Annotated in this window: 177 protein-coding genes and 5 tRNA genes (2 of these 182 running past the window's edge); 81 read left to right on the top strand and 101 right to left on the bottom strand. The window is 71.7% G+C overall.

Annotated elements, in window-relative coordinates; translation table 11 throughout:
- From WMF44_RS03025 to WMF44_RS02960, 14 genes are all read right to left on the bottom strand, one after another.
- On the bottom strand, window positions 1-1,159 hold the 5' portion of the coding sequence (locus tag WMF44_RS03025; protein ID WP_437297605.1) for a 2Fe-2S iron-sulfur cluster-binding protein. 527 nt of this gene lie to the left of the window's left edge; only the first 1,159 of its 1,686 coding nucleotides appear in the window; it begins with the start codon at window positions 1,157-1,159; its stop codon lies off the left edge, out of view.
- A gap of 79 nt (window positions 1,160-1,238) precedes the next feature.
- A complete protein-coding gene (locus tag WMF44_RS03020; RefSeq protein ID WP_437297604.1) occupies window positions 1,239-2,453 on the bottom strand; it encodes an NADH-quinone oxidoreductase subunit D in 1,215 nt (404 codons plus the stop codon).
- Between the two features lie 3 nt (window positions 2,454-2,456).
- Window positions 2,457-3,110 carry an NADH-quinone oxidoreductase subunit C gene (locus WMF44_RS03015; RefSeq protein WP_437297603.1) on the bottom strand — a complete coding sequence of 218 codons (654 nt, stop codon included), beginning with the start codon at window positions 3,108-3,110 and terminating at the stop codon, window positions 2,457-2,459.
- Window positions 3,107-3,652 (bottom strand): NADH-quinone oxidoreductase subunit B, encoded by a 546-nt coding sequence (locus WMF44_RS03010; RefSeq protein ID WP_437301525.1) that lies wholly within the window; start codon window positions 3,650-3,652, stop codon window positions 3,107-3,109. Before WMF44_RS03010 ends, WMF44_RS03015 begins: the two co-directional genes overlap by 4 nt.
- 26 nt (window positions 3,653-3,678) lie before the next feature.
- Window positions 3,679-4,035: an NADH-quinone oxidoreductase subunit A gene (locus WMF44_RS03005; protein WP_437297602.1), complete on the bottom strand. Its 357-nt coding sequence runs from the start codon at window positions 4,033-4,035 to the stop codon at window positions 3,679-3,681.
- A 256-nt stretch (window positions 4,036-4,291) separates the two neighbouring features.
- On the bottom strand, window positions 4,292-5,413 hold the full coding sequence (locus WMF44_RS03000; RefSeq protein WP_437297601.1) for a hypothetical protein: 1,122 nt from the start codon (window positions 5,411-5,413) through the stop codon (window positions 4,292-4,294).
- A 308-nt stretch (window positions 5,414-5,721) separates the two neighbouring features.
- Entirely contained in the window at window positions 5,722-8,259 is a 2,538-nt protein-coding gene (locus WMF44_RS02995) for an MXAN_6577-like cysteine-rich protein (protein ID WP_437297600.1), read from the bottom strand.
- A gap of 187 nt (window positions 8,260-8,446) precedes the next feature.
- The gene (locus tag WMF44_RS02990) at window positions 8,447-11,347 is read right to left on the bottom strand and encodes an MXAN_6577-like cysteine-rich protein (protein WP_437297599.1); all 2,901 of its coding nucleotides are present in this window, start codon (window positions 11,345-11,347) and stop codon (window positions 8,447-8,449) included.
- 134 nt (window positions 11,348-11,481) lie between these two features.
- Window positions 11,482-12,681, bottom strand: coding sequence for an alpha/beta fold hydrolase (locus WMF44_RS02985; RefSeq protein ID WP_437297598.1), 1,200 nt, complete (start codon window positions 12,679-12,681; stop codon window positions 11,482-11,484).
- Between the two features lie 4 nt (window positions 12,682-12,685).
- Window positions 12,686-12,811: a hypothetical protein gene (locus WMF44_RS02980; RefSeq protein WP_437297597.1), complete on the bottom strand. Its 126-nt coding sequence runs from the start codon at window positions 12,809-12,811 to the stop codon at window positions 12,686-12,688.
- Window positions 12,812-13,500: 689 nt separating this feature from the next.
- On the bottom strand, window positions 13,501-14,427 hold the full coding sequence (locus tag WMF44_RS02975; RefSeq protein WP_437297596.1) for a TIGR02757 family protein: 927 nt from the start codon (window positions 14,425-14,427) through the stop codon (window positions 13,501-13,503).
- Complete coding sequence (locus WMF44_RS02970; RefSeq protein WP_437297595.1) at window positions 14,424-16,115, bottom strand: sensor histidine kinase; 1,692 nt, start codon at window positions 16,113-16,115, stop codon at window positions 14,424-14,426. The genes WMF44_RS02975 and WMF44_RS02970 overlap by 4 nt, the downstream gene beginning before the upstream one ends.
- Before the next feature lie 12 nt (window positions 16,116-16,127).
- Window positions 16,128-17,981, bottom strand: coding sequence for a GAF domain-containing protein (locus WMF44_RS02965; RefSeq protein WP_437297594.1), 1,854 nt, complete (start codon window positions 17,979-17,981; stop codon window positions 16,128-16,130).
- Between the two features lie 486 nt (window positions 17,982-18,467).
- The gene (locus tag WMF44_RS02960) at window positions 18,468-20,885 is read right to left on the bottom strand and encodes a thioredoxin domain-containing protein (RefSeq protein WP_437297593.1); all 2,418 of its coding nucleotides are present in this window, start codon (window positions 20,883-20,885) and stop codon (window positions 18,468-18,470) included.
- Window positions 20,886-21,474: 589 nt separating this feature from the next.
- Between WMF44_RS02960 and WMF44_RS02955 the strand changes: the two genes are divergently transcribed.
- From WMF44_RS02955 to WMF44_RS02920, 8 genes are all read left to right on the top strand, one after another.
- The gene (locus tag WMF44_RS02955) at window positions 21,475-23,778 is read left to right on the top strand and encodes a hypothetical protein (RefSeq protein WP_437297592.1); all 2,304 of its coding nucleotides are present in this window, start codon (window positions 21,475-21,477) and stop codon (window positions 23,776-23,778) included.
- Between the two features lies 1 nt (window position 23,779).
- Window positions 23,780-26,203: a hypothetical protein gene (locus tag WMF44_RS02950; protein WP_437297591.1), complete on the top strand. Its 2,424-nt coding sequence runs from the start codon at window positions 23,780-23,782 to the stop codon at window positions 26,201-26,203.
- A 134-nt stretch (window positions 26,204-26,337) separates the two neighbouring features.
- Window positions 26,338-26,682 carry an HU family DNA-binding protein gene (locus tag WMF44_RS02945; RefSeq protein WP_437297590.1) on the top strand — a complete coding sequence of 115 codons (345 nt, stop codon included), beginning with the start codon at window positions 26,338-26,340 and terminating at the stop codon, window positions 26,680-26,682.
- A gap of 154 nt (window positions 26,683-26,836) precedes the next feature.
- Window positions 26,837-28,066, top strand: coding sequence for a tyrosine--tRNA ligase (gene tyrS, locus WMF44_RS02940; RefSeq protein WP_437297589.1), 1,230 nt, complete (start codon window positions 26,837-26,839; stop codon window positions 28,064-28,066).
- Window positions 28,059-29,105 carry a hypothetical protein gene (locus WMF44_RS02935; protein WP_437297588.1) on the top strand — a complete coding sequence of 349 codons (1,047 nt, stop codon included), beginning with the start codon at window positions 28,059-28,061 and terminating at the stop codon, window positions 29,103-29,105. The genes tyrS and WMF44_RS02935 overlap by 8 nt, the downstream gene beginning before the upstream one ends.
- 42 nt (window positions 29,106-29,147) lie before the next feature.
- Window positions 29,148-31,265, top strand: coding sequence for an alpha/beta hydrolase (locus tag WMF44_RS02930; protein ID WP_437297587.1), 2,118 nt, complete (start codon window positions 29,148-29,150; stop codon window positions 31,263-31,265).
- A 58-nt stretch (window positions 31,266-31,323) separates the two neighbouring features.
- Window positions 31,324-32,661 (top strand): metallophosphoesterase, encoded by a 1,338-nt coding sequence (locus tag WMF44_RS02925; protein WP_437297586.1) that lies wholly within the window; start codon window positions 31,324-31,326, stop codon window positions 32,659-32,661.
- Between the two features lie 85 nt (window positions 32,662-32,746).
- Entirely contained in the window at window positions 32,747-33,352 is a 606-nt protein-coding gene (locus WMF44_RS02920; RefSeq protein ID WP_437297585.1) for a Uma2 family endonuclease, read from the top strand.
- Window positions 33,353-33,396: 44 nt separating this feature from the next.
- Here WMF44_RS02920 and WMF44_RS02915 read toward each other — a convergent pair whose 3' ends face one another.
- The 8 genes from WMF44_RS02915 to WMF44_RS02880 all read right to left on the bottom strand — a co-directional run bounded on the left by WMF44_RS02915 (window position 33,397) and on the right by WMF44_RS02880 (window position 41,967).
- Window positions 33,397-34,011 (bottom strand): DUF2914 domain-containing protein, encoded by a 615-nt coding sequence (locus WMF44_RS02915; RefSeq protein WP_437297584.1) that lies wholly within the window; start codon window positions 34,009-34,011, stop codon window positions 33,397-33,399.
- Window positions 34,012-34,251: 240 nt separating this feature from the next.
- Window positions 34,252-35,586: a multicopper oxidase family protein gene (locus WMF44_RS02910; protein WP_437297583.1), complete on the bottom strand. Its 1,335-nt coding sequence runs from the start codon at window positions 35,584-35,586 to the stop codon at window positions 34,252-34,254.
- A 1-nt stretch (window position 35,587) separates the two neighbouring features.
- Window positions 35,588-37,063: a TolC family protein gene (locus WMF44_RS02905; protein WP_437297582.1), complete on the bottom strand. Its 1,476-nt coding sequence runs from the start codon at window positions 37,061-37,063 to the stop codon at window positions 35,588-35,590.
- Window positions 37,053-37,400 carry a hypothetical protein gene (locus tag WMF44_RS02900; RefSeq protein ID WP_437297581.1) on the bottom strand — a complete coding sequence of 116 codons (348 nt, stop codon included), beginning with the start codon at window positions 37,398-37,400 and terminating at the stop codon, window positions 37,053-37,055. Before WMF44_RS02900 ends, WMF44_RS02905 begins: the two co-directional genes overlap by 11 nt.
- 207 nt (window positions 37,401-37,607) lie before the next feature.
- Window positions 37,608-38,642 carry a L,D-transpeptidase gene (locus tag WMF44_RS02895; protein ID WP_437297580.1) on the bottom strand — a complete coding sequence of 345 codons (1,035 nt, stop codon included), beginning with the start codon at window positions 38,640-38,642 and terminating at the stop codon, window positions 37,608-37,610.
- Between the two features lie 123 nt (window positions 38,643-38,765).
- Window positions 38,766-39,668 (bottom strand): hypothetical protein, encoded by a 903-nt coding sequence (locus WMF44_RS02890; protein ID WP_437297579.1) that lies wholly within the window; start codon window positions 39,666-39,668, stop codon window positions 38,766-38,768.
- A 23-nt stretch (window positions 39,669-39,691) separates the two neighbouring features.
- On the bottom strand, window positions 39,692-41,227 hold the full coding sequence (locus tag WMF44_RS02885; RefSeq protein WP_437297578.1) for a S53 family peptidase: 1,536 nt from the start codon (window positions 41,225-41,227) through the stop codon (window positions 39,692-39,694).
- A 119-nt stretch (window positions 41,228-41,346) separates the two neighbouring features.
- Window positions 41,347-41,967: a hypothetical protein gene (locus WMF44_RS02880; protein WP_437297577.1), complete on the bottom strand. Its 621-nt coding sequence runs from the start codon at window positions 41,965-41,967 to the stop codon at window positions 41,347-41,349.
- 359 nt (window positions 41,968-42,326) lie between these two features.
- Here WMF44_RS02880 and WMF44_RS02875 point away from each other — a divergent pair, with 359 nt between their 5' ends.
- The 3 genes from WMF44_RS02875 to WMF44_RS02865 all read left to right on the top strand — a co-directional run bounded on the left by WMF44_RS02875 (window position 42,327) and on the right by WMF44_RS02865 (window position 45,312).
- Window positions 42,327-43,256 (top strand): homocysteine S-methyltransferase family protein, encoded by a 930-nt coding sequence (locus WMF44_RS02875; RefSeq protein ID WP_437297576.1) that lies wholly within the window; start codon window positions 42,327-42,329, stop codon window positions 43,254-43,256.
- Window positions 43,257-43,424: 168 nt separating this feature from the next.
- Window positions 43,425-44,117: a glutathione S-transferase N-terminal domain-containing protein gene (locus WMF44_RS02870; RefSeq protein ID WP_437297575.1), complete on the top strand. Its 693-nt coding sequence runs from the start codon at window positions 43,425-43,427 to the stop codon at window positions 44,115-44,117.
- Between the two features lie 523 nt (window positions 44,118-44,640).
- Complete coding sequence (locus tag WMF44_RS02865) at window positions 44,641-45,312, top strand: hypothetical protein (protein WP_437297574.1); 672 nt, start codon at window positions 44,641-44,643, stop codon at window positions 45,310-45,312.
- 175 nt (window positions 45,313-45,487) lie between these two features.
- Here WMF44_RS02865 and purU read toward each other — a convergent pair whose 3' ends face one another.
- The 3 genes from purU to WMF44_RS02850 all read right to left on the bottom strand — a co-directional run bounded on the left by purU (window position 45,488) and on the right by WMF44_RS02850 (window position 47,652).
- Window positions 45,488-46,381 (bottom strand): formyltetrahydrofolate deformylase, encoded by an 894-nt coding sequence (purU, locus tag WMF44_RS02860; protein WP_437301524.1) that lies wholly within the window; start codon window positions 46,379-46,381, stop codon window positions 45,488-45,490.
- 105 nt (window positions 46,382-46,486) lie between these two features.
- A complete protein-coding gene (locus WMF44_RS02855; protein ID WP_437297573.1) occupies window positions 46,487-47,224 on the bottom strand; it encodes a histidine phosphatase family protein in 738 nt (245 codons plus the stop codon).
- Between the two features lie 122 nt (window positions 47,225-47,346).
- Window positions 47,347-47,652, bottom strand: coding sequence for a hypothetical protein (locus tag WMF44_RS02850; RefSeq protein ID WP_437297572.1), 306 nt, complete (start codon window positions 47,650-47,652; stop codon window positions 47,347-47,349).
- Window positions 47,653-48,004: 352 nt separating this feature from the next.
- On the opposite strand from WMF44_RS02850, the gene WMF44_RS02845 reads away from it, so the two are divergent.
- Entirely contained in the window at window positions 48,005-48,610 is a 606-nt protein-coding gene (locus WMF44_RS02845; protein WP_437297571.1) for a hypothetical protein, read from the top strand.
- A 78-nt stretch (window positions 48,611-48,688) separates the two neighbouring features.
- Here WMF44_RS02845 and mgtE read toward each other — a convergent pair whose 3' ends face one another.
- The gene (gene mgtE, locus WMF44_RS02840) at window positions 48,689-50,023 is read right to left on the bottom strand and encodes a magnesium transporter (protein ID WP_437297570.1); all 1,335 of its coding nucleotides are present in this window, start codon (window positions 50,021-50,023) and stop codon (window positions 48,689-48,691) included.
- Between the two features lie 178 nt (window positions 50,024-50,201).
- A complete protein-coding gene (locus tag WMF44_RS02835; protein ID WP_437297569.1) occupies window positions 50,202-50,819 on the bottom strand; it encodes a Maf family protein in 618 nt (205 codons plus the stop codon).
- Between the two features lie 351 nt (window positions 50,820-51,170).
- Here WMF44_RS02835 and WMF44_RS02830 point away from each other — a divergent pair, with 351 nt between their 5' ends.
- Window positions 51,171-52,916, top strand: a complete 1,746-nt coding sequence (locus WMF44_RS02830) for a right-handed parallel beta-helix repeat-containing protein (RefSeq protein WP_437297568.1) — start codon at window positions 51,171-51,173, stop codon at window positions 52,914-52,916.
- A 4-nt stretch (window positions 52,917-52,920) separates the two neighbouring features.
- On the opposite strand, the gene WMF44_RS02825 is transcribed toward WMF44_RS02830, so the two are convergent.
- Complete coding sequence (locus WMF44_RS02825; RefSeq protein WP_437297567.1) at window positions 52,921-55,110, bottom strand: bifunctional alpha,alpha-trehalose-phosphate synthase (UDP-forming)/trehalose-phosphatase; 2,190 nt, start codon at window positions 55,108-55,110, stop codon at window positions 52,921-52,923.
- A gap of 99 nt (window positions 55,111-55,209) precedes the next feature.
- Window positions 55,210-56,916 (bottom strand): serine/threonine protein kinase, encoded by a 1,707-nt coding sequence (locus WMF44_RS02820; RefSeq protein WP_437297566.1) that lies wholly within the window; start codon window positions 56,914-56,916, stop codon window positions 55,210-55,212.
- A 467-nt stretch (window positions 56,917-57,383) separates the two neighbouring features.
- Between WMF44_RS02820 and WMF44_RS02815 the strand changes: the two genes are divergently transcribed.
- Entirely contained in the window at window positions 57,384-58,358 is a 975-nt protein-coding gene (locus WMF44_RS02815) for a tetratricopeptide repeat protein (protein ID WP_437297565.1), read from the top strand.
- Window positions 58,359-58,376: 18 nt separating this feature from the next.
- Here WMF44_RS02815 and WMF44_RS02810 read toward each other — a convergent pair whose 3' ends face one another.
- Window positions 58,377-59,756 carry a hypothetical protein gene (locus WMF44_RS02810; protein WP_437297564.1) on the bottom strand — a complete coding sequence of 460 codons (1,380 nt, stop codon included), beginning with the start codon at window positions 59,754-59,756 and terminating at the stop codon, window positions 58,377-58,379.
- 386 nt (window positions 59,757-60,142) lie between these two features.
- Between WMF44_RS02810 and WMF44_RS02805 the strand changes: the two genes are divergently transcribed.
- Window positions 60,143-61,120 (top strand): hypothetical protein, encoded by a 978-nt coding sequence (locus WMF44_RS02805; protein WP_437297563.1) that lies wholly within the window; start codon window positions 60,143-60,145, stop codon window positions 61,118-61,120.
- 46 nt (window positions 61,121-61,166) lie between these two features.
- On the opposite strand, the gene WMF44_RS02800 is transcribed toward WMF44_RS02805, so the two are convergent.
- Window positions 61,167-61,907 carry a hypothetical protein gene (locus WMF44_RS02800; protein ID WP_437297562.1) on the bottom strand — a complete coding sequence of 247 codons (741 nt, stop codon included), beginning with the start codon at window positions 61,905-61,907 and terminating at the stop codon, window positions 61,167-61,169.
- 43 nt (window positions 61,908-61,950) lie between these two features.
- Entirely contained in the window at window positions 61,951-64,563 is a 2,613-nt protein-coding gene (locus WMF44_RS02795) for a hypothetical protein (protein ID WP_437297561.1), read from the bottom strand.
- A 73-nt stretch (window positions 64,564-64,636) separates the two neighbouring features.
- Between WMF44_RS02795 and WMF44_RS02790 the strand changes: the two genes are divergently transcribed.
- Window positions 64,637-66,211 (top strand): WD40/YVTN/BNR-like repeat-containing protein, encoded by a 1,575-nt coding sequence (locus WMF44_RS02790; protein WP_437297560.1) that lies wholly within the window; start codon window positions 64,637-64,639, stop codon window positions 66,209-66,211.
- Between the two features lie 305 nt (window positions 66,212-66,516).
- On the opposite strand, the gene WMF44_RS02785 is transcribed toward WMF44_RS02790, so the two are convergent.
- The 5 genes from WMF44_RS02785 to WMF44_RS02765 all read right to left on the bottom strand — a co-directional run bounded on the left by WMF44_RS02785 (window position 66,517) and on the right by WMF44_RS02765 (window position 73,092).
- Complete coding sequence (locus WMF44_RS02785; protein ID WP_437297559.1) at window positions 66,517-67,416, bottom strand: hypothetical protein; 900 nt, start codon at window positions 67,414-67,416, stop codon at window positions 66,517-66,519.
- Between the two features lie 16 nt (window positions 67,417-67,432).
- Window positions 67,433-68,290: a hypothetical protein gene (locus WMF44_RS02780; RefSeq protein ID WP_437297558.1), complete on the bottom strand. Its 858-nt coding sequence runs from the start codon at window positions 68,288-68,290 to the stop codon at window positions 67,433-67,435.
- A gap of 275 nt (window positions 68,291-68,565) precedes the next feature.
- A complete protein-coding gene (locus tag WMF44_RS02775) occupies window positions 68,566-70,146 on the bottom strand; it encodes a vWA domain-containing protein (protein ID WP_437297557.1) in 1,581 nt (526 codons plus the stop codon).
- A gap of 11 nt (window positions 70,147-70,157) precedes the next feature.
- Entirely contained in the window at window positions 70,158-71,606 is a 1,449-nt protein-coding gene (locus WMF44_RS02770; protein WP_437297556.1) for a twin-arginine translocation signal domain-containing protein, read from the bottom strand.
- Window positions 71,607-71,934: 328 nt separating this feature from the next.
- The gene (locus tag WMF44_RS02765) at window positions 71,935-73,092 is read right to left on the bottom strand and encodes a zinc-dependent alcohol dehydrogenase (protein ID WP_437297555.1); all 1,158 of its coding nucleotides are present in this window, start codon (window positions 73,090-73,092) and stop codon (window positions 71,935-71,937) included.
- Window positions 73,093-73,482: 390 nt separating this feature from the next.
- Here WMF44_RS02765 and WMF44_RS02760 point away from each other — a divergent pair, with 390 nt between their 5' ends.
- Both WMF44_RS02760 and WMF44_RS02755 read left to right on the top strand, forming a co-directional pair.
- Window positions 73,483-74,370 (top strand): DUF58 domain-containing protein, encoded by an 888-nt coding sequence (locus WMF44_RS02760; RefSeq protein ID WP_437297554.1) that lies wholly within the window; start codon window positions 73,483-73,485, stop codon window positions 74,368-74,370.
- Window position 74,371: 1 nt separating this feature from the next.
- Entirely contained in the window at window positions 74,372-76,438 is a 2,067-nt protein-coding gene (locus WMF44_RS02755; protein WP_437297553.1) for a vWA domain-containing protein, read from the top strand.
- A 78-nt stretch (window positions 76,439-76,516) separates the two neighbouring features.
- Here WMF44_RS02755 and WMF44_RS02750 read toward each other — a convergent pair whose 3' ends face one another.
- A complete protein-coding gene (locus tag WMF44_RS02750) occupies window positions 76,517-77,032 on the bottom strand; it encodes a hypothetical protein (protein WP_437297552.1) in 516 nt (171 codons plus the stop codon).
- A 240-nt stretch (window positions 77,033-77,272) separates the two neighbouring features.
- Here WMF44_RS02750 and WMF44_RS02745 point away from each other — a divergent pair, with 240 nt between their 5' ends.
- Window positions 77,273-79,111, top strand: a complete 1,839-nt coding sequence (locus WMF44_RS02745) for an FG-GAP repeat domain-containing protein (protein ID WP_437297551.1) — start codon at window positions 77,273-77,275, stop codon at window positions 79,109-79,111.
- Between the two features lie 189 nt (window positions 79,112-79,300).
- On the opposite strand, the gene WMF44_RS02740 is transcribed toward WMF44_RS02745, so the two are convergent.
- From WMF44_RS02740 to WMF44_RS02730, 3 genes are all read right to left on the bottom strand, one after another.
- Entirely contained in the window at window positions 79,301-79,840 is a 540-nt protein-coding gene (locus WMF44_RS02740; RefSeq protein WP_437297550.1) for a hypothetical protein, read from the bottom strand.
- Window position 79,841: 1 nt separating this feature from the next.
- Window positions 79,842-81,185 carry an AAA family ATPase gene (locus tag WMF44_RS02735; RefSeq protein WP_437297549.1) on the bottom strand — a complete coding sequence of 448 codons (1,344 nt, stop codon included), beginning with the start codon at window positions 81,183-81,185 and terminating at the stop codon, window positions 79,842-79,844.
- 122 nt (window positions 81,186-81,307) lie between these two features.
- The gene (locus WMF44_RS02730) at window positions 81,308-82,456 is read right to left on the bottom strand and encodes a serine/threonine-protein kinase (protein ID WP_437297548.1); all 1,149 of its coding nucleotides are present in this window, start codon (window positions 82,454-82,456) and stop codon (window positions 81,308-81,310) included.
- Between the two features lie 449 nt (window positions 82,457-82,905).
- Between WMF44_RS02730 and WMF44_RS02725 the strand changes: the two genes are divergently transcribed.
- The 4 genes from WMF44_RS02725 (at window position 82,906) to WMF44_RS02710 (ending at window position 88,985) form a co-directional block, all read left to right on the top strand.
- The gene (locus WMF44_RS02725) at window positions 82,906-86,112 is read left to right on the top strand and encodes a VWA domain-containing protein (protein WP_437297547.1); all 3,207 of its coding nucleotides are present in this window, start codon (window positions 82,906-82,908) and stop codon (window positions 86,110-86,112) included.
- Between the two features lie 23 nt (window positions 86,113-86,135).
- The gene (locus WMF44_RS02720) at window positions 86,136-87,191 is read left to right on the top strand and encodes an AraC family transcriptional regulator (protein WP_437297546.1); all 1,056 of its coding nucleotides are present in this window, start codon (window positions 86,136-86,138) and stop codon (window positions 87,189-87,191) included.
- A gap of 82 nt (window positions 87,192-87,273) precedes the next feature.
- Window positions 87,274-88,275, top strand: a complete 1,002-nt coding sequence (locus WMF44_RS02715) for an alpha/beta fold hydrolase (RefSeq protein WP_437297545.1) — start codon at window positions 87,274-87,276, stop codon at window positions 88,273-88,275.
- The gene (locus WMF44_RS02710) at window positions 88,272-88,985 is read left to right on the top strand and encodes a hypothetical protein (protein WP_437297544.1); all 714 of its coding nucleotides are present in this window, start codon (window positions 88,272-88,274) and stop codon (window positions 88,983-88,985) included. The genes WMF44_RS02715 and WMF44_RS02710 overlap by 4 nt, the downstream gene beginning before the upstream one ends.
- A 1,068-nt stretch (window positions 88,986-90,053) precedes the next feature.
- On the opposite strand, the gene WMF44_RS02705 is transcribed toward WMF44_RS02710, so the two are convergent.
- From WMF44_RS02705 to WMF44_RS02695, 3 genes are read right to left on the bottom strand one after another with little or no spacing between them, the layout of a single operon-like run.
- Window positions 90,054-90,476, bottom strand: a complete 423-nt coding sequence (locus WMF44_RS02705) for a type II toxin-antitoxin system VapC family toxin (RefSeq protein WP_437301523.1) — start codon at window positions 90,474-90,476, stop codon at window positions 90,054-90,056.
- A gap of 10 nt (window positions 90,477-90,486) precedes the next feature.
- The gene (locus WMF44_RS02700) at window positions 90,487-90,894 is read right to left on the bottom strand and encodes a hypothetical protein (protein ID WP_437297543.1); all 408 of its coding nucleotides are present in this window, start codon (window positions 90,892-90,894) and stop codon (window positions 90,487-90,489) included.
- Window positions 90,888-91,391 (bottom strand): hypothetical protein, encoded by a 504-nt coding sequence (locus WMF44_RS02695; protein WP_437297542.1) that lies wholly within the window; start codon window positions 91,389-91,391, stop codon window positions 90,888-90,890. Before WMF44_RS02695 ends, WMF44_RS02700 begins: the two co-directional genes overlap by 7 nt.
- 850 nt (window positions 91,392-92,241) lie before the next feature.
- Here WMF44_RS02695 and tnpA (WMF44_RS02690) point away from each other — a divergent pair.
- Genes tnpA (WMF44_RS02690) through tnpC (WMF44_RS02680) form a run of 3 tightly spaced genes read left to right on the top strand, consistent with a single transcriptional unit; the run spans window position 92,242 to window position 94,648 of the window.
- On the top strand, window positions 92,242-92,571 hold the full coding sequence (gene tnpA / locus WMF44_RS02690; RefSeq protein WP_437294489.1) for an IS66 family insertion sequence element accessory protein TnpA: 330 nt from the start codon (window positions 92,242-92,244) through the stop codon (window positions 92,569-92,571).
- Complete coding sequence (tnpB, locus tag WMF44_RS02685; protein ID WP_437294488.1) at window positions 92,565-92,987, top strand: IS66 family insertion sequence element accessory protein TnpB; 423 nt, start codon at window positions 92,565-92,567, stop codon at window positions 92,985-92,987. The genes tnpA (WMF44_RS02690) and tnpB (WMF44_RS02685) overlap by 7 nt, the downstream gene beginning before the upstream one ends.
- Window positions 92,984-94,648: an IS66 family transposase gene (gene tnpC, locus WMF44_RS02680; protein ID WP_437294487.1), complete on the top strand. Its 1,665-nt coding sequence runs from the start codon at window positions 92,984-92,986 to the stop codon at window positions 94,646-94,648. The genes tnpB (WMF44_RS02685) and tnpC (WMF44_RS02680) overlap by 4 nt, the downstream gene beginning before the upstream one ends.
- Window positions 94,649-95,538: 890 nt before the next feature.
- Here the strand turns inward: tnpC (WMF44_RS02680) and WMF44_RS02675 are convergent.
- From WMF44_RS02675 to WMF44_RS02655, 5 genes are all read right to left on the bottom strand, one after another.
- Window positions 95,539-95,976, bottom strand: coding sequence for a hypothetical protein (locus WMF44_RS02675; protein WP_437297541.1), 438 nt, complete (start codon window positions 95,974-95,976; stop codon window positions 95,539-95,541).
- Window positions 95,977-96,281: 305 nt separating this feature from the next.
- Window positions 96,282-96,614, bottom strand: coding sequence for a DUF5615 family PIN-like protein (locus tag WMF44_RS02670; RefSeq protein ID WP_437297540.1), 333 nt, complete (start codon window positions 96,612-96,614; stop codon window positions 96,282-96,284).
- Complete coding sequence (locus WMF44_RS02665) at window positions 96,611-96,838, bottom strand: DUF433 domain-containing protein (RefSeq protein WP_437297539.1); 228 nt, start codon at window positions 96,836-96,838, stop codon at window positions 96,611-96,613. The genes WMF44_RS02670 and WMF44_RS02665 overlap by 4 nt, the downstream gene beginning before the upstream one ends.
- Before the next feature lie 321 nt (window positions 96,839-97,159).
- Window positions 97,160-98,008, bottom strand: coding sequence for a hypothetical protein (locus WMF44_RS02660; RefSeq protein ID WP_437301522.1), 849 nt, complete (start codon window positions 98,006-98,008; stop codon window positions 97,160-97,162).
- A 208-nt stretch (window positions 98,009-98,216) separates the two neighbouring features.
- Window positions 98,217-99,209, bottom strand: coding sequence for a hypothetical protein (locus WMF44_RS02655; RefSeq protein WP_437297538.1), 993 nt, complete (start codon window positions 99,207-99,209; stop codon window positions 98,217-98,219).
- 21 nt (window positions 99,210-99,230) lie between these two features.
- Here WMF44_RS02655 and tnpA (WMF44_RS02650) point away from each other — a divergent pair, with 21 nt between their 5' ends.
- Genes tnpA (WMF44_RS02650) through tnpC (WMF44_RS02640) form a run of 3 tightly spaced genes read left to right on the top strand, consistent with a single transcriptional unit; the run spans window position 99,231 to window position 101,865 of the window.
- Complete coding sequence (gene tnpA / locus WMF44_RS02650; RefSeq protein WP_436617722.1) at window positions 99,231-99,554, top strand: IS66 family insertion sequence element accessory protein TnpA; 324 nt, start codon at window positions 99,231-99,233, stop codon at window positions 99,552-99,554.
- An 11-nt stretch (window positions 99,555-99,565) separates the two neighbouring features.
- On the top strand, window positions 99,566-99,907 hold the full coding sequence (tnpB, locus tag WMF44_RS02645; protein ID WP_437297537.1) for an IS66 family insertion sequence element accessory protein TnpB: 342 nt from the start codon (window positions 99,566-99,568) through the stop codon (window positions 99,905-99,907).
- Between the two features lie 50 nt (window positions 99,908-99,957).
- A complete protein-coding gene (tnpC, locus tag WMF44_RS02640) occupies window positions 99,958-101,865 on the top strand; it encodes an IS66 family transposase (protein ID WP_437297536.1) in 1,908 nt (635 codons plus the stop codon).
- Window positions 101,866-101,926: 61 nt separating this feature from the next.
- On the opposite strand, the gene WMF44_RS02635 is transcribed toward tnpC (WMF44_RS02640), so the two are convergent.
- Window positions 101,927-102,097: a hypothetical protein gene (locus tag WMF44_RS02635; RefSeq protein WP_437297535.1), complete on the bottom strand. Its 171-nt coding sequence runs from the start codon at window positions 102,095-102,097 to the stop codon at window positions 101,927-101,929.
- Window positions 102,098-102,406: 309 nt separating this feature from the next.
- Here WMF44_RS02635 and WMF44_RS02630 point away from each other — a divergent pair, with 309 nt between their 5' ends.
- Complete coding sequence (locus WMF44_RS02630) at window positions 102,407-102,910, top strand: hypothetical protein (protein WP_437297534.1); 504 nt, start codon at window positions 102,407-102,409, stop codon at window positions 102,908-102,910.
- Window positions 102,911-103,072: 162 nt separating this feature from the next.
- Here the strand turns inward: WMF44_RS02630 and WMF44_RS02625 are convergent, their stop codons facing one another.
- The 3 genes from WMF44_RS02625 to WMF44_RS02615 all read right to left on the bottom strand — a co-directional run bounded on the left by WMF44_RS02625 (window position 103,073) and on the right by WMF44_RS02615 (window position 105,674).
- Window positions 103,073-103,312 carry a hypothetical protein gene (locus WMF44_RS02625; protein ID WP_437297533.1) on the bottom strand — a complete coding sequence of 80 codons (240 nt, stop codon included), beginning with the start codon at window positions 103,310-103,312 and terminating at the stop codon, window positions 103,073-103,075.
- A 562-nt stretch (window positions 103,313-103,874) separates the two neighbouring features.
- Window positions 103,875-104,888: a hypothetical protein gene (locus WMF44_RS02620; RefSeq protein WP_437297532.1), complete on the bottom strand. Its 1,014-nt coding sequence runs from the start codon at window positions 104,886-104,888 to the stop codon at window positions 103,875-103,877.
- A gap of 195 nt (window positions 104,889-105,083) precedes the next feature.
- Window positions 105,084-105,674 carry a DUF4231 domain-containing protein gene (locus tag WMF44_RS02615; protein WP_437297531.1) on the bottom strand — a complete coding sequence of 197 codons (591 nt, stop codon included), beginning with the start codon at window positions 105,672-105,674 and terminating at the stop codon, window positions 105,084-105,086.
- A gap of 342 nt (window positions 105,675-106,016) precedes the next feature.
- Between WMF44_RS02615 and WMF44_RS02610 the strand changes: the two genes are divergently transcribed.
- Complete coding sequence (locus tag WMF44_RS02610; RefSeq protein ID WP_437297530.1) at window positions 106,017-106,646, top strand: tyrosine-type recombinase/integrase; 630 nt, start codon at window positions 106,017-106,019, stop codon at window positions 106,644-106,646.
- A gap of 367 nt (window positions 106,647-107,013) precedes the next feature.
- Here the strand turns inward: WMF44_RS02610 and WMF44_RS02605 are convergent, their stop codons facing one another.
- Window positions 107,014-107,292 carry a helix-turn-helix domain-containing protein gene (locus tag WMF44_RS02605; RefSeq protein WP_437293727.1) on the bottom strand — a complete coding sequence of 93 codons (279 nt, stop codon included), beginning with the start codon at window positions 107,290-107,292 and terminating at the stop codon, window positions 107,014-107,016.
- A gap of 165 nt (window positions 107,293-107,457) precedes the next feature.
- Between WMF44_RS02605 and WMF44_RS02600 the strand changes: the two genes are divergently transcribed.
- The 5 genes from WMF44_RS02600 (at window position 107,458) to WMF44_RS02580 (ending at window position 113,834) form a co-directional block, all read left to right on the top strand.
- Entirely contained in the window at window positions 107,458-108,111 is a 654-nt protein-coding gene (locus WMF44_RS02600; protein ID WP_437297529.1) for a sigma-70 family RNA polymerase sigma factor, read from the top strand.
- Window positions 108,108-108,734, top strand: a complete 627-nt coding sequence (locus WMF44_RS02595; protein WP_437297528.1) for a JAB domain-containing protein — start codon at window positions 108,108-108,110, stop codon at window positions 108,732-108,734. Before WMF44_RS02600 ends, WMF44_RS02595 begins: the two co-directional genes overlap by 4 nt.
- A gap of 221 nt (window positions 108,735-108,955) precedes the next feature.
- Window positions 108,956-113,011 carry a PAAR-like domain-containing protein gene (locus WMF44_RS02590; RefSeq protein ID WP_437297527.1) on the top strand — a complete coding sequence of 1,352 codons (4,056 nt, stop codon included), beginning with the start codon at window positions 108,956-108,958 and terminating at the stop codon, window positions 113,009-113,011.
- A 3-nt stretch (window positions 113,012-113,014) separates the two neighbouring features.
- Entirely contained in the window at window positions 113,015-113,290 is a 276-nt protein-coding gene (locus WMF44_RS02585) for a hypothetical protein (RefSeq protein WP_437297526.1), read from the top strand.
- A gap of 178 nt (window positions 113,291-113,468) precedes the next feature.
- Window positions 113,469-113,834 carry a hypothetical protein gene (locus tag WMF44_RS02580; RefSeq protein WP_437297525.1) on the top strand — a complete coding sequence of 122 codons (366 nt, stop codon included), beginning with the start codon at window positions 113,469-113,471 and terminating at the stop codon, window positions 113,832-113,834.
- A gap of 21 nt (window positions 113,835-113,855) precedes the next feature.
- Here WMF44_RS02580 and WMF44_RS02575 read toward each other — a convergent pair whose 3' ends face one another.
- Window positions 113,856-114,053, bottom strand: coding sequence for a hypothetical protein (locus WMF44_RS02575; RefSeq protein WP_437297524.1), 198 nt, complete (start codon window positions 114,051-114,053; stop codon window positions 113,856-113,858).
- A gap of 144 nt (window positions 114,054-114,197) precedes the next feature.
- Window positions 114,198-115,592 (bottom strand): styrene monooxygenase/indole monooxygenase family protein, encoded by a 1,395-nt coding sequence (locus WMF44_RS02570; RefSeq protein WP_437297523.1) that lies wholly within the window; start codon window positions 115,590-115,592, stop codon window positions 114,198-114,200.
- Between the two features lie 687 nt (window positions 115,593-116,279).
- Between WMF44_RS02570 and WMF44_RS02565 the strand changes: the two genes are divergently transcribed.
- From WMF44_RS02565 to pyrE, 4 genes are read left to right on the top strand one after another with little or no spacing between them, the layout of a single operon-like run.
- Window positions 116,280-116,708: a bactofilin family protein gene (locus WMF44_RS02565; protein ID WP_012233084.1), complete on the top strand. Its 429-nt coding sequence runs from the start codon at window positions 116,280-116,282 to the stop codon at window positions 116,706-116,708.
- Between the two features lie 54 nt (window positions 116,709-116,762).
- Window positions 116,763-117,077, top strand: coding sequence for a bactofilin family protein (locus tag WMF44_RS02560; protein ID WP_012233083.1), 315 nt, complete (start codon window positions 116,763-116,765; stop codon window positions 117,075-117,077).
- Between the two features lie 3 nt (window positions 117,078-117,080).
- Window positions 117,081-117,794, top strand: coding sequence for a bactofilin family protein (locus tag WMF44_RS02555; RefSeq protein ID WP_437297522.1), 714 nt, complete (start codon window positions 117,081-117,083; stop codon window positions 117,792-117,794).
- Entirely contained in the window at window positions 117,791-118,369 is a 579-nt protein-coding gene (pyrE, locus tag WMF44_RS02550) for an orotate phosphoribosyltransferase (protein WP_437297521.1), read from the top strand. The genes WMF44_RS02555 and pyrE overlap by 4 nt, the downstream gene beginning before the upstream one ends.
- 61 nt (window positions 118,370-118,430) lie before the next feature.
- Here the strand turns inward: pyrE and glyQ are convergent, their stop codons facing one another.
- Window positions 118,431-119,378 (bottom strand): glycine--tRNA ligase subunit alpha, encoded by a 948-nt coding sequence (gene glyQ, locus WMF44_RS02545; protein ID WP_437297520.1) that lies wholly within the window; start codon window positions 119,376-119,378, stop codon window positions 118,431-118,433.
- A gap of 248 nt (window positions 119,379-119,626) precedes the next feature.
- Here glyQ and WMF44_RS02540 point away from each other — a divergent pair, with 248 nt between their 5' ends.
- Complete coding sequence (locus WMF44_RS02540) at window positions 119,627-120,193, top strand: MarR family winged helix-turn-helix transcriptional regulator (protein WP_437297519.1); 567 nt, start codon at window positions 119,627-119,629, stop codon at window positions 120,191-120,193.
- Between the two features lie 61 nt (window positions 120,194-120,254).
- A complete protein-coding gene (locus WMF44_RS02535) occupies window positions 120,255-122,084 on the top strand; it encodes a chloride channel protein (RefSeq protein WP_437301521.1) in 1,830 nt (609 codons plus the stop codon).
- Here the strand turns inward: WMF44_RS02535 and WMF44_RS02530 are convergent.
- Together WMF44_RS02530 and WMF44_RS02525 are read right to left on the bottom strand one after the other, a co-directional pair.
- Window positions 122,081-123,295, bottom strand: coding sequence for a pyridoxal-phosphate-dependent aminotransferase family protein (locus WMF44_RS02530; RefSeq protein WP_437297518.1), 1,215 nt, complete (start codon window positions 123,293-123,295; stop codon window positions 122,081-122,083). The two genes, WMF44_RS02535 and WMF44_RS02530, sit on opposite strands and share 4 nt — an antisense overlap.
- A gap of 398 nt (window positions 123,296-123,693) precedes the next feature.
- A complete protein-coding gene (locus WMF44_RS02525) occupies window positions 123,694-123,951 on the bottom strand; it encodes a GlsB/YeaQ/YmgE family stress response membrane protein (RefSeq protein ID WP_437297517.1) in 258 nt (85 codons plus the stop codon).
- Between the two features lie 433 nt (window positions 123,952-124,384).
- Here WMF44_RS02525 and WMF44_RS02520 point away from each other — a divergent pair, with 433 nt between their 5' ends.
- Complete coding sequence (locus tag WMF44_RS02520) at window positions 124,385-124,684, top strand: CsbD family protein (RefSeq protein ID WP_437297516.1); 300 nt, start codon at window positions 124,385-124,387, stop codon at window positions 124,682-124,684.
- A 130-nt stretch (window positions 124,685-124,814) separates the two neighbouring features.
- On the opposite strand, the gene WMF44_RS02515 is transcribed toward WMF44_RS02520, so the two are convergent.
- Window positions 124,815-126,182: a sigma 54-interacting transcriptional regulator gene (locus tag WMF44_RS02515; protein ID WP_437297515.1), complete on the bottom strand. Its 1,368-nt coding sequence runs from the start codon at window positions 126,180-126,182 to the stop codon at window positions 124,815-124,817.
- A gap of 385 nt (window positions 126,183-126,567) precedes the next feature.
- Here WMF44_RS02515 and WMF44_RS02510 point away from each other — a divergent pair, with 385 nt between their 5' ends.
- Genes WMF44_RS02510 through WMF44_RS02500 form a run of 3 tightly spaced genes read left to right on the top strand, consistent with a single transcriptional unit; the run spans window position 126,568 to window position 129,782 of the window.
- Window positions 126,568-127,953 (top strand): cystathionine beta-synthase, encoded by a 1,386-nt coding sequence (locus tag WMF44_RS02510; RefSeq protein WP_437297514.1) that lies wholly within the window; start codon window positions 126,568-126,570, stop codon window positions 127,951-127,953.
- Between the two features lie 34 nt (window positions 127,954-127,987).
- Complete coding sequence (locus WMF44_RS02505) at window positions 127,988-128,257, top strand: acyl carrier protein (protein ID WP_012233072.1); 270 nt, start codon at window positions 127,988-127,990, stop codon at window positions 128,255-128,257.
- Between the two features lie 10 nt (window positions 128,258-128,267).
- A complete protein-coding gene (locus WMF44_RS02500) occupies window positions 128,268-129,782 on the top strand; it encodes an AMP-binding protein (protein WP_437297513.1) in 1,515 nt (504 codons plus the stop codon).
- A gap of 85 nt (window positions 129,783-129,867) precedes the next feature.
- Here WMF44_RS02500 and WMF44_RS02495 read toward each other — a convergent pair whose 3' ends face one another.
- Both WMF44_RS02495 and WMF44_RS02490 read right to left on the bottom strand, forming a co-directional pair.
- Window positions 129,868-131,031 (bottom strand): hypothetical protein, encoded by a 1,164-nt coding sequence (locus WMF44_RS02495; RefSeq protein WP_437297512.1) that lies wholly within the window; start codon window positions 131,029-131,031, stop codon window positions 129,868-129,870.
- Window positions 131,032-131,358: 327 nt separating this feature from the next.
- The gene (locus WMF44_RS02490; RefSeq protein WP_437297511.1) at window positions 131,359-131,883 is read right to left on the bottom strand and encodes a hypothetical protein; all 525 of its coding nucleotides are present in this window, start codon (window positions 131,881-131,883) and stop codon (window positions 131,359-131,361) included.
- Window positions 131,884-132,551: 668 nt separating this feature from the next.
- Here WMF44_RS02490 and WMF44_RS02485 point away from each other — a divergent pair.
- Both WMF44_RS02485 and WMF44_RS02480 read left to right on the top strand, forming a co-directional pair.
- Entirely contained in the window at window positions 132,552-136,511 is a 3,960-nt protein-coding gene (locus WMF44_RS02485) for a serine/threonine-protein kinase (RefSeq protein WP_437297510.1), read from the top strand.
- 956 nt (window positions 136,512-137,467) lie between these two features.
- Window positions 137,468-138,469: a squalene/phytoene synthase family protein gene (locus WMF44_RS02480; RefSeq protein WP_012233065.1), complete on the top strand. Its 1,002-nt coding sequence runs from the start codon at window positions 137,468-137,470 to the stop codon at window positions 138,467-138,469.
- On the opposite strand, the gene WMF44_RS02475 is transcribed toward WMF44_RS02480, so the two are convergent.
- The 5 genes from WMF44_RS02475 to WMF44_RS02455 form a co-directional block, all read right to left on the bottom strand.
- Window positions 138,457-138,825, bottom strand: coding sequence for a response regulator (locus tag WMF44_RS02475; RefSeq protein WP_012233064.1), 369 nt, complete (start codon window positions 138,823-138,825; stop codon window positions 138,457-138,459). The genes WMF44_RS02480 and WMF44_RS02475 overlap by 13 nt on opposite strands.
- Entirely contained in the window at window positions 138,822-140,966 is a 2,145-nt protein-coding gene (locus WMF44_RS02470; protein ID WP_437297509.1) for a HAMP domain-containing sensor histidine kinase, read from the bottom strand. Before WMF44_RS02470 ends, WMF44_RS02475 begins: the two co-directional genes overlap by 4 nt.
- A 284-nt stretch (window positions 140,967-141,250) precedes the next feature.
- A complete protein-coding gene (locus tag WMF44_RS02465; RefSeq protein WP_437297508.1) occupies window positions 141,251-141,961 on the bottom strand; it encodes a glycosyltransferase family 2 protein in 711 nt (236 codons plus the stop codon).
- Between the two features lie 95 nt (window positions 141,962-142,056).
- Window positions 142,057-142,494, bottom strand: a complete 438-nt coding sequence (locus WMF44_RS02460; RefSeq protein ID WP_437297507.1) for a rhodanese-like domain-containing protein — start codon at window positions 142,492-142,494, stop codon at window positions 142,057-142,059.
- A 33-nt stretch (window positions 142,495-142,527) separates the two neighbouring features.
- Entirely contained in the window at window positions 142,528-143,751 is a 1,224-nt protein-coding gene (locus WMF44_RS02455) for a DUF1015 domain-containing protein (protein ID WP_437297506.1), read from the bottom strand.
- A 219-nt stretch (window positions 143,752-143,970) separates the two neighbouring features.
- Between WMF44_RS02455 and WMF44_RS02450 the strand changes: the two genes are divergently transcribed.
- From WMF44_RS02450 to WMF44_RS02440, 3 genes are all read left to right on the top strand, one after another.
- Window positions 143,971-145,629: a helix-turn-helix domain-containing protein gene (locus tag WMF44_RS02450; RefSeq protein WP_437297505.1), complete on the top strand. Its 1,659-nt coding sequence runs from the start codon at window positions 143,971-143,973 to the stop codon at window positions 145,627-145,629.
- Window positions 145,630-145,696: 67 nt separating this feature from the next.
- Window positions 145,697-147,169, top strand: coding sequence for an ArnT family glycosyltransferase (locus WMF44_RS02445; RefSeq protein WP_437297504.1), 1,473 nt, complete (start codon window positions 145,697-145,699; stop codon window positions 147,167-147,169).
- 662 nt (window positions 147,170-147,831) lie between these two features.
- Window positions 147,832-148,701 (top strand): hypothetical protein, encoded by an 870-nt coding sequence (locus WMF44_RS02440; protein WP_437297503.1) that lies wholly within the window; start codon window positions 147,832-147,834, stop codon window positions 148,699-148,701.
- 263 nt (window positions 148,702-148,964) lie between these two features.
- Here WMF44_RS02440 and WMF44_RS02435 read toward each other — a convergent pair whose 3' ends face one another.
- Entirely contained in the window at window positions 148,965-149,984 is a 1,020-nt protein-coding gene (locus tag WMF44_RS02435; RefSeq protein WP_437297502.1) for an OmpA family protein, read from the bottom strand.
- Between the two features lie 143 nt (window positions 149,985-150,127).
- Here WMF44_RS02435 and WMF44_RS02430 point away from each other — a divergent pair, with 143 nt between their 5' ends.
- The 3 genes from WMF44_RS02430 (at window position 150,128) to WMF44_RS02420 (ending at window position 153,880) form a co-directional block, all read left to right on the top strand.
- A complete protein-coding gene (locus tag WMF44_RS02430) occupies window positions 150,128-151,081 on the top strand; it encodes a LysM peptidoglycan-binding domain-containing protein (protein WP_437297501.1) in 954 nt (317 codons plus the stop codon).
- On the top strand, window positions 151,078-152,334 hold the full coding sequence (locus WMF44_RS02425) for a serine/threonine-protein kinase (protein ID WP_437297500.1): 1,257 nt from the start codon (window positions 151,078-151,080) through the stop codon (window positions 152,332-152,334). Before WMF44_RS02430 ends, WMF44_RS02425 begins: the two co-directional genes overlap by 4 nt.
- A 103-nt stretch (window positions 152,335-152,437) precedes the next feature.
- Window positions 152,438-153,880 (top strand): choice-of-anchor D domain-containing protein, encoded by a 1,443-nt coding sequence (locus WMF44_RS02420; protein ID WP_437297499.1) that lies wholly within the window; start codon window positions 152,438-152,440, stop codon window positions 153,878-153,880.
- A gap of 56 nt (window positions 153,881-153,936) precedes the next feature.
- Here WMF44_RS02420 and ftsH read toward each other — a convergent pair whose 3' ends face one another.
- Window positions 153,937-155,796 carry an ATP-dependent zinc metalloprotease FtsH gene (gene ftsH / locus WMF44_RS02415; protein WP_437297498.1) on the bottom strand — a complete coding sequence of 620 codons (1,860 nt, stop codon included), beginning with the start codon at window positions 155,794-155,796 and terminating at the stop codon, window positions 153,937-153,939.
- Window positions 155,797-156,085: 289 nt separating this feature from the next.
- On the opposite strand from ftsH, the gene WMF44_RS02410 reads away from it, so the two are divergent.
- Window positions 156,086-157,045, top strand: coding sequence for a DUF58 domain-containing protein (locus tag WMF44_RS02410; RefSeq protein ID WP_437297497.1), 960 nt, complete (start codon window positions 156,086-156,088; stop codon window positions 157,043-157,045).
- Window positions 157,042-159,189, top strand: coding sequence for a VWA domain-containing protein (locus WMF44_RS02405; RefSeq protein WP_437297496.1), 2,148 nt, complete (start codon window positions 157,042-157,044; stop codon window positions 159,187-159,189). The genes WMF44_RS02410 and WMF44_RS02405 overlap by 4 nt, the downstream gene beginning before the upstream one ends.
- A gap of 112 nt (window positions 159,190-159,301) precedes the next feature.
- Here the strand turns inward: WMF44_RS02405 and panB are convergent, their stop codons facing one another.
- The 18 genes from panB to WMF44_RS02315 form a co-directional block, all read right to left on the bottom strand.
- Entirely contained in the window at window positions 159,302-160,249 is a 948-nt protein-coding gene (gene panB, locus WMF44_RS02400) for a 3-methyl-2-oxobutanoate hydroxymethyltransferase (RefSeq protein WP_437297495.1), read from the bottom strand.
- Between the two features lie 207 nt (window positions 160,250-160,456).
- Window positions 160,457-161,086 carry a GNAT family N-acetyltransferase gene (locus WMF44_RS02395; RefSeq protein WP_012233048.1) on the bottom strand — a complete coding sequence of 210 codons (630 nt, stop codon included), beginning with the start codon at window positions 161,084-161,086 and terminating at the stop codon, window positions 160,457-160,459.
- Window positions 161,087-161,107: 21 nt separating this feature from the next.
- A complete protein-coding gene (locus WMF44_RS02390) occupies window positions 161,108-163,360 on the bottom strand; it encodes an HD domain-containing phosphohydrolase (protein WP_437297494.1) in 2,253 nt (750 codons plus the stop codon).
- Between the two features lie 397 nt (window positions 163,361-163,757).
- A complete protein-coding gene (gene rpoC / locus WMF44_RS02385; protein WP_437297493.1) occupies window positions 163,758-168,041 on the bottom strand; it encodes a DNA-directed RNA polymerase subunit beta' in 4,284 nt (1,427 codons plus the stop codon).
- Between the two features lie 141 nt (window positions 168,042-168,182).
- On the bottom strand, window positions 168,183-172,319 hold the full coding sequence (gene rpoB, locus WMF44_RS02380; RefSeq protein ID WP_437297492.1) for a DNA-directed RNA polymerase subunit beta: 4,137 nt from the start codon (window positions 172,317-172,319) through the stop codon (window positions 168,183-168,185).
- Between the two features lie 366 nt (window positions 172,320-172,685).
- On the bottom strand, window positions 172,686-173,072 hold the full coding sequence (gene rplL / locus WMF44_RS02375; protein WP_437297491.1) for a 50S ribosomal protein L7/L12: 387 nt from the start codon (window positions 173,070-173,072) through the stop codon (window positions 172,686-172,688).
- A 98-nt stretch (window positions 173,073-173,170) separates the two neighbouring features.
- Window positions 173,171-173,701 carry a 50S ribosomal protein L10 gene (gene rplJ, locus WMF44_RS02370; protein ID WP_012233043.1) on the bottom strand — a complete coding sequence of 177 codons (531 nt, stop codon included), beginning with the start codon at window positions 173,699-173,701 and terminating at the stop codon, window positions 173,171-173,173.
- Between the two features lie 3 nt (window positions 173,702-173,704).
- On the bottom strand, window positions 173,705-174,415 hold the full coding sequence (gene rplA, locus WMF44_RS02365) for a 50S ribosomal protein L1 (protein WP_012233042.1): 711 nt from the start codon (window positions 174,413-174,415) through the stop codon (window positions 173,705-173,707).
- A 145-nt stretch (window positions 174,416-174,560) separates the two neighbouring features.
- On the bottom strand, window positions 174,561-175,004 hold the full coding sequence (rplK, locus tag WMF44_RS02360; protein WP_437297490.1) for a 50S ribosomal protein L11: 444 nt from the start codon (window positions 175,002-175,004) through the stop codon (window positions 174,561-174,563).
- Window positions 175,005-175,121: 117 nt separating this feature from the next.
- The gene (gene nusG, locus WMF44_RS02355; RefSeq protein WP_012233040.1) at window positions 175,122-175,652 is read right to left on the bottom strand and encodes a transcription termination/antitermination protein NusG; all 531 of its coding nucleotides are present in this window, start codon (window positions 175,650-175,652) and stop codon (window positions 175,122-175,124) included.
- A gap of 30 nt (window positions 175,653-175,682) precedes the next feature.
- On the bottom strand, window positions 175,683-176,312 hold the full coding sequence (secE, locus tag WMF44_RS02350; protein WP_437297489.1) for a preprotein translocase subunit SecE: 630 nt from the start codon (window positions 176,310-176,312) through the stop codon (window positions 175,683-175,685).
- 87 nt (window positions 176,313-176,399) lie between these two features.
- Window positions 176,400-176,472, bottom strand: a tRNA-Trp gene (locus tag WMF44_RS02345).
- Between the two features lie 29 nt (window positions 176,473-176,501).
- A complete protein-coding gene (gene rpmG / locus WMF44_RS02340) occupies window positions 176,502-176,672 on the bottom strand; it encodes a 50S ribosomal protein L33 (protein ID WP_012233038.1) in 171 nt (56 codons plus the stop codon).
- A gap of 9 nt (window positions 176,673-176,681) precedes the next feature.
- Complete coding sequence (tuf, locus tag WMF44_RS02335; RefSeq protein WP_437297488.1) at window positions 176,682-177,872, bottom strand: elongation factor Tu; 1,191 nt, start codon at window positions 177,870-177,872, stop codon at window positions 176,682-176,684.
- 52 nt (window positions 177,873-177,924) lie between these two features.
- A tRNA-Thr gene (locus WMF44_RS02330) sits at window positions 177,925-178,000 on the bottom strand.
- Between the two features lie 16 nt (window positions 178,001-178,016).
- Window positions 178,017-178,089: transfer RNA gene (locus WMF44_RS02325), tRNA-Gly, on the bottom strand.
- Between the two features lie 74 nt (window positions 178,090-178,163).
- Window positions 178,164-178,245: transfer RNA gene (locus WMF44_RS02320), tRNA-Tyr, on the bottom strand.
- Between the two features lie 91 nt (window positions 178,246-178,336).
- Window positions 178,337-178,409 (bottom strand) — tRNA-Thr (locus tag WMF44_RS02315).
- Between the two features lie 590 nt (window positions 178,410-178,999).
- Between WMF44_RS02315 and WMF44_RS02310 the strand changes: the two genes are divergently transcribed.
- Complete coding sequence (locus WMF44_RS02310) at window positions 179,000-180,808, top strand: serine/threonine-protein kinase (protein ID WP_437297487.1); 1,809 nt, start codon at window positions 179,000-179,002, stop codon at window positions 180,806-180,808.
- Between the two features lie 187 nt (window positions 180,809-180,995).
- A complete protein-coding gene (locus WMF44_RS02305; RefSeq protein WP_157906390.1) occupies window positions 180,996-181,289 on the top strand; it encodes a hypothetical protein in 294 nt (97 codons plus the stop codon).
- Window positions 181,290-181,522: 233 nt separating this feature from the next.
- Here the strand turns inward: WMF44_RS02305 and WMF44_RS02300 are convergent, their stop codons facing one another.
- Together WMF44_RS02300 and WMF44_RS02295 are read right to left on the bottom strand one after the other, a co-directional pair.
- Window positions 181,523-183,013 carry an MXAN_5187 C-terminal domain-containing protein gene (locus tag WMF44_RS02300; protein ID WP_437297486.1) on the bottom strand — a complete coding sequence of 497 codons (1,491 nt, stop codon included), beginning with the start codon at window positions 183,011-183,013 and terminating at the stop codon, window positions 181,523-181,525.
- A 5-nt stretch (window positions 183,014-183,018) separates the two neighbouring features.
- Window positions 183,019-183,771 (bottom strand): hypothetical protein, encoded by a 753-nt coding sequence (locus WMF44_RS02295; protein ID WP_437297485.1) that lies wholly within the window; start codon window positions 183,769-183,771, stop codon window positions 183,019-183,021.
- A gap of 215 nt (window positions 183,772-183,986) precedes the next feature.
- Here WMF44_RS02295 and WMF44_RS02290 point away from each other — a divergent pair, with 215 nt between their 5' ends.
- From WMF44_RS02290 to WMF44_RS02255, 8 genes are all read left to right on the top strand, one after another.
- The gene (locus tag WMF44_RS02290; RefSeq protein ID WP_437297484.1) at window positions 183,987-185,450 is read left to right on the top strand and encodes a prolipoprotein diacylglyceryl transferase; all 1,464 of its coding nucleotides are present in this window, start codon (window positions 183,987-183,989) and stop codon (window positions 185,448-185,450) included.
- A 3-nt stretch (window positions 185,451-185,453) separates the two neighbouring features.
- Entirely contained in the window at window positions 185,454-186,143 is a 690-nt protein-coding gene (gene hisIE / locus WMF44_RS02285) for a bifunctional phosphoribosyl-AMP cyclohydrolase/phosphoribosyl-ATP diphosphatase HisIE (protein WP_437297483.1), read from the top strand.
- A gap of 267 nt (window positions 186,144-186,410) precedes the next feature.
- On the top strand, window positions 186,411-187,313 hold the full coding sequence (locus tag WMF44_RS02280; RefSeq protein ID WP_437297482.1) for a hypothetical protein: 903 nt from the start codon (window positions 186,411-186,413) through the stop codon (window positions 187,311-187,313).
- Between the two features lie 51 nt (window positions 187,314-187,364).
- A complete protein-coding gene (locus tag WMF44_RS02275) occupies window positions 187,365-188,984 on the top strand; it encodes a BamA/TamA family outer membrane protein (protein WP_437297481.1) in 1,620 nt (539 codons plus the stop codon).
- A gap of 119 nt (window positions 188,985-189,103) precedes the next feature.
- Complete coding sequence (locus tag WMF44_RS02270; protein ID WP_437297480.1) at window positions 189,104-189,865, top strand: hypothetical protein; 762 nt, start codon at window positions 189,104-189,106, stop codon at window positions 189,863-189,865.
- 104 nt (window positions 189,866-189,969) lie between these two features.
- A complete protein-coding gene (locus tag WMF44_RS02265; RefSeq protein ID WP_437297479.1) occupies window positions 189,970-190,578 on the top strand; it encodes a precorrin-2 dehydrogenase/sirohydrochlorin ferrochelatase family protein in 609 nt (202 codons plus the stop codon).
- Between the two features lie 186 nt (window positions 190,579-190,764).
- On the top strand, window positions 190,765-192,027 hold the full coding sequence (locus WMF44_RS02260) for a PEGA domain-containing protein (RefSeq protein ID WP_437297478.1): 1,263 nt from the start codon (window positions 190,765-190,767) through the stop codon (window positions 192,025-192,027).
- A 10-nt stretch (window positions 192,028-192,037) separates the two neighbouring features.
- On the top strand, window positions 192,038-192,988 hold the full coding sequence (locus WMF44_RS02255; RefSeq protein WP_437297477.1) for a hypothetical protein: 951 nt from the start codon (window positions 192,038-192,040) through the stop codon (window positions 192,986-192,988).
- A gap of 45 nt (window positions 192,989-193,033) precedes the next feature.
- On the opposite strand, the gene hflX is transcribed toward WMF44_RS02255, so the two are convergent.
- Window positions 193,034-194,902, bottom strand: coding sequence for a GTPase HflX (gene hflX, locus WMF44_RS02250; protein ID WP_437297476.1), 1,869 nt, complete (start codon window positions 194,900-194,902; stop codon window positions 193,034-193,036).
- Between the two features lie 218 nt (window positions 194,903-195,120).
- Here hflX and WMF44_RS02245 point away from each other — a divergent pair, with 218 nt between their 5' ends.
- The 7 genes from WMF44_RS02245 (at window position 195,121) to WMF44_RS02215 (ending at window position 202,718) form a co-directional block, all read left to right on the top strand.
- On the top strand, window positions 195,121-196,158 hold the full coding sequence (locus tag WMF44_RS02245) for a homoserine kinase (RefSeq protein ID WP_437297475.1): 1,038 nt from the start codon (window positions 195,121-195,123) through the stop codon (window positions 196,156-196,158).
- Between the two features lie 144 nt (window positions 196,159-196,302).
- On the top strand, window positions 196,303-197,196 hold the full coding sequence (locus WMF44_RS02240) for a M48 family metallopeptidase (protein WP_012233023.1): 894 nt from the start codon (window positions 196,303-196,305) through the stop codon (window positions 197,194-197,196).
- 44 nt (window positions 197,197-197,240) lie between these two features.
- The gene (locus WMF44_RS02235) at window positions 197,241-199,058 is read left to right on the top strand and encodes a dynamin family protein (protein ID WP_437297474.1); all 1,818 of its coding nucleotides are present in this window, start codon (window positions 197,241-197,243) and stop codon (window positions 199,056-199,058) included.
- Between the two features lie 108 nt (window positions 199,059-199,166).
- Window positions 199,167-199,895 (top strand): GTP-binding protein, encoded by a 729-nt coding sequence (locus tag WMF44_RS02230; protein WP_012233021.1) that lies wholly within the window; start codon window positions 199,167-199,169, stop codon window positions 199,893-199,895.
- Window positions 199,892-201,496 (top strand): sensor histidine kinase, encoded by a 1,605-nt coding sequence (locus WMF44_RS02225; RefSeq protein WP_437297473.1) that lies wholly within the window; start codon window positions 199,892-199,894, stop codon window positions 201,494-201,496. Before WMF44_RS02230 ends, WMF44_RS02225 begins: the two co-directional genes overlap by 4 nt.
- A 10-nt stretch (window positions 201,497-201,506) precedes the next feature.
- The gene (gene thiL, locus WMF44_RS02220) at window positions 201,507-202,496 is read left to right on the top strand and encodes a thiamine-phosphate kinase (protein ID WP_437297472.1); all 990 of its coding nucleotides are present in this window, start codon (window positions 201,507-201,509) and stop codon (window positions 202,494-202,496) included.
- A gap of 42 nt (window positions 202,497-202,538) precedes the next feature.
- Complete coding sequence (locus tag WMF44_RS02215; RefSeq protein WP_437297471.1) at window positions 202,539-202,718, top strand: type II toxin-antitoxin system prevent-host-death family antitoxin; 180 nt, start codon at window positions 202,539-202,541, stop codon at window positions 202,716-202,718.
- 163 nt (window positions 202,719-202,881) lie between these two features.
- Here WMF44_RS02215 and WMF44_RS02210 read toward each other — a convergent pair whose 3' ends face one another.
- The 6 genes from WMF44_RS02210 to sppA form a co-directional block, all read right to left on the bottom strand.
- Window positions 202,882-204,549, bottom strand: a complete 1,668-nt coding sequence (locus WMF44_RS02210) for a hypothetical protein (RefSeq protein ID WP_437297470.1) — start codon at window positions 204,547-204,549, stop codon at window positions 202,882-202,884.
- A 30-nt stretch (window positions 204,550-204,579) separates the two neighbouring features.
- Window positions 204,580-208,740 (bottom strand): PAAR-like domain-containing protein, encoded by a 4,161-nt coding sequence (locus tag WMF44_RS02205; RefSeq protein ID WP_437297469.1) that lies wholly within the window; start codon window positions 208,738-208,740, stop codon window positions 204,580-204,582.
- Between the two features lie 73 nt (window positions 208,741-208,813).
- Complete coding sequence (locus WMF44_RS02200; RefSeq protein WP_437297468.1) at window positions 208,814-209,002, bottom strand: hypothetical protein; 189 nt, start codon at window positions 209,000-209,002, stop codon at window positions 208,814-208,816.
- A 193-nt stretch (window positions 209,003-209,195) separates the two neighbouring features.
- Window positions 209,196-209,705 carry a hypothetical protein gene (locus WMF44_RS02195; RefSeq protein WP_437297467.1) on the bottom strand — a complete coding sequence of 170 codons (510 nt, stop codon included), beginning with the start codon at window positions 209,703-209,705 and terminating at the stop codon, window positions 209,196-209,198.
- 346 nt (window positions 209,706-210,051) lie between these two features.
- Window positions 210,052-213,462 carry a vitamin B12-dependent ribonucleotide reductase gene (locus WMF44_RS02190; protein ID WP_437297466.1) on the bottom strand — a complete coding sequence of 1,137 codons (3,411 nt, stop codon included), beginning with the start codon at window positions 213,460-213,462 and terminating at the stop codon, window positions 210,052-210,054.
- A 522-nt stretch (window positions 213,463-213,984) separates the two neighbouring features.
- Window positions 213,985-215,793, bottom strand: coding sequence for a signal peptide peptidase SppA (sppA, locus tag WMF44_RS02185; RefSeq protein WP_437297465.1), 1,809 nt, complete (start codon window positions 215,791-215,793; stop codon window positions 213,985-213,987).
- 340 nt (window positions 215,794-216,133) lie between these two features.
- Here sppA and WMF44_RS02180 point away from each other — a divergent pair, with 340 nt between their 5' ends.
- The 3 genes from WMF44_RS02180 to WMF44_RS02170 all read left to right on the top strand — a co-directional run bounded on the left by WMF44_RS02180 (window position 216,134) and on the right by WMF44_RS02170 (window position 220,167).
- Window positions 216,134-217,825 (top strand): ribonuclease J, encoded by a 1,692-nt coding sequence (locus WMF44_RS02180; protein ID WP_437297464.1) that lies wholly within the window; start codon window positions 216,134-216,136, stop codon window positions 217,823-217,825.
- Entirely contained in the window at window positions 217,822-218,868 is a 1,047-nt protein-coding gene (locus tag WMF44_RS02175; RefSeq protein ID WP_437297463.1) for a CHAD domain-containing protein, read from the top strand. The genes WMF44_RS02180 and WMF44_RS02175 overlap by 4 nt, the downstream gene beginning before the upstream one ends.
- A gap of 174 nt (window positions 218,869-219,042) precedes the next feature.
- Window positions 219,043-220,167, top strand: coding sequence for a hypothetical protein (locus WMF44_RS02170; RefSeq protein WP_437297462.1), 1,125 nt, complete (start codon window positions 219,043-219,045; stop codon window positions 220,165-220,167).
- Between the two features lie 81 nt (window positions 220,168-220,248).
- Here the strand turns inward: WMF44_RS02170 and WMF44_RS02165 are convergent, their stop codons facing one another.
- The 4 genes from WMF44_RS02165 to WMF44_RS02150 all read right to left on the bottom strand — a co-directional run bounded on the left by WMF44_RS02165 (window position 220,249) and on the right by WMF44_RS02150 (window position 223,887).
- Entirely contained in the window at window positions 220,249-220,818 is a 570-nt protein-coding gene (locus WMF44_RS02165; protein ID WP_437297461.1) for a peptidylprolyl isomerase, read from the bottom strand.
- A gap of 160 nt (window positions 220,819-220,978) precedes the next feature.
- Window positions 220,979-222,190 carry a thiolase family protein gene (locus WMF44_RS02160; protein ID WP_437297460.1) on the bottom strand — a complete coding sequence of 404 codons (1,212 nt, stop codon included), beginning with the start codon at window positions 222,188-222,190 and terminating at the stop codon, window positions 220,979-220,981.
- Window positions 222,191-222,463: 273 nt separating this feature from the next.
- Complete coding sequence (locus tag WMF44_RS02155; RefSeq protein ID WP_437297459.1) at window positions 222,464-223,261, bottom strand: TPM domain-containing protein; 798 nt, start codon at window positions 223,259-223,261, stop codon at window positions 222,464-222,466.
- Window positions 223,261-223,887: a LemA family protein gene (locus WMF44_RS02150; RefSeq protein WP_437297458.1), complete on the bottom strand. Its 627-nt coding sequence runs from the start codon at window positions 223,885-223,887 to the stop codon at window positions 223,261-223,263. Before WMF44_RS02150 ends, WMF44_RS02155 begins: the two co-directional genes overlap by 1 nt.
- A gap of 214 nt (window positions 223,888-224,101) precedes the next feature.
- Between WMF44_RS02150 and WMF44_RS02145 the strand changes: the two genes are divergently transcribed.
- From WMF44_RS02145 to WMF44_RS02125, 5 genes are all read left to right on the top strand, one after another.
- Window positions 224,102-224,638, top strand: coding sequence for an ureidoglycolate lyase (locus WMF44_RS02145; protein ID WP_437297457.1), 537 nt, complete (start codon window positions 224,102-224,104; stop codon window positions 224,636-224,638).
- Between the two features lie 15 nt (window positions 224,639-224,653).
- Window positions 224,654-225,481, top strand: coding sequence for a TrmH family RNA methyltransferase (locus WMF44_RS02140; protein ID WP_437297456.1), 828 nt, complete (start codon window positions 224,654-224,656; stop codon window positions 225,479-225,481).
- A gap of 13 nt (window positions 225,482-225,494) precedes the next feature.
- Complete coding sequence (locus WMF44_RS02135) at window positions 225,495-226,181, top strand: hypothetical protein (RefSeq protein WP_437297455.1); 687 nt, start codon at window positions 225,495-225,497, stop codon at window positions 226,179-226,181.
- A gap of 228 nt (window positions 226,182-226,409) precedes the next feature.
- Window positions 226,410-228,785 (top strand): (Fe-S)-binding protein, encoded by a 2,376-nt coding sequence (locus WMF44_RS02130; protein ID WP_437297454.1) that lies wholly within the window; start codon window positions 226,410-226,412, stop codon window positions 228,783-228,785.
- Window positions 228,786-229,154: 369 nt separating this feature from the next.
- Window positions 229,155-229,319 (top strand): hypothetical protein, encoded by a 165-nt coding sequence (locus WMF44_RS02125; RefSeq protein ID WP_437297453.1) that lies wholly within the window; start codon window positions 229,155-229,157, stop codon window positions 229,317-229,319.
- A gap of 69 nt (window positions 229,320-229,388) precedes the next feature.
- On the opposite strand, the gene WMF44_RS02120 is transcribed toward WMF44_RS02125, so the two are convergent.
- Window positions 229,389-230,686: the 3' portion of an autotransporter assembly complex protein TamA gene (locus WMF44_RS02120; RefSeq protein WP_437297452.1), read on the bottom strand. 1,063 nt of this gene lie beyond the right edge of the window; the window shows 1,298 of its 2,361 coding nt (coding positions 1,064-2,361); the start codon falls outside the window, past its right edge; it ends in the stop codon at window positions 229,389-229,391.

The raw sequence follows: 230,686 nt of genomic DNA, 5'->3' as shown, positions 1-230,686 counted from the left end.
GGGTGTTCGGGTTCTTGTCCTCGCTGATGAGGATGTCGTCGCCCTGGCCGAGCGGCTTGCCCGACACGAAGAAGTCGGTCGCGCCGAGGTACGTCGTGGCGAGGTGGTAGAGCGCGAAGTTGTCCTCGTTCGAGTGCTGCGCCGACAGGACGATCGCGACCTTCGCCGGGTCGTCGCCGTGGCCGGCGAGCTGCTCCTTGGCCGCGGCGAGCGCGTCGTCGACGCTCGCGTCGTCGTTGCCGACGAGCGCCGTGAGCAGCCGCCCCTCGACCGCGTGCCGGTACGAGAGCATGCCCTCGTCGCACATCCAGTACGTGTTGACCGCCATGTTCTCGCGGGGGCGGTGCCGGTACGGCGTGTTGTTGCGCGGATCGTAGTCGAGGTAGGCGTTGCAGCCCGTCGCGCAGCCCTGGCAGACGGTCCGGGCGCTGCGGAGGAACCAGACGCGCGCCTTGAACCGGAAGTCGCGCGACGTGAGCGCGCCGACCGGGCAGACGTGCTCGGTCATGAGCGTGTAGTTGTGGTCGAGCTCGCGCCCCGGCGAGACCGTGATCTCCCCGAGGTTGCCGCGCTCGCGGACGGAGAGCACCGGATCCCGGGCGAGCTCGTTGCAGACGCGGATGCACCGCGTGCAGACGATGCAGCGCTCGGCGTCGTACACGATGGTCGGGCCGAACGTGACCGCCTTCGGCTTGTGCACGGGCTCCTGCCGCATCCGCTTGCCCTTGCGCTGGTGCTCCAGCCAGTAGTCCTGGAGACGGCACTCGCCGGCCTGGTCGCAGATCGGGCAGTCGACCGGGTGGTTCAGCAGCAGGAGCTCCTGCACCGCCGAGCGCGCCTCGGACACGTGGTCGCTGCTCTCGGACAGCACCTCCATGCCGTTCGCGCAGGCCATCTGGCAGGCCGGCTGGAGCTTCGGCTTCGCCGCCGGCACGTAGTCCTGCTTCGCCGCGTCCCAGCGGAGGATGTCGAGGCTCATCGCCGGCCGCCCCGGCGGCGGCAGCACCTCGACCAGGCACATCCGGCAGTTGGCGGCGACGCTGAGGCCCGGGTGCCAGCAGTAATGGGGGATGTCGATCCCGGCGCGGTGCGCCGCGCGGATGATCGTGTCACCGCTCTCGAAGGGGATCTCCCTTCCGTCGATCTTGATCGTAGGCATCGTGCTCTCGATTCCCGGCGGGGCCGCGGAGGGCCCTTGCTTTCCTAAGTCGATGACGGGAGCGCTCCTCGCGCCGTCGCTAGTGGTCGCACTCCCCGCCGATCATGTTGAGGGAGCCGAAGGTCGGCACGACGTCCGGGATCATCAGCCCGGTGATGAGCTGGGAGAGCCCCTGCGTCGTGGCGAAGCACGGCGGACGGATGCGCACGCGGTACGGCGTGCCGCTGCCGTCGGACACCAGGTAGAAGCCGAGCTCGCCGTTGCCGGCCTCGGTGTACGAGTAGCACTCGCCCGCGGGCACCTTGATGCCCTCCATGACGATCTTGAAGTGCTGGATGGTCGCCTCGATGGTCGTGTAGACCTCCTCCTTCGGCGGCAGCACGATGCGCGGATCGTCGATGTTGATGGGCCCCTCGTCGGGCATCTGCTCGAGCGCCTGCTCGATGATCCTCCCCGCCTGGCGGATCTCCTCCTGGCGGCACATGAACCGGTCGTAGTTGTCGCCCCGCGTGCCGACCGGCACGTCGAAGTCGAAGCGGTCGTAGACCATGTACGGGTTCGCCCGGCGCACGTCGTAGGGCACGCCGGTCGCCCGGAGCACGACGCCGGTCCAGCCGAGCGCGAGCGCGTCCTCCTGCGAGATCTGCCCGACGCCGTCGAGGCGATCGAGGAAGATGCGGTTCTTGAGGATGAGCTTCTCGGCGTCGTTCACGAGCGCGAGCACGCGCGCGAGGCCCACGCGGACCATCGCCTTGAAGTCGGCCGTGGGCGGCCGCGCCATGCCGCCGACGCGGCCGAAGCTGTGCGTCAGGCGCGCCCCCGTCTCCTCCTCGAAGATCTCCCAGAAGATCTCGCGCGCGCGGCACAGGTAGAGGAACGGCGTGAACGCGCCGAGCTCCATGCTCATGGCGCCGCTGCAGATCATGTGATCGCAGATGCGCGCCAGCTCGCCGAGGATCACGCGGTAGTACTGGCAGCGCTCGGGCACCGTGACGCCGAGCATCTTCTCGACCGCCAGCGCGAAGCCGACGTTGTTGAGCATCGGCGAGACGTAGTTGAGCCGGTCGACGTACGGGAAGACCTGCGACCACGTGCCGCGCTCGCACATCTTCTCGAAGCCGCGGTGCAGGTAGCCGATCTGCACGTCGGCCTTGTTGATCGTCTCACCGGACAGCTCGAGCACGATGCGCACCGTGCCGTGCATCGCCGGGTGGGACGGCCCCATGTTGAGGAGCATCGGCTCGCTCGGTAGGTCGAGCTCTGCCTCGTCCAGCTCGCGATCCAGGGGTTCCATGGGTCAGCTCCGCTCCTCCAGCGCGCCCGCGCGCTTGCCGTTGCTCACGGCCTCGTCTCCGTCGATCGACGCCCCAGGGCCGCGCAACGCGAAGTCGTGCGACTGGCGGCCGAAGCTCATGCCCTCGTCGGGGCCGAACGGCGGCAGCTTGCCGGTGTTCGGCACGTCCCGGAACGGGATGAGCGGCTGGATGCGGTTGGCCGGGTAGTCCTTGCGCAGGGGGTGCCCCTCGAACTCCGGGTACATCAGGATGCGCCGGAGATCCGGGTGCCCCTTGAAGACGATGCCGAGCAGGTCGTAGCACTCGCGCTCGAACCAGTTCGCGCCCTTCCACACCGGGACGATCGAGTCGATCTCGGCGCCGTTGCCCTCTTCGTCGCCGACGCGCGCCTTGATCCGGATGCGGTGGTTGCGCTCGAACGACCGCAGGTGGCAGACCACCTCGAAGCGGGGCACGTCGCCGCGCCAGAGGTAGTCGACCGCCGTCAGGTCGACGAACATGTTCATCAGGGTCCGCGGGTCGTTGCGGAGGAACAGGGCGGCGTCGCGCCACACGGCGGGATCGAGCACCGCCGTGTCGTCGCCGAACTGCGAGTGCGTCTCCAGGACGGCGCCCGGGAACTGCGCCGTGAGGAGCTCCAGGACCTTCTTGCTCATGGCAGGCTCCGCTCCTTGCGCTGGAGGGTGACGAGGTGCTCCGTCGTCTGCGCCGGGTCCTCGCGCGGCTTGACGATCGCCGGCGTGCGATCGCCGCGCGCGATCTTGTCCTGGAGCAGCATGAGGCCGTCGAGCACCGCCTCGGGGCGCGGCGGACAGCCGGGCACGTAGACGTCGCAGGGGATGACCTTGTCGATGCCGGCGACGGTCGTGTAGTTGTCGTAGAAGCCGCCGCACGAGGCGCACGTGCCGAAGGCGAGCACCCATTTCGGGTCCGCCATCTGCTCGTAGATGCGGCGGAGCGCCGGCGCCTGGCGCTGGCTGATGGTCCCCACCACCCAGAGCAGGTCGGCCTGGCGCGGCGAGAAGCGCGGCACCTCGGCGCCGAACCGCGCCATGTCGAAGCGCGGGCTCGCCATCGCCATGTACTCCATGCCGCAGCAGGCCGTCACGAACGGGTACTGGAACAGCGAGTACTTCTTCGCCCAGTTCAGCAGCGCGTCCACGCGCGTGGTCGCGAAGCCGTGCTCGGAGCCCTCCATCACCCGCGTCGAGGGCCCACCGGCCTTCACTTCTCCCATTCCAGAGCTCCCTTCTTCCACACGTACACGAGCGCCACGACGAGCAGCGCGACGAACGAGCTCATCGTCGCGAGGCCCGTCCACCCGAGGGTCCGGAACTGGACCGACCACGGGTAGATGAGCACCGCCTCGATGTCGAACACGACAAAGAGGATCGCCGTCAGGTAGAACTTCACGCTCGGCTTGACGAACCGCCCGCCCGTCGAGTCGCTGCCGCACTCGTACGGGATCATCTTCTCGGGCGTCGGGTTCCTCGGGCCGAGCAGCGACGTCAGCGTGAACATCGCGAGCGCGATGATCGCGGCGACGAGAAACAGCAGGAACAGGGGGATGTAGGTGGCCATCGAGAGAGCACTCCTACGCGTCGACCCCTGGAGGGGTCGACCATCTCGCCGAGGCGCGCGGCGTCTCGGGGCGAGACCTCGGGGCCCACGGCCCCGAACCATGCAGTCCAAAAAGGTGAGAGCGACGCGGCGATGCTGCCTGGAGCAGCAAAAATCCGAGCGATCCCGGCTTAATCCGCGCCGGATCTAGTCGGCCGCCGCGGGGGTGTCAATGGAGGCGGTCGGGCAACCGGCGAGCAACCGGCGGACCGCGATCCTAGGAGCGGTTCGCGGCCAGGACCAGCCCTCGCCACGCGGTGAGCGCCGTCCCCAGGCTGGCCTCGATCTCCCGGATCTCCTCCACCATGTCGGCGTCCGCCACGCCCACGCTCCGCGCCTCGCGGACGCAGGCGAGGGCGGCGACGAACTTCTTGCGCTGCACGAACGCCCGCGCGAGCAGCGGCCAGATCTGCTTCGGCGGAGCGCCGAGGTTGGCGGCGCGCCGGAGGGGGCCGATGGCCTCGCCGGCCCGGCCGTCTTCGAGCATGGCCTCGCCCAGCCGGCGGAAGATGTCGCCCGCTGCGGCCCCGTCGTGCGCATACTGGACGGCGAGGCGCATGACCTCCTCGCCCTGGTGCTCCTCGCCGAGCTTGACGCACGCGGTGCCGAGGAGGCCGAGGCCCTTGGCGATCAGGCTGCGGGCGTCCGGCGTGAGCATCTGCCCCTCGGGCGTGCGCAGGAAGATCGCGAGCGGGGCCGGCCAGGTGCCGAGCAGCTGGATCACCTTCGGGAAGTCGCCGCGCTGCGAGGCGACCTCGGCCTCGGCGACCTTCGTCAGATCGATGGCGGAGCGCGCGCCGGCCGAGGCGCGCTCGAGCTCGTCGCGCACGTGCGAGCGGATGCGGGCGCGGAACTCGTTGAGCTCGTGGGTCTCCTCGATGCCGTCGCGCAGGAGGAGGAGGCGCGAGGTCTTCCCCTCGATGGCGAGCTTGCGGAGGCTGTAGCCGTAGAGCGGGGCGAGCAGCAGGTAGCGGACGCCGATGTGGAGCTGGATGCCCTCGAGGTCGGTGTCCCGCTCGGGCGCGGGCGGCGTCGTGTCCTCCGTGAGGAGGGCGCCGACGAGGCGGTGGCGGAAGTCCGCGAGCGTGAGCCGCTGGACGTCGCCGTCGATGTCCTCCTCGCCCGGCGGCGCGATAACGAAGTCGACCAGGGTGTTGTCCGGGTTGCGGCGGTCGACGGTGAGCGCCGTGATGCGGGCGCCCGTAATCATCGAGAAGGCAAAGAACGCCTCGCCCACGATCTCGCAGAGCGCCTGGAAGCTGCCGATGCCGTCGCCTATGCGCTCGAACCAGCCGTCGGTCCGAACGGCATCGAGGGAGAACACGCGTTCCTTTGGCATGGTTCGACCCGGATCACAGGGGCGCGTCCCGGACGACGGGCGCAAGTCCCAAGGGGGCCGAGACTCGCACGGGCGGGCGCCGCTCTCAAGAAAACTCCTAGGGCGTGCGCGTCGACGTGTCGACGCGCACGCCCGCGTCGCTCACCGACGAGAGCGCTGGCCGCCTTCCATGGCTCCCGATCGCTCCATGCCGCTCCACCTGCCCCCACGCGCGCCGCTCCGCGCCCCCCTCCCCTCTCCGTGGCCCCCGAGCCCCCCCGGCCCCGCGGCGGCCGACCCACCCCAGCAGCCGCCCCGCCGCTCCCCGCTCAAGGGATGGCGGCGATGGTGAGGACGAGGTTGCCGGAGGCGGAACGCCGGCTGTCGCCGATGATCGTGATCACCTGCCCTTCGGTGAGGGTCACGGTCACGCGCGAGCTGGTCGTCATGACCGCGTTGTCGTTGCACGCGAGCTCGGGGCCGGAGCAGCCGTCGCCGTCGTGCACGTGAAGGACGGTGTCGAAGTTCGACGACAGCGTGTCGATGACGTAGGTCCCGTCCGCCGGCGCGGTGAAGCGATAGACCCTGTCGTTGCCGCTCGACGGGACGCAGCTCGGCGTGGCCAAGTTCGGGTGGAACAGGGTGGAGCCGCTCGTCGTCTGCGGGACCGTCGAGCCGAGATCGACGGGGTTCCCGCAGATGCCGTCCTCCTGGAACAGGCTGATGTTGAGCGTGAACGGGCCCGCGGCCTGAGGTTCGGCGCTGGCGCCATCGACCACGACGACGGTCTCCTGCCCCGCGGCGAGCGGCACCACGATCCGCGACTGGGGGACGCCCGTGGCGTTGTCGTTGCAGCCGAGCACCGCGCCGCCGCACGTGCCCGCGTGCACGTGGACGACCGTGTCGAAGCTCGATCCGAACGTATCGAAGACGTACAGTCCGTCGGCCGGCGCCGTGAAGCCGTACGCCCTGTCTTCGCCGCCGGGCGCGCCGCACGGCGCGCTCACGTAGTCGCCGGCGCCGACGGTCGTCCCCGACACGGTCTGCGGGACGACCGACTCCAGCGCCCTCTCCGGGCACGGGGGGACCGAGGTGCCGCTCACGTTGAGCTTGAACGCGCCATGCTTCCCGGACGCGCCGTCCACGACCACATACGCCGTCTGCCCCTGCGCGAGGGGCGTGGTCACCTGCGATCCGTACGCCAAGTCCCCCGCGTCGTAGCTGCACCCCAGCAAGGCGCCCGTGCAGCTGCCGTCGTGAACGTGGACCACCGTGTCGAAGGTCGAGCCGGTCGTATCGAATGTGTACCGGCCGGCGATGGGCGCCGTGAAGCTGTAGCTGACCTCGGGGGAATTGCCCATGGCGCAGTCCGCCGGGGGCTGGAGGACGCCGTCGAGGCCTGACGTGCGGCCCGTGACCGTCTGCGGGTAGGTGGAGCCGAGATCCACCATGGGGCACCTGGGCGGAGCCCACTCGGCGACGTTCAGCGTATAGGGCCCACGCGCGCCCTCGAAGCCGTCGATGACCGCCACGACCTTCTGGCCGGCGCGGAGCTCCACCGTGGCGCGCGACTGCGACCCTTCTCCTGCGTCGTCGGAGCAGGTGAGCACGCCGCCATCACACGCGCCGTCGCGCAGCTCCAGGATCGTATTGAACCCGGAGCCGAAGGTATCGAATACATACTTCCCGGCCGCCGGCGCCGTGAAGCTGTAGCTCGCGTCGGGGCTGTCTGCGCCTCCGCACGTCGACCTGATCGCGTCGCCGAAGTGCTCGGTGTTGCCGGTGAGGGTCGTCGGGAGCGGAGCGTCGATCGCCCACCCAGGGCACTTCGGCAGATCGGCCTTCGTCATGTTGAGCGTGAAATCGCCCTCTCCTCCGTCGAAGCCGGTCACGACGATGAGGACCTCCTGACCCGCCTCGAGGATCGCGCGGACCCGCGCGTGGGCGACCCCGGTGGCCATGTCATCGTTGCAGGCGAGCTGAGCGCAGGTGGTCGCTCCCAGCACCCCGATGGCCGTATCGAAGGTGGACCCGACGGTGTCCAGCGTGTATGTCCCCGCCTCGGAAGGCGTGAAGCGGTAGACCCGCTCCGACGAGCCGGCGGCCACGCACGCGAGATCGTAGTTCGTCTCGCCGCTGATGGTGGTCCCCGTGATCGTCAGCGGGAACGTGTTGCTGAGCTCGTCATACGTCCCGAGGACGCAGGAGCAGGCGCCTGCCTGGCATAACGCCCCTCGCTCGCACGCGACGCCGCAGGCGCCGCAGTGGAGCTGGCTCGTCTGCAGATCGGCGCACGCGCGACCACACGCCGCGAGGCCGGCGGGGCAGGTGCAGACGCCAGCGACGCACGACTGGGCAGGCGCGCAGCTGGATTCACACTCGCCGCAGTTGCGCCGGTCGCTCAGCACATCCACGCAGGCGCCGTCGCACTCGGTGAGGTCGCCCGCGCACGCGCAGGAGCCGTCCGCGCAGACGTGCCCCTCCGCGCACTCGACGCCGCAATCGCCGCAGTTCCGCAGGTCGGTCTCGAGGTTCACGCACTGGCCTGAGCAGTCGGACTGGCCTTCTCCGCACTCCTCCCCGCCCCCGACGCCGGTCCCTAGTTCGCGGCCGCCCTCGCCGCCGCCCCCGCTGCAGCGGCCATTCACGCAGAGCTGCCCCTCTTCGCAGGCGTCGCCGCACGCGCCGCAGTGCTCGACGTTCGCCTGGAGCTCGACGCACCCTCCATTGCACCGCGACAGCCCGTCGGGGCACTCGCTCGACACCTTGGGGCTCTCCGCGCACGACGCCGCGAGGACGACCGCCGCAGCCAGGAGCAGCGCGGCGGACGACAGGGCGGGCCTGGGGCGCAATCCGGATCTATCCATAGCCATCCTTGGGGGGTGCGTGGCCGTTCGAGGCGAGCGGAGAACGAGGCGCGCGCCAGGATACGCCTGCGGCCGACGCATCCGCAACCGGCGGGGGGGGCGCGGCTGGCGGCGCGCGGTCCGGGCCGCGGGCTCGACGCGACAGACACCGTCGCCGGGCCGGCTCCAGGGCACATCCAGCGCGGGCTCAGCGCTTGGCGATCTTCAGCGTGAAGTCGCCGGACGCTCCATTGTACCCGTCGACGACCACGGTGATGGTCTGGTTGGCGGCGAGATCGATCTGTACCTTCGACGCTTGTGAGCTGGTCAGATCGTCGTTGCATTGTAGCTCGATGCCGGCGCAGCCACGCGTGTGGACATGAAGGACGGTGTTGAACGACGAACCGATCGTGTCGATGACATAGGTGCCGCGGCTCGGGGCGGTATAGGTGAACACCGTCTCCGGAGAGGACACGGACGCCGCGGACACGCATTTCGGCCTCACCGCGTCGGGCTGGCCGCGCGTGGTGCCGGTCCTGGTGATCGACAGCGGCGATCCGAGGTGGATCGCCGTCGCGCAGGTCCCCGGGCCGGTGAACCGGTCCACCTGGAGCACGTAGTCGCCCGAGCTCGTGCCGAGGCCGTCGACGACGACGAGGACGCTTTGATCTGCGGCCAGGCCGAGGGCGACGCGCGACTGCTTACCGACCGCGTTGTCGTTGCACCCGAGCGACGTCCCCGCGCAGCTCGCCTTCAAGATCTGGAGTATCGTGTCGAAGCTCGATCCGAACGTATCGAAGATGTAGAGCCCGTCCTCCGGCGCGGTGAAGCGGTAGATCATGTCTGGAGCATTCGACGAGGAGCCGCAGGTCGGGCGGACGGACTCGGGCCGGTCCGCGGTGCTCCCTGTCACGACCTGCGGGACGACGGAGCCGAGATCGATCGCCGTCGAGCAGGTGCCGCCGCCGGAGTACCGCGCAATGTTGAGCGTGAAATCGCCCGACGCGCCCGCGGCGCGGCCGTCCACGAGGAGGACGATCGTCTGCCCCTCGGCGAGCTCCAGCGTCAGCCGCGACTGCTCGCTTCCCGGCGCGTCGTCGTTGCACGCGAGCTCGGCCCCGGAGCAGCTGCCGTCGAGGACGGAGAGGACGGTGTCGAGGCTCGATCCGAACGTATCGACGATGTAGGTGCCGGCCGCGGGCGCGGTGAAGCGGTAGGTCACCTCGCCGGCGCCGGCGCCGCAGCTCGGGAGCAGGACGTCGGCCGCATCCGCGGTGGTCCCCGTCACTGTCTGAGGCACCGTCGAGCCGAGATCGATCATCGGGCACGGGAGGACGAAGGTCTGGCTCACGTTGAGCTTGAAGGCGCCGGAGGCGACCGGAGCGTAGCCGTCCACGACGACGGCGACGGTCTCTCCCTCGCTGAGCATCACCTTCACCTGCGAGTGCCTGTCAGAGGTGTCGTCGTTGCACGCGATGCTCTCGCCGCTGCATGTCCCCTCGTGGACGTGCAGGACCGTGTCGAAGGAGGAGCCGAAGGTGTCGAAGGTGTAGAGCGCGGTCGCCGGCGCGGTGAAGGCATAAGCGGCCTCGGGGCCGCTCTCCCTGGTGCAGGGCGACGGGAGGGCGCTCACGCGCTCCGGGATAGCCGTGTTGCCGGTCACCGTCTGCGGAAACGTGGCGTCGAGCGTGAGCTCCGGACAGGGAGGCGGCACGTACTCGGAGACGTTGAGCGTGAATGGCCCGGATCCGCCGTCGACGCCGTCGACGACCGCGACGACCGTCTGGCCCTCGGCGAGGTTCGCGACGAGGCGCGACGTCTTGGCTCCCATGGCATCGTCGTTGTCGTTGCAAGAGATCACCGTCCCGGAGCAGGACCCCCTGCGCAGCTCGAGGACGGTATCGAACGCGGATCCGGACGTGTCGAAGACGTACCCGCCAGCGCGCGGCGCGGTGAAGCTGTAGCTCGCGTCGGAGGTGTCGATTGAACCGCAATGCGTCGAGACGGCGTCGCCGAGCCCCCAGGTGTCCCCGGTGATGCTCAGCGGGAGCGCCGTCGCGAGGGTGTCGAGCGAGCACGCCGGCGGCGCCAGCCGGTCGAGGTGAAGGGAGAAGTCGCCTTGCGCGCCGTCGAAGCCCGAGATGACGAGGAGGACGCTCTGCCCTTCCTCGAGGGCCACCGAGGCGCTGCCCGTCACGGCTCCCCCGCGATCGTCGTTGCACGCGAGCTCCTCGCAGGCGTCGAAGTCCAGCACGCCGATGGCGGTGTCGTAGCGCGATCCGGCGGTGTCGAACTTGTACCAGCCGGCCTGCTCCGCCGTGAACCTGTAGACGAGCTGGGTCGAGCCGACTCCCATGCAGGCGAGCGGGAGATAAGCCTCCGCGCCGACCGTGGTGCCCGTCAGGAGCTGAGGGACCGTCGAGCCGATGTCCTCGTAATCGCCGACGGCGCAGGCGCACACGCCCTCCCGGCAGAACAGCCCCGGGGCGCACGCCGCGTCGCACGCGCCGCAATGCGCCGGGTCGACGGCCAGCTCGACGCACCTGCCGCCGCAGACGGCGAAGCCCTCGTCGCAGACACACGCCCCCTCCACGCACGTCTCGTGGACGGGGCAGCGCGCCTCGCAGATCCCGCAATGCAGGCGATCGCTCTTCACGTCCACGCAGCCGCCGCCGCACGCGGTGAAGCCGGAGGCGCAGCGGCAGGCGCCGCCCTCGCACCGCTGTTCGGCCGCGCATTCCTGGCCGCAGCCCCCGCAATGGGCGGCGTCGGTGGCGAGGTCGACGCAGCCGCCGCTGCACGCCACGAGGCCGGAGGCGCACGGCTCGCCGCCCGCCCCGCCCCCGTCCCCGCCCCCGCCGACGCACACGCCCGCCTCGCACCGCGTCCCGCTCGCGCAGACGCCCTCGCAACCGCCGCAGTGGTCCGGATCGGCCTGCGTGTCGAAGCACGCTCCCCCGCACGGCGTGAGGCCGTCATCACACGGCGCGGCGGCCGACTCCTCCGCGCAGGACGCGGCGAGGGCGGCAAGGGCGACGAGCGCCGCGACCGTCAGCCAGAGCGCCATCGACGACGGCTCGAATCTGGCGCGCAATCCGGGGTGACTCATGAACATCCTTCGGCGGACAGGCCGGCCACCGCGTGGCTCCGAGAGATCCGGCGCCGAGGATACGCCTCTTCGCTTTCGCTCTGCAATCGTCGATCACCGCACGTCCACGCGCGCGCGTTCGAGCTCCACGGGCGTCAGGCGGCCGGGAGATCCGGCATCGGAGCGGCCTCGTCGGAGGTCGGCTGACGCGCCTGGATGGCCTCCAGCGCCACAGCGCCCGTCTCGGGCCCCGGCGCGTCTTCGGCCTGCAGATCGGGGCCGAGGAAACGAGCGATGGGCTCGAAGAGCTCGACGCCTGTATAGGCGCCGACGGCCAGATCGCCGTGACCGTAATCTTCCCGCGCTCCGAAGTCGCGCCCGAGCACGAGAAAGCGCTTCGGCGTCTCCGGGCGATCGCGCCCCCATGCGTCGAACGCCGCGCGCACCGCCGAGGCGGGGGCTATCCTGTCGGCGCTGCCCGCGATGAACAGGGCCGGGGCCGCGACCGAGGCGAGGCCGTCCAGGACCCTCTCGCCGTCCACGCGGATCTCCCCGTCGCTCGCCATCCACGCGGCGAAGTCGGCGTTCAGCGCTGCAGGGATGTCTTCGATGCAGTTGACGAGCGCGAGCCGCGTGACGCCGGGAGGCACGTTGCGCGGGTTGGCCACGGCGTGATGGATCGGCGTCGGCAGCCACTCCGAGGCGAACGCGAAGCTGCGCGCCATGAGGCGGAGCGGGACGCCCGGCAGCAGCCGGCCCGGCAGGAAGCGCATGAGGCGCACCGGCGTGGTGAGCCGGCCAGGCGAGCCGACGATGACGACGCGGCGGACCCGATCGCCGGCGACGCTCCGGCCGAGCGCCGCATAGAGGAGCATGCCCCCCATGGAGAAGCCGACATAATCCAGCGAACGGGCGCCGGTGCGCTCCAGGATCGCCTCGATGGCGCAGGGAAGATCGTACCGGACCATGGCGGAGAACCGGACGCTGCGGCGCTCGGCGCGGGTGAGGAGGCGGCCGCTGCGCAACGTCAGCAACCACACGTCGCGTCCGAGCGTGGCGAGGTGGCGAGCGAGCGAGTAATCGGGGTGGATGTCCTGGTTCCTGTGGTTCGCGGCGAGCCCGTGGACCAGCAGGATCGGCGGCAGGTCGGGCTGCGCCTCCGCGCCGTCCGGGCGCGGGACGCGGCGGAGCTCGATCGGCGCGCCATCCTCGGTCCGCAGGACCTCTTCCACGCTGTACTCGAGCGGCAGCGTCAGCCGCTTGACCCAGTAAAGGAGGTGCGCCCACAGCCCGATCGCCGCCAGCACCGCGAGCGCCAGCGCCACCAGGAGCGTTGCCCCGAATGTCCAGACCATACGGTCAATCTACCTGCTGGTGCTGCTTCCGCATGCAGGCAACCTCGACATTCTTCTTCACCAGGAAGGACGGAACACAGGTCCGTCGCTCGTCGAGGCCGCAACCCGGCTCGCTCGTCTGGATGATCATGAATCCATGGGAACAGGACGTTTCACGATCATCTCCCGCAGCGCGTGAAAAAGTCACACAGCGCTCCGGAAGCCACTCCACCCCATCGCGCCGGACAGCGCGCGAGGCGACTGCCCCTGGCGGAAACGCACGTTGGCAACGGCTCGTTTTCCCTGGGATTCGCGTCTCGCGGGGACATGACCATGTGCCCAGGCCTACCGCGGCGCGAGATCGAGAGCTCCAGCACAGGCGTGCACAAAGGTTCCAGATCTACCAACCCGGAACGTGGCATGCGGATCGCAACACACGAGGGCGAGGAGAGAGCTGGCAAGGGTCCCGTAAGCACCCGGGAAAGGGGGCACGGCAGGAAGAACGCCGCAGCAGAGCTCGGGGGGGCTCGGTTGCGGCGCTCTTCTTGCCGTGCCGCCTGCCGGACGGCCGCGCTCATGCGCTTGCCGGAGACAAAATGAAAAAAGCGCCTCGCGGACCTGGGGGGGGAAGGTCTCCGCGACGGCGCTCGCGTGTCATTTTGCAGGCTCTGTGCCGCCCCACGCAGGGTAGAATTTCAAATACTTACACCAACCACAACCAGCCATCATTGCACGGTTGCAAATCACAGTTGCAATCTGATTCAAATTCGAAGGCCTTCACGTTCTCGATCTGATCGGGGCCGTAGCTGTTCCGGACGGAAATATGCCGTGCGGGCGTGTTCATTCGTCCCAGTGGCGGCAGACCGGCTTCACGCCGCATCCCTGGCAGCGGACCGGATCGCGCCGCGACGGGCATTGCTGGAGCATGCCGAGGTGGCAGAGGGCGAAGTCGTACTTGACCGGGTCGGCTGGATCGAAGCCGCGGAGGGCCGCGGTGATCTCCTCTGCCGTCTTCCAGGTGGCGCCCCTGCGATCGGTGAGCCCGATGTTGTAGCCGAGCTTCTCGATGTGCGTGTCGACCGGGATGAGGAGGGCCGACGGGGGCACCGGCCACAGGCCGAGGTCCACGCCGTCCGCAGGGCGGATCATCCACCGCAGCAGGAGCATGAGCCGCTTGGCGGCGCTGCCCTTCTCGGGATCGGGGAGGATGTGCGCGGCTCCGCGGTCGTCCGGACGCCGGTCGAGGCCGCCGGCGCGTCGGATCGCCCGCACCCAGGCCCCGAGGGCCTGGCGCAGGTCGCCGGTGCGCGAGAGCTCGGCCGCAAAGGCGGCGCCGAGCGAGCCCGAGGCCCGCTGCACCCGCCGCGCGCCGACGATCAGCCCGACGAGGTCGCGATCGCGGTAGATCCGGTGCCGGAAGCCGCGCAGCCGCGCCGAGACGGCCCGGGCGTCGTCGGCGGTGAGGGCGATCTCCGGCCCGAGGCGATCGAGCGCCTCGCCGATCTTGGCGTGCAGCGCCTTCACGTTGCCGAAGGCGAGCGACGCGGCGATGAGCGCCACGAGCTCCTGATCGGCCGGATCCGTGTAGCGATGGACGAAGGAGACCGGGTCTCGCGCGCGGCGCTCCTCGACGGCGCACCGCGCGCGCACCCCGTCGAGCGCCGCCTTGACCGCGGCGCCCCGCGCGGCGTCCCTCCGCCGGGGCGCCGCCTCGACCGCGGCGTCACCCGGCCGGGGCGCCGCCTCGCCGCTCCGGCGCGCCCTCACGGCGACCCCGCGTCCGGCGCCGGATCGGCCACGACCGGCTCGGCGTTCGCGGCGCGCTCTTGCGCCTCCCGGTCGTGCTCCAGCGCGGGGAGCGACACGACGAACGCGCTGCCGCGCCCGTCGTCGGTGAGCGGGCTCTCGACCCGCACGGCGCCGCCATGGCTCTCGGCGATGTGCTTCACGAGCGCGAGCCCGATCCCGCTGCCGCGCACCTGCCGCTCGCTCGCCCGCCGCCCGCGCGCGAAGCGCTCGAAGATGTGCTTCTGCTCGTCGGGATCGATGCCCGGCCCGCGGTCGCTCACCCGGATGGTGACCTGCCTCGCCTGGCGCGTCAGCGCGGCGAGCCGCCCGCCGCCCCCGCCCTCGGCCTCCACCGCGACGGCGACGCGGCCGCCGTCCTTCGCGTACTTGAGCGCGTTGTCGAGCAGGTTCACGAGGGCGAGCTCGAGCGCGCGCGCGTCGATGAGCGCCTCGGGCAGCCCCTCGGCGATCGTGAGCTCGACGGTCATCTCCTCGCGCTCGGCGCGGTAGCGGTACATGTCGACGGCGCGCGTCGCCACCTCGGCGACGCTGCCGCGCGCGAACTCGTAGGCGGCCTTGCCCCGCTCGACGCGGGCGAAATCGAGGACGTTCTCGATGAGCGCGGTGAGCCGCTCGCTCTCGCTCACGATGATCTGCAGGTACTGGCGGCGCTTCTCGTCGTTGGGGACGCGGCCGCCGAGGAGGAGCTCGCCGAACATGCGGACCAGCGAGAGCGGCGTCTTGAGCTCGTGGGACACGTTCGCGACGAAGTCGCTCTTCAGCGCCGCGAGCCGCCGCTCGTTCACGGAGGCGAGCACCACGATCGCGAGCCCGGCCAGCGCGACAAGGGCCGAGAAGCCGACCATCAGGATCTCGATCAGGCGCTGCCGCTCGACCTTCTCGCCGAGCTCCTCGGCCGTTGTGAGCGCCATCTGGAGGCGCCAGTTGTAGAGCGTGGTCGGGAAGGGGCGCCCGACGGTGAACTCGCCGCCGATGATGGGCGGGCCGAACACGATGCGGCCCTCCTCGTCGATGACGTTCATCCGGCTCTTCTCGCGATCGAGGTCGCGGAAGAGCCGGGGCATCACCTCGTGGACCAGGCGCGGCACCTCGTGCCACGCGACGATGAGGCACTTGCGCCCCGCGTGCTCGCGCTGCCAGTAGCTCACGAGCAGGCTCTGCTGATCGATGACGTGGTGGAGGTGGCGCAGCTCGTTCGTGTCGCCGGCGAAGTTCATCTGCGGGAGGAGGCGGGCGAGCAGGAGCTTGCGGAAGGCGTCGTCCTCCCGCCCGGACGCGCCGCGCGAGGCGAACGCGAGCACGTCGTGCGCCTCGTTGTCCATGTCGAGGACCAGGATGGCGCGCACGGTCGGCGTCTCGCGGGCCGCCGTGGGGAGCCACCGCCGCGCGATGACCGAGAGGTTCGCCACGTCGACGTGCGCGGCGACGACGTTGTCCTGGGCGATGATCAGCTTGTCGAGCCGGTCGACGCGCTCGTCGGCGAGGGTGAGCGTCGCGTCGAAGACGGTCTGCTGCCGCGCCTTCTCGATCTGCAGCGTCGTGCGCAGGGCGATCCCGCCGAGCACGAGCACGGCGACGACGATGGCGGGGACGAGGGCGAAGTACGGGACGCGATGGCGCTTCCCAGCGGAGGGGAGGAGGTCCATCGCTCGGCTCCGCTAGCGGGCGGCCTTCTTCGCCCCCGCGGTCACGAGGCCGGGCTCGAGGACCACGCCGCGCGCCCCGACGAACTCGGCGAACTGCTGGCCGATGTAGGTGAGCGCGTTGCCGTCGCTCTCGGAGAACGGCTTGCCGTCGAGCGGGTTTCCGATCTCGAGGAGGCCGAGGTAGCGGCCCGCGAGCTCGACGGGCGCGCAGATGACGCTCCGGAGCTCGACGCCGATCGCCTTCCACCGCTCGTCCATGGCGCGCTCGTCCTTGGCCGCGTCGGGCACCACGACGGCGCGCCTCGACCGCATCGCGGCCAGCGGGAGCGGCGCCCGCTCGGACAGCCTGGCGAGGAGCGCGCTCTTGCCTCCGTACTGCCGGACGACCACGAACTCGCGCCGGTTGATGTCGAACAGCGACACGAGGCCGAGGGCGCACGGGATCTTGTCGAGCGTGAGCGCGAGGATGAAGTCGGCGCCCGCGAGGGTGTCCTGGAGGAAGTGCAGGTCGCTGCACGCCTCGAACAGCTCGGCGATGAGGTCGTCGCCGGAGAGGCGCCCGTTCTTCGGAGGGAAGGAGGAGCGCCGCCGCGGCGGCGCCGGCGTGGGGGCAGCGACATCGGACGGCTCCGGGACGAGCTGGAGGCGCGGCGGCGCCCCCTGCTGGTCGGCCGGCACGGCGAGCAGCACCACGTCGGCCGGCGGCGTGAGGGCTGGCCGCGGCAGGTCCGCAGAATACGCGGCGGCCGGCGGTGGCACGTCCGCAGGCGGCGCGGCGTCCGCAGGCGGCGCGGCAGCCGGCGGCGCGGCGTCCACAGGCGGCGCGGCGTCCGCAGGCGGCGCGGCGTCCGCAGGCGGCGCGGCGTCCGCAGGCGGCGCCACGTCCGCAGGCGGCGCGGCGTCTGCCGGCGGCGCCACGTCCGCAGGCGGCGCGGCGTCTGCCGGCGGCGCTACGTCCGCAGGCGGCGCGGCGGCCGGCGGCGGACCATCCGCCGGTAACGCCGCAACCGGCGGCGCCACGTCCGCAGGCGGCATGGCTGGCGGCGGTGCGGTGCCGCCGGTGCGCGGGCGGAACTGGATCTCGGGTTCGGCCGAGCGCCAGTCTTTCCAGGCGAGGGTCGCGAGCGGGCTGCGCTGAGGCCGGCCCTCGAAGACGTGATCGAACACGGCGATATGGATGAACTTGCCCGGTCGCGCGTCGTCGATGCGCTGCCGTGCGCGCTCGAGCCGATCGATCAGCAGCGCGCTGACGAGATCGCGCGGGGTGCCGGTCGCGACCGCATAGACGAGCTCTCGGTACGTGAGCGGCGAGCGCTCGGACGGGTTCTCCTCGCGCTGCGAGATGAGCTGATACGGCGGCAGCTCCGCGGGCGCTCGCTCCGGCTCGGCGCTTTGCTCCGGCTCGGCGCCTCGCTCCGGCGGCGCATCCCGCTCCGGCGCGGCCGCCCCGCCTTTCGCCGGTTGCGCCTGGGCGCCCGCTGGCTCCGAGACGAGGAGCGCGGTCCCCATCGAGATGAACGGGACCGTGGGCGCGATCGGGCGCTTCCGTGTGACACTCCCCGCAGGCTCGGCCGGCTTTGGAGAAGCCGCCCCGGCCGGGGAGGCGCCCGCCGGCGCGTCGGTCCCGTCCGTCAGCGCCGCGTCGTCCGGGGCGCGCTGCACGACGTACCGCACGCGCGTCGCCGGATCGATCGCTCGGTAGCCGCTCTCCAGCAGATCCACCGAGAAATTGTTGAGCGGGCCCCCATCGCCGCGGAGCGCCCGGGCCTTCTGCAGCGCGGGCTGCCACTGCGGGGCCTCGACGCACACCTTCCTGCTCGGCGGAGCGTTCTGGCCTAACGACGAGATCTCGACGAACCAACGCATCGTTTGCGGTTCCAATCCGCGCTGGCGCTGACTGGGCGGCGCGCTCTGGCGCGAAGATCGTTCTACTCGACGCGCGCGAGAGGGGTCAACGCGCAGGCCGCACGGGAGCGCGCAGAGGGCGCGCGGACGCCTTTGGAGGATGGCGCGAAATCTTCTCAACCGGGACCGGCAAGAAGAATCGGGTCTGTCCTGAAATCACGCCGCCCGCGCCGCGGGTCGCCGCGGACGAACCCGTTCGCCCACTGAACGGCCGCGGGGTATCCCCGCGGGGGGCAGGAGGCCACCCGCTGTCGAGCCGCGCGCGCCATGGAGCGCGCGGTGAATGGGGCCACCCGGCGTCGCTCGCCTCCAGGCGATCCGCCGTCCTGTGCGCGAGCGGGATACCCGGCGTACATCCGATCCAGCCCGGGGGACGATCCGTGATGCTCGACTCTGCAGTTCGCTTCGTGCGCAGCTCGACCCCTGCAAGGGGTCCGCCCACGCTCGCTATCGCGTCCGCAGGATGATGTGGAAGCCGAACGGCGTCTCCACGACCCCGCTCAGCGCGCCGACAGCGACCTTCTCCACCGCCTGCTCGAACTCGGGCACCATCCTCCCCTTCGAGAAGGTGCCGAGATCGCCCCCGCGCGCCGCCGCCCCCGGCTCGTCGCTGTACTGGGCCGCGAGCTCCTCGAACTTCGCCCCCTGCTGCGCTCTCTTGAGCACCTGCTCGGCGAGCGCGCGCGCCTCGTCCCGCGTGCGAACGACGCGCGCCGGGGCCCGCCGTGACCCCGCATACATGATGAGGAGGTGCTTCGCCCCCATCTGGCCGGCCGTCGCAGGGGGCTGGGTCGCCCCCGGCTGCGCAGCGCCCGGCTGGGCCGGCGCCAGCTGCGCTACGCCCGGCTGGGCCGCGGGCTTGCCCGCGCCGTGAAGCGACTCCTTCGTGGGGGGATCGTGCGGGCCGAGCGCCTTGTCGACGAGCCGCTTGAAGTGCGTGATCGACTGCGCCCCGCCGAGAAAATAGTCGTTGATGGCGAAGGACGGCGTGCCGGTGATGTGCAAGCGCTCGGCGAGCTTCCGGTCCGCCTCGACCGCCGCGCGGTGCGCCCCCGAGTCGAGCGCAGCGCCGAACTTCGCCACGTCGAGGCCGATCGCGGCCGCGTGGCGCTCGAGCGCCTCCCGGCCGAGCCCGCTCTCGGACGGGTCCTCCCACAGCCGCTGCGCCATCGCCCAGAAGCCGGCCTCGCCCTTCTGCCGGAACGCCTCCATCGACGCCTCGGCGGCGAGGGGCGCCCGCGTGTGGAAGGGGAGCGGCAGGTGCCTGAAGACGACGCGGACCTTGCCCGGATAGGCGGCGATGATCTCGTCGATCGTGGGCTGGACGCGCTTGCAGAACGGGCACTGGAAGTCGGCGAACATCTGGATCGTCACCTTCGCGCCAGGCTTCGCGCCCTTGCCGGGGTTGTCCCTGGTCGGCGCGGGGGCGAGGATCCGCTCGGGCGCGTTGCCGGCCCTCGCGTCCTTCTGAAGCGCGTCGTAGACCTTCGCCGGCGGCGTGCCCGCGGCCACGAGCTTCGCGGCGAGCGCGATCTGCTCGTCGATGAGCGCCTCGAACTTCTCGGCCGGCTGGGCGCCGGCGAGCCGCCTGCCGTTGATGAAGAAATGGGGAACCCCCTTCGCCTGGAGCTCGTCGGCGAGGCCCTGATCGCGCTCGATGCGCGCCGCGTGGCGCCGCGCGGCGATGGCCCTCTGCGCGCGGGCCACGTCGAGGCCCAGGGACTTCGCGTGCGCCGCGAGGTCCGCGTCCTCGAGGCCCCCGGTCTTCAAGAGCTCGTACGCCTTCCAGAACGCCGCGTCGCCCTTCTGCGCCTTGGCCTCCAGCGCGAGCTCCGCGGCGGGCTCGGCCCGCTTGTGGGAGGGGAGCGGGTTGTGCTTGAAGACGACGCGCAGCTGAGCGCCGTACTTCTTTTCGAGGCTGTCGACGGTCGGGCCGACCTTGCGGCAGAACGGACACTCGAAGTCCGAGAACATGACCAGCGTGACCGGAGCGCCCGGGTTGCCCCGGATCGGCGATCCGTCGACAGGCACCTTCCACACGGTCGTGTCCTCGGGGGCCGGGGCCGTGGGCGGCTTCGGGGCCGGAGCGCGCGCCTTGTTCTGCTCGGACAGGGCCGCGTAGACGCGCTCCTGCGGGACGCCGGATCGCCGGAGATCCTCGGCGGCCCGGAGCTGCTCGTCGACGAGGATCCGGAAGTCCTCGATGGGCCGCGCCCCGCTGACGAGCACCCCGTTCACGAAGGTCGCCGGGGTACCCCTGACGCCCGTGGCCTGGCCGGCCTCGAGGTCCCGGTCGATCTTCGGCGCGTGCCGCTGCCCGTCGAAGGCCGCGCGGAACGCCGCCCGATCGACGCCCGACTCGGCGGCCCACGCCTCGAACGACTCCGGCGTGAGCGCGCGCTGGTTGGCGAAGGCGAGCCGATGGAACTTCCAGAACGCCTCGGCCCCGCCGAGCCGGAACACCGTCTCGGCCGCCAGGTGCGCCGGGCGCGCGTTCTTGTGGAACGCGAGCGGGAAGTGCCTCCAGACGATGCGCAGCCGATCGGGGCCGTAGGCCTGCTTCAGCTGCTCCAGCGTCGCCATGTACCTGGAGGTGAAGGGGCACTCGAAGTCGCCCCACACCACGAGGGTGACCGGCGCGAGCGGCTCGCCCCACCACGGATCGGCGCGGGTGACGGGCACCGCGGTGCCCGGCTCCGGCTCCGGCTCCGCCGCTACAGCGACGGTCGGCGCGGGAGCGGGGAGGACCACCGTCTTCGTCCGCTCGACCGCAGACGGGGTCACCGCGCCCGACGCGCAGGCAGCGAGAAAGCACCAGAGGAACAGCGGCAAGAACAGACGGGAAAACGGCGGTAGCGCAGGCATGAGCCCCCTCGAGTGTCGCGGTCCGTGGACGGATCCTACACGGACGGCCAGAGCTCAGGTCGCCCGGGCCGCGGTGCGCCATCGCTGCAGACGGGCGCACGACGGGAGCACCGGCTCGCACCGACGGCGAGCGCCTGCCAAGGGACACCCGCAGAGCCGTCGACCAGCCATCCGACCAGCGAGGCAACGGAGAAAAAAAAGAGCGCCCGCTCGACGGCGGGGGGGGAGACCGTCACGGGCGCTCTGCACTGCTCCTTGAGCAGGATGCGGGCCAAGGGATTCCCTTCGGAGTTCGGGGACTTTCGCTAGTAAAAAGACTTTCCCATTTCAATCCTGAAGCAGCCGCTTGCAAACGTGCTGGGCAGAGCTGGCGGCCTCAGCCTTCGCGGGCGGGCTCCTCGGGTCAGGCTGCGTGAAAGTCGTGTAAAAGAGCCGCGTGTCACCGTCCAGCGCCGACCCTGGTCCCTCCTCGCCGCCCGGAAGCGCAGCGCCCCGGCCGAGCAGCGCCTCCCCCGACGGAACGGACGGAACCGAGACCGCGGCCTCCCGGGGCGCCGGCCCGGCGGCGCGACCCGGCTGGCTCGATCGCGTGGTCGCGGCCTGGCCGCGCGTCGATCCGGTCCTGTTCGCCGCCTACGCCGGCGCATGCGTCCTCTACGCCGCCGTCGCGTTCTACAGCGCGATGCACCAGCAGACGGGCGGCATGTGGTCGGCGCCGCTCGACGACGTCTTCATCCACTTCGATTACGCCCGCGCCACCGCGCGCGGGTACCCGTTCGAGTGGTCCGAGGGCAACGGATTCTCGAGCGGGAACACGAGCCTGAGCTACCCGTTCGTCCTCGCCCTCGGCTATCTCGTCGGCTTCCGCGGCGTCCTGCTGATGCAGTGGGCGGCGATCGTCGCGTGCACCTCGACGCTCGGCTTCCTGCTCGTCGGCGCGCGGCTCCTCGAGCCCGTCGGGCGCTGGGCGAAGTACCTCCTGCCGCCCGTGGCGCTCTCCATCGGCGCGCTCGACTGGTCGCTGTTCAGCGGGATGGAGAACGCCTTCCACCTCGGCGTCTGGGCGCTCGCCACCCTCGCCGCGCTCTCGGTCGCCCGCGCGGCCGGCGCGCCGCGCGAGCCGACGGCACAAACGACGCGGACGGCGCAAACGACGCGGACGGCGCGGACGACGCGGACGGCCGATGACGCGCGCGCCGCGGCGCCGCCGAAGCGCCTCGCCCACCTCGGCTGGGCCGCCGGCCTCGCCGGCGCGCTCCTTTACGCCACCCGGCCGGAGTCGGTCGTCTGCGTGGCGGCGCTGAGCGTGTACGCGGCCATCGCCGTGAAGCGGGCCCACGGCGCGCGCGCGGCGATCGCGACCCTGCTCCGGACGTCGGTGCCCGGCGCGCTGGCGTGCCTCGCCCAGGCGGTCGCCAACCGCGTGTTCACCGGCGAATGGGCGGCGAGCGGCGCGATCGCCAAGCTGGCGCTGAACAACCCGTACATGACGTCCTCCGAGAAGTGGAACACCTACGAGTTCCTCGCGACGTACGTCGTCGCCCGCAACACCAACCACCACTTCTCGGACGCCCTCCCCTGGGGCTGGCTCGTGCCCGCCCTCGCGCTCATCCCCCTCGCCTCGCGCAGGACCCGCGGGGTCGCGGCGCTGCTCTGGGTCCAGGTCGTCGGCTGGCTCGCCCTGGTGGCCCTGAACGGTCAGGTCCGCTGGCAGAACGAGCGCTACACCATGCCCGCGGTCGCCTGGCTGCTGGTGCTCGCGGCGATGGGGCTCGCGCTGCTCGTCGCGCGCGCCGCATGGGCCAGCAGCGGCGAGCGCCGCCAGGAGCGGCCAGAGAGCGCCCTGGCCGGGATCGGAGCGCGGCTTGGGGCCCTCAGCGGCATCGCGGCCGCGGCCCGCGGCGGCGCCCTTTCGCGCGGCCTCTGGTGCGCGCGCGTCGCGCTCGCTCTCGCCGTTGCCGCGCTCTTCTGGGCCCACCAGCTGCCCAGGATGCGCGACCAGATCTGGTTCTTCGGCCGCGCCAGCCGCAACATCCGCGATCAGCACCTCGTCGCCGGCAAGCTCCTCGGCCAGCTCGACGTGCGCCGCGTCCTCGTCGGCGACGCGGGCGCGCTCCTCTACGCGTCGGACCGGCCCGGCCTCGACATCATCGGGCTCGGCGGCTACCACGATCTCCCGTTCGCGCGCGCGGGCGTCCACGGCCTGGGCGCCTCGCTGGAGCTCATCGAGCGCATCCCCGCCGACGACCGCCCCGACACGCTGGCCATCTACCCGGGCTGGTGGGGCGACCTCCCGGCCATCTTCGGCAGGCGCATCGCCGCGATCCCCGTCGTCGGCAACGTGATCTGCGGCGGCGCGGAGAAGGTCATCTACCAGGCCGACTGGAGCCCGCTCGCGCACGGCGAGGCGCCCGCGTCGATGCGCGAGGACGAGCGGGTCGTCGACGAGCTCGACGTCGCCGACCTCGTGAGCGAGCGGGAGCACGGCTACGCCTTCCCGCGGCCCCAGGCCGGCTTCGTCGGCTTCAGCGTCCTCCCGGATCCGCGCGGATCAGGGCACGATCGCTTCGACGCGGGGCGCGTCATCCCGGGCGGCAGGAGCGAGGCGGCCCGCCTGCGCGCCCCCCGCGAGGGCCAGGGCAGGCTCGTGGTCCGCACCGCCGCGCCCCGCGCCGCCACGATCCGCGCGACGGCGGACGGCCGGGAGATCGGCCACCTCGCGCTCAAGAGGGGCGACGGCTGGACCGAGGCCTCGCTCGACCTCCCCGAGGGCCTGCCCGAGACGTTCACGCTCACGCTCACGCCGGTCGACGGGGAGTGGGTCGATCACCACGTCTGGATCCTCGATCGTCCCGCGCGCGGCGCCGGCGCGCGCCCGCTCGCCGGACAGTGACGTGCGCGCCGGCCTGCCCCGCGACCCCGCGCAATGGATCGCGCTCGCGCTCGCCCTCGCCGCGCTGCTCGCCGGCGCCTGGCTCCTCCGCCGCTCGCCCGCGGCGGCGCGGGCCAGCCCCGCGCCGCCACGCCGCGGCGCCGCGCGCTCGGGCCGCGACCCCGCGCCCCGCTCCGGCGCGGCCCTGGGCGCCGCGATCGCCGCGGCCCTCTCGGTCGTCGCGGCGCTGCTCTCGGCCGCGTACGTCGCGGTCTACCTGCGGGGCGGCCCCCGCATCATCGACGCGACCAGCTACTGGCTCGAGGCGCGCGCGATGGCGGCCGGCTACCTCGCGTGGCCGCTCGATGAGCCCGCGGCCTCCGTGCTCGGTCGCTTCCTCGTCCGCAGCGACGCGATGGGCGACACGCTGGCCGGGCCCTCTGGCGCGAACCGCGCGGCCGAGGTCGCGGTCCTCTTCCCCCCGGGCTACCCCGCCCTGCTCGCGCTGGGCTTCCTCGCGGGCGCGCCGCTCGCGGTCGGCCCAGCGCTCGCCGCGGCGCTCGCGATCGCCACCTACGACCTGGCCGCGCGGTTCGCGCCGGAGGGCCCGGCCCCGTCCGGGAGCGCCGCGCCGATCCGCTTCGTCCCGCTCGTCGCCGCGCTCTTCTCGGCGCTCTGCGCCGCGCTCCGCTACCACACGGCCGACACGATGTCGCACGGGCTCGCGGCCCTCTGCTTCACCGTCGCGCTGGCGTCGGCGCGGCGCGCGCTCGACGAGGCCCGCGCCGCCGCATCGGCGGGCTCCGCGACGGGGCCCCTCGATCCGGCGGTCCGCGCCGCCGCGCTCGCCGGGCTCGCCGCCGGCTGGCTCGCGGCGACGCGCCCGCCGAGCGCGCTCGCGCTCGCCGCGACGCTGCCCTTCGTGATCCTGCCGGCGATCGCGCCGGGGAGCGCGCCGGCCGGCCCGCGCGAGGGCGATCCGCCGCCGCGCCCCTCGCCGCGGCTCGCGCGGCTCGCCGCGGCGATGGCGATCGGCGCCCTCCCCGGCCTCGCGTTGCTCGCTGCCCACCAGCGCGCCGCGACGGGCGCCTTCGCCTCGTCGCAGGCCGCGTACTACGCGGTCTCGGACGGCCCGCCCGGCTGCTTCCGCTACGGCTTCGGCGCCGGCGTCGGCTGCCTCGGCGAGCACGGCGACTTCGTCCGTCACAACCTCGCGGAAGGATACGGCTTCCTGGCGGCCGCCGGCACGACGCTGCGCCGCCTGAAGCTCCACCTCGTGGACGCGCTCAACGCCGAGCCGCTCGCGCTGCTCGTGCTCGCCGGCGCCGTGATCGCCTGGCGGCGGCCGCGCTCGCGCGCCCTCGCGATCGCCCCGCTCCTCCAGGTCGCCGCTTACGCCCCCTTCTATTTCGACGGCAACTACCCGGGAGGCGGCGCGCGCTTCTTCGCCGACGTGCTGCCGGTGGAGCACGTCCTCGCCGCCATGGCCGCCCTCGCGCTCGCCGAGCGCGCGGCGACGGCGGCGCACGCGGAGGGCGGCCCCGCGCGCCGGCGTGGCGCGCCCCTCCCGGCAGCGCCCCTCCCGGCGGCGCTCCTCCCGGCGGCGCTCCTCGCGGCGGCGCTCCCGCTCGCCGGCTTCGCCTTCCGCGCGGGCTTCGAGCACGCAGCGCTCCGCGATCGCGAGGGCGGCCTGCCCATGTTCGACCCCGGAGCCGTCGCGCGCGCGGGCGTCTCGCGCGGCCTCGTGTTCGTCGACACCGATCACGGCTTCAACCTCGGCTTCGATCCCGCCCCGGAGGACGTCGCGGTGCTGCGCTACCGGGGCGACGCGATCGACCGCATGGCGTGGGAGGCCCGCGGTCGCCCCCCCGCGTACCGCTACCGCTTCGCGATCCCGGACGGAGGCGGCCTCGCCTCGGTCTCGATCACGCCGCTCGCCTTCGACGCCGAGCCGCCCGGCGAGGCCCGCATCGAGGGCGAGTCGCTGTGGCCGCCCCGCGATCAGCGCGGCGCCTTCGCGCTGCCCGAGCACGCCGGCGGCACGTGCGCGTCGGGCGGGCGCCTGCTCGCGGTGCACGCGGCGGGGCGCGGCGAGGCCGTCGTCCGGGTCGGCCTGCCCGCCCCCTGGCTCCGCGGCGCCCGGATCAGCCCGCGCGTGGCGCTCTCGGGCGACGGCGCCGGCGAGGTGCGCCTCCTCGTCGACGGCGCCCTGCTCCACGTCTGGCGGGTCGAGCCTGCCGCGCCGGGCACCCCCGGCGCGCCGCTCGCCTGCGCCGAGCTCCCGCCGCACCCGATCCCGGAGGATGCCGTCGGCATCGAGCTCGCCCTCGCCCGCGAGGACGCGGCGGCGACCGGGGAGACGGGGCAGGGAGGAACGGGAGGAACGGGCGCCCTCTTCGCGCTCGACGCGCTCTCCGTTGTGGGCGGGAATTCGGTTGACCGCTAGTCCCGTAACATGCGAGCTTTTCATAGGATTCTGTTGTCGTGCGGCTCCTGGAGCGGCGCATCCCCTGGAGCTCTGCGGTGGAAAGCGGCAAGTCGAGCGCCGGCGGCGGTCCGCTCGGGTGGGGGAGGTGGACCATGACGAAAAGCGAGCTCATCGACGCGATCGCGGGACGGGGGGAGCTCACCAAGGCTCGAGCGGAGCTCGTGGTGAACTGCGTCTTCGACGCCATGACGCAGGCGCTCCAGCGCAACGAAGGCATCGAGATCCGCGGGTTCGGCAGCTTCACGGTCAGGCCGTACAAGCCCTACAGCGGCAGGAACCCGCGCACGGGCCAGCCGGTGCCCGTGCCCGCCAAGCGCCTTCCGTTCTTCAAGGTCGGCAAGGAGCTCAAGGAGCTCGTCAACGCGAGCCGCGCGTACGCGATCTCGGGTGACGACGACGACGAGGACGAGGACGACGAGGAGACCGACGACGAATGAGGCGGCGCGCGGCGCGTCCGTGACGTGACGCGCCGCACGAGGTGACGACGTGACGGCGCGACGACGTCGCTCGCGGCGCCCTCTTCGCTCGCGCGCGCCGGGGCGCGTCGCCCCCCTGGCGGGCGGTTCCGCCGCGCGGTAGAAGCGGGCCCCCATGGTCCCCGCCGAACGTCAGCTCCAGATCCTCTGCAAGGGTGTCGTCGACCTCCACGTCCGAGCCGAGCTCGAGGAGCGGATCCGCGAGGGCAAGCCGCTGCGCGTGAAGGCCGGCTTCGACCCGACCCGGCCCGATCTCCACCTCGGTCACACGGTGGTGATGCAGAAGATGCGGGAGTTCCAGGAGCTCGGGCACCACGTGGTCTTCGTGGTCGGCGACTTCACGGCGATGGTCGGCGATCCGACCGGCAAGAACGAGCTGCGCCCGCGGCTCTCGCGCGAGGAGGTCGTCGCCGCGGCGGAGACCTACCAGGCGCAGGCGTTCAAGGTCCTCGACAAGAACAGGACCGAGATCCGCTACAACTCCGAGTGGCTGAACAAGCTCGATCCGACGCAGATGATCGAGCTCTGCGCGAAGTACACCGTCGCCCGCATGCTGGAGCGCGACGACTTCAAGAAGCGCTTCGACGAGGCGCGGCCCATCTACGTGCACGAGTTCATGTACCCGCTGCTCCAGGCCTACGACTCGGTCGAGCTCGAGGCCGACATCGAGCTCGGCGGCACCGATCAGCTCTTCAACCTGCTCGTGGCGCGCGACCTGATGCCCCGCTACGGCAAGCGCGCCCAGATGGTGATGACGATGCCGCTCCTCGAGGGCACGAACGCGCGCGTCGAGGACGGGAAGGTCGTCGGCGCCAAGATGTCGAAGAGCGCGGACAACTACGTCGGCATCACCGAGCCGCCGTTCGACATGCTGCAGAAGCTGATGCTCGTCGATGACGGCGTGATCTGGCGGTACATGGAGCTCCTGTCGTCGCGCCCGCCCGAGGAGATCGCCGCCCTGCGGGGGGCGGTCCTCCGCGGCGAGCAGGGCGTCATCGGGGTGAAGGAGCTCTTCGCGCAGGAGATCGTCACCCGCTTCCACTCGGCCGAGGACGCGCGCGCGGCCCTCGAGCGGCGCCGCAGCGTCGCGGCCGGCGGCCTGCCCGAGAACATCGAGGAGCTCCAGGTGGCGAGCGGCCGCGACACGATCCCGATCGGCAACGCGCTGGCGCTGGCGGGGCTCGCCGAGTCGACCTCCGCGGCGCGGCGCCTCGTGAAGGGCGGCGCGGTGCACCTCGACGGCGAGGTGGTCAAGGACGAGCAGCTCAAGCTCGAGCGTGGGAAGCGCTACCTGGTCCGCGTCGGCTCGAAGAACCGCCGCTTCGCCTACCTCGTCGTTGGCTGACGCGCCCGGGCGAGCGCCTCGCCGGCGCGCCGTGCTCGGCGGCGTCCTGGGCTGCGCCCTCGGCCTCGCGCTGCCCTCGTGCGGCGGCGCGCCGCCGCCGCACGCACGGCCGAGCCCGCCGTTGCCGCCGCTCGCCACGGCGGACCTGACGCGCCTCCTGCCGCAGGCGGGGCTCAGGTGGCTGGTCCTCGTCCGGCCCCGCGAGGTCGCGGCGGTGCCGTGGCTCATCCCGTCGATCGCGCTCGTGGCGCCCGAGGAGAACCTGGCCCGGCACGCCCGCGCGACCGGCGTCGATCTGCGGCAGGTGCGCGAGGCCGCGATCGCGTCGTACGCGGGCGCGGGGCCGGCGGGCGGCGCCACGCTCTACGTGGCGCGCCACAGCGGTGATCCGCGCGCCATCGAGCGCCTCTTCCGGCGGCGGCTCACGGGCAAGGAGCGGCGCGCGCTCGATCGCCCGGACGTCGTGCGCGTGACGGGCGACATCGGCACGAAGCCGCACGCGCTGGTGCTGCTCGGCGAGGACGTGGCCTGCGTGCAGGACGGCGGCAGCCCGCTGCGCGGGCCGGCGCGCGTCGCGTCGCTGTACGCGCTCGGGCGCCTCAAGCGCTCGCCCGCGGCGCTCTCGGGCGGCCCGCTGCGCGCGCTCGAGGCCCGCCTCGGCCCGGCGCCCGTGCGCGCGTTCGCGCCGGGGCCGTTCGACGGGGAGCTCGCCCGCGGCGCGCGGGGGCTGCTCGCGGCGGCGACCGCGGTGGGAGCGGCCGCGAGGCCGAGCGCCCGCGAGGGGATCGCGCTCGCGATCGCGGTGGCGGGCGACTTCTCGACGAGCGGGGAGGCCGCCTCGGAGGAGCTGCTCGCGGCCTGGAACGAGCTGGCGGGCGGCTCGTTCGGCCACCTGCTCGGGCTGGACGCGCCGGTCGAGCCGCCGCTCGCCACCCACGCGCCGGACGCGGTGGCCGTCGCGGTCGAGCTGAACCCGCGGGCGCTCGCCCGGGGGCTCGCGGCGGCGACCGGCGAGCGGCTCGCCGAGATGCTGCGGTAGGCGCGGCGGCGGCTCGCCGCTAAATTGGACGCCGTCAGCGCCATGCCCACCACGACCAGCGGCTTCTTCCTGCAATGCGCCTCCCGCGGCACGCTCGAGCTCGTCTTGCCCGCGCCGTTCGGCGACACGCCGTTCGGCGTCGAGCACCACCGCCGCGAGGAGGCCTCCGGGCCGTGGCGTCACGTGGCGACGTTCGCCAGCGGCCTCGGCCCGGTCGAGGCGGTGTCGCTCATCCAGAGCAACTTCGGCGATCCAGGCCACCTCGAGGCGGTGGCGCGCATCGGGGATCGGCTGGCCGCGTTCTGGTGCGCGCCCTCGAGCGAGCCGTCGTGGAGCGAGCCGCGCTTCTTCGCGGAGGGCGCGGCCGGCGACCCCGCGCTGATCCAGGGCGGCTTCGGGGGCAAAGGCAACTTCGAGCTCGTGGTGCCCCACGCGCGCGGCGGGATCGCGCACTACCACCGCGACAACGACACCGCGGAGCTCGGCTGGCGCGGCCCGGTGATCTTCGGCGAGGGGCTCGGTCGATTCGAGGCGGTCGCGATGATCCAGCGCGTGGCCGGCGCGCCGCACGGACCCGACGCGCCCGGCGACCTCGAGGTCGTCGCGCGCATCGGCGATCGCCTGGTGATGTTCCGGCGCTCTCCCGGGTCCGGGGCTGCGTGGCACGGCCCGGAGGAGGTGGTCTCCGGGGTCCGCGGGGCACCGGCGCTCGTCCGGAGCACGATCGGCGGACCCGGGACGCTCGAGCTGTTCTCGCCGCTCGCGCGCGTGGGGCTCGCGCGGTGGAGCCGCGACGACGGCGCCCGCGGGGCGCGCTTCCGCGGTCCGACGGTGTTCGCCACCGATCTGGGCCGGTGCGAGGCGGTATCGGTGATCGAGAGCTGGCCGCTCGGGCGAATCGAGCTCGCCGTGCGCGCCGAAGGGCGGCTCGTCCACGCGACGCGCGACGGCGCGCTCTGGTCGCAGCGCGCGATCGTCGGCAACGCGTCGCCTTCCCCGGCGGATGTCCCCTCTCCGGCGACGCTCCCTCCGCCTGCCACGACGACGAATCGACCGCCTGCAGCGACGACCTCTCGCCCACCCGCCGCCACGACGAATCGCCCGCCCGCGGCGACGACCTCTCGCCCGCCTGCAGCGACGGCCTCTCGCCCGCCCCCCTCGATGAGCTCGCCTCCGCCTGCGCCGCTCCCCACCGGCGCTTCGCCGCGGCTGCGCGCCGGGCCGCACCGGGCGGGGTTCCGGCGCATCGGCGCGCTCTCGCTGTCGGCGGACGCCTGCTACCCCGACACGTGGCCGTTCCAGGGCGCGATTTACCGGTGCCCCGCGCGGAGCGCCGCGCTGCTCTACTACCCTGCGTCCGCGGACGGCGAGGAGGCGCCGCTCTCGTCGGGAGGCCCGTTCCCGGTCATCGCGATCGCCCACGAGCGGCGCCTCGCCACGAGCGCGGCCACCGTCGGGTCGCCCGCGGGTCTTGCCCAGGACTACCGCCAGCTCGCCGGCGTGATGGCGCATCTCGCGCGCTGGGGCTTCGTCGTCGTCGCGCCCGATCTCTCGTGGCTCACGCCCGACGACGCGCCGCTGCGCCGCGCCGCGGTGCTCCGGGACGCGCTCACGCACCTCCGCGCCGGCTCCCGGGGCCCGCTCCTGGCCGACTTCGCTCGGGTGGGCCTGCTCGGCCACGGGCTCGGCGCGCAGGCGGCGCTCGCGCTCGCGCTCGACGCCGCTTGCCCGTTCGACGTCCGCGCCCTCGCGCTCCTCGCGCCGGCGGGCGCCCCCGAGCGCGCGCTGCCCATCGACGCGCTCGCGCCTCGGCCGGCGCTCGTCGTCCGCGGCACCGCGGACCCCATCGCCGCCGCGGTCCCGGCGGCGCTCTACGACCGCGCGCGCGCTCCGAAGCACCTCGTGACCCTGCCCGGCGCGAACCACTTCGGCTACACGACGTCGCTCGGCCTCGCCGAGCCGCTCGACGGCCACGCCGGGCTCTCGCGGCGCGAGCAGCAGGCGATCGCGATGGGCTACCTCGCCGCGTTCTTCAATGGCTACCTCCGGGACGCGCGCGGCGACCTCGACGCGCTCTCGGGCAAGGCGTCGCTCGAGGGGCTCGAGGCACGTGAGATCCCGGTCAGCGCCGAGGTGCCTGACGGAGCGGCTGGCTCCTAGGCGCAGCCGGCGGGGCCGCGGCCGGACGCGCGATCGACGCGATGCTACTTTCCGTCGCGTGTACCAGCTCGGCGGCCTCGTCGTCACGCTCGTCAACGGCCTCCTCGGCCTGATCCTCTGGCGGCGGCTGCGCGCGGCGTTCCCTCGGCATGGGGCGCTGATCAGCCGCCTCTGCGCCGCGGGCCTGCTGCTGGCCGCGCTGCCGGCGCTGCTCATGGCCGCGGCGAGCTTCTCGGGGCTGCGCGCGCTCCAGCGCCACGCGCCGGAGCCGCTGGCGCTGATCGCCATGGGCGCGCAGGTGGGCCTGCTCCTCTACGGGTTGCTCCTCGGGCTCGTCACGCTCGCGAGCGCGGCCGTCCGGGCGCTCCGCCGGCTCCAGCCGCCCCGGAACGCCGGGCCTTCAACGGACGTCCAGCCTGCGACGAACGCGCAGGCCAGCGCCGGCGCTCAGGCCGATCCAGCCGCTCAGGACATCCGCGCGCCTGCGGAGGTCGAGGCCCGGCCAGAGGCCGTCGACGAGCGCCGCCGCCGGCTCGTCGTCGGCGCGACGTGGGCGCTGCCCGCGGCGGCTGTCGCGGTGTCGATGGGCGGCGTGCTCGCGTCGCGACAGCGTCCGGCCGTCGTGAGGCTCGCGCTGCCGGTGCGCCGCGAGCTGACGAGCCTGCACGGCGTCACCATCGCGCAGCTCAGCGACGTGCACGTCGGCAGCTACATGGACGCGGAGCGGCTCGACGAGCTCCGCGACGCCATGAACGCGATCCGCGCGGACATCCACGTCGTCACCGGCGATCTGCTCGATCACCACGTCGCGCAGCTCGAGCTGTCCGCGCGGCTGCTCCGGGGCCTGCGCCCCGCCCGGGGGCAGCTCTTCTTCTGCATGGGCAACCACGAGTACATCGCCGCCCGGTCGGCCAGCGTGGGGACGATCGTGAAGGGCCTCGAGGAAGCGGGCGCCCAGGTGCTCGTCGACGAGGCGCGGGAGGTCCGCCTCGGCGGCGATCACCTGTGGATGGGCGCCATCGACTACCCGAGCCGCGCGCGCCCAGGAGAGCCCGCCCGGCGCCCGACGCGCGACGGGCTCGATCGAGCGCTCGGCCAGATGCGGGACGACGGCGCGCCGCGCGTCCTCCTCAGCCACCACCCGGGCACGTTCCGGACCGCGCGCGAGCTGCCGTTCGATCTGATGCTGTCCGGTCACACGCACGGCGGGCAGATCTCGCTCGGCCGGATCGGCGATTACGCGCTCACGCCGATGTTGCCCGCCGGGCTCTACCACAACGGGCATTACGAGCACCGGGGCCGCCGCCTCCACGTCAACGCCGGCGCCGGGGGCTGGCTGCCGGTCCGCATCAACTGTCCACCGGAGATCACGCTCGTCGAGCTCGTGCCCGCCTGACGTCCCAGGAAGGGTCCCACCCCCTTGCGCCCGTGGATCTCTCGACCGGTGGACGCGTTCCATCTCCCGGGTGAAACTGCGGGACATGGCACAAGCCGCGGTCCGCACCGGCCTTTCGCCGCAGGAGTACCTGGACTTCGAGCGTTCGTCGCCGCTTCGCCACGAATACGCGGACGGTGAGCTCTTCGCCATGGCGGGCGGCACGCTGGAGCACAGCGCGATCGCCGCGAGCATCCTCGGTGAGCTGCGGAACGCGCTCCGCGGTCGGGGGTGCCGGGTGCTCACCTCCGACATGCGCGTCAAGATCGCCGCCACACGCCGCTACGTGTACCCCGACGGCGCCGTCGTTTGCGCGCGTCCCGAGTTCGAAGACGAGCAGCGCGACACGCTCCTGAACCCACGCGTCCTCGTCGAGGTGCTCTCCGACTCCAGCGAGGCCTACGATCGCGGGGACAAGTTCGCCCAGTACAGGACGCTACCGTCGCTCGAGGAGTACGTGCTCGCATCGCAGAAGGCGCCGCGAATCGAGGTGTTCACGCGGCAGCCAGACGGCAGCTGGCTGCTCCGGATCCACGGCCCGGGCGAGCACGCAGAGCTGTCGTCCCTCGGCGTCGCGCTCGACGTCGACCGGGTGTACCTGGACGTCTTCGAGCGCGATGTGATGGGAGAAGCGCCGAAGGACGCGCCCTGACGCGCTGAGGACGACCCGCGTCTCCCGCGCCCACTCGCCCTCGGCTACAGCGTCACCTCGAACGGCGCGCGCGCGAGCTCTTCGCCCGTCTCCGACCGCACGACCGCCGTCCACTCCCCCGCCTTCCGCGCCCCGCGCGTGAACGCCCACGTCCGCCACCGCGGCGACGGCCCGACCCCGAGCGTCACGTTCCCGACCGGCTCCCCGCCGCCCGGCGGGACGAACGCCACCGTCACCTCGCCCTCCACGTCGCTCCGGTTCTCGACCTCCAGGTACGCATAGAGCCGCGGGGTCTCCGGCGCGTGGAACGTCGTCCCCGGCGCCACCGGCTCGCGGTCCTTCACCCCCTCCGCGATCACCAGCCGCTTCACCTTCAGCTCCGCCGCCCCCCTCGCCTTCTCCTTGGCCTCACGGCTCCCCTTGCCCCCCTTGTCCGCCACGACGTTCACGTCCGGCGCGGGCGCCGTCACCGGCGCGGCCGGCAGGCTTGCGGGCGCCGCCGCCGTCGTGGCGGCTGCAGGCTCGGGGCACTGCGTCGCCGCGGGGCTCGCGGCAGCGGCCTGCGCCGGAGGCCGCGCGTCGTGACGCTCGCCGCAGCCGGCGAGCGAGACCGTGCAAAGCGCCAGAAACGTCATCCGTCGAGCCATCTTCATTGCCATCGAAGCACTCCTCCGTGATCCGGGGCGTCCCGGCCTCGCCACCGGATATGGCAAGGCGTGGACCGCTTCTGGCTCATTGAAATCGTTGAAGATTCTGGCTGACCTGTGGTCGCTCGGCCGCGCCCCGTGTGTCCATCGAGACGGCCGACCCGCGCCGCCGCGATCGACCCGAGCCCCAGGCCTCCTCGAGTCGACGCGCGGACGAGATGCCGACCGCGAGCCTTCACTCACGTCGAGAGATCACCCGCCCGGCTTCCCTCCAGAAGCAGGGTCGATCCCGTCCGCCCGCATCCGCTCGGCGCTCGCCGGCCCGGCCACGGTGCCGGCCGGGTGCACATACCACCCGGCCGGATCCGCCTTGTCCGGCTCGTCGCGGACCTTGAGGACGGTGAACATTCCCCCCATGTCGATGTACGAGAACGGCCCGGCCCCGCCGCGCATCGGCAGGCTGTTCGCCGGGATCGGCATGGGCATCTCGCCCATGCCGCCCATCCCCGTGGTCCCCATCGTCATGTAGCCGGGCATCACGCGGCTCATCCGCCGATCGAGCGCGCGGGTCTGGGCGCCGACCATGTTCGGCAGGCCATGGCCCATCTGCATCATCGTGTGATGGGTCATGTGGCAGTGCACAGCCCAGTCGCCCGGCTCCTCGGGGACGAACTCGATGACCCGCGTGCTGCCGACCGGGACCAGGACCGTCGTCTCCGGGTACTGGGCCGACTCGGGGACGAACCCGCCGTCCGTCGCCGTGACCTGGAACGACAGGCCGTGCAGGTGGATCGGGTGGTGATCCATCGGGCCGAGGTTCCCGAGGCGCACGCGCACGCGCTCGCCGCGGCCGACGAGGAGCGGCGCCGTCGCGGGGAACGCCTTGCCGTTGAACGTGAGGACGTTGAAGTCGCTCATCGCGTTCGGGTCGGGCCGGCGCGCCCCCGCGTTGATCTTCCACTCGTGCGTCATCAGCACGAAATCCCGGTCCACGCGCGGCCCCCTCGGCCTCCTCGGGTGCACGACGAACATCCCCACCGCGCCCAGCGCGATCTGGGTCATCTCGTCGAAATGCGAGTGGTACATGTACGTCCCCGGATACCGCGCGACGAACTCGTAAACATACGTCTCGCCGGGCTCGATCGGGCGCTGGGTGAGCCCGGCGACTCCATCCATGCCGTTCGGCAGCACGAGGCCGTGCCAGTGGACCGTGGTGGCCTCGGGCAGGGAGTTCGTCACGTAGATGCGCAGGCGCTCACCCTCGACCGCCTCGATGGTCGGGCCGGGCGTGCTCCCGTTGTAGCCCCACACCTCGCTCTTCAGCCCGGGGGCGATCTCGTGCTCGAGGGGGCCGGCGACGAGGTGGCCGACCTTCACGCCGTCCACCAGGCGCAGCGGGAGCGTGCTGCCGTTCGGCGTCACCACGGCGGGCTGCCCCCCGGGCGCCGCGGTCCGGCGAGGCGGGGGCGCAGCGGCGCCCCCGGCGGGCGGCGCGCCAGGGCGCTGCTGCGCGTGGGCGAGCCCTTGCGTGAGGATGGCGGCGCCGGCGGCCAGACCGCCCGCGTGGATGAATGCACGTCGGTCCATGTCAATGCCCTCCTTCGCCGGTGGCCGAGGCCCTCGGCATCGCCGCGGGAGCTCCGGCCCCCGCGGCCTCGACGCGGCGCCCTGCCAGGAGCGCGTCGAACGCAGCCTTCGCCGTCCAGTGCTCGCGCAGCGCCTCGACCGACGCGAGCTCGGCGTCGAGCTGCTCCCGGCGCGCCGAGAGCAGCTGGAAGACCCCGACCTGCATCGCGTTGTACTGGAGCAACGTCTGCTCCAGCACCCGCTTGCGCGCCGGGAGGATCACGCGCTCGTAGTGCCGCGCGCGCGCGTGCGCGAACGAGAGCCGGCTCTGCGCCTCGCGGACCGCCGAGCGGACGTCGACGGCGCGGCCGTGGTAGCGCTCGAGCAGGCCGTCGAACTCCGCCGCCTGCGCGGCCTCGGCCCCTTGACGCCGATCGAAGAGCGGGAGCGAGAGGCGGACCCCGGCGCCGAGGACCCACGGGTGCTCGTGCGCCTCGCCGCTCGCGCCGAGCTCCCGCTCGCCGTGCACGCCGATCGCCACGTCCGGCACCCAGCCCTCGGCGCGCAAGGCCCCGGCGCGCCCCGCCGCCGCCTCGAGCCGGCTGCGCAGCTCCGCGAGCTCGAGGCTCGCCTTCAAGGCCAGCGACTCCGCGCGCGGCGGCGTCGCGAGCGCCTCGGGCGCCGCGGGGACCGCGCCGGCGATCGTCCAGGAGGTCGCCGCGCCGGAGAGGCCGAGCAGCCGGGTGAGCCGCTCGCGCTGCGAGAGGAGCTCCAGCTCCATCTGCGCGGCCGTGACGCGCGCCTCCTCGTAGCCCGCCTCCTGCGTCGCCACGTCGAGCTCCGGGACGTTGCCCGCCTCGAAGAGCGCGCGGGCGGCGTCGCGGGCCGCGGCGAACGCGTCGAGCGCGCGGTTCGCGATGCCGAGGCGCTGCTCCGCCGCCTGCGCGGCGTAGAACGCGGCGCGCACCTGGTAGCCGAGATCGACGACCGCGCCCGCGGCGCGGTAGCGCGCGGCCTCGTGCTCCGACCGCGCCGCCCTCGCGTGGAGCGGCGAGAGGAGCGCCGACGTGAGGTCGATCTCGACCTCGAGCTCGAGGTGCGCGTGCTCGGCCCCCTCCTGCTGCGGCGTGACCTCGATCGCGATCTCCGGGTTCGGCAGCTTGCCCGCCTGCTCGAGGTTGCCCCGCGCGACGCCGACCTCCTTCAGCACGGCGCGCAGCTCGCGGTTGTTGAGCAGCGCGATCCGCACCGCGGCGTCCGCGGTGAGCGGCTGCCGCGGCGCCTGGCCGAGGGCGCGCGCGCCGTCGGCCGGCGCCGGATCGACCTCCTCCGACGCCGCGCCCTTCGGGAGCTCGAGGCGGGAGAGCTCCCGGATCCGCGCCATGTCGGCGGTCGACGACGGGGCGGCGCAGCCGGCCGCGGAGAGGAGCGCGAGGCCCGCCGCGAGCGGCAGGAGGCGCGAGGCGCGCGCGCGGGCTCGCCGACGTTCAGTGCGCATGGGCGGGCTCCTCGGGCGTGGCAGCCGCCGGGCCGCCCTCCGGCGGCCTCGCCGGCGCCGGGCCGTGATGATGGTGGTGGTGGTGCTGGTGAGGGTCGGCGCCGGCGCCCGCGGCCCCCGCCGGCTCGAGCCCGACCCAGCCCGGGGCGGGCTCGCCGGGCAGCGGAGGCTCCTCCGAGAGGGCGACGCCGATCCGCGGCGAGGGAGCCTCCGCGGCCTGCGGTGAGGCAGCAGAGGACGCGGGGAAGCTCGCGGGGAGGCTGCGCGGCGCGCAGCCGGCGAGCGCAGCGACGAGCATCAGCAGGGCGTTCAGGCCGGCGAGGTGAGGTGATTTCATGGAAGTCGCTCCAGCGTGGCGAGTGCGATCACGTGCGGGGCCCGAGGGCGACCGCGCCCCGCGGCGGCTTCATGCCGCATTTGAGCTCGATCGCTCCAGAGCTCAGCGCAGGAAATTGGATCGCGAGCAGCGTCGTCCCGGGTTGCATGCATGGCCGACGCGCGCGGCCCGGCGGTATTACACGTCGCCGCCCCGGGCCGCGCGCGGTCAGGCGTGGATGTACACGAGCGTCCCGCCCTTGTCGTTGAACGCGGCGTGCCAGTTCTCGGGGACGGGGGGATCGGTCCACGCGAACAGCCACGCCGCGTCGGCGGGCGCGAGGTTCACGCAGCCGCTGCTCCGCACCTTGCCGAACGCGTCGTGCCAGTAGACGCCGTGCAGCGCATAGCTGTTGTGGAAATACTGGACATAGGGCACGTCCCGCAGGTCCACGGACGACTCGCTGAGCTCGTCGCCGTCCATCGTCGCCGTGACGTGCTTCTCGCGGATGAAGAACGTGCCCTGCACGGTGGCGCTGGTGGTCGCGGGATCGCCGAGCTCGCCCCTGCCCGTCGAGACGAGGGTCGCGAAGACGGGGCGCTCGCCCTCGTAGGCGACGAGCGTCTGGAGCTCGATGGAGATGTCGATCCACTTCCTTCCGCGCGCCGCGTGCCCCCAGAAGTCGCGGCCCAGCCGCGCGACCCGCAGCGCGGACGCGGGGATCCACACGCCCGCGTCGGTCTCAACATAGGCGCCGGCGGCGGCCGTCTTGCCGGTGAGCACCCAGCCGGAGCGGCGCGCCGCCCAGCCGTCCGGCTTGAGCTCGCCCGAGGCGTCCGGCTTCAGCGTGCGCACCCCGTGGTGCATGACGAACGCGGGGGTCCCCTCGCCCTTCACCTCCACGCCGCGCATCGCGGTGGGGGCGACGGCCGAGGTGCGATCGATCGGGACGAGGTCGAGCTCGGTCGTCAGGCCGAAGCGCCGCCCGGTCCACGCGAAGGTGGCGATCAAGCCGAAGGCCGAGTCCGCCCGCGCGCGCCCGCGGTGCGCGGGGAAGCGGACCTTCTCGGCAGCGCCTACCGGCTTGGGCAGGTCGCGGCGGCTCGCGAAGAAGGGCGTGAGCGGCTCCGGCTCGCCCAGGAGCGCCTCGTCGCGGCGGGACCACGCGGGCGTGCCCTGGGCGCGCGAGCGCCCCTCGACGCGCCGCTGCTCGGCCTCGCTGGGCAGGTGCACATAGAGGTGCGGCGGCGGCTTCCGCGACATGACGTACCGGTACGGATACGGCTCGCCCCGGCGCGGGCCGGCCGGCGCGGCGGGACGTCTCGATCCGCCGAGCAGCCGCGGCAGTTCGACGCGCGCGCTCCCCCTCGCGTCGCCGAGCGGCGTTCACCAGCGCGCGTCGCCGTCGATCAGCCAATCCAGCGCCCTTCGGGTCTCCTCGGCGACAGGCCCGTCGTACCGGTGCCCGGCCTCCTTGCTGCGCGCCACGCGCGTCAGCACCCCCGCTTTCTCCAGGCGCGCGGCGGCCGCGGCGGCGGCGCCGCCGCACCCGGCCTGCGCGCAGACGAAGAGGACCCGCTGCCCGCCGCCGTCCGCGAACGCCTTGGCCGTCGCCGGGGTCCACTTGTCGTGTCCGCCCTCGACGAGCACGAGGCGCGGGAAGAGCGCCGCCCGGCGCGCGGCGATCGCGGAGCCCATGATCGCGCCCAGCGAGAAGCCTGTGTAGAGCACCGCGCCGGGATCCACGTGCTCGGGAAAGCGCGCCCGCAGCGCCGCGAGCCCCGCGTCGATCTCCTGCTCCAGGCGGGCGTTGCTCTCGTACGTGAAGCGGACGTCGCTCGCCGACGGCGAATCGGGCCGCGCGACGCCCCTCGGGCACAGGACGAAGACGCCGTCTCCCGCGATGTCGCGCCACACCTGGCACTGCCACTCGGGACGATCGTAGTTGCCGTGCGACGCGATGAGCACGGGACGCCGCGCGGTGGCGCCGATCGGCACCGACACCACGGCGCTCGGAAACCCCTCGACAGGGAGCTCCACGAACGGCGCGTCCGCGCGGAGCGGCGCAGCCCCCGCAGCAGCTGCGGCCGCGTCCACGGCGACGGCCGCCGGCGTCGCGCCGCCGTCCGCGGCCCGCGCTGCCTCTTCCCGCGCGGGGGCAGGCGCGACGCTGGGCGGCGCGGGCGCCGGACCGGCGGAGCGGCCTGGGCGGTCACAGCCGAGCGCCGCCGCCGTAAGGAGCGGCAGCGACACGAACGAGAGGAAGAGGAACGCGACGGGGGGCGCCATCCGACCCAGAGGATGACGCTTTCCTACGGGAGCGCCTCCGCGAGCTTGTCCGCGAGCGGAGCGCCCCAGCCGGTCGGATAGTCCCAGCCGGGCCCCGCGCTGAACCCCTCGGGGGTCTTGCCCTCGGTGATGTCGCGGAACGCGGCCTGCACGCCCGCATCGGTGTAGAGCGCCCGGTTCAGCCACCCGGCGACGGGCTTGCCCTGCGCGATCCGGTGGCTGTTCACCGACGCCATCAGCCCGGCGAACACCGGCGCCGCGAACGAGGTGCCGCCGCGCTGATCCCACTCGCCCAGGAAGTAGAGCCAGTACGGGAAATTTGACGACGAGCTCAGCGCGACGTCGGAGACCGCGCGCGTGCCCTGCGTGTCCGTCACGACGCTCTCCTGCCACCACGGCGTATCGAAGGCGCGCGATCGGCCCGAGCCGGACCCGCTCCACGCCACCTCGCGCGCGACCTCGCCGCCGTCGCCGAGCTCGAGCACCGTCCCGCCGACGCACGTCACATACGGGCTCGACGACGGCACGTCGGGCCTGCTCGAGTCGCCGCTCGCGACGACGATCGTCATCCCGAGCGCCGCGCCCATGCGCGCCGCCTCGTTGTATTGCTCGCGGATCGGCTGCGCCTCCGTCTCCTCGCGGTGCGCGAACGACGTCGAGAGCACCGACACCTCGCCGGCGGCGATCGCCTCGTTCCACGCATAGAGGATGGAGTGGGTGCGCGCGTCCGGCCCCTGGTACGCGATGAGCTCTGCCTCGGGCGCCATCGCGCCCGACCACTGCATGTCCAGCGTGCTCTCGACATAACGCGTGGAGATCGGATCGGCGGTGACCACTTCGACGGGGTTGTCCCGCGAGAGAATGCCAAACGACCGCCAGAACGACTGGAGATCCCGGGTCTTGAACGTCGCCCCGACAACGACGCCGAGCTTCACGCCCTGCCCGCTGTGGCCGCCGGTGTGGAGCGCTTCGACCCCGTAGGCCCGCGCGATCTGCGCGGGCGTGTACCCCTGTTCCGGCTCCGGCGGCGGCTCCTCCTCGATCGAGCCCCCCTCGCCCGGGAGCGGATCGGTGTCGGCGGGGATCTCGACCGCGATGACGCCCGACGCGAGGTCGATGATCCGCTGCGGCGGCCTGAGCGGATCGAGCGCGCCGAACGTGCGGAGCGGCTTGCCGCCGGCCGCGGGGTTCTCGCGCTCGAAGTCGCGGAGCTCGGTGTCGAACGCGGTATTGAACTGCTCGACCGTGCCCGCGAACTCGAGCAGGAGCCGGTTCTTGGAGCGCCGCCGGATTTCCATCCCCTGCTGGACGAGCCAGTCTTCGACGGCCGCGACGTCGCTCTCGGACGGGGCGTGGCGCTCCATCCAGGTCTCGACGGACATGTACTTCCGGAACGTGTCCGGCTTCCCGGGATCGTACATGTCCTCGATCGCGCTCTCGAGCCCGGGGACATCCCGGGTCGGGAACCCCATCAGCGCGCGGAAGCGGTCCTCCTCCGGCGCCGCGCCGAAGTCCATGTAGATCCCCGCGAGCGGCCGGGGAAGGCCGCTCGGGAGCACGGGTCCGTCTTTTCCGCACGCTGTGCCCCCGAGGGCGAGCAGCGCAGCGCACCAAACCGAGAGCGAACGCATCAACGAGGCCCTGCGAGCGAGGGGGGAGAGAGTCCGTCAGGCGCGTCTCAGCACCACACGTGCTCGATGAGGTAGCAGGTGTAGGTGCCCGGCTTCCATGTCTCGGGGCGCCCGCCGGTCGTGTTGTCGGTACATACCTCGCAGTAGGCGTGGATGCAGTCGGGGTCGGTGCTCTGCGGCTTCGCCCCGAGGCCCGACGGGGGCTCCTCGGTGTAGAAGAACCCGTCGGTCCTCAGCTGGTCGAGCTCGCTCTCCGACAGCTTCCCGAAGGCGGCCTCGTCCGAGGAGATGCTGAACCGATCGCCCGACGCCTCGGTCAGGACGGGCGCCGGGTAGTCGCCGTAGTCGGCCTGCTCGATGGCGGCCATCTGCTCCGAGAGCAAGATCTCCTTGCCGTTGCCGGTGGAGAGCTTGATGCGCGCGTAGTCGATGGCCCCGCTCGAGTAATCGAGGGCGTAGACCGTGTCTCGGCTCATGTCGAGGCTCAGGAACTCGCTCGTCTCGAGGGCCTTCGAGACCTCCGCCTGGGTGATCCGCTCGTGCGTCACCGCGTCATCGACGGGGGCCTCCTCCGACGCGCCGCATCCGGTGAAACCGGCCGCTGCGATGACGCCGAGCGCAACACTGAGAGCGAGCGATTTGGAAGAACGGATGGTCTGTCGAATCATGATGGCGTTCCTTTCTTATGGGCTCACTGACGGCGCTCGCCTGGCCTCGCGCGGGCCAGCGGGAGCTCCCCCATGTCGGTCCTGCGTCGGTCCTGCAAACGATGGCTTGCTTGTCGGACGCCACGACTCCGGCGAGTCGAGTGGAATGAGGGGAAGATGAATTCATTTCAACGGTGCCGCAGGCCCCCCATACCTGGCAAGTAATTTCCCGGAGCGAAAGAGAATTCCATCGTTCTTTCTGCCGCACAGTGGTCGGGACGGTGCACCGTGCGGGGCCTCGCTTACCCCGAGCCGCGGACGGGCCATGACCCGACTCAGGGGTTGCCGTGGAAGCCGGCCGCGGACATACCGGAGCCTACATGGAGGACGTGGCCAGATCGCCGCTCGGTTCAGCTGCTGTGTCCGCCGAGGCTGCCATCGTGGTCCTCGACGGCCCGCTCGGGACCGAGCTCGCCGCGCGCGGGGTCGCGACGCCGGCGCCGCTCTGGAGCGCCGCGGCCCTGCTCGATGCGCGCGGCCGCGACGTGGTCCGGGCGATCCATCGGGATTACGCGCGCGCGGGCGCGACGGTGCACACGGCGAACACGTTCCGCACCAGGCAGAGGCAGGCGGGCGCCGCCTGGGCCGAGCTGGCGGCGCGGGCTGTCTCGCTGGCGCGCGAGGCGGTGCGCGGCGAGGGCCCACAGCACCGGGTCGCCGGCAGCATCGCGCCGCTCGAGGATTGCTACCGGCCCGACCTGAGCCCTGCCGACGCGCGGCGGGAGCACCGCGAGCTCGCGCGGGCGCTCGCGAGCGCGGGCGTCGACCTCCTCCTCTGCGAGACGTTCCCGCATGTCGGCGAGGCGCTCGTGGCGCTGGAGGAGGCGGTCGCCACGGGCCTCGAAGCATGGGTGTCGTTCACGGCGGGTCCTGGGTCGGATCTGCTCTCGCCCGAGGACGTCGGGCTCGCCGCGCGGGAGGCGGCCGCCCGCGGCGCGAGCGCCGTGCTCGTCAACTGCACCCCGGCGACTCGCACGCTCGCGCACATCGAGCGGCTCGCGGCGTGCGGCGTCCCGTTCGGAGCCTACGCGAACGCGGGCGCGGAGGCCGAGGGGCTCGGCTGGAGCGTTGGCGTCGACCAGCGCGGCTCGGCGGCCGCGCGTTATGCGGAGCTCGCGCGCCGCTGGCTCGAGGCGGGCGCCACGATCGTGGGCGGGTGCTGCGGGACGGGGCCCGGGCACATCGCGGCGCTGCGCGCGCTCGTCGACGGGGCGAGGCCCGCGCGCGAACCGGCGGGATCGCCGCGCTGAGGCGACGCGCCCAAACGCCGGTTGCTCCCCACGGGGCGACGTGCCACCGATTGTCCGACGAGCCGGGCGGCGCCAGCGCGGAGCGGCGCGGCGCCCGGCAGACACGATCCATCGCCTGAGACAGCACGCCGTCGCGATCGGCGACGATCGACGGACACGGAGCGCAAGATGATCGATCTCTATTACTGGCCCACCCCGAACGGCTGGAAGATCAGCATAATGCTCGAGGAGACGGGCCTCCCGTACAAGCTCGTCCCGGTCAACATCGGGCGGGGCGAGCAGTTCAAGCCGGAGTTCCTCGCGATCAGCCCCAACAACCGGATGCCCGCCATCGTCGATCACGACCCTCCGGGCGGCGGGGCGCCGATCTCCGTGTTCGAGTCGGGCGCGATCCTGCTTTACCTCGCCGAGAAGACGGGCAAGTTCATCCCCTCCGACGTCCGCGGTCGTTACGAGGTGACCCAGTGGCTCATGTGGCAGATGGGCGGCCTCGGCCCGATGAGCGGCCAGGCGGGCCATTTCAATCACTATGCGCCGGAGAAGATCCCCTATGCGATCGAGCGCTATACCAACGAGGTACGGCGGCTCTATGGCGTGATGGACAAGCGGCTCGCGGACCGGCCTTTTTTGGCTGGCGAGTACTCGATCGCCGACATGGCGAGCCATCCCTGGGCGATGGCGCACGAGCGGTTCGGGGTGTCGGCCGACGAGCTCCCGAACTTCAAGCGGTGGCTCGACGCGGTGCGCGCGAGGCCCGCCGTCGAGCGCGGGCTCGCGGTCGGGAATGAGCTGCGGAACCCGAGCCAGCCGATGGACGACGAGGCGAAGAAGTGGCTGTTCGGGAAGAAGCCCGAGGCGTGAGCCGCCCGTCCCGCACGCGCGGGGGCCGCGCCCCCCGCGATCGCGCGGTGGTGCGCCCTGGGCGCGCGGCGCCTCGCTGACGGACTGCGACCGGGGCGGACAGACCAGGCTCCAGCGCGCCGTCCAGCGCGTCAGCGCGCCGTCCAGCGCGCCAGCGCGCCACGCGCGACGCACCGCAGAGCGTCCTGAGCAGGGCGGGGCCACCAGCGCGGCGCGCCCTGCCGTCAGGGCTTCACCGGGCGCGCCGGGCCGCTGGTGCGCCCTGGCTGGACCCGACACGTCCTTTCGCCGGAGAAAAGGGGAATGAGCGCTCCTCGACGATCCGCTCAGCCCGGATCGCGCGGGCTCCGCTGCGGGGCGCCGATCGCGCGAGCGCGCTGCATTGACGCCTTCGCGGACGTCAAGCACGCCGGGAGCGGAAACGTCTGCACAGCTCCGCCAGGCACACACTCTGCTCTGCGGTGAGCCGAGATGTCTGGGCCTGGTGGGCCCTCGCGGACATCGGGGGGAAACGATCATGTCGATGCATAGCAAGATGCTGGTGCCTGCATTTCTTTTGGCCGCTCTGACCGCCGGTTGTGCGGTGAATACGGACGACGCGGACCTCGATCAGAGCGATCTCGGTGACGACGAGATCGGGGCCGTCGAGCAAGCGTTGGAGGAGGAGCGAGGCGGGTACCTGGGGATGGGCGCGGCGCAGCTCGCGCCCGGACAGGCCCAGATGGGCCCGAGCAAGGGCGAGATGTTCCCCAGCAAGGGCGCGCTCGGACCGAGCAAGGGCGAGATGTTCCCCGGCAAGGGCACGCTCGTGCCGAGCAAGGGCGAGATGTTCCCCAGCAAGGGCGCGCTCGTGCCGAGCAAGGGCGAGATGTTCCCCAGCAAGGGCGCGCTCGGACCGAGCAAGGGCGCGCTCGGGCCCAGCAAGGGCGAGGTGTTCCCTGGCAAGGGCGCGCTCGTGCCGAGCCAGGCCGGGATGTTCCCCGGGCAGGCGCAGGTGCCGTCCAAGGCCGGGTTGGGCGGTTATGCCGGCCAGCAATCCAGCCAGGGGATCCAGGGCTATGCTGGTCAGCAGGCCGGTCTCGGCCAGGCCGCCATCTCCCAGTCGGGCGCTTATGGCCAGTCGCCCGTCCTCGGGCAGCTCGCGCCCGGCCAGCAAGGCCAGCTCACCGCGCCTGGCCAGCAGGGCCGGCCGTAACGCCTCGCGCGCGCTCATCCCAGGAGAGCGCGCCCGGCCGCGCGCACCTCCCCCGCGCTCGATCGCCCAGATTGCCCCGACTGGCCACGGCCTGGGTCGGTCGGGGCATCGTCTGGAGCTCCACAGCGGTCTCCCCCTCTGCACCATCAGCGCAGAGCGGCAGCAGAGCGGCGGTCTAAAAAACGACGGTGCGGCGGCCTTCTACGATCACCCGCCGCTCCAGGTGCGCCCGGACGGCGCGAGAGAGGACGAGCCGCTCCACGTCACGCCCCATCCGGGTCATCTCCTCGGGGCCCATCTGGTGATTCACGCGCGCCACGTCCTGCTCGATGATCGGCCCCTGATCCAGGTCCCGCGTCGCATAGTGCGCCGTCGCGCCGATGAGCTTCACGCCGCGCGCGTGCGCCTGGTGGTAAGGCTTCGCGCCCTGGAAGGCGGGCAGGAAGCCGTGGTGGATGTTGATGACGGGCGGCGCCTCATCGAGCATCTGCTCGGAGAGGATTTGCATGTACCGCGCCAGCACGACGAGATCGACATGGTGCCTCTTCAGCAGGTGAAGCACCTGACGCTCCTGCTCGCGCTTGGTCTCCGGGGTGATCGGGATGCAGAAGAAAGGGATTCGAAAGCTCTCGGCCACCGCCTCGAGCGTGGGGTGGTTGGAGATCACGAGCGGGATCTCGCAGCGAAGCTCGCCCGCGCGCTGCCGGAGCACCAGATCGTAGAGGCACGCAGGATCCCTGGTGACGAGGATCGCCATCTTCGGGACGTGATCGCTGTACTCCACCGACCATCGCGCCGAGAGCGACGTGGCGAGCTCTCGAAAGGCGGCCTCGATCGCGCCGCGGGTGGCCGAGCCGCCCAGGGCGCCGACGGCCGCCGGCGAGGCGAGGCCGGACAGATCGACGACGAGACGCATGAAGAAGCGCGGGCCCTCGTCCATGAACGCATCGGTGTGATTGCTCGCGTCGATGATGTTCAGGCCGATGTCGTAGAAGAACCCCGCGAGCCGCGCGACGAGACCGGGCTGGTCGGGAGCGGCGATGAGGAAGGTTGCGTGAACGGGACCCATCATACGGCTCATGTAGCTCGCCCCGAGGCGGAGGCGCAAGCGCGAGGGCCGGGAGGGACCGCGGGCGGGCGGCAGCCTGTCCGCCAGGCTGCCTGGCCGGGCGCGCTAGCGCCCCTCGCCGCTCTCGGAGGACGGCGGCCCAGACGGATCCTCCACGAGCCTCGGCGCCAGGGTGGAGAGCTCCGCCCAGGGGATGCGCACGGTCCGCTCGACGTCGCGCAGGTGCGCGCTGTCGTTGTAATAGATGAGGTGCCAGGCCTCGGCCCGACCCCAGCGCCGCCTTCGCTGCCAGTGGGTGAGCGAGGTGTGGCGGGTGGCGAAGTGCGCGCTCGGGAAGGCGAGCGCGTTCATCCTGAAGAAGTGGAGGAACGCGACGTCGATGAAGCCGCCGTGGGTGACGACGACGATCGTCCGCCCCTCGTGCTCACGGGTGATGCGATCGAGGGCGACGGAGACCCGCAGCATGAACTGCGCCCAGCTCTCTCCACCGGGGCTCGCCGGCCGGTACGGCTCGCGCTCGAAATCGATCGCGTAGCGCACCATCGCCTCGCCGACCGGCATCCCGTCCGCCTCGCCGGGGCGGAGCTCCTGGACCTCGTCGTCGAGCGCGACGGGCAGCCCCAGGGCGGGGGCGACGATCTCGGCCGTCTGCTGCGCCCGGCGATAGGTGCTGGCGATCAGGACGTCGGCGGGGATCTCGCGCGTCGCGGCCAGGCGATCGCGCAGGCGCTCCGCCTGGAGGACGCCGAGCTGCGTCAGCCCGGTGTCCCCGCGCATCCCGCCCACGATATGGTTCACGTTGACCAGCGCTTCTCCATGCCGGATGAGATAGAGGTTCGTCACGATCTGAGCCTCCGAGGCGCGCGACCTTGTGGGGGGAGGGCCGCGCGGGGCGGTCCGCGCTCGCTAGGAAGAGCAAGGCCCCCCTCGAATGTCAAGGGTTTGTACCGCCGCCGCGCGGGTGCTCAGGGACAGCCGTGGAAGAGCGCGAAGATGGCCGCGCTCTCGGAGCAGACCTGCTCGCCGCGCAGGGCGCTGCAGAAGTCGTCCTCCGTCAGGAAGGTCTTCTTTCCCGTGCTGCCCTCGATGCAGGAGATCGAATAGACGAACCGCGACGCGCCCTCCCCGGGCAAGCCTGGGATCTCCAGCTCGGAGCCTTCGCCCACCTGCGAGCCGCTGCCCCCCGCGTCCTCCGGCGGATCGACGCCGAGCAACGGGAGCACCAGGATGGGCCAAATGCTGAAGAGACCGGCCACGAAATTCGGGATCATGGGTTTACCTCCAACGTCGATACAAAGGCATCCTCGTACGAGGTAGCCATTGCAGCTGTCGAATCGAACATGCATTCGACAGGCCAGCTCCGGTCATGTCCGCCCATTGCACAGCGCGCGAGGGCGCGGGGCGAGCCCGCGCGCCATCGATCGTATACGCGGGCGAATGCGCGGGCCGCCTGCCACGTCCGGGTCGGAGGGGGGCGCGTGGGCCGCCGCCGCGTGATCGCGGCGGGCCGGACCGGCCCGCCCGGGCGCGGCGGGCCGGACCGGCCCGCCCGGGCGCGGCGCGCCGCCCTTGCCAGCTCGCTCGGACATGGCCTACAAGGCGGGCCCTCTGAAGGAGACTTTCATGCACCGTCGCAGCTTCATCGCGGCCGCGCTGCTCGGCTTCGCGGCCCTCGCCGGGTGCGGGCCGCGCTGGCGCGTCGTGACCCAGGCGAGCCCCGACACGTTCGTCGGCCAGCGGTATTTCGCCCTGATGCCCATCGACTACGTGGGCCTCTTCATCCTCGACCAGCGCGAGGACCAGTACCTCGCCAGCAAGGACGCGGACGATCACCAGCGCTTCGTGGCGGACAAGGAGTCCATCAACGAGGAGTTCACGAAGGCCCTGGTCGCCGCCGCCCAGGAAGAGGGCATCGAGGTCGCGCCGTCCGACGGCCACTCGTCGGCGCCGTTCGTGATCAAGCCCTATGTCGGCTACATGAATCCAGGCTTCTACGCGGTCGTCTCCTCGGCCCCGAGCCAGATCCGGCTGACGCTCCGGCTCACGACGCCGGACGGCCGGGTGCTCGATGAGGTCCAGTTCTCGAGCCGCACGGCCTCGCCCATCCCCAACACGAACCTGAGCTCCGCGGACGCGGACAAGCTGAAGCCCGGCGGCCGCTGGCGCGAGGACGCGCGCGTGATCGGCGCGTATGTGGCGCGCTACCTGGCGTCGCGCGTCAGCCCCTAGGCCCCCGCCGCCCGGGCGCTCCCCGGCCGCGCGCTTCGGGGAAGCCCCCGGGGAAAGCGCGGGGGGCGCTCGCCCGCTTCACAGCAGCGCCCCGCGGAGCAGGAGCTCGGCCACGCTGAAGTAGATCACGAGGCCGGAGACGTCGACGAGGGTCGCGACGAACGGGGCCGAGGCGCTCGCCGGGTCGAAGCCGAGGGCCCGGAGCACGAACGGCAGGAGCGCCCCCGCCAGCGTGCCCCAGGTCACGACGCCGACCAGGCTGATCGCGACGGCCAGGGCGAGGAGCGCGTAGTGCGGGCCATAGGCCCCGAAGAGCTTCTCCCAGGCGATGACGCGCGCGAAGCCGATGGCGCCGAGGATCCCGCCCAGCGCGAGGCCCGACGCGAGCTCCCGGCGGCTGACGCGCCAGAAGTCGGCGAGCCGGATCTCGCCGAGCGCCATCGCCCGGATGACCAGCGTCGTCGCCTGAGAGCCGGAGTTGCCCCCGCTCGAGATGATGAGCGGCACGAACAGGGCGAGCACGACGGCGCGGGCGATCTCGTGCTCGTAGTGCCCCATCGCCGTGGCGGTGAGGAGCTCGCCCACGAACAGCGCGGACAGCCAGCCCGCGCGCTTGCCGAGCATCCTGGAGAGGGGGGTCCGGAGGTAGGGCGCGTCGAGCGCCTGCATGCCGCCGAGCTTCTGGATGTCCTCTGTCGCCTCCTCTTCCACGACGTCCACGATGTCGTCCGCGGTGACGATCCCCTTCATCCGACCCTCGCTGTCGACGACGGGTATCGCCACGAGATCGTGCTCCGCGAAGGTCCGCGCCACCGCCTCCTGGTCGGCGTCCTCGTTGACCGACACGACGTCGGTCTTCATCACGTCGCTGACGCGCCGATCGCCGGGGGCGATCATGAGCTGCCTGAGCGACACCACGCCGCGCAGCCGCTGCTCGGCGTCGAGCACATAACCGTAGTAGATGGTCTCGAGGTGATCCCTGGCCTGCCGCTTGAGGTAGCTGATCGCCTGGTCGACCGTCGCCTCCGGCCGCACGCGCGCGAACCACGGGCTCATGAGCCCGCCGGCCTCGTCCTCGGCATACGCGAGGAGCGCGATCACCTCGCGCCGCGTCGGCTCGTCCAGCAAGGAGAGCAGCTCCGCCTGGTCGTCCGGCGACACCTCGAGGAGGAGGTCCGCCACGTCGTCGGGCGCGAGCAGCCGGATCCACAGCCTGCGTTCACCCTTCGTGAGGCCCGCGAGGAGCGCGGCCTGGTCGGCCGTGGGGAGACCCTCGAAGAAATCCTCCGCCTCCTCGCGCCGCAGGCGGCGATAGGCCTGCACCCGCTCCTCGTTCTGCAGGGCCGACCAGGACAGCGTCAGATCAGCCGCCGTGAGCGCCTCGGCCGCGTTGAAGGGCGGGCGTTCCATCATCGCCTCACCTCGTCGAGCGCCTGGCCCGCCCCGTCGGCGTCGCCCGGCAGAAGATGCTCATTCGTGAGGGCCCAGCGGCAGGCTCGACCCTGGAACCACGATTAGCAACGGGCGCGCCACGGCCGCCCCTCCCTGGGAGCCCCCGCACGCACAGCGCCGCGGCCCCCCCCGCCTGCGCTCAGGCGCGCGCGGGGGGGTCGAGCGGATCGACCCCGAAGCGGCGCAGGAGGCGGCAGAGCGGGACGAGCGGCAGCCCCACGATGGCCGCCTCGTCGGCGTGGCGCACGTCGTCGAACAGCCACGGTCCGTGCTTCTCGAAGAGGTATCCTCCCGCGCTGCCGATGGGCCGATCCAGCTCGACATAGCGGCGGATCTGCGCGCGGCCGAGCGGGCGGACGCGGAGCTCCACCGTGACGGTCTCGGCCAGCGTCCGCGGCGCGCCGGCCGCGAGCGGCACCCCCGGCGGCGCGTGCACCGCGACGGCGGCGTGGAGCGCGTGGACGCGCCCCGAGAGCCGCCCGAGCTGGTCTGCCGCCTCGTCGAGCGAGGCCGGCTTGCGGAGGAGCTCCCCATCCAGCTCGAGCGCCTGATCGGCGCCGATGAGGAGGGCGCCTTCCCGCGCGGGCGCGAGGCTCAGCGCCTTCCCCTCCGCGAAGAGGCGGGCGCACGCGAGGGGCGACATCCCCTCGGGCGCGATCTCCTCGAACGCCGGCGCGACGGCCTCGTACGCGAGCCCGAGGCGATCGAGGAGCGCCCTCCGGAAGGGCGACGTGGAGGCGAGGACAACCGGAAACATGGTCGGCTCCATGACACGGAACGACGCGCGCGCCGAGGGGAACCGCCCGCCTCGCCCCTCGCGCTCCTCCAGCTCCTCGCGCTCCTCCCGCTCCTCCCGCGCTTCACCTGCGCTCCTCCCGCGCAACCCTGCTCTTCACGCTCTTCGCGGCGTTCGCACCGATTTGCTTCTATTTACCAAAATTTATCGAGAAATGGCAGACGGCGCGGATTCTGAGCAATGGTGAAAGCCGCTGGGCATGCGGGAATAACGGCAGGAATTCCCGCCGTCAGGTGTCGCCTGAATTACCCATCATGCATTTCATTAAAAAGCAGCTTGCACTCGGACTCTACAGCACGCGACAGTACGCCAATGCAGCAACTCAACACAAGGCACCTCGTCACGCTCTCTCTCGTCGCGCCGGGCATCGGGCTCTCCGTGCTGCTCGCCGCCTCGCCGGCGAGCGCAGCGACGTACGAGGTGGGGCGGGGCAAGCCTTATGCGAGCCTCGCGGAGGTCGCCCCTCGCCTCGCTGCCGGGGACGTGGTTCTGGTCGAGGGCGACGCGACCTATCCGGGGGATCTGTTCTTCAAGAAGTCGGGCACCGAGGCGCAGAAGATCACGATCCGCGGCGTTCGCGTGAACGGCCGCCGCCCGGTCCTATCCGGGGGGAAGAACACCGTGATCTTCGGTGGCAATCACTATACCTTCGAAGGCTTCGATATCACCGGCGGCTCGGGCCGCTGCGTGTTCAACAAGGCGCACGACATCACGATCCGCGACTCGGTGGTGCACGACTGCGCCGGACACGGGATCCTCGGCGCCGACTCCGAGTCGGGCTCCCTCACGCTGGAGTACGTCGAGGTCTATGCCTGCGGCTCGGGCGACACCAGGCACCCCATCTACATCGCGACCGACGAGGAGACGCGCCTCGGCTCGGTGTTCCGCATGCGGCACTGCTATGTGCACGACGGCAACGGCGGCAACAGCGTGAAGAGCCGCGCGGAGCGGAACGAGATCTATTACAACTGGATCGAGGGCGCGAAATACCACGAGCTCGAGCTGATCGGGCCGGACGGCCAGGACGAGGGGCTCGCGCGCGAGGACTCCGACGTCGTCGGCAACGTCATCGTCAAGACCGGCCAGCACTTCGCCGTGCGCGTCGGGGGCGACGGCACGGGGCAGACGTGGGGTCGCTTCCGGTTCGTCAACAACACCTTTCTGCTCGCCCCCGGGTCGCGGCCGGCGATCAGGATGTTCGACGGGATCGAGAGCGTCGAGATGAGCAACAACGTGTTCTATCGGCGCGGCGGCGGCGGCGTGGAGGTCTACGTCGACAGGAGCGCGACCTGGAAGAACGGAGCGGCGTCGATCTCGGGCGCGAACAACTGGGTGCCCGCCGGCTCCTCGGCCATCCCCGGGGCGTGGAGAGGCACGGTGCAGGGCGCCGACCCCGGCTTCACCAACCTCAGCTCGCTGGACCTCCGCCCGGTATCGAGCAGCCCGCTCGTCAACGCCGGCTCCAGCGCGACGTCGACTTCAGGGCACCCGTTCCCGAAGCCGCTCACCGCGCCGCAGTTCTCGCCCAGGAAGGGCGCGCGCGCGGCCAGCGGACCGCTGCAGCGGCCGGTCGCTGGCACGATCGACATCGGAGCCTACGAGTCTGGCTCCGGCCTCGCGGCGCTCGCCATGAGGACCGCGGACACCGTTCGGGACCTCGACGACAGCGACAGCAGCGCCGAGGAGGAGGCGTGGAACGTCGACGGCGATGCCGCCCCGAGCGACGGCGAGGCGGACGCCAGCGACACCGACGGCGGCGATGCCAGCGACGCCGATGCCAGCGACGTCGATGCCAGCGACGTCGGTGCCAGCGACGCCGATGCCAGCGACGCAGACCCGTCCGCCGGCGACTGCGCCGCGGACGGCGACGACACCGCTGCGTGCTCCGAGGCCGCGCAGGGCAACGCGGGCGCTCCGCACGGCGCCCATGCCAGCGCGTGCAGCGTCGGCGGGGGGCTCGCGGGCGGCCCGGTCGCCGGCTCGGGGGCTCTCCTCGCCGGGGCGGCGGCGCTCCTCGGCGCCGCCCTCCGGCGGCGCGGCCGCGGCGCCAGGGCGTGAGCCCTCAGGCGATGAGCGCGCGCAGCAAGCGACGCGCGGACGCCGGGTCGGGCAGCTGAAACGCCGCGGAGCTCTCCCCGCCGCCCACGTGGATCGTGAGCGCGGTCGGGGGGAGCGCCGCGAACAGATCCTCGTCGGTCCTGTCGTCGCCGAGCGCGATCACCACCGCGTCGGGCCCCATCGTGGCGAGCACCCGCGGCACGATCACCCCCTTGTTGACCCCGCGGAGCCGCACCTCCAGCACCTTCCGGCCGGGGATGAGCTCGAGATCGTGCTCGCGCAGCGCCTCGCCGAGCTCCAGGGGCACCTCGCGGGCCGTCTGGCTGGCGAGCTCCGGGTCGGCGGCCCGGTAGTGCCACGCGATCGAGACCATCTTCTCCTCGATGAAGCTGCCCGCCGTGCGGTCGACGAAGCCCTGGAGCACGTCGCGGACCCTCGGCTTCCAGTCGAGCGCGGCCTCGCGGAGCGCGACCCAGGGCTCTCCGGGCGCGGCGCGCGAGAAGAACCCGTGCTCCGCGTGGAGGCTGATGGGCAGCTCTCCCAGCCACCGCTCGAGGTCCTCGCGCGGCCGGCCGCTCACCACGTGCACCTGCGTCCGCGGGCGCGCCGCGAGCTCGCGCAGCTCGGTGACGAGCGCCTCGTCCGGCTGAGCGAGCTCGGGCATGGCCTCGAGGGGGACCAGCGTGCCGTCGTAGTCGAGCATCACGATCAGCGACGGCGCGCTGCGCGCGCTCGCGATCGTGCTCCCCTGGGGCGCGCCCTCCGGCCGCCGGGCGGCCCCCACCGCGGGCGGGACGCCGCCCGCGCGCTCGAGATCGTTCAGGAAGCGGTGCGACCAGCGGTGCGCGTCGTGCGTCACGACGCGGCGCCGGAGCGCCTGCATCCGGACGCGCTGCTCGGACGGCGACATGACGAGCGCCCGCTGGATCGTCGACGCCACCGCGTCGATGTCGTGCGGGTTCACCAGGAGCGCCTCGATCAGCTCGGCGGCCGCGCCCGCGAACTCGCTCAGCACGAGCGCGCCGGTGCCGTCGATCCGCGAGGCCACGTACTCCTTGCAGACGAGGTTCATCCCGTCGCGCAGCGGCGTCACCATCATCACGTCGGCCGCGAGGTAGAGCGCGACGACCCCGGCCATGGGCATCGACCGGTGCAGGAAGTGGATCGGGACATCGTCGAGCGTCCCGTAGCTGCCGTTGATGCGGCCGACGAGCTCGTTCACGACGCGCCGGAACTCGGCGTAGGCGTCGACGTTCTCGCGCGTCGGCACCGCGAGCTGGATGAACCGGACCTTGCTCCGGAGCTCGGGCTCGCGCTCCAGGAAGCGCTCGATGGCGAGCATGCGCCGCGGGATGCCCTTCGTGTAGTCGAGCCGATCGACGCCGAGCACGATCTTCCGTCCCTGGGCGCTCTCGCGGATGCGCCGCGCCTCGGCGCGGACCTCCTCGTCCCGCGCGAGCCGCACGAACTCGTCGACGTCGATGCTGACCGGATAGGCGCCGAGCCGCACCCGCCGCCCCTCGTACGCGAGCGTCTCCAGGTCGGGATCGAGCCCGAGCACGCGCGCGGCGGAGTAGACGAAGTGGTACCGATAGGCCGTCGTGTGAAACCCGACGACGTCGGCGCCGAGCATGCCGCGCAGCACCTGCTCCCGCCAGGGCAGGATCCGGAAGACCTCGGCCGCGGGGAAAGGGATGTGCAGGAAGAAGCCGATCCGCGCGTCGGGGATGCGCCGCCGCAGCATCGCCGGCACCAGCGTGAGCTGGTAGTCGTGGATCCACACCCTGTCGCCCGGCCTGTACCGGGCGACGATGGCCTCGGCGAAGCGCTCGTTCACCTCGCGGTAGCTCTCCCAGTCGTGCCGGGCGTCGAGGTGCAGCTTCTCGACGAGGTAGTGGAACAGCGGCCACAGGACGCTGTTCGAGAAGCCGTCGTAGTAACGGCTCACCTCGGCCGAGGTGAGGTGCACCGGGACCGCGCCGAGCTGCTCGAGCCGATCCTCGACGTCTCGGCGCTGCTCCTCGGTGAGGCGCGCGAGGTCGCCCGGCCATCCGAGCCAGAGGCCGCCGTGGCGCTCGTGGGGACCCCGGAGCGCGGTCACGAGGCCGCCCGCCGAGGGGACGACGGAGACGTCCCCCTGATCGGCGTGGACGGTCACCGGGAGGCGGTTCGAGACGATGAGCAGGCGGGACATGCGCGGCCAGGAAGCTAGCGCATGGCCCCTGCACCACGCCCTTGAGGCGCGGTGAAATCAGGGGCTAGCCGATGGTGTTCGTCGGGCGCGCCCTGATCGCTAGCGGTCGATCCGGATCGACGGCGCCGTGTTCTCCGGAGGGGTGGGCTTCGACGTGGCCGTGGGCGCCGCGGGGCGGACGGGCCGGCCCCAGTTTCGCCTGCCGCCCGAGCTCGTGTTCGACGGCGCGTCCTCGGTCTTCGCAGGCGCGGCCACCTGCGCGAGCCGCGCGACGGTCTGCACGGACATCTCCGACGGCCCCTGCACGATGGAGTAGGGCTGGAAGCCTTCCTTCTGCAGGGTCAGCCGGCGAGGCGACGCGCGCACCTCGTCGTTCGAGATCGACAGCTGGAGCGGCGTCTGCCCGAGCGACTTCCCGTCCTCCAGGACGTCGGCGCCCGGCGGGATCGACTCGATGATCAGCATGAACGAGGGCGCGCCCTTGTGATCGCTGGGCGTGCCGGTCGCCGCGGGCGCCGTCGTGGGCGCGGTCGCGACCTCGGGCGTGGCCTCGGTCTGCGCGGGCTTGCGGGTCAGCGCGAACGCGCCCGCCGCCACGACGACCGCGCCGATGACGGCGAGGATCACCCCCTTGCGCCCGCCGCCGGAGGGGGCCTCGTGCGCGCCTGTCGTGCCCTTGGACGCGCCCGCCGCTGTCGCGGCGGCGCCCGGGCCCGAGCCGACGCCGGAGGTGCGCCCGCTCGGATCGTCATCGCTCGACGGCGCCGGGAGCGTCACCGCGTCCTTGAGCGCTTGCACCGTGGACGAACGCGACGAGATCTGCACGCCGGGCAGCGACTCGAACGAGGTGATCTGCGTGCCGCCGAACGCGGTCGTCACGCCCATGCCGCGGGCGCACTCGCCGAGGCCCTGGATGAGGGCGTCCATCGTCGCGGGCCGGCCGTCCGGATCCTTCGCGAGACAGCGCATCACCAGCGCCTCGAGCGGCTCCGGGATGTCGACGTCCGGGTTCCGCTCCTTCATGCGCGGCACCGGCTGCTGGAGGTGCGCCATCAGGATCTGGATCGACTTCTCGGACTCGAACGGGACCTTCCCGCAGAGCATCTGGTAGAGGATGACGCCGAGCGAGTAGATGTCGGTCCTGAGATCGACCTTGCCGTGCGAGATCTGCTCCGGCGACATGAAGCGGGGCGAGCCCAGGAACGCGCCCTGCTGCGTGAGCTCTTCCGAGTCGTCGCCGAGCTGCTTCACGAGGCCGAAGTCGAGGATCTTGACCGCCTCCTCCGCGTCCTCGTTGGAGACGAGCATGACGTTCGACGGCTTGAGGTCGCGGTGGACGACGCCGTGCTTGTGCGCCTCGCGCAGCCCGCGCGCGATCTGCCGCGCGATGCGCATCGCCTCGGGCGGCGGCAGGCGCCCCTGCCGGCGCACGCGCCGGAAGAGCGTCTCGCCCTCGAGGAACTCCATCGCCATGAAGAACCGCTCCTGATCGTCGGCCTCGATGCGGCCGTAGTCGAAGACGGTGACGATGTTCGGGTGCTGGAGGCGCGCGAGGATGCTCGCCTCGAGGAAGAAGCGCTTGTGGAAGTTCGGGTCGAGCTGCCGCGAGGCCTGGTTCGGGATCAAGACCTTGATCGCCACCTGGCGCCCGAGCGGGAGCTGCTCGCCGCGATAGATCGTGCCCATGCCGCCGGTCGCGAGCTGGGAAAGGATCTTGAACTTTCCGTTGAGCACCTTTCCGAGCAACGGATCGATCGGCTCGCTGCGCGCTACTTCATCGACGACGTTTTCGTTGGCACCACTCATATGAACTCCGTCGCCTTCCCCGTGCGGGCGCGGGCGAGCCCTCCCCTCGGTGACGATGCCTCGCGATGCGTGAGCCTGGACCTCATGATCGTGGGGAGCGTCGGCGCGTGGGGCCGTCGGGGCAGTCTAAACGGAAGAAATGTCCTTGGCGACCTTTCCTCGATCGCCCCGCTCGTGAGGCAGGGGCCCCCGCGCGAGAGGCCGATCGGGAGGCCGTCCGGGGGGCGCCGCACCATGGGCCGTGCGCCATAGCCCCGATCGACGGGAACCGCCAGTTGCTGGCATCGAGCGTCTGCATCGCACCTTCGCGCCACGAGATCCTGCGAGCAGAGTACACTGCTCCGCGCCCGCGCGATGCTCTTCCGATGATCCTTGTCGGGTGCCGCCGCCGGACGCCGGCCGGTGCGCGCCGGACGTCCCTGCCGGCCTTCTCGCCCTCCCGGGTGGGGACGAGGTAGTAGAGGAGGATGCGACCGGATCGCGCCGTGCTGCGCTGGTGGAGGGGGAGAGAGTACCGGCGCCTACTCGACGTGGCCGCCTCCGAGCTCGCCGGCTCGCGCCACGCCGACGCGGAGGCGACATGCGCGCAGGCGCTCCGGATCGCCGAGGAGATCTACGGTGACGGGGACGCCGAGCTGACGGCGCCGCTCTACGCGCTGAGCTCGGCGCGGCTCGCGCAGGGGCGGCTGGACGAGGCGCGCGCGAGCTCCGCGAGGGCGATCGCCATCGCCGAGGCGGCGGCGAGCGCCGATCCGCCGCTGCCGAGGCTGCTCGAGCAGCTGGCCGCCATCCTCGAGCGGCAGGGCGAGCTCGAGGGCGTCGAGGCGCTGTTCCGCCGGATGCTCGCGGGCTACGAGCGGATGCGCGACCCCGACCCCATCGAGCTGTCGGCGCTGCTGAACCGGCTCGGCCTGCTGCTCGGCAGGCGGGGGGCCCGCGCCGAGGCGGCGCCGCTCTTCCGGCGGGCGATCGCGCTGCGGGAGGGGGCGCTCGGCGCCCGTCACGCGCTCGTCGCGGAGGCGCTCTACAACGCCGCCACGTTCCTGGAGCTGGAAGACGACCTCCCGACCGCCGAGCGGGAGGGGATGCTCCGGAGGGCGCTCGAGATCGCCGAGGCGGGGGCGGGCGTGGAGGGGGGCCTCCTCGCGTCGATCCTGCACAACCTGGCGGCCGCCCGCGAGGCGCTCGGGGACCAGGCCGAGGCGGCGGCGCTGTACGAGCGCGCGCTCGCCGCGCGGGAGGCGCTCGTCGGGGCCGCCCACCCGTCGCTCCGGCCGACGCTGGTCCGGCTCGCGCAGGTCCACCACGCCGCGGGGCGGCCGTCCACGGCGCTGCCGCTGTACGAGCGGGCGCTCGCGCTCGCCGAGGTGGACCTCGGGGCGGATCACCCGGTGGCCACGGCGATCGGGGCCTGGATGGCCGAGGCGCGGAGCCGGAGCTGACCCTGCCGCGCCCGTCGATCAGCGCTCGGACGACGGATCGCCGCCTTCGCGCCAGCGCTCGACGAGCTCCGGGAGGACGGTCGAGGCCATCTGGAGCAGGTGCGCCATGTGGTGCTCGGGCGTGTTGCCCCGGAACCCGCGGACATGGAGCTCGCCCACGCTCGCCTCGGTGGTCGGGATCATCTGCTTCTCGAGCTTCTTCGAGACGGCGCCCTCGGCCGCGCGCAGCCGCAGGTGCGGGGGCGCGTCCGACGCGGGCGACCGCTCGACGTGGCGCCCCGCCGCGGCGTCGAGCAGGTAGCTGGCCGTGGCGGTGGAGCTGGCGTACGTGATCGGGTCGATCTCCGAGTGCGTGATGGTGAACAGCAGCTCCTCCGAGGCGGCGCGCTGCGCGGCGCGCGCGAACGAGGCGAGCTGCAGCCGGTTGAGCCCGCTCGGCTGCTCCGGGACGAAGCCGCAGTGGATGCCGTCGGTGACGAGGATCGCGTCGAGGGGCTCGGCGCCGCGGCGGAGCTCCAGGATCTTGGCGACAGCGCCGTAGCCCGCGCTCCACGAGGAGAGGGCGACCCGGCGGAGCCGCGGGGTCGGCAGCCCGCGCTGCGCGAGCGCCCGGTCGATGTCCGCGAGCAGGCTCTCGTAGACGCCCGGCGTCGCGTAGAAGTCCTCGTACGCGCCCGAGCCGATGCCGAGGTTGATGACGGCGACCGCGGCGTTCAGCCCGGCGACCTCGGCGCTCTCGCGGACGAGCTGGGTGTTGCCGTGGAAGTGCAGCAGGAGATCGTAGCTCGACCCCGTGGGCCTGAACGTGTCGGGCGTGAAGAGCACGCCGCCGCGGATCGACGCGTACCCCTCGTGCTTGATCGCGGGCGGCGGCGGCGTCGCCGGCGCGGGCGGCGGCGCCGGCGGCTGCAGGCGCGCGAGCCCCTCCGGCGCGACGGCCGCGCTCGCCCCGGCGTCCTCGCGCGAGGAGCGCAGCGCGAGCAGCGAAGCGCGGTTGACGGGGGTCATGGCGCGGAAGGCCTCGGCGGAGGTGATCGGCATCCGCGCGGCGATCCCGCGCGCGGCGGCGACGACGACGACGATCACGGTGGCCGCGGCCAGGACGAACGCCCCGAGGGCGCGCCACACGCGCGCGCGGCGCTCGCCCGGCGAGGGCGCGGACCAGGAGCCGTACGGCCCGGCCCCGGCCATGGGGAAGGGCGGCGGCGTCCCCTGCGGCGCTGGCGGGGCGAAACCGGGAAGGAACGCTTGCTCCTCCGGCGCGGGGGCCATGCCGAGGGGGGGCAGATCGAGGGGAAGACCGTGATCCGCGCGACCCTGGACCACGGTGACGGGCGGCGGCGTGGGCGTCGGCGACAGGTCCGCAGGCGACCCGTCAGCGCGCACGTTTCCCTTCATGTCGATACCCCTCCCTTACAACGGGGATGTAGCGCCCAGCCCTGGCTCGCGAGGCGCTGCGTCGGTTCCGTGAGCGCGCCGCATGGCGGCAGCGCGCTGCGTTTCTGCTCCTGCCGTGAGCCTGGAAGGCGTCGCGGCAGGCGGAGCATCGACCAGTACGGTCTCGAGCTCAAGCGGCAACCGTTCCGTACGCGCATATTTAAGCGTGGCCGTAATACCCTGACCCCTGCTGGAACACGCGCGGGTGAGCCTGTCGGGCCGCAAAGCGAGGGAGCGGGTGGGGTGTGCCCGGGGCTGCGCAGGTGCGCGCGAGCGGGGACGTGAGCACGCCGGCGACGAAACGCGCACTTGCGCCCCTGTCCGGCACCCACCAAGGTGCTCGGCGCTTGCTCTCCCGCGAGGTCCGCTTCCTGCTCGCAGCGACGCTGCTCCATGCCGCCATCCCGCTGCTCGCGCGGATCGCGGGCGCCCCGGGGCCTTTGCTCGAGGCCCGCTCGAGCGGCGCGCGCCGCGAGGTGGAGATCGAGATAGAGCCCGTCGCGCCGCGCGAGGCGGAGCAGGACGAGGCGCGCCCGCCCCCGCCGCGCGCGCCGGACGAGGCACGGCCGCGCGAGGCGGAGCCGGTCCTCGGCCGGACGGCGCGCCGCGAGCGGCGGCCGCTCGATCCAGCGGCGCCGCAGGCGCCGACGGAGGCGCCGGTCGAGCCGCGGGAGGGTCCCGTGGCGCCTCCGGCCCCGGCGCCATCGAGCGAGTACGACGGGCCGCCGACCGCCGAGGGGCCGCGCGGGGTCGCCGGCCTCGGGGGGGCGCCTGTGTGGCAGCTGCCCGGCGTTCTGCCGGATCGCGCGCCGCCGGCGCCGGCGCCGACCGCGCCGGCCGCGCCGCGCGAGGTGTCGGCGGACCGGGCCGGCGAGCTGCTGCGCGAGGCGATGCGCGATCGGGACAAGACGCTGGGGCTGGATCTGCCGGCCGCCGGCACGGTCGCGTCCGTCGTGGCGGACGCGGTGCGCAGCGCCGAGACGCCCGCGACGGCGCGCGCGGTGTTCGAGGTGCACCTGAGCGGCGCCGGCGCGGTGCTCGGGGTGCGCGCGCTGTCGTCGACGGCCGGAGCGGCGGCGCTCTGGGCGCGGGTGGCGCGCGAGGCGGCGGCGCAGCTCGCCGGGCGCGTGCTCGCGATGACCGCCGCGTTCGCCAAGGGGGCGAAGGTCTACGTCACGGTGAGCTCGTCGGTGCAGATGCCGAGCGGCGCCACGTCGGGCGGGATCCACCACCAGGGCGCGGGCTTCGGGTTCGACGTCGCCGACATCGGGGCCCGGCCCCGCCGCCTCGTCCAGTCGAGCTTCCGCGTCGAGGCGATCGACTGAGGCGATCGCGGAGGCGGAGGCGCGCGACGCGCGCGAGCTCGGGCGATCAGCGGCCCCGGCGCGCCGTCCAGCGCCTGGTGCGCGCGGCGCTCGCGGCGAGCCCGATCCAGAGCAGCCCGAGCAGGCTCAGCGCCGCCGGGACGCCGGTGAGCCAGACGAGCGCTGGCAGCGGCGGGCGCGTCGGACAGGGGCGGCGCGTGTCGAAGCGGCAGGCGTGATGCCGATCGAGCTCCTCCGCGGCGGCGCGGACCTCGGGGACGTCGTCTGGCAGACCCCGCAGGGCCGCGGAGGCCATCATGTACGCCGCGGAGGCGGCGCGATCGTACGCCGGGTCGGCCGGCACGCGGTCGCGCACGAGCTCGCTCAGCCGGGCGGCGCGCTGCGCCGGCGCCTGCTCGGCCAGCGCTCCGGCGAGGTGCCGCGCGAGCGCCTCGTCGAGCTGCAAGGCGCAGGCGACGGCGCGATCTTCCCCAGGCGTGAGGTAGACCGTCTCGCCCGACGCCGTCTGGCGCGGCTCCGTGCCGGACACCGCGACCGGCTTGCGCAGCGCCACCCGCGCCCCGCGGACGCAGCTCGGGACCCTCGGGAGGGCGCGCAGGTGCACCGCGGCGTGGCGCTGGTACGCGACGCCGGCGATCGCGCCGAGCGAGAGCGCCAGCGCGAGGAGCGCGGCGACCCGGCGCGCGCCGGCGCGCTCTCCGGCGCCGGCGCGCGCAGGCGGCGCGGCGCGCTCCTCGCCGGTCTCCGGCGCGGGAGCCGGCTCGCCGGAGGGCTCTCGGGACGACATGGCCGGCGGTATGGACAGCCGCGACGACGCTGTCAATGCGCCGTCACGAGGGGGGCTCCGCGCCGGCGAGGCGCGCCACCTGCGCCCACGCGCGGGCCGCCTCCTCGTGCCCTGTCGCGGCCGCGAGCTGCGCCAGGAACTGCGCGCACGCCTGCTCGCCGTGGGTATCCTCGGCCTCGCGGGCGCGCGCGAGGGCGCTCAGCGCCTCGAGGAGCGCGCCCTCCGTGCGGCCCGCGGCGGCCAGCGCGACGCCGTACGCGAGCAGCGCCCGGGCCCGCTGCGAGGGCGACGCGTCGCCCTCCGCGGCGATCCGGAAGCGCCGGAGCGCCTCCTCCTTCGCGCCGCGCCCGAGCGAGATCAGGCCGGTCATGCGCTCCGCCAGATCGAGGTGCTCGCCGGTGCGGCGGAGCTCGCCCACGAGCCGCTCGAGCGTGCGGAGGTCGCCCTGGACGAGCGCCTGCTTGGCCAGCTCGGCGAGGCGGACCGCGATGTCGTTCATCGACAGCACGGGCGACTCCGTGGTCTTCGCGAGCAGATCGTCGGAGGCGTCGCCGCACGGAAGGCCGGCGTCCGGGGTGGTCGCGTCGGGAAAGTCCTTGGGCTCGTCGTCCGGCTGCGCCGCGGGCGCGCCGGGGCGGGAGCGCTCGCCGACCGGCGCCGGCGCCGCGCGCTGCGGCTCCGGCGCGTCGCCGACCACCTCGATGGGCGTGCGGTGGGTGGGCGGCTGGCTCGACGAGCTGTCCGGCGCCCCGTCCCGGTGATCGCTCGCGGTCTCCTGCTCGTCGGCGAACGCGAGCAGCTCCGCGGCCGAGCCCTCGAGCAGCGCGTCGCCGGCCGCGCGCCCGGCGCGCCCGGCGAGATCGGCCGCGGAGCGCCGATCGCCCGCCTTCGCGGCGTGCCACGCCGCGTCGGCGAGGCCGAGCACGCTGGCGTGATCTTCGACGACCCGCGCCGCGGCCAGGTGCCACGCGGCGCGCTCGCCCGGCGGGACGCCCGCGAGCAGGGCGTCGCGCAGCGTGCGCGAGGAGAGCCGCAGCCAGCCAGGCTCCGGCCGCAAGACCCAGCCGGCGCCGAGCAGCGCCGCCTGGACCGCGGCGACCTTCGGGGCGCCGGTGCCGTCGCACAGCGCGTCGATCGCCGCGTCCGACGCGTCCCCGCCGAGGGTCGCGAGCGCGGTGAGCACCGTGCGCTGGCCGATCGCGAGCAGGCGCAGGCGGCCCTCGATCGAGCGGAGCGCGGGGGGCGCGGCCAGCTCGGCGCCGGTCATCGTGCGCGGGGGCCTGCCCCGCCCGGCGCTGCGCCGGCGCGGCCCGACGCTCCTGCCGATCCAGCGCAGCGCGCCGCTCTCCAGCGCCTCGCAGAGGAGCTCGCGCACGGCCAGCGGGAACGCGGGCGCGCGCGCGGCCCAGCGGCGCGCGCCCGCCTCGTCGATGCAGCCGTCGAGGAGGCGGCGGACGAGATCCTGCGCGCCCGGCGGGGAGAGCGGCCCCAGCGCGACCGTCGCGGCGGGGGTGAGCGCGGTGAGCGGCGCGGGGAGCGGGTCCGAGCGCCCGAGCCGGGCGACGGCGCGCGGGCCGCCGCCCGGCGAGAGGGCGAGGGCGATCGCGTCGAGGCTCGCGGCGTCGACCTCGGCGGCGTCGTCGACGGCGACCAGGCCGACGCGGGCGTCGGACGGGGCGAGCCACGCGGCGAGCACCTCGGCGGCGATCCTCGGCTCGACGCCCTCGCCGGCGAGGAGCCGGGCGAGCGCGGGCTTCAGCCGATCCGGGAGCGCCGGCGCGCGGGCGCGGCTCTTCTCGGCGCGGAGCGCCGCGCGCGCGAGGGCGCGCCGGAGCGCGCCGAACGGCTCGCGCGAGGCCCCGATCGGCGCGACGAAGAGGCTCCGGGACGGCGCGAGCAGCCTCTCCAGCTCGAGGAGCAGCCGCGTGCCGCCGGCGCCGGGCTCGGCCCGGACGATCGCGAGCGAGCCGGGGGGCACGGCGAGCTCGGCGAGCTCGGCGTCGCGGCCGATGAGCGGCGGCTTGCACAGGCGCGCCACGCTCTCGGCGACCTGCCTGCGCAGCGGCTGCTGCGCGTCGAGGCGGAGGCCGCGCACCCGGCGCGCGCCGTCGACGCCGCGGTGGGCGCCGAGGGTCATGAGCTCGCCCGAGATCACGGCGGCGAGCGCGGGATCGAGGAGCACGTCGCCGGGGAGCGCGACGCGGGCGAGCATGACGGCGACGAGCAGCGGCTGCCCCCAGGAGAGCGCGGTGAAGCGCCCCGCCTCGCCGACGTAGGTCATCTCGCCCTGCGCGATGCCGACCGCGAAGCGCGCGTCGGGGTGCACCGCCGCGTCCTCCGCGGCGAGCGCGGCGAGCAGCACGGCCTCCTCGACGTCGTCGGGGGTGAACTCGAACGAGAACGTCTGCGCGCTCCAGGCGCACAGGGTGGCGCCGAGCGCCTCGGCGCGCTTCTTCAGCGCGAGCGCCCGCGCGAGGTAGCTCTCCTCGCCGCGGGCGGCGCCGCCCGCGGCGCGCGCCGCGCCCCTCTGGCGCGACGGCGGCGCGGGCGCCCGCGGCGCGCCGCGGCGTCCGGGCCACGGCGCGACCGCGTCCGTGCTGTCTGGCTGCGAGAGGGCCGCAGTACCTCGAAAGGACACGACGATGCGCTCCGGCATTGCCGCGAGTGTAGCGGGGCGCGGAGGGCGCGTGGGCGGTTCTCGGCGCGCGCCGCGGTACGATGGATCCTCGATGCGACCGCCTCCCCCGCGCGCCGTGAGGCCGGGATCTCGCCCGGCGCGCGCCGTCGCGCTCGCCGCGCTCGCCGCCGTGCCGCGCGCCGTCGCGCTCGCCGCCGTGCCGCGCGCCGTCGCGCTCGCCGCGCTCGCCGCCGTGGCGCTCCCCTCCCCCGCGGCGGCGAACGGCGTCTTTCCCTCGGCGGACCAGCTCGTGTTCGACCCGGCGGATCCAGCGCGCGCCGTCGCCCGGATGACGTACGGCCTGCTGGCCACGCGAGACGGGGGCGCGAGCTGGCGCTGGATCTGCGAGCGCGCGGTCGGGTACGACGACACGGCCGGCCAGTCCCCGCCCATCGCGGCGGTGGCGGGCGGCCGGGTGCTCGCCGCGCTGGCCGACGGGATCGCGGTCGGCGCCGAGGGCGGCTGCGCCTGGGCGCGCGCCGCCGAGCTCGCTGGGCGGGAGGTGATCGATCTCTCGGTCCGGCAGGGCGATCCCTCGCACGTCGTCGCGGTGGCCGCGGGGACCAGGCACGGCCTCTGGGCGTCGCGCGACGGCGGCGCGAGCTGGACCAGCGCGGGGGCGCCGCTCCCGGCGGGCTTTGTGGCCCGGACGGTCGACGTCGCGCCGTCGGATCCGCGGCGGGTCTACGTGAGCGGCCTCGCGAGCGAGGGCGGCTCCGTCAAGGGGGTGCTCGCGCGCTCGGCCGACGGCGGGGAGACGTGGCAGACCGCGGCGGTGCCGGGGAGCACGACGTCGCGCGAGCCGTACATCGCGGGGGTCGATCCGCGCGACGCCGACGTGCTGTACGTGCGGATCGCGAGCGCGCCGGGGCGCGTGTTCGTCTCGACGGACGGCGGGGCGGCGTTCGCGCCCGTGTTCACGACCGAGGGCTTCGTGCGCGCGTTCGCGATCTCGCCGGACGGCGCGACGGTGGCGGTGGGCAGCGACGTCGACGGCGTCTTCCGCGCGCCCTCGTCGACGCTGGCCTTCGAGCGCGTCTCGAGCGTCGCGCCGCGCTGCTTCGCCTGGACGGATTCGGGCCTGTACGCGTGCGCGAGCGAGTTCCTGGACGGCTTCACGATCGGCCGCTCGCTCGACGGCGGCGCGACGTTCGAGCCGCTGCTCCAGCAGGGGTGCATTCGTGGTCCTCTGGAGTGCGCGGCGAGCACCGCGGTCGGAGCGGCCTGCCCGGCGGACTGGCCGAGGATCGCGCGGATGACGGGCCACCGGGACTGCACGCCGGACGCCGGTTCACCCGCGGCCGGCAGCGGCACGAGCGCCGTCGCGACGGGCGCGACGGGCGCGACCGGCGCGACCGGCGCGACCGGCGGCGGCGCCGCGGCGGCGAGCGGCGGGGGCCAGGCGAGCGCCGCGGGTGCGGGCGGAGCGCCCGATGCATCAAGCGGCGGGGCGCCGCCTTCCGGCGGGGCACGGCAGGGCGAGGCGGGCTGCGGCTGTCGTACCGGCGGCGCGGAGGAGGGCCGGGCCGCCGTTGCCGCAGCGTGCCTGGCGGCGGCCGCGGCGGCGCGGCGGAGGTCGCGGAGGTCGCGACGCGCTGGCGTCATCGCACGAGGGGTACTTGGCTGAGCCAGGACCAAAACGGACGGCCTCGGAGACCGCTCCTGAGAGGTCGCGACCGGCCGGCGCCCCCTCGCGAGGGGGAACGAGTCGATCCGGAACCGAACTCGACCCCCCGCGAGGCAGCTCCGACAGGTCGCCACGTCCCGGCGCCCCCTCGCGAGGGGGGGACGAGTCGATCCGGAACCGAAATCGGCCCCCCGCGAGGCAGCTCCGACAGGTCGCCACATGCCGGCGCCCCCTGGCGAGGGGAGAGAAAGTCGATCCAGAACGGAAATCGACCGCCTGCGAGGCCGCTCCCGGCAGGTGACGTGTCAGGGAGCGATGACGATCCGCTGCGCGGCCGTCGCGATGTCGCCGTTCGGGTCCTCCAGGGTGATCTCGACGTCGAGCGCTTGCCCCCGGACGGATTCGACCGGCAGGCCTCGATCCACCCGAAAGCGGATGCCGTAGATCTCGCAGCGGCCTTCCCCGGCTCGGCGCAGCGCGACCAGCGCGGTGAACGGGACCAGCTCGAACGCGAGCTCGGGGAAGTGGCCCCCTACCGTCAGTCGCAAGCCCATCTGCCGGAGGCCGGCCACGCGCAGCGCGAGCCACACGTGGTGCCCCCCTTGAAGGCCCGCCTCGATCGGCAGCACCTCGCCCTCCTCCAGAGGCGCAAACGCGCTCTCCCCCTGCCCCATCACGATCTCTGGGTCGCCCGAGGAGCGCGTCTTGCACGCGTCGCTCGCCGAGGCGATCCACGTCGGATCGTGGTCATCGAGCCCGGACGGGTCGACGAAGGGATCGACGCACATCCCCGCCGCGCACGTCGCGCCGGCCGCGCAGGCGACCCCGGAGCACGCCGCGTCGAGCGAGACGGGCAGGAGCAGCCTTCGCCCGCCGGCCGCGCGGGTCGCGACCGTCCGCTTCACGACGGGCGCCGCCTCGCCGTCGCGGAACGCCGCGACGGACAGCTCGACCTTGGCGCCGTCCTGCGCCGGCGCGATCTCGATCTCCGCCGGGAGCGACAGACCGCTGCTGCCATACGAGAGGCGCTCGGCGCGCGTGATGACGCCATCCACCTTCGTTGTGCTCTCGATCGCGTCGATCTCGAAGCCGATCGCCATGTCCGTCGTGAGGCCGACCACCACGAGCGCGTCGGCGCCCTCGCCCCCGCAGCCCGGGGAGCCGAGGGCGAGCAGCGCGAGCAGCACGTGAGGGGTCGGCCGCACGATCACCCGGAGCCGATCAGCGCGGCGTGTGCGATGAACGCTTGCGGCGCCGCGCGAGCCAGCCTGCGGCGGCCGCGAGCGCGGCGAACGGCGCGGCGAGGGAGGCCTTGCTCGCGGGCCTGAAGGCGCACATGCCGGCGGCGAGGTTCCCGTCGATGCCATCTGGACCGATGGTGACCTCCGCCTCGGCCTTCACGCTGATGCCCTGCGCGAGCAGCGCGTTCACGCACGCGGGGATCTGCGAGCCGGAGAGGATGTACTTCCCACCGCAGAAGAGCGCGCCGTCGCCGCTGCAGGAAGCATCGCAGTTCGCGCGAAACTCGTGCTCGCAGTCCTCGAACTCCTCGTTCTGGCAGGTGGTCTGGCAGTCCATGTTGGCGTCGGCCGTGCACGAGCCCCCGCAGCACTCGATGCAGTGCTGGTAGCAGTCGCCATCCACCGTGACGCACTGGGCGTCGCACTCGCTGTCGCAGTTCGCGTCCCACGTGGCGGCGCACTGGGCGGAATCGGGGGCGCCAGCGCACTCGGCGTCCCGCGTGGTCGTGCACTCGACGAAGCAGTTGTGGGAGCAGATGACGTTGATGTTGTTATCGCAGTCCGACTTGCACTGCGTGGTGCAGCTGTCCGTGCAGGTCGCCTCCGCCGAGAGGGTGCACTCCGTCTTGCAGACCGGCACGAGCTTCGTGGCGCACGCGGTCTTGTAGATCCCGAGCTCGCTGCAGCCCGCGGTGCACTCGCCCGTGACGCGCACTTCGCAGTTCGACAGGCCCTCGAAACGAATATTGCCGCACTCCGGGACACCCGCGCTCGCCGGGAGAGCGGCCGTGAGACAGACGGTGATGCTCGCCAACCCGAACCACATGGATCTTCGCATAGGTGCACTCTCCTCCTCGACGGCCACGAAAGTTCGATCCTACACAAGGCGTTCGCCGCGAGGAAGCGACATCGCCGCGGCGCAGGTTTGCGGCGCACGGGGTGCGTTGTTGTGTACGCGGACACGCGTGCACGCGTGCACACGGAGCGCATGTGACGACGTGGAGACGTCGAAACGCGTGTTGAGGGGAATCGACTTGAATGGGGGGTGACGGGCGCGGCGCGCTGGTGTCAGCCGGCGCGCGTCGCCGTCACCTGGCGCGCCGCGCGCGGGGCTCAATCGGCGGGCCAGGGGTTCGGCGGATCCGCCGGCACGTAGGGCTGCACGTTCGCCTCCGCCGTGATGAGGTTCTCGATGAACAGATCGACGTAGCGCAGGTCGTCCTCGACGTCGGGGTCCGGATGATCCGCGAGCCACGCCTCGACGTTCGGCCGCAGCGCCTCGAGCGTGCGCCGCGCGGTGCGGGGGTCGGCGTCCGCCGCGAGCTGGGCGGCGAGCTTGAAGCCGGCGAAGAGGTTCAACATCACGAAGCCCTTCTCGACGGTGTCGCCGGAGAAATAGCCGGCCTCGGGCGGCGCGTCGGGCGCGCTCGGCGCCTCGATGTCGACCTCCTGCGCGTGCGCCTCGCCCGTCAGCGGGTGCCGCCACGACAGCGCGAGGCTGCCCACGGCGCGCGGGTCCTCGACGCCTCGCTGGTCGGGCTTCGGCACGAGCTCGAGCAGGATGGCGCCTCCGCCGCCGCGCCGGCCGGAGCCGACGGGCTCCGCGGCGCTCGTCCGGCCGGCGAGGAAGAGGCTCGGGATGTGCACGGCGCCGCCGCGCTCGCCGCCCTGCCAGCCGTTCGTGCCGTACGCGCCGCGCACGACGTAACCGTCGCCCACGGCGACGTCGAGCTCCACGTCGAGCGCCAGGGGCACGAGGAACGTCTTCACCTCCTCGGCGAAGACCTCCTCCACCGCCTTCGGGTCCTCGAGGAAGTAGAAGTTGCCCGCGCCGACCTCGCTGATCCCGCGCATGGCGTCGACGTCGAACTCGGCCCCGACGCCGATGGCCGTGAGGCCGATCCCCTTCTCCGCGTACCCGGCCGCGAGCGACACGAGCCGCTGAGGCGAGGTGAGCCCGGCCGTGGCCACGCCGTCGGACAGGAAGATCACGCGGTTCTGCCAGGCCGGATCGAGGTGCCGCTCGGCGAGCGCATACGCGGTGAAGAGCCCCTCGTACAGGTTGGTCGACCCCCGCGCTGTCAGGCCCTCGAACGCCTCCGTGAGCGCCTCCCTGTCCGAGCCCTCCGCCTGCTCGAGGACGAGCTCGGCCGTGTCCGAGTAGCGGACGAGCGAGATCCGGTCGGTCGGCTCGAGGGCGTCGATCATCTCGACGAGCCCCGCCCTGACGTAGGCGATCGGGTCGCCTTGCATCGAGCCGCTCGTGTCGACGGCGATGACGAGGTGCAGCGGCGGCCGCTCGAGCGCGCCGAGGTCCACGGGCGAGTTCATCCCGATCTGGATGAGCGTGCAGGGCGAGCCGCTGATCATGTTGCCCATGATCCCGAGCAGCCCGTGCATGCACACGTCCTCGCCGCAGGTCGCGGCCGGGTAATCGAGCTTGTGCTCCGCGAAGAAGCCGACGTCGTCGAGCGTGTCCGGCCCGGGGATCTCGCCGTCCTCGAGGATCTGCCGGAACAGGCCGAAGTCCTGCGCGCCGCCCTGGGAGACGCCCGCGCTGCCCGGGGACGGGGACCCGGGGGGGCCCGGGGTGACGGCGATGCCGCCGGATTCGCCGTCCGAGGACGCGCAGCCGGCCGCGCCGAGCGCGGCGGCGGCGCCGAGCGCGAGGACATCGTGCATTCGGATCTTCATGGCGTGACCTCCTACGGCGCCGCGGTGGCGGCGACCAAGACCGACTCGAGCAGGCGGGGTTGATCGACGGGGACGGTGAAGCACTCCGCGTCGCGCACCGGCATGTCGTCGGCGCGCACGAGGAAGAGCGCGCCGGCGCCCTCGGCGAGCGCCGCGCTCTCGCCGGGGCGCAGCGAGACGACCCCGGAGACGCCGTCGCCGAGCAGCGACGCCTCGAGCGGCTCGACGAGGCTGCCGCACGCGTCGTGGTACCCGCCGCAGGCCGCGAGCGGCGAGAGATCGGCCGAGAAATGGGCGCCTGGCTGCCGGCCGACCATCGACCAGCGGGCGAGCACGTTGCCGCGCAGCGCGAGCACCGCGTGCGTCTCGCTCTCGATGTGGAGGCCGCGCGCGAGCGCCAGCTGGTCCTGCAGGAGCTCGGGGTACCTGCCGCCGTCGACCGCGACGGCGCTCACATGGAGGACGTCGCCCTCGCTGAACGGGATCGCCTCGGCAGGGGCGCAGAGGAAGAAGGTCTCGCCGCGATCGAGCGTGAGGGCGTGGCACCCGTCCGGCGACGACGTCACGCCGGCGAGGACCCCTGCTCTGGAGACGGGCACGGTCCAGTCGAGCCCGCTCCCCCCGGCCGAGGCGCCGCATGCGCCCGCGGGAGCCGGCGTCTCGATGGGCGGCGCCGGGAAGATCGCCGGGTGATCGGCGAGCTCGAGCCTGGCCCCGGCGCGCTGCAGCGTGATCATCCGATCCGCCCGCGGGCTCTCCGTCGATGTGACGAGCTCCTGCTCCGGAAACTCCGCAGCGGACCACGCGAGGAGCGTGAGCGGCAGCCCGTCGGCGTCGATCAGGGTTGCATCGCACCCCGCGTTGCCCAGCGGGAGCGCGCGGCCGGGCGCGATGAGCCAGGTCTCGGCGTTCGCGAACAGATCGCGCGAGAGGGCGCGCGTCGGGTCGTCGAGCAGGACGCCGCAGTCGACCCGCACCGACTCCCGCAGGCGCCGAACGCGGATGAGCTGCTCGGCCTCCGTCGCGTTGCCGATCACGAGCGACGCGAGCTCCTGCGGCTGCGGCGGCGCGCACCCCTCGACGTCGCCGCACGTGATCGGCTGCTCTTTGCTCGTGGCCACGCAGGCCAGGCTGCCCGCCATCAGCGCCAGGCGGTGGGCGACCGGGCGCGCGGGAGCCGGCCGCCCCATCGCCTCGCCGAGCACGCGGTACGAGATGAGGAGCACCGGCAGCGCGACGAGGTCCGTCGGGTCGACGGTGATCCGCCACGGGAGCGGCGTGAGCGCCATGAGCGCCTCGACCGCGCGCGCGGCCTCCGGAACGAGCTTGATGGCGGAAAAGCCCGCGCCGATGGCGGCGTGCGCGCCGAGGAACCCGCGGCGCGAGGTCACGCGGAGCAGCGAGGCGAGGACCGCCGGCGCGACAAGGAGCCCCGCGAAGTCGCTGAGCTTCCCGGTCAACCACCCGGGGAGCACACCAGAGCCCTTGAGGGCGTGATCGTTGAGGACGAGGAGCGCCAGGGCTCCTAACCATAAGGGGTGAAGGAGCGTTCGAGTGGAGCGCAGATCTCGAGCCATCGGGAGCTGTCCTTCCGTGCGATCAGAGGCCATCACGGGCGGCCGAGCAAGCGAGCGAGGCGCTCGTCGAGGTCCGGCCCCAAGCAAGCGCCGTACCCGGAACAAACAAGCATGAATTCAACGAATTACACAGCAACGCGGCCGCGCGTCCCTGACGCCGGTGTCAGGCGCCAGGGCTGCGGCGGGCCATGGTTCCGATCTGCGCCCTGCGTCAGGGCCTGAGGACGACCTTGACGCAGTCGTCGCGCTTCTTGTTGAAGATCTCGTAGCCGTGCGGGGCGCGGGCGAGCGGCAGGCGGTGGGTGATGATGTCGTCCGCCCGGAGGTGGCCGTCCTCGATGTGCTTGAGGATCCGGTCGACGTAGTTGTGCGCCGGCGCCTGGCCGGCGCGGAGCCTCAGGCCCTTGTCGAAGAGCTGGCCCAGCGGGAAGTTGTCATAGGACACGCCGTAGACCCCAACGACGGGCACGACCCCGCCCCGGCGCACGGCGCTCATGGCGAGCCGGAGGGCCGATATCGTCCCCACCTGGCCGTGAAGGGCGCTGGAGGCCTTCTCGAGCACGCCGCGGTGCGCCTCCATCCCGACCGCGTCGACGCACACGTCCGCGCCGCGCCCGCCCGTCATCGCGCGGATCGCCTCGACGGCGTCGACCTTGTCGACGTTGACGGTCTCGGCCTTGGCGATCTCGCGGGCCGTGTTCAGGCGGTACTCTTCCCGATCGACGCCGATGACGCGCGCCGCGCCGCGGAGCCAGGCGCACTTCATGGTCGCGAGGCCGACAGGCCCGCATCCGAACACGGCGACCGTCTCTCCCCCCTTGAGCTCGGCCCACTCGATCGCCGTCCACCCGGTGGGGAGGATGTCGGTCGTGAAGAGGACCTGCTCGTCGGTGAGGCGCTCAGGCACCCTCCGTGGCCCGAAGTCGGCGTAAGGGACGCGCACGTACTCGGCCTGACCCCCGTTGTAACCGCCGTAGAGGTCCGTGTAGCCGAAGAGGGCGCCGCCCTTGCCCTCGAGCGTGCCGCCCTCGGGGCCGTAGTGCTTCGGATTGGAGCTCTCGCAATGGCCGGGCAGCTCCGCCTGACAGAAGAAGCAACGCCCGCACGCGATGGGGAACGGGACGACGACCCTGTCGCCCTTCCGCAGCTTCGTGACCTGCGGGCCGATCTCCTCGACGACGCCCATGAACTCATGGCCGAGCACCATGGGCTTCGCCTGGGGGAAGAAGCCGTTGTAGATGTGCAGATCCGAGCCGCAGATCGCGGTCGCGGTGACGCGCACGATGACGTCGGTGGGCTCTTCGATCCGGGGATCCGGGACGTCCTCGACGCGGACGTCCGAAGGTTTGTGGAAAACCAGGGCCTTCACGGTGCCTCCTTTCGGGTGACACATCGGTACGGGCGCTCGGCGGCTCTACCGGCCGGGCCGGCGCACGACAGCTGAACCACAGCGCTGGCTCGCATAAAGCGAGCCACGGAGCAGCGGCGCGCCTGCTGACGGGGCCCTGTCGGCCACGACGAACGCGAGTGGGGTGCCCTGCCCCACCGCGTGGCGGTCTGTCTCGACGCCGCGGAGCGACGCGGAGCGACGCGGAACGACGCGGAGCGACGCGGAACGACGCGGAACGACGCGGAACGACGCGGAACGACGCGGAACGACGACGGACCGGGCGCGGCCGGCGCCCCTGCCGAGCGCGGGCCGCCGCTCCTCCGCGACCCCGCTGGCACCCCCGCCCGCGCCGAGGTCTACTGCTCTCCGATGCTCCCCTCGTCCCCCGAGCCGCTCCTCGGCGCGAGCTTCGTCCGCGAGCTCGAGGTGCTCCAGCGGCGGCTCGAGATCCGCGCCCGCTCCGGCGGCGCCGGCGAGCACCTCGCGCGGCGCCGCGGCGGCTCGGCCGAGTTCAAGGAGCACCGGGCGTACGCGCCCGGCGACGACATGCGGCGGATCGACTGGGCCGCGTACGCCCGCACCGGGGAGCCGGTGCTCAAGCTGTTCCGCGCCGAGGAGGACGTCATCGCCCGCATCGTGTGCGACGCGTCGGCGTCCCTCGACTTCGGGGAGCCCACGAAGCTCGACGCGGCCCGCCGGCTCGCGGCCGCGATCGGGTACATGTCGCTCGCGCGCTCCGAGCGCGCGCAGCTCTTCGTGGCGGGCGACGGCATCGCCCGCGAGCACGCGCCGGTGCGCGGGCGCGCGGGGCTCGCCGCGCTCCTCCGCGCCCTCGACGGCGTGAGGGCCTCCGGCGGGACGCACCTCGCGCGCGCCATCGACGCCGTCGTGCGGCAGAGCGCGCGGCCGGGCCTGCTCTGCGTCGTCTCCGACTTCTTCGACCCCGGCCCGGTCACCGCCGCGCTCGGGCGCGCGGCGCAGGCCGGCCACGACGTCGCGGCCCTCCAGGTCGTCGCCGCCGACGAGCTCGAGCCGAGCTTCGAGGGCGACCTGACGCTCGAGGACGCCGAGACGGGGGCGCTCGTCGACGTGACCCTGGACGCCGCGGCCCTCGCCGCGTACGCGGCCCGCTTCGCCGGCCTGTGCGAGGCGCTGCGCGCGTTCGCCCGCCGCCATGGCGCGACGTACGTGCGAGCGCGGAGCGACGAGCCGCTCGAGGGCGCCGTCCGCCGCTTCGTCTCGAGGAGCGTCGACTGACGTGGCCGCCCCGCTCGCACAGGCCTCCGCGGGCGCCCCGCTCGCGCTGCTCTCGCCCGGCGGCCTGTGGCTGCTCGCGCTGCTCGGCCCGCTCGTCCTGCTCTACATCCTCAAGATCAAGCGGAGCCGCCGGCGCGTCCCCTCGACGTGGCTCTGGGCCGCCGCGCAGCGCGACCTCATGGCGCGCGCGCCGTTCAGGAAGCTCATCGCCCAGCTGCCGCTCGTGCTGCAGGCGCTCGCGCTCGCCCTCCTCGCGCTCGCCCTCGCCCGCCCCGCCTCGCGCGGGCGCGAGCTCACCGGCGATCATGTGGCGATCGTCATCGACACGAGCGCCTCGATGTCCGCGGCCGCTCGAGGGCCGGCCGGCGAGGCGACGACGCGCGTCGAGCTCGCGAAGCAGCTCGCCAGGGACCTCCTCTCCGGCCTCGCCCCGGGCAGCGACGCGCTGATCGTCGAGGCGGGGCGCGACGCGCGCCTCGTCGCGGCGCTCGATCGCGATCGGGTCCGGCTCAAGGCGGCGATCGACCCCATCGCGGCGCGCGACGTCGAGGGGGACCTCGAGGCCGCGGTGGCGCTCGGGATCGACCGGCTCCGCCAGCTCGGCGGCGCCCGCCGGGTCGTCGCGATCACCGACGGCAACCTCGCCCGCCGCGCCTCGCTGCGCGGCGCGTCGCTGCCGGTGGAGGTCATCACGGTCGGTGATCCGGTCGACAACGCCGCCATCGTCCGCGTCGACGTGCGCTCCGGGAGCGCGGTGGTCGGCGCGAGCGGCGCGAGCGGCGCGGACGGCGAGCGTTCGGAGCAGCGCGAGGAGGTGCAGGCCTTCCTCGTTGTCGCGAACTTCGGGGCGCAGCCGCGCGACGTGTACGTGACGATGCGGCAGGACAACGCGTCGGACGTGCTCGGCTCGCGGCGCGTGCTGGTCAAGCCGGGCGAGCGCCTCCCTGTCGTGCTCACGTTCCGCCCGTCGCCCGGCGACTACCGCAAGGGGCTCGTCTTCGAGCTCTCGCCGCGCGACGCGATGCCGCTCGACGACGTCGCCTACGGGCGTGTGCCGGCCGGCGACAAGCTCCCTGTGTTCCTCGCGTCGGCCGGCAACGGCCAGGGCGGCGACGCCCAGGGCGCGCAGCCGGGGGCGCCCTCCGGCGGCTCCGTCTGGCTCGAGCGGGCGCTCGCGTCCGATCCGATGACCTCGGTGATCTCGGGCGCGCTCGCGGATCTGCTCGGGAAGCCCGGGCTCGATCCCGACACGTTCGTGGTGATCGACGGCGCGTGCCCGCCCGATCCTCCGGGGGGCGATCTGCTGATCGTGAACCCGCCGCCCGGGCGCTGCGCCGGCACGCTCGTGGGGCAGACGCTCGAGCGCCCCACGCTCACGTCGTGGGACACGGCGGATCCGCGGCTGCGCTTCCTGACGCTGGACGGCGTGAACCTCCGCGTGGCCTCGTCCCTCAAGCCGGAGGCGGCGACGCAGGAGCTGATCCGCGCCCAGGAGGGCACGATCGCGACCGACATCTCCACCGCCTCGCGGACCGGCACGCTGCTCGGCTTCGACGTGGGTGAGAGCGACTGGCCGCTCAAGGCGTCGTTCGTGCTCTTCGTGCGCAACCTGCTCGAGCAGGCGCGCGCCCACCGCGCCCACGGCATCACAGGCCCCGCGCGCACCGGCGAGCCGCTGCGCGTGAGCGTCCCCGCGACCGCGCGGGACCTCCAGGCCATGGGCCCCGCGGGCGAGCGGCTCGAGGTCGCGCAGCGCGCCGGCGTCGCGGTGATCGCGGAGACGCCCCGCGCGGGCTTCTACCGCCTCGCCTGGCGGGGACCGCAGGCCGGGTCCGTCGTCGTGCCGGCGAACCTCACGAGCGTCGCCGAGAGCGACCTCACGCCGAGGCCGCTCCTCGCGGAGGGAGGCGGCGAGGTCGCCGTCTCCAGCGCGGCGGGACAGCCGGACGCCCACGTCGAGTGGACCTGGCTGCTGGCGCTCGCGGCGCTCGGCCTGGTGGTCGCCGACGTCTGGTATTTCACGCGCGTGCCGAGGCCGCTGCGAGGCCATGACAGGCCTGCAGCCTAGCGCTGCGGCGGGAAAGCGCCGAGGATCGGCGGAAAGACCGCCACGGCGCCAGGGCCGCGCCGCGAGGAGCCAGAGGCCCTACCCGGCCATCTCGGCGGATAGGGTCCTCGTCTCGATATCGACCCACAGCTGGAAACTCCCGGTCTCAAGCTCCTTCGCGTAGAAGATCTTCGGGTAAAGCTGACCCTTGAGCCTCACGCCTCGCTTGCAGCTCGCCACGATCGCCGCCCTGGTCGCGGCGAACAACCTGGCCACACGGCTCTTCTTCGCCACCGGGCGGATCGTGACCTGCTCGAGATCCTGACCGCGCTGGCGCGCACCGGCGAACTCGAGCAGATTTGCGGCCTCACGGTCGATGAAGCCCCAGTCCTGCTCGCTGGCGGGCGCCCTCCGCGACGCCAGGTACACCAGCTGATAGCCGCCTCTCAGGTACTCGTGCGCCGCGAGAGGGCTCGCTTCGACGACGGAGAGCCTCGCGCCGCCATGCGCGCCCTCGAAGCGCTGGAGCACGAGGTGCGCCTTGTGAGAACGAGCGATGTCGGTGATCGTCTCGAAGAGCACCACCGTCGGAATGAACGCCTCTATCGTGGGCATGCGCCGCCTCCGGGGGGTGAACGCGTCGTCCCTCTCCGAGATCTACATGATACACCCCCACTGGCAACGAACCACACTCTGCCCTGGGCAACCACCCACACAGCGGTCCCGCGGGGCTCCCCCTCGGCCGGACTCTCGTATCCCCGGCTCTCAAGGTTCCTGGTAATCTCGATGAGCTTGGCTCCTGTCCTTTTCTGCCGGCGGGTGTCACCCGCTGGCGGCGCATCCCCCGGAGGCCCCATGGTTACCCAGCGCTGCCCGTGCCGTTCCGATCGCGGGTTCCCCACCGGACCTCGACACCCGCCCCCTTCGCCGGGGGCCGCGCGCACCGGCCTGGGTGAATGGGCGCTCGGCAGCGTCGCGTTGCTCCTCGCGCTGCTCGCGACGGCCTGCGCCGGGGGCGAGCTCGGGGATGGCGCGAGCGGCCCCGGCGGCGGTGCGGGCAGCACGGGCGGCACGCGCAACCCGATCTGCGAGGTGGGCACGAGCACCGGCGAGGTGCAGGCGCCGGAGCACCGGATGGTCCTGCCCGGGCAGACGAGCTGGTACGCGTCGCCGGTGGTGATGGACCTCGACGGCGACGGTCGGAACGAGCTCATCGCCGCTTACTATGCGCTCTTCGTCTTCGACTCGAACGGGAAGGAGATCGATCGCGCCGAGGCCGGGGAGGACCGGGTTTACGCGCCGCACGTGGTCGCCGACCTCGAGGGCGACGGGGCGATCGACATCGTGTATGGCAACGGTCATCAGGTCTTCGCATTCGAATGGCAGGGCGGGCTCGCGCTGAAGGCCGGGTGGCCGGCGGACACCACGACGGCCGGCAACGCCCCCGAGGTGCGCGGGCTCGCCGCGGCGGATCTCGACGGCGACGGCACCATCGAGGTGGTGGCGACGACGACGCAGACCGCGAGCACCGAGGACGGCGGCGCGCAGATCTTCGTCTTCAGCGCGGATGGGTCGCTCTATCGGCCCGCATCCGCGGGCGCCGGCTTCGCGGCCTGGCCTCGGTACAACAACCAGAGCGGCCCGGGGAACGACGCCGATCGCAACGGCATGGGGCACTCCGGGTTCGGGTGTTATGGGCTCAACGTCGGCATCGGTGACATCGACGATGACCCGGAGCTCGAGATCCTGGCCACCTACGACAACCACCACGTCCAGGCGTTCAACCACGACGGCGTGGCGATCGACGCCGCGCCATATTTCAAGAATCGCGACGACGCGTTCGCCGACAAGCCGCTGACCTGGGGCCAGTTCATCCGCTGGGCGGACCCGAAGGTGGAGGGCGACCACTACCATCTCCATACCGGGACATGGCCGCACCCGAGCTCCGCCGAGTGGCTGCAGTGGACCGCGTCGCCGCCGAACGTGGTCGATCTCGACGGGGACGGGCGGAACGAGGTCGTCGGGGTACCGAACGTCGAGATGCACGAGCCTTACGAGACGCAGGCATATGCGGTGATGGTGCTCGAGGGGGCGCACGGCGACGGAAACCGATCGGCGATGCGCAAGCCCGGGTGGGAGACGCTCCCGCGCGGCGAGAGGCCGCTCGAGATCGACGGTTATTACCCGCCGAGCGGCGTGCCCTCGCCGACGACGGTGAACCTCCAGGGGGACGCGCGGCCCGAGATCATCGTCCCGATGAACGACGGGTATCTCTATGCGTTCGGCCCCGACGCGTCGCTCCTGTGGCGATACAACTACATGCACGGCAAATCGATCATGTTCGCGACCGAGGCCACCGTGGCCGACCTGAACCAGGACGGCTCACCCGAGGTCCTGCTGGCGACCTACGGCGCTCCGGACGTGCTCGACTCGGGCAACCTCGTGATCCTCGGCGCGAACGGCGCGGTCCTGCACGACGTGCCCCTGCCGAACCCCGGCAGCAATGGAAACGGCAACGGCGCGCCCGCCGCGCCGGCGGTGGGTGATCTCGACGGAGACGGCCAGCTCGAGGTCTTCGTGCAGACCTTCGAGCACGGGATGGATGTCTTCACGATCCCGGGCTCGGCGGCCAATTGCATGCTCTGGCCCACCTCGCGAGGTGGCCCGCTGCGCACGGGCCAGCCCTCGCGGTGACCCTCGCTCGCATGACGGACGGGAGGCCGTGAACGGCGCGCTGGCTCGCGGCGGCCCGGGCGGAGCGAGCCAGGGCGGTCGCCGCGCCCTCCGAGGCTGGGGCACCCGAGCAGGCTCGGTACCACCGAGCGAACGCTAGCCCACCTTCCACGGATCGATGCCGCACCCCCGCGCGGCGCCCTATGCGCTTCAGCCGGGTGACGGCTCGTCCGCGGGCAGGCTCTGAAGCCAGGTGACCGCCTCGTCCCAGCGGAAGGCGCGCCTCGGCTCGGCTTCGCGGAGCCGCTGCCATTCCTCGCCCTCGTCGTGGGTGATGATGCGCGACGCGGGGTCGTCCTCGACGGCGAGGGCGATGAGCCAGTCCGTGGTCATCGGCATCTTTCCAGGGATGACTTTGAAATCGGCGTTCAGCTCGCCGCCGAGGGTACGCTTCTTCGCCAGCTCCCAATCGCGGTCCGTCGGATACCGCTGACACAAGCTGTCGGCCCATCGGGCGGCGGTCGGATGATCAAGGTGGATGTCGATGATCTGGATGCCAAACTGGCGGAGGAGGCCATCGAAGCGGACCTCCGAGAATCTGGCGCCCTTGCTCACACGCATCTGGCGACGCCTTTCAAGGTAGACCTGCGCATGGATTACAACCTCGACCCTTTTGCTCCCAGCGAGAATGCAGAGCTTTTCGATGTCGATGACGCTACGCGCCGCGTTGGTGTCAATCCAGAGCCGCACGTCAGGCATCCTTGGAGGACTCATCGCCAAGACCGAACTGCTCGTCGAGCTCTGACGCGGTCCATGCCTCCCAGCGGCCCTCCGGTCGGGAACGCAGGAACCACAGGTATCCGCCGCTCTGCAGCCCGAGATCGCCGCGCATCTCCGCGGGGATCTGCGTGTAGCCCTCGGGTGTCACCCAGTGCTGCTTGGCGCCGCTCTTGCTCGCGCGATCTTGAAGTTCGCGGTCCGAGCGCGAAGGCTGCCGCGTGACGAGCGTCTCCCCCTCGGGAGAGCGGCTGAACCGGAGCACCTCGGGGCCGTCGAAGACCTGGACGTGGCTCTCGAGGAAGATCTGATCGACGATCCCGCGTTGCACCTGCTCGCGCAGGATGTCGCGGACGAGCTCCTGGTTCTCGGGATGCAAGCTCATCTCCGGCTCCTCGATGGCAACAAGGCCGGCGCGGGACGTCAGCACGGCCGCGACGAGAGCGACCACCTGCTGCTCGCCCGAGCTGAGCTCGGAGAGCCGTAGGATCTGCTTGCCCCGGACCTCGAAGCGCAGATCGGTGACCTCCCCGCCAGCCACGGGGGCGCGGAGCACGGAGATCTCTCGATCCGACAGGGTCTTGAACCGATGGATGAGCTCCACGAAGACGCGCCAGCGCTCCGTCTCTTCCGGATCGAGCGAGGTCGCGAGCGCGAGGAGGCGCTCGGCCGTGGTGGCGGACAGGGTGCTGCCCCCCTCGTCGCGCGCCCCCCCCTCACCGATGGCCCGGAAGTCTCGACGGCGAGCGTCCAGCAGGAAGAACGGCTTGCTCCCGGGGCCGAGCGGCGCCTCAATGGCGTTCTTCAGCGGCGAAATCTCGTCACGTTGCGCCGCATTCTTCAGCGGCCCTCGCAGCGCTCTCCAGCTGTTCGCTGAGCCGGGTACCGCCCTCGCCAGCCGGAGGAGGACGTCGTTGCCCGAAGGGGTCAGTGTGATGCGGAGGGCGCCCAGCCGAGCATCGTCGAAGTGAACTGCGATCCGCTGAGGATCGCGAACACCGGGAGGCCAGCTCCGGTGGCTCATCGACAGGCCGAAATAGCTGTTGCTGAAGCCCCACTGCAGCTTCAAAGCACCGTCCTGGGAGACCATCGCATCAGGGCTCACGACCGAGCTCAGCCAGAACGAGGCGGCCCGAAAGAACAGATCAATCGCCGCGAGCGCATTCGATTTTCCGGCCCCGTTGGCCCCGTGAAGCACGGGCATCGCGTCCACCGCGCCGCCAGAGCTCAGGTCGATCTCCGTGGGCCCTCGGAACGTCCGGAAATTTTCGATCACGAGCCGCGAGATGAGCAGCGATGGGGTGGCGCGGGCGTTCACCCGCCAGAGCAGAGCAATACGCGGACCCAAAGGTCAAGCTTGCGCCCCGCCGTGCTTCGACCCGCCCTCAGCGCGCTCACCCCGCCCCTCGGCTCGGACCGCTCAGCGGCTCGTCCCCACCCTCAAGGGCAGGCCGTCTGCTCGCCCTGAGGCCGGCCCCGGTAGACCCGGTGCGCCCGGCGGCGCGACGACCACCGGCGGCTCGGCCGGCTCCGTTCCCCCACCCACCAGGAGACGCGCGGCGCCGCGCCATGGCCCGCAGGTACACAGGGATCCTCGCAAGGAAGCCACTCCCCCTGGAGCGACACGCCGCGCGCGTCCTCCCGGACGCCCCGCGCCCTCAGCCACGCGGCGAGCGCCTCGCCGAGCTCGCGCATGCTCGACCAGCGCGAGGACGGCTCCTTCCGCAGCCCGCGCTCCACGATCGCCCAGAGATCCGCGTCGAGGCCGCACGTGTCGACGAGCGACGGCACCGCGTCCTGCAGCACCGCCCGCAGGCCGTCCAGCGCGTTCCTTGACGAGAACGGGGGCCGGCCCGACAGGAGCTCGTACAGCATCGCGCAGAGCGACCAGATATCGGCGCGGCGATCGATGTCAGGGACGGCGAGGACCTGCTCCGGCGGCATGTAGTCGGGGGTGCCGAAGACCTCGAAGCTCGCCGACGCCTGGCTCGCCTCGCGCTCGGAGACGATCTTCGCGACGCCGAAATCGACGATCTTCGGCTGGAGCCGGCCGCCGCCGCGGCGCACCAGCATCACGTTGTCCGGCTTGAGGTCGCGGTGGACGACCCCCTTCTCGTGCACCGCGTGCATCGCGCCCGCGACCGGGAGGAGCAGCGCGATCGCACGCTCCGGCGTCATCGCCGCCTCGCGCGCGAGCGCGCTCCTCAGCGACTCTCCCTCGATGAGCTCCATCACCAGGTACGGGTCCCCCGCCGCGGTCTCGCCGAGGTCGAAGATCCGGACGACCTCCGCGTGGTTCAGCCGGCCCGCGGCGCGCGCCTCGCGGACGAAATACTCCGCGAGCTCCGGCGACCGGAGCTCGGGCCGCATCAGCTTGATCGCGACCTCCGACCCGAGCGCCACGTGCGTCGCGATCCAGACCGTGCCCATCGCCCCCTCGCCGATCCTGCGGACCAGGCGGTACTTCCCCGCGACGAGATCCCCCTCCTGGTGGTGCGCGCCGCGCGCGGGCTCACCGAACTTCTCATCGAGATCCCATGTGCCGCCGTCCGTGCCGCTCCAGGTGTCCGTGCTCTCGATGCGCGACATGATGTCTCCTGCCCCGGCTGCGCGGCCTCGCCGCGCCCATGGCCGCTCTTGACGGCTCTTGTCCGCTCTTGTCCGCTCTTGTCCCCGCTTGTCCCCGCTAAAGCAGACGGCGTGCCATCCCTGACAAACATGGAAAGCTGCTCCATGGAAAGGCGCTCCGATGCGCCGGAGCGCCCCATGAAACCCGCTCGATACCGACAGAGGCGCCCCACGGCGTCGCCGATGGGGCACTCGGCCACACCCGCCGAAGCGGCGTCCCCGGGCCGCCGCAAAGATGATTTACTGCGGCTCCCCCGCATGCGGACCGAACGGAGGCCTCCCTGATCCCGGCGGCCGCGCTGCGCGCCCTCCCCTACGCCGCCACGCTCGCCGGCGCGCTCGTCTTCGCGGCGCTGCTGCGCCTCGCCCTCCGGCGCGGCGCGCTCCGCCGCCCGATCCTGCTCGGCTGGATGGTGGCAGGCGCGCTGCCGGCGCTCTACGTGGGCCTCGTCTGGTGCGGCCTGCTCCCGGACACCCATCTCCGGCTCGCGCGGCCCTGGGGCGCGCTGCTCGCGCTGGGCGCCACGTCGTTCATCGCGCTCCGGTACCTCGCGCTCGCGCTCGCCTCGGCGCACGCCCGCCGGCAGGGGGCGTGGCGCTCGCGGCTCGGCGACTCCCTCGTCCCCTTCGCCGCGTTCGCCGCGGCCATGGCCGTGGCCGGGCCAGAGCTTGGCCGGCCACTCGACCGGCTCACCGTCCTGGTCGCAATCGATCGCAGCCGCTCGATCGACCTCGTACCGAGCGCCGATCGGCGCGTCGCGCAGGAGCTCTCCGTCGCCGAGCTCGGCATGCGCGAGGACGATCGGATCGCCACCATCGCGTTCGCCGCGGGCGCGGCGACCGAGGATCCGCCGCGCCCGCGCTCGCAGCTCGCGGCCCCGCAGCGGGTCGCGCTCGGCCGGGACGGGACGGACCTCGCCGCCGGCATCCGGCGCGCGCTCGCCGAGGTGCCGCCGGACTCCGCGGCGCGCGTCGTGCTGCTCAGCGACGGCGTCGCGACCCGAGGCGACACGATGGCCGCGGCGGCCGCCGCCGTCGCCGCCGGCCTCCCTGTCGACGTGATCCCGCTGGAGCAGCGGCTCGTCCCCGACGTCCGCGTGGTCGCCCTCCGCGCGCCTGCGCGGGCCGACGAGGGCGAGGCGCTCGATCTGCGGCTCGTCACCTCGTCTCCGTCGCCGGCCGAGGTCGAGATCCGCCTCCGCCGCGACGGCGAGCTCATCGCCCGCACCGAGGCCTCGATCGCCGCGGGGGAAGACGTGCTGCGCATCCGGGAGAAGGCGCCGGGGCCCGGGCTGCACCGCTACGACGTCGAGATCACCGCGAAGGATCCGAGGCTCGACGAGGCCGCCGAGGACAACGCGGCGAGCGCGTTCCTGCGCGTCCGCGGGGCCGCGGCGGCCCTCGTGCTGGAGGGCGACGCCGGGCAGGGCGCGTTCATCGCGCGGGCGCTCGCGGACGGCGCGTTCCGCGTGGACGAGGGCGGCCTGAGCCGCGTCCCCGCCGATCTCGGGGAGCTCGCCGGCTACGACGTCGTGGTGCTCAGCGACATCCGCGCGTCGGATCTCTCGCCGGGCCAGATCGACGCGCTCGCGAGCTACGTCCGCGATCTCGGCGGCGGGCTCCTCCTGATGGGCGGCGATCGGAGCATGGGGCCGGGCGGCTACGCGCGGACGCCGCTCGAGGAGATCTCGCCCGTCGCGTTCGACCTGAAGCAGGAGCGGCGGCGGGCGAGCCTGGCCGAGGTGATCGGCATCGACATCTCCGGGTCGATGGCGGCGACCGCCGGCGCCCACACGAAGCTCGAGCTCGCCAACGAGGCCGCGGCCCGGTCGGCCTCGCTGCTCGGCGCCGGCGATCGGATCGGCGTCGCGCACGTCGACACGGCGGTGCGGTGGAGCGTGCCGCTCGGGCCGGTCGCGAACGGCGCCGCGATCGAGAAGGCGATCCGCGCCGTGGGCCCGGGCGGCGGCGGCATCTACGTCGACATCACCCTCGAGGCGGCGTACCAGGCGCTCGACCGGGACACCTCGAGCCTGAAGCACGTGCTGCTCTTCGCCGACGGATCGGACGCGGAGAACATGGGGCCGTGCCGCGCGATGGTGGAGGCGGCGATGCGCCGCGGGACGACGACGAGCGTCGTGGCGCTGGGCCAGGGCAGCGACGTGCCCGAGCTCGAGGCGCTGTCGCGCATCGGCGGCGGCCGCTTCTACCTCGTCGAGGACGCCACGCGGCTACCCGCTGTGTTCACGCAGGAGACCATCATGGCGGCGAAGAGCGCGATCGTGGAGGAGCCGTTCCACGTCGCGCTGGGCGCGCCGTCGTCGATCACGGCCGGCGTGCCGTTCGGCGAGGCGCCGCCGCTCGGGGGCTACGTGGTGACGGTCCCGAAGAGCCGGTCCACGGTGCTGCTGTCCGGGCCGGAGGGTGATCCGGTGCTCGCCGTGTGGTCGGCGGGGCTCGGCCGGGCCGCCGCGTTCACGAGCGATCTCAAGGGCCGCTGGGGCGCCGCGTGGACGCGCTGGCCCGGCGCGGCGCGGATGATCGCGCAGGCCGCGCGCGACGTGACGCGCAAGGAGGAGGATCCGCGCGTGCGCCTGGAGGCGGACGCGTCGGGCGGCGAGCTGTCGGTGCGGGCGAGCGTGATCGGCGACGACGGGCGTGCGCAGTCGTTCCGCCGGCTGGTCGTGCACGTCGCGGGGCCGGACGGCTTCTCGCGAGAGCTCCCGCTCGAGGCGACGGGCGCGGGCGCGTACACGGCGAAGCTGCCGCTGTCGCGGCCGGGGACCTACGTGGCGGTGGCCCGGGACGAGCTCACGGGCGAGGCGGTCGGGACCACGGGGGCGGCGATGACCGCCGGCGAGGAGCTGCGCCCGACGGGCAGCGATCTGTCGCTGCTCGGGCGGATCGCGGAGTTCACCGGGGGCAAGCGGCGCGACACGCTCGCGGGCATCTTCGAGGATCGGGCGTCGAAGCGCTTCGCGTACCGGGACGCGACGCCGGGCCTTGTGTTCTTCGCCGCGCTCGCGCTGCTGCTCGCGGTGGCGGCGCGGCGGTTCGCGCTGCCGGAAGCCGCGGCGGCGTGGCTCGCGCGGGCAGGAGAGCGGCTGCGCGCGGCGCGGTGGGGAGCCGCCGTGGAGCCGGCCGCCGCGGGCGCGACCGTGGGGGCGCTGCTGTCGGCGCGAGAGCGGGGGCGCGAGCGGCGCGAGGGCGCGGAGGCGCGACCGGCGCCGCGCGAAGACGGGCGTGGCGGGGGCGCGCGGGCGGGGACGATGCCAGGGAGGGCAGCGCCGCCGGCGGGAACGCCGGGACCTCAACCTGGGTCGGCCGCGTCGTGGCCTCAACCTGGTTCGTGGCCTCAACCTGGGTCGGCGGCCAGGCCTCAACCTGGGTCGGCGGTGGGGCGTCAACCTGGGTCGGCGGCGAGGCCTCAACCTGGGTCGGCGGCGGGGCCTCAACCTGGGTCGGCGGCGGTGGGGCCTCAACCTGGGTCGGCGGTGGGGCATCAACCCCCGTCCCCGGGGGGCGGACACGCAACGGGCGCGGGCGGCGCGGCGCCGGAGGGGCGGCCGCTCACCGCGGCGGAGAAGATCCTGGCGCGCCGCCGCGGGCGGCAGTGAGCGTGTCGCGCAGGCCCCGCCTCGTGAGCTCTCGTCGGGGGCTCGACCCGCTCGTGAAGGCGGAGGGCGAGCGCGCGCTGAGCGTCGGCGTGAAGGCGCTGCGGAGCGTGCTCGGGGCCGCGGAGGCTGCCGGGATCGACGGGGGCTCGCTCGCCCGAGCGCACGGGCTCACGCCGGAGGAGCTGCGCAACCCCGACTTCCGGCTCTCCTATCGCCGGTGGATCGCGCTCTGGGACGATGTCGTCGAGAGGGCCGGCGATCCGGGCGTCGGGCTCCGCGCCGCGGAGGCGCTCTCGATCGGCCACTGGGATGTGATGGATTACGTCGTCGCGTCGAGCGACACGGTGGGCGACGCCTTCCAGAGGTTCTCGCGGCACTTCGCCGTCATCAGCACGGCCGTGCGCCATGTCCTTCACGTCGATGGCAAGGAGGCCCGGCTCGTCCGGGAGCACGTCCCCGGCGCGGCCCCGCACCGGGTCGCGACCGAGTTCGGCTTCGCGAACATCGTCCTTCGCTTCCGCGCGCTCGCCGCCACGCCGCTATCGCCTTCCTCGATCCAGTTCCGTCACCCGCGCTGCGCCCCGCTCGAGGCGTACACCCGTATCTTCGCTTGCCCGGTTCGATTCCGAGCGCCCGGCGACGCGATCGTCCTCCCGCGCGCGGCGCTCGCGACGCCGATGAAAGGGGCCGCCCCCGAGCTCTGTGCCGTCCTCGAGCGCCACGCCGCCCTGCTCGTGCAAAAGCTCCCGCCCGCCCACGCGAGCCTCGTGGAGCGCGCGCGGCACGCGCTCGCCCTCGAGCTGCACGGCGGCGCTCCCAAGCTGGCGACGGTGGCGAAGCGGCTCGGGCTGAGCGCGCGCACGCTGCAACGACGCCTCTCGGAGGACGGCTTTCCCTTCCGAGCGCTCGTCGAGAAGACCCGCGAAGAGCTCGCGCTGCGCTACCTGGAGGATCCCGCCATCGGGCTCGCGGAGATCGGCGCGCTGGTGGGCTTCTCCGATGTGAGCGCGTTCTACAAGGCCTTCCGGCGGTGGACGGGGAGCACGCCGGGCCAGCTCCGCGAGCGCTCCATGGCGTAGGGCGTAGCCGAGGGCGCCGCCGGACAATCGATTGGCGTGGCGGCACAATGCCGTGGGCGGCCCGGGTTCGTACGCTCCGGTCATGCGCTCCTTCGTCCGCCGCTCTTGTCGCGCTTGCCTCGCTTGCCTCGCTTGCCTCGTGCTCGCCTCGGGCTGCCTGGATCCGGACGCGCCTGGAAACCTCGTCCCGAGGACGGTCGCGGAGGACGACGCGCTACCTCGCTTCACCCTCCGCGACGGCGCCCTCATTCACCTTCGCACGCAAGGGGACCCGAAGAACCCCACCCTCATCACGCTGCACGGCGGCCCCGGCGGCGACATGCGCGGCATGCTCGGCCTCGGCGCGCTCTCCGAGCGGTACTTCGTCGTCCACTGGGATCAGCGAGGCACCGGTCTCTCGGAGCGCGTCCCTTCGTCGGACTTCACCGCCGAGACGTACGCGGCGGATCTCCACGAGCTCGTCCAGCATTTCTCCCCCGACGCGCCGGTCACGCTGTTCGGGCACTCGTGGGGCGCCATGTACGCGGCCCTCTATATCCAGAGGCACCCCGACCGCGTCGGAGAGGCCGTCCTCAGCGAGCCGGGCTTCCTGAACGCGGCGATCGCGAACGAGACCGAGCTCTTCACGTTCGGCCTCACCGCCGAGGGGCTGAACGATCTCGGTTGGTCGGAATGGGCCATGAGCCCCGACGGAGACGCGCGCGCCGACTTCCTCCTCTCGTTGGGACAGGGCTGGTCGCAGCCAGGGTATTACGAAGACCCGGACGACCCCGACAACCTCAAGGCCTTCCGCCTGGGCGCGCGCGCGATGCGGGACCTGCAGAGCTCGGCGAAGACGGACGGAGAGTGGGACTTCGATTTCTCTTCCGGTCTCGATCGCTTCTGCAAGCCGGTGACCCTGATCGGAACGACGATCAACACCGTCATCGGGTTCGAGCAACAGGAGCGCCATCACGCCCCTCTTTTTTGCGACGTCGAGCTCGTCCGCATCGAAGGCGAGGACCACGGCTGGGTGAACAAGCACCCCGATCGTGTCATGGAAGTCCTGCGCGCCCATCTCGGCGCCTACGAGGGGGCGAGATGAGGGCCGTCGCCCTCGCCGCGGCGATCGCCGCGACGGCGGTCTCCGCTGTCGCGTCGGCCGCGCCCATCAGCGGGTATCAAGGGGAGCAAGAGAACGCGACGCACGTCACTCTCGGATGGAACTCCGCGCCCGCGCTGGAGCTCGCCTACGGGCGGGCGATCCCGGTGGAACGGCTCGTGCGCCGCCTCGACCTCGAGATCGGGCTGACGCTGCCGGTCTTCCTCGTGCCGGCGCTCGACTCCTTCCGCCTGGAGCCGGCGGCGCGCGCGACGCTCCTGCAGCACGGCGGCTGGGGGCTCGCCGGGCGCCTGGGGCTGCCGGTGCAGACGGGCGACAACCAGACGTTCCGGTTCGCGAGCGTGGGCGCGCACCCCGGGCTCGCAGGCGGGTATTTCCAGCGCGGCTGGTTCATCGCGCTGGAGGCGGAGTACACGGCGATCCTGAGCACGTACATCGCGGCGAGCGATCGCGCGCGCGCGACCTACGAGGGCATTCGCGACGGCTTTTATGCGCCCACGGGGGGCTACCTCGACGCGAGCCTCGCGTTCGGGTTGTCGATCGGCCCGAGCGTCGAGCTCGGGCTGCGCGCGGGCTATCGCTCCACCCACGGCCTCGAGCCTCCCCCGCTCGTCCCTTTCCGCGCCGAAGTGGGCGTGTCTTACGCATTCGGAGCGTCGGCGGCGGCGCCGCCCCGAGAGATCACGCAGTAGCGTGGCGCGCGGGCGGCCCTCCCCCGCTTGCGTGTGACACGGATTCTCGACCGTCGCGAAGCGGACGCGACGTCGAGGGAGACCGTGTGCTCGCGGCGCCACCCGGGCGGCGGCCGCGCTCACGCAGCGAGGACGTCGGAGTAACGACAGGGGGCGTCCGAGGAGAGCGCGTGTGCGATCCGCTCCGCTGGGACGCCGCCGCGGACCAGCGCCTTGCGGCGTGCTCGTGCAGGTGAGTTCTGGCCCGCATTTCACGGTGAAGGTGATCGCGCGCCTCGGCCAGGTCGGCTGCCACCACGTCCCGGCGCCGTGCCAGCTCCTCCCGGTGCCGTGCCAGCACGTCCCGGCGGCTCCCCAGCAACCCCGGGACGCGTGCCAGCACCCGCTGGTACGGCTCCTCGGACTTGCTGGTGCGGCTCCCCGAACCTGCTGGTACGCTTCGTCGTACCTGCTGGTACACCTCCTCGGACTTGCTGGTACGGCTCCCCGGACCTGCTGGTACGCCTCCTCGGACCTGCTGATACGGCTCCCCGGATCTGCTGGTGCGCCTCCTCGGCCCTGCTGGTACGGCTCCTCGGACGTGCTGGTACGCCTCCTCGGGCCTGCTGGCACGATTCCCGGCCCTCTCGGCGGCGCTGGCCGCGCTCTCCGGCCCGCTGGTCGCGCTCCACGGCCTGCTGGGACGCGCCCCGGCCTGCTGGGACCGCGCCCCGGGCGCGCCGGCGCAGCCTCCCGGCGTTGACAACGTGCTCTTCGTCGAGCCGGGCCCATCCGGGCTCGAGCGCGCATCCTCGATCGTCGAGACGGGCCGGTCCGCGCGAGCCCTCCAGGGGCAGACGCCGGCAGGCTGTACTCCGCTGGAGCCATAACAGCCTCGGCTCGCGCCTGCCCGCCCGACGATAAGGCATCAGCGGCGGCGCGAAGCGCTGCCCGCTGCATGCCCTTGTTGGGCTGTGACTAATTCGCTTTCCTAGCAGCGCCGGCTCGCTCTGGCTCGTTGTCGACGTTGCGGGCCACTACTCTACAAGGCGCGCGCCACCGTCAATGACTCCGGATATGGTCATGACGCTACGCCCCGAGTTCGATCTCGCTCCAGTCCTTTGCTTTCAGCCCAGGCACCTCCAAAAGGCCCCGATCGGACGTTACCAAGATGGCTCCTTCAGCTTCTGCTTGAGCTGCGATCAAGGCATCGGCGCCCGAAACTCGGCTGCGCCCCTCGCCGCCCGAGCGCGCGGAGATCTCGGCTGCCAGCCGTGCGGTCTCCTTCGTGACTGGAATGTATGTGACCGACTGGGCCAGGTTGTCCAGCTGCGCTAAGCTCGCGTTGGCGCCGCGACGGGTCAGGGTTGCGCGCAACTCGTAATCGGCAAGGACGGAGACGAGAATCTCGGGCGCATCTGCGCCGCGCAGCAGAAGTGACCGGAACCACTCCTGCACGTCTCGATACCCCGTCGGATGGCAGAGCCGCACGAGGACGTTCGTGTCGAGCATGAGCTTCACGTCACGCAGCCTCCTCAAGCAACGGTTCGACGTCCGGCCACTGGAGCGGCTCGATCTCATCGGGCTCGAGGGCCGGCTCCTCTTCATGCGCTTCAGTCATCCATTGCTTCATCTGATGGGCGAGCGTGGCGTAGCGTCCCGCCCGCATGCGTGCGAGGAACCGCTCGGCCGCTGCGCGGTCATCGTCCGAGAAGCGCATCTGCACACTCCCCGCGAAAACCTCTGCGCCGGACGAAACGGCATCGGCCCATGCCTCGAATTCCTCCGAGAGGCCCGGCTCCGTGCGAAGGCGCTTCTCAACGACATCGAGAGAGACGGAAGCGAGCACCTGGAGAAGATGCCCGCACAGCTCGCACCTGCTGATGGCACCGTCCTGGTAGGCGCGGAAGATTTCGTCGAACGTCAGCATGTTTCCTCGCATCGCATGGCCCTCACGTGCTCATCGGCGGCGTCCCACGCACGGTCGTGGAGGTTGCGTGGCACTCCGGGCTTCACCATGTCGATGATCTCGATGCCCGGGATGGTCTCCCGGTGCTCGAACAGCTCCCGAAGCGCGTTGAGCTCGTACATCTCGTGCGCGATCACCGCCACAATCGCCTCGTCGCTCTCGAGCACCGAGCGCCGGACCTTCACGTTGATCCTTTCCTTCGCGTAGAAGTCGGACCAGCGGTAACGTCTGATGGACGTGAAGTGGTTGTACACGGCGTAGGCTCCCTGCGGTACGGCATCGTCGCGGAAATGGAAAGCGATGTCTTCGGGGATGACAATGCCCCGGCGCCTCGCCAGCTCGACGGCTTCCGCTTCGCTGCGCGGACCGTTACCGTTGGGTGCCCAGGGGAGCGTCCGCGGGTCCTGGGCGGCTCCGATGCCTTCGGCGAGCTTCGACGTCGACGGGTCATCGGTCACCAGTCCGCTCCCGGCGCCACGCACCGACGGAACGCGCTTGGCCCGAAACCAGATGCGCGCTCAGTGAGTCCAGTACGTCCGCTCGCGAACATGGGCATATTATACCCGATCGTGCGCAGGGGCGGGAGGTCTCCATGGCCGCCTCCGCTCCGCCCCCTCCGCGAGAAACCCGGGACGAAATTAGGAAACGCTGTACTAGCCAACGGGCGCCGCGACGGCGGGTGCTGCGCCAGCCGCCGGCTGCTGCGCCCCCGCGCCGTTCGGTGCGGCGGGCCCGGCGCCCGCGCCGGCGGCAGGCGTGGGCGCGCCTGGCGGCACGGCCGCGCCTGCGCCGCTCGGCGCGGCGGCCTCTCGGGTTCGGCGTCGGTGTCGCCGGACGACGCCCCGCGGCCGCCGCGGCCCTTCCGGACGACGCCCCGCGGCCGCCGCGGCCCTTCCGGACGACGCCCCGCGGCCGCCGCGGCCCTTCCGGACGACGCCCCGCGGCCGCCGCGGCCCTTCCGGACGACGCCCCGCGGCCGCCGCGGCCCTTCCGGACGACGCCCCGCGGCAGCCGCGGCCCTTCCGGACGACGCCCCGCGGCAGCCGCGGCCCTTGTAGAGCGACGGCGCGATCGTGTGGGCGTCTACCTCGGTCCAGCGCAGGTAGGCCACGGCGCGGCGGGTCTGGTCGTAGGCATGCGCGAGCAGCGCGAACGCGCGCGCCCGCTGGTCCGCGACCTTGGTCGGCCCGGGCCCCTTGCCGTGCTCTCTCACCCCGAGAGCGGCGCGCCGTAACCGCCCGACCAACGCCATCGTGATCAGCCCGTCGGGGCCGGTTACCAGTTCCCATCGCGACGAAGGAGGAAGCGATGGCGACGAGGGTGGAGTGGGCCGAGCGGGTGGAGCGATGGGAGCGCAGCGGGCTGAGCGCCGAGAAGTTCGCGCGGCGCGAAGGGTACAAGCCGAAGCAGCTGTACTGGTGGCGCTGGAAGCTGCGAGCTGACCAGCCCTCGCCGTCGTCGTTGACCGAAGCGCCGCGCTTTCTGCCGGTCCACGTGGTGACGGACGCATCGGTCGTCGCGCCGGAGCCGATCGAGATTGCGCTGCCCAACGGGCGGGTGGTGCGGGTCCGGCCGGGCTTCGACCCGGCCACGCTCGAGCGGGTCCTGGCGCTCGCGGCCGAGGAGACGCCGTGCTGACGCTGCCGCCGTCGGTGCGCGTGTACATCGCAGCCGAGCCCACGGACCTGCGCAAGAGCTTTGATGGGCTGTCAGCCTTGGTCTCTCAGCGCTTCGGAGCCGATCCGATCTGTGGGCATCTGTTCGTGTTCAGGAATCGGCGAGGTGACCAGATGCGCGTCTTGTTCTGGGACCGCACTGGCTACATGATCGTGGCGAAGAAATTGGCCCGCGGGCGATTCCATCTCGCCCGCGACCTGCCCAAGGGGACCACCCACGTTGAGGTCGATGCGGCCGAGCTGTCGCTGATGCTCGAAGGGTTCGACCTGTCCGAGGCCGTGCGGCGCAAGCGCTGGAGGCCCAGCGTGAGAAAAATTGCTCCGTCGAAGCAAAGCTTGATGGATGCGCGGGGGATAGCTATCCCCCGCGCCACGTGACCAGTCCTCTTCAGTCCCAGGCACAACTGCCCGCCGATCTGGCGGATGTGCGGCGCAAGCTCGAGCAGCTGGCGGCCGCCGGGCAGCTTCCGGAGCTCATCGACCTGGTGCTCGGGCTGCTGGTCCAGCTACGCGACAAGAACACCGCGCTCTCGGCGAGGCTCGCGAGCGCGCTGCGCGAGCTGTACGGCCGCAAGAGCCAGCAGGTCTCGACCGAGCAGCTGATGCTGATGTTCGCCGAGCTCGGGGCGGAAGCGCCGCCGGGGGCGGCGGGCTCGGAGCCCGGCGCGGACGCTCCGCCGCAGCCGGAGCAGGGGCTGGTGCCGCAACCCCCTGAGCCGCCGAAGCCGCCGCGAGGACGGGGCGGGCGCGCGCCACTTCCCGAGCACCTGCCGCGTGAGACGCGCGTGGTGCCCGTCCCCGAGGCGGAGCGGACGTGCCCGCAGTGCGGCGCGGACAAGAAGTGCATTGGCCATCGCACGAGCGAAGTGCTCGAGTTCGTGCCGGCGCAGTTCAAGATCATCGAGGAGAAGCGGGAGAAGCTCGCCTGCCCGCGTTGCCCCGAGCAGGGCGTAACGACGGCGGACAGCGAGAAGGTGATGGACCGAGGGCGCCCAGGACCGGGGCTGCTCGCCAGCATCCTTGTCGAGAAGTTCGAGGACTCGATGCCGCTGTACCGGCAGACGCAGCAGTACGCGCGCTTCGGCGTGTCGCTGTCGCCGTCGACGCTGGGAGACTGGTCCGCGTTCGCGCTCGATGTGCTCGCTCCCGTGGCCGAGAGGCTCGGGGAGCGGGTGCTGGACTCGTTCTATCTGCGCGCCGACGACACGGGGATGCGGGTGCTGGATCGAGATCATCCGTCGGGGGTGAAGCGAGGCCATATCTGGGCCTTTGTCGGCGCGGATCTCGTCGCGTTCCTGTACGCACCGGACTGGAAGGCGAAGCATCCAGCCGCGCTGCTGCAGGGCTTCACCGGCTACTTGCAGGGCGATGGATACGCGGGCTATGGCGCGATGCTCCGCGGAGGCGACGACGGCGAGATGATCGTGCCCGAGGAGCGTCGGCTCGGCTGCGGGATGCACATCCGCGCCAAGTTCGAGAAGGCGGCCAAGGGCGGCGACGCGCGAGCGGCGGTAGCGCTCTCGTACTTCAAGGCCATCTACCGAATCGAGGCGACCTGCAAAGATGAGGCGCTGTCCACGGAGGCGCGCCTGGCGCACCGGCAGGAGCGGTCGCTCCTCGTTGTGGACGAGCTGTATCAGTGGATTCACGAGCTGCACCTGCGGCTCGTGCCAGGCACATCGCTCTACATGGCTACCCAGTATGCCATCAACCAGGAGGCAGCGTGGCGGCGCTGCTTCACGGATGGACGCTTTGAGATAGACAACGGCGAGGTCGAGCGGCAGCTAAGACGTGTAGCCCTCGGAAGAAAGAACTATCTATTCGCGGGCTCCGACAAGGGCGCTCAGCGCCTGGCCATCGGCTACACGATCTTCGGCTCGTGTCGGATGCACGGAGTCAACCCGCTCGCCTGGGCGACAGACGTCATCGGCAAGCTGCAGGCGGGCTGGCCGCGCGACCGGCTGGACGAGTTGCTGCCCGACGCATGGGCGAGATCGTCGCGTGCCGCTCCGAGCGCCGGCGACGCCGACGTGACCTGAACAACGCCAGCTTCGGCCGGCCACGCAAGCGGATGCCGCCTCGCTGGGCCTTCTTTCAGGACCGCCTGTGCCCGCTCCGAGTCGTGGGCCGACGCCGCCCCGCGCCCAGCATCGTCGACCCCAGCGAGCGCCGCAAGGGGCCGTGCCCATGGCGATGGCCGGGCGCTTACGGCGCGCCTCTGCGGCCCGATCTCCCCGGCGCGCTTCATCTCCTCCTCGGTCGCAGCCGTCTTTCCGGCGATCTTGGATGGGCAGTTCGGTCGTTCTGCGCCGGGACCGTCTCCGGTGCCGGACGGAAGCTCAGCTAGTCTCCCAGACTGCCTCCGGTGCCGGAGGACGAGCTCAGCTCACCCGCCCAACGACTGGCGATGAACCGCGCGGTGGGCTGGCGAGCGAAGCGAGCCTGCCCACCGCGTCGGTCTCCATCGCTGAGTTGGGCGGCATAGAGCAAGCTTGTCGCCCTGCAAGCGCGCAGGGGCACTCTTCAGCGCGAGAAGAAGGTGCTTGTGATTTCTTCGGCTGGGTTGGGTCAAAGTCATGCCTCCCAGTCGATTGCGCCACATTTAGGACATTTGTGTCGCCTGTTAATGAGCCATCTTACGATTTCGTCCTTGAACACAAGCATAGCGGTTCCTCCCGAGATGATGGCGATCACGATCGGAAGCGCAAAACCAGTCCCCGCGAACAGGTATGTAACCCAAGCCCCAAACCCTCCGATGGGCATCGCGCCTCCAATGATCTTCACGAAGAACCCCAGAGACGTCTCCTCCGAATGACCGCACCTACAGCACCGAATTTTCATAGCTCCGTTTCACTTGCCCGTTGGGCGGCTGCGTAAGAAACCTTAGGCGTCGCGTGGCTTCACGCACGATTGTGGCACTTTGGTTGGACTAGGCATCACCGGACAATTCGCGGGCGACGACGACGAGTTGCTCTTCGAATTGCCTCCAGAACTGTATGGTGAGCCCATTCCTTAGAAAGTATGCCTCGCCAGCTCGCGTCTTCCCATTGCGCGTGGCGTAGGCATTCGGTGCTCCCGGGGGAGCAACAAAATAAGCGAGCGCACCCTGACCGGCGAGATAGTCTCTTAGAGGGTGGATCCAGCGCTGCGTTTCGTATTCTTTGGCGCGTCCGGGGGGTACGCTGAGATCAAGGAGCCAGCCTCTGCTGAAACAATCGAGGTGAAGAAGCGTCTTCCGGTCTTCCGCCAGAAAGCAGTCGTCGCGTACCGGATGCTTCCTGTAGCAGCGGTGAAAATGCCGGTCGTTGTCTCGCATTCGGGTGTCGAACCCGACCTCGAACTTGCCCAGCTTGATCGATTCGCCCATTGGAAGAATCAGTGGTTTCGCTGGCTCTCGGTTATTGTCGCAGACCATTTGGGGATGCCGATTCACATAGCACAGGGCGTAGAGTCCCTGTTGTAGGTCCGTGCGGGATCGCAGCGTGGCGAGCGTAGTGACGTCGGGTATCCAGTGGAGAGCCATAAGGCACAGAGTCTTACCACGATGAAAATGTCAACCGTCACGGAACGACTCCAGTGCGGTTCGGTGCCGGTCCGCCCAACGATTTGGCGGTGTGCCACGCCGCCAAGCGGCGTCGGCACCAGCGCATTGTTGGGCTGCTCCTCAGCCAATCAAGACAGCACGAGGAAGGCTGCCGTCGGGTCCGCTTCGAAGGCGAGCACGTCGTCGTACCGCGCTCGGAGCAAGGCTGCAACTGCGGCTGTCGTGCAGTTCCCTAGGCGCACCCATATTATCTTGGGCGGATGGCCGTAGAGGAATGCCCGCTGCTGGAAGTCTGAGTCCTTCGAAACAATTGTAAATCCGTTCTGGGCGGCAAAGCTCCAGACGACCTGATCATCGGCAGCGCTGAGCCCGACATTCCGGACATGAACGGATGCGGGATAGTGCTCCGCCAGCAAGGCGACGAGCCGATGCGACAGGTTCTGATCGAACAGCAGCTTCACGTCGGCGGCACCGCCCAAAGCCTACGCTCTCGGTCGGCCGCGAACGCCAGGCAGGCACGCACGTCTTCCGCAGTCAGATCCGGAAAGTCGGCAAGGATCTCCTCTACCGACATGCCAGAAGCGAGATACTCCAGAACGTCAGTCACTGTAATCCGCAACCCGCGGATGCACGGCTTACCGCCGCGCTTGCCTGGCTCGATCGTGATTAACTGCTGGTAGTTCATGCCAGCAGGATAAACGGGCGCGCTCCCGGCGTCAACATGGCCAGCTGCGCAGGCGCTCAGCTGAGGGTCGGGAATCGTACGAGACGCAGATGCCAGGCGGGGGCGGGCGCAGTCGGTTCAGCGTCGTAATGGCGGCCAGCAACAGTTCGTCCACCGTTTCCGCTGCAAGCGGCCGCCGCTCCCTGGCGGGTGCGGTGCAGGAATTGTCCGACAGGCCGTTGTGTCCGCCCAACGGCTTGGGCTTCAGCCTCAGGGCGTGCTGGCGAGCGAAGCTACCCTGGGTGCCCCGTCGTGCTGTAAGCCCTTGTTGGGCAGCCTTGGTCATGGACGACCCTTACTTCGCTCAGGTCGGGGAAGCTGGACAGCGGAGATCTCAGCCGGCGCGTTCGCCGTCTCGCGCGCGACAACGCGCACTTCGCCCTTCTCGAACTGTGCTTCAGCAATGCTGGTGACCGCGTCGTTCCAAAGAACTGAGCGGGTATCCAAGGCGGCGGTATCCGTCTGCGTCGCCATCGAGAAGATCACTCGCCGCACACCCCCGGTCTCACCGGTTGGACCGACAACACAGCAGGGAAGCGGCGGCGTGAAGACGGCGTGGAAGTCGCCGGCGCCATTCTTCGCATGATCGAGCACCGCGGTGCGCAAGTGGGGGGTAACCTGGTCAAGGATCGCCCCTACTGTCGCGGCGCGGGTTCCAACCTCGTCCGTCAAGATCGTCTCTCGGCCCGCCTGCCACCGCGCGCCGGCGCCGTCAGCGAGCGTTACATCGATCACAGTGTCAAACTGGACGTGCACGAGCTTGATGAAACCGCCCACGAGGTTGCGCGCGAAACTGGACCACGGGACGGCGGTGCTCTCGACGGGATCAACCGCTACCGATTTCAATGCTTCGGCCTTGCGTCTCGCCGCATCGGTAAAGCCGTTCGCCGACCAGAGGATCAGCTTGTTCGTTGGAAGGTCGGCATGTTTCTGGGCCATGCTTTCCACCCATGTGACGTCGGCGGGGCGACTTCGGTCCCGCACCTCGATCCCTAACATGATCGAGTACCCACCGATGGACGACTCGGCAACGACGTCCACCTCACGATCTTCGCCAGTGCGTGCGTCACGCAAAAGGCGGGACTCCGTAACGGTCCAATCAGGACCGAGATCCTTGTGAACCTCGAGCACCAAGCGTTGCAGGATGTTCGAACGCGCTGGCATCGCTACCGTTTCCTTGGGCTATTCCGGGGGCTGCCCAACGCCTCGTCAATCTGCTGCGGGGCGGGCTGCCGCGCGAAGCGCGGTTGCCCGAACCGGCAGCCGCATTGGCATGTTCGGCGCCCGGTCAGGAAGAACGAATCACACAACCACCACCGCGGCTTGCGTTCTCCAAGCGTCATCTCGAAGGGCTGCGCGTCTTTCGTCGGCGCGCGGGCTGCCGCCCCGATGCCGCCCCGAGGCGCTTCTGAATCGCCGCTTGCGTTTGGCGGGGCAGCGTCGCGAGGTACTCCTCCGACAACGCACGAAGCATCGCGTCCGGCAACGCGAGCACCGCCTGCGCCTGGGTGAGCCCGGCGAGGCGCTGCTCGGGGGCGAGCCCCGCGAGGCGCTGCTCGGGCGCGTACGCCTGCAGCACCTGCTCCGGGGCGAGCCCCGCGAGGCGCTGCTCGGGCGCGTACGCCTGCAGCACCTGCCCCGGGGCGAGCCCCGCGAGGCGCTGCTCGGGCGGCAGCCGCGCAACGAGGCGTGCCAGCGCCTGCTCGAAGCTCTCGACGACCCGCTTTTCGTCCTTCATGTGCCGCTTCCTCTGCCCCGGGAGGGGGTGTCGAACTTGCTCGACATGCTCCAGGAGCGCCCAGAACACCGCGACCTCCGCCGGGGAGAGCGCCGGGATGCCGCCGGGGTCGGCGACCATCCCAGGGGTCACAATGTACAGCAGATGCTCGCCCTCGCGAGCGTTGGCGGGCACCGTCTCCACCACCCGCAGCGGGAAGACACCGAGCCGCCCCTCGTGCGTGCCCGGCCCGGTCGGTGTGAGCGCGCAGCCGAGCGAGATCAGCGCCTCGGTGAAGCGCGGGGTCAGGCGGGGCGCGAGCACGCGGAGGGCGACCGCGGCGGGAGCTTCGATCTCGGCGACCACGAGGTACTGGAGCGCGTACGCGAGGAGCATGCGCGCGTCGTCGCGCTCGAGCTCGTCGGTCGGCCCCTTGAAGTGCACCAGCGTGTGCTCGGCCAGCTCGCCCACCACGCTCGTGAGCAGGCGCGGCCTGGGTGGGGCTCCGCGACGGCTGCGACGGAGGATGACGATGTCGACGCGGAGCGGCTCGCGGGCGAGCTGGAACTCCGAGATGCACTGGTACCGTAAGCGCTGCGCGAAGCGCCGTCTCACCCCGGCTGCGCTGTCCAGTTCATGATGGCGTGCATGACAAGGACGAAGGCGACCGAAGTGATGTGGTCCGAGCGCGTTCGGGCGTGGCGCGAGAGTGGTGAAACGGCGGAGGAGTTCGCTCGGAGCCGCGGATTTGCGGCCTCGACGCTGCACGGCTGGTCGAGCCGGCTGTCACGGGCCGAGCCCCCGCGCTTTCTGCGCCTGGTGCCGAAGGCGCCCGCCGTGACGAGCAGCGCTGCGGAGCTCGTCGTCGAGGTCGGCGGCGCGCGGGTGCGCGTCGCCGCGGGGTTCGACCCCGCGCTGCTGGCGGAGGTGGTCCGTGCCCTCGGCGGAGCGGCGCGATGATTCCGGCGGGCGTGCAGGTGTTCGTCGCGCTGGAGCCGGTGGACATGCGCTACGGCTTCGAGCGGCTTTCGGGTCTCATCCGTGAGCGTGTGGGGTACGAGGCGCGCTGCGGAGCGCTGTTCGCGTTCGTCGGCAAGCGGCGGACCACGATCAAGATTCTCTTCTTCGATGGCAGTGGAATCTGCCTGTTTTCAAAACGCCTTGATCGCGGAGCGTTCGCACTTCCCGACCCCCCGACCGAGGGCGCCACGCACGTCGAGGTGGACGACGCGACGCTCGAGACGCTGCTCGACGGCATCGAGATCGCGCCCACGTCCAAACCGCGAAGGCGCGCACCGCGCCGCGTCCACTGAGCCGCACGAATTCGCTCGACAAGTACGCGCGGCTTACGTAGAGCGGCGTCGTGCACGACGCCGCCGCCAAGCCGACGCTGTCGGCCGAGCAGCAGCGCATCGCGCAGCTCGAAGCGGAGCTCGCCGCGGCAAAGAGCGAGCTCGTGGGAGCGCGCGATGCGCTCGCGCAGCTTCGGCGCGCCTACACCCGTGCGCTCGAGCAGCTGCAGCTTCTGCGACGTCGACTGTTCGTGGCCAAGGCGGAGCGCGCCGAGGTGAGCGCGGAGCAGCTGGCGTTCGACTCGATGTTCCTCGAGGTCCAGCGCCTCGAGAAGGCACTCGACGCCGCCGAGCGCAACACGGGCGACGAGCGGCAGCACGACGACCCCAAGGGGCCGAAACGAAGGTCCGGCGGCAACGGCCGTCGCGACCTGTCCGAGTCCGACCTGCCCGTCGTCCGCATTGAGCTCTCCTGCCCCGAGCTCGATGCGACGGCGACCCGCATCGGGGTCGAGGAGACCTCGCGACTCGGCTACGAGCGCGGCGGAATGCGCCGCATCGTGCTCGCACGCGTCGTGTACAAGGCCGAGCGGTCCGTCACGGATGCGAGCAGCTCTGGCGAGGGGGAAGCGGCCCCGCTCCAGGTCGTCGCGAGAGAAGCCCCGACGCCGACGCCCGCTGCGAGCGTCAGCCCGGAGGGCACGGCAGCGGCCGGCGAGCCGAGCGCTTCCTCCACAGCGCTCGACGCGCCCTCGCTCGACGCGCCGCCGCCGGCGCCGAAGGGCGAGACCTGCACGGTCTTCATCACGACGCCGCTTCCGAAGGAGCTGTTCCGGCGGTCGTTCCTCGCGCCGTCGATGATTGCGCACATCCTCACCAGCAAGTACCTGCTCGGCGTCCCGTTCTATCGACTGGAGCAGCAGCTGGAGCTTCAGGGCGCGTCGCTCGATCGCGGCACGATGTGCCGCTACGCCGAAGACGTCGGTGCGACCCTGGGCGCCATCGTCGAGGCCGCGCGCAAAGAGGCCTTCGAGACCGCCTTCTGCCTGTCCACGGACGCCACCGGGGTCTCCATCCAGCCTGGGCCCATCCAGGAGCGCAAGGACAAGAAGCCCGGGCCGTGCCGCAAGGGACACTTCTTCGTCGTCCTCGCGGACAAGGATCACGTCTTCTTCGAGTACCAGCCCAAGCATACCAGCGCTGCGGTCTGCGAGATATTCCGCGGCTTCTCTCGGTATATTCAAGCTGACGCTCACGCCATCTATGACGCCCTCTTCCGCGGCACACCACCAAGAGGCGCTGCTGCCGACGAGAAGCGCGGTCCGCCCCCGACCGAAGTCGGATGCTGGTCGCATTGCCGTACCAACTTCTGGGAGGCGGCGGTCTGCAAGCACGAGCTCGGTGTCGAGGGGCTGCGTCGCATCAACGTCATCTTCGCTGCCGATCGCGCGCTCGCGGATCTTGCGCCCGCGCAGCGCAAGGTGCGCCGAGATGCCGTCGTCCGTCCTCTGGTGGACGCGTTCTTTGCCTGGGCCAGGGCCGAGCACGCGCGTCCTCGCGAGCGCGGCCTGGTCTCCACCGCGCTCGGCTACGCCCTCAACCAAGAGCAGCCGTTGCGGCGCTTCCTCGACGACGGTCGGCTGCGCCTGGAGAACAACGCCAGCGAGCGAGCGCTGCGATCCATTGCGGTTGCGAGAAAGTCCTGGCTCTTCTTCGGCAGCGACGACCACGCCTCCGCCGCGGCCAACCTCTTCTCGCTCGTGGCGAGCTGCAAGCTGCACGGGCTCGACCCGGAGGCCTACCTGGCCGACGTCATTCGCGCGATGCCCTACTGGCCGCGGGACCGCTACCTCGAGCTCGCCCCCAGGTACTGGGCGCGCACCCGCGCCCGGCTCGTTGACGACGAGATGAACCTCGCCCTCGGGCCGATCACCGTCCCGCCTTCGCTTCCCGCGGAAGAGCAGCGCGCCACGAGCTGACCGAGCCGGTTCCATCGCCCCCATCCTGCACCAGCTGACCGAGGTTGGGGCCGACGGCGCTTCATGCAGCGCTTACCTGGTACCAGCCCTCGGGGAGCACGTGCTCCAGGAGCGCGACGAGCACCGGGTGCCAGGCGGTGTAGACGCGAACACGCCGCTGTCGCTGCGAGGATCGAACCTCGCGCGTCGTCGCCGTGCGGTTGCCCTTCGCCATCAGGAGCAGCGCTACCACGACCGTCGCCGGCCAGCGCCTTCGTGGCGTGGCGCGGTGACATCGGCGACGACGCGCTTTGCCCCGCGGCGTTCCCGCCCCGCATCGGGCGTCGCGCGACAACAACCGTCGGCTACGCTCTCCGGCGCCGAACACCGGCGCTAACCTGCACCGGGTCCCAAGGATGCCACGACCCGCTTGGGGAGGACTGACGCCAGCAGACTGATGTGCCGAAGGCACGTCGGTCGAAACAACCCCGGCGCGGCCCCGGTGTCAGGTTCAGCGGCTCGTTAGGTGGCCGGCCCGAACGTTCATGTGTACATTGGCGCGGTGCGACGACAACCGGGCCTGGCGAGTGTGTTCCTGACGGCCATCATGGGGCTGGCGCTGTCGTTCTTCATGCTTACCAAGATCGATCCGGACAAGGGCATTCCGGAACGCGACCGCCTCACCTCTGCGAGCGGACTGGTTACTTCCCACGAGACGGTCCACCACGACGTCCATTTCACGTTGCAGGATGGAAGACGGTTCACGTACCTCGGCAAAGCGAAAGCGGTGGGCGCCGTCGAGAAGGCCATCGGCGAAGCCCATCAAAGGGTGGTCACGATTCTGTACGACGCGTCAAATACCGTCGGACCGGTCTTCTCGAAGGAGAAGTTCTTTCCGGTATACGAGATCCGCGTCGGCGACGAACTCGTGCGCAGCCATCAGGATGTGGACCAGGCTTGGCGGAGAGACAATCGCCTGGCCCCTGTGCTTGGCTGGGGGTTTCTTGGGATGTCAGTTCTGCTTCTGGCGCATGGGGCTCGTCGGTTGCGACAGAGGGGCGCCTAACGGGAAGGCGCTCATCCGCGGCGCGAAGCGCCGTCGGGTGCTGCGCCGGGTTGGGCGGCTCCTCTCGACTTTGGAGAGGGGCACGGTGCGTCGGGAGGAGAATCACAGCGTAAGATCGGTGAGCCCTCCCGCGGCGTCGCGCGCCCAGCATACCCGTCGCCGTTACTGACAAGCATAGTCACGCAGGACATTCTCCTCTCGTGCGTTTTGGCGAAACGATTCCATCTGTGGCTCAAGACGGGCCAGTCCGCCTACAGCCTCGGCGAGGCACGCTTTCGCGTCATCACGTTGACGCACAACCGCGGTCGTCTCGGTCATCGACAGGCCCGGCTCACGAAGCTTGGCGGTTGCCGCCGACTCGTCTTGCGAGCATCGCTCCGCCTTCGCCTTCAAGCGTTCCATTCCCGTTTCAAACATATCCAGCGTTTTTGATGTGTGCTCCCAACGCTCGGTGAGTTGCTGACATGTTGCTCGGCGCCGTGCGGTCCCATAAACTGCAAGCGCGCTCAGTCCGAGTACGCAAGCGCCTACAATTATCGCTACGCGCTTTGTCCGCGGTCCCATCGACGTCCTTCCGTCCAGACGTAATAACTGTCCGCTAGGGACCCCACGCCGTCAAGCGGTACGCGGACGAGAGTAGCGTCGCCGGGCCGCTGGACTGGTGGGCTGCCAGCACCGGAGCCAGGTCAGCGATGGGCCGACGGGGCGTGCGCGTCCGTCCCCTCCCCGTCGCATGCGGCTCGTGCACGACGAGGCATCGCCGCCGGTCGGGCCGAGTGCGCGGCAGTGCGCTACGCGTCGGTCCGCCCAACATTCGCTTCAGCTGTGGGCTGGCGCGGCAAGCGAGGTGGCCGAGGGAGGCTGCGCGTCGCGAGCCGGCTCGTCAGCTGCAAGCGGAAGTTCGGCCGCTCCTGGGTCAGACTCGTTACCGTCGGCGTAGCTCGTGATGCGTACAACATTCAGACTACCTTGTTCTCTGAGACTTCGCCAAGAAGCCAAGAAACTCCCGGACCACGCCCTCGGGATCCGTGTAACAACGATGCGCATCATAGAATTCGATCATTGTGACACCATACTCCTTGAACAGCCGTGCGCGATCATGATCCTTTGGCGCGGTTCGCTGCGTGTGAACATGCTCGCCCATCACCTCCAGAATGCCCCACTTGCCGTCGAGGCAGACGACGAAATCCGGCTCACGAAGCTCAGCGCGGCCGCTCATGGACTTCTTACCACCAAGAACCCCGGTTGCGTTCACGAAGAAGAAGACCGAACATTTTTTAAGGGCTTCGTATATACGGATCTCAGTCTTGGAACGAAACCAAAGTCCGTCGTGCTCGATGGCACGCTCTGGTTTCCATGTGGGTCCGGGCAGGGGTTCGTTTTCGTCGGGTGGTGACTCCAACAGGGGGTCGACACTCACGTGCAAGATCGTCCAACCAAGGCCCGCAGGCAGAACCCTTTTGGCGGCTTCCATGAGAGCACGCTTCTCGATAGAGCCAAACTTCGGAATTCGATCCATCGGCACCTTTAGACAAAGTGTGCCCTCCCCTCTGCTGACGCTGAACGAAGAAATCGAGTCGATTGTGAGGGCCGCCAAGGTCGCTTTCCCCTCTGCCTCAAGCAGACCGCGGAGCGTGTGCAAGAAGGTTCTGGAGTCGGGGCAGGCGGGCCCGTCGTCATCTTGATCCTCGCGGCATTCAAGCCAGGACCGAAGTGGCTCCAGTTCCTTCGAGACGAACTCTCGGCGCTCTTGCCATCTTGAAAAGGTTTTGAGGGATGGCCACGTCGACTGGAGAGACGCACTTTTCTGGATGAGTGCCGGTAGGCGCTTTCTTACCTCCTGGTGTCCGAGAAGCTGACGACGTAGGCGAGCGTAGGCTTGTTCCTCATCCGGAGTGCCCCTCCGCTCCGCGCGCTGATGGAGGATCTTTTCGATTTCGTCCACGGCCTTCAACCAGTCCGAAGCGTCGTCAAGCATAGCCATTCCTTGGTACCGATTCGTCCGACGTTGCGAGAGGGCAGCGCAGAGCCAATCAAGAAAGGACAGATATTGCGGACGGAGTTCTTTGCCGAACGCCTCGGCAATCAGCCGCGAGCGCGCGGCCGAACGGAGAGAGGCTGCGTGCTCGTCGGCTGCATTGCCTCGTTGGGCGGCACGATCGGCCATCGTCGCTCACTTGTCGGACTTCTCGGGTTCGGGCTTCGCCGCCCCGATCTTCTTGTGTTCATCCTCCAGACGCACATCGATCTGCACAGGCTCCGGCTGCCGAACAATTAGACTGCTAGCGCTTCTAGATACCGCACTCGCGAACGACTCGGCCTCCTTGCTCATCAGGATACCGAACGCCTGGGCGGCTTCCGACGCTCCTTCGATGAGAGTTCTTGCGGCTTGGTCCGGCTGCTGATTCCGAGCAGTGACCTTGGTCAACTCCCATCGTAGGAGAACATGTCGAAGTCCGAGCGCCGTCTGATAATACACGACCCACTCGCCGTGCCAATTGAAGAACGTCTGGAGGGAGGTGGCGACGAGCACCAGCGCGGAGAGAAGTGGGATGACCCATTTGTAGGAAGCCCCAAGGTCTGCGGTTGATACTACAGGAACGGACGCGCTCAGGAAGATGATGAGGACACCCACCGCTCGGAAGCCGATACGTGGCCCGTGTCGATGCTGCTCGAACCAGATGGCCTGCTCCTCGATTCGCTTGACCAGCGTTTGATCGAGCTGTGAACTCAGCGATTCAATCTGTTCGTTGGTGTTCGTCATGTCTACCCACGTTGGTAACCTGTCGCCGAAAACGGCACGCCGCATTCACGCCCGGACATATGGCTCCGCCCGCTGCGCTCACCCAGAACACCCTCGCGGGCTTGCCCGCCCAACGTCGCAATTAACTGTGATGCATGACATATCTACGCATTTTCACATGTAGACCGCGAACCGTGGCACCCTATCTCCATATTCCCGAGGATAAGTCGCGGCCCATCACGGCCTATCTCCGCAATCCCGCAGATAGGCCGCGACCTTCCGCAGCCTATCTGCGGGATTGCGGAGATAGGCCGCCGCTGCGTACCTACGCATTCCCGTTGCTAGGTCTCGAACGGCGACGGCGTGTCGTCGCGCAAGATTCCCGCCGACGGCTGGGCACCCATCCGCTTCCACAGCGGTAAGCCCCCACGGCAGATGGGCGCGGAAGAGGTCACGGCCTTCCTTGACGAGCTTGCGGTCGCACGCCGCACCGCGGCATCCACGCAGAACCAAGCGCTGTGCGCGCGCCTCTTCCTTTACAAGCGGGTTCTCGACCTGCAGATACCCCGGCTCGACGCGCTCGAACGCGCACGCCGGCCGGAGCACCGCCCCTCGGTCCTCTCGCGACAGGAGACGCTCACCTTGCTTGAACACTTTGTCCCGCCTTTTCGGTTCATCGGCGAGCTCCTCTACGGAAACGGCCTCCGGCTCCTCGAAGCGCCTTCGATTCGCGTCAACGACGTCGACCTCGATCGACGACAAATATCGGCAGTTCAAAGGGCCGTGCACGATGCCGGACGCGCGGCGGAGCTCGCCAAGCCCGCGACATGCCGACCCCTCCGCCACAGCTTCGCGACCCACCTGCTCGAGGCGGGCATCGACATCCGGACGATGCAGACGCTGCTCGGCCACAGAGATGGGCGGACCACGATGATCGGCATCCACATCGTCGACCGCGGCCCTCTCGGCGTCATCAGCCCCCTTGACCGCTGACCGCCACGTCAGCGGGGAGCGCCTTGAGCTCCGACCCCACCCCGTCGTCCCGGCCCCACCCATCGTGAAAGGTAGCGTACCTGACAGCTGCGCCGCCGTGTCAAGGACACCAACGCGTGCTCGTGCGGGCTCCACACCGGACGACTCGAGCTCGGCCGAGGCGTCCACGCCGCGCGCTCGCGATGGGCATTCCCCTCGCCGATCCCGTCATCCCCACGCCCACCGGGGCAGCTCCGTCCCCAAGCAGGCGGACGGCCCAGGATCTGGGCGCCGGCGTGCCATGGGCGATGCCGCGCGCCACGCACGTGACGTGGGCGCCGCCTCGTTCCGCAGCGGCCTCGAAGCGCTTGCCCAACGTTCGGGATCACTACGCGCGGGGTCGTGCCTTGCGTGGCCGGCCCCGCTTGACCGGCGGTAGCTCCCGCTGGCGGAACAGCACCCCGGGCCGGACGCCGAGCACGTCGGCCAGCCTCACAAGGACGGCCACCCCGACGTTGGTCTTGGCGCGCTCGACCTTCTGCAGAAATCCGAGGGCGATTCCGGCTGCGCTGGCGAGCTCTTGCTGCGTCATGCCGCGCTTCAGGCGGATCCGGCGGACGTTGGCCCCGATGAAGCCGAGCACCTCCTCCAGCCGGGCATCAGGCATGGCGAAGGCGTCGTCTCTCCTGCGACCTGGAATAGAATCTCATATGTCTCATTTGTGTTGGCGTGCTCCCGCCGCGCCACCTAAGCTCCCCACAAGCAAGTGCTGCCCGCGACGGCGCCAACCGTCCGGGCAGCGTGGCCGAACCCCGCGCAAACGAGGTCCGACATGGAAACGGTACGTCCGCGCCCCGAGCAGGGCCAAGAGATCGATCCGCCCTCACGCCGCCGCCGCCTGCGCTCCCCGGCGCGCGGCCGGCTCGCCCGCCCGCCCAAGCCCCATCGAGAACCGCCGCACCCCGCGGTCTACCTCGACCCCACCGCGCTCCTCGAACAGCGCCCGCTCATCCGCAGCGCGCTGCGCGTCCGCGGCGTCCGCGCCGCGGATCTCGACCACGTCACGCAGGAGACCGTGCTCGGCGCCTTTTGCAGCATGCGCGCCGGGCGCTTCCGGCCGTCCCCTGATCAGCCGCCGGGCGACGCGTTGCGCGCCTGGCTGGTCGCGGTCGCCCTGCGGCAGGCGTCGCACCACCGCGACAAGGCGTACCGCCGGCACGAGGTGCCCGCGGTCGATCCCGATCGGCTCGCTCCCCTCGCAGCTCCCTCGCCGGAGGAGCGCATCGTCGCGCGCGGGCTGCTCCGTGCCTTCCACCGCCTCCGCACGGAGCTCCGCGAGGTCCTGGCGCTCACCGCCGCCGGCCTGACGACGCGCGAGATCGCGGCGGAGCTCGCGATCCCGAGGCCGACGGTGGCCACGCGCCTCCGCCTCGCGCGCCGCCTCTTCGCCCGCTCGCTCACCCGCGCTCGGAGGTGGCCCCGATGAGCGGCGCACCCGTCGACGCCCCCGCCGAGACGGCGGCCGAGATCCCGACCGTGACCGAGGCCGGACTGATCGAGATGGTGCTCGGGATCCCGGCCGTAGGAGCGCGCATCCTTGGCGCGGCCGCCCTGCCGTCCCTCGGCCGCCTCTCTCCGGCGGCCATCGCCGAACGAACCCAGATCGCGCTGCTCGACGCGACGCGGCTCGCCGCGGCCTTCGAGCTCGGCCGCCGCGCCCACGCCGCGCGGGCTCGCCGAGGCGCGCTCCTCACCGACGCCGCGCGCGTGGCGCGGTACTTCGGGCCGAGGCTCGCGCACCTCGTCCACGAGGAGCTCTGGATCGCGGCGCTCGACAGCCACGGCCGCGTCCGCGAAGCGCGCATGCTCGCCCGCGGCGTCGACGACGCCCTCCACGCAGGCCGCTCGACCGTCCTGCGCACGGCGCTGGACATGGCGGCCGTCGGCTTCGTCCTGGCCCACAACCACCCGAGCGGCGATCCGACGCCGACCGCGGAGGACGACGCGATGACCGAGGAGCTGCGCGATCTCTCCTACGCGCTGAACGTCCCGCTCCAGACCCACGTCATCGTCACGCCGAGCGGGCGGTACCACGCCGTCCTGGAGTAGCCATCGCGGAGCCATCGCCGCGATCACGTCGAACCGTGGCGAGCCGCGCGTCTCGCCGATCTCCTCGAGCCACATCTCGGCCCCGCGGCTCCTCGCCTTCTGTCGCTCCAGCTCCTCGAGGCGGTCCCTTCGCCGCCAGGACCGGTGAGGCCGGCGTCGTGTCCGCGTGGTGCGGGCCCCGATTGCATTCCCTGCGGAGCGTGGGTGAACCTGCTGTCGCCATGAGCAAGGTCACTGCGCTGGGTCTGGATACCGTGCACGAGGGCTCCGGCCATCAGATGACCGGCATGGCGGTGAGCGTGTGCACGACGCCGGCCGCGCCGAGCCCTCTTCCGATCCCCTATCCGACGATGGGCACGGTGGCCGAAGGGATCATCGACGCGCCGATGCGGACCACGATCGAGGGAAAGAAGATCCTGACGGTCGGCGGGTGCATGACGGCGTGTCACGGCAACGAGCCGGGCACCATGAGAGAGGTGCTGAGCCTCAACACGGGCGGCCCCTGCTTCCCGTGGCTCGGTGCGCCGAACGTGCTCATCGAGCTCGGGATGGCCGGTATCACCGGCAGCATGGGGCAGATGAACAAGTCGGTCACCGCCGGCGCGGGGACGGCGGCGAGCGGGGCGGGCGGCGCCGGGGGCGCGGGCGGGGGCGGAGCGGGAGGCGGCGCGGGGGCGCCGGGAGGCGGCGGGCCGAGCGCGCCGGGAGGCGGCGGTGGGGGCGGCGGCGGGCGCAGCCACAAGGGGGCGAAGGCGGGCAAGTCGTCGTCGCCGCCGGTGGACCAGTGCACGACCGAGGGACATCCGGTCGACGTCACGGACGGCGCGGTGGTCGACGCGGCGACGGACCTCTCGGTCCCGGGGATGATCCCGCTCGTGTGGGCGCGGCATTATCGCTCGTCGCGGTGCAGCGAGCGAGACGCCGCACTCGGGCCTGGGTGGGCTTTTTCCTATGATCAATGGATAGAAGAGGGGGAGCAGGTCCTCGCGCTGCGCGACGGCGAGGGGCGGTGGATCTGGTTCGAGAGGGTGGAGCCCGGGGAGACGATGTTCCACCGGCGCGAGCGGATCGAGCTCCACCGCGGCGGCGCGCGGGAGTACCGGGTGGTGGAGCTCGGGTCGCGGCAGGTCCGGGTGTTCGCGGCAGAGGAGGGCTCGGCGAGGGCGCTGTTGCGAGCGATCCGCGATGTGCACGGCAACGAAATCCGGCTGGACTACGAGGGCGAGCGGCTCGTCCGGGTCGTCGACACCGCGGGGCGAGAGCTCAAGGTGCGGTGGAAGGACGGGCGGATCACGCGCCTGGAGCTGTGGGCGGAGCGGCGGCTGGGGCAGTGGGTGGACTACCGTTACGATCGCGCGGGGTGCCTGATCGCGGCCGTCGACGCGGTGGGCGGCGTCGAGGCGTACGAGGTCGACGTCCGGCACCGGATGACCGCGGCGACGCTGAAGAACGGCGAGCGGTTCTGGTACGCGTACGAAGACCACCACGGGCACCGGTGCCGGAGGACCGGCGGGCGAGGCGGGCTGCACGAGGTGGAGCTCCGGCGCGACGCGCGAGCCAAGACAACCGAGGTCCGCGGCGAGGAGCCGCGGGTGTACACATGGAACGCCGACGGCCTCGTGACGCGCGCGGCGCTGCCCGACGGGACGGTGCTGTGGGAGCGGGCGTACGACGAGGACGCGCTCCTCGTCGCGGAGGCGAACGGCGCCGGCGAGGGCGTGCAGCGCTGGTACGACGCGCGGGGCAACGTCATCCGCGAGTTGGACGCGCTCGGCAACGAGACGCAGTGGGAGCGCGAGGGCGACCTCGTGGTGCGCGAGATCAGCCCCGAGGGGCTGCTGACACAGGTGGTACGCGACGCGCGCGGCGAGGTGAGCGCGGTGCTGTTTCCGACCGGCGCGGCGTACTCGTACGCGCGCGACGAGCGCGGGCGGGTCACGGGCGTGTACGGGCACGGGGGCGGGCAAGAGGGCTTGCTGCTCGGCTATGAGCACGACGCGCAGCACAACGTGATCGCGGAGACGGACGCGCGCGGCGCGCGGACGGCGTACGCGCACGACGGCATGGGCCGGTCCGTGTCGCGGACCGACGCGCTGGGGCGGATCACGCGCGTGGCGTACGACCCGATGGGGCGGCCGATCCGCGTGGAGCGGCCCGACGGGACGAGGACCGTCGCGGCGTACGACCGCATGGGCAACCCGGCGCGCCTGGTCGATGCGCTGGGGCAGACGACGCAGCTGGGGTACGAGGGCACGGGCGTGCTGACGCAGATCGTCGAGCCGGACGGGTGTGTGTGGCGGTTCGCATACACGCACAAGGAGCGGCTCCGCGCCGTCACCAACCCGAAGGGCGAGAGGTACGTCTTTCACTACGACGCCGCGGGCCGGGTGGCGCAGGAGGACACGTTCGATGGGCGCACGCTGCGCTACGGCTACCGCAGCTCGGGGCGGCTCGGGCGCATCGAGCAGGCGGCGGACGGGACGTGGCGCGACCTGTTCTACGATCGCGCGGGCAACCTCACGGCCGACGAGACGCCCGATGACGTGATCCGCTATGCGCGCGACCGGATGGGGCGGCTGCTCGGCGCCGTGCTCGAGGAGCCGAGCGGGCTGCCGGTCCAGACGTGGTTCGAGCGCGACCGGTTCGGGCACGTGGTGTGCGAGCGGCAGGGCGACAAGGCGGTGCGTTTCGGGTACGACGCGCGCGGGCGGCGCATCGAGCGGGTGATGCCGGACGGGGCGAGGACGCGGTACGCGTACGACGCGCTCGATGCGCTGAGCGCGATCGAGCACGACGGGCACCGCCTGCGGATCGAGCGCGACGCGCTGGGGCGCGAGGTGCAGCGGACGAGCGGCAAGATCGGCGAGGACAGCGAGACCGCGATCGCGGTGCGCAGCACTTACGATGCGATGGACCGGCTCATCGAGCAGCGCGCCACCGCGCCGGCGCCGGGGGTGCCCAAGGTGCTGGTGGCGCGGCAGTGGCTCTATGATGCGCGCGGCCGCGTCGAGCGCATCGACGACGCTCGCTGGGGGGCGACGGCGTATCGCTACGACCGCGTCGATCGGTTGCTGTCGGCCCAGCGTGGAGATGTGCGCGAGGTGTTCGCCTACGACCCGGCCGGCTCGATCACGCGCATGCTCGACGAGCTCGCGGGCAAGGACGACCTGGGGCTGCTCGCGCCGGCGCCGCAGGCGCAGGATTGGATGCAGCCCTCGTGGACGATCGAGCGCGGCGGCGTGCTGCGCAAGACCGAGACGGCAGCCTACGAGATCGACGCGCGCGGGCGGCGGACCGCCAAGGTGGACCTGGCACACTACCGAGAGAACCACCCCGGCGGCGGCGCCGCGACCGAGCAGGACATGACCCGCTACGTCTGGGACTGCCGCGACCGGCTGCGCGAGGTGCGCCTGCCCGATGGCACCCGCGTCGTCATGATTTATGACGCCTTTGGCAGGCGGGTGCGCAAGGAGGTGATCGGCACCGCCGCGGTCGACCTGCCGCGCGTGGCGGAGTTCGTCTGGGATGGCGATGTGCTGGCGGCCGACATCGGCAGGGAGCGGGGGGCACGGACGTTCGTCCATGCGCCGGGGACGTTCGTGCCGCTCCTGCAGCAGCAGGACGGGAGCGTGCTCACCTATGTCAACGACCACCTCGGCACGCCCAAGGAGCTGCTCGATCCGCGCGGGCTCGTGGCGTGGGCGGCCGCGCACTCGGCCTGGGGCAAGGTCGTCGAGGTGCAGCGCGATCCCATCAGCGTGCTCAATCACAGGACCACCATCGAGTCGCCGTTCAGGCTGCTGGGGCAGTACGCGGACGAGGAGACGGGGCTCTGCTACACGCGGTTCAGGTTCTTCGATCCGGAGATCGGCGGGTGGTGCAGCCCGGATCCTCTCGGGATCCAAGGAGGAAGAAATCTATTTAGCATTGATGGAAGCCCGACAAATGTGGTGGATCCTCTCGGGCTCACTACCGATGTTTATCGAGGCGGCGACAGCCTGGAAGTGAAATCCGGAGAGTACAAACCTAGAAGATCCGAAAGCGACAACAGCGGTCGAGGCATATCTCTGTGGAACACCTCCGAACGCGTAGAGAGATTCGGAGGCGCCTACAAAGTCACACACGTTCCGGATACGCTTGAGATCGCGCAGCGAGGCCAGAACAAGGACCACTATGAAATTATCGCAAAGAAACCCGGAATGACGCCAGAACAGTACCAGGAGGAGGTGCGCAAGGTGAAGCTTGAGCGCGTTCAGCCCTGCCAAAAAGACAAATAGCCCATGGCAATCATTCAGTACAAGATCACTCTACCTGACAGCTACCATGAGCAGGACACGCCGGCTCGCGGTTATCTCGAAGACGTACAAGTACGCTTCCGGAATGGGCACATCTACAATCTAACGTTCCTCGATCCGCACAACAACGAGAACTACCGCTACTATTTTGAGGGCCAGAATATTGTCCTAGTAAACGAGGTCACCTCCGACAATATACATAGCGCAATCCAGCAACTTTTCGAGAGAGGAGCCTTCAGTGAAATGAGGAAGGTCACATAGCGTACCCAGAGACAACGACATCCACAGAACTCATCCGGGCGAAGGACTCGCCAACTGCGGTCGATAGGCCAAAGAACTCGCCCCGCCGACGCAGGGGAAGTGCTCCTCTTGACACTAATTGACACTCAAAGCTCGAACAGGACTGACGCGAATCAACAACCGAGCCCTCAGGCGCACCATGTCGTATTTTTACTCGGTCCGTGGCTGGCTGGAAGCATCACCCAGCGACTTCCCGAAGATTGTATCCACCATCACCGCTCTTCGCGAGCGGTGGCAGAGCCACGACAAAGAGCTGCTCTACATGAAGGGCTGGTGCTGGAGCGATGAGCCCATCAACTGGACACGTTATCTCTTCTATGGCGCAGATGTCACGGAGGAAGGCCTGAGACTGCTCTGCGATACGATCCATGAAATTGCACTCCTGACGGTCGAAATCTCAGGATATTTCCACGCGCGAGGGGAAGATGGGGAGAACATCATCATTTACAAGGTCGACAATGACGTGTTGACCGAGGAAAGAGTGTCAGCTCGGGGCTCAGCTTGAGAGAGGCGAGCGCTCCACGATTCAGACGAGATCCTTGTTGCAGAGCGCGGAGCGCAGGTCCGGGCCGATCCGTTCGACGCGATCCCGCTTCGGCTGGAGCTGCATCGAGAGGGAGCGCGGGAGTACCGGGTCGTGGAGCTCGGGTCGCGGCAGGTGCGGGTGTTCGTGGCGGAGGGCGGGTCGGTGAGGGCGCTGCTGCGGGCGATTTGCGATGTGCACGGCAACGAGGTCCGGCTGGAGTACGAGGGCGATCGGCTCGTCCGGATCGTCGACACGGCGGGGCGAGAGCTCAAGGTGCGGTGGAAGGACGGGCGGATCACGCGCCTGGAGCTGTGGGCAGTGCGTGAAGGCGCTCCGCGAGCGCTACGCGAGCGCTCCGCCGGCGTGCACGGGCGCTGCCGGGTGCCCCGGTGGAAGCCCGATGCGCTGCCGCACCTGCGCGATGCCGACGCCAACGCCCCCTGCGGCGAGCGCGAGGGGCCAGGGCTTCCCGGTCGTCTGCCGGATGAAGGCGCGCACCCGCCCGACGTCCTCGAGGACCGCCGTCAGCCGCGCGGGATCGTTGAAGTTGTTCACGAAGGCGTTGGCGAGCGCCTGCTGCCCGCTCGTGTTGTCCGCCCGCCCGTCGCTGCCGTATTGCGCCATGAGGAGGTGGGCCATCGGGGGCGACACCCCGGCGAGCAGGATGTTGTTGAACCGGTCGGTGGGCCCGCCGTGCCGCGCGTAGAAGCGATCGAAGGTGCGCGTCATCCAGTCGGCGTCGAACGGACGCTCGCCGTGCTGCACGATGCTCTCGACCAGGTTGCGCGCCATCTTGTTGCCGTTGTTGGCGCCCTGGCCGCCGATCGGATCGATCGACATCGCCGTGTCGCCCAGCGGCGTCACGATCCGGCCGGAGGGCAGCCGTCCGACGGGCTTGCGCACCGCGGGGACGACCCGCCCGTTCTGCCATCCGTGTTTGTCCGACAGCTCGGCTCCCCTGAACCACTCGTAGTCCCAGGGGATGAGCTCCTTCACCAGCCCCTTCGCGATCGCGATGATCTCCTCGCCTGACTTCGCGCCCTGGAACCTGTCGAGCGGCCCTCCGGGCACCGCCTCGACGAGGCAGTTCCAGCTCGGTCCCACGTCCTTGTGGTGGTAGGGCACCCAGAACGCCTCCCCGATGCCCGCGAACAGGTTGAACTTGACCGGGAGCATCGGGATGCCGTCGAACCCGAGCCTCGGGCCGATCACGCACATCATGACGACGTTGCGCTGCGCCTCCGAGTGGACGCTGCGCGCGGCGTCGCGCTCGAACAGGTTGCACAGATCGCCCCGTCCAGCAGCGACGACGGTGAGATCGTTCTCGGCGGCGATCGCGTCGAGCCGCGCGATCGTGACGGGCTCGATCACGATCTTGCCGCCTCGCCGCTCGAGCTCGAGCATCCACCGGTGGCTCTGGAGCCGGAGATCGATCGCGAAGAAGTGCTGCTCGAGTCGGCCCGCCAGCGTCAGGAGGCGGTTGCCCGGGGCGGCGCACGCGGTCAGCTGGGCGCCCTGGCCCTGGGGCGCGGCGTCCTCCCAGAAGGCCAGGCCGAGCTCGCGCTCGAACGCGAGCGCCACGTCGAACCGCGCGGCGGTGCCTGTCGGCTTCGACTCGTTGAGCCACTGCTCGGGCGTCCGATCCGAGTAGAGCGTCACCTCGTAGCCGGCCTTCACCAGGGCGTGTGCCGCGAGCAGGCCGGCCTGTCCAGACCCCACGATAGCTATCTTCCGCATGAGGAACCCCCGGGTTGGTTTGGTCTGCGCTCGCCTCACGGGCGACGCGCGCCGAGCCATCCGAGTCGGTCCGCCGTCACGGCCACAGCAGGCGTCGCGATCAAGGAAAGCCCAGTCAAGAGAGACCGTATCACCCGAGCCAGCCCCGCAGGAAGCTCCCCCACGCGCTCCCTCCGCACCGCGCTTCGCCCTCCCACCCCGCTCCCCATCTCCGCCGGATAGAGCCCTCGCTCCGCCGTCTCCGCCGGATAGAGCCCTCGCTCCGCCGTCTCCGCCGGATAGAGCCCTCGGGGGGAGGGAGCGTCGCGCGGGGGGCGAGGGGGAGGGCCCCACGAACCCGAGCGCCGGCCCGCATCGCAGCGACGCCTCCTGGACTCGCCACCTCCGTACAGCAGGCCATTGCCGCCAAAAGGCGCGAGTTCGTGGGAGGGCCCCCCTCGCCCCCCGCGCGACGCTCCCTCCCCCCGAGGGCTCCGCTGCCCGAGGGCTCCGCTGCAGTCAGCCCACACGGAGCGCCCCCGCCATCCGCCACCGAGCCCGCCCGCCGGTTGCGAGGCGCAGCCGCTTGGAGTAGCGTCCGCGCCGCCGCGGGGCCGGGCGATCCAGTTCGCCCAGCTCCAGCGGACGAGCCGGGCGTCTGGTGCGCGCCCCGGCTCGCGCGGCTCCCTCCGCGCACAGGAGACGAGAATGGCCCGAGGCTCGACAACGACGCGCAGCGAATCGGACGCTGCCGAATCGCTCATCGGACGGGGCGCCCGCATCCGCGGGCGCGTCCATGGCGACGGCTCGCTCCGGGTCGAGGGGAGCGTCGAGGGGAACATCCAGCTGGCTGGCGACCTCGAGATCGAGGACGGAGCGACGGTCACCGGGGACGTCGAGGCGAGCTCGCTCGTCGTGTCCGGCCAGCTCACGGGGGACGTTGTGTCGCGCGGCCCCGTCACGATCCGGGCGACCGCGCAGTACGCCGGAAACGTGGGCGGCAGCGAGGTGATCCTCGAGGAAGGCGCGGCGTTCGCCGGCCGCATCGAGGCGGAGTTCGACCTCCCGGCCGAGCTCTCGGAGCGGACGACCGGCGGTCGCGGGCAGGCCCCCCGGCGCGAACCGGCAGGGCGGTAGCGCGCGTTGACGGACGAAGAATCGCGCCGCGAGGGCGCGGCGAGGAGCACGAACGTGGCGGGTACGATCATCGGAAACGGGCTCACGATCGAGGGCGAGATCACCTCCGACGAGGAGGTGATCGTCGCCGGGACGGTGCGCGGAAAGCTCACCGTCGAGGGGCCTCTCACCATCGACGCAGGGGCGCTGATCGAAGCGGACATCGGGGCGGCGTCGCTCCAGGTGGGCGGCAACGTGACCGGCAACGTCACCGCGGCCGATCGCGTCGATCTCCTCGCCGGCGGTCGCCTCGTCGGCGACGTGAAGGCGTCGCGGCTGACCATCGCGGACGGAGCCTCGTTCAAGGGCAACGTCGACATGGACGTGTAGCCGATGACCGCCCAGTCCTCGATCGGGCCGACGACGGCCATCCGCGGCAACGTGCAGGGCGACGGGGATCTCGAGATCCTCGGCCGCGTCGAGGGGAGCGTCGTCATGACCGGCGACGTGACCATCGGCGAGGGCGCGCTCATCCAGAGCGACGTCCGCGGGCGGCGCGTCGTCGTCCGCGGCGCCGTCGCCGGGAACATCTCCGGCGACGAGGCCGTGATCCTCGAGCCCGGCGCGCGCGTCGTCGGCGACCTCGGCGCGCCGCAGATCGGCATCCACGCGGGCGCCCTGGTGCGCGGCAACGTCACCACCGGCGCGCCGCTCGCCGTGGCCGCCGCCCCCGCCCCGGCGCGGGCCGCCGCCGCTGCACCTGCGCCGCGCGCCGCGGCCGCGGCCGCGCGGCCTGCGCGTCCGCCGGCGGAGCAGCGCGCGCCTGCGCCGCCCGCCCGGCCTGCGCCGCGCGCCGCGCCTGCCCCCGCGCGCCCCGTGCCGGCGGCGCGCCCCGCCCCGGTCGTCGAGGCGAGGCCCGCCCCTGCGCCGGAGCCGCGCCTCGCGGCCGTTCACGACGACGAGGAGGCCGATCTATCGGGCTCGGCGGCCGGCGAGGGTGACGAGCCCGAGGCGGCCGAGAGCGCCGGCGGGCCGCCGCCGCCGGTGGTCCCCGCGCTCCGGAAGGGGGCCGCGAAGGCCTCGCTGCGCAAGCGGGGCGGCCGGTGAGCGCCGCCGGCGCCTCGGAGCGGGACCGGCTCGTCGCGCTGCTGCGCGAGCGCTCGTTCGAGCAGAAGCGCGTCGTCCTCGCGTCCGGCCGGGAGAGCGACTTCTTCATCGACTGCAAGCAGTCGGTGCTGACCGCCGAGGGCCACGCCCTCGTCGGCTCGCTCATGTTCGAGGCGCTCGGCGAGCTCCCGCGGTGCGAGGCCGTCGCCGGCGTCGAGCTCGGGGGGTGCCCCCTCGCGAGCGCTGTGTCGCTCACGAGCTTCCTGCGCGGCCGCCCCCTCCCCGCGCTCTACGTGCGCAAGGAGGTCAAGGACCACGGCTCGCGGCGCCTCGTCGAGGGCGATCGCGGCCTCGTGCCCGGGATGCCCGTCGCGATCCTCGAGGACGTGATCACGACGGGCGGCTCGACGCTGAAGGCGGTCGAGAAGCTCCGCACCGCGGGCGCCTCCGTGGTCGGCGTGATCGCCCTGGTCGACCGCCTCGAGGGCGGCGCGGAGGCGATCCGCGCCGCGGGGCTGCCGGTCGTCGCGATCTGCACCCGCCGCGACTTCATCCCCGATAGCCCGCCCGGCTGAGGCTGCGCGACGCGCGGCCCGTCCGAGGCGACGGCGCGCTGCCCGCCGCCTCGGCTGCGCGCTACTCCGCCGCCTTCGCCTGCTGCTCGCCGAGGAGCGGGTAGCCGAGCGCCTCGCGCTGCGCGACGTACGTCTCGGCGACCGCCCGCGCGAGCGCGCGTACCCGGCCGATGAAGCGCTGCCGCTCGGTGACGCTGATCGCGCCCCGCGCGTCGAGGACGTTGAAGCGGTGGGCCGCCTTCACGACGAAATCGTAGGCCGGGAGCACCAGCGCCTTCCTCGGATCGATCGCCGCCCCCTTCGCCGCCGGATCCGCGCCCCGGTGCAGGAGCCGCTTCACCTCGGCCTCGCAGACGTCGAACGCCGCGAAGTGCTCGGCGATGTCGGCCTCCTCGAAGTTGTAGGTCGACCACTCCCACTCGGCGCGCTGGTAGATGTCCCCGTAGCGCACGATCTTCCCGCCGCGGTCCGAGTAGACGACGTCGTAGATGCTGTCCTTGTCCTGCAGGTACATCGCGATCCGCTCGAGCCCGTAGGTGAGCTCGCCGGACACGGGGCGGCAGTCGATCCCGCCGATCTGCTGGAAGTACGTGAACTGCGAGATCTCGAGCCCGTCGATCCACACCTGCCAGCCGAGCCCCCACGCCCCGAGCGTCGGCGACTCCCAGTCGTCCTCGAGGAACCGGACGTCGTGATCGAGCGGGTTCGTGCCGATCGCCCGCAGCGACTCCAGGTAGAGGTCCTGGATGTCGATCGGGCTCGGCTTGAGGATCACCTGGAACTGATGAAACTGCTGCATACGGTTCGGGTTCTCCCCGTAACGACCGTCCGCGGGCCGCCGGGAAGGCTCGACGAAGGCCACATTCCAGGGCTCGGGGCCGAGCGCGCGCAGGAACGTCGCCGGGTTGAAGGTGCCGGCGCCGACCTCCGAGTTGTACGGCTGCACGATGAGGCAGCCGCGATCGGCCCAGAACTTCTGCAGGGTGAGAATGAGGTCTTGGAAGGTCATGGGAGGGCCGGTTCTTAGCCTGGATCGCCCGCGCAGGCGACGCCCCGCGTAGCGTCGCCCGCACGGTCCGCCCGGCGCGCTGCCTCCGGGCCCGCGCGCCGGACGCCGCACCGGCGCCCCGCCGCCATCCACCGCCGCCCGCGAGCAACCCCGTCGAGGACGGCCCGCCTCGATCCGCCCACGCCCCTCGAGGGGTCCGCAGACTGCTTGCGGTTGACCGGCGAGCGGCGTAGGTTCCGCGCAATTATATGGGAGCCCATGGTTCCTCGACGGCGCGCCGGAAGAGCCCCGCGCGGCAGGCCCCCGGCGGGCCCGACGCGCAGCGGGTCATGGATGCGATCCGCGCGATCGTGCAGCGCCTGCGCGTCTCGTCGCGCGCGTGCGAGCGGCAGCTCGGCCTGAGCAGCGCGCAGCTGTTCGTGCTGCAGCAGCTCGATCAGGCCGCCGCGTCCTCGATCGCCGAGCTCGCGCAGCGCACGCTGACGCACCAGAGCTCGGTGTCGGTCGTGGTGACGCGCCTGGCCGAGCGAGGGCTCGTCACCCGGCGCGCCTCGCCCGAGGACGCGCGCCGGACCGAGATCTCGCTCACCACGGCCGGCCGCGCGCTGCTCCGCCGCGCGCCCCGCACCGTGCAGGCCGAGCTCGTCATCGCCGTCGATCGCCTGCCCGCCGACGAGCGCGGCGCGCTCGCGCAGAGCCTCGCCACCCTCGCCCGGGCGCTCGGCGCCGGCGACGAGGCCCCCCCGCTGTTCTTTGAAGGCGAGGAGACCCCCGCCAGCGCCGAACCCGAAGCGACAGACCGCGAGGAGAGCTGACTTGTCCAGATCGAACGCCCCACTTCCACCAGTCACCGAGAGCATCCCGGTCGCCCCCTCGATGGGCCCGACCCTCGAGGACCTCCGCGTCCCCGCGCCCAGCGCCGCCGTCGACCGGCGGGTCGTCCTCGTCAGCGGCCTCGCGATCGCGCTCGGCGGCGTGGCCTTCCTCGCGGCGGAGCTGCTCACCACGCTCATCTCCGTCATCACGAACCTCGCGTTCTTCGGCCGGCTGTCCGCCGCCCCCGCGTCGCCCGCCGATCACCAGCTGGGCCTCCTCGTCCTCGTCGTGCCGATCGTCGGCGCGCTCATCGTCGGCGTGATGGCGCGCTACGGTTCCCAGGCGATCCGCGGCCACGGCATCCCGGAGGCCATGGAGCAGGTGCTGTTCAACGAGAGCCGCATCCCGCCGCGGATGACGCTGCTCAAGCCGCTCTCCGCCGCGATCGCCATCGGCACCGGCGGGCCGTTCGGCGCGGAGGGCCCCATCATCGCGACCGGCGGCGCGCTCGGCTCGCTCGTCGGGCAGCTGCTCCGGATCACCGCGGACGAGCGCAAGACGCTGCTCGCCGCGGGCGCGGCGGCGGGCATGTCGGCGACCTTCGGCAGCCCCGTGGCGGCCGTGCTGCTCGCGATCGAGCTCCTCCTCTTCGAGTACCGCCCGCGCTCCGTGATCCCCGTCGCCCTCGCCGCGACGACGGCGACCGCGGCGCGCCTGGCTGCAGGCCACACAGCGCCCGCGTTCGAGATGCCCGCCGTGGCGCCCTCTTCAGGCGCCGCGCTCGCCTTCTACATCGTGCTCGGCGCGGTCCTCGGCCTCGCGGCGATGGGCGCGACCCGCGCGATCTACGCGATCGAGGAGGCGTTCGAGCGCCTGCCCCTCCACTGGATGTGGTGGCCGGCCATCGGCGCCGTCGCGATCGGCGTCGTGGGCTACTTCGCGCCGCGGACGCTCGGGGTCGGGTACAGCAACATCGACGACATCCTGAGCGGCCGCCTGGCGCTCGCCGCGCTCGTGTCGCTCGCGCTGATGAAGTTCATCTCCTGGTCGATCGCGCTCGGCAGCGGCACCTCGGGCGGGACGCTCGCGCCGCTCTTCACCGTCGGCGGCGCGCTCGGCGCGATCCTCGGCCTGGCCGCGAGCGCGCTCCTCCCCGAGCTCGGCGTGGACGCGCGCGTCGCCGGGCTCGTCGGGATGGCGGCGATCTTCGCGGGCGCGTCCCGGGCGCTCCTCGCGTCCGTCGTCTTCGCGTTCGAGACGACCCGGCAGCCGATGGGGCTGCTGCCGCTGCTCGGCGGCTGCAGCGCGGCCTTCCTCATCTCCAGCCTGCTGATGCGGCACTCCATCATGACGGAGAAGATCGCCCGCCGCGGCGCGCGTGTGCCGGGCGAGTACGCGGCCGATCACCTGGCGCAGATCACCGCGGGCGAGGCCGCCTCGCGCCCCGCCGTGACGCTCGCCGCCGACGATACGGTCGAGGCGGCCCGCGCCTTCCTGCTGTCGCAGGCGGCGGGCTCTCGCCACCAGGGCTTCCCGGTCGTGGACGCCCGTGGGGAGCTCATCGGCGTGGTCACCCAGCGCGACGTGCTCAGCGAGCAGGCCGGTACCATCTCCATCCGCCACCTGGTCCGGCGGCCGCCCGCCGTTGTGTTCGAGGACAGCTCCCTGCGCGAGGCCGCCGATCACATGGTCACCGAGGGGGTGGGGAGGCTCCCTGTCGTGTCCAGGCAGGCCCCCCGCAAGGTCCTCGGGATCCTGACGCGCAGCGACCTGCTCGACGCGCACCGGAGCCGGATCGACGCCGGCAAGCGCCGCGAGCAAGCCCTTGCCGCCGCGAGGCGGCGCGGAGGTCCGGCCATCCCGGACCGGGCCACCGTGGGGCAGAGCTAGTCCACGAAGTAATCGCGATCGCCCGCCAGCCCCTGCTCCAGCGCGGCCATTCCCTTGGCGACGTCGAGCTTCACGCCCTCTCGCTGGAAGCTCATCCCCATCGCGTAGAGCGTCTTGAAGAGGTTGTGCGAGCGGCACTGCTCGCCCATCTGGCCCACACGCACGATGTTGAGGCCGAAGGCGCCCGAGATCTCGACGCGGAAGGCCTTGGTCATGTACTCGCGGATCCGCGCGCTATCGACGCCGGACGGCAGCTTGATGGCGAGCACGCTGTTGAGGCGCACGTCCTTCGACGCGAACAGCTCGAGCCCCATGGCCTCGAGGCCCGCCTGCATGGCCAGAGAGCTCATCTCGTGGCGACGGAACCGCCGCTCGAGCGTCTCCTCGCAGACGAGGCGCAGCGCCTCGTGCAGCGCGAGCACGCCGGGCACCGGCGCCGTGTAGTGGTACTGCTGGTAGCCCCAGAACCGCTGCGCGCGCGTCGCGTCGTAGCACCAGTGCGGGCGCGGCAGGGGGCGCTCCTCGACGACCTTCCACGCGTCCTGCGAGAACGCGCAGGCCGAGACGCCCGGGATCGACGACAGCGCCTTCTGCCCGCCGACGATGCCGACGTCGATGCCCCACTCGTCCATGTGCACCGGCATGGCCGTGAGCGTGACCACCGCGTCGACGATCGTGAGGGCCCCCTGCGTCTTCGCGAGCTTGCAGATCTCCGGCATCTCGACCATGCGGACGCCGCAGGACGTCTCGCCGTGCGCCATCGTGACCACGTCGTAGCGCTGCTTCTTCATCGCCTCCCGCACGTCCGCGAGCGACACGGGCCGCCCGGGCGGCCCCTCGAGGTAGGTGACATCGGCGCCCACGCCGAGCGCCATCTCGCCGAGGCGCCCGCTGAACGTCCCCACCTTCAGGCAAAGGACCTTGCGCCCGGGCCAGCACAGGTTCGCCACGGCCATCTCCATCGCCGCGGACGCGGGCCCGGCGAGGCCGAGGATCTTGTCGCTGCGCGTCTGGAACGCATAGGCCGCCATGTACTTCACGTTCTGGATGACGCGGTCCATGGTGGGGCCGAGGTGATTGATGATGACCCCGTTCGCCTGGGCCACCGCCTGCGGGATGGGCACCGGACCGGCGCCCATGAGCAGCAGCGGCTCGGACGGCAGGATCGCGGCGAGGGGCGTGATCGGCGGGGGCAGGATCGAGAACGACATGGCCAGGACCTTGGGCAAAAGCGCGGAGCCCGCTAGCAAGCCCAAAGCTTCCTGCGGCGTCAAGCGTTACCCGGCGAGCGGGCGCGACGCCGGCGGAAACGCGGCGCCGGCGCAGGCGTCCGCGCCGCAGGCCGCGACAGGCCGCCGAAGGCCCTGCTCGTCGTACGACCTGGGGGATGGGCCGTGCGACGAGCAGGGCCCATCCGGCCTGCCGAGCGGGAGGGGAGCGCGCCGCGCCGCCTGAGCCGAGATCGCGCTCACGGACCGCGGCGCCTCCTGCTCTCGGCCCGAGGTGCTCCCGGACGTTACAGATCGGGGCGGCGGATCGAGAGCTCCTTCATGCAGCGCCGTGGGCCTGTATCGGGCGTGGCGCCTCGAGAGAGGATCGCTCCGCTCGCTCATACCGCCGTACGGCGCCGCGCGATCGCCTGATAGCCGGCGGTCAGCAGGATGGCGCCGATGAGCGACATGAAGAAGCCGGCCGGCTCACCCTCACGGTACATGAACAACATGCGGCCGAGCAGCCCGCCGATGAAGGCGCCGACAACGCCGATGATCATCGAGACGACCCACCCGCCCGGCTCACGTCCAGGGACGATGAGGCGCGCCAGAGCACCGACGACGAGGCCAAACAGGAGAAAGAGAATGAACGACATGGTGAACCTCCCAGAAAGGAGCGAAGCGCTCCTCGTTGCTATGCAGGCTGTTCAGCAAACGCCGCGCCATGCCCTGGAGTCCCGGCTCTCCACAGACGCCCAGCCGAGCTGAACGCCGCGGACAGAGCGCTCGCATCGCCGCATTCACCGCGAAATCCGACCGCAGCGCGGTGCGCCCCCGGGAGAGCGGAAGCCGTCCGGTCGGACCGTGGGATTGCTTGCTTGGCCGCCGCGTGGCGTATTGCCTCAGGCGAGCCGAGAGACAGAGCGCGGGCGAGGTAGCCTGCCCCAATCGCCCTTCCGCGTCCTCGAAAACCCCTTTTCCGATGGCATGGCGCACCGGTTGCTAGATCCGGAGGTTGCCAATGCGAGGTCAACCGCGGCGGCGCGCCGCAGAGAGGCGCTGCGGCGGCCACGCCACGAGGAGGATGCAATGAGCAACACAAGCGATCGCAATGAAGGGGCCGCCGAAGAGCTGGGCGGCAAGATCAAGAAGGGCATCGGCCAGCTGCTCGGCGACGAGCAGATGGAAGCGGAGGGCCGCGCCAAGGAGCTCCGGGGAAAGGTACAGAAGGAGGACGCCAAGGCGGAGGAGCGCGCGAAGGGCGCGGTCGAGGAGGCCGCCGGCGCGATCAAGAACCGAGTCGGCAAGCTGGTCGACGACGAGCAGATGGCCGCCGAAGGGAAGGCCAACGAGCTCAAGGGAGAGGACCGGCAGAAGGCCAATCAGTGACCAGCGAGAGGGCGCGCCCTGGCGCCGCCCGCCGGAGGTCAGGCGGGCCGCCTCCGGCGCCGCCCTGGCCGCTCACCACGCACCAGCCGCGCGCGCGGCCGTCTCCGGCGCTGGCCCGCGGGCCCGGTCGTCACGCCTCCGTCGCCGAGACGCCGTGCCGCTGGAGGAGCTCGCGCAGGTGGCTGCGGTCCATCCGCGCAGCGCGGGCCGCGCGCGAGAGGTTGCCGCCGTTCGCGCGCACGAGCGCCGTGAGGAACGTGCGCTCCCAGCGCGCCACGGCGCGCTCCTTCGCCTCGCGGAACGACAGGCTGAGCTCGTCGTCCCGGGGCGCCGGGAGCGCCGGAGCGCCGCTGTCCGCCCCCTCGGAGCCCATCACGGCCTCGCGGAACAGCGCGGGATCGATCATCAGCACCGCGCGCTCCACCGCGCCGCGGAGCTCGCGGACGTTGCCCGGCCAGTCCTGCCGCATGAAGGCCTCGAGCAGCTCGCCCGGGGGGCCCTGGTCCTGCCCCTGCGCGAGCTGCCGGTAGAAATGGGCGGTGAGCAGCGCGATGTCGTCGGGGCGCTCGCGCAGCGCGGGGACGCGGAGGCGGACGATGTTGAGCCGGTAGTAGAGATCCGACCGGAAGTTTCCGCGGTTCACCTCCTGGCGGAGATCGCGGTTGGTCGTCGCGATGACCCGGATATCGAGCTTGGTCGGCTCGATCGTGCCGATGCGCCGGATCTGCCGCTCCTCGAGCACGCGCAGGAGCTTCGGCTGCATGTCGAGCGGGAGCTCGCCCATCTCGTCGAGCAGCACGGTGCCGCCCCGCGCCGCCTCGAAGGCGCCCGCGCGCGCCGCCTGCGCGCCCGTGAACGCCCCCTTCGCGTGCCCGAAGAGCTCGGCCTCGATGAGCGTCGGCGGGATGGATCCGCAGTCGATCACGACGAACGGCCCCCCCGCGCGCGGGCTGCTCTCGTGGATCGCCTCGGCGAGCAGGCCCTTGCCCGTGCCCGTCTCGCCCTCGATCAGCACCGTCGAGTCCGACGCGGCGATCCGCGGCAGCGCCCCGAAGATGCGGCGCATCGCGGCGCTCTGCCCGAGCACCCGGCCGTACCGCTCCTCGTCGCCGAGCGGCTCGCGGATCTCCTCGGCCAGCGGCTCGAAGCGGAGCGTGGACTGCCCGACCCCGAGCAAGGCGCCCGGCAGGAGATAGGCCGCCTCGACGCGGAAGCCGGAGAGGGTCGTGCCGTTCTTGCTGCCGAGATCGCGGAGAAAGAACCCCCGCGGGGTGACCGAGATCACGCAATGGTGCCGCGACACCGCCCGGTCGGTGAGGATGAGCTGGTTGCCGGGCGCCGTGCCGATCACGAACTCCGTCGCGTCCGACGTCTGGGACGCCCCGGCGTCCGGGCCGGCGGTCACCTGCACGCGGAAGCGGCTGAACGCGATCTCCTTGGAGCGGACCTTGAGGAGCGCCGTCTCGGCGCTCGGGTGGATCTTCGGCTCGGACGCCATTTCGCCAGTCTACCACAGGGAGCGCGGCGCGAGATCGCCCGCCGGTCCGCTCGCCCCTGCGCGCGCAGCGGCGCCGCGTGGCGTCGACGTCAGCGCGTCAGCGCGTCAGCGCCGCGCCCCGGCGGCTCGCGCCGGAGATCTCTGGCTCGCCACCGTCAGGGCCTTTGAACCCGTAACGATGACGTGCCGGATAGGGGCGAGTTGGCCCCCATCGTAAACACAATTTCCTTTGTCGTTCCTCCCGGAAGAATAGGAAGGATGACCGGCGGCCGGGCCCGGCAGCCACGGCCGTCACGGCTGGCGCGCTCTCGCCAGCGCCTCGGCGAGCCTGCCTCTCGCGTGCTCCCCTTGTCGCTGCGGCGCGCGGCGGCTAAGAGGTCTCCCCATGATGCGAGGCGCGCGCAGCGATATCACGAAGGCCGTCGGCGACACGCCGATCGTCAAGCTGAACCGGGTCGCGGAGGGGCTCGAGAGCGACATCTATGTGAAGTGCGAGTACCTGAACCCGGGCGGCAGCCACAAGGATCGGGTCGCGCTGAACATGATCCGCGACGCCGAGGCGAACGGGCTCAAGCCCGGCGGGACGATCGTCGAGGCGACCAGCGGCAACACGGGCGCCGCGCTCGCCATGGTCGCGGCCATCCGGGGATACAAGTGCGTCTTCGTCATGCCGGACAAGATGTCGCAGGAGAAGATCGCGACGCTGCGCGCCTATGGCGCCCGCGTCGTGGTCTGTCCCACCGCCGTCGAGCCCGACGACCCGCGCAGCTACTACCAGGTGGCCAAGCGCATCGCCGACGAGACGCCGAACTGCTTCTACGCGAACCAGTACCACAACCCGTCGAACCCCGAGGCCCACGTCCGGTCCACCGGCCCCGAGATCTGGGCGCAGTGCGGCGACGAGCTCGACGTCTTCGTCGCCGGCATGGGGACAGGGGGCACCCTGAGCGGCATTGGCAAGTTCCTCAAGGAGAGGAAGCCGGAGATCAAGATGGTCGGCGTCGACCCGGTCGGCTCGCTCTATTACGATTACGTGAAGACCCAGCGGATCACGAAGCCGTTTGCCTACAAGGTCGAGGGGATCGGAGAGGATTTCTTCCCGAGCACGATGAACCTCAAGATCATCGACGAGATCATCCGGGTCGACGACAAGGAGTGCTTCCTCATGACGCGGGACCTCGTGCGGCTCGAGGGCCTCTTCGTGGGCGGCTCCGGGGGCGCGGCGGTGGCCGGCGCGATCAAGTATGCGCGGCAGAGCGGGAAGAAGGAGAACATCCTCGTCCTCTTGCCCGACGGCGCGTCCAAGTACATCTCGAAGATCTTCAATGACGACTGGATGCGAGAGAACGGCTTCCTCGAGGAGGACAAGGGCCTCGGGACGGTGCGCGACCTGCTCGCCGTCAAGCCCAGCGGGGCGGTGGTCACCGCCGACGCGAACGCCCGGGTCCGCGAGGTCATCGACATGATGAAATCGCACGGGATAAGCCAGCTCCCGGTGACCCAGGACGGCAAGCTGAGCGGGATGGTCCACGAGATCGACCTGCTCCGGCACCTCGTGACGGGGAGCGGCACGCTCGACTCGAGCATCGGCGGGCTCGTCGAGAGCGACTATGCGACCGTGACGCCCGCGACGAAGGTCGAGCTCCTGAAGGGCGTCCTGAGCGACGCGAAGATCGCGCTCGTCGTCGACAAGGAGACGGTGCTCGGCGTCGTGTCCAAGATCGACCTCATCGACTATCTTGCCCGCAAGGCGACGCCGGCCATCGGCTGAGCGCCCGGGCTCCGGCTGGAAAGGGACGATTGCGGTGACCTACGATCTCGACACGGTGCGGCGCGCGCTGCACGACCATATCGCGAAGGAGATCCTGCTGCGCAAGGCGCCGCTCGCCCTGGACGAGGATCTCTTTGCGGGCGGGTCCGGCTTCGACTCGATGTCGCTGACGCGGGTGCTCGTGTTCATCGAGCAGCGCTTCGGCGTGAAGATCCCGGACGAGGAGGTGGACCTCGACGCGGTGTCGACCGTGGACAGCATGGCGCGCTTCGTCGCCGGCCGCATCGCGGCCGCGCAGGGCTAGCGGGGAGCCGGTGGCCGGCACGTTCCGCCTGCGCGCCCGGGACCTGGCCGCGCGCGGCGACGCCGTCGCGCTCGCGTCGCGCGGCGCCGCGGTGACCTACGCCGAGCTCGCGGCGCGCGCGGCCGCCGTGGGCGCGGCGCTCGCCGGGGCGGGCGTGCGCCCGGGCGACCGGGTGGCGCTGCTCTCGCTGGGCCGGGCGCACGACGAGCCGGTGGCGCTCGCCGGGGTGCTCACGGCCGGCGCCGTGGCGGTCCCGCTCGACGCGGCCGCGCCGCCGGCGCGGCTCGGGCGGATCGCGCGGGCCCGGGGGTGCCGGGCGCTCGTGCTCGACGCCGCAGCCGCGGGCCTCGCGGACGGCATCGACGCCGAGCTCGGCGGCCTGCCGCGCGTCGAGCTCGACGCCGAGGGGCGCACGCTGCGCGGGGCGGCGCGCGCCGACGCGGGCGGCGACGACGGGGCGAGCGGCGACGGCGGCGCTTGCGACGACCGCGCGCACGACGTCGCGTGCATCCTGCACACCTCGGGCAGCACGGGCGAGCCGAAGCCGGTCCCCATCACGTGGGCGGGGCTCGACGCGTTCACGGCCTTCTGCATCGAGCTCGTCGGGCTCACGCCGGCGGATCGGGTCCTCCGCGTGGCCGAGCTCGTCTTCGATCTCGCCTGGTTCGACCACCTCGCGACGTTCCGCGCGGGCGCGACGCTCGCGACGATGGCGCGGCGCGACCTCGCCTCGGGCCGCGCGCTCCGCGACGCGGTGAGCGCGCTCGCGCCGACGGTCATCTACGGCGTGCCGTCGATGTTCATGAAGCTCGTCGCGGCGCTCCCCGCGGCGGACGCGGGCGCGCCGGTTTTCGCGCTCTCGCCCGTGCGCGCCATCCTCTTCGCCGGCGAGGTCTTCCCGCCGCGCGAGCTCGCGGCCCTGGCGGCGCGGGCGCCCGGCGCGGCGCTCTACAACCTCTACGGCCCGACCGAGACGAACGTCTGCACGTTCCACCGGGTCGACCGCGCGGCGCTCGACGGGGCGAGCGAGGTCCCGATCGGCGTCGCGTGCCCCTACGCCGACTGCGCGCTGCGCGCGCTGGACGCGGGCGGCGAGGGCGGCCAGGTCATCGAGGGCCCCGGGACGGGCGAGCTCGTGGTCTCGGGGCCGACGACCGTGGACGGCGGCCCGTACCGGACCCGCGACCGGGTGGAGCGGAAGGCCGACGGGCTCTTCTACTTTCGGGGCCGCATCGACCGGATGGTGAAGATCCGGGGGTATCGGGTCGAGCCGGGCGAGGTCGAGGCCGCGCTGGCGTCGCACCCCGCCGTGCGCCAGGCCGCGGTGATCGCCGTGGAGGACGCGCGCCTCGGCAAGGCGCTGCGCGGCTTCGTCGCCCTCGCAGGGGACGCGGACGATCGCTCGCTCAGGCTGTACCTGGCGGAGCGGCTGCCCCCGTACATGGTCCCGGACACGATCGTCGCGATGGACGAGCTACCGCGGACCTCGACGGGGAAGATCGATTATCGCGCGCTCCCCGGGTGAGCGCGCGTCGCGAGCCGGCGCCGCGGCTTCGTGGATTGCGGCGGTGACAGGCGCGCCCGTCACCGCCGCGCGCCGCATCAATGCATCAATGCCCGATCTTGGCGCCCGCGCTCGCGCGGGCCGACGCCGACGCCTTGAAGGTCGGCTTGGGGATCGAGATCTTCGGCGCCTTGATCTGCACGTTCACGCTCGGCGGCGTCACGCGGACGCTCGGCGCCTTGACGTTCACGTTGGCCTTCGCGTTGGCCCTCGCAGCGGCGCCCGCCCCCGCGTGGACGTGGACCTTCGGGTCGATGTCGGCCTTCGCCTTCAGGTCGGCTTTCGCGAGCGCGTGCACGTGCGCGTCCCAATCGGTCTTCACGCGCACCTTCACGCGCGGGGCGCGCGCGTGAACGGCGAACGCCGCCCCGGCCCGGTAGCCGCACAGGGCCACCGCCGAGCGACCCGCGTTCCGCACCGCGATGGTCAGCTTCAGCGGATCGGCGGCGAGCGCGAGCTTGCCGGTCAGGTACGCCCCCGCCGCCACCCCCGCCGCCGCGGTCGCGTCCACGTCCGCGGTCGCGACCGCCGGAGCGAGGACGACCACCTGCGGCGCCTCGGCCACCACGCCGAGCGTGATCTTGCGCTCGCCGATGTCGATGGGCTTCAGATCGGCGTCGAGCACATAGACGCGGACCTCGCCGGTCACCTCGTCGACCAGGAGCTCGAGGCGGTCGTCGCCCACGATCTCGATGCGCCCGCCGTGGGGGCCGAGCTTGCCCTCGGGCAGCCCGAGCTCGGCCGACGCCTTGGCGTTGGCGAAGAGCTCGGCGGTGCCGCCGGCGGGCACGTGCAGCGTCCCGTTCCACGGCTTGCCGGCGACGCTGAGCGTGTAGCCGATCTCGGTGAGATCCGCCTCGAGCTTGGGGCCGGCGGCGACCAGGAGGCCGGTCTTCGCGTCGAGCGTGAGCGGCACGGTCTTCTCCCCGGAAGCGTCCTTCCACACCAGCGTGCCGCTGACGTCCTCTCGGATCGGCTTGCCGTCCGGACCCGTGACCGCGGCCTTGACGTTCCCGTCGGCAGCGACGTTGAAGGCGGCCTTGCCGCTCTCGTGCTCCTCGACGTAGGCGCCTTCGCCGATCGCCGACTCGGCGGTGGCGGTCACCTCGACCGTCGCGTTCGCCTCGGCCGGCTGCTCGCCCTTGCCGCAAGCAGCCGCGGCGGCGATCAGCAGCAGGGCGAGCACTCCGGAAACCTTGGTGATCTTCATGAAATCCTCCTCTGTGCCAGCGAACCCTCGGCGCGAGCCGCGACTTCGCTTGAGCCGAGACGCCGAGGGTTGAACCTCCCCGGGCGCGCCGGCTGCGGAGCCCATCATACGCCGAGATGCCCTGAAAGGCGCGGACGAGCACGAATATCGGTAGGAATCAAAAGATCCAGGGAAACAGAGGTAGGACAATGGCACTCACGGCCGCCAAGCGGCCGTGTCGTGCCTACCGGCGATTCGTTCAGGCAGCGAGCCGTGCGTCCACGTTGAGCGCGATGATCGATGATCGATCGCCGATGATCGGTGGCCGCCCGCGCCCCGGCGCCGTGTTCAGGGGCTCTCGGCGCCCTGATCTCCGCCCACGTCCAGGATCTGCGGGCACTTGCGCGCCACCGCATCACACTCCGGAGGAGCCGTCTCGAGCGAGCTCAGCTCCGAGTCGCACGTGAGCGCCCGGACCCGCTGCGTCTGGGCGAGCAAGCAGACCTCGTACTCGGCCACCGTGGCGGAGCAGCCGGCGCGGTGCTCGGTCGGAGGCATGCAATCCGCCGCGTGGTCGTCCAGATCCGCGGCCGCCTCGTCGGCCGTGGAGAGGCACTCGTCCTTCACCGTGCCGCACGGCTGCCCGACGGCGGGAGACGCGACGAGGCCGAGGTACTCACAGGCATCTTCCTTGGAGAGCTTCACCCTCGCCGCGAGCGAATCGCAGGCGGACTGGACGTCATCGGCCGTCAGATCCCTGAGCTGCTTGGAGCTCACGGCGCTGTCCGTCGGGGCGGAATCTGCACCTTCGCCGCCGCACGCAGCGAGGAACAGGACGGTCAACAAGGCCCCGAGATGAGTCGAATGCTTCATTCGTTGGTTCCCTTTCTAAGTGCGGCCGCCAGCGCGGGCCGTGAGCGCACCGGGAGCAAACCGTGTACCGCGAGCTCAGCTGTGCACGATGGGATCGCACGGCACGATAGAAGCTCGATGAAACGGGACAACGACATCGGAGATGTCGAATCCACCAAGCGGGGAAAGCAGGCGATCCCCGGCGGTCCGCTCGCCGCGACAGACCGAGACATCCCCGCCCGAGCGCCGCGCCGCGGGGCTCGCCTCGACATCGCGCCTCGACATGCGGCGACGACCGCGGCGGCAGAGCGCGCCTCCGCGGAGTCCCGGGTTCACCGTGTCTCGCGCGGCGCTGACGTCCGGAGGGCGGCCGCGCGCCGGCGCTCCCTCCGTGCACGCGCGGCGCGACGGCGGCGCGAGACGCGCCGCGCCTCCGCCCCGGCGCGAGCCTCGATAGCCACGCTCCGCCGCCTCATGTGTAGTCGCCTGTCGGTGCGGCAGCCCCGCCGCGCGGCGTTCGTGCGAGGAGCTGGCCTCCACACAGACCTGTTGTACGGTCGGCCGCGCCGTGACATCATCGCGCGCCGTCGGGTGGATGTACTCAGCTCCAGCGTGGATGTCGGGAAGCCGCTTTTGACCTACCACCTGGGGCGAATCCAGGCCCGGGCCAAGGGTGCGCCGGTCCCTCGATGATCACGACGCCGAGCTCGGGGCAGGCCAGGCACCCTCCGGATGTCCCGGTGTCCATCGGGCCGTGGCGGGTGCTCGCGCCGCTCGGCCGCGGTGGGATGGGGGTCGTCTACCGCGCTCAGCACAGCGTCACGGGCGCGCTCGCGGCGCTGAAGACCGTCTGCGTGGGCGACGAGAGCCTCGTCTCCAGCATCCGCCGCGAGATCCACGCGCTCCGGGGCGTCGAGCACCCGGGCGTCGTGCGGGTGCTCGACGAGGGGGTCCAGGGCGGGCTCCCGTGGTACGCGATGGAGCTCATCGAGGGGCGCACGCTGCGCGATCACAACCAGGAGCGCTGGCGCGCCCGCGGGAGCGTGAGCAGCGAGCCGACCGTGAGCGTCTCCACGGCCATGAACGCGCAGGCCAGCACCGCGACGGCGGAGATCGCGCCCGCCTCGATCATCCCGCGCTCGTACCAGCCGTTCGCGCCGCGCCCGTTCCACCGCGCGGCGGGCGGCGCGCTCCGCCAGGCGCTGACGCTCCTCCGCGCGATCTGCCGGCCGCTCGCGTACGTCCACGGCCGGGGCCTCGTCCACCGCGATCTCAAGCCGGACAACGTGTTCATCCGCCCGGACGGCACGCCGGTGCTCTTCGACTTCGGCCTCGCTTTCCAGTTCGAGGGGCACACCGGGCGCGACGTGCTCCAGGCGGGCGGCAGGCTGATGGGCAGCCCCGACTACATGTCCCCCGAGCAGATCCGCGGCGACCTCGTCGACGCGCGCGCGGACCTCTACGCGCTCGGCTGCATGATCTACGAGGCCGTGACCGGGGCCGTCCCGTTCCTCGGCGACTCGAGCTCCGTCGTGCTGTCCATGCACCTCTACGCCGAGCCGCTCCCGGCCTCCGAGCTCGTCGCCGACGTGCCTCCCGCGCTCGACGCCCTCATCGCGCGGCTCCTGAAGAAGCGCCCCGAGGACCGGCTCGGCTACGCCGACGAGGTCGCGACCGCCCTCGCCGAGCTCGGCGCGGCCGACACGCCGCCGGGCGACTGGAGCGGCGCGGCGCGCGTGCGCGTGCGCGTGCCGAATGCGCAGCCGTACCTGTACCGGCCGCGCCTCGCCGGGCGCGGGGAGGCGCTGCAGCAGATCACCGCGGCGCTCGAGCGCGCCCACGAGCGGCGCCAGGGCAGCCTCGTCGTCGTCGGCGGCGAGAGCGGCGTGGGCAAGACGCGCCTCGCCGTCGAGGCGGCGCACCAGGCGGCGCTCAACCGCATGGCCGTGGTCACGGGCGCGTGCGCGGCCGTGTCCGCCGAGGTCGAGCGCGAGGGCGCGGTCAAGGCCGCGCCGCTGCACCCGTTCCGCCCGCTGCTGCTCGCGGTGGCCGACCGGTGCAACGAGCTCGGCCCCGCGGGCTACGACGCGCTGCTCGGCCCGCGCGGCAGGGTCCTCGCGCCGCACGAGCCGTCGCTCGCCCAGCTCCACGGCCACGACCGCTACCCCGAGCCGCCCGAGCTGCCGCCGGACGCGGCCCGCTACCGGCTGCGGACCGCGCTCGCCGACACGCTCGCCGCCTTCGCCGCGACGCGGCCCGTCCTGCTCGTGCTCGACGACCTCCAGTGGGCCGACGAGAACTCGCGCGCCGTCCTCGAGCACCTCGACGCCGACTACTTCGCGGCCCATCCCGTCGTCCTCCTGTGCGCGTACCGGACCGAGGAGACGTCGCCCGCGCTCTCCTCGCTCCTCGGCGCCCCCTGGGCCTCGCGGCTCGAGCTCGGGCGGCTCGACCGCGGCTCGGTCGGGCGGATGGTGCGCGACATGCTCGCCCTGGACGAGCCGCCGGAGGCGTTCGTGCAGTACCTCTTCGAGCAGTCGGAGGGGAACCCGTTCTTCATCGCCGAGTACCTCCGGGCCGCGATCCAGGAGCGGGTGATCTACCGGGACGAGGCCTACGCGTGGCGGATCCGCGCGGGCGCCGAGGGCGCCGCCGCGGAGCGGCTCGCCCGCGCCGCGCGCGGGAGCCAGCCGCCCGCGCCGCTGCCGCTGCCGGGCTCGCTGCGCGAGCTCGTGGCGCGCCGGCTGTCGGGGCTGAGCCACGAGGCGCTCGCGCTCGCGCGGCTCGCCTCGGTGCTGGGCCGCGAGCTCGAGGAGCGCCTGCTGCTCGGCGCCGCGGGCCTCGCCGAGGTCGACGCCATGGACGCGCTCGCGGAGCTCGCCCGCCGTCACGTGCTCGAGGAGACGGAGCCGGGGCGGCTCGGCTTCGTGCACGACAAGCTGCGGGAGATCGTCTACGCGGGCATCCCCGAGCCGGAGCGGCGGGCCCTGCACGCCGCCGCCGCACGCGCGATCGAGGGGCTCCACCGCGACGCGCCGGGCCTCGCGCTGTCGTACCCGCTCCTCGCCCACCACTATGGAATCGCGGGCGCCGTCCAGGAGACGCTGGAGTACCTCGACAAGGCGGGCGCCCAGGCCCTCGCGACGGGCGCCTCCGGCGACGCGGTGGATTTTTACAAGAGGGCGCTCGACCTCGACGGCGCGCACCCGCCGGAGGAGCGCGCGCCGCCGATCCGGCGCGCGCGCTGGGAGCGGCGGCTCGGCCAGGCCCACTACAACCTCGGCGATCTGCTCGGCGCGGAGCGGCACTGCGCGGCGGCGCTGGAGCTGCTCTCCCGGGACGAGGCCGCGTGGCTCCGCGCGGGGGAGCGCGCGGCGGGCGGCCGCGCGGGCCTCGGGGCGCGGCTGCGCCCGGCGATGGCCTCGCTGAAGCAGCTCGGCCTGCAGCTCGCGCACGTCGCCGGCCTGCCGGCCCCGGTCGCGCGCGACGCGGCCGAGCGCGAGCGCCTCGCCGAGGCGTCGCTCGCGGCGGAGAAGCTGTCGGAGACCTACCTGTTCCGCAACGAGCCGACGCTCGCCTTCCTGGCCGCGCTGGCGGCGACCAACGCCGCGGCGCGGCTCGGCCCGTCGCTCGCGCTCGCGCGCGGGTACGCGACCCTGAGCGTCGCGTTCGGGTACGTCCCGTGGAAGGCCGTCGTCGACGCGTACGCCGCGCGCGCGACGGCGGTCGCCGCGGCGCTCGACGACCCGCAAGGCGTCGCGTTCGTCTCGTGCCTGCGCGGGCTGACGGCGCTCGGCGAGGGCCGGTGCCGCGACGCGCGGGCGCTGCTCACCCAGGCCGAGCGGCTGGCCGAGGCGCTGCACGACCGCCGCCGCAAGGAGGAGTGCATCACGCTGCTCGCCGGCGCGGCGTACTCCGAGGGCCGCTGGAGGGAGGCGCTCGACCTGTACGGCGCGCTGGTGATCGCGTCGCGCGAGAGCGACAACGCGCAGGGCCACATCTGGGCGGAGAGCGGCCGCGCGCAGTGCCGGCTGCTGCTCGGCGACGGCGAGGGCGCGATCGCCATCTTCGACGCGCTTTCGGCCGAGGTGCAGCGGCTCGGCGATCGCACGCAGCAGATCACGCACGGCCAGGTCGCGCTGGGGCACCTGCTCCGCGGCGCGCGGGGCGAGGCGCGCGCGGCCGCCGAGCGGACGCTCCCCATGCTCCGCGAGGGACAGCCGGCGGGCTACCACTGCCTGTACGGGTATGCGGCGACGTGCGAGGTGCTGCTCGCGCTGCTCGAGGACGCCCCTGGCTCGGCGGAGCGGCGCGAGCTCTCCCACCTCGCTGCGGAGGCATGCCGCGCGCTCGGCCGGTACGCGCGCATCTTCCCCCTCGGCCGCTCGACCTCGCTCCGCCTGCGCGGTCTCGCCGCGTGGCTCGCCGGCGGCCACGCCCGCGCGAGGCGGCTCTGGGCCGCGGCGATCGACGACGCCCTGCAGCGCGGCCTGCCCGTCGAGGAGGCGCGCGCCCGCTTCGAGCTCGCGCGGCACCTCCCGCGCCGCGATCCGGAGCGCGAGCGCCAGATCGCGCGCGCCGCCGCGGTCTTCTCCGCGCTCGATCTCCAGCACTGGCGCGACCGGGTGGCCCGGCTGCGCGAGCGCTAGGACCTCGCGTCCCGGACGAAGAGCACAAAAAAGAGCGCCCATTCGACGGCGGGGGGGAAGCCGTCACGGGCGCTCTGCCCCTCGGCTTTAGCATTTGGCAGGACACGGGCCAGGGCCCGACCTTGCTCGATTCATGGAGTCGACCTTAAGGACGTTCCTGACGTCTTTCGAACCTGAGGTTCTCGATCGCAGGAGTGAACACGATGAACGCGCGGGGGCGCGGCTCGATCTCCTCTGTCTGGAGCGGACGCGACCCGGGCGCGCCGGGCGCGGATGACCGCTTTGGATCGTGGTCACAACCACAGTTCGGGGCCGTTCACCGCAGCACGCACGGCGCGATGACAACCGCTGAATCGCCCCTCTCACGAGCGCGTCTAGCATCGCGTCCGATCGCGAGTCGGAGCGTTCCCGCCGCGCCGCTCACCGAGGCAGACCGAGCAGCGGAGAGAGAGAGGTTCGCCCCCCGGCGCTCACCCGCCCTCACGTGGGGCACAGAGGCCATCCGCCAGGAACTCCGGAATAATCCATGTGCCTAGAACACGTGACCTACCGCCGAGACGGAGCGAGAGAGGCCCGAGGCGTCAGGCCATCACTGACGTTATCCGTTGGACAATGTACCGACCCAGGGTATACACCGACGATCATTGACGGCATGTTCCCAACACACCGGCAAAACACACAGGGAATCCATGCATTATCTCCGGCGCCCGTGCCCTGGACGACGAATTTCCGCGTCGACTGAGGGACGATAAGGCCTCATAAAGGAAGGCGAACAGGCGTCACCGCGCATCTCTCGGAGGATCGGAAAGTTCTACACGGTAGAGAGCCACCATCCATCACCGGCGCAGGCGCCCCAAGCAAACAGGGTGAGCCACGTCCATAATCGCCAGTGACCGCGCGCGAAGCCAGGGCGACACACCGGCGACAAGCACGTTCAACGTGCGGCACTCGACATCGTGAAACCTACTCAACACATCTCCTCTCGACCGCCCTACCTGCCCGCTGCCGCACCGGCATCGGAGCGGACTCCCTACCAGCCGATCTCGGCGATCGTCGGCTCATCGCACTATCGCGCCCTGTCGGACGACGCGTTGAAAGACGAGGACAACGCCGCGTGGGTGCTCGGCCTCGCGCCCGACGTGAAGCGGGCGTGGCTCGATCGCATCCGCTGGATCCGGATCGTCGATCGTCTCGCCGAGAACGAGCGCATCGAGCCCCACGCGCGGCGATTCAGCCGCTTCATGGTGGCGTGGAGGCGCGTCCGTTCCTGCGGCTTCGTCGATCCGTGCTGCCCCTTCGCGCGCGAGCTCTCGGCCATCCACGCGCTGTGGCTCCGCCGCCCCGCGCTCGATCGTCCCGACCTGGACGAGATGCAACCGCGCTCGCTCGCCGCCTGGGACGCCTACTTGCTCGCCCTCGCCGACTACCACGCGCCCAGCTTGCTCATCCGCACCCTGAAGGAGCACGACACGATGCTGGTGCGGCTGTCAGGCCATATCTTTCAGCTGGTTCCGTTCCTGACGAAGGAGCACTGGGACGCTGCCGGGGAGTTCGGCCGGCTCGATCAGTTCTTCAACAACCTGAGGGACATGCAGGAGGACGCCGATCGCGGCATCTGCTACCTGCCCGAGGAGGAGCTCGCGCGCCATGGGGTCGCGCGCGCTCAGGTGATCTCCGGACGGTGCGTCGACACGCCCGGATACCAGGCCCTGATGCGGTACTGGCTCGATGAGGTCATGCCAGCGCTCTACGCGCGGGCGGCGCCGTTCATCGAGGCGCGCGGCCTCCACCCCTCGCTCCAGATCATGAGGGAGTGGAGCCTGCGCCGTTATGCCCGCATCACACGGGTGTTCCGCGCGACCGGCTTCGATCACCGCCGGTTCCCCGCGCGGTACTGGGCCGAGGTGCGGCGCGACCTCGCCGAGCGGCGGCAGCTCCTCCGCGCTCACCCGGTGTAACGCCTCACCGTCGAGAGGAGCGCGTCCGGCTCGAACGGCTTGCCGAGCCACGCGTCCGCGCCGACCTCGGCCGCCCGCCGGTGCGCGTCCGCCGCGGCGGTGAGCACGACGATGGGCGCCTGACGCCCGTGGCGGACCTCGAGCTCGCGCGCGAACTCCGGGCCGTTCATCACCGGCATCTTCATGTCGAGCAGGATGAGATCCGGCAGGTCGTGCTCCAGCTTGGCCAGCGCCTCGCGACCGTTGCACGCGATCTTGACCCGGTAGCCGTCCTCCTGGAGCACGAGGGAGACGAGCGCCACGAGATCCGCGTCGTCCTCCACGAGGAGCACCGTCTTTGCGTGTCTGTCGCTCATCGTCGATCGGCCGCGGGGGCCTCGCTGCTGAGTGGAAGGGTGAAATAAAACGTGCTGCCGCTGTCCTCCTCGCTCTCGAACCAGATGCGACCGCCGTGGCGGGTGATCATGTCCTTCGCAAGGAACAGCCCTATTCCCATGCCGCCGTAGTCGTGTCGCGTGTCCGTGTGCGCGCGGAAGAAGCGCTCGAAGATCCGCTCCTGCCTGTGGGCGGGGATGCCGACGCCCTGGTCGCTCACGGACACGACCGCCTCGAAGCGCGGCGCCGCGCCGTGCCGCTGCGAGAAGAGCGCGGCGTCGCAGGAGGACGGCGGCGACGACGCCGGCGCGCGCTCGGCGACGGCGACACGCACGTCGACGTCGCCGCCTTCGGGCGAGTACTTCACCGCGTTGTCGAGGAGGCTCGCGAGCACCTGGCGCAGCCGCTCCGGATCGGCGCGCACGACGGGCGGCCGCTCGGCGTCGAGCGACAGCCGCACCCGGTGGCGGCTCGCCGACTTCGCGACGCGATCGACCGACTCCTGCGCGAGCTCCTTCAGATCGACGTCCTCCTCGGAGACCTGGAGCACGTCGAGCGTGACCTGCGAGATGGCCAGGAGATCGTCGACGATGCGGTTGATCCTGTCCGCGCCGCGGTCGATGGCCTCCAGCATCTTGCGGCGCGGCGCCGGCAGATCGTTCGAGTTGCGCAGGAGCGCGAGCGCGTATCCCTTCATGATCGCGACCGGCGTCTTGAGCTCGTGCGCGCCGACCCGGATGAACTGATCCTTGACGAGATCGAGCTCCATGAGCTCCGTCACGTCGCGGGCGACCGCGACCGCGCCGAGGACCGCCCCGCCCTCGCTGCGGATCGGCGCCGCGCTGGTCCGCAGGAAGACGTCGCGGCCCGCGCGGCCGTCCGCGAGCACCTGCTCTTCCTGCACGATGGTCTCGCCGGCGAGCGCCCGCACCATGGGCAGCTCGTCGCGCGTGAAGGCGCGGCCGTCGCTGTGGCGCATCCGGCCGAGGTCCATCACCTCCTCGACCATCCGGCCGGCCTGCTCCGAGCGGTCCGAGAGGCCGAGCAGCCTGAGCCCCGAGGCGTTGATCATCGTCAGCCGGCCCTGGCGGTCGCACGCGAACACCCCCTCGACGAGGTTGTCCAGCACGGCCCCGAGCTGCGCCGCGCGCTGCGCCGCGTCCTGCAGCAGGCGCTCGCGCTCCGCCAGGTAGCTCCGCGTGCGCCGGGACGACTCCTCCAGGCGATCGACCATCGCGTTGACGCCGCCCGCCAGCGCGCCGATCTCGTCCTTGAAATAGACCGGGATCCGCTCCAGCCGGTCGACCTCGCCGCGCTGGACGATCTTCTGGATGACCGCGGCGACCTGCTGGAGCGGGCCCGCGAGGGCGCCGGCAAGGAAGCCCGCGCAGACGGGCGCCCAGGTGACAGCGACCATCGAGAAGATCGCCAGGGTGAGCTTCAGGCCGGGCTTGGCCGGCCCCGCCGTCTCGCCGAGCACCATGGCCGCCATCCAGCTCGTCGGCGCGATGGCGAGGCAGGCGCCGAGGATCACGAGGCGGACGGCGAGCGAGTAGCCCTTGCCGGGCATGGAGAGGCCGCGCTCGCGCGCGATGAGCGAGATCACGCCGGCGGCGGGGGCGAGCAGGCGGCCGAGGATGCTGTAGGCGAGCGGCAGCGCGGCCGCGAACAGGGCCAGCGCGAACAGGGCCAGCGCGACGCCGCGCTGGACGCCGAGGGGGCTCTGGTCCGGCGCGATGAAGTAGAGCGCCATCGTGACCGGCAGGTACAGGAGCCCCCACGACACGGCCCAGACCGTCGCGAACGCGAGCGGGGTGTCGTAGGCGGCGTTCGCCGCGGCGAGGACGACCTCCTCCGGGGGCGCCGCGCCGCCGCTGCTCGTGTCCTCGACGCCCGCGCCGCTCTGGAGGCGATGGGCCACGGCGTACTGCCGCAGGCGCTCGATCGGGCGCAGCATGTGGACGAGCAACGCGATGAGCCCCCCCGTCTTGACGAGGTACATGAGCCCGATCAGCCCGAGCAGCCGCGCCTGGACCGCCGAGTCCACGACGCCGAGGAGGCGCAGGTGAGCGACCGGGACAAGCAGGCTGTACGGCAGCTCGATGCCGAATGCATAGGCCACGACCCGGGGCGTGAACGACAGAGTCCGCGACCTCCCCGGATTCCAGATTCTAGCCCAGGCAGCTCGGCTGATGGCCACGTCCGTCACCCCCCTTGTTGAAGCATGGCTGCGGGGTTCGCGCCCTGAGCCCCTCCGCGCCAAGTTGATGAGTCAGGTCGCCAGGCAGCTTTGCTATGAAAACCAATGAGCGAGTTGTCGACCGTTTTGAGCAGCGGCTCGTGTCGATTCGATCGACTCCCACTCACACGTTCCGTCCGCGCGCGGGCGTTCTGCGATTTTCCTGATCAGCTCAGGGACTGCCTTATGGCATTCCTGGCGATCAGGAAAAGGATGGTGAGCACGTGGCGCGCGCGCAGGCCGCTCGCCTCACCGCGGTAGACGGGACGCACGCTGACCTCGCAGACGCGGAGCCGGCGCGCCGCGAGGGCGGCGAGCAAGTCGTTCGGATAGCCGTAGCGGGGCCAGAGGCCGTCGAGGTCGAGCGCGTCGAGCGCGCGGGCGGAGATGGCGGTGTACCCGCACTGGCTGTCGGAGAGGGCGTCGAGCCCCGCCGCACGGCGGGTGAGCGCGGCGAGCGCCGCCGTCGCGGCGAGCCGCTGGAGAGGCATGACGCGCCACACGTCGGGGTGGCGCAGCCGATCGCCCTTCACGTAATCGGCTTCGCCCGAGGCGATCGGGGCGACGACGCGCGGGAGATCGCGCGGATCCATCTGCCCGTCGCCGGCCATGACCGCGACGGCGGAGGCGCCGAGGGCGCGAGCGCGCCGGTAGCCAGCGACGATCGCCGCGCCGACGCCGCGGCACTCCGGGTGGACGAGCACCTCGAGGCGCTCGTCCCCGAGCGCGCGCGCCACCTCGGCCGTGCCGTCTCGACTGGCATCGTCCACGACGATCACGTGGTCGACGAAGGCGGGGACCGACGCCGCCGCCTCGGAGATCCATCGCGCCTCGTCCCGCGCGGGGATGACCACTGCGACGCGCGCACCGTGGAGCACGCGGATTCCTAGCGGAGCGAGCGGCCTCCGGCAACGCGATCGACGCCGCGACGACGTGCTCGGCGCCGCGCCGCGAGCCGTGCGCGCCGGACGTATTACCTGCCAGCGCTCTTGCGGAGCTCGGCGTAGGAGCCGCCGGGCGTGGCCGTCTCGACGGGCAGCCCGGCCGGCCCCCACCCCGGCTCGGTGATCGCGCCGAACGCGTCGCGCGGCCCCTCGAAGCCGGCGCGTTGCTCGATGACGGCCGTGTAGCCGGCCGACACCATGGCCTCGGCCGCGCGCATCGAGCGCTGTCCGGACTTGCAGCCCACGATGAGCTTCGCGTCCGTGGGATAGAGGGCGCGGACCACATCGAGGAAGTCGGGGTTCTGCTTCATGCCGCCGGCGCCGGCGTGCATGAGCGGCACGTTGTGCGCGCCGCTCGGGTGCCCGGCCGCATATTCGGGCTCGCTCCGGACGTCGAGGTAGAGATACCCCTCCTCGTCGATGAGCTTCTTGGCCTGCTGGGGGGATATACGCTTGATGTCCGCCATGGGGCGCAGTCTACCCCCGGCGCGGCGCGCCCGTCAGAACGTATGAATGAAGAGCCCGCTGCGGAGCTTCGGCTCGAACCACGTGCTCTTCGGCGGCATGAGCAGCCCTGCGTCGCTCACCGCGAAGAGCTCGTCGATCTGCGTGGGATAGAGGTGGATCGCCATCGTGAAGGCGCCCGAGTCGACGCGTCGCTCGAGCTCGGCGACGCCGCGGATGCCGCCGACGAAATCGACGTGTTTGTCCCGGCGGGGGTCGCTGACGCCGAAGATCGGGCCGAGGATCTGGTCCTGGCAGATGGAGCAGTCGAGCGAGGCCACCGGGTCGTTCGCGTCGAACGACCCCGGGCGGACCCTGGCGGTGTACCAGCGGCCGCTAAGGTAGAGCGCGAAGGTCCGCGGCTCGGCCGGGGTCGCGGCCGCGCCGTCCCTCGCCGGCGCGAGGTCGAGCCGCTCGCCGAGGGCCGCGAGCAGCGCCTCCGCGCTGCGGCCGGCGAGGTCCCGCACGACGCGGTTGTACGGCATGATGTTCATCTGGTCGTGCGGGAAGACCACGGCCAGGAAGACGTCGTGCTCGCCGCCGTCGCCGCGCAGCTTCCTGTGGACGCGCGCCGCCGCGGCGCTGCGGTGGTGGCCATCGGCGACGTAGAGCGTCGGGATGGCCTGGAAGCGCTCCTCGAGGTCGGCGGTCGCCGCGCGGCCGAGGACCCAGAGCTTGTGCTCGACGCCGTCGGCGGTCGTGAAATCGTAGATGGGCGGCGACTGCAAGGCCTCCGCGACGGCGCGATCGATGCCCGCGTCGGCGCGGTACGTGAGGAACACCGGCTCGTCGTGGGCGCCGAGCTCCTCGATGTGGCGGGTGCGGTCGTCCTCCTTGTCGGGGCGCGTCTTCTCGTGCTTCTTGATGACGTCCTGCTCGTACTCGGCGACCGCGGCGCAGCCGACGACGCCGATCTGCCGGTGATCACCCATCCTCTGGGCGTAGAGGTAGAGGTGCGGATCCGGGTCCTGCGCGAGGTCGCCGCCCGCGATGAGATCGGCGAGGTTCTGCGCGCCGCGGGCGTAGACGGCGTCGTCGTGCTCGTCCGTCCCCTCGGGCAGGTCGATCTCGGGGCGGGAGACGCGGAGGAAGCTGTGCAGGCCTCCCGCCGCGAGGACGCGCGCCTCGGCGGTGGAGATGACGTCGTACGGCGGGCTCGCGACGCGAGCCGCCTGGGCCTGGGGGGGTCGGTAAGCGCGGAAAGGTCGGACGGTAGCCACGGGGAGCGACTAGCCCAGCGGCCTGGGCGCGTCGAGGCGGCTCGCGCGGCGGGAGCCGCGGCAGGCGGGGCGGCAGACCGGCGCGGAGCCCCGGCGACGGCGGTGCTCATGGCCGCGCGCGGCGCGTGCTAGGAGGGGGACTCGCGCCGCGAGCCGCTCGCATCCGCTCGCCGCCGCACCACCCCGCCCGCGCGACCGCGCGCCGCACGAAGAGGAACCTTGTCCAGCTCCGGTGAGTCCTACCCTCCGCCGCGCTATTCGACCCTCCCTCCCGGCTCGGCGGACGACGATCTCCCCCTGCCGGGCGAGATCACCTCGTTCTCCAGCTCGCGATCCCGCCGCGTGATCGCCGTGGGGGGCGGCCGCGGGGGCGTCGGCAAGGCGACGCTCGCGGTCAACCTCGGGGTGTACTTCGCGCAGCTCGGGCGCGACGTGATCATCATCGACACCGACGCTTACAGCCCGGGGCTGCACGCCGCGCTCGGGATCGAGGCGCCGCCGCTCGTCACGCGCGAGGACATCGAGGAGGGCAAGGCCGAGCCGATCGCGACCACGGTGCCCGGGCTCCGGCTCGTCCCGACCGCGTACGACCCGATGACGGCCACGCCGCTCCGGCCGAGCCGCGCCGCCTACTGGATGAAGATGATCCAGGAGCTCGACGTCGACTACGTGATCGTCAGCCTCGGCGCGGCGACCGGCTCGTCGACGCTCGACCTCTTCCTGCACGCCGACGTCGGCATCTGCGCCACCACGCCCGAGCCGCTCGCGGTCGAGCACTCCTACCGCTTCTGCCGCGCGCTCTACCAGCGCACCTTGCGACGGGCGCTCATGAAGGAGCGCTTCAAGATCCGGCTCGTGGAGAAGGTGGCCGCGTCGCTCCCGGCGCTCGCGACGCCGCGCGACTTCATCATGGAGGTGAAGCGGTTCGACGAGGGGGTCGCGTCGCTCGCGGCCGCGCAGCTGCCGCGGGTGAAGCCGCACCTCGTTGTCAGCCAGACCCGGCACCGCTCGGACCTGGAGCTCGGCCCCGCGATGAGCGCCGTCTCGGAGCGCTTCCTCGGCATCTCCCTCGACTACCTCGGCCACATCGAGCACGACGACGCGGTGTGGCTGACCGCGCGCCGGCGCCAGCCGCTCCTCATCGACAGCCCGACGTCGAAGAGCGCGCGCAACCTCGAGCGCGTGGCCCGGCGCATCCTCGCGCTGCTCGCCGCGCGCGACTCCCGCCCGGCCGAGGCGCACGCCCGCGCCCTCGCCGCCGCATCGAAGAGCGCCGCGCCGCCGACGCTCTACGAGGCGCTCGGCCTCGCGCGGACGGCCGCCGACGACGAGATCCGGCGCGCCTACAAGCGCCAGCGCGACACCTACCGGGAGGGGAGCCTGCCCGTGGTCAGCGTGCTGAGCCCCGCGGTGCTCCAGAAGGAGCAGGCGCGCATCGAGGAGGCGCACGACACCCTCCTCGATCCGGTGCGCCGCCGCGCGTACGATCTCTCGACCTACCCGGACGATCCGCGCACGCAGCTCGGCCCGGTGCGCGCCGAGAACGCCGCCGCCGCGGCCGAGCTGGCCATGCTCCAGGCCGAGCTCGCGCGCGAGATCAACGCCGAGACGCAGTTCAGCGGCGCGCTGCTCCGCAAGGTGCGCGAGTCGCAGGGCGTCGAGCTCACCGACATCTCGCAGCGGACCAAGATCTCGCTGGCGCACCTCCAGGCGATCGAGAACGAGGCGATAGGCGACCTGCCCGCGACCGTCTACGTACAGGGATTCGTTCAGGAAATTGCCAAGTACCTGCGGCTCGATCCGGCGCAGGTGGCGAAGACCTACATGCGTCGCCTGCGCGAGATCTCCGCGGGCTCGCGCGCCAAGCCGCATGGCTGAGGCGTCGCGCGGAAGCGACGGGGCGGCGCGGATCGGAGGCGGGCGCGACGGGTGCGGCGGGCGCGGCATGTCAGAGCGCGCCGGCGGGGATCGCGCGTTCTCGGCGCTCGCGTTCGCGCTCGCGCTGCTGCCGCGGCTCTACGTGGCGATCGCGTGGGCGCGCGAGCCGGTGTGGGACGGCCATTACTACGATTTCGGCGCGCGCCGCATCGCCGCCGGGCTCGGCTACTCGGACGATCTCATCGTCGGGGGCCAGGCGGTATGGCACCCGTGGTGCCATTATCCGGTCGGCTACAGCGGGTTCCTCGCGCTCGTCTACCGGCTGTTCGGCGCCGGGCCGCACGCGGCGACGGTCGCGAACGCGGTGATCGGCGCGCTGCTCGTCGTCGTGGTCCACCGCCTCGCCCGGTACGCGACAACGCCGGCGCGCGCCCGCGCGGCGGCGCTCCTCGCGGCGCTCTCGCCGGGGCTCATCGTCTATGCGGCGCTCGTCATGACGGAGCCGCTCGCGGCGCTCGGCCTGGTGACGGCGCCCTGGCTGCTCGCGCGCGACGCCGCGCGCGGTCGCCCGGCCCGCGGCGCGGTCCTCGCGGGCGTGGCGCTCGGGCTCTCGGCGCTGGTGCGGCCCCAGAGCCTGCTCTGCGCGCCGGCGCTCGCGCTGCTGGCCATACGCGGCCCGGAGGCGTCCGCGCCCGGAGGAGCGGCGGCGACGGCGTCTGGAGGGGCGGCCGCGTGGAAACGCGGCGCGCTCGCGGCGGCGCTCGCGGCCGCGACGGCCCTCGCCGTGGTGGCGCCGTGGACGATCCGCAACTGCCGCGTGATGGACGGCTGCGCGCTCGTCTCGACGAACGGCGGCTGGAACCTCGCCATCGGCGCGTTCCCGCGCGCGACGGGCCGCTTCGAGACGCTGCGCGCGGGCGACGGCTGCCCGATCGCGCGCGGCCAGGTGGCGCAGGACCGCTGCTGGATGGCCGCGGGGCTTCAGTGGATCAAGGATGATCCAGGTCGCTGGCTGGCCCTGATCCCGAGGAAGCTGGGCTTCACCTTCGATCACGAATCGTTCCCGATCGGCTATCTCGGCGAGGCGAACCCTGCGGCGTGGCCCGAGGAGCGGCGCGCTGCGGGGCGCCGCGTGCTCACGGCGTCGCACCTCGGGCTCTTGTCGGTTGCAGCGCTCGGGGTCGTGGCGATGCCCCGGCGGGGGCAGCGGCGGGCGCTTGTCGCGCAGCTCCTCGCGCTCGCGGCGGTGCTCGGGCTCGTCGCGTGGGGGGTGCTCGGCGACGGGCACGCGTTCTGGCCGCTCGCGGTGGCGATCCCGCTGATCGCCGCCCTGCCGCTGCCGGGCCGACCCGCGAACGGGGGAGTCGTCGGCTACCTCGCGTTCGCGGTCGCGTCGGTGGCGCTGACGCACGCCGTGTTCTTCGGCGAGGACCGGTATCACATGGTCGTGACCCCGGCGCTGTGCATCCTCGCCGCGTGCGCGCTGCGGCGAGAGGAGGCGGCAGCCGCCGCGGAGCGGGCGGACGCGCATGAGGCTTGAATGGAGCCTGTCGGAGTGAGCGCGGATGGATGGGCTGTATCACAACCGATCCCGCGGCGTCGCCCAGAGGCGGCAGAGGCAGCCGGACATGAACGGCTCACCGGGCGCCCCGGCGCCGTGATCGCGAGTCGACCACGCTGGCCAGGGAGCGCGCAATATACGATTATCGCTCCTGTCTCGGAACGGACGGCTTATCCTCCATGTCACGTTCCGTCGGAGTCTGGACCGCCGACCACAGTGCCGGCCTCTCTTCTACATGCACATCTTACATGCACATCTACGCCCGCGAACGAGATCGCTCACCGGTAGGGACTCGACGTCGAGGCAGCCATCACCCACAGTTGGTTTGCTGATCCGGAGGACCGACCGGCGCAGCTCCACACGGCCACGGTGGCGCTGCGCGACATGGAGTCATGAGGGGGATTTCCCTATGAGGCATATGCCGAAATCGCATCAATGCCTCCTGGGCGACGTCGGCTGCATGCGCCGATGCTCCCGCGAGTGCGAAGAACGCAGGGAGGCTCGCCTCGGGCCTCCGCGGTGCGTGACGAGGCAGGTTGGGCCGTGCCAGCGCGAAACGGATCGCGCTGAGGTGAGGGACATGCGCGGACGGCGAGGTCCCCCGGAGGGCACGCGGTTTACAGAGGGAAGGGAGGTTTCTGATGGATACACGACGCAATGCACTTCAGCTCTTGCCTCAGCTCGCGCGCATCTTCCGCTATGCGGCCCAGAGCCTCGCCCGTCACCCCGTTCTGCTGGCACTGGCGCTCCTGATCCCATGGTCGACCGCCCGGGCCGAGACGGTGGAGATCGCCGTACCGAAAGCGGCAGTCGCTGCGGCTCTCAACGTCGCCTTGAGCTCGGTCCGGATCCATGTAGACAACTATGGAGATCGGCACGGGACGAGCTGGCACGAGGACAGCAGCTACATCCTGCTGCCCGACGGATCCAGGAGGCGCTTCTCCATACCTGAGTACACCTACAAGGTCACGAGATTCCGACAACTGAAATACTATATCGACGATTTCAACACCGAGAGCATCCAGGCGAGTGTCACGGGTAACCGCATCGAGATCCGGATTGCTTTCGAAAACCATGGCGAGGAAATCAAGGCTCGGTGCGTGCGCAGGCGACTCGGTCGTTGGAATGAGTGCACGTTGGACATCGAGCGGGACATCCATATGAGCAACGCTTTCATCAGCGTCTCGGCGGAACCAGTCGCCCACAAGGGCTCGATCTCGATCGACAACGTCGCAGCCGAGTTCAAGACCGACATCAACATCGCCAATCGACTTTGTCGAGTCTTCCGGGGAGTGTGCGGGGCGATCGAGAGAAAGGTTCGTAACGAGCTGACGAACCAGATCGAAGAGCTCGTCCGTGATAGCCTCTCAACGCAAGGAGCTCGGGATGCGGTGGCCAATGCAGTGAGGCGGGCCGCATCCATCCGGAGCTATATCGATCCGGCGTGGAAGGTGACGCGCGTGGTGAGCCGCGGCGGCAATTTCGTGGTGACCGTCGAGCGCCCCGATTAGAGCGCCGACCGGTCTTCGTGCCAGCGCACCTCACGGGACCATCGCCGCGACACACTCGCGGGGCGGCGTCCGGCCCGCGCGATGCCGGGGGCGTCTGCAAGGCGCGCACCGCGGCTGGACGCCAGATTGTCCGAAGCGGTTGCATCGCGTTCACCACGCGATCGTGATCTGCTGGTGTGCGACCCGGGCCAGATCGCGGCTGGGACGTGCGGTGACGAAGGCTCCTCTCCTGCTCGTCGGTCGCCTCCTGGCCATCGTGCCCCTTAGGGCGGCGTCACCGCTCCTGCCTCGCCCGCCGCCTTCCCCGGCTCTCCCTGCGCGCCTTGCACCTCTTCCTGCTCCGCCACCCACCGGATCTCGATCCGTCGGTTCTTCGCCCTCCCCTCCTCCGCCGTATTCGACGCCACGGGCGCGAACTCTCCATATCCCGCCGCAGACAGGCGTTGAGGCGACACCCCACGCTCGATGAGCACCTCGACGACCGCCACCGCGCGCGCCGCCGAGACGTCCCAGCTCGACGCGCCCTTCGCGCTCCTCGCCTTCCTGTCGTCCGTATGCCCGACGACCTGGAACCGACGATCCGCAATCGTCCGGAGCTCCCCGGCGACCTCGGCCAGAAGCTTCCGCCCGGCCGGCTTGACCTCGGTCCTCGCGCCGTCGAACAGCGCGTCGCTCGAGATCTCGAGCAGCGGCAGCCCACCGCGGATCCCGACGCGGATCTTCCCGCCGTCGACCGCCGCCTGGAGCCGGCCCGCGACGTCGCGCATCCGCGCCGCGCGCGCCTCGGCCGCCGCCTGCTTCCGGCGCAGATCGTCGAGCTTGGCCCGCGTCTCCGCGAGCTCCGCCGACAGGCTGCCCCGCTCCCCGGCGAGCTGCCCCACGCTCTGCCCGGCGCTCCGGAGCCGCGCCGACAGCTCCTCGTTCATGGCGGCGAGCTCGTCGAGCCGTCGCGCGAGCCCCGCCTCGGCCGTCGTCGCCTCGGACAGCCTGAGATCGCGTGCCCGGAGGTCGTCCGAGAGGCGCGCCAGCTCCTCCTCGATGGCGGCGACCTGCGCGGACCGCTGCGCGGCCTCGGCGCGCGCGCTCTGGGCCTCGGCCCGCGCCTTGTCACCCGCCTCGCGCTCTCTCCGGATCTCCGCGCGCGCCTCGTCGTACAGCCCCTGCCGGACGAGGCAGCCCGGCGTCGCCAGCCCGAGCAGGCCGGCCGCGAGGAGCCGCGCCGCCGCAGGCGAGCGCCGCGAGAGCCACGTCGGGATCCTGCCGGACGTCGTCGTGTATTTCATGCGTCGCGCGCACTCTGGCACGAAACCACGGGCGCGACGAAATCGTGGCGAACGTTCCCCGCGCGCCGCCGCGCGAGCCGTCCCACGGCGCGCGATCCCCTGGTACCCTCGGCGGCGTGATGCCTCGGCGAGCTTGGTTTTCCGTGGGCGCCCTCGCGGCGACGACGCTGGTCGGCAGCGCCGCGGCGGCGTTCCCGCACGTCGTCCGCGAGGGCGAGACGCTCGCGCAGATCGCGGAGCGCACCTACGGGCGCGTGCAGATGGAGCAGGTGCTCGTCGCCGCCAACGCGCTCGACGCGGGCGCCGGCGTGCCGATCATGCCAGGCCTGCGGCTGGAGGTGCCCGCGCTGAGCCACCACCGCGTCACCGCGGGCGAGACCTGGGCGATCCTCGCGGAGCGGCTGCTCGGCACCGCCGACCGGAGCGACGTCCTCGCGATCTCGAACGACACGTGGCCCTGGCTCGAGCCGACCGACGGGCAGGAGATCATCGTGCCGTACAACCTGCGGTACGTCGTCGGCCAGCACGACACCTTGCTCACCATCGCCTATCGCTTCCTGGGCAAGCGGGACCACGCGTGGATGCTCGACAAGTACAACCACCTCAAGCAGCGCCCGCTGCGCCGCGGCATGGTGATCCTCGTCCCGCTCACGGATCTGCCGCTCACGGCCGAGGGCAAGGCCGAGGCCGCGAGCTCCGGCGCCCTGGTGCGCTCCGAGGGGGCCGGCCGCGCGCGCGACGCCCAGCGCCGGGTCGACGGCGAGCTGCCGCAGCTCGCCGGCGACGTGCGGAGCGGCCGCTACATCGACGCCGTCGCGCGGGCGAGCCGCCTGCTCGGCTACGGCGATCTCGCCCGGGTGCAGATCGCCACGGTGCAGCGGCACCTGCTCGAGGCCTACGTCGCGCTCGACGCCACAGGGCTCGCCGAGACCGCGTGCGCCGCGTGGCGCGAGGCCGACCCCGCCGCGCGGCTCGATCCCATCGAGCTCAGCCCGAAGATCGTGCGCGCCTGCACCTCGTCGACGGAGCTGCACCTCAGGGCGCCTTCGCCGGACCCCGCGCCGCCGATCCCGGCGGACGCGGGCGGTGGGCGGTGACCTCGCAGCAGCCCGCGCCCGATCGCCTGCCCGCCGGGCACGGCGTCGCGTCGCGGTACACCGTCGAGTCCGTCATCGGCGAGGGCGCCTCCGGCGTCGTCTACCGCGCCACCCGCGACGAGGACGGCCAGCGCGTCGCGCTGAAGGTGATCCACAGGCACCTCTCGGGCACGCCCCAGATCTTCAGGCGCTATCACCGGGAGGCCGCCATCCTGGAGCGCGTCGAGGGCCCTCACGTCGTCCGGATGCTCGACTTCGTCGAGGAGGGCGGGCTCCTCGTGATCGCGCTGGAGCACATCGACGGCAGCTCGCTCGAGGAGCTCCTGCGGGACCACGCGCCGATCGAGATCGACCTGGCGATCGAGATCGCCCTGCAGATCTGCGCCGCGCTGGAGACCGCGCACGCGGCGGGCGTGGTGCACCGCGATCTCAAGCCGGCCAACGTGCTCGTCGAGCGCCCGGACGGGCACGCGGGCGCCGCGCCGTCACCCTTCGCCGGCCGCGTCCGCGTGGTCGATTTCGGGCTCGCCAAGGTGGTGCACGGCGAGCAGCAGACGACCGGGCTCACCGAGAAGGACATGATCTTCGGGACGCCGGAGTACATGGCGCCGGAGCAGGTGCGCGGGGAGGACGTCGACCCGCGCAGCGACATCTACGCGCTCGGCTGCATCCTCTACGAGATGGCGGTCGGCGCCGTGCCATTCGACAAGCGGACGCCCATCGCCGTGATGACGGCGCAGATCGCCGAGCAGCCGCTGCCGCCGCGCGCCAGCGAGCGCTCCGCGCTCATCTCGGCCGGCCTGGAGGCGGTCATCCTGAGGGCCCTCGCCAAGAGCCCTTCCGAGCGGCACCCGAGCGCCAGGGCATTCGCCGACGCCCTGCGCGCCTGCCGCGAAGAACGGCGCGTCGTGCACCACACCCCCGCGAGCCTCGCGGACGCCGTCTCGATCACCGATCTCGCGCTCGAGCGGACCGGCCTGGATTACGCCGCGCCCCTCCAGGACGGCGCTTCCGCCTCGGGCGTCGGCCATGTTGGCCACGCCGGCCATCCGGCCACGCGTCCGGAGAGCGCGGTGGCGAGCGCGGTCAGGAGAGCGCTGCCCGAAAGCGCGGCCGCGGCGGCCCGCGAGGCGCCCGCTGGCCCTGCGCCGCCGGCGGGCGGCACATCGCGTGAGCTCATCCTCTGGACCGTGGTGGCCATTCTCTGCGCGGCCGCCGGCATCGTGGTCGGCACGCTGTTCGGGGCGCGCTAGGACGCGCTGAACGCAGCTGAAACGCAGCTGGGACGTGCCTTGCGCGCCGCCATGGGGGGCTGTGGCTATGGCGTGGAGCGCGAGGATCGTGGTAATCGTTCTCATGCGTTCCTTGCTGTCCGGCGGCGCTGCCCTCGCGGCTCTCCGCTCTGCTCGGCCCCGGCGGCGGCGCGCTCTCCCCTGCGTCGCCGCCGCGCTCGCCCTCCTCGCCCCCGCGGCCGCTTCGGCTTACGACTCGCTCGCCGTGCCGTGCGCGGACGACCCGCTCCAGTGCGCGCGGGGACCGCTCACGTTCCAGCGCAGAGACGCCATCCCGCTCGATCTCGACTTCGATACAGGGTGGGTCCCGCCGGGCTCACCGCTGCAAGTCAGCCTCGGGGCGGCGGTCTACGCCGACACCCAGATCTCGTTGAGCGGAGCGATCGAGGCGTCGTGGCCAGAGGCGCTCGCGCTCAAGGCGCCAGGCGCCCCGGACGGAGGCGCGTTCAGCTGCGATGTCGGACTCGATGTCAGCGCACAGGGACGCATCAGCATTTCCGTCCTGGGCCAGGACGTCGACTGGACGGGGGATATCCCCTATGTGCCCCAGATCGATTTCCAGGTGCACGCCCGAGAGCATTTCGACGCCTGGGGCTGGGAGCCGGGCATCACGCTGGAGAGATCCACCGCGCTGCAGCGCGTTGCGTCCGTATCGCTCGGCGACCTCATCGGCGGCTCGATTCCCGGAATCGACGGGAGGTTCGAGCTCGACATCGCGATGGACGTCGCGGCCCGCTACACGACCCATCGCGTGGCCATCGAGACGCTCGATCAGGCGACGGTGAGCGGAGGCGACGTCACCTCCGAAGGCGGAGCCTCCTCCGTGGAGTACCTGGGGGGCCCGTCGGTCGAGCTCAACGTTCGTCCGGAGGGCTCGGTGCGGTACGACGGCACGCTCCACCTGGTCCCCGCGTTCGGCGTCAGCCTGCTGGGCCGCTCGTGGTCGATCCCGCTCGCCGACATCCCGCTCGCCTTCCCGCACACCGAGCACGAATGGATCTTTGAGAGCGAGCGCGTCCATGTGCCGCTCCCGGACCTCGCGCTGGACAAGCAGGAGATCAATTTCGGCGCCGTGGAGGTGGGGCAGGCCAACGTGGAGCTCGTCCGGCTCTCGAACGCGGGGGAGGCGCTGCTCGACGTCGTCGTGACGACCGACGACCCGGAGAGCTTCGAGCTCGCGGACGCGGCGCTCGGGATCGACCCGGAAACGGAGGTCGACTTCGCGATCCGCTTCGCGCCGAAGGCCAGCGGCGCGTTCGCGGCGACCGTCCTCGTCGAGTCCAACGACCCCGACCGGCCCGTGCAGATGATCGCGGTGCGAGGGATCGGCGTCGGCGAGCCGGAGGCCCCGGCGGGCGGCGAGCTCGCGGAGGAGGACGGCGGCTGCGCCTGCCGCGCGGCCGGGGGCGCGCCGCGCGGCAGCGCCGGCGGCCGGGCCTGGGCGGCCGCCGGCCTGTCGCTCGCCGCGCTCGCGGGCGGCCTCAGGCGCCGGCGGCGCGCGGCCTGAGGCCCACGCCGCGCTCGGCGGGCGGCCTCAGGCGCCGGCGGCGCGCGGCCCGAGGCTCACGCCGCGCTCGGCGGGCCCACGGCGATCTTCCGCCGCGTCGACACGGCGGCGATCTCCTCCAGCTCCTCGCCGCGCAGCGTCTCCTTGAGCACGAGCGTCTCCGCGACCGCCTCGAGGCCCTCGCGGCGATCGACGAGCAGCTGCTTGGCCTTCAGGTACATCTCGCCGAGCCGCTCCCTCACCTCCTCGTCGACCTCGCGGGCGGTCTCCTCGCTGCACGTGCGCTCCTCCTGGATCACGCCGAGCATCGGCGCTCCGACGGTGCGCGCGAGCGCGGCCAGCCCGAGGCGCCGGCTCATCCCGAGGCGGGTCACCATCTCGCGGACGAGCGCCGTGGCGCGCCCGAGATCGTCGTGCGCGCCGCTCGACACCTGCCCCAGCGCGAGCTCCTCCGCCGCCCTGCCGCCGAGCATCACCGTGACGCGCGACTCGATCTCCTGCTCGGTGACCAGCTGGCGCTCGTCGCGGGGCACCTGGATCGTGACGCCGAGCGCGCCGATCGTGCGGGCCACGATGGACACCCGCTCCACCGGATCGGCGGCCGGCAGCGCGAGCGCGACGAGGGCGTGCCCGGCCTCGTGGTAGGCCACGCGCCGCCGCTCCTCCGCGGTCATGATCTGCCCGCGGCGCCGGAGCCCGAGCTGCGAGCGATCGAGCGCCTCGTCGAAATCGGCCTGTCCGATCTCCCTTGCGCCGCGCCGCGCCCCGGCCAGCGCGGCCTCGTTGACGATCTTCGCGAGATCGGCGCCGACCATGCCCGGCGTGCGGCGCGCCACGAGCCCGAGATCGACGTCGCTCGCGAGCGGCACCCGCCGCGCGTGGACGGCGAGGATCGCCTCGCGGCCCCGCAGATCGGGCCGATCCACGATGACCTGGCGATCGAAGCGCCCGGGCCGCAGGAGCGCCGGATCGAGCACCTCGGGGCGGTTCGTGGCGGCCATCAGGATCACGGTGGTGCGCGCGTCGAAGCCGTCGAGCTCGGCGAGGAGCTGGTGGAGCGTCTGCTCTCGCTCGTCGTGGGTCGCGAGGGCGCCGAGGCCGCCCCGGGTCCTGCCCACGGCGTCGATCTCGTCGATGAACACGATGCTGGGCGCGCTCTTGCGCGCCTCCTCGAAGAGCTCGCGGACACGCGCGGCCCCGAGCCCCACGAACATCTCGACGAACTCGCTCGCGTTCAGGGAGAAGAACGGCACATTCGCCTCGCCCGCCACCGCGCGCGCGAGCAGCGTCTTGCCGGTGCCCGGCGGCCCGATGAGCAGGAGGCCGCGCGGGATCCGCCCGCCCAGCGAGCGGTACCTCGAGGGCTCCTTGAGGAAGTCGACCACCTCGACGAGCTCGTCCTTGGCCTCGTCGACGCCGGCGACGTCCGAGAAGCGCACCGGATCCTGCCTGGATCGATCGTAGATCTTCGCCTTGCTGCGCAGGAACCCGAGCGGCCCGCCGGCCCCCTGCCCCGCCCGCCGCAGCATCATGAAGAACGCCGCGTTGATGAGGATGAGCGGCAACATCCAGATCGCCACCTGCATCCACGCCGACGTCTGGGGGCTCTTCGCCTCGATGCGGACCTGCTTGTCGAGCAGCGCCCTCACGAGCGGCTCGTCCTCGACGCCGGGCAGCCGCGTCACGCGGACGCGCTCCTCCGGTCGTTGCGGGCTCTCGCGGCGGATGAGCTCGATCTCGTCGGGCTTCACGATCGCCGCGGAGATCTCCCCGCGCCGCACCTCGGCGACCGCCTCGTCGTACGGCACGAGCGGGCGCCCTCGTGACCTGAAGATCCCGGAAAGGACCAGGATCCCGACCGCGATCAGCAGGTACCCGAGCCACGCGCGCGACGCCGGCCTCTTCTCGTCAGCCATTCCACGGAGCTGATGTGCGGCGGGCGTCGCCTCGGCAAGCCCTCGCCCCCGGAAGAACGGGAAAGCCCACGAGAAAGCCGCGCGAGGGAGGGAGCCCAGGAGCGCCCCCGAGCGCGGCTCGGCGCGCCGCCGGCGCACGGCTGCCGCGCGTCCACCCGCAGCGCCGGCGCGCCGCTGCCGCGCGTCCACCCGCAGCGCCGGCGCGCCGCTGCCGCGCGTCCACCCGCAGCGCCGGCGCGCCGCTGCCGCGAGGTGATCGCCCGGTGGATCCAGGCTAAGAAGCGACACCGTGCCGCTCGCCTCCGACCGCGCCTCGCTCGCCGCGTTCCCCATCGACTGGGGCGGGCTCGCCCCGCTCCGCCTCAAGTCGCGCGCCGTCGCCGAGGGCGTCTACGCCGGCATGCACCGGAGCGTCCGCAAGGGCGCGGGCGTCGAGTTCGGCGGCCAGCGGCCCTATGTGCCCGGCGACGATCTCCGCTTCTTCGATCGCCGCGCCCTGCTCCGCCACGATCGCCTCATGGTGCGCGAGTTCGAGACCGAGACCGATCGCGCCCTGTGGCTCTGCGTCGACGCGACCGCCTCGATGTCGTACCGCGGCCGGCGCGCGCCCGGCGCCAAGCTGGCCTACGCGGCGCTCATCGCCGCGGCCATGGCCCGCGTCGCGCTCGCCACCGGCGACCCGGTGGGGCTCGCCTGGCTCGGCGGCGCCGGCACCCACGGCCTGCCCGCGATGGCGGGGCGCGAGGCGTTCGAGCGCATCGTCGGCGCCCTCGAGGCCACCTCCGCCGCCCAGGACTGGAGCGGCGACGCCGGCGCCGTCGAGCGCGCGCTCGCGCCCATCGCGAAGAAGGCCCGCCGCGGCGCCGTCGTCCTCCTCATCTCGGATCTCATCGATCTCGCTCATGAATCCGGCGCGGCCCCGTCGGGCGCCGATCGCGCGCTCTCGGCGTTCACGTCGCTGAGCACCGGCGGCCGCACGCTGATCGCGCTCCAGGTCCTCGATCCCAGCGAGGCGACGCTCGACTTCGAGGGCAACGTGCGCCTGCGCGCCCTCGAGGGCGGCGCTGTCGTGGAGGCCGACGCGGGCGCGGTCCGCGCGCAGTACCAGGCGCGCCTCGCCGCCCTGGCCGAGGTCTGGTCGCGGGCGCTCGCGTCGCGCGGCGGCCGCCTGCTCCGCGCGACGAGCGCCGATCCTCCGACCGACGTCGTCCGCGCGCTCGTGCAGGCGATCGCCGAGGTGCGCCGATGAGCTTCGTCACGCTCGGCGCGCTGCTGGTCGCGCTGCTCGTCGGCGCGCCCGTCGCCGCGCACCTCCTGCGCCGTCGCCGCGCCGAGGAGCGGCCGTTCCCGCCGGCGCGCCTGGTCCCGCCCACGCCGCCGACGGCGCGGCGCCGGAGCCTCCTCGAGGACCGCGCCCTCTTCGCCACCCGGGCCGTCTCGGTGATCGCGCTCGCGGTGCTCGGCGCGACGCCGCTCCTGCGCTGCTCGCACCTGTCGCTCAGCCGCAGGGCCGGCGCGTCGGTCGCGCTCGCCATCGTCGTCGACGACTCGCTCAGCATGCGGGCGCGCCCGGACGGCAGCGCGCGCGATGGGCGTGCGATCGACGCTTCCTCGCACGCGCCCTCGCGGTTCGAGCGCGCGCTCACGGCCGCGCACGAGCTCGCCAGCGGCCTCGCTCCCGGCGACGCCGCGGCGCTCGTCCTCGCGGGCGCCCCGGCCCGCGTCGCCCTCGCGTCGACCACCAACCTCGCCGCCGTCGACGAGGCGCTCGCCGCCGTGGCGCCCTCGGACCGGGCCACCGACATCGACGGCGCCCTCGCGCTCGCCCGCGATCTGCTCCGTGGGCTGCCTCAGAGCGACAAGCGCATCGTGCTCCTCAGCGACCTCGCGGACGGCACGCCCGGCGCCCCGCCCATCTCGGGCACCCCCGACATCGCCACGTGGGTGCCGCTCCAGGAGCTCGAGGCGGCGGGCCAGGACTGCGGGATCGTGCGCGCCGATCGATCCGGCCAGAAGGCGCGCGTCCGCGTCGTGTGCACCGCCGCGTCGACCGCGGCGCGCGGGCCCGACGTCGCCGTCGCGCAGCGAGACGGCGGCGCGGACGCGCCGCCCGCCGCGGGCTCGAGCGCCGCGGGCGCCTCGGCGACAGGCGCCTCCGCCGCGGCGGGGCGATCCCTCGAGGTGCGCGCCGGCGACGCCGTGCTCGGCAAGGTCGCGCTCGATCCGGCCCTGCGCGCCGAGGAGCTCTCGATCGACCTCCCGGCCGGGGCGCCCGAGATCCTGATCGCCGCGCTCACCGGCGGCGACGCGATCGCCGAGGACGACCGCGCCCCGATCATCTCCGCCGGCGGCCCGCTCTCGATCGCGGTCGTGGTCGACCCCGCGACGACGCACGTCGAGACGGGCGGCCCGCCGCCGCTCGAGCAGGCCCTCTCGGCGCTCGATCTGGACGCGCAGATCAGGCCGCTGCCCTCGGTCCCGGAGCACGCGGACGAGCTGGCCGCGCACGCGGGGCTCATCGTCGACGACGCGCCCGGCTTCACGCCGGAGGTGCGCCGCTCGCTCGCCGCGTGGGTCGAGCGCGGCGGCGTCGCGCTGCTGACGCTCGGCCAGCGCGCGGCTGCGGCGCCGCTGGGCGCCGGGTTCGAGCCGCTGGTCCCGGGCGTCGTCCGCTGGTCGGCCTCCCCGGTGCCCGGCGTGGATCCGGCGACGGCGGGCTGGCTCGGCCCGTCCGCGCCCGGCCTCGCCGACGTCGCCCCGCGAGGCCGGGCGACGCTGGGCGCGGAGGCCTCGGAGGGCGCCGAGGTGCTCGCCCGGTGGGCGGACGGCGCCCCGTTCCTCGTGCGCCGCCCGCTTGGGCGCGGCGTGGTGCTGTTCATGACGCTGCCCCTCGGCACGGAGGAGAGCGACGTCGCGCTGCGGCCCGCGTTCCTGTCGTTGCTCGACGGCTTCGTCGGCGCCGCCCGCGCCCGCGGCGGCGCGCGGCGCCTCGCCGCGGGCGAGCTGTGGACGTTCGACGGCTATCACGACGTCAAGGTCGAGCGCGTGCGGGTCGATCGCGACGGGGCCCCGCAGGGCTCGCGCTCACGCGAGGCGCTCCCCGTCGCCGAGGTCGAGCGGCGCCTGCGCGTGTCCCCGCCGCTCGCCGGCCTCTACGAGCTCACCCTGGACGGCGAGCGCTCGACGCGCGTCGTGTCGGTCCCGGAGCGCGAGATCGACCTCCGCCCGAGGCGCGTCGCCGAGAGCGCCCGCGCGGCGGAGCTGGGCGGCATGGCCGCATCCATCGACGGGTCGCCCTACGTCGCGCTCCTGCTGCTCCTGTTGCTCGCGGTCGAGCTCTTGCTGCGCGCCATCGGAGGGCGGCAGGAGCCGGCGGAAGGCCAGGCGAGCTGAAGCCGGCCCCCTCCGGCGCGCTTGCCCGCGCGGAGCGCACGCCTGCCGGCGCGGAGCAGCCGGCGTCGAGTCGAGTCAACCGACCGCACCGCGCCGCACCGCGCTACGTCGCTCAGTGCGTCTGCCAGTGCGGGGGGATCTCGTCCGCCGGCGCGAACTCGGGCTTGGCCGGCGCGGCGGGCACGGTGGCGGCCCGGCGAGGCCCGTTCGGCTTGAAGCTGTGCTCTGCAGCGGGGAACGTGCGCGACTGCACCTCGTCCACGTAGGCGCGCGTCGCCTCCACGATCTGATCGCCGACCTCGGCGAAGCGCTTCGCGAACTTCGGCGTCAGCTCGCGGAACATCCCGAGCAGGTCGTAACAGACGAGCACCTGCCCGTCGCAGCCGGCCCCGGCGCCGATCCCGATCGTCGGGACGGAGACCGCGGCCGTCACCTCCTGCGCGAGATCCGGCGGGATGGCCTCGAGCACGATCGCGTAGACGCCCGCCTCGTCGAGGACGCGCGCGTCGGCGATGAGGCGCTCGGCCGCCTCGTCGCCCTTGCCCTGCACCTTGAAGCCGCCCATCGCGTGCACCGACTGCGGCGTGAGCCCGAGGTGACCCATCACCGGGATGCCCGCGGCGACGATCCGGCGCACGTGCTCGGCGATCTCCTCGCCGCCCTCGAGCTTGATGCTCTCGAAGCTGCCCTCCTTCATCATGCGCCCGGCGTTCTCGAGCGCGTGCATCGGAGAGAGCTGGAAGCTCATGAACGGCATGTCGCCCACGACGTGGGCCCGCCGCGCGCCGCGCGCCACCGCGCGCCCGTGGTAACAGATCTCCTCGACCGTCACGGGGAGCGTCGTCGTGTGCCCCTGCACGACCATCCCCAGCGAATCCCCGACGAGCAGCAGATCGGCGCCGCCCTCGTCGAGCAGCCGCGCCATCGTGAAGTCGTACGCCGTCACCATCGCGATCGGCGAGACCCCTTTGCGGGAGCGGATCTCGGGGACCGTGACCTTCGTCGAGCGCTGCGCTGGCCTGCGTGCGCTGCCGCCACCGTTGCCTTGCGGACCGTACATGTGCCTCCGGGTCGCGGCCGCACTCGCGGTCCACGCCTCGGGACAAGCTAGGGCGGCGCCCGCTGCGGGGCAAGACGCGGCGCGCGGGGGTCGCGGGCCGGTCAGCCGCAATCTTCAGCGTTCTCGACGGGTTGCCGGCCGGTCGCCGGCCGGCAGGGGCGTGCAGCCAGGACGCCGCGCGGCGGCGCGATCACGGGAGCGGCCGGATCAACCGTGGCGGGGGCCGGCGCCGCGGACGGGGTGCGCTGCCCCCGTCGTTCGCGAGCCGCCCGGAGGCGCTGGCCTCGGGTTGGTCAGCGCGGTGAGGACGTGGTCGCGCCACGCGCCATCGATGAACAGGTAATCGCGCGCGTACCCCTCGACGGCGAAGCCGAGGCGCCGGAGCAGCCGGCCGCTGCGCTCGTTGTGCGGCAGGTAGTTCGCCATCACCCGGTGGAAGCCGAGCGTGTCGAACATGTACGCGATCGCCGCCTCGATCGCCTCGAACATCAGGCCCGAGCCCACGGCGCGCTGGTCGAGCGAGTAGCCGAGGGTCGCGGCCTGGAAGGCGCCGCGGACGAACTGCGTGAAGTTGCAGACCCCGATCACCTCGCCGCCGGGGGCGCCGCGCCACTGCAGCGCGAGCCGGAGCGCGCGATCCGCGGCGAAGTCCTCGTGGTCGCGGAGGAGGCGCTCGCGCCAGAACGCCTCGGTGTAGAAGCCCTCGGGGCGCGGCGGATCCCACCGCGCCAGGTGGTCGCGGTTGCGCTCGAAATAGGCGAGGTAGCGGCCAGCGAGCTCGACGGGAGCGATGAAGAGGCGCAGCCGCGGGGTCTCGATGCAGACGGGGCTCTTCAAGCGGCCTCCAGCGCGGCGCGCCTAGGACAAGGTCCCTTCGTCGAGGCGCCGCATCCCTTCGAGGAGCAGCGCCTCGGGTGACGCGGTGATGCTGCGGGTGCTGGGCGAGAAGCTCGGGTCGAGGCGGAAGTCGCCCTCCCGGAGCGTGAGCATCCGGTAGAACGCGTCCTCGCCCTGCGCGCCGGCCCAGAGCGCATGGACGACCTGCCCATCGGCGAAGTGGATCTCGCCGGCCATGGAGTTCGCCTGGATCTTGAGCGCGCACGTCTTCCGGCCGTGCCAGAGGATCTGGATCATGTCCGGCAGGCCCATCTCGGCGAGCGAGCCGGATACGCCGCGGGGGACGGTGGTCGTGGAGCGCCGCTCGATGAGCTGGCGGAGCTTGGCGGCCATGACGTCGGTCGACGCCGGCTTCGAGACGAAGTCGTCGACGCCGAGATCGAAGGCGCGCTGGGCGGTCTGCCGGTCCGTCTTCGCGGTGAGGATGACCCACGTCTTGTCGCGACCGAAGCCGAGCTTCAGCGCGTCGGAGCGGAGCGCGAGGCCGGCGTCGGGCTCCTCGAGGTCGATCTCGCTGACGACCACCTCGATGTCCTTCGTCTCGAGCTCGCGGCGCGCCTGCGCCACGTTGCGCGCGATCGAGACCTCGAAGCCCTGCTCGAGCAGGCGCAGCTCGAGCACCGTCGTCTCCTCGGGATCCGGGTCGACGATGAGCGCCTGGTGCCGATCGGAGAGCAGCTTCGCGCGCATGTCGTCGCCCGTCATGACCTGGCGGAAGAGATCGACGATGTTCGGATCGAAGATGGTGGCGCGGTACTGGGCGAGCACGTCGCAGGCCTCCGGCGGGCGGAGCGCCTTGCGGTACGGGTTGCGCGGGTTCTGCGTGAGATCGGCGTAGGTGTCCGCGACCGCGAGGATGCGCGCGCCGAGCGGGATCTCCTTGCCGGACAGGCCGTCGGGGAAGCCGCTGCCGTCGTAGCGCTCGTACATCATGCTGATCGCCGAGACGACCTCCTGCGGCAGCCCCACCGACTCCATGAGGTGCGCCGGAAGATCGACGCTCTTCGTCGCGGCGAGCCGGTGCCCCTCGTACTCGGCGACGTTGAGCGCGGTGAGGTGGTACGGGCCGTTCTTGCCGAGGTCGTGCAGGTAGGCCGAGGCCACGTAGCTCGCGACCGTCGTCGGCGGCAGGCCGATGCGCTCGCAGAGCTTGCGCACGATGCGGGCGACCGTGGAGGAGTGGCCGCGGAGATCCTGCCGCGCGTTCTCGAGCAGGCTCACGAGGACGTTGAGCGTCTCGACGTACGCGTGGGTCGTCGTCGGGTGCGGCGGCGGGGGGGGCGGCGCCGCGGCGACCGGCGCGGAGATCGGCGCGGGAGCGACGTGCTGCTGGGGGGGCGGCGACGGGGGCACCGGCGTCGGCGGGGGCCCGGCCGGGGCCACGCGGGGCGGCGCGGAGGGCGCCCGCATCACCGCGGGCACCTGCGGCGCCGTGACGAGCGCCGCGGGCACCGGCGCCGCCTGCGCGGGCGCCGCGTGCGCCGGCTGCACGTGCATCGCCTGCGGGTGCATCGGCGCCGCCTGCGCGGGCGCCGCGTGCGCCGGCAGTCCGTGCATCGTCTGCCCGTGCATCGTCTGCCCGTGCGCCGGCTGCGGGGCCACCGCCGGCACGTGCGTCATCGACGCGCGCTCGTGCGTCATCGACGCGCGCTCGTGCGTCATCGATGCGCGCTCGAAGGGGTTATTGCTGTTGGTGTAGAGGATCTCGTCGAACGAGTTGACCGGGCGCAGCAGCGAGCTGAACGCGGTCGTGTCGCCCCGGTAGTGGTACGCGATGGCCGCGCGGACCGCCGCCGGCCTGGCGACGATGGCGCGTACGTCCCGCACGCCCGCGGCGAGCCGGATCTCGTGCAGCGCGACGTCGTTGTCGGGATCCGCCGTCGCGACCGAGAGCGTCGTGTTCCGATCGTCGAGCAGCACCGGGAAGACGCCGTGCAACGTCGCGGTGATCGCCGAGACCTTGGCGAGCACGCGGGGCTCGATGATCGCCTTCGAGAGCTTCTCGGTCGAGACGAAGCGGGTGTTGTGGACGGTCGCGATGAACTTCAGGAGCTCGGCCTCGTTGACGATGTCGAGCTCGATGATGGCGTCCTCGATACGCCCGCGCGTACGCATCGCGTACTCCACCGCACGACGGTGATCGTCCGGGGTGATGCGCCCCTCGAGGACGAGGCGATCGGCAATCCGCTGGTTCAATCCTTGAACGGAAGCCATCGAAACCCTGATTCTACCCAGAAATTGGAGGTGGCGCGCCCAAGAACCCTCGCGGAACGGGAGCACGCGGGGAGAGCTGGCCAGCCGCTCGCGGCGTATGCAGCCATGGGGTGCGCTCGAGGAATGAGAGCAGAGCTCGGCGCGGCGCGCGAGCCCTGTGAGCATTCCAGCCGACGCCGGTTGGCTGGCGATGCCCGCTCGACCCGATACGCTGCGACGTGGAAGTGAAGACTGGCTCCGGGTAGGCGCGCGCGCCACGTCCGGCGCGGCTCGCCAGGCTGGTCAGCGGGAGAGCGAAGGGCAAAACGCCTCCCGAGCGCTGCGAGCGCGCTTCGGGAGATGGGCGGCGCGCCCGGGGTCGGGGTTGGATCCCGCCCTGGGCGCGCCGGCAGGCCGGCTACTCCTCGTTCACGGCCGTGAGCGTCTCCTCGGGACGCGGCCGGGGGGCGACGTACGGCGCTTGCGCCACCGGCTCGCCCTCGACCACGACCTGGAGGCGCTTGTAGGCGGGCAGCCCCGTCCCGGCCGGGATCAGGCGGCCCATGATGACGTTCTCCTTGAGACCGCGGAGATCGTCCGTCTTGCCGTTGATCGCGGCCTCGGTGAGCACCTTGGTCGTCTCCTGGAACGACGAGGCGCTGATGAACGACTCGGTCGACAGGCTGGCCTTGGTGATGCCGAGGAGGAGCGCCTCGGCGATGGCGGGCTTGCCGCCGCGCTCAAGCACGGTCTCGTTCTCCTTCTCGAAGATGTGCTTCTCGACCTGCTCGTCCACCAGGAAGTTCGTGTCGCCGACCTCGCGCACCCGGACCCGCCGGAGCATCTGCCGGACGATGACCTCGATGTGCTTGTCGTTGATGCCGACGCCCTGGAGCCGGTACACCTGCTGGATCTCGTTCACGAGCCAGGCCGACAGCTCCTTCTCGCCCTTCACCCGGAGGATGTCGTGCGGGTTCGGCGGGCCGTCCTGGAGGGGGTCGCCCGCGCGCACCCGGTCACCCGGCTGCACCTGGATGTGCTTGCCCTTCGGGATCAGGTACTCGCGCGCCTGATCGCCGAGCGCGTGCCCGTCCGGCGAGTACGGCGTGATGATGACCTTCCGCTTGCCCTTCGTGTCCTTGCCGAACGTGACCTCGCCGTCGATCTCGCTGATGATCGCGTGATCCTTCGGCTTTCGGGCCTCGAACAGCTCGGCGACGCGGGGCAGACCGCCGGTGATGTCCTGCACCTTCGTCGTGTCGCGCGGGATCTTGGCGATGACCTCGCCGGCCTCGATGAGATCCCCCTCCTGCGCGACGATGTGGGCGCCGACAGGGAGCAGGTAGCGCGCCTCGAGCTCGCTGTTCGGGAGCTTCAGCGTCCTGCCCGACTCCGGGTCCTTCAGCGAGATGCGCGGGCGGACGTCGGCCGCCTTCGACTCGATGACGACCTTTCGCGAGAGGCCCGTCACCTCGTCGAGGCGATCCTGCACGCTGACGCCCTCGATGAGGTCGCCGAACTTCACCACGCCGGAGACCTCGGTGAGGATCGGCGTCGCGAACTGGTCCCACTCGGCGAGCAGCTCGCCGGGCTTGGTGCGCTCGCCGTCGGCCTTCTTGAGGATGGCGCCGTAGACGAGGCGGTTGTGCTCGCGCTCGCGCCCCGTCTCGTCGACGACCACGATCTCGCCGTGGCGGTTCATGACCACCATGGTGCCGTCCTTCTTCTTCTGGACGACCGCGCGGCGGAGGCGGACGGTGCCCTCGGTGCGGGCCTCGAGGTAGCTCGCCTCGATCTTGCCGCGCGCCGCGGTGCCGCCGATGTGGAAGGTGCGCATCGTGAGCTGCGTACCCGGCTCGCCGATCGACTGGGCGGCGATGATGCCCACCGCCTCGCCGATGTTGACCCGGTAGCCGCGCGCGAGGTCGCGCCCGTAGCACAGCGCGCAGACCCCGCGGCGGAGCTGGCACGTGAGCACCGAGCGGATGACGACCTCCTCGATGCCGGCGTCCTCGATGGACCGCACCGCCTGCTCGTCGAGCTCGGTGTTCGCCGTGATGAGCACCTCGCCGGTGAGCGGGTCGACGACGTCCTCCAGCGCGACGCGGCCGAGGATACGGTCGCCGAGCGGCTGGATGACCTCGCCGGCCTCCTCGAGCTTCGCCACGCGGATGCCGTCGAGCGTGCCGCAGTCGAACTCGGAGATGACCGCGTCCTGCGCCACGTCGACGAGCCGCCGGGTGAGGTACCCCGAGTTCGCCGTCTTGAGCGCCGTGTCGGCGAGCCCCTTCCGGGCGCCGTGCGTCGAGATGAAGTACTGGAGCACGCTGAGACCCTCGCGGAAGTTCGCGGTGATCGGCGTCTCGATGATCTCGCCGGACGGCTTGGCCATCAGGCCGCGCATCGCGGCCAGCTGCCGGATCTGCTGCGTGGAGCCGCGCGCGCCGGAGTCGGCCATGATGTAGATCGGGTTGAAGCTCGGCTCGATCGACTCCTTGCCCGTCTCGTGGTCGACGACCGTCTCCTTGCCGATGCCGGCCATCATCTCGGTCGTGACCTGGTCGGCGATGCTCGCCCAGATATCGACGATCTTGTTGTACCGCTCGCCGTCGGTGATGAGCCCCTCCTGGTACTGCTCGACGACGCGCTCGACCTCCTTCTGCGCCTCGCCGAGGAGCACCTTCTTGGCCGGCGGGATCACCATGTGATCCATGCAGATCGAGATACCCGCCCGCATCGCGTGGTCGAAGCCGAGCGTGCGGAGCCGATCCGCGAGGAGGACGGTCTCCTTGTTGCGGTGGATGCGGTAGCAGACGTCGATGAGCGCCGAGAGCGCCTTCTTGTCGAGGGTCTTGTTCGCGTACTCGAACGCGACCCCCTTCGGGAGGACCTCGGAGATGATGACGCGGCCCACCGTGGTCTCGACGATGCGGCGCTTCACGTGGCCGAACTCGTCGAGCTGCGGGTTGCCCTCGTCGTCGATGATCGGGACGCGGACGCGGACGCCGGCGTGCAGCGCGACCTCGCCGTTGTCGTACGCCATCCGCACCTCCTCGAGGGAGGCGTAGACGCCCCGCAGGTAGCCCTGCGCCACGCCGTCCTCGCCGAAGGCGAGGGTGTCCGCGCGGTACGACCCCTTCTCGAACTTCCGCTCGCGGGTCGCGTAGTAGAGCCCGAGCACGATGTCCTGCGTCGGGTTGATGATCGGCTTGCCGCTCGCGGGCGAGAGGATGTTGTTCGTGCTCATCATGAGCACGCGCGCCTCCATCTGCGCCTCGACCGACAGCGGCACGTGGACCGCCATCTGGTCGCCGTCGAAGTCGGCGTTGAACGCCGCGCAGACCAGCGGGTGCAGCTGGATCGCCTTGCCCTCGATGAGGACGGGCTCGAACGCCTGGATGCCGAGGCGGTGGAGCGTCGGGGCGCGGTTCAGGAGCACCGGGTGCTCGCTGATGACCTCCTCGAGGATGTCCCAGACCTCCGGGCGCTCCTTCTCCACCATCTTCTTGGCGCTCTTGATGGTGTTGACGTAGCCGCGCTCTTCCAGCTTGTTGTAGATGAACGGCTTGAAGAGCTCGAGCGCCATCTTCTTCGGCAGGCCGCACTGGTGCAGGCGCAGCGTCGGGCCCACGACGATGACGGAGCGGCCCGAGTAGTCGACGCGCTTGCCGAGCAGGTTCTGGCGGAACCGGCCCTGCTTGCCCTTCAGCATGTCGGAGAGCGACTTGAGCGGGCGCTTGTTCGGGCCGGTGATCGTCTTGCCGCGGCGGCCGTTGTCGAACAGCGCGTCGACCGCCTCCTGCAGCATCCGGCGCTCGTTCCGGATGATGATCTCCGGCGCGTTCAGCTCGAGGAGCCGCTTCAGGCGGTTGTTGCGGTTGATGACGCGGCGGTAGAGGTCGTTGAGATCGCTGGTCGCGAAGCGGCCGCCGTCCAAGGGGACGAGCGGGCGCAGATCCGGCGGGAGCACCGGGATCACGGTCAGCATCATCCACTCGGGCCGGTTGCCGCTCTCACGGAACGCCTCGACGACCTTGAGCCGCTTCGCGAGCTTCTTCCGCTTGGCCTCGCTGGTCGCGGCGCGCATCTCCGTCCTGAGCAGCTCCGCCAGGCCGTGGACGTCGACCTGCTTGAGCATCTCGAGGATCGCCTCGCCGCCCATCCCGGCGCTGAACTTGTCGTCACCGTACTCGTCGAGGAGCTGCAGATACCGCTCCTCGCTCAGGAGATCGCCCCGCATGAGGCCAGTCTCCTTGGGATCGATGACGATGTACGCCTCGCAATAGAGCACCTTCTCCAGGTCCTTGAGCGTGATGTCGAGCATGTTGCCGATGCGCGACGGCAGGCTCTTCAGGAACCAGATGTGGGCGACCGGCGTGGCGAGCGAGATGTGCCCGAGCCGCTCGCGCCGGACCTTCGACTGGATGACCTCGACGCCGCACTTCTCGCACACGATGCCACGGTGCTTCATGCGCTTGTACTTGCCGCAGTTGCACTCGTAGTCCTTCACAGGCCCGAAGATCTTGGCGCAGAACAGACCATCGCGCTCCGGCTTGAACGTCCGGTAGTTGATGGTCTCCGGCTTCTTCACCTCGCCGTGCGACCACTCGCGGATCTTCTCCGGGCTCGCGAGCGAGATGCGGATGGCGCTGAACGACAGCGGGTCCTTGGGCTTCTCGAAGAAGCTGAAGATGTCACGCATGGAGACCTCCGGAGACAGAAACGAAACCGATGAACCTGTCCGCGCCCACTGCTTGAGCGTTCGGGAGCGCGCCGCCCGCGCGGCGCGCCTCCCCTGCCGTCACCGAGAAGGCGCGCGGCGCTCGTGACGTGACGAACTGCATCACTCCTCTTCCTCCGCGGCCGACGCCTCCACCCCTGCGCTCGTCTCGACCAGCTCGACGTTGAGGCACAGCGACTGGAGCTCCTTGATGAGCACGTTGAAGCTCTCCGGCAGCCCCGCCTCCAGGGTGTAGTCCCCCTTCACGATGGCCTCGTACATCCGGGTGCGGCCCATCACGTCGTCGCTCTTCACGGTGAGGAACTCCTGCAGCGCGTAGGCCGCGCCGTAGGCCTCCATCGCCCAGACCTCCATCTCGCCGAGCCGCTGCCCGCCGAACTGCGCCTTGCCGCCGAGGGGCTGCTGCGTGACGAGCGAGTAGGGCCCGATCGAGCGAGCGTGGATCTTGTCGTCGACCAGGTGGTGGAGCTTCAGCATGTACATGATGCCCACCGTGACGTTCTGATCGAACGCGTCGCCCGTGCGCCCGTCGAAGAGGATCGCCTGGCCCGAGGTCGGGAGACCCGCGAGATCGAGGGCGCCCTTGATGTCCGACTCGTGCGCGCCGTCGAACACCGGCGATCCCATGAACACGCCCTCATCGACCGTCTTGACGAAGCGCTTGACGTCGCCGTCGTCGAGGTCGTCGAAGAAGCCGTTCATCGTCTCGTCGCCCGCGTAGATGGCCTTCAGGTGCTCCTTGATCTCGGCGCTCGCCCGCTGCTGCTCGATCATCTGCGTCAGCTGGTTGCCGAGCTCGAAGGCGCCCCATCCGAGGTGGATCTCGAGGATCTGACCGACGTTCATGCGGCTCGGCACGCCGAGCGGGTTCAGCACGAGATCGACCGGCCTGCCGTCCTGCAGATACGGCATGTCCTCCTCGGGGAGGATGCGGCTGATGACACCCTTGTTGCCGTGGCGGCCCGCCATCTTGTCGCCGACCTGGAGCTTGCGCTTGATGGCGATATAGACCTTCACCATCTTGATGACGCCCGGCGGCAGCTCGTCGCCCTTGGAGAGGCGATCGATTTTGTCGCGGAAGTGCTCCTCGCGCGTGCGGACGAGCTCCTCGAGGTCGCGCAGGATCTGCTGGACCCGCTCGGCGTCGTCCACGGGGATCTCCCCCCAGTACTTGCGGGGGATCTCGGCGAGCGAGGGCTCGTCGATGATGGCGCCCTTCTGGAAGAGCACCTTGCCCTTGTCGTCGACGAGCTTGCCTGTCGCCTCCTTGCCGAGGAGGAGCTCGCGGATGCGGCGGAAGAACGAGTCGCGGAGGATCTTGATCTCCTCGTCGCGCGTCCGCTCGATCCTGGCCCGCTCCTGATCCTCGATGTCCCGCGCGCGGTCGTCCTTCTCGGTCCCCTTGCGCGAGAACACGCGGGCGTTGATGACAATCCCGCCGACGCCGGGCGGCACCTTGAGCGAGCTGTCGCGGACGTCGCCGGCCTTCTCGCCGAAGATCGCGCGGAGCAGCTTCTCCTCGGGCGAGAGCTGGGTCTCGCCCTTCGGCGTGATCTTGCCGACCAGGATGTCGCCCGGCCGCACCTCGGCCCCGATGCGCACGATGCCGGAGTCGTCGAGGTCCTTGAGGGCCTCCTCGCCGACGTTCGGGATGTCGCGGGTGATCTCCTCCTTGCCGAGCTTCGTGTCGCGGGCGACGCACTCAAACTCCTCGATGTGGATCGAGGTGAACACGTCGTCCTTGGCGATGCGCTCCGAGACAAGGATCGAGTCCTCGAAGTTGTAGCCCTGCCACGGCATGAACGCGACGAGCACGTTCTGGCCGAGCGCGAGCTCGCCCATGTCCGTCGACGGGCCGTCGGCGAGCACGTCGCCCTTCTTCACCACCTCGCCCGTCCTGACGACCGGCTTCTGCGTGTAGCAGGTCGACTGGTTCGAGCGCTGGAACTTCATGAGGTGGTAGATATCGGGCACCTCGGCGCCCTCGCCCTCGGCGCGGACGACGATGCGCGTCGCGTCGACGCTCTCGACGACCCCGGGGCGCCGCGCGATGACGCAGACGCCGGAGTCGCGGGCGAGCCGCTCCTCCATGCCGGTGCCGACGAGGGGCGCGTGCGACACGACGAGGGGCACGGCCTGACGCTGCATGTTGGCGCCCATGAGCGCGCGGTTCGCGTCGTCGTGCTCGAGGAACGGCACGAGCGCGGCGGCGACCGACACCATCTGGTTCGGCGCGACGTCCATCAGCTCGACCATCTCGGGCGTGACGATCTTGAACTCGCCGTTGTAGCGGGCCGAGACCAGCGACTCCTTGAAGCGGCCGCCCTCGTCGAGGTTCACGGTCGCCTGCGCGATGTACTTGCCCTCCTCTTCGAGCGCGGAGAGCCAGATCACGTCCTCCGTCACCCGGCCGTTCTCGACCTTCCGGTACGGCGTCTCGACGAACCCGAACTCGTTCACGCGGGCGAACGTCGACAGCGAGGCGATGAGGCCGATGTTCGGACCTTCCGGCGTCTCGATGGGGCAGATACGGCCGTAGTGGGTCGCGTGGACGTCGCGCACCTCGAACCCGGCGCGCTCGCGGGTCAGGCCGCCCGGGCCGAGCGCCGAGAGGCGGCGCTTGTGGGTGACCTCCGAGAGCGGGTTGGTCTGGTCCATGAACTGCGAGAGCTGGGAGCTCCCGAAGTACTCCTTCACGACCGCGCTGACCGGCTTCGCGTTGATCAGATCGTGGGGCATGAGCGTGTCGATCTCCTGCGACATGCTCATGCGCTCCTTGATCGCGCGCTCCATGCGGACGAGGCCGATGCGGTACTGGTTCTCCATCAGCTCGCCGACCGCGCGCACGCGGCGGTTGCCGAGGTGGTCGATGTCGTCGACCGAGCCGCGCCCGTTCTTGAGCTCGATCAGGTGACGCACGGTCTCCAGGATGTCCTGCGGCGTGAGCACCGTGAGGTCGAGCCCCGGCCGCTCGTCCTCGGGGACATCCCGGTAGAACTTGTAGTTCAGCTTCAGCCGGCCGACCTTCGACAGGTCATAACGCTCGGCGTTGAAGAACAGGTTGTGGAACAGGGTCTTGGCGGTCTCGAGCGTCGGCGGATCGCCCGGCCGCAGCCGCCGGTAGATCTCCAGGATCGAGTCCTCCATCGTCTTCACCTTGTCGGTGAGCAGCGTGTCGCGGAGGTACGAGCCGACGTTCAGGCCGTCGATGAAGAGGATGCGGAACTGCTCGATGTTCGCGTCGCGCAGCCGCTCGAGCTTCGCCTCGGTGAGCTCCTCGTTCACCTCGACCACGACCTCGCCGGTCTCCGGGTCGACGATGTCGTGCGCCGCGACCTTCCCGACGAGCTCCTCCGGCTCGAGGCTGAGCCGCTCGAGCTTCGCCTCCTTCATCTTCCGGATGGCGGCGCGGGTGAACTTGGTGTTCTTCTTGACGATGACGTCGTTGCCGATCTTGATGTCGCGCGTCGTCCGCTGGCCGGCCAGGAGATCGTACTCGATGCTCTTCGCGTACTTGCCACCCTTCTCGAGGTACACGGTCTCGGTCGAGTAGAAGTAGTTCAGCAGGTCCTGCGTCGAGTACCCGAGCGCGCGCAGCAGCACCGTCGCGTGCATCTTCCGCCGGCGATCGATGCGAACATAGATGATGTCCTTCGGGTCAAACTCGAAGTCGAGCCACGAGCCGCGGTACGGGATCACGCGCGCGGAGTAGAGCAGCTTGCCGCTCGAGTGCGTCTTGCCCTTGTCGTGATCGAAGAAGACGCCGGGGCTCCGGTGCAGCTGGCTGACGACGACGCGCTCGGTGCCGTTGATGATGAACGTGCCCGTCTCGGTCATCAGCGGGAGCTCGCCGAAGTAGACCTCCTGCTCCTTGATGTCGCGCACGATCCGCTCCCCGCCGTCGCGGGTGTCGTAGATCATCAGCTGGTTCGTGACCTTGATCGGCGCCGAGTAGGTCATGCCGCGCTGGCGGCACTCATCGACGTCGTACTTCGGCGGCTCGAGGTTGTACGAGACGAAGACGAGCTCGCTCGTGCCGTTGAAGTCTTTGATCGGGAAGACCGAGCGGAACACCGCCTGCAGCCCGACCTCCTCCCGCTCGTTCGGCGGAACGCTCATCTGGAGGAATTTGTCGTAGCTCGACTTCTGGATGTCGATCAGGTTGGGGACGTCGATGATGCGACGAACGCGACCCAGGTTCTTACGGACGCGGAAGTTGGATTGGACGACCGACGGCATCGATTTCCTCCGGCTCACACGAGCAGTGCGGGGCGGGCGCACGGCTCGAACCGAGCAACGAACACGAAGCTACGCACGAATGGCGAGCGAGCGTCCCCAGGGAATGAGGACCCAAAACATCTTGGTTGTGGGGGCAGAGCGGACCGCGTGGCGACCCATTGAGCTCCGACGTTGGCCGAGGACCCGCACCCGCGGTCCTCTTCAGGATTGACCGAGGACCCGTACTCGCGGCCCTCTTCAGCGTTGCGCGAGGGCCCGCAAACGCGGTCCCGTTCATCAGACAAAAGCGGGACGTGCGGCAGGGACGACCGCCCCTGCCGCCGTCCGCCGGCGGATCCCGATTTCCCTTGCAGGGAGCGGTGATCGTTACTTGAGCTCGACGGTAGCACCTGCCTCGACGAGCTTCTTCTTCATCTCCTCCGCGTCCGCCTTGGAAACCTGCTCCTTGACGGTCTTCGGCGCGGCCTCGACCAGGTCCTTCGCCTCCTTCAGGCCCAGACCGGTGATCTCGCGGATCGCCTTGATGACGCCGATCTTGTTGCTGCCCGCGTTCGCGAGGATGACGTCGAACTCGGTCTGCTCCGGGGCCTTCTCGGCCGGAGCGGCGGCCGCGGGGCCGGCAGCGACGGCGACGGCCGCGGGGGCAGCCTTGACGCCCCACTTGTTCTCGAGGTCCTTGATGAGCTCGGCGATCTGGATGACAGGGAGGTTGGAGAGGTAATCGACGACCTGCTCGCGCGTGATCTCAGCCATTGCAAGACTCCTTCAAACTCTTCTGCGCGCCCCGGGGAGGGGGCCATGTAAACCAAAACCAGACGGGCGCAAGGCCCAATTGATACGAAAGCACCCTCTCAGGCCTGCTTGCCCGCTTCCTCTTCCTTCGCCTTCAGGAGATAGGCGAAATTCTGGAGAGGCGCGTTGAGCTGCTGCACGAACTGCTGGAGCGGCGCCTGCAGCGTCGCGAGCAGCGTGGCACGAAGCTCATCCTTGCCGGGCATCGTCGCGAGCTGCGTCTCGACGGCGTCCCCCGAGAGGATCTGCCCCTCGATGAGCCCCGCCTTGATCTGCAGCTTCTGGTTGTCCTTGCGGAACGCCTTGACGACCTTGGCCGCTGCGCTCGGATCCTCGTAGCTCCAGGCCACGCCGGTCATGCCGGTCAGGCTCTTCGAGAGGGTCTTCGCCCAGGGGTGCTCCTTGATGGCGTGGCGGACGAGCGTGTTCTTCACGACCCGATACTCCACGCCGGACTTCCGGAACTCATCGCGAAGCTTGGTGACCGCCTCGACGTTCATCCCCTTGAAGTCCAGGAAGACCGCGGAAGACATCCGCTCGAACTTCTGCCGGACGGAGCCGATCAGCACTTCCTTCTGGGACCGTTCCATGGGCTACGCCTCCTCCGTCTTGCCGATGAAGTGGACCGGGTCGATGCGAACCCCGGGACCCATCGTCGAAGACATCGTGATGCTCCGGAGGTAGATGCCCTTGGCCGTCGCCGGCTTGGCCCGGACGAGCGCCTGGATCAGCGCGTCCGCGTTCACGTGGAGCGCGTTCTCCGCGAAGGAGACCTTGCCGATCCGCGCGTGCACGATGCCCGCCTTCTCGACACGGTACTCCACCTTGCCGGCCTTCGCCTCCGAGACGGCCGTCTTCACGTCGAACGTCACGGTCCCGACCTTCGGGTTCGGCATCAGGCCGCGCGGACCGAGGATACGGCCGAGCTTGCCCACCAGACCCATCATGTCAGGGGTGGCGATCACGCGATCGAAGTCCATGAAGCCTTCCTGGACCTTGTTCACGAGATCCGCCTCGCCGACGAAGTCGGCGCCGGCCGCCTCGGCCTCCTTGGCCTTCTCGCCCTTGGCGAAGACAAGGACCCGGAGCGACTGCCCCGTCCCATGCGGGAGCACGACGGCGCCACGGACCATCTGGTCCGCGTGCCGCGGGTTGACACCCAGCCGGACCGCGAGGTCCACCGTCTCGTCGAACTTGGCGGGCGCCGCTTGCTTCACGAGCGCGCACGCCTCCTGCAATGTGTACTTTCGAGCGCGGTCGACGACTGCCCGCGCTGCGACTTTTTTCTTGGCGACTTTCGGCACATGCCCTCCTTCTTAACGGCTCTCGCCTCCCACGGTGCGCCTCAAACTACCGTGGTAAGTCTTGCTTCTGGCCCGCTGGACGCCCTCCGGGGCGCCCGGCGCGGCGGGGCGCATCCCCGGGCGGCGGGGAGCGCCAACGACCACCTCAGTCGACGACGTCGATGCCCATCGAGCGCGCCGTGCCCGCCATGCTGCGCATCGCGGACTCGAGGTTCGTCGTGTTCATGTCCTGCATCTTGAGCTGGGCAAGCTCCTTCAGCTGCTTCTGCGTGACCTTGCCCACCTTGACCTTGTTGGGCTCCTTGGAGCCCGCGCCCGGCTTCTTCTTCGTCTCGAGCCCCGCCGCCTTCTTGAGGAGCACGGAGGCCGGCGGCGTCTTCATGATGAACGTGAACGAGCGGTCCGAGTAGACCGTGATCACCACCGGGATGATCATGTCGCCCTGCGCCGCCGTCCGCGAGTTGAAGTCCTTGCAGAACGCCATGATGTTGACGCCGTGCTGGCCGAGCGCCGGACCGACGGGGGGCGACGGGTTGGCCTTGCCCGCCGGAAGCTGCAGCTTCACGTACCCTGTGACTTTCTTCGCCATGATGAATCTCGCACCCTATCGAACCGCCGCCCGACGGGCGGTCTACTATTCAGAGAAACAGCGGAGCACCGCGGAGGCGCGGTGCTCGCCCGCAGGTTTGCAGCCGTCCGTTCCTGGCTAGCGCTTCTCCACGGCTGAGAAGTCGAGCTCAACGCTGGTGGGTCGGCCGAAGATGCTGACCTTCACCTTGAGCTTCTGCTTGTCCATCTTCACGTCATCGACCGTGCCGGTGAAGTTCGCGAAGGCGCCGTCGAGGACCCGCACCTCCTCACCCACCTCGAACGTGAGCCGCGGCTTCGGCTTGACCGCCCCTTCGACGATCCCCCGCCGGAGATTGTCGATCTGAACGATCGGGACCTCCTGCGGCGTCTGGTTGCCGATGAAGCCGGTCACCTTGGGCGTGTCCTTGACCAGGTGCCAGACCTGCTCGTTCATCTCCATCTCCACGAAGATGTAGCCGGGCAGGCTGAGCTTCTGACGAACGCGGGTCTTACCGCCAGGACGGTTCTCCGTGACCGTCTCGCTCGGGATGAGGATCTCGCCGAACCGATCTTCCAGGCTGTACTGCTTCACGCGCTGCTGGAGCGCGTCGCGCACCTTCGCCTCGTATCCCGAGTAGGTATGGATGACGTACCACTTCTTGGCCATGGCGCTTGATTCCCTCAGGGTCTCCCTGCTTCAGCTTCCATCGCCGTAAACGATGTTGGTCACGAATGCCCAGAAGCGGTCGAGCAGCGCCAGGTAGAGGGTCGCCACGGTGGTCGTCGCGATGACGACGAACGTCGCATTCGTCACCTCTTTCTTGGTCGGCCACTTCACCTTCGCCAGCTCGGCGGCGACGTCGTCGCTCCAGGCGCGAAGCTCGGGGTTGCGGAACGCGCGCAACACGACGACCAGCGCGACGACGCCGCCGACGATCATGCCGTACGTCGTCTTGTCGTCGTCACCCACCGCGGAGAGCGCCGGCAGCGCCCGGCTGAACCAGTCCTTGTTGGCGAGGGTCGCCCAGACGCCATGGACGACCTTGCCGAGCAGGTAGGCGAGCAGCATCCCCGCGGCGAAGAAGCCGGCGAGCACGTAGCGCTCCGACCCGAGCTGAGCGGCCGCGACCTCCTCGTCCTCGGCCTCGTCGGCGTCGTTCGATTCATCGGCACTCGGCGCCTCGGCGTCCTTCGCGTCAGCAGCCCCCGTCCCCTCGCTCCGCACCACGAGGGACGAGTCCTCGGCAGGCGAGCTCGGTCCGGATTCTTCCGGCTCCTCGTCCTCCGCGACCTTCGTCGGCGGCTTGTCTTTTTGACCCTTCGCCATAACAACACCAAACGCGCCGACCCGCGGCAGACAATGGCCTGCTCGGTGAGGATCCAGGGGCGGCCCTGAGGCGCCCACATCCCCCGGCAGGGGCAGAGAGGCTCGAACTCCCGACCTGCGGATTTGGAATCCGCTGCTCTACCAACTGAGCTATACCCCTAGAATCGCTGCGCCTTCCTGAGCACTCGTTCACTTCGTCTCGTCGTGAACCGTGTGCTTCTTGCACTGCTTGCAGAACTTCTTGAGCGACACCACCTGGTCCGGCGCCTTCGTGGTCTTGTAGTTCCGCGACTTGCACTCGCGGCAGGCCAGTGAGACGGCGATGCGCGCCGCACGCCACCCACCGGCCTGCTCGCCCACGTCGGCCTCCTACGCGAGGATCTTGGTGACGACGCCGGCGCCCACCGTCTTGCCGCCCTCGCGGATGGCGAAGCGCATCTGCTCCTCCAGCGCGACCGGGGCGATGAGCTCGATCGTCATCGTGATGTTGTCGCCCGGCATCACCATCTTCACCCCCTCGGGGAGGTTCACCGTGCCGGTCACGTCCGTCGTCCGGATGTAGAACTGCGGCCGGTAGTTGGTGAAGAACGGCGTGTGGCGCCCGCCCTCCTCCTTCTTGAGGACGTACACCTCACCGGTGAACTTCGTGTGCGGCGTGATCGACCCGGGCTTCGCCAGCACCTGGCCGCGCTCGATCTCTTCCTTCTCCACGCCGCGGAGCAGACACCCGACGTTGTCGCCCGCCTGCCCCTGATCGAGCAGCTTGCGGAACATCTCGACGCCGGTCACGACCGACTTCTTCGTGTCCTTGAAGCCGATGATCTGCACCTCGTCGCCGACCTTGATCACGCCGCGCTCGATGCGGCCCGTGGCCACCGTGCCGCGGCCCTTGATCGAGAACACGTCCTCGACCGCCATCAGGAACGGCTTGTCGATGTCGCGCACCGGCTCGGGGATGTAGCTGTCCAGCGCGCTGAGCAGCTGCTGGATCGTCTCCTCCCACTTCGGGTCGCCCTGAAGCGCGGGCAGCGACGCGCCGCGGACCACCGGCGCGTTGTCCCCGTCGAACTTGTACTTCGACAGGAGCTCGCGGACCTCCATCTCGACCAGGTCGAGCATCTCCGGGTCGTCCACCGCGTCGCACTTGTTGAGGAACACGACGATGTGGTTCAGGCCGACCTGCCGGGCGAGCAGCACGTGCTCGCGCGTCTGCGGCATCACGCTGTCGAGCGACGACACGACGAGGATCGCCCCGTCCATCTGCGCCGCGCCGGTGATCATGTTCTTGATGTAGTCGGCGTGCCCGGGGCAGTCGACGTGCGCGTAGTGGCGGTTCGCCGACTCGTACTCGACGTGCGCCGCCGCGATGGTCACCGTCTTCGTCTCGTCACGGACCGTCCCGCCCTTCGCGATGTCGGCGTACGAGATCGCCTTCGCCAGGTTGCGCTTCGACTGCACCTTGACGAGCGCCGCCGTGAGCGTGGTCTTGCCGTGGTCGATGTGGCCGATGGTGCCCACGTTCACGTGCGGCTTCGTACGAGTGAATTTCTCCTTGGCCATCGAGATGTCTCCTGCCGAAATGAAGTTCGCGACTGCGTTGCGCTGTCCTCGCTGGAGCCCACCATCGGGATTGAACCGACGACCTCGTCCTTACCAAGGACGTGCTCTGCCAACTGAGCTAGGTGGGCAAACGACCGACCACGGAGCGGGCGACCGGGTTCGAACCGGCGACGTTCAGCTTGGAAGGCTGACGCTCTACCAACTGAGCTACACCCGCGGGCTTCCGTCGGGAGAGACCCCGGCGGATCTGGTTCCTGGTCGGACCGCCTTCGGAGCGAGACGTCGCTCCGGTGGAGGGTGATGGATTCGAACCATCGTAGGCATTGCCGGCAGATTTACAGTCTGCTCCCTTTGGCCGCTCGGGCAACCCTCCAGATTTTCTCTATTTATTAGATTTTACCGGCTTTGTCTCTGCCCTGACCTCCCGAACCACCGTTCTGTTGCCGTGCATCGCCTTGCATCGGAGCTGACGAGGGGACTTGAACCCCTAACCCCCTGCTTACAAGGCAGGTGCTCTACCGATTGAGCTACGCCAGCGGCATCCACCCGCTGCCCGTCCCCGGGCTCCGGGAAACGTGCGTGCTGACCTAGCGAAATGTCCCAAGACCGATCACTTCTGTGCGAGCAATCAACTCCCGGCCCTGCTGGACCGCCTGCCTGCACGGTTCGGAGTGTCCCGACCGGGCTGGACCGCAGCGAGGTGAAGCTGTTGGTGCCGCTCACGTCGCTCCGAAGGTAGACGAGTCCCGCGAAGGGAGGAGGCTCTTAGCCCCCTGCAAGAGACGTGTCAAGCGGTGTGCATCGTTTTCGTCCGTTTCGCTGGAATCGGCTGCGAGAGCGCGGTCTGACCGCGCGGTCGAGCTGGGCGCTCGAGAGCACCGGCGTCCTCCGACGGCGCCGATCTCGCTCGAGCGCTCCCGGTTTTCAAGTGCGGACGTCGAGGAGCACGCTCCCGCGGCGCGCGGAGCGCGGCGGCGAGGCGCTCACGCAGCTGCGCGCCCGGGTCCCTTGCGCTCCGCTCGCGGCTGCTGCGATCCTGCGCGGCGCACGCTCGCCCGGGCGCGCCGCGGAGCGGCCCGAGGCGACGATCGCGTTCCGTCATGCTTCGGGGGTAGAGGTTCGATCGCATGGAATGTCCCGCTTGCCATCAGCCAAACATCGATGGGGCGCGCTTCTGCGCCACGTGCGGCGCGCTCCTCCCTGTCGCGCCGGTGGACGCAGACCCGCTCATCGGCGCCATCGTCGGCGGCCGGTTCCGCATCATCGGCGTGCTCGGCGAGGGCGGGATGGGCCGCGTCTACAACGGCGAGCAGCCGATGGGCACGTCGGTGCGGAAGGTCGCCATCAAGACGCTCCTCTCGCAGCACGCGAAGGATCCGCAGGTGGTCGCGCGCTTCATGCGGGAGTGCGGCACGGTCAGCGAGCTCGAGCACCCGAACACCATCAAGGTGTACGACTTCGGGCAGACGAACACCGGGGAGCTCTACATCGCGATGGAGCTCCTCAACGGACAGTCGCTGGAGACGGCGCTCGAGCGGGGCGGCGCGCTCTCTCCCGAGCGCGTCGATCGCATCATCGCGCAGACGTGCGGGTCGCTCCAGGAGGCCCATGAGAAGGGGATCGTCCACCGCGACCTGAAGCCCGCCAACATCTTCTTGACCAGGCGCGCCGGCGAGGAGGACTACGTCAAGGTCCTCGACTTCGGCATCGCGAAGCGCGACGAGCGCAGCGCGAAGGCCGAGCAGAAGCTGACACAGCAGGGGACGGTGCTCGGCACCCCGCCGTACATGAGCCCGGAGCAGTTCACGGGGACCGAGCTCGACGCGCGGAGCGACGTCTACTCGCTCGGCGTGCTGACCTACGAGATGCTCACCGGGCGCCTGCCGTTCGACGCCGACACGCCGTGGGCATGGGCGACGCAGCACATGACGGCGCAGCCGTTCCCGTTCGAGGCGGTGCCGATGGGCGCCGCGGCCCCGCCGAAGATGAAGGCGGCCGTCATGAGGGCCCTCAGCAAGCGGCGCGAGGACCGGCAGCAGTCGGCGCGGGAGTTCTACGAGGATCTCACGATCGGCGCGGGCGCCCGCCTCTCGGTGCTCGCGGCGGCGCCGCGCACCCTCGTCGGGAGCGAGGCGCCGACCAGCGGGACAGCGCTGATGCCGTCGCGCTCGGGTCAGACGCAGCTCGGGGAGCCGCTGTTCGTCGCGGGACCGCCCACGGGCTCGGGGCCGGTGAGGACCGTCGTCAACCATCAGGCCCATCAGGCCGCGACGGTCATGGATCAGGCTGTCGTGCCGGCGCACCCGGCCGTGCCCACGGGCAGCGGCCAGGTGTTCCCCGCGCCGCCGCCGGCGCCGCAGAAGAGCAAGGCAGCTCCGATCCTCGCCGCGGTCGCGGCCGTCGCGGTGCTCGGCGTCGTGGGCATCGTCATGATGACGAAGGGGAGCGGCGGGAGCACGACGGAGGAGAGCACGTCAACAGCGATCCCGCTGCCCACGGGCGCGCCGTCGGTCACCGTGGCGTCGGATCCCGTGGGCACGCCCACGAGCACGCCCACGACCACGACCACCCTGGAGCCTCCCCCGCCCGAGCCCACCGGCCCGGACAAGGCGCCTCCGGACACCCCGAAGAACACGCCGACGCCGACGACCCCGACCCCGACCACCGGGCCCAAGGCCCCGCCGCCCGGCAACGAGAAGGCGGAGCAGGAGTGCAGGGCCGCGATCAACCTGGCGAACGGCGGCAACACGGATCTCGCGGTGAAGCGCTTCGCGTCCTGCGATGGCCCCAAGAAGGCCGAGGCGAGGGCCGCCATCGGCGCGAGCGCCAAGCGGGCGGTCGCGTCCAAGGGGTGCGCGGCGAAGTCCCACGCCCTGGCCGCCGCGCGGATCGGGGCGGGCGAGGCGATGTCCCAGCTGCCAGCGCAATGTCGATGAAGGAGGTGGGCCGGATCGGGCACAACGTTCAGCGGGTCCGGGCTGTTCCAGGCTTGCCTTGACGCCCGATTTTGACCGGTGCTAGATCCTGCCCCGACAGTTCTGAAAGTTCACTGCACGCCGCGCCCTGGCTTTGTTTGGTCGGCGCTTGACTTTGGAACATGGGGGAGAAGGTCGCTCACGGGAAATGGGCAGTAAGATTCGTTTGGCCGCGCCTCGAATGAGCTGGCGCGACATATGTCGATCCAAAGAGTTCGCTGGGCGATGGATCGCCCTTGACAATGTCAAATACGTTCAGGGCTGTTCCCAGCCGGCCGAAGCCGACGTTGTGGACGCCGACGATGACCTGGCCGACTTATGCGCGAGGATGCGCGAGGCCGACCGCACGGCATGTGCGATCCTCTTCGTCGAGGACGACGCCGGAGTACCTGCGCGGGTCCAGCGACTGCCGCAGCTTTGGCGCCGCGTCGCGCATCACTGATCCGCCGGAACATCCTCACCCGCCCAGTCCAGCCGTCTGACGAGGCGAGCGCCCTCGGGAGCGTCTCCGCCAGCGCGGTGTGCAGGCTCGTGGGATACGGGCTCAGCCGCTAGGCAGGCGAGTGAGGCGTACGAAAGTACGCCTCAGCGAGCCGAACGACGCGGCTGAGCTCGTGTCGCGCGTCGGCCCCCGCCTCGGACGTCGCGCCCGCCCTGCCGCCAGCCGCTCTTCGGCTACTTGAGGATCGGCTTCAGCAGGGTCTTGCCGTCCTTGACGACGACATCGTAGTCGACGGACTTGGCCGGGTTCGTCGCCCGCAGCTTCGCTGCCTGCGCGCGGAGGCTCTCGGCCAGGCGCTCGTAGGTGACGCCGGCCGTCGACTCACGCGCGGCGCGCTTTGTCTCGACGTACTTCGCGTAGATCTGACGCAGCCGCTGCTCCGGGAGCTCGTCGTCGCGCGCAGCAGATCGCTGCGGGGGCGCGGGTCGCGCGCGCACCGCGGCGTCGAGGCCGGCGCGCGCGGCCTCCGGGGGGCGCGACGGCGTCCGCGGCGCCGTCTGCCGAGCGCCGCCCGCCGCGCCGGTCTCCGCGGCAGGCGGCGCGGTGGAGCGACGGCGCCGGGCCGACGGCGGGCGCTCCGAGTGGACGCGCTCCTGCCGCTTCGCTCCGGCGCCCTTCGCTTCGCCCGCCGTGGCGGCGGCAGCGACCGCTGGGGCTTCGGCCGGAGCGCCAGGAGAAGGCTTGACGGGGCTCGGGGGCGGCGGTCGCTTCGGAGCAGGCGGGGGCTCGGACGCGACGTCCGTCAACGCGTCTGGAAGCCCGGCCGCGGCCTTCGCCGCGTCGCCGGTCTTGGTGCGCTGAGCGCGCATCTCCGCCGCGAGCTCGGCGAGCCGCTGACGGCTGCTCGCGCCCGCCGCAGGCTGGGCCTTGTCGGCGGCAGGGCGCGCCGGCGACTTCGCGCCTGCTGGCGAGGCCTCGGCCGGCTTCGCCTCTGCCGCCTTGCTCTCCGCCGGCTTCTGCTGGGGCCTGGTCAGGCCGAGCCCTCGGGGCAGCCCTCCCAGCGGCGCGGGCTTCACGGCCGCGGCGGCCTGCGGCATGGCAGGCGGCGCGAGCGCAGGGCGCACCGGCGCGCTGGCGGGCGCCGCGCTCGACGCCTCCGGTGCGGTCGGCGGCGCGACCGCGGCGCGAGGCGCGACCTCCTCGACGGCCAGCGCGGCCAGCGATCGCTTTCCCAAGAGCGACGCGGCGGGCAAGGGCGGGGGCGCCAGCGTGACCGCCTCGTCGTCGACGTCGATCGCCTCGAGATCGCCGCCTTCATCGGCGCGGTGGACCGGCTCGCGCGCCGTCTCCTGCTGCTCGGCGAGCTCCGCGTAGCGCTCTGCCCGCTTGCGGCCGACGACCGTGAGCGCTTCCTTCGCCCCGACCCGCTTCGCTGCGCGGATGACGTCGCGGCGGTACGTGCCGTTCTCGATCTCGCGCGAGATGCGGCCCCAGTACTGCTGGAACGTGTTGTAGCGCTGGATCAGCATCTGGAACTTGAACCGGAGCCCGGTGTTCCTGATCTGCTCCCGCCGCATCACCCAGATGCGACGCTCGACGTCCTTGCGCGGGATGAGCGGCTCCAGCCGTTCGATCCCCATGAAATACTGCTCGTAGAGCGCGCGCAGCCGCTCGATGCGCGTCTCCAGCTCCTCGAGCTCCCGCTCGACCTCACCCGATTCCATCGCGGCTAGAGGGGCGTGATGCGCAGGTTGTCGAAGCAGACCGGCGCATCCCATGCGTTGAAGCCCATGTGCTCGTGCCCTGGACCGGAGAGCGGAGCAGGGTCGCTGAGCTCCAGGTACTCGACGTCGTTCACCGACCAGGAGAGGGTCCTGCCGTCACGACGCTCTATCCGGAAGCGATACGGTTGCCCCGGCGCGACCGGCCGCGCGCGGTCGTCGTCGCTGTCCGGATCCACGTCGATCTCCAGCCGTTCGGCGCTGTGCTCGTCGAGGCGCGCGAGCACGTGCTTCGTGTTCTTCCATCCCCCGAGGATCACGAGGTAGCTCGTCGCGTTCGTGTAGCTCGCCGCCGTCGCCCCGCTCCGACCGTCTCCCCAGAGCTCGGCCTTGAGATCGCCGTCCGGGGCCTCGGCGATGGCGTCGAACTCGATCCGGGCGTTCTCCGGCAGCGGCCGCTTCAACCACACGCCGCGGTTCCTCGCGGCGCGCACGCAGAGCCGCCCCTCGTCGATGGTCCACTTGGAGCTCAAGGCGTTCCAGTCGGCGCCGAGCGCCGGCCGGTTGAAGTCGTCCTCGAACACGCCCGCCCCCTGCGCTCCCGGAGCGGCGCCCGCGGTCGGCGAGGAGACCGACGACGCGACCGTCCCGGCTGGCCGCGCGCTCGCGTCCCCCGTGGCCGGCCCTTCGGGAACACACGCCGCGCTCACGAGCAGTCCAGGCACTGCGAAGACCCCGACGGTGGCACGGCCAGAGAGCACGGAATCGATGCTAGCAGCGGCGCGCGCGGACTTCGAGAGCCGCTTCGCGGGCGCCGTCGACAGAATGGAGAGAACGTCGCGCTGCGCTGACGGCCCGGGCACATCGCGATCGCCCGGCGCGGTTGGACCAGCGTCAGCGAACGCCTTGGCTCGCTGCGTCATGCGCGAGAGACGATGCTTGATGGTCCCCAAGCCCAGGCGTAAGGAGAGGCGCCATGCATCCCATCCTGTTCCGCGTCCCGCTGCCCGCCTGGACCGTGCCCCTGCTCTGGGTCTTCCTGATCGCTGCGGGCATCGCTTTCGCGGGCGCGATCGGGCTGCTCATCGCGAAGAACAAGCCAGGCGCGACGGCCGCGGGCATCGCAGGCGTCGCGCTCGCGGCGATCGCCTCCCAGGTCAAGGAGCAGACCTACACCCTGGGTCCGCTGCCCATCTACAGCTACGGTGTCATGCTCGGGCTCTCGCTCGTGGTCGGCTGGTACCTGACGCTCGGGCTCTCGGAGCGCGACGGCCTGCCGAAGGAGACGATGGCCAACTGCTACGTCGTCACCGCCGCCGCCGCGGTCGTCGGGTCGCGCGTGCTCTACATCCTCACGAACCTCGACGAGTTCGACTCGTTCGGCGCGATGTTCGACATCCGCCGCGGCGGGCTGGTGGCGTACGGCGGCTTCCTCGGCGGCTTCCTGGGCTCGTACCTGTTCCTGCGCTCCCATCGCATCCCGCTGCTCCCCTGGGCCGACGTCGCCGTCCCGAGCCTCGCCTCGGGCCTGATGATCACGCGCATCGGGTGTTACCTGTTCGGCTGCGACTTCGGCCGGCCGCTCGGCGAGACGGCGCCCGCCTGGCTGAAGAAGCTCGGCACGTTCCCGCGCTGGGCCGAGGGCACGCTGGACCACGGCAGCGGGTCCCCGGCGTGGGTGCAGCACGTCAAGGAGCGCGGGCTGGATCCGAGCTCCGAGGCGTCGCTCGCCGTGCACCCGACGCAGATCTACGAGGCGCTCGTCGGCGCAGGGCTGCTCGCGCTCCTGCTCCTCGCGCGCCGCCGGCAGAAGTTCCGTGGCGAGATCTTCCTCATCTTCACGTTCTCCTACGGCGTCTGCCGCTACCTGCTCGAGCTCCTCCGCGACGACGCGGAGCGCGGCTCGATCCCGCCGTCGCTCCCGGAGCACGTGTTGCTCCCGGCCGGCCTCGTGATCTTCGCCGTGGGGTACACGATCGGGTTCTCCCACCTCCTCCGCGACAACACGGTGCGCAAGGTGACGCAGGTGCTCTCCTTCGTCCCCGCGGTCGCCCTGTACCTGGCCCTCAGGCCCGAGACGTTCGCCGCCTCCGCGACCCTCCAGTACTCAACCTCCCAGGCCGTCGCGCTGGCGACCGGGCTCGCCGCGTCGATCGCGTTCGCGGTCTATTACAAGGCCGCCCTGGACCACCCGGAGCAGGCGATGGCGCTCAGCCTCCCGGACAGCCCCGCCGCGGCCGCCGACAGGCAAGCCGATGGCGACGACGAGGACCAGGACGACGAGGACGAGGACGACGCGCCGAGAAGGAAGCGGAGCGCGCCGCCGAAGGCCGGCGACGCGCCGCCGCGGGCCAAGCGCGGCAGCGCAAAGGACGAGGGCCGGGCGACGGCCCGCGAAACCGGCGCCGCCGAGGCGCCCGACACCACCGGAGAGGCATAGACCGTGAAGATCGCATTCGGAGAGGGCAAGCTCGTACCGGCCGTCGTGCAGGATCGGCTGACCGGGCAGGTCCGGATGCTCGCGTACATGACGCGGGAGTCGCTCGCCAGGACGCTCGAGACGGGGCGCGCCACCTTCTTCAGCCGATCGCGCGGCGAGCTCTGGGAGAAGGGGGCGACGAGCGGCAACACGCTCGCGGTGACGAGCGTCCACGCCGACTGCGACGGGGATGCGCTCCTGATCCTCGCGGAGCCCCGCGGCCCGACGTGCCACACGGGGAGCGCGAGCTGCTTCTTCCGGCAGGTCGATGCCCGCGGCGACGGGGAGCCCGAGGCCGCCGACGAGGGGCAGGACGCGTCCGCGCTGCTCGAGTCCCTCGAGCGCGAGCTCGAGGCGCGCAAAACGTCGTCGGCGACGAAGAGCTACACCCGGAAGCTGCTCGACGGAGGCGCGCCGCTCATCGGCGCAAAGCTCCGCGAGGAAGCCGGCGAGCTGGCCCAGGCGATCGCCGGGGAGAGCGACGAGCGCGTCGCGTCCGAAGCGGCGGACGTCATCTACCACCTGCTGGTCGGCCTCGCGTCGCGCGGCGTCCCGCTGCGCGCGGTGCTCTCGGCGCTCGCGTCGCGCATGGGCACGAGCGGCCTCGTCGAGAAGGCGTCGCGGGCACAGAAGGACAGCCCGGGGAAGCCGTGATGCGCTGCGCGCCGCTGCCTCGATGTGGCGGCGGCTCACGCTTCGTGCTCCGTCGCGCCGCGCTGTCCGCGGCGCTGCGCTGTCAGCAGCCGCAGAGCCCGTCGTAGACGGACGAAGCCCTGCCATCGCAACCGGGCTGCCGGTCAGGATCACCCCGAGGGCGGCGGCGCCCGCGAGAGCGAGGCGGCAGACGGCGAGGCTTCGCCGCCGCAGCTGCGCGCCGGCCCCCGCCCTCCGTGAGGGCGGCGGATGGGCTATTCTGGATGGATGAGCCCGTTCCGTGAGCCGCCCGGCATCGAACTCGGCCCGCTGGAGGTCGGCCTCGGGCGCGCGGCGCGGCGGGCCATGGTGGGCCTCATCCCGAGCGGAGGGCGGCTCATCGCGCCGGACGGCTACGCGCGGACCCTCCACGGCGAAGGCGGCCCCTGGCGCGGCCGCTCGCACACCGCGGGCGCGCTGGGCTCCCTGGGGCTCTTGCTGGCGTCGGCCTGCGCCTTCGTCGCGGCGACCGGCGGCTTTCAGCTGCACGGCCTCGAGGCCACGGCGGTGACGGTCGCGCTGGTGATCGCGGGCGGGGTCTCGCTGGCCGCGGTGCTGCGCGCCATCGATGCGCCGCGCGAACGGCTCACCGTGCACGGCGCAGTGGTCGGCAGGGCGGCGAGGCGCGCGCTCCGCAGGGCAGGGCGCCTCGCGCGCCACGCGGAGCGCGCGCCGGACAGGTTCGGCCCTCGCCGCGTCACCGCGCTGCGCAAGACGCTATCCATGCTCGCGGATCCGCTCATCGCGGACTGGATCCCCGCGGACGTGCGCGGCCGCGCCGAGCTCCTCCTCGCCCGCGCCATCGCCGCGAGCGTCGGCGCGCGCTGGGCGCGCGAGGCCAGCGTCCGGACCGAGGTCCGGGCGCTGCTGCTCGCCGCATCCGATCACCTGATCGAGCCGACGCCGGCCCGGCTGGACCTGCTCGTGCTGGCAGAGCACACCGAGCCCGCCCCGACGCCGCGCGATGCACGTTGGCCGCAGCGCGTGACCGCTGCGGCGCAGATCCGCTGCGGGACGCCGTCGCCCCCTGTCCCCTCCGACGCCGTCGCCGAGGACGCCGCGGCGGGGGTCGATCTCGACGCGACCGATTCCTCCGGCGAGGCGATCGATCGTGCTAGGGTGCGCTGCTGAAGGGCGCGTCGCCGACGCCTCGGGAGGCTTCGGCGGCGTTGCAGGAACCCCGTGAATCCACCTCGATTCCGGAGCTCTTCACGCTCCCGGGCCATCCCCCTGCCCCCTGCGCTCGGCCGCGCCCACCTCGCGCTCTGGTGCGCGTTGCTCCTGGGGACGTGCCCGAGGCGCGCGCTCGGGCAAGGCGCGGTGGCCGCCGCCGACGCAGAAGCGACGGCGCAGGATCGAGCGCCGCGCGCTGCTGCGCCCCCCCACGCGGCGGCGCTGTCGCGCGGCGCGGCGCTCCAGGAGAGGCATCGCGTCCGGTACACCCTCGACGGCATCGAGATCCGAGGCAACGTGCGCACCGCCGCGCGCGTGATCCTCCGCTACGTCAGGTTCCGCGCGGGGGACCTGCTCGACGTCGAGGATCCGGAGATCGAGCTCACGCGCTACCGCCTCCTCGGGACCGGGTTCTTCTCCTCGGTCGGGTTCTCGCTCCGCAAGGGGGTCGAGCGCGGGAGCGCGACGCTCGTGATCGACGTCGTCGAGCGCAACACGTTCGTCGTGCAGGACCTCTGGCTCGGCATCGCGGCCGACGAGGACACCGCGGGCAACGCGAAGCCGCTCTCCGCGTTCACCGGCGTGCAGGTCGCCGAGACCAACCTCGCCGGCACGGGGATCACGCTCGGCGCCGGCGTCGGGCTCGCGGCCGACCAGCTCGCGCTGAGGACCCGCTTCGTCGACCCCGCGTTCGTCGGGACCCGCTGGTCGGCCGCGGTGACGGTGCTCTACAACGACGCGCGTGACTTCTTCGGCAACCGGGACGTCGTCTTCGAGTCCCCGTTGCTCGAGCAGCGCGAGGTCACGGGCTACGCCGTCGTCGCCTACAAGCGGTTCGGCGCGACGCTCGGCACAGGTCACGACGTCTCCTCCTCCTCGCGGCTGTCGCTCGACTACCACCTGGAGCAGATCGACGCGACCGTGCCCACGGTCGCCTCGCACATGCGCGGCGACAGCCGCGAGCCCATCGCGTTCGACATCCTGGGCGGCAAGACGGTGCTCTCGTCGCTGCACGCCGCGATCGATCACGACACGCGCGACGCGCCCTTCCTCGCGACGCAGGGCACGCTCGCGTCGGTCTCGGTCACGGTGGGCGTACCGCCGTTCGGCAGCGACTACGGCTACCAGAAGCTCGAGTTCGGCGCGCAGCGCTGGTTCCGCCTGCCGCTGCGGCACGTGCTCCGCCTCGAGGCGTTCGCCGGCGCGATAGCCGGGGACGCGCCTTTCTTCGAGAAATTCTACGTCGGCGATCTCACCGACCTCCTGCCGGATCGGCTGCTCGATCTCGCGCCCGATCGGAGGCAACCGCCGAACTTCCTCAGCACGGACATCATCGAGGTCCGGTACGGAGACTTCGCCGCGAAGCTGGAGGCGGAGTACCGGATCCCGGTCTACGCCGGCCGCGGATCCATCTACGGCGTCGATCTCTTCGGCGCCGTGGGCCTGTACGGCCTCGCGACGCGCCGCGAGTTCACCGACGCGCCGACCGGATACGAGGGCTTCGCCCGCGTGCCCGTTGACGTCACCTACAACCTCGGTCTGCGGGTCGACACGGCGGTCGGCGGGGTGACGCTCGCGTTCTCGAACCTGCTCGGGCTGATCCCGGCGCGGCGCGGTGCGCGGAAATGATCTGCTCGATCTGCTCCAATGCACACGCACATCGCGGACCGAAGCGCGCGACGCGCGATGCGCGGCGCGCGGGCGGCGGCCGCCGTGCCTGGCACCTCCGAGAGGCGCGGCGAGCGCTCGTGGCGCTCGGCCGCGGAGCGGCGCGCTGGCTCGGGATCGCGCTGCTCGCGACGCTCGCCCTCCGGGCGAGCTGGTCGATGGCCCAGGAGGGGCCGGGGCCCAAGGAGATCGCCGACGCGGACGCGCAGCAGGCGCTCGGCGCGCCGGCCGCGCTGCCCACCCGGGTGGCGAGCTTGACGCTCGACAAGACGATCGTTCAGCTCACCGTGGGCTTCCGCGACGTCGTCGACGGCGAGATCTCGAAGAAGCTGCTCAGCGGGCTCCCCACCGTCATCACGATGCGCGGCTACCTCTTTCACGAGAGCGGAGGCAACCCTGTCGCGCTCGCCGCCAAGAGCTGCCGGATCGTCTACGACCTCTGGGATGAGGTGTTCCGGATCCAGCTGATCCAGGCCGGAGGTCAGTCGAGCACGGTCGCGATCAACGTCGAGGGCGTGCTCCGCAACTGCGCCGAGGCCCGGCGGCTGCCGCTCGTGGAGCGGTCGCTCGTCCGCGACGGCAGCCGCTATTTCGTCGCCGTGCTGGTCGAGGTGAACCCCATGAGCGCCGAGATGCTCGATCGCATCAAGCGGTGGGTGACCCGGCCGCCCGGCTCGACGGCGATCGGGCCGGGCGACTCGCTGTTCGGCTCCTTCGTCGGCCTGTTCGTGACGCGCATCGGCAACGCCGACCGGAGGCTCGCCTTCCGCACGCAGCCCTTTTTACCGCCGGTGCCGCCGCCCAGCCCGCCTCCTCCTCCCCAGAGGTCTCCCGGCCGCTGAGCCACGCGCGGCGGCCTCGCTCGACGTCACGCCCCTCGCCCGCCGGGCGGCGCGTCGGTCTACACTCGTCGCGCGGACGCGCTGTTCGTGTCGGCTCCACCCCCATGCGCCTCTTTCCCATCGCGCTCGATCTCAACGGCCAGCGGGCGCTCGTCATCGGCGCGGACGGCGACGCGCCGTACACGGTGGAGCGCCTCCTGTCGGCGGGCGCTCGCGTCACCGTCGTCGCGCCAGGGCAGGTCGACGGGTCCATCGAGCAAGCCAGCCGGGAGGGGCGGCTTGATCTGCACCGGCGAGCATTCCTCGAGGCCGACCTCGCCGGGGCGGCGATCGTGTTCCTCGTGCCGGGCGACGAGGCGCTCTCGCGGCGCCTCCACGGCGAGCTCGCGGGCGCCGGGCGCCTCGTCTGCACGCTGGATCGCCCGGAGGTGTCGAACTTCGTCAATCCTTCGGTGGTCTCTGCCTCCGGACTGACGATGAGCTTCAGCAGCCATGGCGTCAGCCCTGGAACGATACGGCGCATCCGGGAGGACCTCGGCGCCCTCTTCTCGGATCCTCGGTTCGCCCGCTACATCGAGGCGCTGCGCAGGCTCCGCGAGAGCCTCCCTCGGGGCCCCGAGCGGGCCGCGCGCATGCGCCGGGCGACCCTGGGCTTCGGGCTGGAGGCGAGGCTCCGGTTCCCTGCGTGGCTGGAGCGGGGCGGCGAGCCTTGATGTCCGAAGAGGCCGCGCCGGAGCGGCGGGGGCGCCGCGGGGGCGCGGGCCTTGGCGCGGGCCTCGGCGCGGGCCTCGGTCAAGACGCGCGCGCCCCCGGATGAACGCGAAACCCCTTGTGTGGAGCGGCCTTCAAGGCTTAAGTGGGCGCCCACGCGACACTATCCGCGGAGGAGGGCTTACGGTATGCGTTCACGATCGGGCCGGCTGACGATGTTGACCTCGGCGGCGATGGTCTCTGGGCTCCTGACGCTGACGAGCGTCAGTCCGGCATCTGCGCAGACGGATGCCAAGCCGGCAGCGCCCCCGGCAGGTAAGCCGGCCGCTGCGGCGGCTCCTGCGAAGCCAGCCGCACTTGCGGCGCAAGCGCCCACCCCCGCTGCCACGCCGCCCGCGGCCGGCGCGACACCTCCCGCGGCCGGCGCGACGCCGCCCGCGGCCGGGACGCCCGCCGCGGCTCCCGCGAAGGCCGGTGAGCCCACGACGAAGGTGACCACCACCAAGCCGAAGAAGGCGCTGACCGAGAAGCAGAAGAAGGACGAGGCGAAGAAGCTCTACAAGGAGGCCGAGGCCAGGTTCGACAAGGGCGAGTACGCCGTCGCGGCCGACCTGTACCGCCAGGCGGACGAGCACGTGCCCGGCGCCGCACCGAAGTACAAGCTCGCCCTCTCGCTCGACAAGCAGGGCCTCGTCACCGAGGCCGTCGCGGCCTGGCAGGCGTTCCTCGATTCGAAGCCGGACGCCGAGAAGTTCAAGGAGAAGATCGCCGAGGGTCAGGCGCGCGTCGAGGCCCTGAAGAAGACGCCGGCGAAGGTGAAGGTCGCGACCGTCCCGGAGGCGCCGCCTGGCCTCAAGGTCGCGGTCGACGGCGTGGCCCAGACCGGCAAGGAGCTCTCGGTCCCGCCCGGCAAGCACACCCTCACCGTCTCCGCCGAGGGGTTCGCCGACGCGAGCCAGGAGCTCGAGGTCACCTTCGCCGAGGCGCGCGAGGTCAACGTCACGCTGACGCCGCAGGCGCCGGCGCCGGTCGCTGCGACGCCGGCCCAGCCCCCCACCCCGCCGCCGCCCGCCGACGTGCCGCCCGCGCAGCCGCCGCCGCCGGCGGCGCCGATCGAGCCGCGCTCTCCGGTGCCGGCCTACGTCACCCTCGGGCTCGCCGGCGCCGGTGTGGTGGTCGGGACGATCTTCGGCATCCAGGCGCTCGGCGCGAAGAGCGACTTCGATGACGCCCCGACGACCAAGACCGCGGACAAGGTCGATCGCTTCGCGCTCATCGCGGACATGTCCTTCGCGGTGGCGCTCACGTTCGGCGTCACCGGCGCGGTCCTGCTCCTCAGCGACGACCCGGCCGAGGCGAAGGCCGCAGCGTCGAGCGTGACGAAGAAGGCGTTCGTCACTCCGTTCGTCAGCCCGACAGGCGGCGGCGCCGCCGCGCGGTTTACCTTCTAAGGGGACTACTATGTGGAAGAAACAGCACCTTCTCGCGATGGCGCTCTGCGCTGGCGCGCTCTCGACGCTCGGGATGGGCTGCGAGCTCATCGCCTCGGTCGATCGTTCGCGCATCCCGGGGGACGAGGACGTCCCCAACGACGGATGTTCTGACGGCACGAAGAACAACGAAGAGACCGACGTCGACTGCGGCGGTTCCATCTGCCCGAAGTGCGAAGCCGCCAAGGCGTGCACCGCAGCCGCCGACTGCGCGAGCGGCTTCTGCGCCGACGACGTCTGCTGCGACGCCGCCTGCGACGCGGAGTGTGACGCCTGCACCGCCGCGCTCAAGGCGTCGGGCGACGACGGCGCGTGCGGCCCCGCGAAGGCCGAGACCGAGTGCGGCGAGCCGACGTGCTCCGAGGGCGTCGAGACGAGCCGCGGCACCTGCGACGGGGAGAGCGTGGACTGCGGGCCCGGCGAGGAGAAGGCGTGCGAGGAGTTCGCGTGCGATGAGGCGGCCAACGCCTGCTTCACCGAGTGCACGGAGGACGCGCATTGCTCGAAGTGCCACGAGTGCGCAGACGGCGCCTGCGTGCTGGCCGCGGCCGGTACGGAGGATCTGGGCTGCGACGAGGGCCAGGCGTGCGACGCCGCGGGCGAGTGCAAGCCCGCGAACGGCGTGGAGTGCACGGAAGCGAGCGAGTGCGCCACCGGGCTCTGCGTCGACGGCGTCTGCTGCGACACCGCCTGCGACACGGCGTGCATGGCCTGCAATGTGAAGGATCTGGCGGGCACGTGCTCGAACATCCCGCTCGGCGGCGAGGACGCGGCGGACTGCAGCGGCATCAACGTGTGCGATGGCAAGGGCGCTTGCAAGCTGGTGGGTGGCGAGGAGTGCACCACCAACGAGCAGTGCGCGAGCGGCAAGTGCCTCCCCAGCCCCCTCTTCAGGTGCGAGGAGATCCCGGAGACGCCTTGAGCTCTCTCCGGCTCCCGCCGGGCTCCCCAGGGAGCCCGGCGGAGCTCACGCCTCGAACGTCCCTCTCACACGCGCGCTGATCTCTCCTGCCCCGGCGCTCGAAGGCGGGCCCAGCACCGTCATCGACTCGGCTTCTCCCTCGAACAGTCCGCCGTCCCCGAGCTCGTCCTCCGCGGCTTCCGCCTCGTAGGCAGGCACCATCGCGGCCTCTTCCCAGCGGCTCTTGAGCCGCTCCGCGAGCTTCGCGAGCAGCTCCCGCGTCGTCTCCCGGTCCGTGGCGGAGAGGACCACCGCGTCCGGGTGCCCGAGGAGCAGCCGACGCCCCTCCGCCGGGGCGATCAGGTCCGCCTTGTTGAACACCACGATGCGGGGGATGCCGATGAGATCGAGCTCGGTCAGCAGCGCCTCGGTCGTCTCGATGTGCTGGTCGCGCGCGGGATCGCTCGCGTCCACGACGTGGAGCAGGAGGTCGGCGTCGGCGGCCTCCTCGAACGTCGCCCGGAAGGCCGCGAACAGGTCCTTCGGCAGCTCCCGGATGAAGCCGACGGTGTCGGTGATCACCACCTCGCGCTCCTCGGGGAAGCGCAGCCGCCTCGAGCGCGTGTCGAGGGTCGCGAACAGCTTGTTCTCGGCGAGCACGTCGGCGCCGGTCAGCGTGTTCAGCAGCGTGCTCTTGCCGGCGTTCGTGTAGCCGACGATCGAGACCACCGGCACGCCGAGCCGGGCGCGGCGGCGGCGGCGCTGCTCGCGCTGGCGGGAGAGCCGCTTCAGCTGCGCCTCCAGGAAGCTGACGCGCTCCTTCGCGCGGCGGCGCCCGATCTCGAGCTTCGTCTCGCCCGGACCGCGCCCGCCGATGCCGCCCGTCAGGCGGGACAGGGAGTCGTCCTTCTGCCCGAGGCGAGGGAGCGTGTACTTCAGCTGGGCCAGCTCCACCTGGAGCTTGCCGTCCGACGACTCGGCCCGCTGGGCGAAGATGTCGAGGATGAGCTGCGTCCGGTCGAGCACCTTGAGATCCGTGTGCTTCGCGATCGCCGAGGCCTGGGAGGGGGTCAGATCCCGGTCGAAGACCAGCGTCTCCGCGTCGAGCTCCGAGGCGCGCAGCACGACCTCGTCCAGCTTGCCCTTGCCGAGCACGAGCCGCGGGTCGAGCCGATCGCGCAGCTGGAGGACCGTGTCCGCGACGTCGACGCCCGCGGTGCCGGCGAGCTCGGTCAGCTCGCGCAGGCTCTCCTCGGCCCGGGCGAGCGCGCCCGCCTTGGATTTCTCGGCGACGTGGACGAGGATCGCGCGGCCGTCCTTCGCCGCGACCGACCGCGTGCGCGAGCGCTTCGTGAACTCGTCCTCGAGCGCCTGGATGAGCGCGCCGAAATCGACGTCGGCGCGGCCGATCGCGACGGGGCCCACGGTCCGATACGGAAGCGCCGCCGCCCCGCGGCTGTCGCCGCGCCCCTCGGCCTCGTCCACGGTCACCGTGACCGCTTCCTTGCCGTGGACCGGCACGTTGTACGCGTAGTGGAGGGTCCGCGGCTCGCCCTGCGGGGTGAGCTGCACGGCCGCGACCAGGTCGAGCCGGAGGCGGACGAGATCCACGAGATCGTCCCGGGTGAGCGGCTCGTTGAAGAGGTGCGTGTGGACGAGCCGGAGCGCCCTGAAGCGGCCCTGCGCGGCGCGGAGGCGCCCGATGTCCGGCAGCATCAGCCGGGTCGCGTCGCCGACGATGACGTAGTCGATCTCGCCCGAGCGGTGCACCAGCGCGCCGACCTGGCGCCCCGTCTCATGCGACGCCTCGGCGAGCGCCTTGATGAGCTCGGGCGTGGCGATGCTGGCGAGCGGGACCTTGCGTCGGTAGATGCGCTCGAGGGTCTTGGTGGCCTGGGGGCTGAGTCCGGTGGTGTTTCCGTAGAGGGTGGGCATTCGATGATCGAAGGGGGATGTCGCTCCCGCTCACGATTTCATAACGCACGCGGGGCCGGTCCGCGACCAGGGGCGCCGCGGATCTTCGTGCGGAGCGCGCATTTTCTCGTCGCTCGTCCCCCTTCCGTCGCCTCCCTGTCCCTCCTCGCCTCCCGCTCGGCGCGCTCCTCCAGGTTCCTGTGGAGGCCGCGCGCGAGACGAGGCTACCCTGCGCCGCGATGGCCATCCTGACCCCCCTCTCGCTCGCGGATGCCCGCCGCATCGGCGCGCTCTACGGCCTGGAGATCGCCGACGTGCGCGGCCTGCTCGCCGGGAGCGTCAACTCCAACTTCGCGTTGACGCTCGCCGACGGCCGCGGACAGGTGTTCCTGCGGGTCTACGAGGAGCAGCAGCTCGGCGCGGCGTCACGCGAAGCGCGCATGCTCGAGCACCTCGCGGCCGGGGGCGTCGCCACCCCGCAGCCGCTCCGGCGCCGCGACGCGGCGCCCTCCGCGACGAACGCCGCGTCGGAGGGCGCCGCGTTCGTCGCGGAGCACGCTGGAAAGCCGGTCGCGCTGTTCCCGTGGGTCGGGGGAGCGTCGCTCTGCCAGGCGCGCGTCACGCCGGACGCGACCCGCCGCGTCGGCGCGGCCCTGGCGCGGGTGCACCTCGTCGGCGCCTCGTTCGAGGGGGCGAACGCCAGCCGGTTCGACCTCGACGGCCTCGACCAGCGGCTCCGGGGGCTCCGTTCCCCTGCGGGCGCGAGCTCGACGGCTCCCGCCCCGGCCCTCCCGCCCGACGTGGCCGCCGCCGTCGACGAGCTCACCGGCCGGCTCGAACGGATCCGCGCAGCGGCGCCGCGGACCCCCGGCCCCCAGACGCTGATCCATGGCGACCTCTTCCGCGACAACGTGCTCTGGGAGGCCGGCGAGATCTCGGCGCTGCTCGATTTCGAGAGCGCCTCGCGCGGGAGCGCCGCGTTCGACCTCGCCGTCACGATGCTCGCGTGGTGCTTCGGCGACGATCTCGACCCGGATCTCGTGTCCGCGCTCGCCGCCGGCTACACGGCGGTGCGGCCGCTCTCAACCGAGGAGCGCGACCGTTTGTTCCACGAGAGCGTGATCGCGGCGCTGAGGTTCTCCATCACGCGCATCACCGATTTCGAGCTCCGCCCGAAGGGCAGCGGTGTCTACAAGGACTTCCGGCGCTTCCTTGCACGGCAGCGGACGCTCGAGCGCCTCGGCCCGGAGGGGCTCCTCGCGCTGCTCGGCGTCTGATCCGCGTCGACTCGCGCCCTGATTCAGGTCCGATTCAGGTCCGATTCAGATGTGAGCGGAGGTCGTCTGTGATTTTGCGTTAACTTCGCTGCGCCTGGCGATGGCGGCGTTGCGCGGTCCCGGCTAGGCCGTTACCTTCGCCGAATGGCACAGGTCGGAACGCTCGATTTCAAGGGCTTCATCGAGAGACGGAAGGGCCAGCGCGCGGGCGGCGGGGACGGCGCGGGCAACGCGTATGCCTACGTGTCCGACAAGAACACGCGGCTCGCCTTCGAGAAGATGCGTCCGGTCGAGCTCGCCGTGACCGCCGCGGTCAGGCTGTTCAAGACGGTCGGCAAGAACGAGCTGCTCGGCCACGCCGTCAAGGTCGGCCCCGCGCAGTTCCCGCGCGTCCACAACCTCGCGGTCCACTGCGCCGAGACGCTCGGGATCGCGACCCCGACGATCTACATCGTCAACAGCCCCACCCTCAACGCGGCCACCTACGGGACGAACGACGACTCGTTCATCATGGTGCACTCGGCGCTGGTCGATCATTTCACCGACGACGAGCTGCTCAGCGTCATCGGCCATGAGTGCGGCCACATCCACAACAGCCACGTGGTCTACCTGACCGCCATGCACTACCTGACGCGGATGGCGTCGGTCTTCGTGAAGTGGATCGTCGGCCCGGCGATGCTCGCGCTCTCCGGCTGGTCGCGCCGGGCCGAGGTCACCTGCGACCGCGCCGGCCTGCTCTGCGCGAAGAGCCTCGACGTCTCGACGCGCGCGCTCACCAAGCTCGCGCTCGGCTCGACCAAGCTGTACGAGGAGCTCAACCTCGAGGCGTTCATCGCCCAGCACGAGGAGGGCAAGGGCGGCGTCGGCAGGTTCGCCGAGTTCACGGCCAGCCACCCGTGGCTGCCGAAGCGCGTCCTCGCGCTCCGGGCCTTCGCCGAGAGCGAGCTCTACAAGCGCCACGCCGGGCTCGGCGCGGGCGGCCTCTCCATGGAAGAGGTCGACGAGAAGGTGCACGAAGTCATCAAGATCTGGGGCTGAGGGGCTCCCGCTCCTGGCAAGGCGCAAGGCCGAGGTAGACGCACATGCTCGAATCCTTCCACAGCCGCAAAGACGACGTGACAGGGGCGCTCAGGGATCTCGTGACGTTCGCCGAGTCCCTCGGCGCCAAGAGCGTCGCCACGCGCATCACGAACGATCTCGTGAAGAAGCTCGACGCCGATCGGTTCCACCTCGTCGTGGTCGGCGAGTTCAACCACGGCAAGACGACGTTCGTGAACGCGCTGCTCGGCGCCTCGATCCTCCCCGTCGGCGTGACGCCCACGACGGCGGTGATCCACCACCTCGAGTACGCGGCCGATCCGCGCGCCGAGGTGGTCTACGCGTCGGGCGAGCGCATCGGCCTGCCGTTCGAGGACGTGCGGGCCTTCACCGTCGGCGGCGAGCGCTCGTCGAGCGCCGGCGAGGTGAAGTTCCTCGAGGTGGGGTACCCGGCCGAGCTCCTGCGCGAGCGCGTGGTCCTCGTCGACACCCCCGGGGTGAACGATCTCTCGCTCCAGCGGGCGGACATCACCTACAGCTACATCCCGCGGTCGGACGCCGTGCTGTTCCTCATCGACGCCGGCCAGCCGCTCAAGGAGAGCGAGCGGGTCTTCCTCCAGGAGAAGCTGCTCGGCCAGTCGCGCGACAAGATCCTGTTCGTCGTGACGAAGCGCGACATCTGGAGCCAGGACGAGGAGGTCGAGGCGCTCGCGTACATCCGGAGCGAGCTCGGGAAGCTCGTGAAATCGCCCGTTGTCTTCCCGATCTCGAGCGAGCGGGCGCTGGAGGGTGATCGGCCCGGCAGCGGGATGCCGGAGCTGCTCGATCACCTGACCCGGTTCCTCGCCGAGGAGCGCGGGCGCATCCTGCTCGACAACGCGCTCGGCGAGGGCCTCGAGTCCGCGCGCCTGCTCGGCAAGGGCGTGGACGCGCGGCGGCGGGCGACCGCGATGTCGCGCGACGAGCTCAGCCGCCGCATCGAGATGATCGAGAAGGATCTGGCCGGCCAGTCGCGCACCATCGAGGAGCGGCGCGCCGGCATCCGCGAGGAGGTGAGCGCCATCCGGGCGTGGGTGCACCGCGACCTCGATCGGTTCGTCGACGACGTGCTCCGGCAGCTCCCGGCGATCATCGACGAGGCCCACACCGACGAGATCAAGGTCTACCTCGGGGCGTTCCTGGAGCGCACGTTCGCCGAGTGGGCGCAGGCCGAGACGAAGGAGATCGCCACGGCGCTCGAGGCGCTCGCCGAGAAGACGATCGCGCTCGTGCGCGAGGACGCGCACGACGTGGCGAAGCGGGTCAGCGAGGCGCTCGGCGGCGACGTGAAGCCACCGAACGTCGAGGTCGACACGTTCGGCTACGACGTCGGCGTCTTCGCGCTCTTCACCATCGGCCTCGGCGTGATGTTCACGAACGCCCTGCTCGGCGGAATCCTGGCGCTCGCGGCGCCTGTCCTGGCCGTGTACGTGAAGGAGAAGGTCGAGGCCGAGACCCGCAAGAAGGCGAAGGAGATGGCGCCGACCGCGCTGCGCGAGGCCGCCACCCGGATCGGGCCGAAGCTCGACGAGATGATCCAGGAGTTCGCGAGCCGGCTCGACGCGTGGGTGGTCACGGCCGGCCAGGAGCTGCACCGGGAGGTCATCGAGGTCCTCAAGGCGGCGCGCGAGGAGCGGGTCCAGGCCGAGCCGAGCAGCGAGAGCCAGCTCAAGGCGTGCGACGCCCAGGCCGAGGCGCTGAAGGCGCTGACGTCGCGCCTGGAGGGGCTGCGGAGCGCGCTCTGGACCGTCGAAAACGGCGAGAGCAGGCCGATCCCCCCGCCCGTGTCCAGCGTGCCCAACGCGCCGGGCGGCTCGGCCTGAGCGGGGCGCACGCCTCCTGACAAGGGAGGAGACCCGGCCCAGCCCGGCCTCCTCCGCCCTGCGCCGTGGCCATATCCAATCGTCGGGCGCTCATGCGAGAATGCGGCCGTGCAGCTCGACTTCGCAGCCCGTGAAGTGACGATCAAGCTCGTCTATTACGGCCCGGCGCTCAGCGGCAAGACGACGAACCTCGTCTCGCTGCACGGCCTCGCCGGGTCAGACGCTCGCGGACGGCTGATGACGCTCGAGACGCAGGACGATCGCACGCTGTTCTTCGATCTCCTGCCGCTCACCTTCCGCGCGAAGGACGGCGACGTCTCGCTCCGCATCAAGCTGTTCACCGTGCCCGGCCAGCCGATGCACGCCGCCACGCGGAGGCTCGTGCTCCAGGGCGCGGACGGGGTCGCGCTGATCGCCGACTCGCAGATCTCCGAGACGCAGCGCAACGCCGAGGCGTTCTTCGATCTCCGCCAGAACCTGCGAGAGAACGGCCTCGATCTCGCGAGGATGCCGCTCGTCATCCAGTTCAACAAGCGCGATCTGCCCGACATCCGGAGCGACGAGGAGCTGGCGCGGCTCGCCGCGCGGGGCAAGGAGCCGGTGTACAAGGCCGTCGCGACCCGCGGCGTGGGCACGGTGGAGACGCTCATGGGTCTGCTCCACCTCACGTGGGAGACGCTCGATCAGACGCATCAGCTCTCGAAGCGGCTGTCGATCAGCGGCGAGGAGCTCCTGAACAGCGCGGCGCGCCAGCTCGGGGTGACGAGCTCGGTGAACGACCTCCTGGCGCGGCGAATGGGCGGCAGCCTCGAGAAGAGCTCCCGGATCGTTCCATGAGGCCCGACGCCCACAAGGGGACGCCGGCGGATTTCGGTCTCGACGACGAGGATCTCCTCAGCATGCCGGGCTCCGCGCCGATCCCGTCGGCGCGCGTCGCGGACGGGCCCAGCTCCTCGAAGCGCGACGGCGCGTCCAGCGCGCCCGAGCCCTCGACGCTGCCTCCCCCCGCGGCGGCGCCGGTGGTCGACCTGGTCGGCATCGGCCCCCTCTCGCTCGAGGATCTGGTGGATCGCCAGGCCCTCGGGGAGATGGCGGCGTCATTTCACAAGCTGTTCGGCCTGCCGATCCGGATCCAGTCGATCAACGGCGCCACGCTCGCGGAGTCGGGCGCGCCCGCGCCGCTCCCGCCGCTCGGCGGCCTGACCGGCGAGCCGGAAGGCAGGCGGGCGAGCGTGGCGCCGGCGGATCGGACGGCGAGACAGGGCGCGTCGGCCGGCAGCGAGGTCGCGGATCCCTGCTTCGAGGGCGCGCTCTACCAGGTGTTCCCGATCGAGTACGACGGGCGCGCGATCGGCCGGTCGATCCTGGGCCCCTACCTCCCGGACGGCCTCGACGATCCCCCTGTCGCGCAGATCGAGGCGGCGTCCCAGCTCGATCTCGCGCCTGCGGCGGAGGGGCGGCCGCGGATGCCGCGGCTCCGGCCGGAGCGGCTCGGCGCGATCGCGGACCACCTCCGCTCGGTCCTCGATCTGATCCTGTTCAGCGGGCACAAATCGCTCCTCACCTCGACGATGCACGTCGCGTCGATCCGCGAGAGCTTCCGTGAGCTGTCGCAGAAGAACGCGGAGCTCGAGCAGGCGTACGAGCGGCTGAAGGAGCTCGACCGGCTCAAGTCGAACTTCCTGGCCACGGTGTCGCACGAGCTCCGGACCCCGCTCACGTCGATCATGGGGTACAGCGAGATGCTCGCCGAGGGCATCGGCGGGCCTCTGACCGATGAGCAGCGCGAGTTCATCGATACGATCCGGTCGAAGAGCGAGCAGCTGCTCGGGCTCATCATGAGCCTCCTGGACCTCTCGAAGCTGGAGAGCGGCACGTTGATCGTGCATCGCACCGAGGTGGCCGTCGGCCCGGTGCTCGTCGAGGCGGCGTCGACCATCGCGCCGGCCGCCTCGAAGAAGGGCGTCGAGCTCCGGATCCAGGCCGAGGACGATCTCCCGCCGGTGCTGGGGGACGGCGACCGGCTGCGCCAGGTGTTCATCAACCTCGTCGAGAACGCGGTGAAGTTCACCGAGGCGGGGGGCGAGGTGCTGCTCGTCGCGCGCGCCGTGAGCGAGGACATGGACGACCTCCCCGGGCTGGTGCTCGTCGCGCCTCTCCAGCAGGCGGTCGAGATCCGCGTCGTGGACACGGGCATCGGCATCCCTGCGGGCGAGCGGCTGAAGGTCTTCGACCCGTTCTACCAGATCGATCAGAGCTCGACCCGGGAGCACGGCGGCACGGGGCTTGGCCTCTCGATCGTCAAGCGCCTTGTCGAGGCGCACAGCGGCACGGTCCGCATCGAGCCGAACGACCCGCGGGGCACCGTCTTCGTGGTCAAGCTGCCCACGGTCGCCGGCTCGCCGGCGAACAGCGTCCTGCCGCCCATCTTCCAATGAGCGGGCTCCCATGAGCGGGCGCTCCGAGTGGAAGCGCATCGACATGCTGCGCGCCGTGCTCGGGGGCGCGGCGGGTGATCATGTTCTGTGCGGCATCGGCGATGACGCCGCGATCCTCGCGCCCGCGGCCCCGCGGGGCGGCGCCCTCCCGGGCGCCCCGGAGCCGCTCGTCTGGACGGTCGACAGCGCCGTCGAGGGCGTCCATTTCCGGCGCGATCTCCTGGGCTTCGAGGATCTCGGCTACCGCGCGACGATGGCCGCGGCGAGCGATCTCGCGGCGATGGGGGCGCGCCCTGTCGGCCTGCTGGCCGCGCTGGTGCTTCCTCCGAGCGTGAGCGACGACGAGCTCGGCGCGCTGGCGAGGGGTCAGCGCGCCGCGTGCGACGAGATCGGCACGGCGGTCATCGGCGGGAATCTCTCGCGGGGCGGCGAGATCTCGATCACCACGACGGCGCTCGGCGTCGCGGCGCTGCCGCTCCGGCGCGACGGCGCGCGGCCCGGCGACGCGCTCGCGCTGGCGGGTCCGCTCGGCCTCGCCGCGGCCGGTTTTGCGCTGCTCGATCGCGGCGTCGCGCCGGCCAGCGCCGCGGCCGAGCAGGCGATCCGCGCGTTTCGCCGGCCGGTGGCGCGCATCGACGCGGGCCTCCGCGCGGCGGCGCGCGCCCGCGCGGCGATCGACGTCTCCGACGGCCTCGTCGCGGACGTGGCGCACCTCGCACGCGCGAGCGGCGTGCGCGCGCTGCTCGATCCCGCGGCGCTCGTGAGCGCCGACCTCCGCGACGCCGCGGCGCTGCTCGGCATGGACGCGCTGGATCTCGCGCTCTACGGCGGCGAGGACTACGCGGTCGTTGTCGCGGGCCCCGACGTCGGGGAGCTCGCCGGCTTCGTGGCGATCGGCGGCTGCGCGCCGCGCGAGGAGGGCGCGAGCGACGTCGCGCTGGTCGGACCGGACGGGCAGCTCACGAGCCTCGTGGCGCGGGGGTACGACCACTTCGCCTGACGCCGCTTGCCGCGCGCGGGCAAAGTGACACTTTTGCGATACATGAAGGCGCCCACCGTCAAGCCGGTGACCGAGATCAAGCGCCACGCGACGGAGATCATCGCGCAGCTTCAGGCAGATCACGTGCCGGTGCTGATCACGGAGCACGGGCGCTCGGCGGCGGTCCTCCTCGTCCATGTGCTCCGCTCGGAGCGGTTGCTCCGGGCGGACCGGCTGTTCTGACTTCTTGCGGCGCTCGCTCCTGGCGCTGCTCCGCCTGTTCCATCGGCGGCGCTCGCGAGCGCGCCTGGCGTTCTTCCCGGAGCAGGGCACAGCCAGCAGCAGCGGGCGATCAGGTACCGGGCCGGCGGGGGCAGGCGGCGAGCGAATTGCGGCAGGTGAGCGCTCATGGTCGCTCGGGCTGTCCGCCGCCGGCGCGCTCGATTCCGATGCGCAGCACGACCTCGCCGGCGCCCAGGTCGACGCCGAGCAGCACAGCGTCGCCCACGGCGAGCAGGAAGCGCAGCGCGTGCGGGGCGATCCGGAGCGGCGGCGACAGGCGCAGCGCGTCGCTCCCCTCGTCCACCCACGCGATCCGGCAGGCGTCGCCGACGTCGAGCGCGAGCGCGAGGTGCGACGCCGAAAAGGCGTGCAGCACGGCGCGCCCGGGCAGCGGGATCCGCCGGGGCGGCGCGCCGGCCACGCCGCGGCGGACGATCGCGCGCCCGCCCGCCTCAAGGTGATCGCGCCCCACGGCCCGCGCCGAGGGCGGCGCGCCGAGCCCGAGGTGCGCGAGCGCCTCGATCGCCTCGCGCTCCTCGGGCGTGGGGCCGAGCGGCTCGCCCAGGGGCGGCGCCGCGGCCGGCGCGGACCAGGCGGCGGTGATCGCGCGCGCCGCGGCCGCCTGCTCCGGGGTCGCGGCGGGGTGCACGGCCACGACGTTCCCTCGCGCGTCGAGCTCCTGCACGCCCCCGCCCTTGCCCACGAGCAGCCGGCCCTCCCGGACCGCAAGGACGGCATCGCCAAGGAGCTTGCCGAGGACGGTGCGCGCGCCGCTCTCGAGGCGCACGATGTCCTGGAAATCCACCGCGTATACCGCCGCGTCGCCTGCGGCCACCGGGCGGCGCAGGTGCAGCGTGCTCGATGCGCCGACCAGCGAGGTGGGCTCCGGCAGGGCGAACGGCGCCGGGAAGAGCCGCTCGCGGAGCAGATCCGCGTCCTCGCTGGACGCGAGCCGGCGCACCGCGTCGATGATCGCCTCGCGGAGCCTCCCGTCGAGCGGCGCGAGCTGGGCGCGGGCGGCTGGGGAGAGCGGCCCGAGGTCCAGGAGATGGCGCCCGGCGCCCGCGAGCGCCTGGTCGCTCGGACGGGACTGGAGCGCGCGCTGGAGATCCTCGCCGAGGAAGCGGCCGAGCAGGCGCCGCGGGAGCAGCTCGTAATCGGGCCGGCGCGCGAACGGCCCCGACCCGGCGCCGTACCATTCCAGGAGCCCTCGGGCCTTGCGCATGTTCGCGCCGGCCTGCTCGATCCACGCCGCCGCCTCCAGGGTGTGCCAGGGATCCAGGAGGCGCTCGATCGGAGCGCACCAGGGGCCCTTGAGGTTCGGCGGGATCGCCTTGCGCCATTCGCACCGCGCGCGCTCGCCCTCCTCGCTGCTCCAGCGCGTCACGTCCTCGAGCGGCTCCGGTACGCCGTGCGCGGCGAGCCACTCGAGCAGCGCGCGGTCGTCACGCAGCTCGGCCCAGCCGCACCACTGCTTCCAGTCGAGGCCCCGCCAGTAGATCGAACGGTTCTCCGGGTACAGGTCCACCCGGCCCACCGGCCCGCCCTCCGCCGCAAGCACGATTCCGAGTTGCGGCAGCCCGTGCGGCGCGCGGCCGCGCTCGTCGAAGGAAGCCTTGTGCTCGTCGATCTCGAGCGCCACTCCGAGGGCCTGCAGCGCCGTCCGGTCGAGCTCGACGAGGACGCGATCGCCCCCGTCGACCACCTGGCCCCGGGACGCCGCCGCGAGCGCGCGCTGGAGGTCCTCGTTCCGGGGAGGGCGGCCGTAAGGATAGGGATTGATGAAACGCACGAGCTCGTCTCGCTCCTCGCTCCGGGCTGATCAGCGCCGGCGCCGGCCGCGGCCCCCTTGCCGGCCGGGGCGCGCCTCGACCCAGGTGCCTTGATGCACGTACGGCGTCGTTCCGCCCGTCCAGTTCGGCGCCATCATGCCCGGGCCCCATGCGTGGCCGCCCGGCCCCGCGGACGTGGTGCCCGCGTAGGTCGCGGCCGGGTTGGCCGAGCGCGCGCCGCTCGCGATCGCCCGGGTCTCGTCCGCGACCGCTTGGAGCACGCTCGGCCCGTTGCCAGCCGCCGGGGTCGCGCTGTTGCACGCGGACAGCTCGACGCGCCGCTTTCGCCCCCGCTTCTGGCCGCGGAACCCCGCCGCCGTGAGCCGTTGCCCGAGCTGGCGGCCGTCGATGTACCCGTTGCCCCACTCCACCAGGTTGGGCGCGCCGTGCGTCGATACGATGACGTGATCCTCTCGCGCCAGGCTGCCCGGCGTGAGCTGATCGTATCGAAGCACGCGCGCGCCCGGATGCTGTCCCTGAAGAAGGGCGACGTGCTGCTGGATGGTCGCGTCGGCCGGCGCGCCCACGACGATCGTCGTGAGCCCGGAAGGGTCGATGAAGATCGTGACGTTGGGGACGAACCCGATCTCCTGCAGCGCGCCCAGCAGGCCGAGCGGGTCGGGGGTCAGGAAGACGTGCGTCGCCGGGTCGTAGAAGCGGTGGCGGTTGTAGTGCAGGCCGGTCACCGCGTCGGCGCGCTGCCCGGCGAACCGGAGCGCGCCCGGATCGCCCGTCGCGCGCGCGACGCGGCCGAAGGCGCCGAGATCGATCTCCGACGCGCGCCCGTCGCGGTGCAGGTAGAGCCACGGCGTGGAGGCGGCGTCCGTCACGACCATCCGCCAGTCCTTGCCGTCGCGCGCCTCGAGGAGCGGCGTGAAGCCGTCGTCGTCGAACACGCGCTGGATCGACGGGCCGCTCGTCGGGCGCTCCTCGACGAGGCTCTCGCCATCCCAGCCGAACCAGGTGCTCTCGCCATTGCCGTGCGCCTGCGCGACGCAGCGGCCGAGGGGGTCGTAGAGGTAACGGACGGCGAGGCCGTCGCCGCGGATCGCTGCGACGAGGCGGTCGCGCTCGTCGTACTGGTAGCGCCAGGTCTGCAGCGGCCCCTGGCCGGCGCGGCCCGCGAGGCGGCCGCGGGCGTCCCACTGGATCTCGGCGCCGCCCGCGCGCAGGGGACGGCCGTCCCCGCCGTTTGACCACGCGGGGCCGCGCGACGGGACCGGGGTCCCCTGGGGCGCGTACGCGAACTGCTCGTCGGCGCCGAGGCCGTGGAGGCGGAGCGGCCTGCCCTCGACGTCGAGGTCGTACCGGCGCGCGCCGCGCTCGCTGTCCTCGACCGCCGCGACCGGGCCCACCCGGCTCCAGGTCCACGCGCGCGTCCGGACGGGCTCGCCCCGCCCGTCCAGGATGGCGACGCTCTCCGGCATGCCCTGGACGTCGCGCGACCAGACGAGCGCGCGCGTCCCGTCGAGCCGCCTCCGCCGCGACTCGCCGCGCGCGTCCCGTTCGAAGGCGAGCCCGTCCGCCTCGGTGGCGGCGACCTCGAGCGACGCCGGCGCGCCATCTTCCTCGCGCCGGTGCACCTCGACCGACCACCCCGTCGCATAGCGACGCTCCAGCACGCGGCCCGCGTCGTCGAAGCGGCGTGCGACGGCGAACGCGAACCCGGCGGCCTCCTGGACCTCCCGGACGACCCGGCCGTCCTCGTCGCGCTCGAACGTGACCATCACGTCCGCGTTCCGCGCGCGCGTGAGGTGGCCGAGCGCGTCGTACTGGAGCTCCTCCACGAGCCCGCCCGAGGTCTCGAGCTTCGTCACGCGACCGGCGCCGTCGCGCTCGTAGCGCACCCACGTTCCGTCGGCGTGGGTCGTCCGGACGAGGTGGTTCGATCCGTCGTACTCGTACGCCGTGCTCGAGCCGCCGAACGAGGTCTCGCGGGAGAGGTTGCCGCAGCCGTCGTAGTCGCGCGCATGGCGCTCGCCCGCGGCATTCTCGATCCAGCGGAGCCGGAGGAGCGCGTCGTAGCCGAGCCGGAATCGCCTGCCGTCCGGGCGCACCACCTCGACGAGCGCGCCGGCGACATAGCGGTACCTGGTGATCCCGCTCGCGTCGGAGCGCGCGGTGACGCGGCGGCTGGCGTCGATCTCCAGCTCCTGGACGTTGCCGTTCGGCTCCTCCAGGCGCACCAGCGCGAAGCGCGAGTCGTACGCGAATCGATAGACGCCGCCCTTCGGGGTGCGCGCCTCGACGGGGCACCCGAACAGATCGAAGACGTACTCGTAGACGTCGCCGGCCGGCGTCTCGACCCGCAGCGGGTTGCCGTGCGCGTCGTAGTCGTACGTGAGCTCGGCGCCGTCCGGCCCGGTGGACGCCCGCACGAGGCCGTGCGCGTCCCACTCGAGGGCGTGCTCGCGGCCGCGCCAGTCGACGCTCCCGGTCGGGACGCCCCTCCGGTACGTGGTGCGGGTCTTCTTCCCGTCGGGCCGCGTGCGGACGATGGCCTGCGCCTCTTCGTCGACCGCGTCTCGCCAGGTCGCGCCGCCGGGCTCGGTGACGCTCGCGAGGTGCCCCGCGGCGTTGTACGACAGCCGCGTAGTCCGCCCGCCGCCGTCGCGGATCGAGAGCAGCCTGCCGACCGCGTCGTACGTGTAGGTGCGCGCGTGGCCGCGCGGATCGACATAGGAGGTCACGAGGCCGAGCGCGTTGCCCGTGTAGGTGTGGGTCGCGCCCTCGCCGTCGATGACCACGGTCCTGCGCAGGGCGGTGTCGTACGAGAGCCGGGCGTGGTGGATGCCCCGGGCGCCCGGGAGGGAGGGCACGCCGAGCTCCGCGAGCACGTCGCGGCCGGCGATCTCGCCCCACGTCTCGACGCACCGCCTGACGCCGTCGATCGCCTCGTACCTGAAGCGGAAAGCGAGCCCGTCGGGCAAGATCTCCCGGATGAGGTAGTGCTCCTCGTCGTACTCGTACCGGATCTCGGCGCCGCCCGCGTCGATGACCCGCACGAGATCGCCCGCGCCGTCGAGCTCGTAGGTCACGGCGCGGCGGGTGTGCGGGGTGCCATGCTCGTCGGTCGCGGTCACCTCCCACCAGGCGAAGGCTCCCTGGCGCTCGAGCCGGGCGCGCCGCCCGACGGCATCGACGATGCCCGTGAGCTCATCGCCTCGCCATTCCAGGGTGGCCTTGTTGCCGAACGCGTCGCGGAGCTCGACGAGCGCGAAGCGCTCCTCCGGGCCGGCGCGGCGCAGCACCCGCACGAAGCCGTCATCGTCTTCGACGAGGAGATCCTCTCCGACGGCGGCGACGCGAACACCGAACGGCAGGAGCAGGACCTGATCCTGCGCGGGCCAGGAGAGCACCTGGGTGCGACCGCCCGGCGACGTCAGCTCGAGCGCGTCGCCGCGGCGCCGGGCGCTCCAGGCGAGATCGTGCGACCACCCCCACCCCATGCCGCAGCGGTGCCGCACCGCCGCGGTCGAATAGCTTCGCTCCAACGTCACGACCAGGGGCCCCGGCAGCTCGACGTCTGCGACCGGGTTCGTGTACATGGCCCCTGTCACGACGTCGACCGGGTGCCCCGCAGACGCCTGGCCGTCCGCAGACGGCGGCGCGGGTGGGCTCGGCGGTCCCGCGCCCTGACTGCTGCCCCCGCCGCCCCCGCCGCCGTTGCTTGGGCCCTGAGGGCCGCCGCCGCCCGGACCGCCGCCGCCCCCGCCGCCCCCGCCGCCCCCGCCGCCCCCGCCCGCGGCGTTGCTCGCACTCGCGCCTGCGCCGACAGTGATGCTCTTGTTCATCTGGCCCATGCTGCCCGTGATGCCGGCCATGCCGAGCTCGATGAGGACGTTGGGCGCGCCCAGCCAGGGGAAGCACGGTCCTCCCGTGTTGAGGCTGACAACCTCTTTGAGCGTGCCTGGCTCGTTGCCGTGACAGGCCTTCATGCAGCCGCCGACCGTGAGGATCTTCGCCCCTTCGATCTTGGTCCGCATGCACGGATCGATGATCCCCTCGGCCACGGTGCCCATCGTCGGATAGGGGATCGGCAGCGGACTCGGCGCCGCGGGCGTCAGGCACACGCTGACGGCCATGCCGGTCATCTGGTGGCCCGACTTCTCCGTGATCGTGTCCATGTGGAGGGCGGTGACCTTGGCCATGACGCTCTCGAGCGTCTCACGGGAGGTCCCCCGTCCTCAATGCGGAGGTCGGCGTGACGCGCGCGGGTCCGTGTCAGCCGACCTCGCGATCGCGCGCGACGATGTGCGTGAAGAGCGAGAGGTCTGGCATCTTCTCTCCCTTGCGCAGGTGCGGAGAGAGCAGCGCCTCGAGCGCCGCGGCGATCCGGCCGGCGTGGGCCTCGCCGGACGCGACGACGGAGTTGGCGCTCTTCTGACGATCGGTGACCAGCTTCGAGGGCATGAAAGCTCCTTCCCGTGAGGGTCGACGCGCGACGGCGGGCGCCGTCGCGGCGCGGACGAACGCCGCGCAACCGCGCAGGGTACAGGGTCCGGCCGCGCGCCCTCCATGGCCGGGCAGGCTTCCGGCGCTCGAGATCGCCGGATCGGGATGGGGCGCCGCAACCCGGGACGAGACGTCGCCCGGGCCACCCGGCTCAGTTGCACTCGGCGGGCGGCGTGGTCCCGGCGAGGCTCGCTCGGATCTGTGTGAGCGCCTTGGCGCGCGGCGTCTTCCCGCTCTTCACGAGCTTCTCGATCCCGGCGCAGAGATGCGATGCCGTCGCCGCCTTCGACTTGGCTTCCGGCGACTTGCCCGACTTGGTGGCGACCGCGTGGAGCGCCGTGCAGCACGCCTGGATGGAGGCACCTCCCCCCCGCGCCGTCGTCCCCGTCGCCCCCGTCGCCCCCTCGGCCGTTGCCGCCCCAGCATCTGCTGTCGCCGCGGGCTCGGCGGAAGCCGCCGCCGCGGGCTCCTGCCCCGCCGCCGGCTCCTGCGTCGCCACCGTCGTCGGCGTCGCCGCCGGCACCGGATCGGCTGCCACGGGCGCGACCGTCGGCGCAGGCGTGGGGATCGTCTCCGGCTCTGCCTCTTCTTTCCGGCAGGAGCTCGACAGGATGCTGCAGGCAACAACGACGAAGGCGATGGCCGAACGCGACCGGATCATGCCTCGTCTTCTACAGAGCTTCTCCGAGCGCATCCATACGGCGGCCCGAGTACAAGCCCGTACGGCCTCACCCGCCGCGCACCCGCGCCTGCTCCCTCCAACCGCTCCGCGATCGCCCCCACCCTCCCCTTCCCCCCTTCCCCCCCGAGTCGGCGGGGGTGGGGGTGACGAGGGAGGGGCCGGCGGGGGAGGGCCCCACGAATCCGAGCGCCGGCCCGCATCGCAGCGAAGCCCCTCAGATCCGTCTCCCCCCGTTCACGAGGCAATAGCCACCAAAAGGCGCGAGTTCGTGGGAGGGCCCCCCGCCGGCCCCTCCCTCGTCACCCCCACCCCCGCCCGTAGCAGCTCAGCTGCATCCCATGCTGTTGCCGCAGTTGAGGCACTTGTAGCAGGCCCCGTTCCTCACGGTGATGTGCCCGCAGCCGTCGCAGACCGGCGCGTCGCCCATCATGTCCTCGAGCTGCGCGTCGAGCGCGCTCGCCGCCCGACCCCCGCCCTCGACCAGCGCCGCCGCGACCGGCGAGGTTGGCGAGAACGACACCGCGCCGCTCTCCTGCGCCCGCGATTCGACAGGGTCCTCCATGGCCGAGCTGACCGGCTGGACGTGGGCGAGATCGTAGCGGTTCAGGTACTCGACCCCGAGCACGCGGAAGAGGTAGTCCACGATCGACGTCGACATCTTCACGTAGTCGTGCCCCTCGACGATGCCCTGCGGCTCGAAGCGGGTGAAGGTGTACTGCTCGACGAAGGTCTCGAGCGGCACGCCGTACTGGAGCCCGATCGACACCGCCATCGCGAAGCAGTTCATCATCGAGCGGAACGCGGCGCCCTCCTTGTGGAGGTCGATGAAGATCTCGCCGAGCGTCCCGTCGTCGTACTCGCCGGTTCGGACGTAGATCTTGTGCCCGCCGACGCGCGCCTCCTGCGTGAAGCCCTTGCGCTTCCTGGGCAGGCGGAACCGCTCGGGCGCCGCCGCCGAGGGCGAGCGCGGGCGCGCCAGCGCGGTCGCTGCCTGGACGACGGGCGCGGGGGCCTCGGCCTTGTCGGCCTTGCCCTTGCTCTCCTTGCCGTCGCTCGAGCTCGAGGTCGACGAGAGCGGCTGCGACGCCTTGCAGCCGTCGCGGTAGAGCGCGACCGCCTTGAGCCCGAGGCGCCACCCCTCCTCGTAGATCCGCTGCACCTCTTCGACCGTCGCGTCGTTCGGCAGGTTCACGGTCTTCGAGATGGCGCCGGACAGGAACGGCTGCGCCGCCGCCATCATGCGGACGTGCGCCATCGGCGCGAGGTACCGCCGGCCCTTCTTGCCGCAGCGGTTGGCGCAGTCGAACACCGCGTAGTGCTCCTCGCGCAGGTGCGGCGCCCCCTCCACCGTCATGCGGCCGATGATCGTCTCGTTCGCCTCCTCGATCTCCGCGGCCGAGAAGCCGAGGTGCTGGAGCAGCGAGAAGCCGAAGCGCGCCCGCGACTCCTTGGAGACGCCGAGCCTGTCATAGGCCTCCTCGCCGAGGATCCAGGGGCCGAAGGCGAGATCCAGATCGAAGACGCCGGGGATCGCGGCCTCGACCTTCGCGAGGTCGTCGCTCGTGAGCCCCCGCGCCTTGAGCGACGCCCGGTTCACGTGCGGCGCCGCCAGGAGCGTGTTCGTGCCGGAGACGTAGGCGACGATCTCCTGCACCTCGGCCTCGGGGTAGCCGAGCCGCCGGAGCGCCTCGGGCACCGACTGGTTCACGATCTTGAAGTAGCCGCCGCCGGCGAGCTTCTTGAACTTCACGAGCGAGAAGTCGGGCTCGATGCCCGTCGTGTCGCAGTCCATCAGCAGGCCGATGGTGCCGGTCGGGGCGAGCACCGTCGCCTGGGCGTTGCGGTAGCCGTGCTCCTGCCCGATCCGGACCGCATCGTCCCAGTCCGCGCACGCGGCCCGCCAGAGCGACTCCGGGCAGCGGTCGCGGTCGATCGCGTAGGCGGCGTCCCGGTGCATGCCCATCACCCGGAGCATCGGCTCGCGGTTCCTGGCGAAGCCGGCGAACGGCCCCTTCGCGGCGGCCATCTCCGCCGAGACCCGGTAGGCGTGGCCGCAGAGGATCGCGGTGAGCGCGCCCGCGACCGAGCGCCCCTGATCGGAGTCGTACGGGATGCCCTGCAGCATGAGCAGGGTGCCGAGGTTGGCGTAGCCGAGCCCGAGCGGGCGGTAGTCGTGCGAGTTCTTCGCGATGCCCCGGGTCGGGTACGCGGAAAAGTCGACGAGGATCTCCTGCGCGACGAAGAACACCCGCACCGCGTGGCGGTAGCCCTCGATGTCGAACGAGCCGTCCTCGCGGAGGAACTTGGTGAGGTTCAGGCTCGCCAGGTTGCAGGCCGAGTCGTCGAGGAACATGTACTCCGAGCACGGGTTCGATGCGTTGATGCGCGCCGTGTTCGGGCAGGTGTGCCAGCGGTTGATGGTCGTGTCGTACTGCACGCCCGGATCGGCGCAGCCCCACGCCGCCTCGGCGATCTGGCGCCAGAGATCCTTGGCGCTCAGCGTGTCGACGACCTCGCCGGTCGTCCGCGAGCGCGTCTCCCACGCCGCGCCCGTCGCCGCCGCGCGCATGAACTCGTCGCTCACGCGCACGGAGTTGTTCGAGTTCTGCCCGCTCACCGTGTGGTACGCCTCGCCGTTGAAGTCGGAGGGGTACCCCGCGCCGATGAGCGCCATCGCCTTCTTCTCCTCGCGGACCTTCCACTGGATGAAGTCGACGATCTCCGGGTGGTCCATGTCGAGGCAGACCATCTTCGCGGCGCGCCGCGTCGTACCGCCGCTCTTCGTCGCGCCGGCGGCGCGGTCGAACACCTCGAGGAAGCTCATGAGCCCCGAGCTCGTCCCGCCGCCCGAGAGCTTCTCCTGCTTGCCGCGGATCGCGCTGAAGTTCGTCCCCGTCCCGGATCCGTACTTGAACAGCCGGGCCTCGCTCTTCACGAGGTCGTAGATGCTCATCAGGTCGTCCTGGACCGCCTGGATGAAGCACGCGGAGCACTGCGGCCGCTCGTAGGCGTTCCGGGTCTCGACGATGTCGTCGACCGCGCCCGCCCCGTTCGTTCGAGCCGCCGACGCCTTCCCGTTGGCGCTCCCGTTGCCCGCGTCGGCCGAGGCCTCGTTCCAGGCGAAATTGCCGCCCGACCCCTCGATGCCGTACCGGTGGTAGAGCCCGCAGTTGAACCAGACGGGCGAGTTGAACGCGCCGTACTGGTGGACGAGCAGGTAGGCGAGCTCCGCCTCGAAGGTGTCCGCGTCCTTCGCCGAGGCGAAGTAGCCACCGAAGTGCTCACCCGCCTCGCGGATGGTGCGCGAAAGCCGGTGGACGACCTGGCGCACGCTCGTCTCGCCTAGCTCCTTCTTGCCGTGGATCCCGGCCTTGCGGAAGTACTTGGAGACGACGATGTCGGTCGCTAGTTGCGACCAGCCGGCGGGGATCTCGGCCCCTTCCATCTTGAAGACGACCGAGCCGTCGGGGTTGGTGATGACGCTCGATCGGCGCTCCCAGGTGACCTCATCGAGCGGATCCGCGGCCCGGTGCGTGAACCGCCGGTCGAACCCGAGCCCGCGGGGGCGCGAGGCGCCTTTCTTGGCGCCCTTCTTCGAGGCTGCGCCGTCGACCTGCGCCTTGACGGCCCCCCCGGTCACCGGACGAGCCCCCCCCTCTTCCTTCGTCCGTGCCGTCATCTTGCCGTTCCCGGCGGGGAGCTTACCGCCGTCACCCACAACTGCCGACTGGGCCATTTCCAAGTCCTCCTGTGAACCACCGCACCTGGCGGTGACCCGGGTCCTACCGAAAGCACAAAGAGTTCCCTGGAGAACGACGAGGCCTCATCGCCTCGATCTCCACAGGTCTCGTCGCTTCCCCCCTACTACCTGCTCAAACGTTCCGTCTTCAGACCAGTGAGCATAGTTTCAGGTGCCATGCCTGAAAGGCGTGCGCCGACATGCGGGAGCGCCTGACCGCTTGCTATCCAAACTCGCGAACGGTCCGTGCGTCAAGGAGAACCGCTACATGTTGGGATCTCCCTCCGAACAGGGCCCACATATAGGGCCTCTCTGTCCGGTACGGGATTCCTAGCGATCCGTGATCAGTTCTGAACAGGTGCTACCCACCGGGCGCACAGATTACGCACAGCTTCTCCCGCGAGAAAATCCGCCTCTTCCCGGGAATGCACCCAACCAACCACCAGCTCTTCCAGAAGCCGTGCGCGTGGGCGTGTGCGCGTGCGGGGCGCGCGCTGGGGCCCGCCCGGCCGTCGCCAGCTAGTCCAGGTCGTCGGCCTCCGCGCAGTACGCGAGCACCCGCTCGCCCTCGCAGTGGATGGCGAGCGCCACCTCCTGGGCGATCCCGCGGAGCCCGACGAGCTCGAGCAGCGCGGGCACCGGCGCCGGCAGCAGCGGTGGAGGTGGGATGTACCGCGACGCGCGCACGATGGCCGGCTCGATGGCGGCCGCCTTGGGCCCGATCATCTGGCGCAGCTCGTGGAGCGCCCGCTCGAACCCGCCGAGCATGTCGACGAGGCCGCGCGCCTGCGCGTCGGCGCCGCTGTAGACGCGCCCCTGCGCGAGCGGCTCGATCTCCTCGACAGGGCGGCGGCGGCCGCGGGCGACGACGCGGAGGAACGCCGCGTAGATCGCGTCGAGCTCGCGCTCCACCACCGCCCGCTCCCCCGCGTCGAGCTTGCGCGACGGCGAGAACAGGTCGGCCCGCGCGCCGCGCTTCACGACGTCGGTCGAGACGCCGAGGCGCTCGAGCAGCGGACCGAGCGCGAAGCGCGCCGAGACGACGCCGATGCTCCCCGTGATCGTCTGCGGCTGCGCGACGATCGCGTGCGCGGCCGCCGCCACGTAGTAGCCGCCGCTCGCCGCCACGTTCGACAGGCACGCGACGACGGGCTTCACCTCCGCGAGGCGGGTGACCTCGTGGTGGATCCTGTCGGACGCGAGCGCGGAGCCGCCCGGCGAGTCGACGTGGAGGATGACCCCCTGGACGCGCGGGTTCTGCCGCGCCGCGCGCAGGCTCGCGACGAGCCGCTCCTCGCTGGCCAGGGAGGCGCCCCGGAAGCGGGCGCGGCTGACGATCGCGCCGTGCACCTCGATGACGCCGAGGACGGGCCGAGGCCACACCGGCGTCATCGAGAGCGCGCGCCGCGCGCCCAGGTAGCGGTCCGCCGACACGAGGCGCTTCTTCGAATGCCGCGCTGCAGCGCGAGCGCCTCCGCCTCCTCCACCCGATGCGCGGTCCGCGTTCTCCGCGCCGATCTCGGCGCGGCGCGGCGCGGCGGTCGCGCAGGGGAGCGACCCCGCCGCGAGCATGTGCTCGAGCTCGTCCTCGTACGCGACCGCGTCGACGATCCCTCGCGCGACGGCCTGCTCCGCGCCGAAGGGGGCCTCGTCGATCCACAGCGCGGCCGTCTCGCGATCGACGCGGCGCCCCTGGGCGAGCGCCGCGGTCAGGTCCCCGAGGCGCCCGTCGAGCAGGGCGCCCACCTGCTCGCGCTGCGCGGCGCTCATCGTGTCCCGCACGAGCACCTCGCCGGCGTTCTTGTACATCCCCTTCGCGAACACCTCGGGCTCGACGCCGACCTGCTCCAGCGCGCGGCGCACGTAGCGGCCCTCCACCGCGAACCCGAGCGGCGACACCATCGTCTCGGGCCCGACGACGATGGCCCGCGCGGCCGAGGCGAGCAGGAGCATCGTCGTGTCGGCGCCCATCGGCAGGTAGGCGACGATGTCCTTGCCCCCCGCCCGGATCTCGAGGAGCGCGTCCCGCAGCGAGGCCGCGACCGCCGGCCCCGCGTGCACCGACCGCATCCGGAGGAGCAGCCCCGCCGGGCGCGGATCCCTCATCAGGTGCTTGCCGAGCTCGCGGACGCGCTCCACCGAGAGCGGAGCCCTCTTCCTCCGGCGCCACGGGAGCGCGAGGCGGACCCGGGGGGGCTGCAGGTCGACCACGCGGCCGTCGATTTCGAGGACGACATACCCGCCCCGGGGTGCAGCAAACGCCCAGCGGAGCGCGCTGACGGGGAGCAGCAGCAGGCGGAGGAGATTGACGAGCAGGGCAGCGATCACCGGAGGCTCCTCGGAATCAGGGGATGGGCGACGGAGAGGCGGCTCGACGTCCGCCGGCGGTCACGAGGGTGGGGGGAGACAGGGTGCAGGAACCGGTCCGCGCGGCACGAGATCCGGTGGTGAGGTCGGCGTTCGCCTGGCCCCGGCGCTGGAACTGGAAAGAGAGAGCGTGACGCAAGGGCCCACCCTGTGGCTACACTGTCGCTCCAAGTTTCGAAGGGGACGGCGAGCCGATGTGGGTTACGTCTTGAAGAAGTCGTCCTCTCTCTTTCAGACCAGCTCAGCAAGCCGCGGGCCGTAGGCCCCCGGCGCCCTGGGTGGCAGAGCCCCTCCACCGAACGTGCATCCCGAGCAGAGCGCCCCCGCCCCGAGCCAGCTCCCCCTGCCACCGCCGTCCACCCTGCGGCTCGTGCCCCTCGGAGGGCTCGGCGAGGTGGGGATGAACTGCCTCGCGCTCCAGCAGGCCGATGGGCTGCTGCTCATCGACTGCGGGGTCACGTTCCCGAGCACGGATCTCGGCGTCGACGTGTACCACCCGCGCTTCGATCACGTGCTCGCGCTCCGCGATCAGGTGCGCGGCATCGTGCTGACGCACGGCCACGAGGATCACATCGGCGGGCTGCCGTTCCTCCTGCGCCACCTCGACGTCCCCGTCTGGGGCCCGCCGCACGCGCTGGAGCTCGTGCGCTACCGGCTCGCGGAGCACGCGCTCGAGGACAAGGTGCGCCTGCTGCCCACGCAGGTCGGGCGCGAGGTCGCGATCGGCGGCTTCGTCGTGGAGCCGCTCCGGGTGACGCACTCGATCGTCGACGCGACGGCGCTCGCGATCCACACGGCCGCGGGGCTCGTCGTCCATACCGGGGACTTCAAGCTGGACCCGACGCCGCTCGACGGCGAGCCGACCGACGAGGCCCGCTTCCGCGCGCTCGGCGACGCCGGCGTCCGGCTGCTCCTGTCCGACAGCACCAACGTGGACTCGCCCGGCGAGGCGGGGAGCGAGCGCGCCGTCGCCCACGCGCTGGCGGAGCTCGTCGAGACCGCGCCGGCGCGCGTCGTTGTCGGCGTCTTCGCCTCGAACGTCCAGCGCCTCCTCGCCGTCGGTCAGGCCGCGATCCGCGCGCGCCGCAAGATCTGCCTGCTCGGCCGCAGCGTGCAGACGCACGTGCGGGCCGCGCAGGCCGTGGGGAGGCTCCCGTGGCCGAGCGACCTGCTCGTCCCGCCCGAGGTCGCCTCCTCGATGCCGCGCGAGCGGCTCCTCGTCATCGCGAGCGGCACGCAGGCCGAGCGGGCCTCCACGCTGACGCGGTTCGCCTCGGGGACGCACCCGCTCCTGCGCCTCGAAGAGGGGGATCGGGTCGTGCTCTCGAGCCGCGTCATCCCGGGCAACGACCGCCCGGTCGTCGACATGATGGCCGGGCTGCTCCGCCTCGGCGTCGAGCTCGTGACGTGGTCGACGGATCGGCGCGTCCACGCGAGCGGGCACGCGCACCGTACGGAGCAGGCGCGCATGATCGACCTCACCCAGCCGCGCAGCTTCCTCCCCGTGCACGGCGCGCTGCACCACCTGACGCGGCACGCGGAGCTCGCGCGGGAGCGCGGCGTGGCCGAGGTGCTCGTCGCCGAGAACGGCCACGTCGTCGAGATCGGCAAGACGCAGCCGCTCGGCCGGAGCGGCCGGGCCGTCACCGGCCGGGTGGCGACGGCGGGCGGCGAGGAGCTCGGGGAGGAGGTCCTCCGGGAGCGAGCGAACCTCGGTCGCTCCGGGGTGGCCTTCGTGTCGCTCGTCGTCGATGTGCACGGCGCCCTCGCGGCGCCGCCGCAGGTCCTCGCCCGCGGGGTCACCGGGGAGCTCGAGGGCGGCGCGCTGAGGGCCGCGGCGCGCGCTGTCGCGCAGGCGGTGAACGACTGCGAGCCGCGCGCGCGGCGCCGCGACAACGACATCATCGAGATCGCCCGGCTCGCGGCGCGCCGGACGCTCGAGGCGAAGCTCGGGAGGCGCCCGCTGGTGACGGTGGCGCTCACGCGCCTGTGACGCCGCGCGAGGGGAGCCCCCCGCCCTCGGGCGGCGGTGGCGCCGGCGGCGGCGGCGGCGGCGGCGCGAGGCTCTCCGCGCGAGATTTCCTGGGTCCGGTGCTGCTCTCCCACATCGAGCGCGTCCGCGCCGAGGCGCGGCGCGTCGCGGCCGCGAGCGAGCAGGGCGAGAGCGCGGGGCCGGACGCGGAGGCGGTGCACGACTTCCGGGTCTCGCTTCGCCGGCTCCGGACGCTGCTCAGGCCGGCGCGGCGCATCTACGGCAGGAGGCGGCTCCGCCCCGTGGCCGAAGGGCTCCGTGAGTTCGCGCGGGCGACCGGCGCGCTGCGCGACGAGGAGGTGCTGCGCGAGACGCTCACCGCGCTCGAGCTGGGCGAGGCGGCCCGGGCGGCCGTCGCGGGATGGGTCGCGCAGCGCGCGCGCCGCGAGCGCGAGGCGAGGGCCCACATCGTCGAGCTGCTCCGGCAGGATCGCCCGGACGACGCGGGCGCGACGCAGGCCGACGCGCCGGCCGCGGGCGACATGGGCGCAACCCAGGCCGACGCGCCGGCCGCGGGCGAGCGGCTCCGGCTGGAGCCTCACCTCGCGCGCCTCGAGCGGCGCATCTCGCGCCGGAAAGCGAGGAAGCGCGGCGCCGAGGCGCTCGCGAGGCGAGCGATCGGTGATGCCCTGGACGACGTGCGCGCGCTCGCCGCGAGCGACCCGGGCGACGGCGCGGCCATGCACGCGCTCCGGATCCGCTTCAAACGGCTGCGCTACTCCGCGGAGACGTTTTCGCCGCTCTTCGGAGAGCGCGCCGAGCGCGCCGCGAAATCCGCGTCACGGATGCAGCGCCGCCTCGGCCAGCTGCACGACGCCGACGAGGCGCTCGCGCAGATGAGGAGGGCGGAGGAGCTTGCGCCCGACGCGCGCGCCGCCGTCATCGAGGCGCTCGTCGCAGAGCGTGCGCGGCTCGCTCACAAGGCGGCCGAGGAGCTCGCGCGGGAGCTCGAGACGCTCACATCGCTCTGGTCGGGCGATCCCCGCGCGCTCCCGGGCGGATGACGCAGCGCACGGGGCGCGGCGCAGCAAGGAGCGCCGCAGCAGGCGCGCCTCGGACGGGGCGAAGGGTCGCCGGGATTGCCGGCCGCGGAGCTCGCCGTGCGGGCGGGCGCTTCGTGGTACCGTCGGTCGGGCTCCTTCGAACCGAGGCGAAGCCCGCCGATCCCGGAGGTCGTGTTGCGCCGCTCTGCGTTCCAAAGCGTCACCGCGCTCGTCGCTCTCCTCGCGGCGAGCGCCTGCACCCAGGACTTCGACCAGTTCGATCCCGATCTCTTCCCGGGGCCGTCCGGGAGCGGCTCCGGCGGGGCTAGCAGCTCCGGCGGGGCCAGCAGCTCCGGCGGAGCTGGAGGAAACCAGACGGCGGCCGGGAGCACCACGAGCAGCAGCAGCGGCGGCGCCGCCGGCGGCGGCGAGCGGTGCACCAACGGCGAGGATGACGACGGCGATGGCGCCGTCGACTGCGCCGACGACGACTGCGGAGGGTTCACCTGCGTCGCCGTGCCCGAGGACTGGCAAGGGCCCGGCCTCCTGTACCAGGGCCCCGAGGCAGCGGACGTCGCCTGCCCCGAGGGCTTCTCCCAGCGGGTGGACGTGGGCGGCCGCGATCCCCTCGGCACACCCGCGACCTGCAGCCCGTGCGCGTGCGGCGCGCCGGCCGTGGCGTGCGAGGCGCCCGCGGTCACGGTGTACACGCGTGGCGCGTGTGGCGGGGGGGGCGCGACGCTGCCGGTGCAGACCGAGGACTGCATCAACATCGGCGGCGACGTCCAGATCGGCAGCTACAGCGGCGAAGCGCCCGACGTGGATTCGGCGACGTGCGCTCCGTCGGGCGGCGAGGCGACGTTGCCGCCGCCGCGCTTCGGTATCGAGGGGCTCGTGTGCGCCCCCGGGTCGGACGCCGGCGGATGTGAGGCCGGCGAGGCCTGCGCCCCGCGAGCGATCGATGCGCCGTTCGAGCAGGGCGCCTGCGTCTGGCGCGACGGCGAGCGGAGCTGCCCCGAGGGGTTCGGCGAACGACACGTGTTCGCGGGCTCGATGGTCGACAACCGCGGCTGCACGCGGTGCACGTGCGACACGGGCGGCGTGCGCTGCGCGGCGACGCTGACGCTCTTCGAGCAGAGCCGCTGCCGGGGGCCCGGTGAGACCGTGCCGTTCAACGGGGCCTGCGTCGACGACCCGCCCCCCGCCGCCTCGGTGTCGATCGAGGTGACCGGAAGCGGCAGCTGCCAGCCGCGCGGCGGCGACCCCGGAGGCGAGGTCGAGGAGGGCGACGACAAGATCACGGTCTGCTGCGCCCGCTGAACGAGCGGAGCACCACGCTGGCCGCGCGGCGCTGAACGGCGCCGCGTGGCGCTGAACGGCGCCGCGCGGCGCGCAGCGCGCCTACTGCCGGAAGATCTCGACGCGCTCGAGGACGACGTCCTGGTTGGGCCGATCGCGCGTGGTCGCCACGTTGGCGATGCGGTTCACGATGTCCTGCCCGCTCACGACCTTGCCGAACACCGTGTGGCGGTTGTCGAGGTGCGGCGTCGGCCCGTCGGTGATGAACCACTGCGCGCCGTTCGTGTTCTTGCCGGCGTTGGCCATGGAGAGCACGCCGGCGCCCTCGTGCCTCAGCGCGGGGTTGAACTCGTCGGCGAACTTGTACCCGGGGCCGCCCGTGCCCCAGAGCTGCGCCTTGTCCGGGTAGCGCGAGAGCGGGTCGCCGCACTGGATCATGAACCCTGAGATCACGCGGTGAAAGCGGACGCCGTCGTAACAGGGGGTCCCTTGCATCCCCTGGCCGGTCTTCGGATCGGTCCAGTTGATGGTGCCCGTGGCGAGGCCGACGAAGTTCTTGACCGTGTTGGGGGCGCCCTCCTCCTCGAGCCGGACCGTGATGTCACCGAGCGAGGTCTTGAGCCGGGCGTGGAGCTTGCCGGTGCCGGGCACGTTGATCGGGGGGAATTCCATCAGGCCTTCTCCTTTTCTTGGCCGCCGAGGCGGCGCCGTCAGTTCTTGGCCGCCGAGGCGGCGGCGTCAGCCGAGGGAGGTGAGCCGCGGGCCCCCCTTCCTGCGTTCTGCTGCGGCGGTCTTATCTCATCTGGCGCCGCGGACGAGCGGCGAAATGACCTCACGCGCGCTCGAACAGCGTCGCGATGCCCTGACCGACGCCGATGCACAGCGAGGCGACCCCGACCTTGGCGCCGCGCGCGCGCATCGCATGCACGAGGGTGCACGCGATGCGCGCGCCCGAGCAGCCGATCGGGTGCCCGAGCGCGATCGCTCCGCCGCGGACGTTGACGCGCGCCGGGTCGAGCTCGAGCGCGCGCGAGCACGCGAGCGCCTGCGCCGCGAACGCCTCGTTGAGCTCGAAGAGGTCCACGTTGGGGACGCGCAGCCCGGTCCGCTGGAGGAGCTTCTTCACGGCCGGGATCGGCCCCTCCCCCATGAGGTTGGGATCCACCCCGGCGGTCGCCGTCGCGATCACCCGCGCGCGCGGCGTCGCGCCGGCGGCCTGCACGGCGTCGCCCGAGGCGAGCAGGAGGGCCGCGGCGCCGTCGTTGAGGGGCGACGAGTTGCCCGCCGTGACGGTCCCGCCCTCGCGGAAGGCGGGCCTGAGCTTCGACAGCGCCTCGAGCGAGGCGTCGGCGCGCACGCCCTCGTCGCGCTCGAACAGGACGGGCTCGCCCTTCTTCTGGGGGACGAGCACGGGCACCACCTCGGCGGCGAAGCCCCCCGACTCCCAGGCGAGCGTGGCGCGCTCGTGGGAGAGGAGCGCGAACCGGTCCTGCTCGTCGCGGCTGATGCCGTGCTTCTTGGCCACGTTCTCGGCCGTCTCCCCCATCGACTGGAGCTCGAACCGCGCGGCCATCCGCGCGTTCGGATAGCGCCAGCCGAGCGTCGTATCGTAGACGGTCGGCGCGCTCCGCTCGAAGCGCTCGGCCTGCTTGGGCATCGTGAACGGCGCGCGCGTCATGCTCTCGACGCCCCCCGCGATCGCGCAGTCGGTCTCTCCGGTGGCGATCATCCGCGCGGCGTCGGCCACCGCCTCGAGCCCCGAGCCGCAGAGGCGGTTCACCGTGACGCCCGGGACCTCGTAAGGGAGGCCGGCGAGCAGCGCGGCCATGCGCGCGACGTTGCGGTTGTCCTCTCCGGCCTGGTTCGTCGCGCCGAAGACGACGTGATCGAGGCGCGGCGCGAGCGAAGGATTGCGACGCACGAGCGCGTCGAGGACGTGCGCCGCGAGGTCGTCGGGGCGGACCGTCGCCAGGGCGCCGGCGTAACGGGCGATCGGGGTCCGGACAGCGTCGACGACGAAGACAGGGCGCAGGGCAGCAGCCATGACGAGAGCGTAGCGTCGCCTGGTCAGCGCGCAGCGGGAGATCGCGCGCGCCCTGGAATCTCCGCTCGGCTCGGCTCGGCTCGAGTCGACTCGACTCGACTCGACTCGACTCGACGCGCGCCGCGCCGCGCCGCGCCGCGCCGGCGTCGATGTCGCGTGTGTCCGCCCGGTCACGCCAGGGGTGAGCACGGCGGCCGATCGAAACGCCCGGGCGGACGCCGACCGATCGGCCCGATCCGTCCTGCACAGGGTGAAGAGGCGGCGCGCAGCGGCTCAGTAGCTATCGCTGGATCCGCCCCCGCCGGAGCGACCGCCGCCGCCACCACCGAACCCGCCGCCGCCGCTGCGGCCGCCGCCGCCTCGGAAGAGGATCGCCTGGAGGACGAGCCACAGGAACCAGCGGAAGGAGGGCGAGATCAGCGCGAGCACGAGCGCCGCCACGATGGCGACGACCGTCACGCCGACCTTGATCGGCGAGACCGGAGCGGGCGCCGGCCGGGCGTCGGGCGCCGGGCGCCGTTCCTCCTCGGGTGTCCCGGCGACGAGCGTCCTGGCGATCTCCGCCGTTCCCTGGTCGATGGCGTCGCGGAATCGATCCTGCCTGAGCAGCGGGTTGATGGTCTGCCGGATGATGTCGTTCGACTGGAGATCCGTGAGCGCTCCCCCCACGCCCTTGCCCGTCTCGATCCGGACGCGCCGCTCGTTCGGGGCGATCACGAGGAGCACGCCGTTGTCGGCCCCGCGCTGGCCGAGCTGCCAGGTGTTGAAGGCCTCGTAGGCGACGTCCTCGATCGTCTCGCCTTCGAGGGAGCCGACCACGAAGGCGACGATCTCGAACCCTGTCTCGCGGCGGATGCGATCGAGCTTCGCGTCGAGAGCGCGGAGGTCGGGCGGATCGAGCCGCCCGGCGGTGTCGACGACGTGCCCCGTGAGCGCCGGCGGCGTGAAGTCGGCCAGGGCCGGCCGCGCGACGAGCGCGCAGACCAGCGCGAACGCGGCCGCGACGGCCCTGGCCGCGGCGCGCAGCCGCGCCCCGCTCGCGCCGACCCGGCGCATCGCCGCGCCCCTCATCAGAACGAGACCTTCGGCGCCGACTGGACCTCGGGAGAGGCGGTGAAATAGACGCGCGGCTTGAACGGCTGGCCCGTCGCCTTGTTCACCACCTGGCCCCGGATCTTCAGGAGCTCCGCGTTGTACTCGCGCGCCGCCTGGTTGTACTCCTCGCGCGCCCGGAGGATCCGGTTCTCGATCCCCTCCAGCTGGACCTGGAGGCTGTGGAAGCCCTGGTTCGCCTTGAGATCAGGGTATTGCTCCTGCACCATGAGGAGCCGCGAGAGCGAGCCGCTGAGCTGCTCCTGCGCCTTCTGGAAGGCCTGCACCTTCTCCGGATCCGTCAGATCGTCGGCGTTGAGCTGGACGCTGGTCGCGCGGGCGCGCGCCTCGGCGACGCTCGCCAGCGTCTGCTCCTCGTGCTTGGCCGACCCCTTCACGACGGCCACCAGGTTCGGGACCAGGTCGTAGCGCCGCTGGAGATTCGCCTCGAGATCGGACCATTTCTGGGCCGCGATCTGATCTTTCTCGACCAGCACGTCGTAGCGCTGGCAGCCGACGACGGACGTCATGACGGCGAGCACCGCCAGGAACAGGGAGGCCACCGCGAGGCGCTTCCGAAATGTCGATTTGTGAACAATCCGCATGACTGGCTCCAGGGTCGCTCGCATTACCCGCCGGGGTTGCGTCGCGAGGCGCCTTGCAAGACCCGGCCCCATGGCGCTCGCGGCGGGCTGGCGTGCTGCGGCGCGCCCGCGGCGTGATACCCTTTCCCTGTCGTGCCTTCGGTCGACGCGCTCCATGCGCCGCGCAGGAGAGCCTCAGGGAAGCCACACGCGTGGCACGCCGCCACAGTCGCCCATGACGATGAGCCACCGCCAGCGCATCGCAGCCCATTCGCTCAGCCCCGCAGCTTATGCGCCGTATGGCGACATCCTCATGGCCTCGCCGCACGGCGAGCCCGGCAGGCCTGCCAACCAGGGGACGGCGCGGCGCTTCGATCACCTCGCCGCGATCGAGAACCTCCGCCCCGGGCACGCCTCGCTGAACGTCTCGGTGTTCCGCTGCGCCCCGCGCTCGAGCTTCCCGCTCCCGATCGCCCTGCTCGAGAAGCACCCCGGCTCGACCCAGGCGTTCGTGCCGATGAACGCGCGGCGCTACCTCGTCGTCGTGGCCCTCGGCGGCGACAGGCCCGAGCTCACGACGCTCGGCGCCTTCATCGCCCACGGCGCCCAGGGCATCACCTATCGCCCCGGCGTGTGGCACCACCCCATGATCGCGCTCGACGCCGAGGCCGACTTCGTCTGCCTGGCCTGGGAGGACGGCTCTCCCGGCGACTGCGCCGTGGTCGAGTACGCAGAGGGCGAGCGGATCGCGGTCGCGATCGACCTGCTATAGAGGCGCCCCCCCGCCATGCGCCGCTCGACCCCCAATTGCTCGTTCGTCGCGCAGGAGCAGCGAAGGCTGCTCGCCGCGCTCGACTCCCTCGACGTCGCCGACGTCGCCCGCATCCTCGAGGAGTTCGTCACGGACGAGCGCAGGGCCCGGCTGCGCGGCGTCATCGCGGCGCGGCTCGACGCCGTCACCGTGGCCATGGATGCGCCGCACGATCCGCACAACGGGGCCGCCGTGCTCCGCTCCTGCGACGCGTTCGGCTTGCAGCGGCTGCACATCATCGAGCGGGCCGAGCAGTTCCTTGTCTCGAACACGGTCTCGCGCGGCTCCGAGCGCTGGGTCGACGTGCGCACGCACGCGACCACCGAGGCCGCGGTCGCCGAGCTCCGCGCCTCGGGGCACGAGCTCGTGGCGACCCACCCGGAGGGCGAGCTCACCCCGCGCGACCTCTCGAGCATCCCCCGCCTCGCGCTGGTGCTCGGCAACGAGCGCGACGGCATCCGCCCCGACCTGGCCGCCGCCTGCGCCCGCGCCGTGCGCGTCCCCATGCGCGGCTTCGCGGAGAGCCTCAACGTGAGCGTCACCGCGGCGATCCTGCTCGAGCACGCGACGAACGGCCGTCCCGGCGACCTGCCGGAGCCCTACCAGATCACGCTCTACGCGCGCGCGCTCGTGCTCACCGTCCCCCACGCGGCGGAGATCCTGGCCGCGCGGGGCATGCGCCTGCCCCTGCCCCTCGGAGGAACGCCGCCCCCTCCCCCGAAGCCGCGCGGCCCCAAGCCGCGGAGGCCGCCCGCGCTCGACACGCGCAGCGCCGGCGCCCCGCGGGAGCCTGAAGGCGGATAACATGCAGCTCCCCATGCGAAGCCCCGGTCCCCCGCGGCGCGAGCCGCGCGCCCGTCGCGCCGCGGCGCGCCCGCCGGCGCATCACGGCCTCCGCGCGCGCCTCGCCCGCGCGGCGATCGACGTCACGCGCGCCGCCGCCCTCGCCCTGCTCCTCGCCGGCTGCATCGAGGTGCCGCCGCCCCCGCCCAGGCCGCCCCTCCAGCCGAAGGACATCAAGGTCCCCGAGGGCGTCGGGCTCGAGATCGCCTGCACACCGACGGGGGTCGAGCTCTGCTTCGACGCCCGCGACAACAACTGCAACGGCGTGATCGACGAGGGCTGCGGGCTCCACACCGGGATCCTCCAGTTCACGATCGCCTGGGAGGAGCCCGAGGCCGACGTCGATCTCAACGTCTATGACCCGGCGGGAGAGCTCGCGCGCGTCGGGGAGCCGACGGCGAGCGGCCTGATGAAGGACCGCGACTGCCCGCGCGTGAGCGGCGAATGCCAGGAGCAGAACGTGGAGAACGTCTTCCTCACCGAGGGCGAGCCGGCGCGGGGCCGCTACCGCGTCGTCGTGCGGCTCGACAAGCTGAACGACGCGACGGCCCCCATCCGCGTCCGCCTGAGCGCGCGGGTCGGCCAGCGCTCGTACAGCATGGCGCTCGATCTGTCTCCCTCCGCCGCGACCGAAGAGAAGAGCGTCGAGTTCACGCTCTGAGCCGCTCGCGCAGCGCACCCCGCCCGCGCCCCTCACGCGCCGCCCGCGCCCTCGCCGCGCGAGGAGCCCCAGCGCGCACCGACGTATCCGCCCTTGCAAGAATAGAAATCCGGCGAAGGAGCCCCGCGCGTTCCCGCGCCGCCGCGCGGTTGACGTCCGGCAGCCGCCCACCTTAAAAGATGTGGCCATTTTACACCTGGAGACGCCCCGCGAATGAATCCCACGTGGATGCTCACATTGCTCGTCGGCCTCTTCGCCGCCTTTGCGTGGAGCGCCAACCGGCGTTGGCAGCTCCTCAAGGTCGGGCGCGGGGAAGACCGGCTCGACCGGATCGCCGAGCGCCTCAAAGGCACCTGGGAGTACGCCTTCCGGCAACGGAAGATGGGTTACTACCCGCTCGCCGGGCTGGCGCATAAGCTCATCTTCTTCGGATTCCTGGTTCTCCTGCTCCGGACGCTGATCCTGTGGGGGCGCGGCATCGACCCCTCGTTCGATCTGTGGATCCTGGGGCACGAGCCGGTGCGGCTCCCGGGCATCGGCGCGGTGCCGCTCGGCGGGATCTACGAGTTCGTGAAGGACGTCATGGCCACGCTGGTCGTGATCGGCGCGCTCGTGTTCATCTACTACCGGGCGATCAAGCGCGAGCGGCGCATGACCCTGTCCGGCGAGGGGCTCCTCATCCTCGGCATCATCGTCACGATGATGGTGAGCGACATGCTCTATGACGGCGCCTCGCTCGTGCTCCACCACCGCTGGTCCACGGCGGCGTGCGGCCCCGCGGACGCGGCGCTCTGCGAGCGCGTCGCCACCGTGACGGCCCCGTTCGCGGGCGTCCCCGCGGACCCGGCGGCGCTCCGCTGGCACCTGTTCCCGGCCCCGGCGGGCTCGCTGTTCGCCGTCCTCCTGAGCGGCGTCGGCCCGGGGGCGCTCGTCGTGCTCGCGCACATCGGGTTCTGGACGCACGTCACGCTGGTGCTCGTGTTCCTGAACCTGCTCCCGCACTCGAAGCACTTCCACATCATCACGTCGATCCCGAACGTCTTCACGCGCAACATCGAGCCGCGCGGCCGGCTGCCGCTCGTCGCGGGCAGCGCCGAGGCGATCGGCGAGATGGTCATGAAGGCGGCCGAGGAGCCCGAGAAGGCCGCCCCGGTCGGCATCGCGCGCATCGAGGATTTCACCTGGAAGGCGATCCTCGACTTCTACACGTGCACCGAGTGCGGCCGCTGCAGCGACAACTGCCCGGCCCACAAGACGGGCAAGATCCTGAGCCCCAAGCAGCTCACCCTGGACCTGCGCGATCACCTGTACGGCCGAGAGGGAGAGTTCATCAACAGGCCGGGCGGCCCGCGGGGTGCGGCCGGCGACGGCCACGCGGCCCAGGCGAACGGGCAGGCCACCGACGGGGCGGCGGCGCAGGACGGCCAGGCGGCGGAGACGGCGGAGACGCAGGAGCGCGCGGAGCAGGCGGCCCCGGAGAACCCGGTCCCGGTCCCCGAGGTCGCGTACAAGCCGGTCGACCTCGTGGCGAACGTCGTCCATCCGGACGTGCTCTGGGCCTGCACGACGTGCCGGGCCTGCGAGGAGCAGTGCCCGGTGCTGATCAGCTACGTCGACAAGATCGTCTCCATGCGCCGCCACCTGGTCCTCGTGAAGGGCGAGTTCCCGGCGGAGCTCGGGAATCCGTTCAACGCGATGGAGGTCAACGGCAACCCCTGGAACCTCGCGCGCATCGACCGCGGCAACTGGGCCGAGGGGCTCGAGATCCCGACCATGGCCGACAAGCCGCAGGCCCCCGTGCTCTACTGGGTCGGCTGCGCGGCGAGCTACGACGACCGCGCGAAGAAGATCGCCCGCGCGACCGCCAGGCTCCTGAAAGCCGCCGGCGTCGATTTCGCCATCCTCGGCCAGGAGGAGACCTGCACCGGCGATCCGGCGCGCCGCGCGGGCAACGAGTACCTCTTCGCGATGCTCGCCGAGCAGAACGCCGCGACCCTGAACGGCTACAAGGAGCAGGGCGGCGTCCGGAAGATCGTCACGACCTGCCCCCACTGCTTCAACACGCTCGCGAACGAGTACCCCGACTTCGGCGCGAAGTTCGAGGTCGTGCACCACACCGACTTCCTGCTCGGCCTTGTCGCCGAGAAGAAGCTCGTCCCCAGCAAGCCGGTCGAGGGGAAGGTGGTCTTCCACGACTCCTGCTACCTCGGCCGATACAACGACGTGTACGAGCAGCCGCGCGACATCCTGAAGCGCATCCCCGGGCTAGAGCTCGTCGAGGCCGAGGGGTGGAACCGGCAGAAGGGGCTCTGCTGCGGCGCCGGCGGCGCGCAGATGTGGATGGAGGAGCAGAACAAGGACCGCGTGAACGTCAAGCGGACACTGCAGCTGCTCCAGACGGAGGCGAAGACCATCGCGACCGCCTGCCCGTTCTGCCAGACGATGATCACCGACGGCCTCAAGGATCAGTCCAAGGAGGAGTCGATCCGCCAGCTCGACGTCGTCGAGCTGCTCGAAGAGAGCTGCGCTCTCGACCGCTCGGCCGGCTCCCGCTCGGCCGCCGCCCAGGACGCCGCCGAGACGGCCGCGTCCGCCAGCGCCTGAACCTCCAGATTCCGTTGCCATTGCACGCTGGAGCGGTACGTCATGCAGGCCATGACGCGCCGCTCCAGCGTGTTCGCCTACATCTGCGCCCTGGAGCAGGCCTGATGGTGTTCAGGCACAGCCTTCTCGTGCGTCCCGTCTCGGCCTGAGCTAGATTCGGCCCTGCCGCCGGAGGTGGATGTGATTGAAGGCGCTCTGAAGGGGACCGCGAACCTGGACCCCTGCCCTACGCCGGAGGGGACCGCAAGTGCGGATTACCGGCTCACAGGGACACTGGCCCAACCGATTTGCGTCTCGGTCGACGCGATCGCCGACAACGCGCTGCGCGCGCGTCAAGCAGCCTCAGGCGCAACCGAGCACCGCTGCGACGTGTGCGACAGGGCCATCACGGGGGAGCCCCACGGGCGCGGCCTCTACGTGTGGTCGCGCGGCGACGAGCTCCGGTTCGAGGAGCCTGCGCTCTGCTGCCTCTGCTCGGTCGCCATCGGGGTGACCGCGCTGTCCGCCTGGAACGTGGAAGAAGAAGAGGGCTGATCGCCCGCGGCCTGCCCGAAGGCGCGGGCCGCACCGCCCTCCGGCGCCCGCCGGACGGATCACCCCACGTCAGAACGCCTCGCCGATCGCCAGGTTCACGGCGATGGGCAGCACATCGAACAGCTTGCCCGGCGGCCGCTCGTCCTCGGGCCAGCCTGCGGCTTCTGTCTCGTCGCAGACGCCGAGCACCTGCATGCAGGGGATGCGGTAGCCGACGTCGAAGCGCAGCGGTCCGACCGGCGTGACGTAGCGCAGCCCGAAGCCCGCCGAGAGGTGCAGGCGCTGCGCTCCCGAGCGGAACAGCCGGTGCTCCCGGGTGACATCGCCGGCGTCGGCGAAGATCACCGTACCGAAGCTCTCGCCGAGCGGTATCCGCAGCTCCAGGCTCGTCTCCCACAGCAGACGGCCTCCGATGGGGACCAGCGGCGCGTCCTCCTCGTCGGCGCTGTCGCCGGCCGTCAGGCTCGGCACGCGGGCGTGCGGGCCGACCTCGTTGTACCCGTATCCGCGGTTGCTTGTCGCGCCGCCGCTGAAGAACCCGCGGAACTGCATCAGCTGAAGATCGGCCCCCACGTCTCTCCGGCAACGGTCCCTGTCCACGCCCGCGAGCGCGTCGCACTGGGCAGGATCCACGGAGGCGTCGCCGTAGTCGCCCGTGAACAGCCACCCGGTCATCAGGCGGAAACCCAGCGTCCATCTCCTCGAAACAGGGAAGTAGGCGCGAAACTCGGGCTGAAGGCGGATGTCGCGCGCGGAGTGAAACCGCCTGTCCCGCTCGTCCCGCGCCTTCTCGCCGACCAGGGCCTCCGCGATCGCGGTGTCGAACCCCAGATAGCCGGCCAGCTGCGTGTCCAGCGCGATGTAATAGCCGTGATGGGGGGTGACCCTGTCGGGCTTCCCCGCCTCGTTCAGCCGGCGGTCATAGGACACGAGCGCCTGGAGGTAAGGGATGAAGAGGGTCCCGAACCCGGAGGGCAGCCGCGCCGAATTGTAGGTGAACGGGCTGTTCAGCTGGACGTTGTAGAGGAGGGCCGCGTTCAGGTCCGATTTCAGGAAGGGCCGCTCGATGCCGATGGAACCGACGTACTCGCGGTAGCCGACGATCGCGTGCTCCGGAGCCTCCTGGCCAGCGTCTGGTGCAGCTCCTGACTCCCCCTCGGCGCCCCCCTTGTCCGGCTTGGTGCAGAACTCACCTGTCTGGGGGCAGTAGAGCTTGAACGAGCCGCGCAGCACCGCGGCCGTGCGCCGCTCGATCGCCCCGGGCTGGCGGAGCTCGGACCGGAGCTGGATCTCCGGCAAGAGGCGGAACGTGTCCCCGAGCTCCTTGCCGAGCAGGTTCGAGAACTCCACCGGATAGAAGACGAGCC

This window comes from Sorangium sp. So ce426, from assembly GCF_051475585.1.
In the GTDB taxonomy this organism is placed as follows: Bacteria; Myxococcota_A; Polyangia; order Polyangiales; family Polyangiaceae; genus Sorangium; species Sorangium cellulosum_B.
The sequence above is the reverse complement of the archived record's forward strand: the minus strand, read 5'-3'. Positions and strand labels throughout refer to the sequence as shown.

Excerpts from the sequence above, each read along its gene's own strand:
- WMF44_RS03020 (WP_437297604.1), bottom strand. The coding sequence starts at position 2,453 with ATGGAACCCCTGGATCGCGAGCTGGACGAGGCAGAGCTCGACCTACCG.
- WMF44_RS03015 (WP_437297603.1), bottom strand. The coding sequence starts at position 3,110 with ATGAGCAAGAAGGTCCTGGAGCTCCTCACGGCGCAGTTCCCGGGCGCC.
- WMF44_RS03010 (WP_437301525.1), bottom strand. The coding sequence starts at position 3,652 with ATGGAGGGCTCCGAGCACGGCTTCGCGACCACGCGCGTGGACGCGCTG.
- WMF44_RS03005 (WP_437297602.1), bottom strand. The coding sequence starts at position 4,035 with ATGGCCACCTACATCCCCCTGTTCCTGCTGTTTCTCGTCGCCGCGATC.
- WMF44_RS03000 (WP_437297601.1), bottom strand. The coding sequence starts at position 5,413 with ATGCCAAAGGAACGCGTGTTCTCCCTCGATGCCGTTCGGACCGACGGC.
- WMF44_RS02995 (WP_437297600.1), bottom strand. The coding sequence starts at position 8,259 with ATGGATAGATCCGGATTGCGCCCCAGGCCCGCCCTGTCGTCCGCCGCG.
- WMF44_RS02990 (WP_437297599.1), bottom strand. The coding sequence starts at position 11,347 with ATGAGTCACCCCGGATTGCGCGCCAGATTCGAGCCGTCGTCGATGGCG.
- WMF44_RS02985 (WP_437297598.1), bottom strand. The coding sequence starts at position 12,681 with ATGGTCTGGACATTCGGGGCAACGCTCCTGGTGGCGCTGGCGCTCGCG.
- WMF44_RS02980 (WP_437297597.1), bottom strand. The coding sequence starts at position 12,811 with ATGATCATCCAGACGAGCGAGCCGGGTTGCGGCCTCGACGAGCGACGG.
- WMF44_RS02970 (WP_437297595.1), bottom strand. The coding sequence starts at position 16,115 with ATGGACCTCCTCCCCTCCGCTGGGAAGCGCCATCGCGTCCCGTACTTC.
- WMF44_RS02965 (WP_437297594.1), bottom strand. The coding sequence starts at position 17,981 with ATGCGTTGGTTCGTCGAGATCTCGTCGTTAGGCCAGAACGCTCCGCCG.
- WMF44_RS02960 (WP_437297593.1), bottom strand. The coding sequence starts at position 20,885 with ATGCCTGCGCTACCGCCGTTTTCCCGTCTGTTCTTGCCGCTGTTCCTC.
- WMF44_RS02945 (WP_437297590.1), top strand. The coding sequence starts at position 26,338 with ATGACGAAAAGCGAGCTCATCGACGCGATCGCGGGACGGGGGGAGCTC.
- tyrS (WP_437297589.1), top strand. The coding sequence starts at position 26,837 with ATGGTCCCCGCCGAACGTCAGCTCCAGATCCTCTGCAAGGGTGTCGTC.
- WMF44_RS02930 (WP_437297587.1), top strand. The coding sequence starts at position 29,148 with ATGCCCACCACGACCAGCGGCTTCTTCCTGCAATGCGCCTCCCGCGGC.
- WMF44_RS02920 (WP_437297585.1), top strand. The coding sequence starts at position 32,747 with ATGGCACAAGCCGCGGTCCGCACCGGCCTTTCGCCGCAGGAGTACCTG.
- WMF44_RS02915 (WP_437297584.1), bottom strand. The coding sequence starts at position 34,011 with ATGGCAATGAAGATGGCTCGACGGATGACGTTTCTGGCGCTTTGCACG.
- WMF44_RS02910 (WP_437297583.1), bottom strand. The coding sequence starts at position 35,586 with ATGGACCGACGTGCATTCATCCACGCGGGCGGTCTGGCCGCCGGCGCC.
- WMF44_RS02905 (WP_437297582.1), bottom strand. The coding sequence starts at position 37,063 with ATGCGCACTGAACGTCGGCGAGCCCGCGCGCGCGCCTCGCGCCTCCTG.
- WMF44_RS02900 (WP_437297581.1), bottom strand. The coding sequence starts at position 37,400 with ATGAAATCACCTCACCTCGCCGGCCTGAACGCCCTGCTGATGCTCGTC.
- WMF44_RS02895 (WP_437297580.1), bottom strand. The coding sequence starts at position 38,642 with ATGTCGCGGAAGCCGCCGCCGCACCTCTATGTGCACCTGCCCAGCGAG.
- WMF44_RS02890 (WP_437297579.1), bottom strand. The coding sequence starts at position 39,668 with ATGGCGCCCCCCGTCGCGTTCCTCTTCCTCTCGTTCGTGTCGCTGCCG.
- WMF44_RS02880 (WP_437297577.1), bottom strand. The coding sequence starts at position 41,967 with ATGATTCGACAGACCATCCGTTCTTCCAAATCGCTCGCTCTCAGTGTT.
- WMF44_RS02875 (WP_437297576.1), top strand. The coding sequence starts at position 42,327 with ATGGAGGACGTGGCCAGATCGCCGCTCGGTTCAGCTGCTGTGTCCGCC.
- WMF44_RS02870 (WP_437297575.1), top strand. The coding sequence starts at position 43,425 with ATGATCGATCTCTATTACTGGCCCACCCCGAACGGCTGGAAGATCAGC.
- WMF44_RS02865 (WP_437297574.1), top strand. The coding sequence starts at position 44,641 with ATGCATAGCAAGATGCTGGTGCCTGCATTTCTTTTGGCCGCTCTGACC.
- purU (WP_437301524.1), bottom strand. The coding sequence starts at position 46,381 with ATGGGTCCCGTTCACGCAACCTTCCTCATCGCCGCTCCCGACCAGCCC.
- WMF44_RS02850 (WP_437297572.1), bottom strand. The coding sequence starts at position 47,652 with ATGATCCCGAATTTCGTGGCCGGTCTCTTCAGCATTTGGCCCATCCTG.
- WMF44_RS02845 (WP_437297571.1), top strand. The coding sequence starts at position 48,005 with ATGCACCGTCGCAGCTTCATCGCGGCCGCGCTGCTCGGCTTCGCGGCC.
- mgtE (WP_437297570.1), bottom strand. The coding sequence starts at position 50,023 with ATGATGGAACGCCCGCCCTTCAACGCGGCCGAGGCGCTCACGGCGGCT.
- WMF44_RS02835 (WP_437297569.1), bottom strand. The coding sequence starts at position 50,819 with ATGTTTCCGGTTGTCCTCGCCTCCACGTCGCCCTTCCGGAGGGCGCTC.
- WMF44_RS02830 (WP_437297568.1), top strand. The coding sequence starts at position 51,171 with ATGCAGCAACTCAACACAAGGCACCTCGTCACGCTCTCTCTCGTCGCG.
- WMF44_RS02825 (WP_437297567.1), bottom strand. The coding sequence starts at position 55,110 with ATGTCCCGCCTGCTCATCGTCTCGAACCGCCTCCCGGTGACCGTCCAC.
- WMF44_RS02820 (WP_437297566.1), bottom strand. The coding sequence starts at position 56,916 with ATGAGTGGTGCCAACGAAAACGTCGTCGATGAAGTAGCGCGCAGCGAG.
- WMF44_RS02815 (WP_437297565.1), top strand. The coding sequence starts at position 57,384 with ATGCGACCGGATCGCGCCGTGCTGCGCTGGTGGAGGGGGAGAGAGTAC.
- WMF44_RS02810 (WP_437297564.1), bottom strand. The coding sequence starts at position 59,756 with ATGAAGGGAAACGTGCGCGCTGACGGGTCGCCTGCGGACCTGTCGCCG.
- WMF44_RS02800 (WP_437297562.1), bottom strand. The coding sequence starts at position 61,907 with ATGTCGTCCCGAGAGCCCTCCGGCGAGCCGGCTCCCGCGCCGGAGACC.
- WMF44_RS02795 (WP_437297561.1), bottom strand. The coding sequence starts at position 64,563 with ATGCCGGAGCGCATCGTCGTGTCCTTTCGAGGTACTGCGGCCCTCTCG.
- WMF44_RS02790 (WP_437297560.1), top strand. The coding sequence starts at position 64,637 with ATGCGACCGCCTCCCCCGCGCGCCGTGAGGCCGGGATCTCGCCCGGCG.
- WMF44_RS02780 (WP_437297558.1), bottom strand. The coding sequence starts at position 68,290 with ATGCGAAGATCCATGTGGTTCGGGTTGGCGAGCATCACCGTCTGTCTC.
- WMF44_RS02775 (WP_437297557.1), bottom strand. The coding sequence starts at position 70,146 with ATGAAGATCCGAATGCACGATGTCCTCGCGCTCGGCGCCGCCGCCGCG.
- WMF44_RS02760 (WP_437297554.1), top strand. The coding sequence starts at position 73,483 with ATGCTCCCCTCGTCCCCCGAGCCGCTCCTCGGCGCGAGCTTCGTCCGC.
- WMF44_RS02750 (WP_437297552.1), bottom strand. The coding sequence starts at position 77,032 with ATGCCCACGATAGAGGCGTTCATTCCGACGGTGGTGCTCTTCGAGACG.
- WMF44_RS02745 (WP_437297551.1), top strand. The coding sequence starts at position 77,273 with ATGGTTACCCAGCGCTGCCCGTGCCGTTCCGATCGCGGGTTCCCCACC.
- WMF44_RS02730 (WP_437297548.1), bottom strand. The coding sequence starts at position 82,456 with ATGTCGCGCATCGAGAGCACGGACACCTGGAGCGGCACGGACGGCGGC.
- WMF44_RS02725 (WP_437297547.1), top strand. The coding sequence starts at position 82,906 with ATGGTGGCAGGCGCGCTGCCGGCGCTCTACGTGGGCCTCGTCTGGTGC.
- WMF44_RS02715 (WP_437297545.1), top strand. The coding sequence starts at position 87,274 with ATGCGCTCCTTCGTCCGCCGCTCTTGTCGCGCTTGCCTCGCTTGCCTC.
- WMF44_RS02710 (WP_437297544.1), top strand. The coding sequence starts at position 88,272 with ATGAGGGCCGTCGCCCTCGCCGCGGCGATCGCCGCGACGGCGGTCTCC.
- WMF44_RS02705 (WP_437301523.1), bottom strand. The coding sequence starts at position 90,476 with ATGCTCGACACGAACGTCCTCGTGCGGCTCTGCCATCCGACGGGGTAT.
- WMF44_RS02700 (WP_437297543.1), bottom strand. The coding sequence starts at position 90,894 with ATGCTGACGTTCGACGAAATCTTCCGCGCCTACCAGGACGGTGCCATC.
- tnpA (WP_437294489.1), top strand. The coding sequence starts at position 92,242 with ATGGCGACGAGGGTGGAGTGGGCCGAGCGGGTGGAGCGATGGGAGCGC.
- WMF44_RS02675 (WP_437297541.1), bottom strand. The coding sequence starts at position 95,976 with ATGGGCGAATCGATCAAGCTGGGCAAGTTCGAGGTCGGGTTCGACACC.
- WMF44_RS02665 (WP_437297539.1), bottom strand. The coding sequence starts at position 96,838 with ATGAACTACCAGCAGTTAATCACGATCGAGCCAGGCAAGCGCGGCGGT.
- tnpA (WP_436617722.1), top strand. The coding sequence starts at position 99,231 with ATGATGGCGTGCATGACAAGGACGAAGGCGACCGAAGTGATGTGGTCC.
- WMF44_RS02625 (WP_437297533.1), bottom strand. The coding sequence starts at position 103,312 with ATGGAACGCTTGAAGGCGAAGGCGGAGCGATGCTCGCAAGACGAGTCG.
- WMF44_RS02620 (WP_437297532.1), bottom strand. The coding sequence starts at position 104,888 with ATGCTTGACGACGCTTCGGACTGGTTGAAGGCCGTGGACGAAATCGAA.
- WMF44_RS02615 (WP_437297531.1), bottom strand. The coding sequence starts at position 105,674 with ATGACGAACACCAACGAACAGATTGAATCGCTGAGTTCACAGCTCGAT.
- WMF44_RS02605 (WP_437293727.1), bottom strand. The coding sequence starts at position 107,292 with ATGCCTGATGCCCGGCTGGAGGAGGTGCTCGGCTTCATCGGGGCCAAC.
- WMF44_RS02600 (WP_437297529.1), top strand. The coding sequence starts at position 107,458 with ATGGAAACGGTACGTCCGCGCCCCGAGCAGGGCCAAGAGATCGATCCG.
- WMF44_RS02595 (WP_437297528.1), top strand. The coding sequence starts at position 108,108 with ATGAGCGGCGCACCCGTCGACGCCCCCGCCGAGACGGCGGCCGAGATC.
- WMF44_RS02590 (WP_437297527.1), top strand. The coding sequence starts at position 108,956 with ATGAGCAAGGTCACTGCGCTGGGTCTGGATACCGTGCACGAGGGCTCC.
- WMF44_RS02585 (WP_437297526.1), top strand. The coding sequence starts at position 113,015 with ATGGCAATCATTCAGTACAAGATCACTCTACCTGACAGCTACCATGAG.
- WMF44_RS02580 (WP_437297525.1), top strand. The coding sequence starts at position 113,469 with ATGTCGTATTTTTACTCGGTCCGTGGCTGGCTGGAAGCATCACCCAGC.
- WMF44_RS02570 (WP_437297523.1), bottom strand. The coding sequence starts at position 115,592 with ATGCGGAAGATAGCTATCGTGGGGTCTGGACAGGCCGGCCTGCTCGCG.
- WMF44_RS02565 (WP_012233084.1), top strand. The coding sequence starts at position 116,280 with ATGGCCCGAGGCTCGACAACGACGCGCAGCGAATCGGACGCTGCCGAA.
- WMF44_RS02555 (WP_437297522.1), top strand. The coding sequence starts at position 117,081 with ATGACCGCCCAGTCCTCGATCGGGCCGACGACGGCCATCCGCGGCAAC.
- glyQ (WP_437297520.1), bottom strand. The coding sequence starts at position 119,378 with ATGACCTTCCAAGACCTCATTCTCACCCTGCAGAAGTTCTGGGCCGAT.
- WMF44_RS02540 (WP_437297519.1), top strand. The coding sequence starts at position 119,627 with ATGGGAGCCCATGGTTCCTCGACGGCGCGCCGGAAGAGCCCCGCGCGG.
- WMF44_RS02535 (WP_437301521.1), top strand. The coding sequence starts at position 120,255 with ATGGGCCCGACCCTCGAGGACCTCCGCGTCCCCGCGCCCAGCGCCGCC.
- WMF44_RS02530 (WP_437297518.1), bottom strand. The coding sequence starts at position 123,295 with ATGTCGTTCTCGATCCTGCCCCCGCCGATCACGCCCCTCGCCGCGATC.
- WMF44_RS02525 (WP_437297517.1), bottom strand. The coding sequence starts at position 123,951 with ATGTCGTTCATTCTCTTTCTCCTGTTTGGCCTCGTCGTCGGTGCTCTG.
- WMF44_RS02520 (WP_437297516.1), top strand. The coding sequence starts at position 124,385 with ATGAGCAACACAAGCGATCGCAATGAAGGGGCCGCCGAAGAGCTGGGC.
- WMF44_RS02515 (WP_437297515.1), bottom strand. The coding sequence starts at position 126,182 with ATGGCGTCCGAGCCGAAGATCCACCCGAGCGCCGAGACGGCGCTCCTC.
- WMF44_RS02510 (WP_437297514.1), top strand. The coding sequence starts at position 126,568 with ATGATGCGAGGCGCGCGCAGCGATATCACGAAGGCCGTCGGCGACACG.
- WMF44_RS02495 (WP_437297512.1), bottom strand. The coding sequence starts at position 131,031 with ATGAAGATCACCAAGGTTTCCGGAGTGCTCGCCCTGCTGCTGATCGCC.
- WMF44_RS02490 (WP_437297511.1), bottom strand. The coding sequence starts at position 131,883 with ATGAAGCATTCGACTCATCTCGGGGCCTTGTTGACCGTCCTGTTCCTC.
- WMF44_RS02485 (WP_437297510.1), top strand. The coding sequence starts at position 132,552 with ATGATCACGACGCCGAGCTCGGGGCAGGCCAGGCACCCTCCGGATGTC.
- WMF44_RS02475 (WP_012233064.1), bottom strand. The coding sequence starts at position 138,825 with ATGAGCGACAGACACGCAAAGACGGTGCTCCTCGTGGAGGACGACGCG.
- WMF44_RS02460 (WP_437297507.1), bottom strand. The coding sequence starts at position 142,494 with ATGGCGGACATCAAGCGTATATCCCCCCAGCAGGCCAAGAAGCTCATC.
- WMF44_RS02445 (WP_437297504.1), top strand. The coding sequence starts at position 145,697 with ATGTCAGAGCGCGCCGGCGGGGATCGCGCGTTCTCGGCGCTCGCGTTC.
- WMF44_RS02440 (WP_437297503.1), top strand. The coding sequence starts at position 147,832 with ATGGATACACGACGCAATGCACTTCAGCTCTTGCCTCAGCTCGCGCGC.
- WMF44_RS02435 (WP_437297502.1), bottom strand. The coding sequence starts at position 149,984 with ATGAAATACACGACGACGTCCGGCAGGATCCCGACGTGGCTCTCGCGG.
- WMF44_RS02420 (WP_437297499.1), top strand. The coding sequence starts at position 152,438 with ATGCGTTCCTTGCTGTCCGGCGGCGCTGCCCTCGCGGCTCTCCGCTCT.
- ftsH (WP_437297498.1), bottom strand. The coding sequence starts at position 155,796 with ATGGCTGACGAGAAGAGGCCGGCGTCGCGCGCGTGGCTCGGGTACCTG.
- WMF44_RS02405 (WP_437297496.1), top strand. The coding sequence starts at position 157,042 with ATGAGCTTCGTCACGCTCGGCGCGCTGCTGGTCGCGCTGCTCGTCGGC.
- panB (WP_437297495.1), bottom strand. The coding sequence starts at position 160,249 with ATGTACGGTCCGCAAGGCAACGGTGGCGGCAGCGCACGCAGGCCAGCG.
- WMF44_RS02390 (WP_437297494.1), bottom strand. The coding sequence starts at position 163,360 with ATGGCTTCCGTTCAAGGATTGAACCAGCGGATTGCCGATCGCCTCGTC.
- rpoC (WP_437297493.1), bottom strand. The coding sequence starts at position 168,041 with ATGCGTGACATCTTCAGCTTCTTCGAGAAGCCCAAGGACCCGCTGTCG.
- rpoB (WP_437297492.1), bottom strand. The coding sequence starts at position 172,319 with ATGCCGTCGGTCGTCCAATCCAACTTCCGCGTCCGTAAGAACCTGGGT.
- rplL (WP_437297491.1), bottom strand. The coding sequence starts at position 173,072 with ATGGCTGAGATCACGCGCGAGCAGGTCGTCGATTACCTCTCCAACCTC.
- rplJ (WP_012233043.1), bottom strand. The coding sequence starts at position 173,701 with ATGGAACGGTCCCAGAAGGAAGTGCTGATCGGCTCCGTCCGGCAGAAG.
- rplK (WP_437297490.1), bottom strand. The coding sequence starts at position 175,004 with ATGGCGAAGAAAGTCACAGGGTACGTGAAGCTGCAGCTTCCGGCGGGC.
- nusG (WP_012233040.1), bottom strand. The coding sequence starts at position 175,652 with ATGGCCAAGAAGTGGTACGTCATCCATACCTACTCGGGATACGAGGCG.
- secE (WP_437297489.1), bottom strand. The coding sequence starts at position 176,312 with ATGGCGAAGGGTCAAAAAGACAAGCCGCCGACGAAGGTCGCGGAGGAC.
- tuf (WP_437297488.1), bottom strand. The coding sequence starts at position 177,872 with ATGGCCAAGGAGAAATTCACTCGTACGAAGCCGCACGTGAACGTGGGC.
- WMF44_RS02310 (WP_437297487.1), top strand. The coding sequence starts at position 179,000 with ATGGAATGTCCCGCTTGCCATCAGCCAAACATCGATGGGGCGCGCTTC.
- WMF44_RS02305 (WP_157906390.1), top strand. The coding sequence starts at position 180,996 with ATGGGCAGTAAGATTCGTTTGGCCGCGCCTCGAATGAGCTGGCGCGAC.
- WMF44_RS02300 (WP_437297486.1), bottom strand. The coding sequence starts at position 183,013 with ATGGAATCGGGTGAGGTCGAGCGGGAGCTCGAGGAGCTGGAGACGCGC.
- WMF44_RS02290 (WP_437297484.1), top strand. The coding sequence starts at position 183,987 with ATGCATCCCATCCTGTTCCGCGTCCCGCTGCCCGCCTGGACCGTGCCC.
- WMF44_RS02280 (WP_437297482.1), top strand. The coding sequence starts at position 186,411 with ATGAGCCCGTTCCGTGAGCCGCCCGGCATCGAACTCGGCCCGCTGGAG.
- WMF44_RS02265 (WP_437297479.1), top strand. The coding sequence starts at position 189,970 with ATGCGCCTCTTTCCCATCGCGCTCGATCTCAACGGCCAGCGGGCGCTC.
- WMF44_RS02260 (WP_437297478.1), top strand. The coding sequence starts at position 190,765 with ATGCGTTCACGATCGGGCCGGCTGACGATGTTGACCTCGGCGGCGATG.
- WMF44_RS02255 (WP_437297477.1), top strand. The coding sequence starts at position 192,038 with ATGTGGAAGAAACAGCACCTTCTCGCGATGGCGCTCTGCGCTGGCGCG.
- hflX (WP_437297476.1), bottom strand. The coding sequence starts at position 194,902 with ATGCCCACCCTCTACGGAAACACCACCGGACTCAGCCCCCAGGCCACC.
- WMF44_RS02245 (WP_437297475.1), top strand. The coding sequence starts at position 195,121 with ATGGCCATCCTGACCCCCCTCTCGCTCGCGGATGCCCGCCGCATCGGC.
- WMF44_RS02240 (WP_012233023.1), top strand. The coding sequence starts at position 196,303 with ATGGCACAGGTCGGAACGCTCGATTTCAAGGGCTTCATCGAGAGACGG.
- WMF44_RS02235 (WP_437297474.1), top strand. The coding sequence starts at position 197,241 with ATGCTCGAATCCTTCCACAGCCGCAAAGACGACGTGACAGGGGCGCTC.
- WMF44_RS02225 (WP_437297473.1), top strand. The coding sequence starts at position 199,892 with ATGAGGCCCGACGCCCACAAGGGGACGCCGGCGGATTTCGGTCTCGAC.
- thiL (WP_437297472.1), top strand. The coding sequence starts at position 201,507 with ATGAGCGGGCGCTCCGAGTGGAAGCGCATCGACATGCTGCGCGCCGTG.
- WMF44_RS02215 (WP_437297471.1), top strand. The coding sequence starts at position 202,539 with ATGAAGGCGCCCACCGTCAAGCCGGTGACCGAGATCAAGCGCCACGCG.
- WMF44_RS02205 (WP_437297469.1), bottom strand. The coding sequence starts at position 208,740 with ATGGCCAAGGTCACCGCCCTCCACATGGACACGATCACGGAGAAGTCG.
- WMF44_RS02200 (WP_437297468.1), bottom strand. The coding sequence starts at position 209,002 with ATGCCCTCGAAGCTGGTCACCGATCGTCAGAAGAGCGCCAACTCCGTC.
- WMF44_RS02195 (WP_437297467.1), bottom strand. The coding sequence starts at position 209,705 with ATGATCCGGTCGCGTTCGGCCATCGCCTTCGTCGTTGTTGCCTGCAGC.
- WMF44_RS02190 (WP_437297466.1), bottom strand. The coding sequence starts at position 213,462 with ATGGCCCAGTCGGCAGTTGTGGGTGACGGCGGTAAGCTCCCCGCCGGG.
- WMF44_RS02165 (WP_437297461.1), bottom strand. The coding sequence starts at position 220,818 with ATGGAATTCCCCCCGATCAACGTGCCCGGCACCGGCAAGCTCCACGCC.
- WMF44_RS02160 (WP_437297460.1), bottom strand. The coding sequence starts at position 222,190 with ATGGCTGCTGCCCTGCGCCCTGTCTTCGTCGTCGACGCTGTCCGGACC.
- WMF44_RS02155 (WP_437297459.1), bottom strand. The coding sequence starts at position 223,261 with ATGAGGGGCGCGGCGATGCGCCGGGTCGGCGCGAGCGGGGCGCGGCTG.
- WMF44_RS02150 (WP_437297458.1), bottom strand. The coding sequence starts at position 223,887 with ATGCGGATTGTTCACAAATCGACATTTCGGAAGCGCCTCGCGGTGGCC.
- WMF44_RS02145 (WP_437297457.1), top strand. The coding sequence starts at position 224,102 with ATGACGATGAGCCACCGCCAGCGCATCGCAGCCCATTCGCTCAGCCCC.
- WMF44_RS02140 (WP_437297456.1), top strand. The coding sequence starts at position 224,654 with ATGCGCCGCTCGACCCCCAATTGCTCGTTCGTCGCGCAGGAGCAGCGA.
- WMF44_RS02135 (WP_437297455.1), top strand. The coding sequence starts at position 225,495 with ATGCGAAGCCCCGGTCCCCCGCGGCGCGAGCCGCGCGCCCGTCGCGCC.
- WMF44_RS02130 (WP_437297454.1), top strand. The coding sequence starts at position 226,410 with ATGCTCACATTGCTCGTCGGCCTCTTCGCCGCCTTTGCGTGGAGCGCC.